The sequence below is a fragment of the Azospirillum sp. TSH100 genome (assembly GCF_004923295.1).
In the GTDB taxonomy this organism is placed as follows: Bacteria; Pseudomonadota; Alphaproteobacteria; order Azospirillales; family Azospirillaceae; genus Azospirillum.
On sequence record NZ_CP039637.1, the window covers coordinates 57,672 to 282,961 of the forward strand.

Annotated in this window: 204 protein-coding genes, 1 pseudogene and 1 riboswitch (2 of these 206 cut by a window edge); of the genes and pseudogenes, 87 read left to right on the top strand and 118 right to left on the bottom strand. The window is 67.7% G+C overall.

Translation table 11 applies throughout. From position 1 onward, the window contains the following. Window positions 1-1,103 carry the 5' portion of an ABC transporter ATP-binding protein gene (locus E6C72_RS21880; protein WP_109085293.1) on the bottom strand. The gene continues 16 nt to the left of window position 1, outside the view, so 1,103 of the gene's 1,119 nt are visible here — the first part of the coding sequence; its start codon is at window positions 1,101-1,103; its stop codon lies beyond the left edge, outside the window. A 216-nt stretch (window positions 1,104-1,319) separates the two neighbouring features. Between E6C72_RS21880 and E6C72_RS21885 the strand changes: the two genes are divergently transcribed. After that, window positions 1,320-2,723 (top strand): amidase, encoded by a 1,404-nt coding sequence (locus tag E6C72_RS21885; RefSeq protein ID WP_109085292.1) that lies wholly within the window; start codon window positions 1,320-1,322, stop codon window positions 2,721-2,723. Between the two features lie 190 nt (window positions 2,724-2,913). Here the strand turns inward: E6C72_RS21885 and E6C72_RS21890 are convergent, their stop codons facing one another. Then, window positions 2,914-3,609 (bottom strand): GntR family transcriptional regulator, encoded by a 696-nt coding sequence (locus E6C72_RS21890; RefSeq protein ID WP_109085291.1) that lies wholly within the window; start codon window positions 3,607-3,609, stop codon window positions 2,914-2,916. A gap of 366 nt (window positions 3,610-3,975) precedes the next feature. Here E6C72_RS21890 and dctP point away from each other — a divergent pair, with 366 nt between their 5' ends. From dctP to E6C72_RS21925, 7 genes are all read left to right on the top strand, one after another. Next, entirely contained in the window at window positions 3,976-4,998 is a 1,023-nt protein-coding gene (gene dctP / locus E6C72_RS21895; RefSeq protein ID WP_109085290.1) for a TRAP transporter substrate-binding protein DctP, read from the top strand. Continuing rightward, complete coding sequence (locus E6C72_RS21900; RefSeq protein ID WP_109085289.1) at window positions 4,998-5,558, top strand: TRAP transporter small permease; 561 nt, start codon at window positions 4,998-5,000, stop codon at window positions 5,556-5,558. Before dctP ends, E6C72_RS21900 begins: the two co-directional genes overlap by 1 nt. Further along, a complete protein-coding gene (locus E6C72_RS21905; RefSeq protein ID WP_109085288.1) occupies window positions 5,558-6,895 on the top strand; it encodes a TRAP transporter large permease in 1,338 nt (445 codons plus the stop codon). The genes E6C72_RS21900 and E6C72_RS21905 overlap by 1 nt, the downstream gene beginning before the upstream one ends. Before the next feature lie 52 nt (window positions 6,896-6,947). Then, the gene (locus E6C72_RS21910) at window positions 6,948-7,982 is read left to right on the top strand and encodes a dienelactone hydrolase family protein (protein WP_109085287.1); all 1,035 of its coding nucleotides are present in this window, start codon (window positions 6,948-6,950) and stop codon (window positions 7,980-7,982) included. Between the two features lie 86 nt (window positions 7,983-8,068). Further along, complete coding sequence (locus E6C72_RS21915; protein ID WP_136700827.1) at window positions 8,069-9,613, top strand: malonyl-CoA synthase; 1,545 nt, start codon at window positions 8,069-8,071, stop codon at window positions 9,611-9,613. A 34-nt stretch (window positions 9,614-9,647) separates the two neighbouring features. After that, window positions 9,648-11,024 carry a malonyl-CoA decarboxylase gene (locus E6C72_RS21920; RefSeq protein ID WP_199228725.1) on the top strand — a complete coding sequence of 459 codons (1,377 nt, stop codon included), beginning with the start codon at window positions 9,648-9,650 and terminating at the stop codon, window positions 11,022-11,024. 215 nt (window positions 11,025-11,239) lie between these two features. Beyond that, on the top strand, window positions 11,240-11,470 hold the full coding sequence (locus E6C72_RS21925) for a hypothetical protein (protein WP_109085265.1): 231 nt from the start codon (window positions 11,240-11,242) through the stop codon (window positions 11,468-11,470). A 145-nt stretch (window positions 11,471-11,615) separates the two neighbouring features. Here the strand turns inward: E6C72_RS21925 and E6C72_RS21930 are convergent, their stop codons facing one another. The 5 genes from E6C72_RS21930 to E6C72_RS21950 form a co-directional block, all read right to left on the bottom strand. After that, complete coding sequence (locus E6C72_RS21930; RefSeq protein ID WP_109085264.1) at window positions 11,616-12,518, bottom strand: SDR family oxidoreductase; 903 nt, start codon at window positions 12,516-12,518, stop codon at window positions 11,616-11,618. 111 nt (window positions 12,519-12,629) lie between these two features. Then, window positions 12,630-13,160, bottom strand: coding sequence for a DUF2249 domain-containing protein (locus E6C72_RS21935; RefSeq protein ID WP_247875630.1), 531 nt, complete (start codon window positions 13,158-13,160; stop codon window positions 12,630-12,632). Window positions 13,161-13,290: 130 nt separating this feature from the next. Then, window positions 13,291-13,782, bottom strand: a complete 492-nt coding sequence (locus tag E6C72_RS21940; protein WP_109085263.1) for a hemerythrin domain-containing protein — start codon at window positions 13,780-13,782, stop codon at window positions 13,291-13,293. Next, window positions 13,783-14,061 carry a DUF1858 domain-containing protein gene (locus E6C72_RS21945; protein ID WP_247875629.1) on the bottom strand — a complete coding sequence of 93 codons (279 nt, stop codon included), beginning with the start codon at window positions 14,059-14,061 and terminating at the stop codon, window positions 13,783-13,785. It lies immediately after the preceding gene. 87 nt (window positions 14,062-14,148) lie between these two features. Continuing rightward, window positions 14,149-14,877, bottom strand: coding sequence for a Crp/Fnr family transcriptional regulator (locus E6C72_RS21950; protein ID WP_109085262.1), 729 nt, complete (start codon window positions 14,875-14,877; stop codon window positions 14,149-14,151). A gap of 155 nt (window positions 14,878-15,032) precedes the next feature. Between E6C72_RS21950 and E6C72_RS21955 the strand changes: the two genes are divergently transcribed. Then, entirely contained in the window at window positions 15,033-16,244 is a 1,212-nt protein-coding gene (locus E6C72_RS21955) for an NnrS family protein (RefSeq protein ID WP_109085261.1), read from the top strand. On the opposite strand, the gene E6C72_RS21960 is transcribed toward E6C72_RS21955, so the two are convergent. The 4 genes from E6C72_RS21960 to E6C72_RS21975 form a co-directional block, all read right to left on the bottom strand. Further along, window positions 16,131-16,817: an alpha/beta hydrolase gene (locus tag E6C72_RS21960; RefSeq protein WP_109085260.1), complete on the bottom strand. Its 687-nt coding sequence runs from the start codon at window positions 16,815-16,817 to the stop codon at window positions 16,131-16,133. The genes E6C72_RS21955 and E6C72_RS21960 overlap by 114 nt on opposite strands. 28 nt (window positions 16,818-16,845) lie before the next feature. Further along, window positions 16,846-17,847, bottom strand: coding sequence for a glutathione S-transferase family protein (locus tag E6C72_RS21965; protein WP_109085259.1), 1,002 nt, complete (start codon window positions 17,845-17,847; stop codon window positions 16,846-16,848). 88 nt (window positions 17,848-17,935) lie between these two features. Then, a complete protein-coding gene (locus E6C72_RS21970; RefSeq protein WP_109085258.1) occupies window positions 17,936-18,532 on the bottom strand; it encodes a YceI family protein in 597 nt (198 codons plus the stop codon). A gap of 49 nt (window positions 18,533-18,581) precedes the next feature. Then, complete coding sequence (locus E6C72_RS21975; protein ID WP_109085257.1) at window positions 18,582-19,433, bottom strand: hypothetical protein; 852 nt, start codon at window positions 19,431-19,433, stop codon at window positions 18,582-18,584. Window positions 19,434-19,557: 124 nt separating this feature from the next. On the opposite strand from E6C72_RS21975, the gene E6C72_RS21980 reads away from it, so the two are divergent. Next, window positions 19,558-20,490, top strand: coding sequence for a LysR family transcriptional regulator (locus E6C72_RS21980; RefSeq protein WP_109085256.1), 933 nt, complete (start codon window positions 19,558-19,560; stop codon window positions 20,488-20,490). 120 nt (window positions 20,491-20,610) lie between these two features. Here E6C72_RS21980 and E6C72_RS21985 read toward each other — a convergent pair whose 3' ends face one another. After that, window positions 20,611-22,461, bottom strand: a complete 1,851-nt coding sequence (locus E6C72_RS21985; RefSeq protein ID WP_247875627.1) for a DEAD/DEAH box helicase — start codon at window positions 22,459-22,461, stop codon at window positions 20,611-20,613. A 341-nt stretch (window positions 22,462-22,802) separates the two neighbouring features. Here E6C72_RS21985 and E6C72_RS21990 point away from each other — a divergent pair, with 341 nt between their 5' ends. The 7 genes from E6C72_RS21990 to E6C72_RS22020 all read left to right on the top strand — a co-directional run bounded on the left by E6C72_RS21990 (window position 22,803) and on the right by E6C72_RS22020 (window position 32,509). Continuing rightward, the gene (locus E6C72_RS21990) at window positions 22,803-23,834 is read left to right on the top strand and encodes a LacI family DNA-binding transcriptional regulator (RefSeq protein WP_247882168.1); all 1,032 of its coding nucleotides are present in this window, start codon (window positions 22,803-22,805) and stop codon (window positions 23,832-23,834) included. 70 nt (window positions 23,835-23,904) lie between these two features. Beyond that, window positions 23,905-25,356, top strand: coding sequence for a xylulokinase (xylB, locus tag E6C72_RS21995; RefSeq protein ID WP_109085255.1), 1,452 nt, complete (start codon window positions 23,905-23,907; stop codon window positions 25,354-25,356). Further along, window positions 25,353-26,675: a xylose isomerase gene (gene xylA, locus E6C72_RS22000; protein ID WP_109085254.1), complete on the top strand. Its 1,323-nt coding sequence runs from the start codon at window positions 25,353-25,355 to the stop codon at window positions 26,673-26,675. The genes xylB and xylA overlap by 4 nt, the downstream gene beginning before the upstream one ends. Before the next feature lie 107 nt (window positions 26,676-26,782). Continuing rightward, window positions 26,783-27,841, top strand: a complete 1,059-nt coding sequence (gene xylF, locus E6C72_RS22005; RefSeq protein ID WP_199228724.1) for a D-xylose ABC transporter substrate-binding protein — start codon at window positions 26,783-26,785, stop codon at window positions 27,839-27,841. After that, entirely contained in the window at window positions 27,841-29,163 is a 1,323-nt protein-coding gene (locus tag E6C72_RS22010; protein ID WP_109085253.1) for a sugar ABC transporter permease, read from the top strand. The genes xylF and E6C72_RS22010 overlap by 1 nt, the downstream gene beginning before the upstream one ends. Next, complete coding sequence (locus tag E6C72_RS22015; RefSeq protein ID WP_109085252.1) at window positions 29,160-29,975, top strand: ATP-binding cassette domain-containing protein; 816 nt, start codon at window positions 29,160-29,162, stop codon at window positions 29,973-29,975. Before E6C72_RS22010 ends, E6C72_RS22015 begins: the two co-directional genes overlap by 4 nt. Before the next feature lie 311 nt (window positions 29,976-30,286). After that, window positions 30,287-32,509, top strand: coding sequence for a patatin-like phospholipase family protein (locus E6C72_RS22020; RefSeq protein ID WP_158280130.1), 2,223 nt, complete (start codon window positions 30,287-30,289; stop codon window positions 32,507-32,509). A gap of 7 nt (window positions 32,510-32,516) precedes the next feature. Here the strand turns inward: E6C72_RS22020 and E6C72_RS22025 are convergent, their stop codons facing one another. The 4 genes from E6C72_RS22025 to E6C72_RS22040 form a co-directional block, all read right to left on the bottom strand. Further along, complete coding sequence (locus E6C72_RS22025; protein ID WP_247882169.1) at window positions 32,517-35,042, bottom strand: toll/interleukin-1 receptor domain-containing protein; 2,526 nt, start codon at window positions 35,040-35,042, stop codon at window positions 32,517-32,519. A 34-nt stretch (window positions 35,043-35,076) separates the two neighbouring features. Beyond that, window positions 35,077-36,210: a TAXI family TRAP transporter solute-binding subunit gene (locus tag E6C72_RS22030; protein WP_247875626.1), complete on the bottom strand. Its 1,134-nt coding sequence runs from the start codon at window positions 36,208-36,210 to the stop codon at window positions 35,077-35,079. Window positions 36,211-36,248: 38 nt separating this feature from the next. Next, window positions 36,249-37,475, bottom strand: coding sequence for a tetratricopeptide repeat protein (locus tag E6C72_RS22035; protein WP_109085250.1), 1,227 nt, complete (start codon window positions 37,473-37,475; stop codon window positions 36,249-36,251). A 410-nt stretch (window positions 37,476-37,885) separates the two neighbouring features. Next, window positions 37,886-39,076 carry a plasmid replication protein gene (locus E6C72_RS22040; RefSeq protein ID WP_109085249.1) on the bottom strand — a complete coding sequence of 397 codons (1,191 nt, stop codon included), beginning with the start codon at window positions 39,074-39,076 and terminating at the stop codon, window positions 37,886-37,888. Between the two features lie 809 nt (window positions 39,077-39,885). Between E6C72_RS22040 and E6C72_RS22045 the strand changes: the two genes are divergently transcribed. The 7 genes from E6C72_RS22045 (at window position 39,886) to E6C72_RS22075 (ending at window position 46,467) form a co-directional block, all read left to right on the top strand. Then, the gene (locus E6C72_RS22045) at window positions 39,886-40,821 is read left to right on the top strand and encodes a helix-turn-helix domain-containing protein (RefSeq protein ID WP_109085248.1); all 936 of its coding nucleotides are present in this window, start codon (window positions 39,886-39,888) and stop codon (window positions 40,819-40,821) included. Between the two features lie 11 nt (window positions 40,822-40,832). Continuing rightward, window positions 40,833-41,492, top strand: a complete 660-nt coding sequence (locus tag E6C72_RS22050; RefSeq protein ID WP_109085247.1) for a hypothetical protein — start codon at window positions 40,833-40,835, stop codon at window positions 41,490-41,492. Window positions 41,493-41,574: 82 nt separating this feature from the next. Beyond that, window positions 41,575-42,648, top strand: a complete 1,074-nt coding sequence (locus tag E6C72_RS22055) for a UV damage endonuclease UvsE (RefSeq protein ID WP_109085246.1) — start codon at window positions 41,575-41,577, stop codon at window positions 42,646-42,648. 73 nt (window positions 42,649-42,721) lie between these two features. Beyond that, on the top strand, window positions 42,722-44,317 hold the full coding sequence (locus E6C72_RS22060; RefSeq protein ID WP_109085245.1) for a PAS domain-containing sensor histidine kinase: 1,596 nt from the start codon (window positions 42,722-42,724) through the stop codon (window positions 44,315-44,317). After that, entirely contained in the window at window positions 44,307-45,020 is a 714-nt protein-coding gene (locus tag E6C72_RS22065; RefSeq protein ID WP_247875625.1) for a response regulator transcription factor, read from the top strand. Before E6C72_RS22060 ends, E6C72_RS22065 begins: the two co-directional genes overlap by 11 nt. A 125-nt stretch (window positions 45,021-45,145) precedes the next feature. Continuing rightward, on the top strand, window positions 45,146-45,562 hold the full coding sequence (locus tag E6C72_RS22070) for a response regulator transcription factor (RefSeq protein ID WP_109085244.1): 417 nt from the start codon (window positions 45,146-45,148) through the stop codon (window positions 45,560-45,562). Window positions 45,563-45,744: 182 nt separating this feature from the next. Next, window positions 45,745-46,467, top strand: coding sequence for a helix-turn-helix domain-containing protein (locus tag E6C72_RS22075; protein WP_109085277.1), 723 nt, complete (start codon window positions 45,745-45,747; stop codon window positions 46,465-46,467). A 72-nt stretch (window positions 46,468-46,539) separates the two neighbouring features. On the opposite strand, the gene ribB is transcribed toward E6C72_RS22075, so the two are convergent. Then, entirely contained in the window at window positions 46,540-47,202 is a 663-nt protein-coding gene (gene ribB / locus E6C72_RS22080) for a 3,4-dihydroxy-2-butanone-4-phosphate synthase (RefSeq protein WP_109085243.1), read from the bottom strand. A 133-nt stretch (window positions 47,203-47,335) separates the two neighbouring features. After that, window positions 47,336-47,503, bottom strand: a riboswitch (FMN riboswitch). 194 nt (window positions 47,504-47,697) lie between these two features. Here ribB and E6C72_RS22085 point away from each other — a divergent pair. Next, entirely contained in the window at window positions 47,698-48,849 is a 1,152-nt protein-coding gene (locus tag E6C72_RS22085; RefSeq protein WP_109085242.1) for an HlyD family secretion protein, read from the top strand. Then, window positions 48,846-50,426 (top strand): MFS transporter, encoded by a 1,581-nt coding sequence (locus E6C72_RS22090; RefSeq protein ID WP_109085241.1) that lies wholly within the window; start codon window positions 48,846-48,848, stop codon window positions 50,424-50,426. The genes E6C72_RS22085 and E6C72_RS22090 overlap by 4 nt, the downstream gene beginning before the upstream one ends. Before the next feature lie 49 nt (window positions 50,427-50,475). On the opposite strand, the gene E6C72_RS22095 is transcribed toward E6C72_RS22090, so the two are convergent. From E6C72_RS22095 to E6C72_RS22160, 13 genes are all read right to left on the bottom strand, one after another. Then, on the bottom strand, window positions 50,476-51,180 hold the full coding sequence (locus E6C72_RS22095) for a TetR/AcrR family transcriptional regulator (protein ID WP_109085240.1): 705 nt from the start codon (window positions 51,178-51,180) through the stop codon (window positions 50,476-50,478). 106 nt (window positions 51,181-51,286) lie between these two features. Then, window positions 51,287-52,168, bottom strand: a complete 882-nt coding sequence (locus E6C72_RS22100; protein WP_109085239.1) for a sugar phosphate isomerase/epimerase — start codon at window positions 52,166-52,168, stop codon at window positions 51,287-51,289. Continuing rightward, window positions 52,168-53,328 (bottom strand): dihydrodipicolinate synthase family protein, encoded by a 1,161-nt coding sequence (locus tag E6C72_RS22105; RefSeq protein ID WP_109085238.1) that lies wholly within the window; start codon window positions 53,326-53,328, stop codon window positions 52,168-52,170. The genes E6C72_RS22100 and E6C72_RS22105 overlap by 1 nt, the downstream gene beginning before the upstream one ends. 74 nt (window positions 53,329-53,402) lie before the next feature. Continuing rightward, window positions 53,403-54,554, bottom strand: a complete 1,152-nt coding sequence (locus tag E6C72_RS22110; RefSeq protein ID WP_109085237.1) for a Gfo/Idh/MocA family protein — start codon at window positions 54,552-54,554, stop codon at window positions 53,403-53,405. A 12-nt stretch (window positions 54,555-54,566) separates the two neighbouring features. Then, on the bottom strand, window positions 54,567-55,916 hold the full coding sequence (locus E6C72_RS22115) for a hypothetical protein (RefSeq protein ID WP_109085236.1): 1,350 nt from the start codon (window positions 55,914-55,916) through the stop codon (window positions 54,567-54,569). A gap of 103 nt (window positions 55,917-56,019) precedes the next feature. Next, entirely contained in the window at window positions 56,020-56,844 is an 825-nt protein-coding gene (locus tag E6C72_RS22120) for an ABC transporter ATP-binding protein (protein ID WP_109085235.1), read from the bottom strand. Window positions 56,845-56,880: 36 nt separating this feature from the next. Further along, entirely contained in the window at window positions 56,881-57,909 is a 1,029-nt protein-coding gene (locus tag E6C72_RS22125; protein ID WP_109085234.1) for an ABC transporter substrate-binding protein, read from the bottom strand. Between the two features lie 98 nt (window positions 57,910-58,007). Then, entirely contained in the window at window positions 58,008-58,817 is an 810-nt protein-coding gene (locus tag E6C72_RS22130) for an ABC transporter permease (RefSeq protein WP_109085233.1), read from the bottom strand. Between the two features lie 231 nt (window positions 58,818-59,048). Then, window positions 59,049-59,849 carry an ABC transporter permease gene (locus E6C72_RS22135; protein ID WP_042692469.1) on the bottom strand — a complete coding sequence of 267 codons (801 nt, stop codon included), beginning with the start codon at window positions 59,847-59,849 and terminating at the stop codon, window positions 59,049-59,051. Further along, window positions 59,846-60,787 (bottom strand): ABC transporter permease, encoded by a 942-nt coding sequence (locus E6C72_RS22140; RefSeq protein ID WP_247882170.1) that lies wholly within the window; start codon window positions 60,785-60,787, stop codon window positions 59,846-59,848. The genes E6C72_RS22135 and E6C72_RS22140 overlap by 4 nt, the downstream gene beginning before the upstream one ends. 2 nt (window positions 60,788-60,789) lie before the next feature. Further along, entirely contained in the window at window positions 60,790-61,863 is a 1,074-nt protein-coding gene (locus E6C72_RS22145) for an ABC transporter ATP-binding protein (RefSeq protein ID WP_109085231.1), read from the bottom strand. Window positions 61,864-62,075: 212 nt separating this feature from the next. After that, window positions 62,076-63,125, bottom strand: a complete 1,050-nt coding sequence (locus E6C72_RS22155; RefSeq protein ID WP_109085230.1) for an ABC transporter substrate-binding protein — start codon at window positions 63,123-63,125, stop codon at window positions 62,076-62,078. Window positions 63,126-63,360: 235 nt separating this feature from the next. After that, on the bottom strand, window positions 63,361-64,314 hold the full coding sequence (locus tag E6C72_RS22160; RefSeq protein ID WP_109085229.1) for a LysR substrate-binding domain-containing protein: 954 nt from the start codon (window positions 64,312-64,314) through the stop codon (window positions 63,361-63,363). A 393-nt stretch (window positions 64,315-64,707) separates the two neighbouring features. Here E6C72_RS22160 and E6C72_RS22165 point away from each other — a divergent pair, with 393 nt between their 5' ends. From E6C72_RS22165 to E6C72_RS22190, 6 genes are read left to right on the top strand one after another with little or no spacing between them, the layout of a single operon-like run. Beyond that, window positions 64,708-65,841, top strand: coding sequence for an FAD-binding oxidoreductase (locus E6C72_RS22165; protein WP_109085228.1), 1,134 nt, complete (start codon window positions 64,708-64,710; stop codon window positions 65,839-65,841). Beyond that, window positions 65,822-66,136, top strand: coding sequence for a (2Fe-2S)-binding protein (locus E6C72_RS22170; protein WP_109085227.1), 315 nt, complete (start codon window positions 65,822-65,824; stop codon window positions 66,134-66,136). Before E6C72_RS22165 ends, E6C72_RS22170 begins: the two co-directional genes overlap by 20 nt. Next, on the top strand, window positions 66,133-67,584 hold the full coding sequence (locus E6C72_RS22175; protein ID WP_109085226.1) for an NAD(P)/FAD-dependent oxidoreductase: 1,452 nt from the start codon (window positions 66,133-66,135) through the stop codon (window positions 67,582-67,584). Before E6C72_RS22170 ends, E6C72_RS22175 begins: the two co-directional genes overlap by 4 nt. Window positions 67,585-67,597: 13 nt before the next feature. Continuing rightward, on the top strand, window positions 67,598-68,725 hold the full coding sequence (locus E6C72_RS22180) for an FAD-binding oxidoreductase (protein ID WP_109085225.1): 1,128 nt from the start codon (window positions 67,598-67,600) through the stop codon (window positions 68,723-68,725). A gap of 19 nt (window positions 68,726-68,744) precedes the next feature. Beyond that, a complete protein-coding gene (locus E6C72_RS22185; RefSeq protein ID WP_109085224.1) occupies window positions 68,745-69,092 on the top strand; it encodes a RidA family protein in 348 nt (115 codons plus the stop codon). A gap of 35 nt (window positions 69,093-69,127) precedes the next feature. Then, the gene (locus E6C72_RS22190; protein WP_109085223.1) at window positions 69,128-69,475 is read left to right on the top strand and encodes a RidA family protein; all 348 of its coding nucleotides are present in this window, start codon (window positions 69,128-69,130) and stop codon (window positions 69,473-69,475) included. A gap of 117 nt (window positions 69,476-69,592) precedes the next feature. On the opposite strand, the gene E6C72_RS22195 is transcribed toward E6C72_RS22190, so the two are convergent. From E6C72_RS22195 to E6C72_RS22220, 6 genes are read right to left on the bottom strand one after another with little or no spacing between them, the layout of a single operon-like run. After that, window positions 69,593-70,993 carry a four-carbon acid sugar kinase family protein gene (locus tag E6C72_RS22195; RefSeq protein WP_109085222.1) on the bottom strand — a complete coding sequence of 467 codons (1,401 nt, stop codon included), beginning with the start codon at window positions 70,991-70,993 and terminating at the stop codon, window positions 69,593-69,595. A gap of 8 nt (window positions 70,994-71,001) precedes the next feature. After that, the gene (locus E6C72_RS22200; protein ID WP_247882171.1) at window positions 71,002-71,262 is read right to left on the bottom strand and encodes a RuBisCO large subunit C-terminal-like domain-containing protein; all 261 of its coding nucleotides are present in this window, start codon (window positions 71,260-71,262) and stop codon (window positions 71,002-71,004) included. Continuing rightward, entirely contained in the window at window positions 71,259-72,407 is a 1,149-nt protein-coding gene (locus tag E6C72_RS22205) for a RuBisCO large subunit C-terminal-like domain-containing protein (protein WP_136700830.1), read from the bottom strand. The genes E6C72_RS22200 and E6C72_RS22205 overlap by 4 nt, the downstream gene beginning before the upstream one ends. Window positions 72,408-72,419: 12 nt before the next feature. Next, window positions 72,420-72,959 (bottom strand): VOC family protein, encoded by a 540-nt coding sequence (locus E6C72_RS22210; protein ID WP_109085220.1) that lies wholly within the window; start codon window positions 72,957-72,959, stop codon window positions 72,420-72,422. Between the two features lie 45 nt (window positions 72,960-73,004). Beyond that, window positions 73,005-74,903, bottom strand: a complete 1,899-nt coding sequence (locus E6C72_RS22215; protein ID WP_109085275.1) for a TRAP transporter large permease subunit — start codon at window positions 74,901-74,903, stop codon at window positions 73,005-73,007. Window positions 74,904-74,952: 49 nt separating this feature from the next. Further along, window positions 74,953-75,993 (bottom strand): TRAP transporter substrate-binding protein, encoded by a 1,041-nt coding sequence (locus E6C72_RS22220; RefSeq protein ID WP_109085219.1) that lies wholly within the window; start codon window positions 75,991-75,993, stop codon window positions 74,953-74,955. A gap of 140 nt (window positions 75,994-76,133) precedes the next feature. On the opposite strand from E6C72_RS22220, the gene E6C72_RS22225 reads away from it, so the two are divergent. After that, window positions 76,134-77,222: a LacI family DNA-binding transcriptional regulator gene (locus E6C72_RS22225; protein ID WP_109085218.1), complete on the top strand. Its 1,089-nt coding sequence runs from the start codon at window positions 76,134-76,136 to the stop codon at window positions 77,220-77,222. Between the two features lie 211 nt (window positions 77,223-77,433). Here E6C72_RS22225 and vapC read toward each other — a convergent pair whose 3' ends face one another. The 5 genes from vapC to E6C72_RS22250 all read right to left on the bottom strand — a co-directional run bounded on the left by vapC (window position 77,434) and on the right by E6C72_RS22250 (window position 83,448). Then, window positions 77,434-77,841 (bottom strand): tRNA(fMet)-specific endonuclease VapC, encoded by a 408-nt coding sequence (gene vapC / locus E6C72_RS22230; protein WP_109085217.1) that lies wholly within the window; start codon window positions 77,839-77,841, stop codon window positions 77,434-77,436. Beyond that, window positions 77,841-78,065: a type II toxin-antitoxin system VapB family antitoxin gene (vapB, locus tag E6C72_RS22235; protein ID WP_109085216.1), complete on the bottom strand. Its 225-nt coding sequence runs from the start codon at window positions 78,063-78,065 to the stop codon at window positions 77,841-77,843. The genes vapC and vapB overlap by 1 nt, the downstream gene beginning before the upstream one ends. A 145-nt stretch (window positions 78,066-78,210) precedes the next feature. Further along, a complete protein-coding gene (locus tag E6C72_RS22240; RefSeq protein ID WP_109085215.1) occupies window positions 78,211-81,402 on the bottom strand; it encodes an efflux RND transporter permease subunit in 3,192 nt (1,063 codons plus the stop codon). An 88-nt stretch (window positions 81,403-81,490) separates the two neighbouring features. Then, window positions 81,491-82,654 carry an efflux RND transporter periplasmic adaptor subunit gene (locus E6C72_RS22245; protein WP_109085214.1) on the bottom strand — a complete coding sequence of 388 codons (1,164 nt, stop codon included), beginning with the start codon at window positions 82,652-82,654 and terminating at the stop codon, window positions 81,491-81,493. A 5-nt stretch (window positions 82,655-82,659) separates the two neighbouring features. Beyond that, window positions 82,660-83,448: an alpha/beta hydrolase gene (locus tag E6C72_RS22250; protein WP_109085213.1), complete on the bottom strand. Its 789-nt coding sequence runs from the start codon at window positions 83,446-83,448 to the stop codon at window positions 82,660-82,662. Window positions 83,449-83,697: 249 nt separating this feature from the next. Here E6C72_RS22250 and E6C72_RS22255 point away from each other — a divergent pair, with 249 nt between their 5' ends. Together E6C72_RS22255 and E6C72_RS22265 are read left to right on the top strand one after the other, a co-directional pair. Continuing rightward, window positions 83,698-83,889, top strand: a complete 192-nt coding sequence (locus E6C72_RS22255) for a hypothetical protein (RefSeq protein WP_109085212.1) — start codon at window positions 83,698-83,700, stop codon at window positions 83,887-83,889. A gap of 213 nt (window positions 83,890-84,102) precedes the next feature. Continuing rightward, window positions 84,103-84,363: a DUF4926 domain-containing protein gene (locus tag E6C72_RS22265; RefSeq protein ID WP_199228723.1), complete on the top strand. Its 261-nt coding sequence runs from the start codon at window positions 84,103-84,105 to the stop codon at window positions 84,361-84,363. A 152-nt stretch (window positions 84,364-84,515) separates the two neighbouring features. Here E6C72_RS22265 and E6C72_RS22270 read toward each other — a convergent pair whose 3' ends face one another. After that, the gene (locus E6C72_RS22270; RefSeq protein ID WP_136700831.1) at window positions 84,516-86,093 is read right to left on the bottom strand and encodes an ATP-binding protein; all 1,578 of its coding nucleotides are present in this window, start codon (window positions 86,091-86,093) and stop codon (window positions 84,516-84,518) included. 404 nt (window positions 86,094-86,497) lie between these two features. On the opposite strand from E6C72_RS22270, the gene E6C72_RS22275 reads away from it, so the two are divergent. From E6C72_RS22275 to E6C72_RS22285, 3 genes are all read left to right on the top strand, one after another. Beyond that, on the top strand, window positions 86,498-87,823 hold the full coding sequence (locus E6C72_RS22275; RefSeq protein ID WP_109085210.1) for a solute carrier family 23 protein: 1,326 nt from the start codon (window positions 86,498-86,500) through the stop codon (window positions 87,821-87,823). 150 nt (window positions 87,824-87,973) lie between these two features. After that, window positions 87,974-88,660 (top strand): hypothetical protein, encoded by a 687-nt coding sequence (locus tag E6C72_RS22280; RefSeq protein WP_109085209.1) that lies wholly within the window; start codon window positions 87,974-87,976, stop codon window positions 88,658-88,660. Window positions 88,661-88,839: 179 nt separating this feature from the next. After that, a complete protein-coding gene (locus tag E6C72_RS22285; RefSeq protein ID WP_109085208.1) occupies window positions 88,840-89,853 on the top strand; it encodes a LysR family transcriptional regulator in 1,014 nt (337 codons plus the stop codon). Between the two features lie 3 nt (window positions 89,854-89,856). On the opposite strand, the gene E6C72_RS22290 is transcribed toward E6C72_RS22285, so the two are convergent. The 8 genes from E6C72_RS22290 to deoC all read right to left on the bottom strand — a co-directional run bounded on the left by E6C72_RS22290 (window position 89,857) and on the right by deoC (window position 99,079). Next, a complete protein-coding gene (locus tag E6C72_RS22290) occupies window positions 89,857-91,509 on the bottom strand; it encodes an FGGY-family carbohydrate kinase (RefSeq protein WP_109085207.1) in 1,653 nt (550 codons plus the stop codon). Between the two features lie 22 nt (window positions 91,510-91,531). Continuing rightward, on the bottom strand, window positions 91,532-92,455 hold the full coding sequence (rbsK, locus tag E6C72_RS22295; RefSeq protein WP_109085206.1) for a ribokinase: 924 nt from the start codon (window positions 92,453-92,455) through the stop codon (window positions 91,532-91,534). Between the two features lie 15 nt (window positions 92,456-92,470). Continuing rightward, the gene (locus E6C72_RS22300; RefSeq protein ID WP_109085205.1) at window positions 92,471-93,556 is read right to left on the bottom strand and encodes an aldose 1-epimerase family protein; all 1,086 of its coding nucleotides are present in this window, start codon (window positions 93,554-93,556) and stop codon (window positions 92,471-92,473) included. A gap of 38 nt (window positions 93,557-93,594) precedes the next feature. Next, a complete protein-coding gene (locus E6C72_RS22305; protein ID WP_109085204.1) occupies window positions 93,595-94,587 on the bottom strand; it encodes an ABC transporter permease in 993 nt (330 codons plus the stop codon). 12 nt (window positions 94,588-94,599) lie between these two features. Next, window positions 94,600-95,577 (bottom strand): ABC transporter permease, encoded by a 978-nt coding sequence (locus E6C72_RS22310; RefSeq protein WP_109085203.1) that lies wholly within the window; start codon window positions 95,575-95,577, stop codon window positions 94,600-94,602. Between the two features lie 11 nt (window positions 95,578-95,588). Continuing rightward, entirely contained in the window at window positions 95,589-97,091 is a 1,503-nt protein-coding gene (locus E6C72_RS22315; RefSeq protein ID WP_109085202.1) for a sugar ABC transporter ATP-binding protein, read from the bottom strand. A gap of 86 nt (window positions 97,092-97,177) precedes the next feature. Further along, window positions 97,178-98,224, bottom strand: a complete 1,047-nt coding sequence (locus E6C72_RS22320; RefSeq protein WP_109085201.1) for an autoinducer 2 ABC transporter substrate-binding protein — start codon at window positions 98,222-98,224, stop codon at window positions 97,178-97,180. A gap of 183 nt (window positions 98,225-98,407) precedes the next feature. Further along, complete coding sequence (gene deoC, locus E6C72_RS22325) at window positions 98,408-99,079, bottom strand: deoxyribose-phosphate aldolase (protein ID WP_109085200.1); 672 nt, start codon at window positions 99,077-99,079, stop codon at window positions 98,408-98,410. Between the two features lie 274 nt (window positions 99,080-99,353). Here deoC and E6C72_RS22330 point away from each other — a divergent pair, with 274 nt between their 5' ends. The 3 genes from E6C72_RS22330 to fdhF all read left to right on the top strand — a co-directional run bounded on the left by E6C72_RS22330 (window position 99,354) and on the right by fdhF (window position 104,892). Next, window positions 99,354-100,121, top strand: a complete 768-nt coding sequence (locus E6C72_RS22330) for a DeoR/GlpR family DNA-binding transcription regulator (RefSeq protein ID WP_109085273.1) — start codon at window positions 99,354-99,356, stop codon at window positions 100,119-100,121. Window positions 100,122-100,307: 186 nt separating this feature from the next. Next, entirely contained in the window at window positions 100,308-102,110 is a 1,803-nt protein-coding gene (locus tag E6C72_RS22335) for an NAD(P)H-dependent oxidoreductase subunit E (protein ID WP_199228722.1), read from the top strand. A 10-nt stretch (window positions 102,111-102,120) separates the two neighbouring features. Then, window positions 102,121-104,892 (top strand): formate dehydrogenase subunit alpha, encoded by a 2,772-nt coding sequence (gene fdhF, locus E6C72_RS22340; RefSeq protein WP_109085199.1) that lies wholly within the window; start codon window positions 102,121-102,123, stop codon window positions 104,890-104,892. 72 nt (window positions 104,893-104,964) lie between these two features. On the opposite strand, the gene E6C72_RS22345 is transcribed toward fdhF, so the two are convergent. Both E6C72_RS22345 and E6C72_RS22350 read right to left on the bottom strand, forming a co-directional pair. Next, complete coding sequence (locus tag E6C72_RS22345) at window positions 104,965-105,408, bottom strand: dihydroneopterin aldolase (protein ID WP_109085198.1); 444 nt, start codon at window positions 105,406-105,408, stop codon at window positions 104,965-104,967. Window positions 105,409-105,439: 31 nt separating this feature from the next. Continuing rightward, a complete protein-coding gene (locus tag E6C72_RS22350; protein ID WP_109085197.1) occupies window positions 105,440-105,898 on the bottom strand; it encodes a DUF3280 domain-containing protein in 459 nt (152 codons plus the stop codon). 111 nt (window positions 105,899-106,009) lie between these two features. Here E6C72_RS22350 and E6C72_RS22355 point away from each other — a divergent pair, with 111 nt between their 5' ends. After that, window positions 106,010-106,660, top strand: a complete 651-nt coding sequence (locus tag E6C72_RS22355) for a hypothetical protein (protein ID WP_247875621.1) — start codon at window positions 106,010-106,012, stop codon at window positions 106,658-106,660. A gap of 9 nt (window positions 106,661-106,669) precedes the next feature. On the opposite strand, the gene E6C72_RS22360 is transcribed toward E6C72_RS22355, so the two are convergent. The 5 genes from E6C72_RS22360 to E6C72_RS22380 form a co-directional block, all read right to left on the bottom strand. Beyond that, entirely contained in the window at window positions 106,670-107,995 is a 1,326-nt protein-coding gene (locus tag E6C72_RS22360; protein ID WP_109085196.1) for a quinoprotein dehydrogenase-associated putative ABC transporter substrate-binding protein, read from the bottom strand. A 7-nt stretch (window positions 107,996-108,002) separates the two neighbouring features. Continuing rightward, complete coding sequence (locus E6C72_RS22365) at window positions 108,003-108,566, bottom strand: c-type cytochrome (RefSeq protein ID WP_109085195.1); 564 nt, start codon at window positions 108,564-108,566, stop codon at window positions 108,003-108,005. Window positions 108,567-108,664: 98 nt separating this feature from the next. After that, the gene (locus E6C72_RS22370; protein WP_109085194.1) at window positions 108,665-110,503 is read right to left on the bottom strand and encodes a methanol/ethanol family PQQ-dependent dehydrogenase; all 1,839 of its coding nucleotides are present in this window, start codon (window positions 110,501-110,503) and stop codon (window positions 108,665-108,667) included. Between the two features lie 400 nt (window positions 110,504-110,903). Then, window positions 110,904-111,719 carry an ABC transporter permease gene (locus E6C72_RS22375; protein ID WP_109085193.1) on the bottom strand — a complete coding sequence of 272 codons (816 nt, stop codon included), beginning with the start codon at window positions 111,717-111,719 and terminating at the stop codon, window positions 110,904-110,906. After that, on the bottom strand, window positions 111,716-112,504 hold the full coding sequence (locus E6C72_RS22380; RefSeq protein ID WP_109085192.1) for an ABC transporter ATP-binding protein: 789 nt from the start codon (window positions 112,502-112,504) through the stop codon (window positions 111,716-111,718). Before E6C72_RS22380 ends, E6C72_RS22375 begins: the two co-directional genes overlap by 4 nt. A 288-nt stretch (window positions 112,505-112,792) precedes the next feature. Between E6C72_RS22380 and E6C72_RS22385 the strand changes: the two genes are divergently transcribed. Then, a complete protein-coding gene (locus tag E6C72_RS22385) occupies window positions 112,793-113,701 on the top strand; it encodes a RimK family alpha-L-glutamate ligase (protein WP_109085191.1) in 909 nt (302 codons plus the stop codon). Further along, window positions 113,698-114,561 carry a dihydrofolate reductase family protein gene (locus E6C72_RS22390; RefSeq protein ID WP_109085190.1) on the top strand — a complete coding sequence of 288 codons (864 nt, stop codon included), beginning with the start codon at window positions 113,698-113,700 and terminating at the stop codon, window positions 114,559-114,561. Before E6C72_RS22385 ends, E6C72_RS22390 begins: the two co-directional genes overlap by 4 nt. On the opposite strand, the gene pqqA is transcribed toward E6C72_RS22390, so the two are convergent. The 9 genes from pqqA to E6C72_RS22435 form a co-directional block, all read right to left on the bottom strand. Next, entirely contained in the window at window positions 114,540-114,626 is an 87-nt protein-coding gene (gene pqqA / locus E6C72_RS32745; protein WP_371298451.1) for a pyrroloquinoline quinone precursor peptide PqqA, read from the bottom strand. The genes E6C72_RS22390 and pqqA overlap by 22 nt on opposite strands. Window positions 114,627-114,725: 99 nt before the next feature. Further along, entirely contained in the window at window positions 114,726-115,253 is a 528-nt protein-coding gene (gene fae / locus E6C72_RS22400; protein WP_280174727.1) for a formaldehyde-activating enzyme, read from the bottom strand. Window positions 115,254-115,557: 304 nt separating this feature from the next. After that, the gene (locus tag E6C72_RS22405; RefSeq protein ID WP_109085189.1) at window positions 115,558-115,926 is read right to left on the bottom strand and encodes a hypothetical protein; all 369 of its coding nucleotides are present in this window, start codon (window positions 115,924-115,926) and stop codon (window positions 115,558-115,560) included. A 139-nt stretch (window positions 115,927-116,065) separates the two neighbouring features. Next, window positions 116,066-117,040, bottom strand: coding sequence for a PQQ-dependent catabolism-associated beta-propeller protein (locus tag E6C72_RS22410; RefSeq protein ID WP_109085188.1), 975 nt, complete (start codon window positions 117,038-117,040; stop codon window positions 116,066-116,068). 14 nt (window positions 117,041-117,054) lie between these two features. Continuing rightward, the gene (locus tag E6C72_RS22415) at window positions 117,055-118,248 is read right to left on the bottom strand and encodes an ABC transporter substrate-binding protein (protein ID WP_247875619.1); all 1,194 of its coding nucleotides are present in this window, start codon (window positions 118,246-118,248) and stop codon (window positions 117,055-117,057) included. 49 nt (window positions 118,249-118,297) lie between these two features. Next, window positions 118,298-119,053 (bottom strand): formylmethanofuran dehydrogenase subunit C, encoded by a 756-nt coding sequence (locus E6C72_RS22420; RefSeq protein WP_109085186.1) that lies wholly within the window; start codon window positions 119,051-119,053, stop codon window positions 118,298-118,300. Continuing rightward, entirely contained in the window at window positions 119,050-119,901 is an 852-nt protein-coding gene (gene fhcD / locus E6C72_RS22425) for a formylmethanofuran--tetrahydromethanopterin N-formyltransferase (protein ID WP_247875618.1), read from the bottom strand. Before fhcD ends, E6C72_RS22420 begins: the two co-directional genes overlap by 4 nt. Before the next feature lie 59 nt (window positions 119,902-119,960). After that, window positions 119,961-121,616, bottom strand: a complete 1,656-nt coding sequence (locus tag E6C72_RS22430; protein WP_109085185.1) for a formylmethanofuran dehydrogenase subunit A — start codon at window positions 121,614-121,616, stop codon at window positions 119,961-119,963. Next, window positions 121,610-122,875, bottom strand: a complete 1,266-nt coding sequence (locus E6C72_RS22435; RefSeq protein WP_109085184.1) for a formylmethanofuran dehydrogenase — start codon at window positions 122,873-122,875, stop codon at window positions 121,610-121,612. The genes E6C72_RS22430 and E6C72_RS22435 overlap by 7 nt, the downstream gene beginning before the upstream one ends. Before the next feature lie 280 nt (window positions 122,876-123,155). Between E6C72_RS22435 and E6C72_RS22440 the strand changes: the two genes are divergently transcribed. The 6 genes from E6C72_RS22440 to E6C72_RS22465 are packed head-to-tail and all read left to right on the top strand — an operon-like array spanning window position 123,156 to window position 128,728. After that, window positions 123,156-124,172 (top strand): beta-ribofuranosylaminobenzene 5'-phosphate synthase family protein, encoded by a 1,017-nt coding sequence (locus tag E6C72_RS22440; protein ID WP_109085268.1) that lies wholly within the window; start codon window positions 123,156-123,158, stop codon window positions 124,170-124,172. Between the two features lie 43 nt (window positions 124,173-124,215). Beyond that, complete coding sequence (locus E6C72_RS22445) at window positions 124,216-125,121, top strand: NAD(P)-dependent methylenetetrahydromethanopterin dehydrogenase (protein ID WP_109085183.1); 906 nt, start codon at window positions 124,216-124,218, stop codon at window positions 125,119-125,121. Continuing rightward, the gene (mch, locus tag E6C72_RS22450) at window positions 125,121-126,110 is read left to right on the top strand and encodes a methenyltetrahydromethanopterin cyclohydrolase (RefSeq protein WP_109085182.1); all 990 of its coding nucleotides are present in this window, start codon (window positions 125,121-125,123) and stop codon (window positions 126,108-126,110) included. Before E6C72_RS22445 ends, mch begins: the two co-directional genes overlap by 1 nt. Next, the gene (locus E6C72_RS22455; RefSeq protein ID WP_109085181.1) at window positions 126,107-126,964 is read left to right on the top strand and encodes a triphosphoribosyl-dephospho-CoA synthase; all 858 of its coding nucleotides are present in this window, start codon (window positions 126,107-126,109) and stop codon (window positions 126,962-126,964) included. The genes mch and E6C72_RS22455 overlap by 4 nt, the downstream gene beginning before the upstream one ends. Beyond that, the gene (locus tag E6C72_RS22460) at window positions 126,961-127,890 is read left to right on the top strand and encodes a quinoprotein relay system zinc metallohydrolase 2 (RefSeq protein ID WP_109085180.1); all 930 of its coding nucleotides are present in this window, start codon (window positions 126,961-126,963) and stop codon (window positions 127,888-127,890) included. Before E6C72_RS22455 ends, E6C72_RS22460 begins: the two co-directional genes overlap by 4 nt. Window positions 127,891-127,903: 13 nt before the next feature. After that, the gene (locus tag E6C72_RS22465; RefSeq protein WP_109085179.1) at window positions 127,904-128,728 is read left to right on the top strand and encodes a quinoprotein dehydrogenase-associated SoxYZ-like carrier; all 825 of its coding nucleotides are present in this window, start codon (window positions 127,904-127,906) and stop codon (window positions 128,726-128,728) included. A gap of 12 nt (window positions 128,729-128,740) precedes the next feature. Here the strand turns inward: E6C72_RS22465 and E6C72_RS22470 are convergent, their stop codons facing one another. The 22 genes from E6C72_RS22470 to E6C72_RS22570 all read right to left on the bottom strand — a co-directional run bounded on the left by E6C72_RS22470 (window position 128,741) and on the right by E6C72_RS22570 (window position 148,448). After that, the gene (locus tag E6C72_RS22470; protein WP_109085178.1) at window positions 128,741-129,100 is read right to left on the bottom strand and encodes a hypothetical protein; all 360 of its coding nucleotides are present in this window, start codon (window positions 129,098-129,100) and stop codon (window positions 128,741-128,743) included. Window positions 129,101-129,265: 165 nt separating this feature from the next. Next, the gene (locus tag E6C72_RS22475) at window positions 129,266-129,460 is read right to left on the bottom strand and encodes a hypothetical protein (RefSeq protein ID WP_049976161.1); all 195 of its coding nucleotides are present in this window, start codon (window positions 129,458-129,460) and stop codon (window positions 129,266-129,268) included. A gap of 194 nt (window positions 129,461-129,654) precedes the next feature. Further along, window positions 129,655-130,128, bottom strand: a complete 474-nt coding sequence (locus tag E6C72_RS22480; RefSeq protein ID WP_109085177.1) for a hypothetical protein — start codon at window positions 130,126-130,128, stop codon at window positions 129,655-129,657. A gap of 30 nt (window positions 130,129-130,158) precedes the next feature. Further along, the gene (locus E6C72_RS22485) at window positions 130,159-130,491 is read right to left on the bottom strand and encodes a cytochrome C oxidase subunit IV family protein (RefSeq protein WP_109085176.1); all 333 of its coding nucleotides are present in this window, start codon (window positions 130,489-130,491) and stop codon (window positions 130,159-130,161) included. Further along, a complete protein-coding gene (locus E6C72_RS22490; RefSeq protein WP_109085175.1) occupies window positions 130,488-131,156 on the bottom strand; it encodes a cytochrome c oxidase subunit 3 in 669 nt (222 codons plus the stop codon). Before E6C72_RS22490 ends, E6C72_RS22485 begins: the two co-directional genes overlap by 4 nt. Continuing rightward, entirely contained in the window at window positions 131,149-132,792 is a 1,644-nt protein-coding gene (gene ctaD, locus E6C72_RS22495; RefSeq protein WP_247875613.1) for a cytochrome c oxidase subunit I, read from the bottom strand. The genes E6C72_RS22490 and ctaD overlap by 8 nt, the downstream gene beginning before the upstream one ends. Further along, window positions 132,789-133,763, bottom strand: a complete 975-nt coding sequence (gene coxB, locus E6C72_RS22500; protein ID WP_109085173.1) for a cytochrome c oxidase subunit II — start codon at window positions 133,761-133,763, stop codon at window positions 132,789-132,791. Before coxB ends, ctaD begins: the two co-directional genes overlap by 4 nt. Window positions 133,764-133,771: 8 nt before the next feature. Then, window positions 133,772-134,578 carry an SCO family protein gene (locus E6C72_RS22505; RefSeq protein WP_109085172.1) on the bottom strand — a complete coding sequence of 269 codons (807 nt, stop codon included), beginning with the start codon at window positions 134,576-134,578 and terminating at the stop codon, window positions 133,772-133,774. Beyond that, window positions 134,575-134,937, bottom strand: coding sequence for a hypothetical protein (locus tag E6C72_RS22510; protein WP_247875612.1), 363 nt, complete (start codon window positions 134,935-134,937; stop codon window positions 134,575-134,577). Before E6C72_RS22510 ends, E6C72_RS22505 begins: the two co-directional genes overlap by 4 nt. Then, window positions 134,930-136,003 carry a hypothetical protein gene (locus E6C72_RS22515; protein WP_109085171.1) on the bottom strand — a complete coding sequence of 358 codons (1,074 nt, stop codon included), beginning with the start codon at window positions 136,001-136,003 and terminating at the stop codon, window positions 134,930-134,932. Before E6C72_RS22515 ends, E6C72_RS22510 begins: the two co-directional genes overlap by 8 nt. Next, a complete protein-coding gene (locus tag E6C72_RS22520) occupies window positions 136,000-136,533 on the bottom strand; it encodes a cytochrome c (protein WP_109085170.1) in 534 nt (177 codons plus the stop codon). The genes E6C72_RS22515 and E6C72_RS22520 overlap by 4 nt, the downstream gene beginning before the upstream one ends. Then, a complete protein-coding gene (locus E6C72_RS22525; RefSeq protein ID WP_109085169.1) occupies window positions 136,530-137,081 on the bottom strand; it encodes a DUF3341 domain-containing protein in 552 nt (183 codons plus the stop codon). The genes E6C72_RS22520 and E6C72_RS22525 overlap by 4 nt, the downstream gene beginning before the upstream one ends. Further along, window positions 137,078-137,452, bottom strand: a complete 375-nt coding sequence (locus tag E6C72_RS32030) for a hypothetical protein (RefSeq protein ID WP_211100505.1) — start codon at window positions 137,450-137,452, stop codon at window positions 137,078-137,080. Before E6C72_RS32030 ends, E6C72_RS22525 begins: the two co-directional genes overlap by 4 nt. Further along, window positions 137,449-138,450: an NrfD/PsrC family molybdoenzyme membrane anchor subunit gene (nrfD, locus tag E6C72_RS22530; RefSeq protein ID WP_211100506.1), complete on the bottom strand. Its 1,002-nt coding sequence runs from the start codon at window positions 138,448-138,450 to the stop codon at window positions 137,449-137,451. Before nrfD ends, E6C72_RS32030 begins: the two co-directional genes overlap by 4 nt. Window positions 138,451-138,454: 4 nt before the next feature. Next, complete coding sequence (locus tag E6C72_RS22535; RefSeq protein WP_109085168.1) at window positions 138,455-141,427, bottom strand: TAT-variant-translocated molybdopterin oxidoreductase; 2,973 nt, start codon at window positions 141,425-141,427, stop codon at window positions 138,455-138,457. A gap of 44 nt (window positions 141,428-141,471) precedes the next feature. Further along, window positions 141,472-142,077: a cytochrome c3 family protein gene (locus E6C72_RS22540; RefSeq protein ID WP_109085167.1), complete on the bottom strand. Its 606-nt coding sequence runs from the start codon at window positions 142,075-142,077 to the stop codon at window positions 141,472-141,474. 182 nt (window positions 142,078-142,259) lie between these two features. After that, window positions 142,260-143,168 (bottom strand): UbiA family prenyltransferase, encoded by a 909-nt coding sequence (locus E6C72_RS22545; RefSeq protein ID WP_109085166.1) that lies wholly within the window; start codon window positions 143,166-143,168, stop codon window positions 142,260-142,262. Next, window positions 143,144-144,325: a metabolite traffic protein EboE gene (gene eboE, locus E6C72_RS22550; protein WP_109085165.1), complete on the bottom strand. Its 1,182-nt coding sequence runs from the start codon at window positions 144,323-144,325 to the stop codon at window positions 143,144-143,146. Before eboE ends, E6C72_RS22545 begins: the two co-directional genes overlap by 25 nt. Then, the gene (locus tag E6C72_RS22555) at window positions 144,325-145,518 is read right to left on the bottom strand and encodes a 3-dehydroquinate synthase (protein WP_109085164.1); all 1,194 of its coding nucleotides are present in this window, start codon (window positions 145,516-145,518) and stop codon (window positions 144,325-144,327) included. Before E6C72_RS22555 ends, eboE begins: the two co-directional genes overlap by 1 nt. Continuing rightward, on the bottom strand, window positions 145,515-146,897 hold the full coding sequence (locus E6C72_RS22560; protein WP_109085163.1) for an alkaline phosphatase family protein: 1,383 nt from the start codon (window positions 146,895-146,897) through the stop codon (window positions 145,515-145,517). The genes E6C72_RS22555 and E6C72_RS22560 overlap by 4 nt, the downstream gene beginning before the upstream one ends. Window positions 146,898-146,902: 5 nt before the next feature. After that, window positions 146,903-147,811: a TatD family hydrolase gene (locus E6C72_RS22565; RefSeq protein WP_109085162.1), complete on the bottom strand. Its 909-nt coding sequence runs from the start codon at window positions 147,809-147,811 to the stop codon at window positions 146,903-146,905. A 4-nt stretch (window positions 147,812-147,815) separates the two neighbouring features. Then, on the bottom strand, window positions 147,816-148,448 hold the full coding sequence (locus E6C72_RS22570) for an EboA domain-containing protein (protein ID WP_109085161.1): 633 nt from the start codon (window positions 148,446-148,448) through the stop codon (window positions 147,816-147,818). A 306-nt stretch (window positions 148,449-148,754) separates the two neighbouring features. On the opposite strand from E6C72_RS22570, the gene tcuA reads away from it, so the two are divergent. Next, the gene (gene tcuA / locus E6C72_RS22575; protein WP_109085160.1) at window positions 148,755-150,113 is read left to right on the top strand and encodes an FAD-dependent tricarballylate dehydrogenase TcuA; all 1,359 of its coding nucleotides are present in this window, start codon (window positions 148,755-148,757) and stop codon (window positions 150,111-150,113) included. Next, window positions 150,100-151,275 carry a tricarballylate utilization 4Fe-4S protein TcuB gene (tcuB, locus tag E6C72_RS22580; protein WP_109085159.1) on the top strand — a complete coding sequence of 392 codons (1,176 nt, stop codon included), beginning with the start codon at window positions 150,100-150,102 and terminating at the stop codon, window positions 151,273-151,275. Before tcuA ends, tcuB begins: the two co-directional genes overlap by 14 nt. Here tcuB and E6C72_RS22585 read toward each other — a convergent pair. After that, a complete protein-coding gene (locus E6C72_RS22585; protein WP_109085158.1) occupies window positions 151,261-151,947 on the bottom strand; it encodes a glutathione S-transferase family protein in 687 nt (228 codons plus the stop codon). The two genes, tcuB and E6C72_RS22585, sit on opposite strands and share 15 nt — an antisense overlap. A 123-nt stretch (window positions 151,948-152,070) precedes the next feature. On the opposite strand from E6C72_RS22585, the gene E6C72_RS22590 reads away from it, so the two are divergent. After that, window positions 152,071-153,111: a LysR family transcriptional regulator gene (locus E6C72_RS22590; RefSeq protein WP_247875611.1), complete on the top strand. Its 1,041-nt coding sequence runs from the start codon at window positions 152,071-152,073 to the stop codon at window positions 153,109-153,111. Between the two features lie 4 nt (window positions 153,112-153,115). Here the strand turns inward: E6C72_RS22590 and E6C72_RS22595 are convergent, their stop codons facing one another. After that, the gene (locus E6C72_RS22595; RefSeq protein WP_136700832.1) at window positions 153,116-154,696 is read right to left on the bottom strand and encodes an aldehyde dehydrogenase (NADP(+)); all 1,581 of its coding nucleotides are present in this window, start codon (window positions 154,694-154,696) and stop codon (window positions 153,116-153,118) included. A gap of 286 nt (window positions 154,697-154,982) precedes the next feature. On the opposite strand from E6C72_RS22595, the gene E6C72_RS22600 reads away from it, so the two are divergent. The 7 genes from E6C72_RS22600 (at window position 154,983) to E6C72_RS22635 (ending at window position 163,906) form a co-directional block, all read left to right on the top strand. Beyond that, window positions 154,983-155,714 carry a FadR/GntR family transcriptional regulator gene (locus tag E6C72_RS22600; RefSeq protein WP_169055276.1) on the top strand — a complete coding sequence of 244 codons (732 nt, stop codon included), beginning with the start codon at window positions 154,983-154,985 and terminating at the stop codon, window positions 155,712-155,714. Between the two features lie 315 nt (window positions 155,715-156,029). Continuing rightward, complete coding sequence (kdgD, locus tag E6C72_RS22605; protein WP_109442719.1) at window positions 156,030-156,941, top strand: 5-dehydro-4-deoxyglucarate dehydratase; 912 nt, start codon at window positions 156,030-156,032, stop codon at window positions 156,939-156,941. 163 nt (window positions 156,942-157,104) lie between these two features. Next, the gene (locus tag E6C72_RS22610; protein WP_109442720.1) at window positions 157,105-158,484 is read left to right on the top strand and encodes an MFS transporter; all 1,380 of its coding nucleotides are present in this window, start codon (window positions 157,105-157,107) and stop codon (window positions 158,482-158,484) included. 73 nt (window positions 158,485-158,557) lie between these two features. Continuing rightward, window positions 158,558-159,646 carry a mannonate dehydratase gene (locus E6C72_RS22615; RefSeq protein WP_109442721.1) on the top strand — a complete coding sequence of 363 codons (1,089 nt, stop codon included), beginning with the start codon at window positions 158,558-158,560 and terminating at the stop codon, window positions 159,644-159,646. A gap of 40 nt (window positions 159,647-159,686) precedes the next feature. After that, window positions 159,687-161,024, top strand: coding sequence for a glucarate dehydratase (gene gudD / locus E6C72_RS22620; RefSeq protein ID WP_109442722.1), 1,338 nt, complete (start codon window positions 159,687-159,689; stop codon window positions 161,022-161,024). Between the two features lie 167 nt (window positions 161,025-161,191). Beyond that, window positions 161,192-162,715, top strand: a complete 1,524-nt coding sequence (gene garD, locus E6C72_RS22630) for a galactarate dehydratase (protein ID WP_109442723.1) — start codon at window positions 161,192-161,194, stop codon at window positions 162,713-162,715. Window positions 162,716-162,805: 90 nt separating this feature from the next. Continuing rightward, window positions 162,806-163,906, top strand: a complete 1,101-nt coding sequence (locus tag E6C72_RS22635; protein ID WP_109442740.1) for a lactonase family protein — start codon at window positions 162,806-162,808, stop codon at window positions 163,904-163,906. A gap of 15 nt (window positions 163,907-163,921) precedes the next feature. Here the strand turns inward: E6C72_RS22635 and E6C72_RS22640 are convergent, their stop codons facing one another. The 4 genes and pseudogenes from E6C72_RS22640 to E6C72_RS22655 all read right to left on the bottom strand — a co-directional run bounded on the left by E6C72_RS22640 (window position 163,922) and on the right by E6C72_RS22655 (window position 169,701). Continuing rightward, complete coding sequence (locus tag E6C72_RS22640) at window positions 163,922-167,509, bottom strand: molybdopterin cofactor-binding domain-containing protein (protein WP_247875905.1); 3,588 nt, start codon at window positions 167,507-167,509, stop codon at window positions 163,922-163,924. A 22-nt stretch (window positions 167,510-167,531) separates the two neighbouring features. After that, window positions 167,532-167,990 (bottom strand): annotated as a pseudogene (locus E6C72_RS22645) ((2Fe-2S)-binding protein); the annotation flags it as partial. A 71-nt stretch (window positions 167,991-168,061) separates the two neighbouring features. Beyond that, on the bottom strand, window positions 168,062-168,544 hold the full coding sequence (locus tag E6C72_RS22650) for a MarR family winged helix-turn-helix transcriptional regulator (protein WP_211100100.1): 483 nt from the start codon (window positions 168,542-168,544) through the stop codon (window positions 168,062-168,064). A 107-nt stretch (window positions 168,545-168,651) separates the two neighbouring features. Then, window positions 168,652-169,701 carry a 2,5-dihydroxypyridine 5,6-dioxygenase gene (locus E6C72_RS22655; protein WP_109442726.1) on the bottom strand — a complete coding sequence of 350 codons (1,050 nt, stop codon included), beginning with the start codon at window positions 169,699-169,701 and terminating at the stop codon, window positions 168,652-168,654. A gap of 468 nt (window positions 169,702-170,169) precedes the next feature. Here E6C72_RS22655 and E6C72_RS22660 point away from each other — a divergent pair, with 468 nt between their 5' ends. The 6 genes from E6C72_RS22660 (at window position 170,170) to E6C72_RS22685 (ending at window position 176,906) form a co-directional block, all read left to right on the top strand. Beyond that, window positions 170,170-171,318, top strand: coding sequence for an FAD-dependent monooxygenase (locus tag E6C72_RS22660; RefSeq protein ID WP_109442727.1), 1,149 nt, complete (start codon window positions 170,170-170,172; stop codon window positions 171,316-171,318). Continuing rightward, complete coding sequence (locus tag E6C72_RS22665) at window positions 171,315-172,154, top strand: alpha/beta fold hydrolase (protein ID WP_109442728.1); 840 nt, start codon at window positions 171,315-171,317, stop codon at window positions 172,152-172,154. The genes E6C72_RS22660 and E6C72_RS22665 overlap by 4 nt, the downstream gene beginning before the upstream one ends. A 69-nt stretch (window positions 172,155-172,223) precedes the next feature. Next, complete coding sequence (locus E6C72_RS22670) at window positions 172,224-172,925, top strand: Asp/Glu racemase (RefSeq protein ID WP_199228839.1); 702 nt, start codon at window positions 172,224-172,226, stop codon at window positions 172,923-172,925. A gap of 12 nt (window positions 172,926-172,937) precedes the next feature. Then, window positions 172,938-173,579, top strand: coding sequence for an N-carbamoylsarcosine amidohydrolase (locus tag E6C72_RS22675; RefSeq protein WP_109442730.1), 642 nt, complete (start codon window positions 172,938-172,940; stop codon window positions 173,577-173,579). Window positions 173,580-173,711: 132 nt separating this feature from the next. Continuing rightward, the gene (locus E6C72_RS22680; protein WP_211100101.1) at window positions 173,712-175,049 is read left to right on the top strand and encodes an MFS transporter; all 1,338 of its coding nucleotides are present in this window, start codon (window positions 173,712-173,714) and stop codon (window positions 175,047-175,049) included. A gap of 174 nt (window positions 175,050-175,223) precedes the next feature. Further along, complete coding sequence (locus tag E6C72_RS22685) at window positions 175,224-176,906, top strand: methyl-accepting chemotaxis protein (RefSeq protein ID WP_109442731.1); 1,683 nt, start codon at window positions 175,224-175,226, stop codon at window positions 176,904-176,906. 9 nt (window positions 176,907-176,915) lie between these two features. Here the strand turns inward: E6C72_RS22685 and E6C72_RS22690 are convergent, their stop codons facing one another. Both E6C72_RS22690 and E6C72_RS22695 read right to left on the bottom strand, forming a co-directional pair. Next, a complete protein-coding gene (locus E6C72_RS22690) occupies window positions 176,916-177,746 on the bottom strand; it encodes a molybdate ABC transporter substrate-binding protein (RefSeq protein ID WP_109442732.1) in 831 nt (276 codons plus the stop codon). Window positions 177,747-177,836: 90 nt separating this feature from the next. After that, entirely contained in the window at window positions 177,837-178,727 is an 891-nt protein-coding gene (locus tag E6C72_RS22695; RefSeq protein WP_109442733.1) for a DMT family transporter, read from the bottom strand. A gap of 107 nt (window positions 178,728-178,834) precedes the next feature. On the opposite strand from E6C72_RS22695, the gene E6C72_RS22700 reads away from it, so the two are divergent. Beyond that, the gene (locus E6C72_RS22700; RefSeq protein ID WP_109442734.1) at window positions 178,835-179,320 is read left to right on the top strand and encodes an Lrp/AsnC family transcriptional regulator; all 486 of its coding nucleotides are present in this window, start codon (window positions 178,835-178,837) and stop codon (window positions 179,318-179,320) included. A 7-nt stretch (window positions 179,321-179,327) separates the two neighbouring features. Here the strand turns inward: E6C72_RS22700 and E6C72_RS22705 are convergent, their stop codons facing one another. Next, window positions 179,328-180,434, bottom strand: coding sequence for a hypothetical protein (locus tag E6C72_RS22705; protein ID WP_109442735.1), 1,107 nt, complete (start codon window positions 180,432-180,434; stop codon window positions 179,328-179,330). A gap of 167 nt (window positions 180,435-180,601) precedes the next feature. Here E6C72_RS22705 and E6C72_RS22710 point away from each other — a divergent pair, with 167 nt between their 5' ends. Continuing rightward, entirely contained in the window at window positions 180,602-181,588 is a 987-nt protein-coding gene (locus E6C72_RS22710) for an aldo/keto reductase (protein WP_109442736.1), read from the top strand. 17 nt (window positions 181,589-181,605) lie between these two features. On the opposite strand, the gene E6C72_RS22715 is transcribed toward E6C72_RS22710, so the two are convergent. Beyond that, the gene (locus E6C72_RS22715) at window positions 181,606-182,580 is read right to left on the bottom strand and encodes an MBL fold metallo-hydrolase (RefSeq protein WP_109442737.1); all 975 of its coding nucleotides are present in this window, start codon (window positions 182,578-182,580) and stop codon (window positions 181,606-181,608) included. A gap of 129 nt (window positions 182,581-182,709) precedes the next feature. Between E6C72_RS22715 and E6C72_RS22720 the strand changes: the two genes are divergently transcribed. The 8 genes from E6C72_RS22720 (at window position 182,710) to E6C72_RS22755 (ending at window position 190,225) form a co-directional block, all read left to right on the top strand. Further along, on the top strand, window positions 182,710-183,912 hold the full coding sequence (locus E6C72_RS22720; protein ID WP_109442738.1) for an ATP-dependent RecD-like DNA helicase: 1,203 nt from the start codon (window positions 182,710-182,712) through the stop codon (window positions 183,910-183,912). A gap of 123 nt (window positions 183,913-184,035) precedes the next feature. Further along, window positions 184,036-185,124 (top strand): YeiH family protein, encoded by a 1,089-nt coding sequence (locus E6C72_RS22725; RefSeq protein WP_136700833.1) that lies wholly within the window; start codon window positions 184,036-184,038, stop codon window positions 185,122-185,124. 206 nt (window positions 185,125-185,330) lie between these two features. Next, window positions 185,331-185,693, top strand: coding sequence for an HPF/RaiA family ribosome-associated protein (locus E6C72_RS22730; protein ID WP_109084435.1), 363 nt, complete (start codon window positions 185,331-185,333; stop codon window positions 185,691-185,693). Window positions 185,694-185,957: 264 nt separating this feature from the next. Beyond that, on the top strand, window positions 185,958-186,566 hold the full coding sequence (locus E6C72_RS22735; RefSeq protein WP_109084436.1) for a helix-turn-helix domain-containing protein: 609 nt from the start codon (window positions 185,958-185,960) through the stop codon (window positions 186,564-186,566). Between the two features lie 17 nt (window positions 186,567-186,583). After that, a complete protein-coding gene (locus E6C72_RS22740; protein WP_109084437.1) occupies window positions 186,584-187,564 on the top strand; it encodes an alpha/beta hydrolase in 981 nt (326 codons plus the stop codon). Between the two features lie 136 nt (window positions 187,565-187,700). Beyond that, on the top strand, window positions 187,701-188,345 hold the full coding sequence (locus tag E6C72_RS22745) for a MarR family winged helix-turn-helix transcriptional regulator (protein WP_109084438.1): 645 nt from the start codon (window positions 187,701-187,703) through the stop codon (window positions 188,343-188,345). A gap of 41 nt (window positions 188,346-188,386) precedes the next feature. Continuing rightward, entirely contained in the window at window positions 188,387-189,106 is a 720-nt protein-coding gene (locus E6C72_RS22750; protein WP_109084439.1) for a hypothetical protein, read from the top strand. 222 nt (window positions 189,107-189,328) lie between these two features. After that, window positions 189,329-190,225, top strand: a complete 897-nt coding sequence (locus E6C72_RS22755; RefSeq protein WP_109084440.1) for a LysR family transcriptional regulator — start codon at window positions 189,329-189,331, stop codon at window positions 190,223-190,225. Between the two features lie 15 nt (window positions 190,226-190,240). Here E6C72_RS22755 and E6C72_RS22760 read toward each other — a convergent pair whose 3' ends face one another. Continuing rightward, a complete protein-coding gene (locus tag E6C72_RS22760) occupies window positions 190,241-191,566 on the bottom strand; it encodes an FAD-binding oxidoreductase (RefSeq protein WP_109084441.1) in 1,326 nt (441 codons plus the stop codon). Between the two features lie 246 nt (window positions 191,567-191,812). Between E6C72_RS22760 and E6C72_RS22765 the strand changes: the two genes are divergently transcribed. Then, entirely contained in the window at window positions 191,813-192,289 is a 477-nt protein-coding gene (locus E6C72_RS22765; protein ID WP_098734844.1) for an Lrp/AsnC family transcriptional regulator, read from the top strand. Between the two features lie 54 nt (window positions 192,290-192,343). Here E6C72_RS22765 and E6C72_RS22770 read toward each other — a convergent pair whose 3' ends face one another. The 7 genes from E6C72_RS22770 to E6C72_RS22800 all read right to left on the bottom strand — a co-directional run bounded on the left by E6C72_RS22770 (window position 192,344) and on the right by E6C72_RS22800 (window position 200,876). Further along, window positions 192,344-193,993: an ABC transporter ATP-binding protein gene (locus E6C72_RS22770; RefSeq protein WP_109084442.1), complete on the bottom strand. Its 1,650-nt coding sequence runs from the start codon at window positions 193,991-193,993 to the stop codon at window positions 192,344-192,346. Beyond that, window positions 193,993-194,847, bottom strand: coding sequence for an ABC transporter permease (locus E6C72_RS22775; RefSeq protein WP_109084443.1), 855 nt, complete (start codon window positions 194,845-194,847; stop codon window positions 193,993-193,995). The genes E6C72_RS22770 and E6C72_RS22775 overlap by 1 nt, the downstream gene beginning before the upstream one ends. Then, window positions 194,844-195,794, bottom strand: a complete 951-nt coding sequence (locus E6C72_RS22780) for an ABC transporter permease (protein WP_109084444.1) — start codon at window positions 195,792-195,794, stop codon at window positions 194,844-194,846. The genes E6C72_RS22775 and E6C72_RS22780 overlap by 4 nt, the downstream gene beginning before the upstream one ends. Before the next feature lie 150 nt (window positions 195,795-195,944). Next, window positions 195,945-197,552: an ABC transporter substrate-binding protein gene (locus tag E6C72_RS22785; protein ID WP_109084445.1), complete on the bottom strand. Its 1,608-nt coding sequence runs from the start codon at window positions 197,550-197,552 to the stop codon at window positions 195,945-195,947. Window positions 197,553-197,616: 64 nt separating this feature from the next. Then, a complete protein-coding gene (locus E6C72_RS22790; RefSeq protein ID WP_109084446.1) occupies window positions 197,617-198,351 on the bottom strand; it encodes an HAD-IA family hydrolase in 735 nt (244 codons plus the stop codon). Between the two features lie 250 nt (window positions 198,352-198,601). Next, entirely contained in the window at window positions 198,602-199,978 is a 1,377-nt protein-coding gene (locus tag E6C72_RS22795; RefSeq protein WP_109084447.1) for an aspartate aminotransferase family protein, read from the bottom strand. Window positions 199,979-199,991: 13 nt separating this feature from the next. After that, the gene (locus E6C72_RS22800; RefSeq protein WP_109084448.1) at window positions 199,992-200,876 is read right to left on the bottom strand and encodes a GNAT family N-acetyltransferase; all 885 of its coding nucleotides are present in this window, start codon (window positions 200,874-200,876) and stop codon (window positions 199,992-199,994) included. Window positions 200,877-201,232: 356 nt separating this feature from the next. Between E6C72_RS22800 and E6C72_RS22805 the strand changes: the two genes are divergently transcribed. Both E6C72_RS22805 and E6C72_RS22810 read left to right on the top strand, forming a co-directional pair. Next, entirely contained in the window at window positions 201,233-201,901 is a 669-nt protein-coding gene (locus tag E6C72_RS22805) for a haloacid dehalogenase type II (RefSeq protein WP_109084449.1), read from the top strand. Window positions 201,902-201,945: 44 nt separating this feature from the next. Beyond that, the gene (locus tag E6C72_RS22810; RefSeq protein WP_109084450.1) at window positions 201,946-203,220 is read left to right on the top strand and encodes an FAD-binding oxidoreductase; all 1,275 of its coding nucleotides are present in this window, start codon (window positions 201,946-201,948) and stop codon (window positions 203,218-203,220) included. Window positions 203,221-203,289: 69 nt separating this feature from the next. Here E6C72_RS22810 and E6C72_RS22815 read toward each other — a convergent pair whose 3' ends face one another. Genes E6C72_RS22815 through argE form a run of 6 tightly spaced genes read right to left on the bottom strand, consistent with a single transcriptional unit; the run spans window position 203,290 to window position 209,816 of the window. Continuing rightward, window positions 203,290-204,747 carry an NAD-dependent succinate-semialdehyde dehydrogenase gene (locus E6C72_RS22815; protein WP_109084451.1) on the bottom strand — a complete coding sequence of 486 codons (1,458 nt, stop codon included), beginning with the start codon at window positions 204,745-204,747 and terminating at the stop codon, window positions 203,290-203,292. Window positions 204,748-204,789: 42 nt separating this feature from the next. Then, window positions 204,790-205,833: a tartrate dehydrogenase gene (locus E6C72_RS22820; protein ID WP_109084452.1), complete on the bottom strand. Its 1,044-nt coding sequence runs from the start codon at window positions 205,831-205,833 to the stop codon at window positions 204,790-204,792. A 10-nt stretch (window positions 205,834-205,843) separates the two neighbouring features. After that, on the bottom strand, window positions 205,844-207,307 hold the full coding sequence (locus E6C72_RS22825) for an aldehyde dehydrogenase (RefSeq protein WP_109084453.1): 1,464 nt from the start codon (window positions 207,305-207,307) through the stop codon (window positions 205,844-205,846). Window positions 207,308-207,316: 9 nt separating this feature from the next. Next, the gene (locus E6C72_RS22830) at window positions 207,317-207,670 is read right to left on the bottom strand and encodes a cupin domain-containing protein (RefSeq protein ID WP_109084454.1); all 354 of its coding nucleotides are present in this window, start codon (window positions 207,668-207,670) and stop codon (window positions 207,317-207,319) included. 57 nt (window positions 207,671-207,727) lie between these two features. Beyond that, window positions 207,728-208,651, bottom strand: coding sequence for a glyoxylate/hydroxypyruvate reductase A (locus E6C72_RS22835; protein ID WP_109084455.1), 924 nt, complete (start codon window positions 208,649-208,651; stop codon window positions 207,728-207,730). 40 nt (window positions 208,652-208,691) lie between these two features. Continuing rightward, complete coding sequence (gene argE / locus E6C72_RS22840) at window positions 208,692-209,816, bottom strand: acetylornithine deacetylase (RefSeq protein WP_109084456.1); 1,125 nt, start codon at window positions 209,814-209,816, stop codon at window positions 208,692-208,694. A 331-nt stretch (window positions 209,817-210,147) separates the two neighbouring features. Between argE and E6C72_RS22845 the strand changes: the two genes are divergently transcribed. After that, window positions 210,148-211,086, top strand: a complete 939-nt coding sequence (locus E6C72_RS22845; protein ID WP_199228683.1) for a GNAT family N-acetyltransferase — start codon at window positions 210,148-210,150, stop codon at window positions 211,084-211,086. 36 nt (window positions 211,087-211,122) lie between these two features. Continuing rightward, a complete protein-coding gene (locus tag E6C72_RS22850; protein ID WP_109084458.1) occupies window positions 211,123-212,100 on the top strand; it encodes a DMT family transporter in 978 nt (325 codons plus the stop codon). A gap of 9 nt (window positions 212,101-212,109) precedes the next feature. Here the strand turns inward: E6C72_RS22850 and E6C72_RS22855 are convergent, their stop codons facing one another. Further along, window positions 212,110-213,231, bottom strand: coding sequence for an FAD-binding oxidoreductase (locus E6C72_RS22855; RefSeq protein ID WP_109084459.1), 1,122 nt, complete (start codon window positions 213,229-213,231; stop codon window positions 212,110-212,112). Window positions 213,232-213,488: 257 nt separating this feature from the next. Here E6C72_RS22855 and E6C72_RS22860 point away from each other — a divergent pair, with 257 nt between their 5' ends. Genes E6C72_RS22860 through E6C72_RS22875 form a run of 4 tightly spaced genes read left to right on the top strand, consistent with a single transcriptional unit; the run spans window position 213,489 to window position 219,206 of the window. Then, window positions 213,489-215,549: a hydantoinase/oxoprolinase family protein gene (locus E6C72_RS22860; protein ID WP_109084510.1), complete on the top strand. Its 2,061-nt coding sequence runs from the start codon at window positions 213,489-213,491 to the stop codon at window positions 215,547-215,549. A 5-nt stretch (window positions 215,550-215,554) separates the two neighbouring features. Next, window positions 215,555-217,543 (top strand): hydantoinase B/oxoprolinase family protein, encoded by a 1,989-nt coding sequence (locus tag E6C72_RS22865; RefSeq protein ID WP_109084460.1) that lies wholly within the window; start codon window positions 215,555-215,557, stop codon window positions 217,541-217,543. Further along, complete coding sequence (locus tag E6C72_RS22870; protein WP_109084461.1) at window positions 217,540-217,848, top strand: (2Fe-2S)-binding protein; 309 nt, start codon at window positions 217,540-217,542, stop codon at window positions 217,846-217,848. The genes E6C72_RS22865 and E6C72_RS22870 overlap by 4 nt, the downstream gene beginning before the upstream one ends. After that, complete coding sequence (locus E6C72_RS22875; RefSeq protein ID WP_109084462.1) at window positions 217,845-219,206, top strand: NAD(P)/FAD-dependent oxidoreductase; 1,362 nt, start codon at window positions 217,845-217,847, stop codon at window positions 219,204-219,206. Before E6C72_RS22870 ends, E6C72_RS22875 begins: the two co-directional genes overlap by 4 nt. Before the next feature lie 18 nt (window positions 219,207-219,224). Here E6C72_RS22875 and E6C72_RS22880 read toward each other — a convergent pair whose 3' ends face one another. From E6C72_RS22880 to E6C72_RS22890, 3 genes are all read right to left on the bottom strand, one after another. Beyond that, entirely contained in the window at window positions 219,225-220,541 is a 1,317-nt protein-coding gene (locus E6C72_RS22880; protein WP_109084463.1) for an aspartate aminotransferase family protein, read from the bottom strand. 6 nt (window positions 220,542-220,547) lie between these two features. After that, window positions 220,548-221,600: a phosphotransferase gene (locus E6C72_RS22885; RefSeq protein ID WP_109084464.1), complete on the bottom strand. Its 1,053-nt coding sequence runs from the start codon at window positions 221,598-221,600 to the stop codon at window positions 220,548-220,550. 85 nt (window positions 221,601-221,685) lie between these two features. Further along, complete coding sequence (locus E6C72_RS22890; RefSeq protein WP_247875507.1) at window positions 221,686-222,303, bottom strand: GntR family transcriptional regulator; 618 nt, start codon at window positions 222,301-222,303, stop codon at window positions 221,686-221,688. Window positions 222,304-222,504: 201 nt separating this feature from the next. On the opposite strand from E6C72_RS22890, the gene E6C72_RS22895 reads away from it, so the two are divergent. Further along, a complete protein-coding gene (locus tag E6C72_RS22895; protein WP_109084466.1) occupies window positions 222,505-223,446 on the top strand; it encodes a 3-hydroxyacyl-CoA dehydrogenase NAD-binding domain-containing protein in 942 nt (313 codons plus the stop codon). Then, window positions 223,443-224,153 carry an aspartate/glutamate racemase family protein gene (locus tag E6C72_RS22900; RefSeq protein WP_109084467.1) on the top strand — a complete coding sequence of 237 codons (711 nt, stop codon included), beginning with the start codon at window positions 223,443-223,445 and terminating at the stop codon, window positions 224,151-224,153. The genes E6C72_RS22895 and E6C72_RS22900 overlap by 4 nt, the downstream gene beginning before the upstream one ends. 16 nt (window positions 224,154-224,169) lie before the next feature. Here E6C72_RS22900 and E6C72_RS22905 read toward each other — a convergent pair whose 3' ends face one another. Then, window positions 224,170-224,874: a GntR family transcriptional regulator gene (locus tag E6C72_RS22905; RefSeq protein WP_109084468.1), complete on the bottom strand. Its 705-nt coding sequence runs from the start codon at window positions 224,872-224,874 to the stop codon at window positions 224,170-224,172. Window positions 224,875-224,917: 43 nt separating this feature from the next. After that, window positions 224,918-225,290, bottom strand: partial view of a dihydrodipicolinate synthase family protein gene (locus tag E6C72_RS22910; RefSeq protein WP_109084469.1) — the 3' portion only. The gene runs 527 nt beyond the window's last position; only the last 373 of its 900 coding nucleotides appear in the window; its start codon lies off the right edge, out of view — the gene reads right to left on this strand; its stop codon occupies window positions 224,918-224,920.

The window sequence follows — 225,290 nt, forward strand, 5'->3', positions numbered from 1 at the left end:
ACCGAGGCGAGGCGGGGGGCCACCGGCGCCAGCCGTACCGGCGTGCCGGGGGCCAGCAGGTCGGCGCGCTGGATGCGCGGTTCCGACACCTTGACGGCGGTGCCGTCGCCGACGCGGATCTCATGGACGACGGTGGCGCCCAGCGGCAGCCCCATCTCCACCACGCCGTTCAGCGTGTCGGCATCGGTCGCGGCCGGATCGACGCTCAGATGTTCAGGGCGCAGGCAGACGGTGACGCGGGAACCTGGCCGCAGGTCGTCCTTGGGCGCGCGCGTCTCGATCAGCCCGCCGGCATCCAGCCGCACCCGGCCGGCGCTGCGGTCGCTGTCGACCAGCACCCCGCCCAGCAGGTTGGCCGAACCGACGAAGGTGTTGACGAACAGGCTGTCGGGCGCGTCGTAGATCTCGGTCGGCGGGGAGAATTGTTCCAGGCGGCCCTGGCTCAGCACCGCGACACGGTCGGCCATCGACAGCGCCTCTTCCTGGTCGTGGGTGACGAGGATGGTGGTGATGCCGGACAGGCGCTGGATCCGTTTCACTTCGATCTGCATGTCCAACCGCAGGTTCTTGTCCAGCGCGGCGAAGGGTTCGTCCAGCAGCAGGATCGACGGGTTCACCGCCAGCGCACGGGCCAGTGCCACGCGCTGCTGCTGTCCGCCGGACAACTGGCGCGGGGTGCGGTCGCCCAGATGGCCGAGCTTCACCAGGTCCAGCATGCGCTGCGCCTCGCTGCGCTGGGTGGCGCGGTCGACGCCGCGCGCGTCCAGCCCGTAGGCGACGTTCTCGGCCACCGTCATGTGCGGAAACAGCGCATAGTTCTGGAAGACGATGCCGACCGACCGGCGGTTGGGTGGCAGGCCGTCAACGCTCTGCCCGCCGACCATCACATGGCCCTTGGTCTGGGCCAGGAAGCCGGCGATGATCCTGAGCAGGGTCGTCTTGCCGCAGCCCGACGGGCCGAGCAGGGCCACCAGTTCGCCGCCGCGGATGTCGAGCGTGACCCCGTCGACGGCGAGTGAGACACCGTAGCGTTGGGTGATCCCATCCAGGAGGAGCGTCTGCCCGCGTGGGGAAGTCGGGCCGTTGGGCGAAGCGCTGACCATGGCTGTACCATCCCTTTCGCGTTTCCGTTTTATGCGTCCTCCCTAAGCAAACAGCATGCCGATTTCAGTGTTTTTCATATATTACAGTATGATAAGTACGTTTTGGAGTGCGTTGCCTGAAGCGCGGAATCGGGTTATGCCGTCATCTTGAGCGGCGGCCGGATGCAGTTGCCGCTTTTGGCGCCATCGCCGGGACAGTGGCTGGGAGATCGATGAATGTCTGTGCAGAGCGACGGTCTGTGGCAGGACGGCGCGGCGGCCCTGGCGGCGCGTCTGGCCGGTGGGGAGCTTCCGGCACGCGCGGTGATGGAGGCGCATCTGAACCGGATCGCCGCAGCCGATCCCGATCTTTGCGCCTTTATCACCGTCGCCGCGGACGAGGCGCTGGCCCGGGCCGCGGAACTGGACGCGACGCTGGCGCGGACGGGCCGGTCCGCCGGCCCGCTGCATGGCCTGCCGGTGGTGGTGAAGGACCTGACGGACACCGCCGGCATCCGCACGACCTACGGCTCGGCGCTCCATGCTGACCATGTGCCGTCCACCAGCGACATCGCGGTGGCGCGGATCGAGGCGGCCGGCGGCATCGTCATCGGCAAGACCAACACGCCGGAATTCGGCTTCGGCGCCATCTGCCGCAACCGTCTGGCGGGACCGACGCGCAACCCGTTCGACGCGCGGCTGACCTCCGGCGGGTCGAGCGGCGGATCGGCGGTCGCCGTCGCCGCCGGCATGGCCCCGCTGGCGCACGGCACCGATTTCGGCGGGTCGGTGAGGGTGCCGGCGAGCTTTTGTGGCGTCGCCTCCATCCGCCCGACGCCGGGGCTGATCCCTTCACCCGGCCGCGCGCTGGGTTGGGACACGCTGGCGACGCATGGCGTTCTGGCGCGCGACACCACGGACTGCGCGCTGCTGTTGTCGGCGATGGCCGGCAGCGATCTGCGCGACCCGACCTCGCTGTTCGGCGACCGCGATGACGGGTCGGAAACTCGGCTGGGCGCCACCGCCGATTTCGGCGTCGCCACCGTCTCCCACGCCGTGCGGGAGCGCTTCGCCGCGGCGGTCGAGCAGTTGGAGCGGGCCGCCGGGCCGGTGGCGCGCCGCCATCCCGACTGCGGTGATGCAATGGCGACCTTCCGCACATTGCGCGCCGCGCAGATCCGTCACGCCTACGGCCCGCTGCTGGACAGTCACGGCGACAGTCTGACCGACACCGTGCGCTGGAACATCGAGGCGGGGAGCGGCATCACCGCTGACGCCTATCTGGCGGCGCAGACCGCCCGCACCGCGCTCTACCGCCGCTTCGTCGCCCTGTTCGAGGAGATCGACGTATTGGCCGCCCCGGCCTGCGGCGTGCTGCCCTGGCCGAACGAGGATGGCGAGGTGACGGTGATCGACGGGCGGCCGGTGGAGACCATCCTCGACTATCTCGGTGTCACCGCCATCGTCACGCTGATCGGTTTCCCGGTCCTGACCCTGCCGGTCGGTGGAGACGGACTGCCCTTCGGCATCCAGCTGATCGCCCGGCCGGGCGAGGAACGGCGGTTGATCCGCCTGGGTCGGATGCTGGAGCGGGAGGCCGGCTTCGTTCATCGCTGGCCGCCCGCTCTGGCGACCCGATAGAACATCGGGCTCTGTTGCAAAGCGTGCCGGCACGCGGCGGAATGGCTGGACGCTGTTGGGAGCCGAGCCGTGTCGGACTGCAAGGGGCGCCACGTCGAGGGTGAGATCGTGCTGGGGGCGGGGCGCTGGCGCCGCCGAAGAGCCGCTTTCCCCAAGCCAACCTCCGCCGGCACCGTCCGCCGTGCCGGCCTCACGCCACGTTCAGACGCGACATCCGCAGAAGCGCCATGAAGTCGGTGAAGGTGTCGCCCTGGATGGCGATATGTCCCTTGGTCAGGTCGCGCGCCCGCTCGGCCTCGCCGGCAAGGATCGCCTGCACGATGGCGTCATGCTCCTTCCACGATGCCCGCAGCCGGCCGGGGTGGCGGAGCTGGATCCGGCGGTAGGCGGCCACCCGGTTGCGCAGGGAGCGGGTCATCTCCTCCAGGTGCCGGTTGTGGCTGCCGGCATAGATCGCCTCGTGGAACCGGCGGTTGGCCTCGTAATAGGCATCGGTGTCGCCGCTGTCGATCACCTCCTCGCACCGCCGGTGCAGGGCCAGCAGCGCGGCATGGTCGGCGGCCGACATCCGGCGGGCGCACAGCTCGGCGCACAGGGATTCGAGGTTGGCCATCACCTCGAACATCTCCACGATATCCTCCAGGCTCAGCGTCGCGACGACCGCCCCCTGGCGCGGCCGCATCTCCACCAACCCGGCCGAGGCGAGCTGGGCCAGCGCCTCGCGCACCGGGGTCCGCGAGACGTTGAACCGCTCCGCAAGGGTGCTTTCCTCCAGCCGCGAACCGGGGGGAAGGCGGCCCGACGCGATGTCCTCCTCGATCAGGATGCGGAGTTGGTCCGCACGATTCTGTCTGCCGTCAGTCCGGTCGCTGCCGATGTCGCTCATTCCTGCTCCTGGCCCATTCCTGGCCATTCCTGGCATCGCACGTCCTTCGCCGGGAATTTTGCGGTGCGATCATAGACGATTTCCCAGCCCAGGCATACATCGTATCAAAAATGATTGGCCTCACGAACAAATATCGGTATACATAAGACACGAAATCGCATGCAAAAACGCCAAACCGCGATACAGGAGGAAACGATGCCCAGAAAGCGGATCTCCTCTGCCTGACCGGGGACCGCCGGAACGGCCGGCCGCCGTCCACGCCCGCATCGCCGCATCATCTTCGGCGCATCCGTTCCCGACCGACGCCCGCAATCCGATGCGTGCGGCGTTCCGGGACAATGCGCCCACCGGAAAGGCAATTGTCCCATGTCCGTCACCCGTCGCGCCGTGGTCGGCGCCGCGCTCGCCGCTCCCGCCATCATCGCCACCTCCCGCCTCGGTTGGGCGGCGGACGCCAAGGTGCTGAAGATCTCGCACCAGTTCCCCGGCGGGACGCTGGAGGAAGGTGATTTCCGCGACCGCATCGTGCGCCGCTTCGCCGCCGAGGTGGAGAAGCGCACCGCCGGCACGCTGAAGTTCGAGATTTATCCGAACTCCTCGCTGATGAAGACGCTGGCCCAGTTCAGCGCGGTGCGCAAGGGTGCCCTCGACCTCTCGCTCTACCCGCTGCCCTATGCCGGCGGCGAGGTGCCGGAGACCAACCTGGGGCTGATGCCATGCCTCGTCACCAGTTACGAGCAGGGCCGCAAGTGGCGCACCGCCCCGATCGGCGAGGAGATGAGCCGCATCCTCGACCAGAAGGGGGTCAAGCTGCTGACCTGGATCTGGCAGGCCGGCGGCACCGCGTCGCGCGCCGGGGCGGTGATGAACCCCGACGACGTCAAGGGCATGAAGATCCGCGGCGGCAGCCGCGAGATGGACATGATGCTGAAGGCCGCCGGGGCGGCGGTCAGCACGATCCCGTCGAACGAGCTTTACGCCGGCATGCAGACCGGCGCGGTGGACGCCGCCATCACCTCCTCCACCAGCCTGATCTCCTTCAAGCTGGAGGAGCTGTCGAAGCATCTGACGGTGCCCCGCGCCCACAGCTATTGGTTCATGATGGAACCGCTGATGATGTCGAAGACCATCTTCGACGGACTGACACCCGACCAGCGCAAGGTGATCGAGGACGTCGGGCTGGAGATGGAGGAGTTCGGCTACAAGGCCGCCCGCGAGGATGACGAGCGGATCGCCGCCATCTACGGCAAGGCCGGGGTCGCCACCGCCGACATGACCGCAGAGGCGGTCGGCCGCTGGACCGCGATCGCCCGCGACACCGCCTGGAAGGATTTCTCCGAACGCGTCAAGGACGGCGCCCGTCTGCTGAAGCTGGCGGAGCAGGTCTGATGTCGACGGCGGAACGCAATCTGATCCTGGGATCCGGGGCGGAGCCGGTCCTGCATTCCCCAGCGCTGCGGGCGGTCGGACGGCTGATGACCCTGATCAACCGTCTGGTGGTGATCGTCTGCGCTGTGGCGGTGGTCGCCGCCGGGCTGGTGCTGACGCACGAGGCGGTGGTGCGTTACGCGTTCCATCATCCCGCCGACTGGCAGGACGAGATGGCGGTGTTCCTGCTGGTCGGGGCGACCTTCATGTCGGCCGCCTGGGTGCAGGCCCGGCGCGGCCACGTCGCCATCGACGCGATTGCCGAACTGCTGCCGCCCGCGGCGGAGAAGGTCCGGCGCTTCCTGGCCGACGTCGCTTCCTTTGCGTTCTGCACCTTCTTTTCCTGGAAATCCTGGACCCTGTTCCATGAGGCGTGGGAGGACGGCACGGTGACGCAATCCGCCTGGGCGCCGCCGCTGTGGATCCCCTATTCGCTGATGGCGGTCGGCATGTCGCTGCTTGCCGTCCAGCTTCTGCTGCAAATTCTCGACCGGCTGCTGCCGGATGGGGAGGCACGGTGATGGGTGCTCTCGAACTCGGCCTGCTCTATGGGGCGGCCACCTTCGGCGTGCTGTTCGCCGGCATTCCGATCGCCTTCGCGCTGGGGCTGGTGGCGACCTTGTTCATGATGGTGTTCATGCCGGCCGCCTCGCTCGACACCGTCGCCCAGAACGTCTACGAGGAGATGGCGAGCATCACCCTGCTGACCATCCCGCTGTTCATCCTGAAGGGGGCGGCGATCGGCAAGTCGCGGGCGGGCGCCGATCTCTATTCGGCCCTGCACGCCTGGCTGCACAAGGTGCCGGGCGGCCTCGGCGTCGCCAACGTCTTCGCCTGCGGCCTGTTCGCCGCGATGGCGGGGTCCAGCCCCGCCACCTGCTCGGCCATCGGCAGCGCCGGCATTCCCGAGATGCGGCGGCGCGGCTATTCCGGCGGATTCGCGGCCGGCATCATCGCGGCCGGCGGCACGCTCGGCATCCTGTTGCCGCCCTCGATCACCATGATCCTCTACGCGGTCGCCGCCGAGCAGTCGCTGGGCCGGCTGTTCCTCGCTGGGATCGGGCCGGGCGTGCTGCTGGTGGTGCTGTTCGCCGTCTACGCCGTGCTGCGCTTCCGCAAGGAGAAGGCGATGGCGCTGGCCGAGGGACGGCACGACTCCCCGCTGCTGGCGGAGGAGCATTTCACCACGCGGGAGAAGCTGTCCTCCCTGCCGCGGGTGCTGCCCTTCGTCGTGCTGCTGACCGGCGTCATGGTGGCGCTCTACGGCGGCTTCGCCACCCCGTCGGAGACCGCCGGGCTGGGGGCCGTGCTGGCCCTGGCCCTGGTCGCCGTGGTCTACGGGGCCTACAGGCTCGACAATCTCGGGCTGATGCTGACCTCGACGCTGCGGGAATCGACGATGCTGATGATGATCATCGGCATGTCGCTGCTCTATTCCTACGTGATGAGCTACCTGCACATCAGCCAGAGCGCGGCGCAGGCCATCGTCGCCATGAACCTGTCGCGCTGGGTGCTGCTGGCCGCCATCCTGCTGATGGTGGTGGTGCTGGGCTTCTTCCTGCCGCCGGTGTCGATCATCCTGATGACCGCGCCGATCATCCTGCCGCCGCTGCGCGCCGCCGGCTTCGACCTGATCTGGTTCGGCGTCATCATGATGGTGGTGATGGAGATGGGGCTGATCCATCCGCCGGTCGGCCTGAACATCTTCGTCATCAAGAACATCGCGCCGGACATTCCACTGAAGGACGTGATCTGGGGCGTGATGCCCTTCGTCGGGCTGATGATCCTGTGCGTCGTGCTGCTGTGCGTCTTCCCGCAGATCGCGACGGCCCTGCCGACCTGGGTCTATGGCGGCTGACCGGCCGCGCCCGCGAAATCTCCCAAAATTCACGAAAACGGGGACCGATCCCATGCTCCTCCAGCATCGCGCCGCGCGCCGCGGCGGACTGCGCGCCCTGCTCGCCGCCGCCTTCTGCTCCGGTCTGGCGCTCGCCACCGGATCCGCGATGGCGCAGACCGCCGAGCCATCCGAAAGGGCGACCTACCCGAGCCGGGTCGAACTGCACGCCATTCCCAGCCTGACGCTCAGCGATTCCCAGTTCCTCAGGGGCGAGGCCGACGCCGGCAAGCCGGTGACGGTGGCCGGGGAGTTCCGGGTGGCGCAGGGCGACGGCAAGCTGCCGGTCGCGGTGCTGATGCACGGCTCCGGCGGGGTGGGACCGAACGTCGAGATGTGGGCGCGCCTGCTCAACGCCAACGGCATTTCGACCTTCGCCATCGACGGCTTCACCGGGCGGGGCATCGTCAGCACCTCGGCCAATCAGGCGCAACTGGGGCGGCTGAACCTGATCGTCGACATCTATCATTCGCTGGAGATCCTGGCCAAACATCCCCGCGTCGATCCCAAGCGGATCGTCCTGATCGGCTTCTCGCGCGGCGGGCAGGCCGCCTTCTATGCCTCGCTGGAGCGCTTCCACCAGCTTTGGAACCGGTCCGGCATCGACTTCGCCGGCTACATTCCCTTCTATGCGGATTGCTCGACCCGCTACATCGACGATACCAAGGTGGTGAAGCGGCCGATCCGGCTGGTCCATGGCGAGGCCGACGACTACAACCCGCTGCGCACCTGCGCCGCCCAGGCCGACCGGCTGAAGGCCGCCGGGGCGGACATCACGCTGACCACCTATCCCGGCGCGCATCACGGCTTCGACACCCCGATCATGGACGGCCCGGTGGTTTCCGCGGCGTCCCAAACGGTGCGCAACTGCCGGATCGAGGAACGCGAACCGGGCGCCCTGATCAATGCCGAGACCAACGCCCCCTTCAGCTACCAGGACGCCTGCGTCCAGAAGGGACCCAATGTCGGCGGCGATCCGGCGGGCCGGGCGGCGGCGCGGGTGGCGGTGCTCGACATGGTCAAGGCGATCATCGCCTCGCCGCCCTGAGATCGGGCAGGTCTCTTCACCCTCCCCCCAGAAACCGCCGGCCCGCAAACAGGGCCGGCTCCCTGCCCGCAGGAACGGGATCGACCATGACCGGACATCGCTCTGCCAATTTCTACGATCTCGCCGCCGCCCGCTTCCCGGCCGACACCCAGTCCCCCTTCATCGAGCTGGAGTCGGGCGTCCGCTACAGCTACGGCGATCTGGTCGCCATCAGCGGGCGCTATGCCCGCCTGCTGGCCGATCTCGGCGTGGTCAAGGGCGACCGGGTGGCGGTCCAGGTGGAGAAGTCGCCGGAAGCGGTCTTCCTCTATCTCGCCTGCCTGCGCGCGGGAGCGGCGTACCTGCCGCTGAACACCGCATACACCAGGGCGGAAATCGCCTACTTCCTCGGCGACGCCCAGCCGCGGATCTTCGTCTGCGACCCCGCCAAGGCCGAGTCCCTGGCCGAGGTGGCGGCGGAAGCCGGCGTCGGCGCCGTGCTGACGCTGGGAGCCAAGGGGGAGGGAACCCTGTCGGAGCGGGCCGCCGGCCTTGGTTCGGCCTTCGACACGGTGGCCTGCGGGCCGGACGATCTGGCGGCGATCCTCTACACCTCCGGCACCACCGGGCGGTCGAAGGGGGCGATGCTGACCCATCGCAACATCGGCTCCAACGCCGCGACGCTGCATCGGGTCTGGGGCTTCCGTCCCGACGACGTGCTGCTGCATGCGCTGCCGATCTTCCATACCCACGGGCTGTTCGTCGCGATCAACTGCACGCTGATGAACGGCTCCGCCATGCTGTTCCTGCCGAAGTTCGACGCCGACGCGGTGTTCCGCCTGCTGCCGCGAGCCAGCGTGATGATGGGGGTGCCGACCTTCTACACCCGGATGCTGGCCGAAGAGCGGCTGACGCGGGAGGGAACCGCCCACATGCGGCTGTTCGTCTCCGGCTCCGCTCCGCTGCTGGCCGACACCCACCGCGAATTCCGCGAGCGCACCGGCCATGCCATCCTGGAGCGCTACGGCATGACCGAGACCTGCATGATCACCTCCAACCCGCTGGAGGGCGACCGCATCCCCGGCACCGTCGGTTTCCCCCTGCCGGAGGTCGCGGTGCGCGTCGCCGACGAGAAGAGCGGGCAGCCGGTGGCGGATGGCGAGATCGGCGTGATCGAGGTGAAGGGACCCAACGTGTTTTCCGGCTATTGGCGGATGCCGGAAAAGACGGCGCAGGAGTTCCGCGCCGATGGTTTCTTCATCACCGGCGATGTCGGCCGGATCGACGGGCGCGGCTATGTCCACATCATCGGCCGTGCCAAGGATCTGGTGATCTCCGGCGGCTTCAACGTCTACCCCAAGGAGGTCGAGACGGTGATCGACGCCATCGACGGGGTGGTGGAGTCCGCGGTGGTCGGGGTGCCGCATCCCGATTTCGGCGAGGCGGTGGTCGCCGTCGTCCTGCGCAAGCCGGGTCTCGCAGCACCCGACGATGCGGCGGTGATCCGCATCTGCAGGGAGCAGCTCGCCAACTTCAAGGTGCCCAAGGCGGTGGTCTTCAGCGACGAGCTGCCGCGCAACACCATGGGCAAGGTGCAGAAGAACCTGCTGCGCGAAGCCCACAAGGGGCTGTTCGACCGGCACGCGGCCTGACCGGACCGGATGGCCTGACAGGCGGGAGAGGGCGATGATGGACGGGAAGTTCTTCGGCGACCTGCTGCAAACCATCGCCGACCGCGGACGGGCGCTGATCCGGCCGCAGAAGGGCGGCACCGGGCCGGCCCTTTCGCCACCCGACCTGATCGGGCTGTGTCAGGCGCTGCTCTCCGGCCGCGGCGAGGCGTCGGGCGTCGCCTTGGCGCAGGACGTGTTCGCCCGTTACCGCGCCCTGGGTCCGGAGGATCGGCGGCAGTTCCTGGCCACCCTGGCGGAGCGGTTCGGCCCCGACCGCAAGCGGCTTGAGAAGGCAATCGCCGATTATGCCGCCGACCCCGACGACCGCAGGGCCATCGAGTTGCACGTCGCCGCCGAGCCGCGCCGGCAGGAGCTGTTCCGCCGCCTGAACCTGGCCCCCGACGGCACCCATGCGCTGGTCCGCATGCGGGAGGAGGCGTTGCGCGACGCAGCGGCGATTCCCGGCTACGAGGCGGTGGACGCCGACTTCACCCACCTGTTCTCCTCCTGGTTCAACCGCGGCTTCCTGGTGCTGCGGCGGATCGACTGGTCCACCCCGGCCAACATCCTGCAAAAGATCATCCGCTACGAGGCGGTCCACGCCATCCATGATTGGGAGGATCTGCGCCGCCGGCTGGAGCCGCCCGACCGCCGCTGCTTCGCCTTCTTCCACCCCCAACTGGTGGACGAGCCGCTGATCTTCGTCGAGGTGGCGCTGACCCGCCAGATCTCCTCTTCGATCTCCGAAGTGCTGTCGGAGGAGCGCAGCCCGATCGAAGCCGATCAGGCGACCACGGCGATCTTCTATTCGATTTCCAACTGCCAGGAGGGGCTGCGCGGCATCTCCTTCGGCAATTTCCTGATCAAGCAGGTGGTGCTGGAGCTGAGCCGCGACCTGCCGGGGCTCAGGACCTTCGTCACGCTGTCGCCGGTGCCCGGCTTCGCCGGCTGGCTGGCGCGGGAGCGGGCGAAGGAGGACGGGCTGCTGTCGGCCGAGGAGCGGGTGCGGCTGGCGATCCTCGACAATCCCGGCTGGCATGCCGATCCGGCGGTGGCGGAGGGCATGCGCGCCCTGCTGGAGTCCGTCGCCGCCCGCTATTTCCTCAAGGCCAAGGCGCCGAACCGCCGCCCTGTCGATCCGGTCGCCCGTTTCCACCTCGGCAACGGTGCGCGGCTGGAGCGGATCAACCCGATGGGCGATCTGTCGCCCAAGGGGCTGAAGCAGGCGCACGGGCTGATGGTCAACTACCTCTACGACCTGCGTACCATCGAGCGGAACCACGAAAGCTATGCCGAACATGGCAAGGTCGCCGCCTCCGCCGCGGTGGAGAAGCTGCTGACCGGCGATCCGGCAGCCTCCTCCCCCGCTCCGGTCACCGAGCGCGCCTGACGGGGGCAGGAGGCTGCTGCCAGGGTGCCGGCCGCCGGATTGGCATGGCAGGGTGCCGGACATGAGCACGAGGTCCATCCTGTCTCATGTCCTTGGGTGTCGAGTGCCCGTCTACAGCGAAGCGGTGGCGCATCCACAGCCTTAGGATTAAGGCACCCCACCACCCTGTTTATCAGGAAGCCGTAAGAGCGGCCGTAAGACGGGAGGTTTGGGACATGCGTTCGATCGTCGTTTCAGTGCTTGCCAGCCTGCTGCTGTGGTCTGTCTCCCCGGTGATGGCCGACACCGTCAAGAAAGTTCCCGACGGAAATTTCGTCACGCGCGACAGCATCTTTAACCTGAACGGGTCGATCAGGAAGAATTCCAACGGTACCGGCTACGTTATTCGCGATGATCGATACAATACGACCGGCCACATTAAAAAGAACTGCTCCGAAGATGGCTGAGACATACTTGATCGAAATTTCAATACGATTGCAAAATTCGAAAAATTATTTCTAAGAAAGCAGCGTCGATGGCGGGCTGGCCGGATGATGGAACATCCGCTGGAATCTGTTCCGCGCCGTTCCATCCACCCGGCACCGGCCTCCCTTACGGTTGCCCGCTGCCGCCGGCCGCACCATAGACGTGGCCGGTGGTGAAGCTGGCATCCTCCGCCGCGAGCTGGACATAGATGCTGGCAAGCTCGGCCGGCTGGCCGGGGCGGCCGAAGGGGGTCTGGCCGCCGAACTGCTTCAGCTTCTCCTGGCTGGCGCCGCCGCTCACCTGCAAGGGGGTCCAGATCGGGCCGGGGGCCACGCCGTTGACGCGGATGCCCTTGTACGCCAGCTGCTTGGCCAGCGACTTGACGTAATTCATCGTCGCCGCCTTGGTCTGGGCATAGGCGTACAGGTCCGGCGTCGGGTCGTAGGCCTGTTCCGACGTGGTGCCGATGATGACCGACCCCGGTTTCAGGTGGGGCAGGGCAGCCTTGATGATCCAGAAGGGGGCATAGATGTTGGTCTTCATCGTCGCGTCGAATTCCTCGCTGCTGATGTCGAGGATCGACGGAAAGGCCTGCTGGCGCGCCGCGTTGCAGACGAGGATGTCCAGCCCGCCCAGGCCGGCGACGGCATCGGCGACCAGCTTCTGGCAAAAGGCCTCGTCGCGCAGGTCGCCGGGGATCGCCACCGCCTTGCGGCCGGCCTCCTCGATCAGGGCGACGACGTCCTGGGCGTCCGGCTCCTCGGTCGGGAAATAGTTGATGGCGACGTCGGCGCCCTCGCGGGCATAGGCGATGGCGGCGGCCCGGCCCATGCCGGAATCGCCGCCGGTGATCAGCGCCCTGCGCCCCGCCAGCCGGCCGGAACCCTTGTAGCTGGTCTCGCCATGGTCGGGCGGCGGGTCCATGTCGCGGGCCAGCCCCGGCCAGGGCTGCGACTGGCCGTTGAAGGGCGGGCGCGGGTATTTGCTGCGCGGGTCCTGCGGCGTGACGGTGTCGTCCTTGCGGTCCATGGCTGTCTCCTGATCCGGCACGTCCGTGTGCGATGCGGTGATGCGTCACACAGAGAACCGGCCGGGTCGGGAATGGTTGCCGCAACCCTGACCTTCAGCCGCAGAGGTCCCTCAGCCGCACATGCCGCCGCAGCAGGATCCGTTGCGCCGGGCCAGCAGCCGCTCATAGGCGATGCTGACCACGCCGGCCGGGGGGATCACCCCTTGCAGCAGCGCCAGCACGTCGCCCTCCAGCGTGCCGGGCGGAATGTCCGTCACCTCGCAGACCGAGGCGCCGCTGCCATCCGGTCCCAGCCGCGCATCCGCCGCCGCGACCGTGACGTCGCCGTTGCGGGCGATGTGCACGCGCAGGCTGGTCGCCGCCGCCCCCTCGGGCCGGGCGATGCGCACCTGCCAGACTTCGGGCCCCTGTTGCAGATATTCCCAGGAGAATCCGGCGCCGAACAGGCTGAGCAGCTGGTGGTGCAGCGGGCGCGGGTCATGGTCGTTGACCAGCGAGAAGCCGTCGCCGGGCGTCAGATCCTGCACCGATGCGAAGATCAGCTGATGGCGCTGATAGGGCGGGATGGCGCGGAGATCGAGAACCGGTTCGGCCTGGGTGGAGTTGGCCGAGGCGGGTTTTGCGAGGGTGGTCGGCATCATCGTCCGTCTGGTTTATGGGGGGGAAGCGGCAGGATCGCCGCAAGATCGCTATGTCCCCCTGTAACCCGGATCGCCGCCCCCTTCTTTGCTCCAGCACAAACGCCGGAGAGGGAAGGGTGCCGGTCTGGCGTCAGCCTGCCAGCGCAGAGGCGAAAGCCCGGTCCTCCTCGGCCGACAGCAGGGCGTCGGTCGCCGGGACCAGCGTCGTCTCCTCCTTCTGGATGTGCAGGACCAGGGCGCGCACCAGCTCCTCGCCGAAGCTGCGGAAGACCGGCCAGCTGTCCCAGTCGAACCCCTCGCGCAGGACCAGCCCGCAAAAGCGGCCCAGCCGGCGGGCGATTGGCCGCATATGCTCATGATCCTCCAGCAGGTCGGCCGTCCACTCATGCCCGCCCGCCGCGGCCAGCGCCGGGAACAAAGCCTCCTCCGCCGCGAAATGGCTCTCCAGCGGCCCGTCCAGCTCGGCGGCGAGAAGGGCGACCGTGTCGCGTTCCTCCCCCGTCAGCACCGGCAGGCTGTCCTCGCCATGACGGCCGAGCAGGGCATCGAGACGGTCCAGCAGCTCCATCACGCGGTGATGGTCGTCATGCAGGATGCGTCCGGTCAGGCTGTCGGTGTGCATTCACCCGATCTCCGCAAAGGAGGCCGCCGGCCTGCCCACGGCGGCGATCTCGTCCAGCAGGGCGCCAAGCTCCAGCCCATAGGCCTCGGCCGCCTCGCGCACGGTCATGAAGGGCGCCATGGCACAGCCGGGGCAGGCAAGGCCATGGCGCAGCAGCACCGGGACCACCGCCGGCCGGCCGCTCATCAGCTCGGCCATCGTCAAATTCGCCAGGTTCAAATTCGCCAGCGTCAAATCCGCCATCTTCAGATCGGCGAGCTTCGGTTCGGCGACCGTCATTTCGGCATGCTCCGGCACGGGGGACAGGCCGCTACCCTATCGACCCCGCCACGGGCGGTCTTTGCGCCACCGCAACCCGGCAGGCGGTCACTCCCGTTTCGGCACCGGCGTCGATACCGGCGGCAAATCCTCGGCAATGGCGACCAGCGCGTGTGGCTTGCGGATCACCACCTGCTGCCGGCCGCTCTCGACGATGCCCTGGCTTTCCCAGGCCGACAGGGTGCGGCTGACGGTGTGCAGCGTCGTCCCCGTCATCTCCGCCACATCCTGCCTGGACAGCGGAAAGTCGATCTCCACCCCCGCCTCGACCCGCCGCCCGGCCTGACGCACCAGCCGCAGCAGGGCGTGGGCGATGCGTCGTTCCACCCGCTCGGTCGCCACCTCGCGCAGGCGGTTCTGCAACTCGCGCAGCCGGCCGCCGATGATCGACAGCGCGTTGCGGGCGATGGCGGGATGGCGGTCCATCAGCTCGGTCATCGCCGCGGCCGGCCAGGACAGCTCGACGCAATCCGCCACCGCGACGGCATCGGCCGGATAGAGCCCGTCTGTGAAGATCGCCAGCGTCCCGAACATCTCGCCGGGGCCGATGAAGCGCATCACCACCTGCTGCCCGTCCGGACCGGTCTGGACGATCTTCACCCGCCCGTCGATCAGCGCATGGCCGGCCGCAGCCGGGTCCCCCTGGGTGAAGATGGCGGTGCCGCGCGGGTGCAGCCGGGGCCGCGCCAGCCCCACCGCGTCGGCCAGCGCATCGGCGCCCAGCCCGGCGAACAGCGGCATGCCGCGCAGCAGGGCGGGATCGGGGGGCGGGGGCATGGCGGTCGTCCTGGCTCTCTGGGCGGGATCGGTGGGGCGTGATCGGGGGGGGCGTGATCGCCATCCATTCGTGCACGACTTTGTTGCCGGTCAAAGCGCGAAATCCCGCCCGCCCCCAGAATGGCGGCACCACCCCAGCGAAGGCACCCCGCGCCATGCCCACCCCCGTCACCAGCGCCCACCGGCTGATGTATCCGGCCGCAGCCCTCTACGCCGCATCGGCGGTCCCGCTGTGGCTGGCCCGGTTCGGCGGCCTGCTGCCGCCCGGCTGGTCGCCTGCGGTCCGGTCGGCGGCCGTCCACGCGCACGAGATGACGCTGGGCTATGCGCTGGCGGTGGTCGGCGGCTTCCTGATGACCCGGCTGTCGCGCCCGATGCTGGCGGTCGCCGTCCTGTCCTGGCTCGCCGGCCGGCTGGCGCTGCTGGCCGGACTGCCACCGATGCTGGCCCTGCCGCTCTGCCTCGCCTATCCTGTGTTTCTGTTCGCCGTCGCCGGCCTGCCGTTCCTGCGCACCAGCCGCAGCGGCCACAATGCGGTGTTCGGCCCGCTGATCGGCGCCCTCCTGCTGGCCGAGGCGCTGTTCTGGGCCGGTGAACTGGGTCTCATGACCAACAACGGCCAGCCGGTCGCCCTGCTGCTGATCGCCACGCTGCTGCTGACCATGGGCGGGCGGGTCATCCCCGCCGCCACCGCCGGCGCCCTGCGCCGCCAGGGCATCACCCTGTCGCAGCGGGTCCAGCCGAGGCTGGAGGCGATCGGCATCGCCGGCGCCGCCCTCTGCCTGCTGTCTTCCGCCACCGGCCTGCTGCCGTCGCTGGGCGCCGCCGGGGCCGCCATGGCCGGAGCGGGCGCGCTGCTGCGGCTGGCCCGCTGGAAGCCGCATCTGCTGCTGCGCCGGCCGGAGATCGCCAGCCTGCATCTCGGCTATTGCTGCCTCGGCGCCGGCTGGCTGCTGACAGCCGGCACCGCTCTGTCCGACCTGTCGCCAGCCGCCGGCTGGCACCTGCTGGGGGTCGGCGCGCTCGGCATCCTTGCCAGCGCGATGATGATCCGCACCACCCTTCAGCGCGAGGCGGAGCCGGACCGCTTCCCGCCCGCCGCCACCGTCGCCGTCGCGCTGATCGCCCTCGCCGCCGCGCTCCGTCTGGCTGCGGTCTGCTGGCCCTCGATGACGCTGCTGACGGCGGCGGCGGTCTTCTGGACGCTGGGCCAGCTCCTGACGGCGGCGGTGCTGCTCACCCGGCCGCGGCGGTCACGCCGACGGCAGGACGCGCTCCAGGAAGCTCAGGCCGAGCTGCGCCCCGGCGGCGGTGATGGTGTGGGGAACGCCGCGCAGCAGATGCTCCTCCACCGCGAAGCCGGATGAGCGCAGATGCGCGGCGGCGGCCTGCACCACGGCGGGCGGCATGATGCTGTCCGCCGCACCGCCGACCATCAGGACCGGCGGCCGCCGTCCCGCCCCGCCCGGTGTCGGAACCGGTGCCGCGATGCGGCCGGCGAAGGCGAGGACCGCGCCGCAGCGCTCCGGAGCGGTCATGGCGAGATGCAGCGCCATGATGCTGCCCTGGCTGAAGCCGACCAATGCCACGTCGGCGGGGGCGACGCCGGCCCGCAGCCGTTCGGCCTCGATGAGGTCGACGAGGGCCGGCAGGGCGGCGGCGACGCGGGCGGGACGGTTCTCCTCCGTCACGCCGGCGATGCTGAACCATTGATGCCCGTTGCCCATGTCGAACGGCTGCTGCGCATTGGGCGCAGCGAAGGCGGTGCCGGGCAGAGCCTGCCGCCAGGCCTGGGCAAGCGGCATCAGGTCGGCGCCGGACGACCCGACGCCATGCAGCAGGATGACCAGCCGCCGCGCCGCGCCCCCGGAGGCCGGGGCCAGGCGCAGGATGCCGTTGGAGCCGATACCATCGGAGCCGTCTGCGGTGCTGCCGGTCATGGAAAGCGTCCCTCCTGTCGTCGCTGTGTCACGCCCGCTGCCAGATACCCTTGCCCGGCAGCCGGTCGCGGTCATGGCTGCGGTCGAAATCCAGCGCCGGCCCCTTCGGCACGATCAGCGTCGGGTTGATCGCCGGGTTGGTGTAGTAGCCGGCCTTGATGTCGTCGATCCTCACCGTCTCGCGGATGCCCGGCCACTGGTACAGCTCGCGCAGGTAGGAGGACAGGTTCGGATAATCCCCGATCCGCCGCAGGTTGCACTTGAAGGCGCCGTGATAGGCGGCGTCGAAGCGGACCAGCGTCACGAACAGGCGCCAGTCGGCCTCGGTCAGATGCCCGCCCGCCAGATAGCGGCTTGCCGCCAGACGCTCCTCCAACCGGTCGAGCGTGGCGAACAGCGCGTCGAACGCCTCGTCGTAGCTGGCCTGCGACTTGGCGAAGCCGCAGCGGTACACGCCATTGTTGACGCTGGCATAGACCAGCTCGTTCCAGCGGTCGATCTCCGGCCGCAGCGGCTCGGGATAGAGGTCCAGCCGGTTGCCGGTCAGGCGATCGAAGGCGCTGTTCAGGATGCGGATGATGTCCGCCGACTCGTTGTTGACGATGCGGCCCTCCTGCCGGTCCCACAGAACCGGGACCGACACCTTGCCGGTGTAGGTCGGGTCGCTCGCCGTATAGAGGCTGTGATGGTGACGGAAACGGCCGACGCGCGGTCCGCCGTCCTGTTCCTGGGCATAGACCCAGCCGTCCTCGCCCAGCACCGGTTCGGCGACGGACAGGCCGATCACGCCCTCCAGACCCTTCAGCGCGCGGAAGATCAGCGTGCGCGAGGCCCAGGGACACAGATAGGAGACATAGAGGTGGTAGCGCCCCGCCACCGCCGGCAGGGTGGGCCGCCCCTCCGCGTCGGGCGCGCCGTCCGGCGTGATCCAGTCGCGGAAGCGGGTCGGCTCGCGGTGGAAGGCGCCGCCCTTGATCTCGCTGGCCGCGATGTCGCCCTTCACCCAAACACCGTTCACAAGCTGCGGCATCGCGGTTTCTCCATTCCGATCGGCACATAGGCGAAGGGGCCGGCGAACCGGCCCCTCTTACTCTGCAACAGTCGAGGACTGCCGGCGATCAGGACTTGACCGCTTCGACCTCGATCAGCAGCTGGATGTCGTCGCCGATGGCCGGGGCGCCGTACTTCATGCCGAAGTCGGTGCGCTTGACCGTGCCGCGGGCGGAGAAGCCGGCGGTCTCCAGCTTGCTGGCCGGGCTGACGCCGTCCTTGTTGAAGGTGACGTCCAGCACCACCGGCTTGGTCACGCCCAGCAGGGTCAGGTCGCCGTGCAGCTTGCCGGTCTTGTCGCCGGTCTTCTCGATCTTCGTGCTCTTGAAGGTCATCTTCGGGAACTCCTTCGCATTGAAGAAGTCCGGCGAGCGCAGATGCTCGTCACGCTTGGCGTGGTTGGTGTCGACGCTGGTGGTGTCGATGGTGACGGTGACCACGCTCTTCTCGACGGCGTCCTTGTCGAAGGTGACGTCGCCGCCGACCGTGTTGAAGCGGCCGATCACGTTGGAGAAGCCGACATGGTTGACGATGAAGGCGACGGCCGTGTGCGCCGGATCGATCTTGTAGCTGACCGGGGCGGCGAAGGCGGGGGCCCCCATGGAGAGGGTGGCGCCGACGGCGGTGGCGGCGAACAGGGCGGCGGCAAACAGGGTCTTCTTCATGAACGCAACTCCGGGAAAAGGCAGGATTGACTGGAAGGAGGGAAGGGGATCAGTAGGGCGAGGCTTCGCCGCCGCTCAGCGCGAAGGCCGCGCCGATGGCGACCAGCGCCGGCAGGACCGCGACCACCGTGACGGCGGCCGCCGAGGCGGCGCGGCCGACCGGGCCGTCGCCCTGGGGAATGAGGCGGCGGGCATGGCCGGCCAGCAGGGCGGGCAGGGCCAGCAGCAGAACCGCGGCCTGGGTCTGGGTGAACAGGGCCAGCACGGCGGCCAGCAGCACGGCGATGCCGGTGGCGGCCCGGCCCGACAGGCCCCAGCCATGACGCTCCACCGGCCAGTTCCACAGCAGGAAGCCGCCGGCCGCCGCCGCCAGTGCCAGCGCCATCTGGGCGATGGAGGCCGAGGAGCCGATCAGCGCGGTGCCGCCGACGGCCAGCGCCAGCGCCAGCAGCGTGGAGGCCGGCGCCATCGGGCTTTCGACCGGGCTCTCGACCTCTTCCGAACCGCGGACAAAAGCGACACACGCCGCCGTGACCAGCAGGACGATCAGGGTGACGATCGCCGCCGCGGAGTCGAGGGCGGGCAGGGCGATCCACAGCAGCGAGGCGGCCAGCCACACCGCCAGCAGCACCGAAGCGGCCCGGCCGCGGAACCCCGCCACATCAGCGACGACGCCGATCAGCAGCCCGGCGGCGGACGCCCAGAACAGCTTGCCCATGCTGGACGGCGGCGGCAGGGCCGGCAGTCCGATGACCATGGCGAACACGACCAGGAAACCGGCGGCGACGCCGGCGGCGGCCAGCGACCGGCGCAGCAGATGCAGGACACCGACCAGGATCAGGCCGACCAGCAGGGGCAGCGCGCTGGATTGGACGAAGGGGTCTTGAAGCAGCTCGGACATTTGGGGAAAGCCGGGTTTCGATTGGGTGGCGCAGGTTGCGCTTGGCCGAGACCCTAGCCTGTGCTTTGGTGAGCGCGAATTCGGGAGATTTGCAAAAAGCATATGCAGGAATGAGCGGGAATAAATGATAAGTGGCAGCAACTGGGATGATCTTCGCTATCTGCTGGCAGTGGCGCGGCATGGGTCGCTGTCGGCGGCGGCGCGCGTCCTGGGGGTGAACCACAGCACCGTGCTGCGCCGGGTGACCGCGCTGGAGGAGGCGATGGGCGCCCGCCTGTTCGACAAGCTGCCCGGCGGCTATGTGCTGACCGCGGCGGGCGACGAGATGCAGCGGGTGGCGCAGAAGATGGAGGAGGATCTGGCCGCCGCCAACCGTCTTCTGTCCGGCCGCGACACCCGGATCAGCGGCAGCCTGCGCGTCACCACCCTCGACATTCTGACGCTCTACATCCTGCCCCGCCACATCGTCGCCTTCCGCCGGCGCCACCCCGACCTGCGGGTCGATCTGGTGGCGGCGGAGGCCTCGCTCAGCCTGACCCGGCGCGAGGCCGACGTGGCGATCCGCGCCACCACCAGCCCGCCGGAAAATCTGGTCGGCCGCGCCGTGTCGGGTCTCGCCTTCGCCGTCTATGGCGCCGCCGCCTATCTGGACGCCGCGGACGGCGCCGGCGGTCTCGACCGCCATCCCTGGGTCGGGCTGGACGACTCCTTCGACCACACCAACCTCGCCGACTGGATGAAACGGACGGTCCCGGCGGGTTCGGTGCGCTACCGCGTCAACTCGGTGGCGGGAGCGGTGGAGGCGGTGCGGGCCGGCATCGGCCTTGGCCTGCTGCCCTGCGGCGTGGTCGACCGCGACCCCGCCTTCCGCCGCATCGGCGACCCGGTGCAGGAGGCCGACGCCAAGCTGTGGCTGCTGACCCACGAGGATCTGCGCCACATGGGCCGCGTCCGCGCCTTCCTCGACTTCATGGCCGATGCCCTGATCCGCGACCGCGACCTGCTGGAGGGGCGCTGTCCGCTTCCCCCGATATCCCCCTCTCCCCCCCTGCCGTAAGCTTTGCTTACGGCGCCGACAGGCGAAGCGTAGCTTCGCCGAAAAGCGGGGAGAGGGTCGGGGTGAGGGGGATGCACATGCCGGATTTTTGGGTAAGAGCCGCAGCGCGTCCCCCTCACCCTAACCCTCTCCCCGGGGGGGAGAGGGGATCCTGTCGCCGCCGCGAGCCGCAGGCATCCCATAGCCCGCCCGGTGCGACCCCCGCCGCCTCGTCGACCATGTGAACTGCGGATCGTCGACGATCAGATGCCGATGGTCCGACAGCCGGTTGCGCTCCAGCCAGCCGACGGTCGCCTCCAGCTCCGACAGGGTCATTTCGGAGCGCGCCTTCTTCATCAGCCGCTTCAGCACGGCGTTGTAGATGTGGTAGCCGGTCGGCCCCTCGGCGACGAGGTTGTTGTCCTCGTCCTCGATCACCTGCGCCGCGACCAGCTGGCCGATGCGCTGGCGCAGGTGATGCTCCGCCGCGCTCGGGGTCAGCGGCAACTCGCCCGGATCCCGCCCCGGCGCCCCGAAATCCGGCCCCGGCGCCACCACGGCGAAGCTCAGCGCCGTGGCGTTGGAGTCCAGCGGGATGATCTCCGGTTCCCGCTCCAGTGATCGTTCAAAGGGAAGCTCCTGCTGCGGCCTGCGCGTCTTCACCATGGCGCGGGTGCCCTGCTGGGTCTCCACCATGGTGCGGAACCGCTCGAACAGCGCGTCGGAGGGGTGGTAGACCAGCGCCCGCTGCCGGTCATAGGGGCCGCCACGCGGGTCCACCCGCGTCGCCCGCGCGATCGCCTGTTCCAGCCAGGGGCGGGAGCGGATGTGCGTCAGGCAGGCGACATGGGTGATCGACGGCGCGTCCAGCCCCTCGTACGCCATGGCGACGGAGACCAGCACCGCCGGCTCCGGCCGCAGCCGGAAAGCGGCCACCACCTCCTGCGCGTCGCGGCATTCGGAGATGGCGAGCCGCGCCATGCGGCCGGCCTGCGCCTTCGGCATCCAGCCTTGCAAAGTCTCCAGATAGAAGCGCGCCGTCTCCTGGTCCGGTGCGATCACCAGCAGCTTGCCCAGCCCCGCATCGTCGTGCCCGGCCGGCAGCTTCAGCTCCGCCCGCCGCTTCGCCCGATGTTCCCGGCAGGAACGATAAGCCTCGCGCAGCATCGCCTGGGCGAAGCCGGTGCGAAGTGCTGTGAACAGGGCGTCCCTCGTGTTCTCCCCCGCCTTCGACAGGGCATCGACCCAGCGGTTGGTCCGCTCCGCATCCAGCCAGGAGGCCGTCCCGTCCATCGCCCCGAAGGTGACGGGCAGGATCGCCTTTTCCGCCAGCGCCTGCCGGCGCGAATAGCCGACCACCGCCCAGCCCGGCGCCTTGAAGTCGATCTCCCGCACCTTCCTCGTCCCCTGCGGCGCCCGGTAGGGCAGCCACAGGATCGGCCGGCCGTCGGCGCGCTCCAGCGTCCCGCTCATCAGCAGCCGGGCCGACGCGTTCTCCAGCAGCGGCAGGATCGACCGGCTCCACGCCGTTTCCTCCTCCACCGCCATGCCGCGGTCGGTGTCGAAGACCGCCGGCAGATGGTGCAGCTCGTCCACCGCCAGCAGGTAGCGGTGGCGGCGGAACTCCTGCAGATGCAAATCCGGTGCGGCGGCGACCGCCTGATAGGTGGTGACGTAACCCTGCAACCCGCGGCAGAGATCGCGCCCGTTCTCCGCCGCGCGGAGGGCGATGGTGTGTCCCAACAGCTCGCGCCAGCGCGGATCGACGAAAGCCTCCTCCGCCTGCTGGCGCAGGCTGTCGCGCGGCACGATCCAGCAGACGCGGTCGATCCGCGCCGCCTTGTGCAGCGCCGCCGCCATGATGACCGGCAGCAGCGATTTCCCCCCGCCGGGCGTCACCGCCGCCAGAACGTCGCGAACCTCCGTCTGCTCCTGGCCGATGGCGTCGGCGATGGCGCTGACCAGTTGCTGATGGGTTCTCAGCTGCGGCATTCCACCCTGCTGGCTGTGGCACGAGGGAGGAGCAAGCCTAAATTCCCGCGAGTCCCCAGGTCATGAGCGCAATCGAAGGCAATGGGCCCCATCGGGAGTAGGGCCGTCTCCGGTCGGGGCCAGCGGTTCGAGCCCTCTAAGCCCAATGAGGAAGCACAGCCGCATACTGACGTACGCACCTAAAATTCCGCACCTGCGAACCAGCCAACCCCGACCTTGGATCGGCCGAAAGTCAGTGCTGGAACCGCCTCCGGTTTTTTGAGTTGCGCACCTCAAAATGCCGGCATATGGTTCGCGCCATGAACAATCAAGCCAGCGATGCGCCCCCCGGTGATGCGCCCATGACCCTGCGCGACGTGGCCGCCGCCGCCGGCGTCAGCCTTGCGACCGCCGACCGGGTGGTCAACGGGCGGCCCGGCGTCAGCGCCAAGACCGCGCGCAAGGTGCATGAGGCGGTGCAGCGGCTGGGCTTCCGTCCCCTGGCGGCGGCGGCGGAGCTGGCGCGGGCACGGTCCTGGCGCTTCGCCGTGATCCTCCCCGGCGGCGGCAACCGCTTCATGATGGACATCGCCGACAACATCCGTTCCCAGGCCGACTGGTTCCGCGCCCGGCGCATCGGGGTGGAGATCATCGAGGCCGACGTGTTCGACGCCGACACCCTGGCTGAGCAACTGGCCGCCCTGCCGGGCCGCTTCGACGGCGTGGCGCTGGTGGCGCTCGACCATCCGCGCATCCGCGCCGCCATCGACGATCTGGTCGAGGGTGGCATGGCGGTGGTGACGCTGGTGTCGGACGCCCCCTCGTCGCGGCGCCAGCATTATGTCGGCATCGACAACATCGCCGCCGGCCGCACCGCCGGCTCGCTGGTCGGCCGCTTCCTCGGTCCCCCGCGCGCGGGTGAACCCGGCGGCGCCGTCGGCATCATCACCGGATCGGGCAGCCTGCGCGACCATGCCGAACGCCGCTTCGGCTTCGGGCAGGTGCTGGCGGAGGAATATCCCCACCTGACCCGCCTGACCCCGGTGGAGGGCCGCGACGATCCGGAGCGCAACCGCGATCTGGTCCGCCGCATGCTGGCGGACACGCCCGATCTGGTGGCGATCTACAACACCGGCGAGGGCTCCGTCGGCATCGGCGAGGCGCTGGCCGAGGCCGGCCTCGCCCGCAAGATCCTCTGCGTCGGGCACGAACTGACGCCGGCCACCCGCCGCATGCTGCTGGACGGCACCTTCGCCGCCCTGGTCGCCCAGGATCCGGGGCACGAGGTGCGCTCGATGGCGCGGGTGCTCCACGCCCTGGTTGCCGGCCAGGAGATCGTCGCGGCGCAGGAACACATCCGGGTCCAGGTCATCCTGCGCGACAACCTGCCCTGACGGGCGCCAAGAACATGCCCTGACGGGCATCAGGAACACGCCCGCAAGGGCATCAGAAAAGGTCGACGGCATGTTTCTCGGGATCGACATCGGCACATCGAGCGTCAAGGCGGTTCTGACCGACGCCGATGGGGCCGTCGCCGCCAGCGCGTCCCGCCCCTGCACCGTCTCCCGCCCCCATCCCCTGTGGTCGGAGCAGGAGCCGGAGGACTGGGTATCCGCCGCCATCGCCGCGGTGGACGAGCTGGCCGAACGCCAGCCCACGGCCCTCGCCGCCGTGCTCGGCATCGGCTTCTCCGGCCAGATGCACGGCGCGGTTCTGCTGGGCATCGACAACCGGGTGCTGCGTCCCGCCATCCTGTGGAACGACGGCCGCTCCCACCGCCAGTGCGCGACGCTGGAGGAAAGCCTGCCGACGCTGCGGGCGATCAGCGGCAACATCGCCATGCCCGGCTTCACCGCTCCCAAACTGCTGTGGGTGGCGGAGGAGGAACCGGACATCTTCGCGGCGCTGACCAAGGTGCTGCTGCCCAAGGCCTATGTCCGCTGGCGCTTCACTGGTGTCATGGTGGAGGAGATGTCGGACGCCTCCGGCACGCTGTGGCTCGACGTGGCGCGGCGCGGCTGGTCGGACGACCTGCTCGCCGCCACCCGCCTGACCCGTGCCCATATGCCGGATCTGGCGGAAGGATCCGACGCCGTCGCCCAACTGTCGCCTGAGCTGGCCCGGCGCTGGGGCATGAAAACGCCGCCGCTGGTGGCGGGCGGGGCGGGGGATTGCGCCGCCAGCGCCGTCGGCCTTGGCGCCATCACCCCTGGCGACGGCTTCCTCAGCCTCGGCACCTCCGGCGTGCTGTGGCGGACGACCGACCGTTTCCTGCCCAACCCGGCGATGGCGGTCCATGCCTTCTGCCACGCGCTGCCCGGCGTCTGGCACCAGATGGGGGTCATGCTGTCGTCCGCCGCCTCGCTGGCCTGGGCCGCCTCCACCCTCGGCGCGCCGGAGGCCGACCTGCTGGCCCCGCTGGGCGACGCCGTCGACGGCCCCTCGCCGGTCGCCTTCCTGCCCTATCTGTCGGGCGAGCGCACCCCCCACAACGACGCCACCGTGCGCGGCCTGTTCGCCGGCCTGTCGGCGGAAACCACACGCGACGCGATGGTCCAGGCGGTGCTGGAAGGCGTCGCCTTCGCCGCCCGGGACAATCTCGTCGCGCTGGGCGAGGGTGCTCCGACCGCTTTTGATCTGGCCGGCGGCGGCTCCCGCTCCCGGCTGTGGGCGCGCATCTGCGCCGATGTCCTCGGCGTCACCATCCACCGCATCGAGGACGGCGAGGTCGGGGCGGCGTTGGGCGCCGCCCATCTCGGCCGCATGGCGGCGACGGGAGAATCTCCCGCCACCGTCTGCCGCAAGCCCCGCCGTCTTGAGACCTTCACCCCCGATCCGGCCCGCGCCGACGCGTACAGCCAGGCCTGGCTGCGCTGGCGCCGGCTCTACCCCCTTGCCAAGGAGTTCGCGTCTTGAGCACCGCCTCTTTCTTCGGCGACCTGTCCCCCGTTGCCTATCGCGGGCCGGACAGCCGCGACCCGCTGTCCTACCGCTGGTACGACAAGGACCGCGTGGTGCTGGGCAAGCGGATGGAGGACCATCTGCGCCTGGCCGCCTGCTACTGGCACAGCTTCTGCTGGCCGGGCGGCGACCCCTTCGGCGGCGAGACCTTCCTGCGCCCCTGGATGCGCCCCGGCCAGGATCCGATGGCGGCGGCGCGCGCCAAGGCCGACGTCGCCTTCGAGATGTTCCGCCTGCTCGACATCCCCTATTTCTGCTTCCACGACCTCGACGCCGCGCCGGAGGGCGACACGCTGGCCGAGAGCGTCGACAATCTGAAGGCCATCACCGAGCTGTTCGCGGCCAAGATGGATACCGCCAAGGTCCGGGTGCTGTGGGGCACCGCCAACCTGTTCTCCCACCGCCGCTACATGGCGGGTGCCGCGACCAACCCGGATCCGGACGTCTTCCTCTATGCCTGCGGGCAGGTCCGCGCCGCGCTGGAGGCGACCCATGCGCTGGGCGGCGCCAACTACGTCATGTGGGGCGGCCGCGAGGGCTATGAGACGCTGCTGAACACCGACCTGAAGCGCGAGCTGGACCAGATGGGCCGCTTCCTGGCGATGGTGGTCGAGCACAAGCACAGGATCGGCTTCAGCGGCCCGATCCTGATCGAACCGAAGCCGCGCGAGCCGACCAAGCACCAGTACGACTTCGACGTCGCCACCGTCTACGGCTTCCTGGAACGCTACGATCTGCTGGCCGACGTGCGGGTGAACATCGAGCAGAACCACGCGATCCTGGCCGGCCACAGCTTCCAGCACGAGGTGGCGCTGGCCCTGGCGCTCGGCATCTTCGGCTCGCTCGACATGAACCGCGGCGACGGGCTGCTGGGCTGGGACACCGACCAGTTCGCCAACGACATCGGCGAACTGACGGTGGTGATGCACGACATCCTGAAGGGCGGCGGCTTCACCACCGGCGGCCTGAATTTCGACGCCAAGATCCGCCGCCAGTCGCTCGACCCGGCGGACCTGCTGCACGGCCACATCGGCGGCATCGACAGTTGCGCCCGCGCCCTGCTGCAGGCGGCGCAGATGCTGGAGGACGGCGCCCTGACCAAGCCGCTGGCCGAGCGCTACGCCGGCTGGGACGGCGCGGAGGGCCAGGCGATCCTGTCCGGCAAGCGCGACCTCGCCACGCTGGCCGAACGGGCGCTGACCTCGGGCATCAACCCCCAGCCGCGCTCCGGCCGGCAGGAGTATCTGGAGAACGTCGTCAACCGCTACGTCTGAACCGTCAACAGTATCCCCTCTCCCCCCCGGGGAGAGGGGGATATCGGAGACTTCTCGTCGATCAACAAGGCCGCCATGACCGGACGGCCACATAAGGAGGAAACACGATGAAGCACCGCCTCACCGCTACCGCCGCCGGCCTGTTCCTGACGCTGGCAGCCGCGACCACCATGACCTCGACGGCGGCGCTGGCCGCCGGCACCACCGTCGGCGTGTCCTGGTCCAACTTCCAGGAGGAGCGCTGGAAGACCGACGAGGCGGCGATCAAGGCCGTGATCGAGAAGGCCGGCGGCACCTACCTGTCGGCCGACGCCCAGTCCTCGCCGGCCAAGCAGCTGTCGGACATCGAATCGCTGATCTCGCGCGGCGCCAAGGCGCTGATCATCCTGGCCCAGGACAGCGACGCCATCCGCCCGGCGGTGGAGAAGGCGGCGGCGGAGGGCATCCCGGTGGTCGGCTATGACCGGCTGATCGAAATCCCGTCGGCCTTCTACATCACCTTCGACAACAAGGAGGTCGGCCGCCTCCAGGCGCGCAGCGTCTTCGCGATGAAGCCGAAGGGCAACTACGCCTTCATCAAGGGCAGCTCCACCGACCCCAACGCCGACTTCCTGTTCGCCGGCCAGATGGAGGTGCTGAAGGCCGCCATCGACCGCGGCGACGTCAAGAATGTCGGCGAGGCCTACACCGACAAGTGGCTGCCGGCCATCGCCCAGCAGAACATGGAGCAGATCCTGACCAAGAACGGCAACAAGGTCGATGCCGTGGTCGCCTCCAACGACGGCACCGCCGGCGGTGCGGTGGCGGCGCTGGCGGCGCAGGGTCTGGCCGGGACCGTGCCGGTGTCGGGCCAGGACGGCGACAAGGCGGCGCTGAACCGCATCGCGCTCGGCACCCAGACGGTGTCGGTGTGGAAGGACGCCCGTGAACTCGGCCGCCGCGCCGCCGAGATCGCCATCGATCTGGCCGGCGGCAAGAAGATGTCCGCGATCGCCGGCGCCACCACCTTCGACGGCGGTCCGAAGAAGCAGAAGATGACCTCGCTGTTCCTCACCCCGATCGCCATCACCAAGGACAACCTCAATCAGGTGATCGACGCCGGCTGGGTGACCAAGGACGTGGTCTGCCAGGGTGTGAAGCCGGGCAGCGTCAAGGCCTGCAACTGATGGCGGAACCGTCCACCACCCTGTCCCCGGCGCCTTCTTCGGAAGCGCCGGCCGGACGGCGGGCCGGCATCGGCGACGCCCTGCGCGCGCTGGAGCTGGACACCCGCATGGTCGGGATGATCGGGGCGCTGGCCATCGTCTGGATCGGCTTCGACATCCTGACCGGCGGCGCCTTCCTGACCCCGCGCAACCTGTGGAACCTGTCGGTGCAGACCGCGTCGGTCGCCGTGATGGCGACCGGCATGGTGCTGGTCATCGTCACCCGCAACATCGACCTGTCGGTGGGCTCCATCCTGGGCTTCACCGGCATGGTGGTCGGCGTGCTCCAGGCCCGCATCCTGCCGGAGATCTGGGGGTTCGACCATCCGATGACCTGGGTGGTGGCGGTGCTGGCGGCGATCGCCGTCGGCGGGGCGGTGGGGGCGATGCAGGGCGCCGTCATCGCCTATCTCGGCGTGTCGTCCTTCATCGTCACGCTGGGCGGACTGCTGGTGTGGCGCGGTGCGGCCTGGTGGGTGACCACCGGCCAGACGGTGGCGCCGATGGACGGCCTGTTCAAGCGGCTGGGCGGCGGCTTCGAGGGCGCCATCGGCGCCGGTCCCAGCTGGGCGGTCGGCATCGCCGCCGTCCTGCTGTCGGTCGCCGCCATCCTGGTGACGCGGCGGCGGCGGGCCGGCTTCGGCTTTCCCGTCCGGCCCTTGTGGGCGGAGGGGGTGGTGATCCTGCTGGTCGCCGCCGCCATCGTCGGCGCCGTGCTGGTGGTCAACGCCTATCCACTGCCGATCCCGGTGGTGCGCCGCATGATGGAGGCGCAGGGTCTGTCCACCGACGGCACGCTGCCCTTCGTCGCCCACGGCTTCGCCATCCCGGTGCTGATCGCGCTGGCGGTGGGGGTGGCGATGACCTTCCTGTCGCGGCGCACCCGCTTCGGCCGCTACGTCTTCGCCATCGGCGGCAATCCGGAGGCGGCGGAGCTGTCGGGCATCAACACCCGCCGGGTGATGGTGATGGTGTTCGGGCTGATGGGGGCGCTGTGCGGCCTGTCCGCCTGCATCGCCACCGCCCGGCTGAACGCCGCGACCAACGCCAACGGCACGCTGGACGAGCTGTACGTCATCGCCGCGGCGATCATCGGCGGCACCTCGATGGCCGGTGGCGTCGGCACCATCCTCGGCGCGATGCTGGGCGCCATGGTGATGCAGTCCCTGCAATCCGGCATGGTGCTGCTGGGGGTGGACGCGCCGATGCAGAACATCGTCGTCGGCCTCGTGCTGGTCGCGGCGGTCTATGTCGACACGCTCTATCGCCGGGGGTTGAAATGAGCGCTCTCACAACGGCAATACCAGGGGCGGAGCCGCAGGCGGCCACCGCCCCGCTGGTGGAGATGCGCGACGTCTCCATCGCCTTCGGCGGCATCAAGGCGGTGGACGGCGTCAGCATCGACCTCTACCCCGGCGAGGTGGTCGGGCTGCTCGGCCACAACGGCGCCGGCAAATCGACGCTCATCAAGATCCTGTCCGGCGCCTATGCCGCCGACCATGGCGAGATCCGGGTGAACGGCGAGCCGGTCCACATCGCCAGCCCGCGCGACGCCAAGCGCTGCGGCATCGAGACGATCTACCAGACCCTCGCCCTGGCCGACAATGTCGACGCCGCCGCCAACATCTTCCTCGGCCGCGAAAAGCTGACCGCCTGGGGCACGCTGGACGACCACGCGATGGAGGCGGAGGCGCGCAAGGTGATGGGCCGCCTGAACCCGCATTTCCGCCGCTTCAAGGAACCGGTGAAGGCGCTGTCCGGCGGTCAGCGCCAGTCGGTCGCCATCGCCCGCGCCATCCATTTCGACGCCCGCGTCCTGATCATGGACGAACCGACCGCGGCACTCGGCCCCGCCGAGACCCGTCAGGTCGGCGAGCTGGTGAAGCAGCTGAAGCAGGAGGGGATCGGCATCTTCCTGATTTCCCACGACATCCACGACGTGTTCGATCTGGCCGACCGCATCCATGTGATGAAGAACGGCAAGCTGGTCGGCACCGCCCGCGTCGCCGACGTGACGCAGGACGAGGTGCTGGGCATGATCATCCTCGGCAAATGCCCGCCGGGAGCGGTCCCCGGACCGGGTGCGGCGGCCTGACCGCTCAGCCCGCCGATGGACTGAACCGCGACACCGGCAGCGGCCCGAAGGCTTCTGCCGGATAGCGCGTGACCGCGCCGCTCGCATGGATCATCGTTGTTCTCCGGACTGTCCGATGATTCCGGGACGTCAAGTTCAGACAACGCTATGAAAAGGTAAATTTAAATTTACCACGCCACTGCGGGCATTCAACATACTATAGTATGGATGTGCGGCAATATTCTCCCACGCATTCAAAGGCTGCTATGGCGTCGTCCTGATTGCTTATGCTGTACTCCGCACAATACCTTGCTGTGGACGAATCCGGCGCCATGATATTCGACAAGCCAGCCGCCTCTCAGTCCTCCCCTCCCGATTGGCTCTACATGCCGCTGCTGCGGGCGGAGGTGAAGGAGCTCACCAACAAAAACAAGGATTTCAGCAAGGCGCGGCGGCAGCTGACGCCGATCGTCGACCGCCGGGACCTGTCACCGGCGGACCATCTGTGGGCGCGCCAGCAGTTGGCGCTGTGCACCTACAAGGACCCCGAATTGCAGGCGGAGGACGCGCTGCAACGCGCGCTCGCCATCCTCACCGACCCCAATGGCGGGGACGATCTCGACACCACGACCAATCACGAAACCCTCAGCCTCGCCGGCGCCATCCACAAGCGCATGGCGGAAATTTCGGGCAACGGCCGCACCCTGCGCCGCTCGCTGGCCTTCTACCGGCGGGCGCGGGATTGCAGCACGAAGCTGGAGGATTGGACCTACGCCGCCGTCAATCTGGCCCTGATCCTCGATCTCGTCGCGCGCGAGGAGGATGTCGCGGGCGATGACGGCTCCCGCCGGCGCGCCGCGGCATTGCGGGCCGAGGCGGAGGCGCAACGCCGTTCGGTGCTTTCCGCAAGGAACGACATCCTGGCCGGAACCGGCGTGGCGGAACCTTGGTGGCCCCGCGCGACGCTGGTCGAGGCCCATTTCGGCCTGGGCGACCATGCCACCGCCGGCACCCTGCTGGAGGAGGCGCGCCGGGATTGCCCGCACGCGGATTGGCAGCTGGAATCGCTGGTCTGCCAGCTCGCCGCACTCGCCCGGCTGCGCGCGGACCGGGGCGAGGACATCGGCCCGGCCCTCGACGCGCTGGCCGGAGTCGCCGGCCGACCGGCCCTGCACGGGCTGCTGGCCGGAAAGGTCGGGCTGGCGCTGTCGGGGGGCGGCTTCCGCGCCTCGCTTTTCCATGTCGGCGTTCTGGCCCGGCTGGCCGAGCTGGATCTGCTGCGCCATGTGGAGGTGCTGTCCTGCGTGTCGGGCGGTTCCATCCTCGGCGCGCTCTATTACCTGGAGCTGCGCCGCGAGCTTGAGCGGCTGCCGGACGCCGGGATGGACCGGGACGCCTACATCCGGGTGGTGGAGCGCACCCAGGATCGCCTGCTGGCGGCCTTGCGCACCGACCTGCGCAGCAGGGCCCTTTTGCGGTCGCTGCCCACGCTGCTGCACAGCCGCACGGTGCAGGTGGGCACCCTGCTGTACCGGGCGCTCTACCAGGATCCCGACAGGCCCTCGCACGAGATGAGCAGCCTGATCGTCCAGCCGAAGGACGCCAAGCCCAACTTCCACCCCAAGCGGAACAACTGGAACCGCAATGCCAAGGTGCCGATCCTCATCGTCAACGCCACGGCGCTCAACACCGGCCACAACTGGCAATTCACCGCGAGCTGGATGGGCGAGGCGCCGAGCTGCATCGAACCCTCCATCGACTCCACCGAACGCCTGCGACGCCTTTACTACAAGGACGCGCCGGACCCGCTGAAGGGCCTGACGCTGGAAACCGCCGTCGCCGCCTCGGCGGCGGTGCCCGGCCTGTTCCGCCCGATCCGCCTCGACGGGCTGTATCCGATCCGCACCGTCCGGCTGTGCGACGGCGGGGTGAACGACAACCAGGGCATCTTCGGCCTGCTGGAACAGGGCTGCACGGTCATGCTGGTCAGCGACGGCTGCGGCCAGCTGGCGACGGAAAGGCGGCCGTCCTGGTTCTTCACCACGGTGGTTTCGCGCACCAACGACATCCTGATGGACACGGTGCGGCGCAACAGCTTCCGCATCCTGTCGACACGGCTGCGCTCCGGCCGGCTGCGCGGGCTGAGCATCGCCCATCTGAAGCAGGGCCTGCCCGTCCGCGAGCTGACCTGGCTCGGCGGCAGCCAGGCCACGGCCGACGCCCTGCCGCCGGACGATCCCTCCGGCCTGGACGAGAAGGTGCAGCGGGCGCTCGCGGCGATCCGCACCGATCTCGACCGCTTCTCGGAGACCGAGTGCCATGCCCTGATGTATGCCGGCTACCACATCGCCGGCCGGAGCGCGGCCTCGCTCGGCTCCGCCCTGCCGACCGACCCCGGCCGCCACCAGGGCTGGCGTTTCCTGGGCGTCGCCCCCTGGATGCAGCCCGGCGGCGCCCCGGAGGCCTTCCTGCGCGAACTGACCTGCGCCTGCTACCGCTTCCTCCGCCCGCTACGCCTGTCCGGCCTGGGCCGCTTGCTCGGCTGGGACAGGTGAGCGGAGGTCAGGGAGGTGATGGGGGGAGGGAGGTGACGAAGTCGAGAGCGTTTTGGAGAGCTTTGGTAATCGAATGGTCATTGCCCAGCTTGCGCTGAGCCACTGGAAAAGCCTGGTCGAGCAATGACTTCGCTTCAGCGGTATTCTTCTGCTGCAAAAAGATGTTTGCGAGATTGCCCATAGAGATCAAGGTGTCAGGGTGCTCCTCACCGAGCATGCGTCGGCGAACGGCCAAAACCTGCTTCTGAAGGTCCTGCGCCTCGGCGAGATTACCTTGTTCAGAAAGGGTCGCAGCGAGATTATTCATGGAGATTAAGGTATCCGGGTGCCCCTCGCCGAGCATACGGCGATGGACCGCCAAAACCTGCTCCTGCAAGTCCCGCGCTCCAGTAAGATCACGTTGATCCAAAAGGATGGAAGCTAGATTTCCCATAGAGATCAAGGTGCTTGGATGCTCGTTCCCAAGTATGCGGCGACGGACGGCCAAAGCCTGCTCCTGAAGGTCCTGCGCTTCGGCAAGTTCTCCTTGGTTCCGAAACGTTACGGCGAGATTATTCATTGAGATCAGAGTGGCCGGGTGCTCCTCGCCGAGCACCCGGCGACGGACGGCCAAAACTCGTTCCTGAAGGTCACGCGCCCCAACGAGATCACCTTGGCTCACAAGGGTAACGGCAAGATTATTCATGGGAGTCAAGGTGTCCGGGTGTTCGTCGCCAGACAATCCCCGTATCGCGTCAAGCACCCTCCTTCGGACTACGACGGCCAGACCATAAGCTCCGCGCTCTTGCTCAAACATGCCCAGCCAGCCCAAAAGCGCGGCAGTCTCCTCATCCTCCACAGACTCGGTCAGGGTACGGACATGCCCGATCAGCGGTTCGAGCGCGCCATGCTTACGGATATCATCCGAATGCCGCATTACCCGGTTCATCACCCTGACCGCGGCAGCCCGCAAGTCTTCGGGGGCAGGAGCGTGCCGCCGCATCGTGCGGGCAGTTAGAATGTGGACCAGCACCTCCTCCTGGCCAAGGCGGTCCAGCAGCGCCTCAGCCTCGACAGCCCCAATCCCCAGCAGCGCGGCCCTGCGACCCGCAGCCTCATCGCCCGCATGCTCCGCCAAGACAGTCTCGATATACCCCGTCGGGATCGGATCGGGCGCCAAAAGCGAAGCAAGTTGCAGCACGAGCACGCCCTCCGGGCGGAGGCGCTCAATGCTTTGCAGAAGGGTGACGGCGATGCCGGGATGGTGGCCGTTGGGAAGCTCGCCCGCCAACTCCTCCATCAGGGCCAGCGCGTCGGCGCTGGGGTTGCGCAGCTCCTCCAGAAACTCGGCATAGCCCATGGCGCGCAGGGCGGCACCGGCGACATCCACGGCCAGGGCATGACCGCCCAGCTCCTTCACGATCTCCGCAGCCACCGCCCGCTCGGCCACGTCGCGCGGCGGCTGACGGCCGGTGAGCAGGCGGATGGCGTCCTCCGGCGTCAGCACGTCCAGCCGGTGGATCGTCCCGCAGCCGTCCAGCCGGGTGCCGCGCGTGGTGATCAGCGTGCGGCCATTGGTGCTGGGCGCCGTCCAGTGGGCCAGCACGGCGGCGTTGGCGTCGGTCGGCAGATCGTCGACGATCCACAGATACGGCTTGCCCAGCCCGTCCAGATAACGCCCGACCTGGGCGGCGACGGCGGCCGGCTCCATGCCCTGGACGGGCAGGCCGAAGCGCAGGGCCAGATCGAACAGGTGACGGCCGGCGGCACCCTCCGCCTCCGCCTCGCGCCCGTCCGGGGCGACCGTGCCGGTGCGCGAGGCGGACAGCCAGACGATGCCGGCGGGGTAGGCGGCGGCGAAGCGCAACGCGTATTCCTCGGCCAGCATCGACTTCCCGATGCCGCCCATGCCCTGCACCTGCACCAGATCGCCGCCGGGCCGCGCCCCGGTGATGACGGTGACCGAGGCGGCGGTCAGCCCGTCATGGACGCTCCACAGATCCGGCACGCGGCCGACGAAGCGGTTGGATCCGATGCGCCGCTTGCCGGCCAGCCAGGGCGGCGCCTGCAAGGGGCGGATGTCGCCGATCCAGCGCGCCGCGCGGTCCAGCCGGCCGGCGATGCGCCGGGCCAGCTCGGCGGGATCGGCACTCCCCTCCAGATAACGACGGTCCTGCAACTCACCGGGCTGGATGTGGTCGGCGCCCTGCTCCGGGTTGATCACCAGGATGCGGCGCGCCAGATCGCCACCCTCATGCTGGGCGGCGAGATAGGCGGCCGTCAGTTCCCACTGGCAGGGGCGGGAGCGCGCGTAGGCCCGCGAGTACCAGGCCACCAGCATGCGCGCCTGCCCCAGCCCGTCGATGATGGACCGGGTGATGGCATCCGTGTCGCCGATCTCCTGCTCATCGAACCAGACGGACAGGCCGAGACGCTTCAACTCTTCGGCCAGGGGTCGCACCAGTGATGCGTCCGCATGTGGGTAGCTGATGAACAGGTCGGCCATGGAACGGGAAAACCCTCTCGGCGAAATCTCCTTTTCAGTGTAATGCACGACAGGGCCGACGCAAAGCCGGACGGCGGGGCCCTTATTGCTGGGACCGCGCCTGCCACAGCAGGAACTGCTCGAACAGCTTTTCCGCCTGCTGCGGCTGGACGCCGCGCTGCTCGACGAAGGCGCGGAACTCCTCCTTCCTGGCAGCGGGCAATTGGGCGGCCGATTGCGGATCCTTCGCGGCCGAGGCCTGACGCAGCCACTGTTCGGCCGGCTCGAAGCGGGTCCAGCCGGGAACGTCGGCCGCCAGATTGACCTCCTTCCATTTCGGGTGGCGCGGCGGCTTCAGGAACTCGTCGAACTTGCCGAAGAAGGCGTCGACGAAACGGGCGACCTTGCGGTGGCGTTCCAGGTCGCGTTCCCAGCCATAGACCGCCATCACCGCCCCGACCGCGACGGTGTCGACCTGCTCGCCCGGCTTGATCAGCCCCTCATAGTCGGCGTTGGTCAGCCGCGACGGCAGATAGGTGTCGAGCAGCGCGCCGCTCATCGGGATCGACAGGAAATGCAGCCCGTCGCCCGCCTTCAGGTCGCGGAACAGCCGGGTCGGCTTGCCGGCGACATAGGCCATCGCCGCGATCTCGCCCTTGCGCAGCTTCTCCAGGGCAAGGGCCTGATCGTTCGCCTGCGGTTCCACCGTGATGCCCAGCATGTCGAAGACCAGCGAGGCGGTCATCGAGGTTCCGCTTCCCTGGACATCGACATTGACCTTGCGGCCGGCCAGATCCTCGATCCGGGTCACGTCCGGTCCGGCGAGGATGTGCAGTTCCTCATTGTAGAGCTTGGCGATGTATTTGACGCGCCGGTCGAGGTTGGGAAGCAGCCTCTCGCGTTTGGCGTAGGCCAGAACGTCGGACTGCACGATGCCGACATCGATGCCTTTCAGCAGCACGACGTCCTTCAAATTCTGCACCGATCCCTTGCCCAGCATGGGCAGGACGCGCAGCGTGTCGCCGTCGTCCAGAACCGACGCAAGATCGGCGGCGATGCGCACATAGGTCCCCTCGACCCCGCCCGAGACGATCCCGACGGTCCCGCTGTTGGCGTTGATCCCGCGCGGGTCGGCGGCCGGGGCCGTGCCGGCCAGTCCGAACACTCCGCCGACGATGCAGGCTCCCACCGCAAGCATGCGGCCAAGCGCAAGCAAACGGACCAACGATGCCTTCATGATGTTCCCCCCCCCTCGATGGCCGCACCTGCCTCCGACTATCTGGATTTGTCGGCGAGCCAGTCGGTCAGTTTCTTCAATTGCTGTTCGGCGTCGCCGCTGCCGGCGGCGACCGCCCGGCGGTACCACGCCGCCGCCTGTTCCGGATCGGGCGGCAGACCACGGACATGCAGCCGCTCATGCACCAGCGGATCGTGGGTGCGGCCGAGGGCGAAGGCCGCCTTCGCGTTGCCGGTCTCGGCGACCCTCTCGTAATAGAGCCGCGCGCCCGCCAGATCGCCCTGCGCGAACAGGTCGTCGCCCCGCTTCATCAGCGTCGCCTCCTGAATGCCGGACGGCAGCTTGGCCGGGCGGTGCACCGCCACCTCCTGCTGCGGCGGCTGCCGCGGCTCCGGTTGCGGCGGCGGAGCCACGGCCACCTGAACAGCCTCTTGAACGGCCACTGGCGCCTCGATGGACGGTGGGGTTGCGGCGACCTCCTGTTCCGGCATCTCGCCGGGTGCCGGAAGCGGGGTGGAGGTGCCCGACCCCACCGGCTCCGTTTCCGGCCTGGCCGCCTCGATCGCCTGCGAGGAGCCGCCTTGCGCCGGTGGCGGAGCCATGTCCGTTTCCGGCAATTCCGCGGCTGCAACCGTTTCGGAGACCGGCACCGCCAGCGTCACCGCCTGTCTGGCGACCACGCCGCCGCCATGGTCGGTCACCGCCGTGATGCGCAGCGTCAGCGGCGCGGCGACGTTGCCCGGCAGGGTCAGGGTCAGGTCGGGGAGGTCCTCCAATTGCACCGTCCACACGCCGTCGGCACCCCGCTGCCCCCTGGAGACTTTCGCATCCGCCGGCAGATCGTCGATCGTCACATGGGTGATCGCCTCATGCTCCGGATTCGGCTGGCCGTAGGGGGAGGTGACGACGATGGACAGCGGGATCGGCTGCCCCGGCATGCCGCCCGACGTCTGAGCGGCGATGAAGGGCATCAGGCGCCAGTCGGTCTCCGCTTCGCTCCGCTTGGGCAGCACCGTCGTGTGGGTGGCGACAGTGTCGACCTGCCGGCTGGTGGCGGTCGGCTTCTCCCGCACCACCAGCCAGGAGTCGAGCGAACTGTCGGCCCCGCCATCCTCGCCCTGCGCCGCGCTCGCAAACAGCGCCAGGACCGTCATCACGGCCAAAGCAGGGCGGAGGACGGGCCCCGGAAGCAGGAAGGCCACGCCCTCCCGTCTGCGTTCACGCTGCAGGAAATGGCGCAGAAAACGGGACCGCGTTTCGCGCATGACGGCATCCTCCCAGACAAAATCCCTCGGTTCCCGCCTTATGGGCGGGCTACATTTCGGGAGTTTTGAAAGACATGCGGCGATGTTTTACGCCGTCAGTTGTTTCGAATTCTTTATTATCTTACCGACCGCTCAGGATCGTTTCATTTTATGACCTGACTGAAGAAACACAACCATCCCGTAGAGGGCCTTTCCCGGTTTACGGCAAAGGGAGGATTAGTTCTGAATCTTCAACATGCAGCCGGACGCCCGATCCGTCGCCGGAACGGGGTGCCACCACCGGTCGTGGCCCACCCCACCGGCACCGCCCACCGGCACCGCGATGATCGGTCGAAGCCGGTCAGCGCAGGCGGGCCGGATTTCCCATCACCGTCGCCCCGGCCGGCCAGGCGCCGACGCTTGCGGATGGGTCAGCCTTCGCCCTGGCCGCTGCGCCCGCCCAGCAGAGTGCCGCGGCGGCGGCGCACCTCGACGCTTTGGCCGGGGGTGATGGGCAGGAACTCCTTCGGACGCTCGTCACTGCCGGCGATGGCGCGGAAGGTGGCGGCGTTCGCCTCCTGCACGTCGTTGCCGCGCCGCACCTGATCCAGGAATTTCCGGCTTGGCATCATGATGTATTCGATGTCGTTGATGCGGCGGCCATCCTTCGACACCGTCTTTTCGACATGGTCGAGGATTCCCTCCTCGACCAGGGAATCGACGGCGGAGGTCACGGTGCGCAGCGTATCGCGCCGCCGGCTCCACTCGTTCATGCCGCTGTTGTTGATGATGTCGTCGGCCGACAGCGTCATCGGCGGCACGTTGTGGGCGCCGTCCGGCAGGCGGCTCAGGTCGAGGTCGCCATATTCGATGGACAGGCGGTTGTAGAGCCAGCGCGCCACCGGGCTCTTCAGCCGCATGATCCACTGGTATGAGATCGGCTTGAATTCCAGGTTGCGGATGGCCGAGGCGACCAGCGCATTGAACTCCAGATAGGTGTCGTTCTCGTCATCCTCGCCGCCCTCGCCGGTGCGCGGCCGGATGTAGAGCGTGGGGAAGACCGAGGATTCCAGCACCGGCCGCGCTGATTTGCGGCCGTTCTCCGGCACCTTGCTGATGATCATGCGGGTACGGGCCAGGATCTCCAGTGCCTCGCGGATCTCCGCCGTGTCCATGGTGCGGTTCACCGCGCGCAGTTCCCGCCGGATTTCATACAGCGAGAAATGGACGCGCACCCGGTCCTGCTTGTCGCCCATCAGCGACAGGCGCGATCGGTCCATGGCGAGGCGGCGCACCACCTGCTCGACGATCTGCTCGCGCTCGGACGGGAACACCTCATACTCGACCATGCGCTTGTCGGCCGGATCCTCGCCGGGTGCGGGCTTGGCCGGACGGTAGATGCGGGCGGGCTGCAGCGTCAGGGTGAACAGGGCGTCCTTGAAGGGAAACTCCTTGTGCACCGACTGGACGAACGCGTTGGCGGCCGGCAGTTCCGGCTCGGTCCCCCGGCCTTTCGACACGAAGACGAAGCGCGGCGCCGTGTCGTAAAGCGCGATCATATGGGACTGACTGCGGTCCTCCATCTCGAACAGAGTCAGCTGGACCGCGTTCGCCTTGCTCATGGCTCATCCCTCCTCACCAAAGGGTACGATAGGGGCTGGCATCGGACGGACGCAACCGGCGGGGCGGAGTCACCCCGAAGGCCTGTGTCCCGTTTGCCCGCGCTTGTGTCGGGAATGGCCGCGCCTGTGTCCCGAATGGCCGCGCTTCGCGCCCCGATCACCACGAATCGCGGACGGAATGACGAAACGCGGGCATTCGGGACAGAGACTCGGAGGCCCCATGTCACCGCACCATCCCCGCAAAGTGCGAGCAAATGGGACAGCTCCGGCCAGGGCGCTCTCCCAACCGCGAGCATTCACGACACAAACCTGACCGCCAGACGTGTGGCGACATGGGCAAAGGCGAGCAAACGGGACCGAACCCCCTCTCCCCACGCTCACGCGCCAACGTCGTTTGCGCCGACGCGACAGGCGGACCTCCGGTCCGCTGGAAGCGGGGAGAGGGCTTAAGGTGAGGGGCCCAACCGCGAGGATTCCTGGAAAGACACCACAACTCGTTCCGCCCCAACCGCGAGCAAGCGGGACACCCCGCTCCGGGAGCGCAACCCCCGGCCACTCCCAAGCGCGGGCAAACGGGATCGGATCCGATTCGCAACGCTGGCGCGGCCAAAGCCGACAGAACCGCGAGCAAAGGGGACAGAGGCGCGGGCCGATGGGACCGATCCGCGGGCCAACGGGACACAACCGAATCGGTCCCTTTTGCCCGCGATTCGACGCCTGCCAGAAGCGGCGGAATCCTTCCCGCAAGTTCATCGGCCCCGCAAGTTCATCAGCGGCCAGCCGGTCCCCCTGCTTTGCGGAGTTCCTCCATGTCCCAACCATCCACACCCAGGCCGACCGCCCCACGACCGGGCGACGGCCACCCTCTCGACACTCGCAGATGGGGCCGGATTCCGGCCTGGTGGCTGGATCACCCCGGTCTCGAAGCCGACGGATTCGCCGTCCTGGCCGCGCTGGCCACCTTCGCCGACGATACCGGCCTGTGCTGGCCGTCGCAATCGACGCTCGCCGCCAAGCTGAAGCGCTCGCGCCCCACCATCAACCGCATCATCCAGGGTCTGAGCGATCTGGGACTGGTCAGCGTCGAACATCGCCGCGGTCGCGACGGCGCCCGCCTGTCCTGCCTCTACCGCCTGCGCTTCACCCCGCCGGATGCCGATGCCGCCGCCGCGATCCACCCTGACTCGGCGGCCGACAGGGATGACTCCGCCACGCACATCCCCTGTCCGCCAGCGAGTCAGGAACAGGTCCATTCCAAACAGATTCCGGACTCGCACGCTTCGGGCGAGCCCATGAGCGAGTGGGCTGGCGAACGGGCGGGCGAGCAGGTGGACGGACGGACGCGGGCCCGGGAGGTTCCGGAGGGCTGGATGCCGACCGCCGACGACCTTGCCTGGGCCAGGGCCCGCCATGCCGAGATCGATCTCGGCAGCCATGTCGAAGGCTTCATCCTGCGCTGCCGTGCCCATGGCTACCGCTACCGCGACGTCTCCTCCGCCTGGAGAGCGTGGCTGTCGCAGGACGCCGCCGTCGGCAAGGCTCCCGTCACTGCCAGCTTTACCGGCAACCTTGCCGGCAAGCCATCCGCCTTCGCCCCCGCCGATCGCCCGTCCGCCCGCCCGTCCGCCCGCCCGTCCGGCAGCGCGGAACAGCGTCTCGGCGCCTGGAGCGCCGCTGCGGCGGAACTGCGCCGGCGTGCCTCCGTCCCCGCAGCTTCCCCCCCCGCAGCTTACCCCTGGTCATGAAGGGAACGCCGATGACCGCAAGACCCGGAAACGCAACCGTCACCGCCCTGTCGCGGCCCCATAATCCGTTCTCTCCATCCGCCGCCTTCGACCCGGATCTGCCGGCACCCCAGCGCCGGATCCGGCTGACCGCCGCGCTGCCGCCGCCGCTCCAGGAACTCCTCGCCCAGGGCCGCACCGACCGTCGCCCGCGCTTTGGCGAGGACGGCTTCGACGGCATGATCGAGCAGTGGTCTCCCCCGCCCGGTGTCACCGCTGCCCAGGCGGCGCTCGCCCGGCAGACCCTGGAGGAGCTGTCCGCGACCGTCCTCGCCCCGGCCGACAGCGACCATCTGCTCGGCCGCGTCCTGACCCTGCTCAGCCATTTTCCGGCCAAGGGCCTGTCGCCCGAAGTGGAACGGATGATGGCGCTCGACTGGGCCGACGACCTCGGCGAATACCCGGGCTGGGTGATCGACGCCGCCGCCCGCAGCTGGCGCCGCAGCCGGAAATGGCGCCCCTCGATCGCCGAGATGCGTGCCCTGTGCGAGGAGATCTGCGCCCCCGAACGCGCCCTGGCCGACCGCCTCCAGGCGCTGGCCGACGCCGCACCGCGCAAGGCGGACGCCCCCAATCCGCATGTCCCGGATCCGCAGGCATTGGCGACGGGAGCGCTGCGCCGCATGGGGTAGGGTCGCTTGCGGCCGGCTCACGGTGGAAGCCCCGGATCCGCGGTCCATATTAAGCGGCCCATCCGCTTTCTCATGCCGACCGATGCCCGACAGCTCCTCCCTGCCGTCTCCGTCCACCGCCCGTTTCGGCTGGTGCTGCCAGTTCATTCCGCCCGATGGCGACGCCGGACTTGCCAAACGCATGAATCCCGGCACCGTCACCATCGCGACCCTGAGCAGGCTGAGCCCCGCCCGTGCCGAGGAAAAGCTGACGGAGGTGCTGCGGCGCAACCTCCAGGCCCTGCATCTGCAACTGGACGAGGTTGCCCGCCATCCGGCCTACCGCCGGCTGCTGCGCGTCAACAGCGGTCTGCTGCCGGCCTACACCCATGAGATCGGGCGGCCGCTCTACCGCCAGCCCGGCATCCTGGCCCTGGTGCGGAACGGTCTGGAGCACGCCGGCCGCAAGGCGATGGAGGCCGGGATCCGCATCGGGCTGCATCCCGACCAGTATTGCGTGCTGAACAGCGCCAACCCTGCCACCCTCGACAATGCGGTGGCGGAGCTGGAATACCATGCCGACATCCTGCGGATGATGGGGCTTGCCGGCGGCTGGCATCCGCGGGGGGCGCACGTCAACATCCATGGCGGCGGGCGCGGGGAGGGGATCGCCGGCTTCCGCCGCGGCCACGCCCTGCTGTCGGAGGATGCGCGCAACCTGCTGACCGTCGAGAATGACGAGATGTCCTTCGGCCTGGACGATCTGCTGCCGCTGGCGGACACGGTGCCGATCGTGCTCGACCTCCACCACCATTGGGTCCGCACGCAAGGCGAGTATCTGCGCCCCGACGATCCGCGCATCGCCGTGGTCGCCGGCTCCTGGCGCGGGGTGCGGCCGGTCGCCCACATCAGCGTGTCGCGCGAGGATCTGCTGCCGGACTGGCCGGCGGACCGTCTGCCGGACTATGCCGAACTGGCGGCGCGCGGGCTGACGACCAAGGATCTGCGCGCCCATTCCCAGCGCATGTGGAACCACGCGGTCAACCGGCTGGTGGCCGACCACCTCGCCTGGGCCGATTTCGAGGTGGAGGCCAAGGCCAAGAATCTCGCCGTCGACGACCTGGAACGGGATGCCCTGCACGGCGGTGCCATTACCACCGCTAACGCGCTCTGCTGATTGGCAGTCTTGACCGACGGTTGCACTCAACTACTCTGTGGCTGACGAGGAATGAGAGGTCGAGGGTTGGGACGTGGCCGACGATAACCGGGCCGATAACCGGGAAGACAAGCTGGGGGCTCTGTCGCAGTTGCAGGCGATGCTGGACACCGTGCCGGACGGGGTGGTCATCATCGACTCCCGCGGCCGCATCAAGTCCTTCAACCCCGCCTGCGAACGCCTGTTCGGCTGGGCGGCGGCGGAGGTGATCGGCCGCAACGTCAAGATGCTGATGCCGTCGCCCTATCAGGAGGAGCATGACGGCTATCTGGAGCGCTACCACCGCACCGGGGAACGGCGGATCATCGGCATCGGCCGCGAGGTGACCGGTCAGCGCAAGGACGGCTCCTGCTTTCCCATGGACCTGTCGGTGGGGGAGGCGAGCCAGGACGGCGATCCCGTCTATATCGGCATCATCCGCGACCTCACGGCCGCCCGGCAGGCCGAGACCGCGTTGCGCGAGCGCGAGGCGCGTCTGACCTCGATCCTCCAGACGGTGCCGGAGGCCATCATCGTCATCGGCGAGACGGGGCTGATCGAATCCTTCAGCCCGGCGGCCGAGCGGCTGTTCGGTTGGACGGCGGCGGAGGTGATCGGCCGCAACATCAGCATGCTGATGCCGTCGCCCTACCGGGAGCAGCATGACGGCTATCTGGAGCGCTACGGGCGGACGGGAGAGCGTCGCATCATCGGCATCGGCCGCATCGTCTCCGGCCAGCGCCGCGACGGGTCGGTCTTCCCGATGGAGCTGGCGGTGGGCGAAGTGCTGCTCGCCGGCCGGCGCTGCTTCACCGGCTTCGTCCGCGACCTGACCGAACGGCAGGCGACCGAACGGCGTCTGCAGGAACTCCAGTCGGAGCTTCTGCATGTCAGCCGGGTCAGCGCCATGGGCCAGATGGCCTCGACGCTCGCCCATGAGCTGAACCAGCCGCTGACCGCCGTCATCAACTATGCCAAGGCGGCCAAGCGGCTGATGGAGCGCCCGGAAACGGTGCCGAAGGCGATCGACATGGTCGACAAGGCCAGCGCCCAGGCCACCCGTGCTGGCCAGATCATCCGTCACCTGCGCAGCTTCATCGAAAAGGGCAAGACCCACCGGTCCGTCGACTTCCTCAACAAGGTGGTGGAGGAGGCGAGCGCGCTGGCCCTGGTCGGCGCCAAGGAGCGCGGCCTGCATGTCCGCTTCGACTTCGATCCCGCCGATCCGCAGGTGCTGATCGACAAGGTGCAGGTCCAGCAGGTGATCCTCAACCTCGTGCGCAACGCCATTGAATCCATGGGCGATTCCATGGGCGGCGCCCAAAGCGGGCAGCGCGTGCTGACCGTCCGCACCGCCCCCGATCCGGACGACGCCGCCTTCCGCCGCGTCAGCGTCGCCGACAGCGGTCCCGGCGTGCCGGAGACCGTCCGCGCCCAGCTGTTCCAGCCCTTCGTCACCACCAAGTCCAGCGGCATGGGGCTGGGCCTGTCGATCTGCCGCTCGATCATCGAGGCGCATGGCGGCCGCCTGTGGCTGGAGCCGCCCGCCATCCCGCCGGCGACCGGCGCCTGCTTCGCCTTTACCGTCCCTCTCTCGACCTCCCTGCCGGATTCCGCCGTGCCCGCATCGGATGCCGACGATGCCGGCTGACCGTACGACCGACCTGATTGCCGACATGACCGCCGACCTCACCGTCTTCATCGTCGACGACGACGATGCCATCCGCGATTCCCTCCAGGTGCTGCTGGAATGCGCCGGCTTCCGGGCGGAAAGCTTTTCCACCCCGCTGTCCTTTCTGGACTCCGACGCGCCGTCGCGTCCCGGCTGCCTGCTGGTCGATGTCCGCATGCCGCAGATGAGCGGGCTCGACGTTCAGGAACGGCTGGCCCGTGACGGCCGCGGCCTTCCGGTGGTGGTGATGACCGGCCATGGCGACGTGCCGCTCGCCGTGCGCGCCATGAAGGCGGGGGCCGTCGATTTCGTCGAGAAGCCCTTCGAGGAGGAGGCGCTGCTCGCCGCCGTCCGCTCCGCCCTGGCCCGGGCGGCGGACAGCCGGACGGCGGAAGCAACCCCGCCGGCCCCGGCTCCAGAACAGCCGGCCTCGATGTCTCCCGCGGCCTCCGCTCCGCCGGAGGTGCTGACCCGTCTGTCGGCGCTGACGCCGCGGGAACTCGACGTTCTGCGCTGGCTGGTGGCCGGCAAGTCGAACAAGGTCATCGCCTTCGAGCTGTCGATCAGCCCGCGCACCGTTGAAATCCACCGCGCCCGGGTGATGGAGAAGATGCAGGCCGACAGCCTGCCCACCCTGGTGCGCATGGCGATCGCCGCCGGCGTCGTGCCCGGCGGCGGGTGATCTGCATCAAAAGCGCGCCGCATACGCATTGCTCCGTATATCGGCGCCCCCTGCCGCATTTTATCTTCCATGACGCGCCGCACCGTTGGCGCGGTTCTTGTCCGCATGGAAGTTCGGAGGCCGTCATGGATCACCTGGGCAACGAGTCCGGCAACGGGCCGGGCGAAACGCCGGGTGCCGGTATCGTCCACATCGTCGACGACGATGAGCCGGTCCGCGACTCCCTGAAGGCCCTGCTGGAAGCCTTTTCCTTCGATGTGCGGGACTTTTCGTCCTGCCGCGAGTTCCTCGACCGCTATGACGGAAACCCGCAGGGCTGCCTCGTTCTCGACCTGCACATGCCGGTGATGAGCGGCCTGGAATTCCTGGAGCGCCATCGCGGCGACCTGCACGGAATGCCGGTCATCATGGTCTCCGGCCGCGGCGATCCCGCGACCTTCGCCCGCGCCAAGGAGGCCGGCGTCGTCGCCGTGCTGGAGAAGCCGTTCGACGAGGACCAGCTGATCGACATGCTGAACGGCCTGATGCCGGCGGCAGCCTGAGGGGCGGCCTGAAGGTCTGCCACCCGGCCCCCTACGGCCTGATACGTAGGTACAGTTACGTACGCAAATTTCCTTAGGTACATCACCGAACTGCACAGGATGGCAACGGATAGATAGCTTCGGGCCATCGGATGCACACCGGACCAGCCGGACCGCATCGCACCGTCAAGGCCGAGGTCACCATGTCCACGCACGCCGCCATTGCCGCCCACGCCAACCGCGCCGTCCCTGGTTACCTGGTCTCCGCCCTGGCGATGACGCCGCCCGCCGGTATTGCCATCCAGCCGCGCAACCCCGCCGACCCGCTCGCCAGCCTGGGCCACGCCAAGGTCTACGAGCGCGAGGCCACGGTCTTCAGCGAGGGCGATGCCGCCGGTTCGGTGTTCCGGGTGATGAGCGGCATGGTCCGCCTCTACAAGATGCTGCCCGACGGCCGCCGCCAGATCATCGGCTTCCTGCAGGCCGGCGACATGATGGGTCTGGCCTTCGCCGCCCAGTATCTCTACACCGCCGAGACCGTGACGACGACCACCATCCAGCGCATCCCGCGCCTGGAACTGGACGCGCTGATGGACGCCCAGCCGGCCTTGGCCCGCAAGCTGCTGTCGGCCACCACGTCGGAGCTGATGGCGGCGCAGGACCAGATGGTTCTGCTCGGCCGCAAGACCGCCGCCGAGAAGGTCGCCACCTTCCTGCTGCGCCTCAGCGACCGCAAGGGCGGCGAGAAGACCATCGACCTGCCGATGGGACGCAGCGACATCGCCGACCATCTCGGCCTGACCACCGAAACCGTGTCGCGCACCCTGACCAAGCTGAAGTCGGGCCGCCTGATCCGCATCCTGGTCGGCGGCAAGCTGGACCTGCTGGACCGCGACGCCCTGGCTGACCTCGCCGGCGGCTTCTGACCCCCGCCGGCGGCTCCCCCGCCGGGAGGGGCGCCCCGCCGAAGCTTCGACAGGGCGGCTCCGTTTACCCGGTCAGCGGTCGGATTGCAGGCCGCTCTCCGCCACCAGATCGGCGATGCTGACGATCGGCATGGCCTGTTCCTCGGCAAACGCGATCAGGTCCGGCAGGCGGGCCATCGTGCCGTCCGGGTTCATCACCTCGCAGAGCACCCCCGCCGCCTTGCGGCCGGCCCGCGCCATCAGCTCGATGGTGGCTTCGGTGTGGCCGCGGCGGGCCGCCAGACCGTCCGGATGGGCGCGGATCGGGAAGACATGGCCCGGCCGTGCCAGATCCTCCGGACGGGCCTCGTCGGCGATGGCGGTGCGGATCGTCGTCACCCGGTCGGCCGCCGAAACGCCGGTGGTGACGCCGTCGCGCGCCTCGATCGACACGGTGAAGGCGGTTCCGAAGCGCGAGCTGTTGGCCGGCACCATCGCCGGCAGCTCCAGCCGCCGCAGATGCTCGTCGGGCAGGATCAGGCAGACGATGCCGCTGCATGCGCGGATCAGCAGCGCCATCTGTTCGACGGTGATGCTGTCGGCCGGATAGATGATGTCGCCTTCATTCTCGCGGTCGTCGTCATCGACGACGATCACCCCTTCTCCCTGCCGAAGGCTTTGCAGGGCGCGGGCGACGCGTTCGCCCGGCGTGCCGAAGCGGGCGAGAAGGTCGTTCTGACGGTAAATCTGATTCATGGTTCTCACATCCGGTGAAGGGTGAGCCTGAATCAGGGCACAAAGAGACCTCCGGCGCGCCGAACCCAGGCCCGGCGCACCGGCGCGAACCAACGACGGCGGGCCTGCTCGCGGCAAGCCACCGGCGCGGTCTGCTCATTCTCTTCCATCCGGACTGTTACCGTCGGCCCCGGCCTCTCACCGGGTCTGCTGACCTCGCCGCCCCTGGGTCCTCCCCTGGGGGGCGGCAAGCGCTCGCGGGCTCCCCCTCTGTCGAAGGGATACCGCCGGTCGGGAGTTTCACCCTGCCCTGAGAACAAGCTTATGATCGCCGACCGGAACCGATCGGCCATCGCACCATTCCGCAACCCGACATCCCCTGTCAAGCAAGCCCTCCTTCCATGCGGGGCTACACCTTGGTGCAAGGCGCATTTCCGCGGAGCATCGCGTAGGGTCAGCCTGCCGGAACGGTCCGGCCGGGCCGTTCCGGCAGGCTGATTCCGATGGAGCCCCCGCATGACCGATGCCGCAGCGCCACCCCAGCAAGCGGTCCAACAGGTGTCTCAACAGGGAGCCGGGCAACCGGCCCCGGCCGCCCCGCCGCCGGTGGCCTGGAGCCCGTGGCTGGTCCGGCTGGCGGTGCTGGGGCTGGCGGTGGTGCTGGTGGTGGCCTTCGCGACACGATGGGACCGCTGGATCGGCTCCGCCGCGCGCCAGACCACCAGCGATGCCTATCTGCAATCCGACATCACCCCGCTGTCGGCCCAGGTGTCGGGTGTCGTCCGCGCCATGCCGGTCGGCGACTTCCAGCGGGTGAAGGCCGGCGACCCGGTGGCGACGATCGTCGACGACGACTACCGCGCCCGCGTGCAGCAGGCCGACGCGGCGCTCGAAGCGGCGGATGCCGCCATCGCCCAGCTCGACATCCAGAAACGCACCCAGCGCGCCCTGGTCGATCAGGCCGAGGCGAATGTCCATGGGCTGGAGGCCGAGGCGTGGCGGGCAAGGCTGGAGGAGGCGCGGCAGCGTTCCCTCAGCGAACAGGGGGTGGCCGGCACGCTCCAGGCCCTGCAACAGGCGCAGGCGACCTCCCGCCGCGCCCAGGCGGCGCTGGATGCCGGACAGGCGCAGGTCGACCAGCAGAAGGCGGCGCTCGACGGCATCGACGTGCAGGTGCGTCAGGCCAAGGCCACCCGCCTGCAACGGCAGGCCGACCTGGACCTCGCCCGCATCACGCTCGACCGCACGACGATCCGGGCGCCGGCCGACGGCATGGTCGGGCAGCGGCAGGTCCGTCCCGGCCAGTATGTCGGGCAGGGCAGCCAGATCGTCACGCTGGTGCCGCTGCCGGCGGTGTGGGTGATCGCCAACTACAAGGAAACCCAGATGACGCGGATCCGGCCCGGCCTGCCGGCGACGATCCGCATCGACAGCTTTCCCGACGTGACGCTGACCGGCCGGGTCGCAGGCCAGTCGCCGGCCAGCGGCAGCCAGTTCGCCCTGCTTCCTCCCGACAACGCCACCGGCAACTTCACCAAGATCGTCCAGCGCATCCCGGTGAAGATCGTGCTGGACGACCCCAACCCGTTGCAGGACCGTCTGCGGCCCGGCATGTCCGTCGTCGTCACCATTGACACGGATGGAGACGCAAAGGAGGGCGGGTCATGAGCGTCGGTCTGGCCGGCGGTCGGCTGTCCCGCATCCTGCTGCGCCCGGCCCAGCCGATCCTGACCCACCATCCGATCGTCGGCCTGCTGGGCGTCATGCTGGGGGCGCTGATCTCCACCCTGACCTCGCGCATCACAACCTTCGGGCTGGCCGACATCCGCGGCGCCATCGGCGCCGGATTCGACGAGGGGGCCTGGATCACCACCGCCTACACGGTGGCGCAGATGCTGGTCGCCCCGGCCGCCGCCTTCCTCGGTGTGGTGTTCGGCCCGCGCCGGGTGCTGCTGGTGTCCTCCCTCACCTACGGGCTGGCGATGCTGGCGCTGCCGCTGACCGGCACGCTGACCGGGGTGCTGACCTTCCAGCTGCTGGCCGGCCTGTCGTCGGGCACCTTCATCCCGCTGACCATCGGCTTCATCGTCCGCAACCTGCCGCCGCGCTATGTCGTCTACGGCATCGCCGTCTATGCGATGAATGTCGAGCTGTCGCTGAACTTCGCCGCCTCGGTCGAAGGCTGGGTGATCGAGCATCTCGACTGGCGCTGGCTGTTCTGGGACACGGCGCTGCTGGCGCCGCTGATGGCGCTGTGCGTCCATTTCGGCATGCCGGCCGAGCCGGTGCGCCGCGACCTGCTGAAGGACGGCGACTGGTGGGGCATCGCCTATGCCAGCCTCGGCTTCGCCCTGCTCTATGCCGGGCTCGACCAGGGCAACCGGCTGGACTGGTTCAATTCCGGCCTCATCACCGGCCTGTTCCTGGCCGGCGGCCTGCTGGTCGGCGCCTTCGTCGTGCAGGAGCTGACCTGCCCCAAGCCCTGGATCACCTTCGGCGCGCTCTTCCGCGGCAACATCCCGCTCTTGTGCCTGCTGCTGGTTCTGCTGCGGCTGGTCATGCTGTCCACCGCCTATCTGGTTCCGCAATTCCTCGTCACGGTGAACAATTACCGCGCGCTGGAGGTCGGGGACACGCTGCTTCTGATAGCATTGCCGCAGTTCCTGCTGGCGCCGCTGGTCGGCACGCTGCTGCGCCATGCCGATCCGCGGGTGGTGATGGCGGCGGGCTTTGCCGCGGTTGGGCTGGCCTGTTGGCTGGCCTCGCACCTGACGGCCGACTGGGTCGGCGCCGATTTCCTGCCGTCGCAGATGTTGCAGGCCTTCGGCCAGTCCTTCGCCATGACCTCGCTGATCTACTTCAACATCAAGAACCTGTCCCAGGCCCACATCCTGGCGCTGGGCGCCCTGTTGCAGACCGCGCGCCTGCTGGGGGGCGAACTGGGCGCCGCCTTCATGCAGACCTTCGTCCGCGTCCGCGAGCAGTTCCACAGCTTCCGGCTGGTGTCCGACGTGGTCGCCGGCAGCACCGACACCGTCCATCGGCTGGCCGGCACCATGGCGCGGGTCGCCGCCCGTTCCACCGGAGCCGAGGAGGCGAGCGACCGCGCCCTGTCGCTGCTGTCGGCGGCGGTGCGCAAGCAGGCCTATGTGCTGGCCTACATCGACGGCTTCGTCGTCATCGCCTGGTTCATCGTCGGCGGCCTGCTGCTGATCGCCCTGCTGCGCCCGGCCCCGAAACAGTAGAAGTGCCGAAACAGTGAGGTGGTCAGAATCTGACCACCCCTTTCCCCCCTCAGGGCCGCAAGGACTGGAGCACCAGCTCCACCATATGGGCCAGCCGTTCCTCCTTGGCCGGTTCGGCCAGCAGGTCGCGGCCGAAGATGACCGACAGGGTGTGGACGTTGGACAGGTAGAAATAGGACAGCCCGGCGATCGAGATATAGAGCTGCACCGGATCGACCCCGGCGCGGAACACCCCCTGGTCCACCCCGCGCGCCAGCACGTCGGCGATCATCTGCACGAAGGGGGAGTGCATCGACTGCACCTGCGATGAGGTCTTCAGCAGCTCCGCCCGGTGCAGGTTCTCGATGTTCAGCAGGGCCATGAATTCGGGATGGTCGATGAAATACTGCCAGGTGAAGCCGATCAGCCGGGCGATGGCGTCGGGTGGCGCCAGCTTGTCCAGGTTGAGCGTGCGTTCGGTGGCGCGGATATGGGCATAGGCCTCCTCCAGCACCGCCAGATACAGCTCCTCCTTGTTGCCGACATGGTAATAGAGCATGCGCTTGTTGGTGCCGGCCTGTTCGGCGATGCGGTCGACGCGGGCGCCGCCCAGGCCGTAGCGCGCGAACTCCTCCGTCGCGGCGGCCATGATGCGGGCCCGCGTGCCCTCCGGGTCGCGGGTCACTTTGGCTGGCGCCGCAGTGTTTGCGGCCGGCGCCGCAACGTTTGCGGGGGCGGGCGGCACCGGGTCGGGGGTGTCGGTCAGGCTGTCCATGCGGGAAGCCGGCTCCTGCGGTCCGGGGGAGGGGAGTGGTTCTCCCCCCATGGTAGAAGCCTCCGTCAACAATTTCAAATCAGGGCAATTTCAAACCACGCCCGTTTCAAACCACGCTGCGGTGCCGCTCGATGCAGGTGTCCAGCACCTCGCCCATCGGCTTTTCCCACCAGTTGCCTTGCGAGAAGATCTCGACCTCCGAAAAGCCGGCGAAGCCGCACTCCTCGACCCAGCCGCGGATGCGCGGGATGTCGATGACGCCGTCGCCCATCATGCCGCGGTCGAGCAGCAGGTCGCTGGTCGGCACCAGCCAGTCGCAGACATGGAAGGCCAGCAGCCGTTCCTTGCCGGCGCGGCGGATCTGCGCCTCCAGATCCGGGTCCCACCAGACATGATAGACGTCGACCGCCACCCCCAGCGATCCCGTCCGCTCCGGATCCAGCCGGTCGCAGAGGTCGAGCGCGTGGGCCATCGTGTTCACGCAGGCGCGGTCGGCGGCATACATCGGGTGCAGCGGCTCGATCGCCAGCGGCATCCCCGCCTTGCGGGCATAATCCAGCAGTTCGGCGATGCCGTCCTCCACCTGCGAGCGGGCCAGAGCGATGTCCTTGCTGGCCGCCGATCCGGGGCGGGAGAATTGCGGCAGTCCGCCGACCACCAGCACCAGGCAGGCGGCCCCCAGCGCTGCCGCCTCGTCCACCGCGCGGCGGTTGTCGTCGCGCACCTCCGCCGCCTTCGCCGGATCGGCCGGGAACATGCCGCCGCGGCAATAGCCGGACAGCGCCAGCTCGCCTGCCCGCACCGCCCGCACGGCGGCGTCGAGCCCGACCGCCGCCACCTGATCGCGCCAGGGCGCGACGGCGCGGATGCCACGGCGGCCGCAGGCGTCGAGGATTTCCATCAGATTGCCCTGCTTGCGCACCGTGGCCGTGTTGATCGACAGCCAGCGATGATCTCCGGAAAAGTCGCGTTTTTTGAAATCGGGCATCACGAAATCCCCCGCACCGCCAGCACCGCCGCCATCCGCTGGGCCGCGCGGTCCGGATCGGACAGCAGCCCGGCCTTGTCGGCCAGCCGGAACAGTTCGGCCAGATGCAGGGTGGAGCGCGTGCTCTCCTGCCCGCCGACCATGGTGAAATGGTCCTGATGGCCGTTCAGATAGGCCATGAAGACGACGCCGGTCTTGTAGAAGCGGGTCGGCGCCTTGAAGATGTGGCGCGACAGCGGCACGGTCGGCGCCAGGATATCGTGGAACCCCGCCTCGTCGCCCTCGGCCAGATGGGCCAGCGCCGCGGCTGCGGCCGGGGCGATGGCGTCGAAGATGCCGAGCAGCGCGTCGGAATGATGCTGCCCGTCGCCGGCGATCAGCTCGGCGTAATTGAAGTCGTCGCCGGTGTACATCCGCACGCCCGCCGGAAGGCGGCGGCGCATGGCGATCTCCTTGTCCTTGTCGAGCAGCGAGATCTTGATGCCATCCACCTTCGCCGCGTAGTTGCCGATGATCGACAGCGCGGTGTCCATCGCCGCATCGACATCCTTGGCGCCCCAATATCCCGCCAGCGCCGGATCGAACATGTCGCCCAGCCAGTGCAGGATGACCGGCTGTTTCACCTGCGACAGGATGCGGCCATAGACGCGGACGTACTCCTCCGGTCCGCTGGCGACGCGGGCCAGCGCGCGCGACGCCATCAGGATGATGCGGCCGTCGAGCGCCTCGATGGCCTCGATCTGCTCCTCATAGGCGCGGATGACGTCGTCGACGCTGCGGGCGTTTTCCGGCGGCAGATGGTCGGTGCCGGCGCCGCAGGCGATCACCCCGCCGCGCGCCCTGGCCGCCGACTGCGACCGCCGGATCAGCTCCAGCGAGGTCGGCCAGTCCAGCCCCATGCCGCGCTGCGCCGTGTCCATCGCCTCGGCGACGCCGAGGCCGAGGTCCCACAGATGCTCGCGGAAGGCGATGCTCCGGTCCCAGTCGATGGCCGGGGCCAGCCACGGATCGCCTTCGGCGAGCGGGTCGGCGACCATATGGGCGGCGGCGAAGGCGATGCGGGTCAGCGGCCGGTCGGTGCGGGCGGGGAAGCCGCGCGGCGGGGCCAGCCTGTAGCTCTCGATGCTGCGGTCGGCGCGGGGAAGGCGGATGGTCGGCATGGGATGGTGTTCCTGGGTAGGTCAGGGGAGAGGGGTGGGGGAGGGGGCGATCCGCACCCCTCCCGCTCGACGCCTCACCCCGCGATGGCCGGCACGTCGACCCAGCGGCGCTCGCGCCAGCTCTGCAGCGCGCATTCCACCAGCTGGACGCCCTTGGCGCCTTCGATCAGGCCGTGCTTGTAGGGCGCATCCTCCACCACATGGCGGATGAAGGACTCCCACTGCACCTTGAAGCCGTTGTCGAACACGGCGTTGTCGGGCACAGGCTGCCAGGTGTCGTAGAAGTCGATGGTCTGCTTCTGGTCGGGGTTCCACACCGGGCGCGGCGTGCCCTGGCGCGGCTGGATCACGCAGTCGGTCAATCCTGCGACCGCCGAGCCGTTGGTGCCGTCGACCTGGAAGGTCACCAGATCGTCGCGGTAGACCCGCGTGCACCAGGAGGAGTTGATGGTGGCGATCACCCCGCCCTCAAGCTCGAACATCGCATAGGCGGCGTCGTCGGCGGTCGCCTTGTAGGGCTTGCCCGTCTCGTCCCAGCGCTCCGGAATGTGGGTGGCGCCCAGACAGGAGATGCTCTTCACCGTGCCGAACAGATTGTCGAGCACATAGCGCCAGTGGCAGATCATGTCGAGGATGATGCCGCCGCCATCCTCCTCGCGGTAGTTCCACGACGGCCGCTGCGCCGGCTGCCAGTCACCCTCGAACACCCAGTAGCCGAACTCGCCGCGCACCGACAGCATGCGGCCGAAGAAGCCGCTGTCGCGCAGCATGCGCAGCTTCTCCAGGCCCGGCAGGAACAGCTTGTCCTGCACCGTGCCGTTCTTCACCCCGGCCTCCTCGGCCAGCCGGACGACGCGCAGCGCCTCGTCCAGGTTGGTGGCGATCGGCTTCTCGCAATAGACATGCTTGCCGGCGCGGATCGCCTTCTCCAGCAGCGTCGGGCGCATCTGGGTGGTGCCGGCGTCGAAGAAGATCACGTCGTCCGGATTGTCGAGTGCGGCGTCGAGGTTGTCGCTCCAGCGCTCGATGCCGTTGCGGCGGGCAAGCTCCTGCATCTTCTCAGGATTGCGTCCGACAAGGATCGGGTCGGGCATGACGCGCGAGCCGTCGGACAGGGTGACGCCGCCCTGGGCGCGGATCGCCAGGATCGAGCGGATCAGGTGCTGGTTCATGCCCATCCGCCCGGTGACGCCGTGCATGATGAGGCCAAGGCGCTTGGTGCTCATGGGTGGACTCCTTCAGGAAAGCGCTGATGTCGGGTTTGAAAGGGGGGAAAGGCCGGCCCAGTAGGGCTCGGCGCTATGAGCGAAGCCGGAGCCGGACAGCGGAGCGGTCGCCAGCCGGCCGGAACCGGTGGCGAGCCTGACCGTTCGGTCGGCACGGCGTTCGTAGAAACCGGGATGGGCGTCGAGGAAGGCGTCGGCCTCGGCGGTGCTGCTGAAGCCCTCGCCATACTGGTGCCCGTTGCGCTCGGCATGCGGGATGCCGAGGAAGGCGACCAGGGCGGTGTCCTGCTGCACCGACAGACCGGCCTGGCAGGTCAGATCCTCGGCGGAGATGAAGTGCGGCGGCCCCCACGCCGCGCAGCGGGCGCGGTTGAGCATCGCCTTGTAGAGGCCCTTGCAGGATTTCGACGACACGCCGCGATAGCCGAGCGCGCGGGCGCGAAGGAAGGCGTCGTATCCGTCGTCGGACTCGTCGATGATGACCGGCACCCGCTCCGCCACCGCGCCCAGCGGCCGGGCGAGCGCCGCCTCCCGTGTGATCGGCTGTTCCAGATAGGCAAGCGCGTTGCGGAAGCCGGCCAGCGCCGGGGAGGCGTCGATGCGGTCGAGCAGCTCCGCGACATGGCCGGCGTCGCGATACTGCTCGTTGCCGTCCAGCGTGGCGCGGTAGCCCGGTGCGTTCCGCTCCAGCACGCCGGCCAGCTCCGCCAGCCGCTCGGCATCGGCGGCAGCGTCGCCGCCCAGCTTGATCTTGAACCAGTGCGGCGGCGAACGCTCCAGCAGGGCGCGCAGGTCTTCCGCCTTGTCGAGCAGCCCGACGGTGTGGCGCAGTTCCACCTCCGCCAGGGGGGAAAGCCCGCGCAGAAACCCGTCCGGATCGAGGCCGGCGAGGTCGGGCGTCAGCCGCACATCCAGCCCGCCGACATTGGCGCCCAGCCCCTGAAACGCATTCAGCCCCAGCACCCGAAACAGTCCGTCCAGCACCGCCTTGTCGATCTGCGCCGGCCCGAAGGCGGCGGCCAGCTTCGGCTCCAGCACCGGGCTGTAGGCGGCATGATGGCCGAAGGCGGTGTCGAGCCGGTTGTCGGACAGATAGGCGTCGCGCGCTTCGATCAGCGAGCGGCGCAATCCGTCCACCGTCTGGGCCGGGCTGCGGTCCGGGCGCTTGTCGAACCATTTCGGCATCATCATCTCGGCCGTCGCCCCCCAGGCCTCCCCCTGTCCCTCGACCGCGACCAGGGCGCGGACGAAGGCTTGCGGGGCGGCCTCCACCGTCACCGCGCCGAAGCGGAACGGCTTCACGAAACGGACGGGCCGCTCGTACAGCTTGATGGCGCGGATGCGGAGACGGGGGGCGGACATGGCGAGTGTCTTTCAGATGGCGCACGGGGCCGTTCCCTTCCCCGGTGCGGGGAAGGGGCAGGGTAGGGAGCAATCGCGGTGTGGCTGCCGCGGCGTGGCTGCCTTAGTCCAGATGCCCCTGCGCCGCGAAATGCTTGCGGATGGTCTGGGTCAGCTGGATGAAGACCGGGTCGCCCATGACGTCCAGCGTCCGCGGGCGCGGCAGCGGAACCTCGTAGGTGGCGGCGATGGTGCCGGGACGCTCCGACATCACCATCACCCGGTCGGCCAGGAACACCGCCTCGGGGATCGAGTGGGTGATCAGGATCACCGTCTTGCCGGTCTCATGCTGGATGCGTTGCAGCTCGACATTCATCCGCTCGCGCGTCATGGCGTCGAGCGCGCCGAACGGCTCGTCCATCAGCAGGATCTTCGGGTCGTGCACCAGCGCCCGGCACAGGGCGGCGCGCTGCTGCATGCCGCCCGACAGCTGCCAGGGATATTTGTGCTCGAACCCCTTCAGCCCGGTCATCTCGACCAGCTTGTGGGCGCGCTCCAGATAGCGCTCCCGCGGCAGGCGGCGGATCTCCACCGGCAGCATGATGTTGCGCAGCACCGACCTCCAGGCCAGCAGTGTCGGGCTCTGGAAGACGATGCCGGTGTCGTCGTGCGGCTCCGTCACCGTGTCGCCTTCGATGCGGATGCTGCCGCTGCTGACCGGCAGCAGGCCGGCCAGCATCTTCAGCAGGGTGGACTTGCCGCAGCCCGACGGACCGACCACCACCAGGAATTCGCCCGGCCGCACGTCGAAGCTGATGGGGCGGAGCGACGGCACCTCGCCGTCGCGGGTGCGGTAGGTCTTGGTCACGCCGTCGATGCGGATCAGCGGCTCGCCGGACAGGCGCTGCGTCGCCGCCTCGCCCACCAGTTTCAACTGAGGCTGTGCCATGCTCTCCTCGTCGCTCCGTACGGGGTCCAAGGTGTTTTACTTCGCCGCTGCGTTCACCGCGGCGGCGGCCGGGTCGGGCGGCAGGAAGTCGCGGCTGTAGAAGCGCTTCGGGTTCTCCTTGGCCGAGGCGTCGAGCCCGCCATATTCGACCAGCAGGTCCACCGTCTCCTTCATGTTGGCGTCGGTGACCTGGAAGGGCCGCAGCTTCTCCGTCTCCTTGGTGCGGTAGAGCGGGATGGTCAGCTCGAAGCCTTCCTGAAGCGTGTCCGGCTTGCCGCCCTTCGGGTTGGCCTTCAGGATCGCCGCCGCGGCCTCCTTTGGCGCCTTCTCGGCCTCCTCCACCGCCCTGGTGGTGGCGGCCATGAAGCGGCGGACGAGGTCGGGGTTGCTCTTCAGCGTGTCGGTGTTGGCGATGATGCCGGACGAGACCATGTTGACGCCGTAATCGGCGAAGCGGATCGGCGTCACCGACTTGCCGGTGGCGTCCTTGATCTTCATGCTCTGGTCCATGACATAGCCCAGCAGCAGGTCGGCCTGCCCGTTGATGACGGCGTTCAGCTTGGTCTGGGCGTCGCCCGACACCACCTCGAAGTCACGCTCCTTCAGGCCGGTCTTCTTCAGGAACAGCGGCCAGATCTGGGACATGCTGTCGCCCGGCGTCATGGCGACGATGCGGTTCCTGATGTCCTCCGGCTTGCGGATGTTCTTCTCGGTGAAGCCCATCGCCGACATCGGGCTGGTCTGCAACAGCACGCCCGGCGAGGTCACCGGCGCGCCCTTCATGGCGGCCTTGATCATGGTCGGCACGTCGACATAGCCGAAGGTGACGCCCTTGCTGGCGACCAGCTGCGTCGTCACCGCCGACCCGCGTCCCTCCTGGATTTCCAGGTCGATGCCCTCGGCCTCGTAGAGCCCCTTGTCCTTGCCGTAATAGAAGGGCGCGTGCTCGCCATAGACGTACCAGTTCAGCATCAGCGTCACCTTGTCGGCGGCCTGCGCCGGCAAGGTGGAGATGGCGGTGGAGGCGGCGAAGGCGCAGAGTGCTGCGACGATGGCTTTCTTCATCACGACCTTGAGTCCTCCCATGGGTGGTGGATCGCCCCGTCGGCCTGCCTTGCGCAGCGTCGGGGTTCTTGTCGGTGAATTGAGTTTTGAAAGTGCGATCAGGCGCCGAAGCCGGCCTTGTTGCGCTGGCTGGCGTGCCAGGGAATGGCGAAGCGCTCGACCACGTCGATGACCCAGAACAGCACGACGCCCATCAGCGCCAGCACGGTCAGCGCCGCGAACATCAGCGGCAGCTCGAAATTGCCGATGGAGCGTTGCAGGACGAAGCCGATGCCGGAGTTGGAGCCGACGAATTCGCCGACCACCGCGCCCACCACGGCCAGCGTGATCGAGACCTTCAGCCCGGCGAAGATCGCCGGCAGCGCATGCGGCAGGCTGACCATCTGGAAGGTCTGGAGCCGCGACGCCTTCATCGAGCGGGCGAGATCCATCATCTCGCCGTCGACCGACTTGAAGCCCTGCACCGCCGACACCACGACCGGGAAGAAGCCCAGCAGGAAGGCGGCGATCACCTTCGGCATCAGGCCGAAGCCGAACCACACCACGAACAGCGGCGCGATGGCGACCTTGGGGATCGACTGCGAGAAGACCAGCAGCGGGTAGACATAGGCCTCGACCACGCGCGATCCGGCGATCAGCATCGCGATCGGGATGCCGAACAGCACCGACAGCGCGAAGCCGCCGAGCGTCGCCGTGAAGGTCGGGACGGATTCGGCCAGCAGGCGCGGCCATTCGTCGATCATCGCCAGCACGACGTCACCGGGCTTCGGCACGAGATAGGCCGGGACGCCGAACAGCCGGACCGACAGATCCCACAGAACCAGCAGGATGACCATCAGCAGGATGGGGCGGACCCAGTCGGAATTGAGCAGGCGCAACGCTGCGCCCGAGCGAGAGCGGGGTTCCATGCGTCTCCTCCGGCCGGCAGGCTCGGGCGACCGGTATGGCGGTCGCTATGTTTTAACCGGCTAGTTAAAAGTACGTCTCCCCACCCTCCGCGGTCAACACCGAAAATGGTGACAGCTGATGGTTTGCTTCGTGAACGAATTTCCCCCGGCCAAAAAAATGCCCCGCACCGGGGAGGTGCGGGGCAGGCCAGGAAGAAAATTCCGGGGAGGAAACCCGTGGAAGCGGCCGCCTCAGTCGCGGCCCTTGCCGACCAGCAGCCGTTCCAGCCCATAGACGCGGTCGAGCACCAGCATGGCCGCCACGGTCAGGAAGATCAGCACCGCCGACACCGCCGCCACCAGCGGATCGATGTTGTCCTGGATGTAGAGGAACAGGCGGACGGGCAGGGTGGTGGTCTCCGGCGAGGCGATGAAGACGGTCATCGTCACCTCGTCGAAGCTGTTGATGAAGGCCAGCACCCAGCCGCTGGCGACACCCGGCAGGATCAGCGGCAGCGTCACCCGGCGGAAGCAGGTCCAGGACGACGCGCCCAGCGACGCGGCGGCGTTCTCCACCGCCCGGTCCATGCCGGTGGACGCCGCCAGGATCAGCCGCAGCGCGAAGGGCAGGATGATGATGACATGGCTCAGCACCAGCCCGGCGAAGGTGCCGCCCAGCCCGATCATGGTGAAGAAGCGCAGGAAGGCGATGCCGAGCACGATGTGCGGCACCATCAGCGGCGACAGGAACAGCGCCTGGATCGCCTCGCGCCCGAAGAACTGGTGGCGCGCGATGGCCAGCGCCGCCGGCACCGCCACCAGGATCGCCAGCGTCGACGACACCGCCCCCAGCAGCAGGCTGTCCTTGAAGGCGCGGATGAATTCCGGATTGTCGCCGATGGCGCGGAACCAGCGCAGCGACAGCCCCTCGGTCGGCAGCGACAGATAGCCCTGCGAGGTGAAGGCGACGGCGCAGACGATCAGGATCGGCGCCAGCAGGAAGCCCAGGAACAGGCAGTGGAAGATCAGCGCGAGCGGGCCGTTGCGGTTCATTCGAACACCTGTTTGTAGCGACGTTCGACCAGCCGGTTGCAGCCGACGATGATGACGGCGTTGGCGATCAGCAGCAGCACCGCCACCGTGGCGCCCAAGGGCCAGTTCAGCGTGTTCAGGAACTCGTCATAGGCCAGCGTCGCCGCCACCTTCAGCCGCCGCCCGCCGATGATCGCCGGGGTGGCGAAGGCGCTGGCCGCCAGCGCGAAGACGATGATCGACCCCGACAGGATGCCCGGCACGATCTGCGGCAGCACCACCCGGCGCATCACCGTCAGCGGCCCGGCGCCCAGCGACAGCGCCGCATTCTCCACCTGCGGGTCGAGCCGCTGGAGCGAGGCCCAGACCGACAGCACCATGAAGGGCACCAGCACATGGGTCAGCGCGATGATGACGCCGGTCTCGGTGTACATGAACTCGATGGGCGTCGCGATCAGCCCCAGCGCCATCAGCCCCTGGTTGACCAGCCCGGTCGAACCGAACAGCAGCGCCCAGCCCAGCGTGCGCGACACCACCGAGATCAGCAGCGGCCCCAGCACGATCAGCAGGCACAGGCCCCGCCACGGCGACGTCATCCGGCGCAGGATGTAGGCCTCCGGTGCGCCGAACAGCGCGCACAGCAGCGTCACCACCGCGGCGATGCGGAAGGTGCGCAGGAAGACCTCGTGGAAATAGCTGTCGGCGATGATGTCGGCATAGTTGCCGAGCTGCCAGACATTCTCGATGCCGCCATAGAAGCTGAAGCTGTTCAGCGACAGCAGGAAGGTCATGACCAGCGGCACCAGCAGCAGCACCGCGAACAGGGCCAGCCCCGGCGCGCTCAGCAGATAAGGCGTCCAGGGCCAGCGGCGCGGCCGGCGCGGCCGGCGCGGCGGCGGTGCGTGGGCGGAGGGATTTGCGGCAGTCGCCTGCACTTGGCTTTCGGTGGATGCCGCCATGCTCATGCCGCCTCCCGCGCGCCGGAGGCGGTATCCGGATCCGCGGGCATCACCGCCATGTCGTCAGGCCGCCAGCCGACCATCACCCGCTCGCGTTCCGCCGGCAGGGGAGAGCCGTCATGCTGGCGGATCACCATCAGCCGCCCGGCGGCGGTCTCGATCTCGAACAGCCATTGCGTGCCCTGGAAGACGCGGGCCAGCACGGTGCCGCTCAGGCCCCCGGCATCGACGAAACCGATCTTCTCCGGCCGCACGGCCAGCGCCCCCGGACCGGCCGCCATCGGCTGCGCCACCGGCCAGACGCTGTCCGCCACCGTGATGACGGTTCCGCCCGCACCGCCGCCGACCATGCCCGGCAGCAGGTTGGTGCGCCCCAGGAAGTTGGCGACGAAGGCGTTGGCCGGGTGGTCGTAGGCCTCCTGCGGGGTGGCGACCTGCTGGATGCGGCCCTTGTTCATCACCACCACGCGGTCGGACAGCGCCATCGCCTCCGACTGGTCGTGGGTGACCAGGATCATGGTGGTGCCGACGGTGCGCTGGATGCGGCGCAGTTCGATCTGCATCTCCTCGCGCATCTTGGCGTCCAGGTTCGACAGCGGCTCGTCCAGCAGCAGCAGGCTCGGCTTGATGACCAGCGCACGCGCCAGGGCGACGCGCTGCTGCTGGCCGCCCGACATCCGGCGCGGGTGGCGGTCGCCATACTGCGCCAGCCCGACCAGCTTCAGCGCGTCGGCGACCATGCGGTCGCGGTCGGCACGATTGATCCTGCGCATCTCCAGCCCGAAAGCGACGTTTTCCGCGGCGGTCATGTGCGGGAACAGGGCATAGCTCTGGAAGACGATGCCGAGCCCGCGCTCGTTCGGCTTCTTCGCCAGCAGGTCCTGGCCGTCCAGCATCACCCGCCCGCCATCGGCGTCGAGGAAGCCGGCGATCATCTGCAAGGTGGTGGTCTTGCCGCAGCCCGACGGCCCCAGCAGTGAAATCAGTTCGCCCTTCTCCACGGTCAGCGAGACGTTGTCGACCGCCGTCCAGTTTCCGAAGCGCTTGGTCAGTTGGTCGAGAACCAGATAAGCCATGCCGTCGTCTCCCTTTCCCTATATCCCCCTCTCCCCCCCCCGGGGAGAGGGTCGGGGTGAGGGGGATGCATTGCGTGGCTTTCCCAAAGGTCCCGCCGCGCGACCCCCTCACCCTAACCCTCTCCCCGCTTTCGGCGGACCAGAGGTCCGCCTGTCGCGTCAGCGCAAACGAAGTTTGCGCGCGAGCGGGGGGAGAGGATAAGCCCCTTACCTCAGCGCTCGATCTCGCGGGTCCAGCGCTTGTTCCAGACCTCGCGGTTCTTGTTGATGGTGTCCCAGTCCACCACCAGCAGCTTGCCGACCTGTTCCGGACCATAGGGGATGCCGGCCTGCTTCTCGGCGGGCAGCTCGACCGTCTTGTTCACCGGGCCGAAGCCGGCGCTGACGGCCAGCGCCGTCTGCGCCTCGACCCCCAGCATGTGCTGGATGAACTTCTGCGCTTCGGGCGCATTCTTGCTGCCGGCGACCTGGCAGGCGGCGGAGCCCAGCACGATGCCGCCTTCCTTGGGATAGACGAAGGTGGCGGGGAAGCCGGTGTCGGCCAGGGCCTTGGCGCGGCCCGAGCCCCAGACGGCGATGACGGCCTGGTTGCTCTGGAACAGCTCGGTCATCTTGCCCGGTGAAGGCTCATAGGCCAGCACGTTCGGGTTGATCTTGTCCTTGAACTCCTTGAAGCCCGGCTCGATGTTGGTCTCGCCGCCGCCGTTCAGCCGGGCCATCATCACCAGCGCGTGCAGGCCGTAGCTGTTGTTGATCGGCGGGACCGCCAGCTTCTTCTTGAAGCGCGGATCCTCGATATCCTTCCACGAGGTCGGGGCCGGGATCTTGTTCTCGTCGAAATACGCCTTGTTGTAGAGGATGCCGGTGCCGACCGCGCCGAAATTGATCGCCTTGCCCGACGGCATCCTCGCCAGATCATAGAGCTGGTCGTAGACCGGCGCCTTCTCCAGATCGGCGCAGAAGTTCAGCGCCACCGCCTGATACATCGGGCCGTCGTCGAGGATGACGACGTCGATCTGCTGGTTGCCCTTCTGGGCCTGCAACTTGGCGAGGTTGTCGGTGGAGTTGCCGGCGACATATTCGACCTTCACCCCGTTGGCCTTCTCGAAGGCCGGGATGATGTCCTTGCGCATGGTCTGCTCGAAGGAGCCGCCATAGGCGGCGACATAAAGCGTCTTTTCCTGTGCCTCTGCCGTCTGGACCGCGGCCATGCCGCACCACAGGGCCGCCGTCGCCATCAACCCGCACATCACGGAGCGCATCGTCATTCTCCTCTAGAGCCTATGTCCCTGTTTACGGTCCCGGATTCATCAGAGCCTGATCTGCGGACCGCATTTCGATTGCGCTCCGGATCGCCGCTTTTACCGCAACTGGCCTTGGCGGCCGTCTGCTGCGGGCTGTTTTTCTTGAGGCTTCGCGCCCAGGACATGGATCAAGGGTGATGGCGTGGTCACATAACCGTCAAATCGAATTCCCGCCATCATTCATCCGCTAATGTTATAATTCCGTGCCGCGAACGAGTTCGCCGCCATTTCCAGTGCCCCCGATGTCGAAAAAATTGTCGCGGAAGCGGGTCGCCTCCTCCAGGAAGCCGGCCAGGAAATCCTCGGCGATCATCGACAGCGGCACCTGCGCCGAGCGCAGGATGGCGATGTCGAAGCCGATGCGCGGCTCGAACGGCCGGACGACCAGCCCGTGCGGGACATAATCCTGGGCGGTGAAGGGATCGACGATCGACACCCCATAGCCGGCCGCCACCATGGCGCAGGCGTTCATCGTCAGCTGGGTTTCCACCCGCATCAGCCGCGACACGTCATGATCGGCGAAGATGGTGTCGATGCGGGAGCGCAGCAGGGCCGGCGGGCTGGTGGAGATGAAGCTCTCCCCCTCGAAGTCCTTCGGTGCCAGCACGTCCCTGGCGGCCAGCGGATGGCTGGACGGCAGGATGGCGACGGCGGGAATCCCGTGGATCTTCTCGGTCAGCACCGCGGCATGGTCGATGGGGGTGTGGGCGAATCCAAGCTCGCACTGGCCGGTCGCCACCCAGTCCAGGATGATCGGCGAGGTGCTGCCGCGCAGCGCGATGTCCACCCGCGGCCGGTCGCTGAGGAAGCGCGCGACGTAGCGCGGCAGGAACCCCACGCCCAGCGCCGGCATCGCCGCCACCCGCAACGCCCCGCTGCGCCTTGCGGTCAGGTCGCGCGCCGTCTGCTCGATCAGCTCCAGCCCGACGAAGGCGCGGTCGACCACCTGATACAGCGAGATCGCCTCGCTGGTCGGCGCGATGCGGGGGCCGCGCCGTTCAAACAGGGTCAGCTTCAGCGCATATTGCAGGTCGCCGATCAGCCGGCTCACCGCCGGCTGCGAGATGTTCAGCAGCTCGGCCGCCGCGGTGATGCCGCCGGTCAGCATGACGGCGCGGAAGGCCTCGATCTGGCGCGGATTGATCATGGCGCCCGCCCCCTTTCGCACCGCATGACCAATCCCCTCTCCCCGGGGGGGAGAGGGAGACCACCCGCCGCCAAATCATAACATTCCGTCATGAAACACCCCTTCGATCTGATTTGACAGTTATAGGTTGGCTGCCGATGCTGTCGCAAGGATCGAGGAGAGGCCATGCGCCGCCGGACAGCATCCCGCGGCGCCCTGGCAAAGAAAACCCTGCAGTTCGCAATCCTTCCATGTGTAACGCCGGCATTTCCGGCGCTTTCGCAAGGCTATGCGCTGCATTGCCAAGTATTCGGCGCCGCATGCGGGTGCTGGACAAGGGTGATGCGCGCCACACGATAAATGCGGCGGCCGATGCGCACGGGAAACGGTGCGGCGGCGGCGGGAGTGGAGACGATGACGCAGCCCAGTCGGGGCGGAGAATACGACGTCGCCGTGATCGGCGGCGGGCTGGTCGGATCGGCGCTGGCCTGGGGCCTTGCCCGCGCCGGCCAGAAAGTCGCCATGCTGGACGAGGGCGACATCGCCGTGCGCCCGTCGCGCGGCAATTTCGCCCTGGTCTGGGTGCAGGGCAAGGGCCTAGGCATGCCGGAATATGCCGGCTGGACCAAACAGTCCTCCGACGACTGGAGCGGCTTCGCCGATTTGCTGTACCAGCAGACCGGGCTGGACGTCGCCTACCGCCGTCCCGGCGGCTTCATGCCGATGCTGTCGGAAGAGGATTTGCAGGCCCGCGCCAACACCATGATGCGGCTGCACAACCAGCCCGACATGATCCGTTACCCCTACGAGGTGATGGACCGCGAGACCCTGCGCAAGGAACTGCCCTTCATCGGGCCGGATGTGGTCGGCGGCACCTATTGTCCGCTGGACGGCCACTGCAACTCGCTGCGGCTGCTGCGCACCCTGCACAAGGGCATCGGCCTGCTGGGCGTCGATTACCGGCCCAACCACCGGGTGGAGAGCATCGAGCATCGCGACGGCGGCTTCCGCATGACCACAGCCAATGGCGAGGTCCGCGCCGGTAAGATCGTGCTGGCCGCCGGCCATGACAGCGCCCGGCTGGCGCCGATGGTCGGGCTGTCGGCCCCCGTCCGTCCCCAGCGCGGCCACGTCATCGTCACCGAGAAGACCGCGCCCTTCCTGCACCACCCCACCGTCTATGTCCGCCAGACCGACGAGGGCGGGGTGATGATCGGCGACAGCTTCGAGGAGGCCGGCTTCGACACCACCCTCCAGCCCGGCGTCTCGTCGGCCATCGCTGCGCGCGCCATCCGTTTCTTCCCGCTGCTGGGCAAGCTGAACGTGGTGCGGAGCTGGGCGGCGCTGCGCGTGCTGACGCCGGACGGCTTTCCGATCTACGAGGAATCGAAGACGGCGCCCGGCGCCTTCGTCGCCACCTGCCACAGCGGCGTGACCCTCGCCGCCAACCATGCGCTGACGCTGGCGCCGCTGATCGCGGCCGGCGGCCTCGGCGACCGTTTTGCGCCCTTCAGCGCCCGGAGGTTCCATGTTCCGCAGGCTGCCTGAGATCGAAACCGCCCCCAACGCCGCTGCCCAAGCGGTTGCCTTCACTATCGACGGCCGTCCGGCCAGCGCGCGGGCCGGCGACAGCGTCGCCGCCGCCCTGCTGGCGAACGGCGTCACCGCCTGCCGCAACACGCCGGTCAGCGGGGCGGCGCGCGGTCCCTACTGCATGATGGGCGTCTGCTTCGACTGCCTCGTCACCATCGACGGGACCGGCAACCGCCAGGGCTGTCAGGTGCGCGTGGCTCCCGGCATGGCGGTGGAAACCCAGAACGGCAAGCGCGAGGTGGAACGATGAGCGCCCCCAACCCCAAGTTCGATTTCGACATCGCCGTCGTCGGCTCCGGTCCGGCCGGTCTCGCCGCCGCGGCGCTGGCCGCGTCCAAGGGTGCCTCGGTCGTCCTGCTCGACGAGCAGGCGGAACCCGGCGGCCAGATCTACCGCGCCGTCACCGAAACCCCGGTGCGTGACCGCAAGGTGCTCGGCCCCGACTATTGGCATGGTGCCGAGCTGCTGGGTCCGCTGCGTGACAGCGGCGCCGTCCACTGGCCGGGCACCACGGTGTGGAGCGTCGCCCGCCCGCGCGAGGACGCGGGCGACGGACACCGCCCGATCCAGATCGGCCTGTCGCGCAACGGGTCGGCGGCGATGCTGACCGTGCGCCACGTCATCCTGGCGACCGGCGCGCTGGAGCGGCCCTTCCCGATCCCCGGCTGGACCCTGCCGGGCGTGCTGGGCGCCGGTGCGGCGCAGGTGCTGCTGAAGACCTCCGGACTCGTGCCGTCGGGCGCCACGGTGATGGCGGGCAGCGGTCCGCTGCTGTGGCTGCTGGCTTGGCAATACCTGCAAGCCGGTGCGCGGATCGACGCCATCCTCGACACCACGCCGAAGCAGAACTGGCGCGCCGCCCTGCCGCTGCTGCCCGGTTTCCTGCGCTCGCCCTATCTCGGCAAGGGCATGAAGCTGATGCTCGACGTGCGGCGCAAGCTGACCGTCATCGGCAACGTCACGGCCCTGCGCGCCGAGGGTGACGGCGCGCTGAAGAGCGTCGTCTACACCCGCAACGGCACCGAGCACCGGCTGCCCGCCGACACGCTCCTGTTGCACCAGGGTGTCATCCCCAACCTGAATCTCGCCAACGCCACCGGCTGCGCCCAGCGCTGGGACGGGCAGCAGCGCTGCTGGCGCCCGACCACCGACGACTGGGGCGCCACCTCGGTCGAGGGCGTGTCGCTGGCCGGCGACGGTGCCGGCATCGGCGGCGCCCGCGCGGCGGAGGAGGCCGGCCGCCTGGCGGCGCTCGACGCCCTGCACCGGCTCGGCCGCATCGGGCGGGAGCAGCGCGACCAGTCCGCCGTTCCGGTCCGCACAGCACTCGACCGCGCACTGACCGGCCGGGCCTTCCTCGACACGCTCTACACCCCGGCGGAAGCCTTCCGCGTGCCGGCCGACGACACCATCGTCTGCCGCTGCGAGGAGATCACCGCCGGCGCGGTGCGCGAGGCGGTGCGGCTCGGCTGCTCCGGCCCCAATCAGGCCAAGAGCTTCCTGCGCTGCGGCATGGGTCCGTGCCAGGGCCGGCTCTGCGGCCCGACGGTGACCGAGGTCATCGCGGCGGAGCGCGGCGTCTCCCCGGCGGAGGTCGGTTACTACCGGCTGCGCCCGCCGGTGAAGCCGATCACGCTGGCCGAGCTGGCAGCATTGCCGAAGACCGCCGCCGACATCGACGCCGTGTTCAAGCACTGACCGGAGGCGCCCGATGACCGCGACCGCCTCCTTCCGCCCCGACGTGATCGTCATCGGCGGCGGCCTGCACGGCTGCTCCGCGGCGCTGCACCTGTCGATGCGCGGCGTCCGCGTGCTGGTGCTGGAGAAGGACCATGTCGCCCGCCACGCCTCCGGCGTCAATGCGGGCGGCGTGCGCCAGCTCGGCCGCCATGTCGCCGAGGTGCCGCTGTCCGTCGCCTCGATGGCGCTGTGGCACCGCATCCGCGAACTGGTCGACGACGATTGCGGCTTCGAGAGCCACGGCCAGATCAAGGTTGCGGAGTCCGAGGCCGAGCTGGAGACGGTGCGCGCCCGCGTCGCCGAGCTGACCGCGCTGGGCTTCACCCACGAGGAGGTGGTCGGGCAGGACGAGCTGCGCGCGCTGGTGCCGGCCATCGCCGATCACTGCGTCGGCGCGCTGGTGTCGCGCGGCGACGGGGCGGCGATCCCCTTCCGCACCACCTTCGCCTTCCGCCGCAAGGCCATCTCGCTCGGCGCCCGCTTCCAGGAAGGCGGGGCGGTGACACGGCTGGTCCGTAAAAATAACCTGTGGACCGTCGAAACGGCGGATGGCGGCGTCCACGAGGCCCCGGTGGTGGTGAACGCCGCCGGTGCCTGGGCCGACCGCATCGCCGCCCAGGTGGGGGAGCCGGTGCCGCTGGAGGTCATCGCCCCCATGCTGATGATCACCGCCCGCGTCGCGCCCTTCATCAGGCCGGTGGTCGGCGCCACCGGCCGCACCCTGTCCTTCAAGCAGTTCCCCAACGGCACCGTGCTGATCGGCGGCGGGCTGCTCGGCCGGGCGGTGCGCGACGAGAACCGGACGGAGCTGGACTTCTCGCAGGTGTCGGTGAACGCCCGCACGGTGTGGGATCTGTTCCCGTGCATGCGCGGCGCCACCATCGTCCGTTCCTGGGCGGGGATCGAGGCGCGGATGCCGGACCAGATCCCGGTGATCGGTCCCAGCGGCACCGAGCCTGACCTCTACCATTCCTTCGGTTTCTCCGCGCACGGCTTCCAGCTTGGCCCTATTGTCGGGCGCATCACCGCCGACCTGATCACGGGCGGGTCCACCGACCTGCCCATCGCCCCTTTCAGCATCGGCCGCTTCGCCGCCTGACCCTTTGGAGCATCCCACAGTGACGATCCAGCGCTTCCACCTGACCCCGCGCCTCTGCGACATGGTCATCCACAAGGACACCGTCTATCTCGCCGGCCAGATCGTCGATGACGGATCCACCACAGTGGAGGCGCAGACCCGCGACGTGCTGCGCCAGATCGACGCCCTGCTGGCCGAGGCCGGCACGTCGAAGAGCAACCTGCTGACCGCCACGGTCTATCTCGCCGACATCGCCACCTTCCCCGAGATGAACGCCGCCTGGGACGCCTGGGTCGACAAATCCAATCCGCCCGCCCGCGCGACGGTGGAGGCCAAGTTGGCCGACCCGTCGATCCTGGTCGAGATCGTCGTCGTCGCCGGCCGCTGACCATTTCCTTTCAAAAAGCCAAGGAGCAGTTCCCCGTGATCAAGCGCATCGAGAAGACCAGGATCATGCACCGCGTCGTCGTCAACAACGGCACGGCCTATCTCGGCGGCATCATCGCCGACGACGTCGGCGTCGGGATGGGCGGCCAGGTCACGCAGATCTGCGGCAAGCTCGATCAGGTGCTGGCCCTGGCCGGCAGCGACAAGACCAAGCTGCTGTCCGCCCAGCTCTTCATCACCGACATGAGCCTGAAGGACGAGATGAACGAGGCGTGGCTGTCCTGGCTGGACGGCAACGACCTGCCGGCCCGCGCCACCATCGGCGTCGCCGACCTCGGCAAGCCGGAAATCCTGATCGAAGTGGTCGTCACCGCGGCCGTGTGATCGGCGACGTGACTCGGTGAGAATCCCCTCTCCCCCCGGGGAGAGGGTTAGGGTGAGGGGGGTGCACGGCGAGGATTTTCAAGAACCGCGCACTCTCCATTCCCCACCAAATCCACTCTACGCATCCCCCTCACCCCGACCCTCTCCCCGCTTTCGGCGGACCTTTGGTCCGCCTGTCGCGTCAGCGCAAACGAAGTTTGCGCGAGAGCGGGGGGGAGAGGGGGAAAGCAACCGCTCGAACAGATCCTCGCCGCCCATCTGCCCGCCCTTCAGCATCAGCTCCAGCCCATCGACCGCCGGGTCGTCGGCATGGGTGCGGCTGACGGTGACGCCCGGCGCCAGCGTGCAGCGGTAGGACAAGCCCCAGCATCCCAGCGCCCGCACCGCGAGGCTGGAGGTGTCGCCGCCGGCAATGCCGACCCGGCGCAACGGCACGGCCCGCAGCACCGCCGCGACGAACTCCGCCGTCGCCGCCGCGACCCGCCCGGCCTGGGCGGTGTCCGCCGTCCCGGCGTCGGCCGGTGCCGTCCACACCAGCGTGTGCCGCCCGGCCGCCAGCGACGCCGCCACCTCTCCCAACAAAGTGTCCGCATAGCCGGGATCGCCGCACAGTGCCGCCGCATCGGCCCGGATGCGCGTGTAGGAGCCCGCCGCCTCGATCTGCCGCCGCGTCACCGGCGACAGGCTGCCCGCCATCAGGAACACCGGCCTGTCCGCCGCCGCCAGCGGCACCTCCTCCGCCATCAGGCCGGAAGAGCCGGCGTTCCAATGCGCGACCAGCGCCTGCGCGACGCTGCTCGGCCCCACCGCCAGCAACGGCTCGCGCCCGGCCCGCTGCCAGATCAGCCGCCCGACGACCGCCAGATCCTCGGCACGCGCCACGTCCAGCAGCAGCGCCGCCGGCCCGTCCGCCAGCAGCCTGTCCAACCGCCCGTCGAGCGCATCGCCATCCATCCCGTAATCCGGAAAATGCAGCGCCGCCATCCCCTCCAGCCCCTGGGCGGCGAGGTGCCAGCGCAGGTCGGCCTCCGCCATCGGGGTGACGGGATGGACGCTCATGGTCGGGTGACGGTCGATGCGATGCACCGTCCCTCCGGTGCCCGCCGCCGCGAACAAAGTGCTGAACAGGCAATAGCGCCCGATGTTCGGCTGGCCGCCCACCACCGGGCGGAAGCGGTTCGGAAAATGCGGGGCGAGCGTCCGCACCGCCTCGCCGATGCTGCCGACATGGGGGGCGCTGTCGAAGGTGGAGCAGCATTTGTAATGCATCACCGCCACGCCGAGTGCGGCGAAGAAGCGGCCGACCGGCTTCAGCTCCGCCCGCATGGCGTCCGGCGCCATGCTGCGCGCCGCCCCGGCGATGCCGACCGCATCGAGCGATCCCGCGCTGCCCAGCCGGGTGACGTCCGGCACGTCGAGGAACAGCAGCGCCCGCTGCCCGGCCTTCGCCAAGGCGGCCAGCGTGTCGGTCGCCCCGGTGAAGTCGTCGCCATACCAGCCGAGCTTCGGAATCGCCATTATCGCCCTCAGCCCTTCCTGCCGAAGAAGTCGAGCGACCGCCGCAGCTCCGGCAGTTCCCTCGCCGCGTCATCCAGGCTGCGCCCGGCCCGCACGGCGTCCCAGGCCTGCCGGATGCTCCGCACGCCGGCCGCCGGGCCATCGGGATGGGCCATGATGCCGCCACCGGACATGAACAGCAGATCGGCGGTCCCCACCGCCTCCCAGGTGACCGGCACCGTGCCGGCCCATTGCCCGGAGGAGAAGGCCGGCATCACGGCGTCGCTCATATCCCCTCTCCCCCCGGGGAGAGGGTTAGGGTGAGGGGGTCGCGTTGCGTGGAGATGTCGGCGGGCGTCGGCGTATCCGGTTCCCCCGAACCCACGCCATGCATCCCCCTCTCCCCGGGGGGGAGAGGGGGAAGGTCGCATCCCAGCGGCGCCAGACAGGCTCGCGCCCCGTCGATCACCTCGGCGTCGGGCTGGGCGAACTTGCCGTTCAGCCCATGGACATGCATGTGGTCCACGCCGGCCAGCCGCCACAGCGCCTGATAGGCGTCGAAGCCGATGCCCAGCAGCGGATGGCGCGACAGGGCGCCGAAGCCGTTGCGGTGACCGTGCAGCGCCAGCCCGCTGTGCCGGCGCAAGGTCTGCACCGCCGAATGGCCGCACCAGTTCAGGCTGACCATGATGCAGGACCCGCCCTCGCGCTCCACCAGATCGGCGTGGCGGCGCATGGCGTCGGTCTCGTCGGTGATGTTGAAGGCGACCATCACATGCTTGCCGGTGCGGTCCTGGTGGCGGCGCACCCGGTCCATCACCGCCGGAATCCGCTGGGCCAGCGGCGCATGGGCCGGATCGGCGCAGATCTCGTCGTCCTTGATGAAGTCCAGCCCGGCGGCGCACAGCGTGCCGACCAGCTCGCCCGTTTCCTCCGCCGACAGCCCGACATTCGGCTTGATGATGGAGCCGACCAGCGGCCCGTCCGCCACCCCGGTCAGCCGCCTTGTGCCGGCGACGCCGTGGCGCGGCAGGTCGAACCGCGCGCGGTAGGCCTGCGGGAGGCGCACGCTCTCCAGCCGCAGCCCCGTCACCTCGCCCAGGTCATAGAGGTTGCCGGCCACCGTCGCCGCCAGCGTCGGCAGGTTGGCGCCGATGTTGGCGGTGGGGAAGGAGATGGTGATGCGCGCCCGCCGCCACGGCCCCGACGTGCGTTGCCGTTCCAGCCAGCTGTTGGGCAGGGCGGGGGTCTCGGCGGCCTCCAGCTCCTCCACCCGCTCCACCACCGCGCGGGCGCGGGCGCGCAGATCGTCGGTCTCGCCATGGACGCGGGTGAAGGTGCCGCAGGACTGCTCCCCCGCCATCACCTCGGCCACCTTGGCCGGGGCGAGCGGGGTTTCGATCAGGTATGTGGCTTCGATGCGGTCGGCGTGCATGATGGCCGCCCCTTACAGCTTGCTCAGATCGGGGAAGGGCCGCACCGGGTCGCTGCCGTCCCAGCCCATCGACGCCTCGCGGATCAGGTCGAACATCCTGCCTTTCGGCCCGGCGACCTCCGACAGCTCGATCACCGTGCCGGGGTGGTATTCGGTGTCGAAATAGATGAAGCGGCCCTTCTCGCCGACCTCGCCGCTCATCACCGGCTTGAAACCCTGCGCCAGCAGACGCTCCAGATCGGCGTCGTAATCCTCGGTCCAGTAGGCGACATGCTGCAAACCGGTGTTCCCGGCCTGGAGGAAGTCGCGGTACATCGACGGCGCATCGTTGCGGGTCTGGATCAGCTCCATCTGCAACGGGCCGGAATTCGCCAGCGCCACCGAATTGTGAACCTCGTAGGCTTCGCCGCGGTAGCGGTAGTTCCGGATCGGAACCCGCTCGTTGTAGAACCAGGGACCGATGCCGAGCGTGCGGCTCCAATAATCCATGGCGGCTTCGATATCGCGCACGACATAGCCAGCCTGACGGATCTGGCCGAAGAATCGGCTCATTGCGGGAACTCCGGATAAGAGGGGATCGAATAAAACCGGTGGCCCTTACCGGGCCAGGAAGCCGGTCGAGATCCAGGGAATGGCGGCGACGATCACCAGCCCGACCAGCAGTGCGCCGACATAGCCCCAGATGTGCTTCAGGCCGTCGTCGGGATTGACCTTGCTGATGGCGCAGGCGCCGTAGTAACCGACGCCAAAGGGCGGGGCGAACAGGCCGATGCCCATGGCGAAGATGACGACCATCGCATAGTGGACCTCATGCACCCCGGCCGCGCGGGCGATCGGAAACAGCAGCGGGCCGAACAGCACGATGGCGGGGATGCCCTCCAGCACGCTGCCCAGGATGATGAAGGCGACGATGGAGATGGCGAGGAAGCCGTAGGCGCCGCCGGGAATGCCGGCCATGAAGCGCGCCAGATCGGAGGAGAAGCCGGACTGGGTCAGGCCCCAGGCCATCGAGGTGGCGCAGCCGACGATGAAGATGATGGCCCCGGTCAGCGACGCCGTCTCGATCAGCATCGGCTTCAGCCGGCGCCAGTCGAACTGGCGGTAGATCACCAGCCCGACGATTGTGGAATAGGCGATGCCGATGGTCGACACCTCGGTCGCCGTCGCGATGCCCTCGACCACCGCGGCGCGGATGACGAAGGGCAGCAGGATGGCGGGCAGCGCCACCAGGGCGAGCCGGGCGATCTCGCGGCCGGGGGTGCGCTCGACATGGCTCAGATCCTCACGGCGGTAGCGCCGCCAGACCACGAAGCACAGGCAGGCGCCCAGCACCACGCCCGGCAGCATGCCGCCGGTGAACAGCGCCGCGATCGACACGCCGGTGACCGAGCCGATGGTGATGAGGACGATGCTGGGCGGAATGGTCTCGGTCTGTGCCCCCGTCGCCGACAGCAGCGCCACCAGATCGCCGGGAGGGGCGCCGCGCTTCTTCATCTCCGGGAACAGCACCGGGGCGATGGCCGCCATGTCGGCGATCTTCGATCCGGAGATGCCGGAGACCAGATACATGGCACCGATCAGCACATAGGACAGGCCGCCGCGCACATGGCCCAAGAGGCTGGCGAGGAACTGGATCATGGCGCGGGCCATGCCGGTCATCTCGATCAGCAAGCCTAAGAAGACGAACAGCGGCACCGCCAGCAGGATCAGATGGCTCATCCCCTCGTCCAGCCGGCCGACCATCACCAGCAGCGGCGTCGAGGTGGTCAGCGCCAGATAGGAGAAGGTGGCGAGCGCGAAGGAGAAGGCGATCGGCACGCCGGCGAAGACGTTGGCGGCGACCAGCCCGACGAAGAAGATGACGAGGTTCAACTGCCCCAGCGGCTTCAGCACCGGCCCGGCGACCCAGAAGCCGGCGACGATGGCGCCGGTCACCAGCGCCGCCGCCAGCACCGTCAAAGGCTTGGCGACGCGCAGCAGCCGGAACAGCGCCGCTACCAGCATCAGCCCCAGCCCGACCGGCAGGGCGGACGCCCTCCAGGCGTTGGAGACCTCCATCGCCGGGGTGGTGATGAACTGCTCCTCCATCGCGTAATCGACGGCGTGATAGAGCACCAGCGTCAGGAAGGCGATCGGGGCGGTGATGGCGATGCATTCCAAGAGGCTGCGCGCCTGCGGGCCGACGCGGCTCACCAGCCCGGTCATCCGCATATGCTCGCCCCGGCGCAAGGCCACCACCGCGCCCAGCATCGACAGCCACAGGAACAGGATCGAGGCCAGCTCGTCCGACCACACCAGAGGCGCATGGAACAGGTAGCGGGCGCTGACGCCGGCCAGCAGGACGACGATCTCGACCAGCACCAGAAGGCCCGCCACGACCTCGACCCCGACGGACAGGCCATGGTCGATCCGGCGCAGCAGCGAAGCCGCACCGCCTGTGCCGAGACTGCCGGGAGCCTCCGCAAAGCCGTGGACCGGTTCGGACATGTGGGACATGGCGGGATGTTCCTTCATGGGAAAGGACCGGACAGGACTGCGGCGGCGGTCAGGCGAGCTTGCCGACCGCCTCTTCCAGCAGGCCCCAGGCCTCGTCGCCGAAGCGGCCCTTCCATTCGCCGTAGAAGCCGCTGTCGCGCAGCTTGGCGCGGAAGCTGTCGGGGGCCGGCTGGTTGAAGGTCAGCCCCTTGGCCTCCAGGTCGGCCTTGACCGACTGGTTCAGCGCCTTGATGTCGCCGCGCTGCGCCATGCCGGCGTCGTTGATGGCGTTGGCGACGATGGTCTGCATGTCCGCCGGCAGGCCCTTCCAGGCGCGGCCGTTGGCGATGAACCAGAAGCCGTCCCAGATGTGGTTCGACAGCGAGCAGAACTTCTGCACCTCGTACAGCTTGGCGACCTGGATGATCGGCAGCGGGTTCTCCTGCGCGTCGACGATGCGGGTTTGCAGCGACGAATAGACCTCGCTGAATTGCAGGCTGGTCGGGGCGGCCCCCAGCCCCTTGAACATGGCGATGGACAGCGGGCTGACCGGCACGCGGATCTTCAGGCCGTTCATGTCGGCGGCCGAGCCGATGGCCTTGTCGCCGCTGGTCATCTGGCGGAAGCCGTTGTCCCACATCTTGTCGAAGGCATGGAGCCCGACCTTGGAAATGGCGTTGCGGACATGGGCGCCCAGCTTGCCGTCCATCGCCTTCCACACCTGGTCATAGTCGGAGAAGGCGAAGCCGACCGCGTTGATGGCGGCGACCGGGACCAGCGTGGCGATCACCAGCGCCGACGGCGTGAAGAAGGTCAGGCCGCCGCTGCGCACTTGGCTCAGCATGTCGGTGTCGCCGCCAAGCTGGTTGTTCGGGAAGATCTTGACCTCGACCTTGCCGTTGGACTCCTTCGCGATCCGCTCCGCCGCCTCGTGGGCGCGGATGTTCAGCGGATGGGTCAGCGGCAGGTTGTTGCCGTATTTCAGCTCGAACTCGGCGGCGCGGGCGACGTGCGGCATGCCGATGACGGCGCCGGCCGCCCCGATGGCCGGAAGGGCGGCGGGCGCGGTGGCGATGGCCTTCAGCATGGTGCGGCGGGTCAGACTGGTCATTGAAACCTCCCATGGATCACCGGCCGACTTGCTGTTTCCGGCCTTGCGTTTCTGATGTGATCTGATGTCAATTGATGATTGTTGGATGGACGGTATGTCCAGAGCCGACACGTGTCAAACGCCGAAATTGATGGTTTTTGATGGCTTCATTGAAGGACGATCCGGAAATTGCCGCCGGACCCCGCGGGTTGCCGCGGGTGGTCGACATCGCCCAGGCCGCGGGTGTCTCCACCGCCACGGTGGACCGCGTGCTGAACAACCGGCCGGGGGTGCGCGCCGCCACCGTGCAGCGGGTTTTGAAGGCGGCGGCGGAGCTGGACTATCTGCCCGACGGCGACCTCTACGCAGCGGCCGGGCAAAAGCCGATGCGGCTGTCCTTCCTGCTGCCCGCCGGCAACAACCGGTTCCTGACCGGTCTGGGGGAGATGATCCGCCGCGCGGACTCCACGCTCGCCCCGCATGGCGTCAAGGCGCAGGTGGAATTCATCAAGAGCTTCAATCCGGACCTGCTGGCGCGCAGCCTGTTCCAGCATGGCCGCCGCGCCGACGGCGTCGCCTTCATGGCGCTGGAGCATCCGGCGGTTCGCGAGGCGGTGGACGCGCTGGCCGACCGCAACGTGCCGAGCGTGACGCTGATCTCCGACATCCTGAACTGCCGGCGCGCCGGCTATGTCGGGCTGGACAACCGCGCGGCCGGCCGCACCGCCGGCTACCTGATCGCGCGTTTTCTAAGGAACCGCCCGGCCAAGGTGGCGATGATCGCCGGCAGCCTCAGCTACCGCGCGCATGAGGACCGCGAGATGGGCTTTCTCCATGTCCTGAAGGAGATCGCCCCCGACATCGAGGTGGTGGGCCTGCGCGAAGGCCATGACGACGAGGGGAAGAGCTATCGCCAGACCCGCATGCTGCTGGGCCTGCACCCCGACCTTGCCGGGGTCTACAACATCGGCGGCGGGGCGGAGGGGGTGGCCCGCGCGCTGAAGGAGACGCGGCGCGAACGCGAGATGGTCTTCATCGGCCATGGCCTGACCACCGAGACCAGGGGCCTGCTGATCGATGGCGCGCTGGACGCGGTGATCACCCAGGACCCGCGCAACACCCTGTCGGCCTGCGTCGGCATCTTCACCAACCTGCGCGCCGGCCGCCCGGCGATGCAAGGGGTGGAAAGCCCAAGAGCGGAAGTGATCTTCCGCGAAAACCTGCCGAAGACCATGCTGCCGGACGAATGAATGGAGGCCGACAAGCGCCCTTTCACCGGGGGCTACGGCTTGCACCGATTTATTTGAGCGAGGCTGTATCCTCGCCTGGATTGAAGCGGCGATGGCCTTCTTTTCTGGATTAGAGTCTGTCTAATGCTCATTGAAGCATCAGACAGACTCTAATCTTTTGATTTCCCGTGCGATTCACGGTTCAGACGATTCCGTCTCAACCGATCGCACTCTAGGCGTCGCTGAGCCAATCTTCCGACCGAAGGCCATCGACACGTCGAAACTCACCCAGATTTCCCGTCACGACGACCAGGCCGCGGCTGCGGGCGTGCGCGGCGATCATCAGATCGTAGGGTCCGATGATGGTGCCGCGACGCTCAAGGTCGGCGCGGATCTCACCATAGTGCCCGGCCGCATCCTCGTCGAATGGAAGCACCTCCAGTCGACCTGTCATGCGCTCGACCTCATGGCGCTGCTCGATTGGCCGCGCCGATTTGGCAGCGCCATGCAGCAGCTCGGCCAGCGTGACGGTGGAGATGCAGAGCGCGCCCGTTTCCGCGTTGAATTTCCCGCGCAGGCCGGGAGGCCTGTCACGCAGCACGCGGATGCACAGGTTGGTATCCAGCATGTAGCGCAGCATCACAGCGCCTCGCGTTCCTGCATGGCCGGCTGGTCACGGTCCGGAAAGGCGATGCCGGGAGCGTCGAAGAAGTCGTCCCAGGCACGGTCGGCGGGGACGATGACGCGCCGGTCGCCTTCGCGAACGATCAGCACCTCGCGGACATCGCCGGGGAAGGCGACATCCTTCGGCAGGCGGACCGCCTGGGTCCTGTTGGACTGAAACAGGGTAGTGCGGACCGCCATGACACCCTCGCATTCTTCAGGATATCCCAATTGTATATCCTAGAGCCGTATATGTCAACGGTATATCCTTGAGGACCTGTTCAATTGTTCCTTACAGTCTGGACACTTCTGCGCAAGCCGTGCCCCGTTCCGGGAGAGGGAGGTATCACCCCATCTTCCACTCCGCCGGCTGCACCCCGCCATGCACCGCCGGCGCCTCCGCCCGCCGCTCCGCTCCGGCCAGCTTGCGCAGCAGCACGTAGAACACCGGGGTCAGCACCAGGCCGAACAGCGTCACGCCGATCATGCCGGCGAACACCGCGACACCCATGGCGTGCCGCATCTCCGAACCGGCGCCGGTGGAGGTGACCAGCGGCACCACGCCCATGATGAAGGCGATGGAGGTCATCAGGATCGGCCGCAGCCGCAGCCGGCTCGCCTCGATCGCCGCCTGCACCACGCCACGCCCCTCATGCTCCAACTCGCGGGCGAACTCGACGATCAGGATGGCGTTCTTCGCCGACAGGCCGACCAGCACCATGAAGCCGATCTGCGTGAAGATGTTGTTGTCTCCGCCGGTCAGCCACACCCCGAACAGGGCGGACAGCACGCTCATCGGCACGATCAGCAGGATGGCGAGCGGCAGGGTCAGGCTCTCGTACTGCGCCGCCAGCACCAGGAAGACCAGCAGCACGCTGATCGGGAACACCCAGAGGCCCGCATTGCCGACCAGGATCTTCTGATAGGTCAGGTCGGTCCATTCCAGCTTGACGCCGCGCGGCAGCACTTCGGCCGCGATGCGCTCGGCCGCCGCTTCCGCCTGACCCGAGGAGAAGCCGGGCGCCGGCCCGCCATTGACGTCGGCGGCGGTGAAACCGTTGTAGCGCACCACCATCTCCGGCCCATAGCTGGGCTGCACCGTGACCAGCGACGACAGCGGCACCATGGTCCCCGCCGCGTTGCGGGTCTTCAGCAACCCGATGTCGTCGGCGGTGTCGCGGAACGGCGCGTCGGCCTGGACCCGCACCTGGTAGACGCGGCCGAAGGCGTTGAAGTCGTTGACATAGAGCGAGCCCAGATAGATCTGCATGGTGTCGAACACGTCGGCGACATTCACGCCCAGCTGCTTGGCCTTCACCCGGTCGAGATCGACGTCCAGCTGCGGCACGTTGATCTGGTAGGCGGAGAAGGTCGGTCCCAGCTCTGGCGTCTGCGCCGCGCGCTTGACGAAGGCGTTCACCGCGTCGCTCAGCGCCTCGTAGCCGAGGTTGCCACGGTCCTCCAGCTGCATCTTGAAGCCGCCGAGCTGCCCCAGACCCATCACCGGCGGCGGCGGGAAGATGGCGACGAAGGCCTCCTTCAGCCCGGCATAGCGCTGTTGCAGATCCATGGCGATGGCGCCGGCCGACAGCGACGGGTCGTGGCGTTCGGCAAACGGCTTCAGCGTGACGAAGACGATGCCGGCGCTGGACGAGTTGGTGAAGCCGTTCACCGACAGCCCCGGAAAGGCCACGGCGCTCTGTACGCCGGGGCGCTTCAGCGCGATGTCGGTCATCTCGCGGATCACCGCCTCCGTCCGGTCGAGCGACGCGCCGTTGGGAAGCTGGGCGAAGCTGATCAGATACTCCTTGTCCTGCATCGGCACGAAGCCCGACGGCACCGTGCGGCCGAGCAGCACCGTGGCGCCGATCAGCAGCGCATAGACCGCCAGCATCACGCCCTTGCGCCGCACCACCCCGCCGACGCCGCGGCCATAGCCCTCCGAGGCCCGGTGGAACACCCGGTTGAACAGCCGGAAGAAGCCGCCGAACACCCGGTTCATCGCGCGGGTCAGCCAGTCCTGCGGCTGGTCATGGCCGCGCAGCAGCACCGCCGCCAGCGCCGGCGACAGGGTCAGCGAGTTGAAGGCGGAAATCACGGTGGAGATCGCGATGGTCATCGCGAACTGCTTGTAGAACTCGCCGCTGAGGCCGGTCATCGCCGCCAGCGGCACGAAGACCGCGACCAGAGTCAGGGCGATGGCGATGATCGGCCCGCTGACCTCCTGCATGGCGCGGATGGTGGCGTCGCGGGCCGACAGGCCGGACGCGATGTTGCGCTCGACATTCTCGACCACGACGATGGCGTCGTCCACCACGATGCCGATGGCCAGCACCATGCCGAACAGCGACAGCGCGTTGATCGAGAAGCCGAAGGCCAGCAGCAGCGAGAAGGTGCCGACGATGGAGATCGGCACCGCCAGCAGCGGAATGATCGACGCCCGCCAGGTTTGCAGGAAGACGATCACCACCAGCACCACCAGCGCCACCGCCTCCAGCAGCGTGTGCACCACCGCCTCGATGGAGGAGCGGACGAACTGCGTCGGGTCGTAGACGATGGAGTAGTCGACGCCTTCGGGCATGTCGCCCTTCAGCTCCGCCATCACCTTGCGCACCTCGTCGGAGATGGCGAGCGCGTTGGCGTCCGGCGTCTGGGTGATGGCCATCGCCACCGCCGGCTTGTTGTCGAGCAGCGAGCGCAGCCCATACTGCGCCGCCGCCAGCTCCACCCGCGCCACGTCGCGCAGGCGGGTGACGCCGCCCTCATCGCCGGTCTTCAGCACGATGTCGCCGAACTCGTCGGCGGTCTTCAGCCGGCCGCGCGCGTTGATCGACAGCTGCAGCGGCACGTCGGGCAGCGAGGGCGAGGCGCCGATCACGCCGGCCGCCACCTGGACATTCTGCTCGCGGATGGCGTTGACCACGTCGGTGGCGGTCATCCCGCGCTGCGCCACCTTGCCGGGGTCGAGCCACACGCGCATGGCATAGTCGCCGGCCCCCCACACCTGCACCTCGCCGACGCCGGCGATGCGGGTCAGCCGGTCCTTGACGTTCAGCACCGCGTAGTTGCGCAGGTACGTCATGTCATAGCGGTCGTTGGGCGACAGCAGATGCACGACCATGGTCAGCGTCGGCGAGCTTTTCACCGTGGCGACGCCCAGCCGCTGCACGTCGGACGGCAGCCGCGGCATCGCCTGGGCGACGCGGTTCTGCACCAGCTGCTGCGCCTTGTCCGGGTCGGTCCCCAGCCTGAAGGTCACCGTCAGCGCCAGGTTGCCGTCGCTGTTGGCCTGCGACTGCATGTAGAGCATGCCTTCGACGCCGTTGATCTGCTCCTCCAGCGGCGAGGCGACGGTCTCGGCGATGACCTTGGGGTTGGCGCCGGGGAACTGCGCGCGCACCACGACGGACGGCGGCACCACCTCCGGATATTCGGAAATCGGCAGGCGGAAGACCGCGATGGCCCCCGCCAGGAACAGCGCCACCGACAGCACGCCGGCAAAGATCGGCCTGTCGATGAAGAATTTCGAGATGTTCATCTGGGGTCTCCCAGGCTGCACGCTCCCCACCCCTCCCCGCTTTCTGCGAGGAGGGTTAGGAAAGGCGCACACCCGTCTTGTTCGTGTCTTAGCGGGCCGCCGTCTGGGTTTTCTCCGTCCCCATGGCGACCGTCTTCGGCGTCACCGCCATGCCCGGCCGGGCGTGCTGCATGCCGTTGACCACCACCTGTTCGCCGGCCGACAGCCCCGCCGTCACCACGCGCAGCCCGTTCTGCAAGGTGCCGAGCTTCACCGGCCGGTATTCCACCTTGTTCTCCGCCGTCACCACCAGGACGAACTTCTTGTCCTGGTCGGTGCCGATGGCGCGGTCGTCGACCAGCAGCGCGTCATAGGGCTTGGTGCCCCCCACCTTCACCCGCGCATAGAGGCCGGGCACCAGCGTGCCGTCGTCATTGTCGAAGCGGGCGCGCACGCGGATGGTGCCCGACACGCTGTCCAGCCGGTTGTCGACATGCTCCACCGTGCCCGACCGCGAATACTCCTCCTCGTTGGCGAGGCCGAGCCGGACCGGGATCGTGCCGGAATCGCGCATCGGTGCGATGTGGCGCAGATAGGTCTGCTCATCGACGTCGAAGGAGGCGTAGATCGGCGACTGCGACACCAGCGTCGTCAGCGGCTCCGCCGCCGCACCGGCGGCCACCACATTGCCGACCGTCCGTTCCGCCCGCGACACCCGGCCCGACACCGGCGCCGTCACCCGCGTGTAGCCGAGATTGAGCCGCGCGATGTCCAGCGCCGCCTGCGCCGCCTTCAGATTGGCCGCCGCCTCGCGGGCGGCGTTGTCGCGCTGGTCCATGGTGCTGCGCGAGATGGTGTCGTCGCGCACCAGCTTCTGCGCGCGGTCGAGGTCGGCGACGGTGAAGCGCACCCGCGCCTGCGCCGCGGCGACCTGCGCCTCGGCCCGCGCCACCTCCGCCTCATAGGGGCGGGGGTCGATGGTGAACAGCACGTCGCCCTGTTTCACCAGGGCGCCGTTGCGGAAATGCACGGCGACGATGGTGCCGGGCACCTGCGGCCGGATGTCCACCCGGTCGACCGCCTCCAGCCGGCCGGAATAGGCCTGCCAGTCCGTCACCGGCCGGGCCAGCACGGTGGCGACATCCACCTCGGCCGGCGGCGGCGCGGGGGAGGCGGTTTGCGCTTCGGCCGGGCTGCGCAGGGTGACGGCGCCGGTCAGCGCCGCCACGGAAACACCGGCCGCGATCAGAAGGGAAAGTGACTTGCGGGACATGGCTTTTACCTGTGGCTCGAAGTGTCGGGATGGGCGCCGGTCAGGCGGCGCCGGAAGAAATCGGCCGCGGCGGCGAGCGCCGGCGGGTGGTTGGCGAGGCCGGCATGGCTGACGCCGGCAAAGCGGGTGACCTCGGTCGGCACCCCGGCGTCGATCAGCCGGGCGGCATAGCTTTCCGCCTCCGGCCGCAGCACGTCGTTCTGCGCCGTGGCGATCAGGATCGGCGGCAGCCGGCCGAGCCGGCGCGATTCCAGCGGCGCCGCATAGGGGTGCAGCCGCAGCGCCGCTTCCGGCAGATAGGCGCGGTAACAGCGCGCGCAGTCGGTCACGCTGCCCTCGCCGTCCCCGACCCCATGGGCGACCCGCGTCAGGCTGGGATCGAGCATCGGCCCGAACAGCGCCTGCGCCGCGATCTCCGGCCCGCCGCGGTCGCGGGCGAGCAGGGTGAGCGACACCGCGACATGCCCGCCGGCATCGTGGCCGGCGACGCCCAGCGGCCCGGCCCGTTCGGCCAGCCACACGGCGGCGGCATGGGCATCCTCGATGGCGGCGGGGAAGGGATGGGCGGGGGCCAGCGCATAGCCGACGGCGACCACCAGCGCCGGAATGCTCTCCGCCAGCGCCATCGCCGTGATCTCCACCTCCTCGACGGAGCCGGAGGTGAAGCCGCCGCCATGGAAATACAGCAGTCCGGGCAGCGGCCCGTCCTCTGTCGACCGGATGGCCGCCGGCCTGAACAGGCACAGCGGAACCTTGCGGCCTTCCACCATCAGCGACGTGCGTGAACGATCCATCCCGATCCGGCGACCAGCGCCCCTCCTGCAATGCGGCAAGAGGGATAGTGGCTAACCGACCGGCCAGGATAAAGCCGCTGCGGCTGGGAACAGAATTCAGCCGGGACGAACAATCGAGGCGGGGTGGCGGTGGGTGTTCGCGGGGGACGGGCTATTCGGGTGGGGGGCCATGCCGGCGCGAAGGGCATTCGCATCCGGCTGCACGATCCTATATGCTCAACGGAAAGCATAACGTGGGAGGATGCGGAAATGCGCTATCACATCACGGGGAGTTCTCAAATCGGCGTTATGGGCCTGAAGCGGGACACTCTCGAAGGTGCGCTCAAGAAGGCCAACGAGCTCCGCCGACAAGGCATTTATAACGACGTGCAGATCATTGATATCGAGACGGGAGACGTCGTCAAAGAGCCGTTGCCTGACGGCGATCGGGAAGAGAATTGAGCCGCTCCTAGGCAGTCCGTCATCGTGCTCATGGACGTCCTGCGCAGTCGGCTGAACAACCGGGTTCAGACCGCCACGGACGGGCACAAAGCGGACCCGGAAGCGGTGGAAGGAGCCTTTGGCGGGGGCCGTGGGCTGTGCCCAGCTCATCATCAAGCTCTATGGTGATGTTCCAGAGCCCTCCAAGGGCCACCGCTGGCAGGGGAGATTGTGATGTTCGATCCCATGCGTCGCTTCACGTGGAATCCGCAAAAGCGCCCGACTGACGCCGGAGCGCACGAGCCGTTCGAGGAACTCACGCGCGTGGCGCTGTCCAGGCCGGTGGAGACCGAGGGCGGCGTGCTGCGTGCCGGGGCAATGGGAACCGTGGTCGGCGTGTATCGGGGTGGTGCCGCCTACGAGGTCGAGTTCGTGAAGCCTTTCCACACCGTCGCCACCGTTATGCCGGACGCCATTCGACATGCACGTGCCTGACGCCGACTAGGCGACGCTGGACCTCAAGAAGATCACCCATTACCTGCTGGTACCCGATCACCCCGAAGGCCAAGTTTTCTTGGCTTCCAGCATCATCCTCGTTACTACCGAGTTCGAAGCCGATCTCTTAGGAGCACTTTAATTTGTTCTCACTATTCTGGGGTTTTTTCATGTTTACCCTTTTTTAGAACATAGTGTGCCTTAGGATCCCGCTCAATCCCCATAGGAGAAATCCTTTCCATAACATCGCGCGATACAAGGCTGTCGAGCATCTTTTTGATTTGACGCCACCCCCCTTTGACTATGCGCGAAGCATCTGAAACAGTTATCTGATTATGTTCCACTGTGTAATTTACAATCATACGCTCTTTCTTATTTAGAGCGGAAAATACTGGGTGCCCAATAATATCAATCGCTCTTTTGTCTATATACTGCTTCCGGAATGAAATATTGTTTTGAAGAACAACGCGAACCTTGATGCCATCGACATCAGATTGTTTGAACTGCGGAGCTGGAAGTCCAAATTCGAGCATACGGTCTCTCATGCGCCGTGTGCCTTCATTTGAGCATAGAACATATCGGAGAAAAAACATAGCCTCGAACAATCTACGATTGCGCGGGATGCTGTGGTTGTAAATATTTTCGGGGGTTATTCCGGGAGGAAATCCACCAGGGCTCTCTATTTCAAGGCGGTCATCAAACATTTTAACGAAAATGTTGACATTTCGCATATTGAAAGAACGATGGGCGCAGGCATTTACCACAGCTTCGTACCAAGCATCTTCCGGATATTCTGGACCCGTGAAAAATTTCCCGTCCGGGCCAAGCCGTGTGAACTCACGAATTTGAGCCCTGATTGCGGTTTTGGAATGGGTAATGATTTCCGGAATCGTCCCTTCGATCCAAATATCCTTTGTTGCGTTAAATTTTGAGCCGGTTCCTTCGACATCGCCATCGAAGCGGAGGATGCGGAGTTTACAGCCGGGAAACCGTGACTGAGGATCATTAGCAAACAGAAGTGCGCAAGCATTGTTCGGCCTAAATTTCCCGTCGCGGATCGATCCTAGTCTCCTAAGTTGAAGGATTTCTTCGTCTGTACGCTCAGCCATTCCAGGCATTCCAGAGCGGACATTCTGGCAGAAATCTGCAATGTCGGAGACTCTAAAATCGTCCGGGTATGGCAGGCCACATGGCTCGGCCTCAAAGTCAACTTCGCCTTTGTCTATACGAAGCTCAGATTTTTCGAGCTCTGAAAGTTTGCGCTTTTCATCGCCACGCCTTATGAATGCGTCATGCTTGTGATTTTCTACAACTCTGTTTTCATTGTATTTTACATAGAACAAGAGAACGTAGTCATCCTGCCCTTTATGGTTTATTATGGATATTTTCTTTCGGTCGTAGCGGGCGTCAGCACAAAGATGTGGGCCAGCAAGCTCAATTTCAGCGATCTGTTTTTCGCTCAATGAAAGAAGGCCAGTTTTTGTTCCATCATTCTCTACCCCAACAATTATGAGTCCGCCATCCGGAGCTGTATTCGCCCACATTGAAAAGTACTCGGACAGCGCCGACTTGTTGTAGCGACCGCTCTTTTTCTCGACGCTGCTATTCTCTACCAAACGGTCTATAAGGTGCTCGTCCGCGCGCTCATATAGCTCGCGAGGCCCGAGCATTTTGACGGGCCTCCCTTGCGGCGGCTCAAGATCAAACCGATACTGACGCTGGTCCTCCACAATCGCCTCCGGCAATCACATTGCGCGCATGCTAACCGGAACCCGCGCTGTTGGAAAGGACAGGCTCGGCCAGCAGCTCGACCAGGTCGAGCATTATATAAAATTACCATAGAACGAGCTTTCCAAAAATATAATTACCAATAAGTGAGATCCTTACCTCGATACCCCTCATCGCTTCATTGGCTTGCGTCATGTCGTTCACCTTACGTTCATTGTAGCTGCCGCTGGGATGATGGAAGTCCTTGTAGGGGAATTTAGCTTTCAGACGCGATTGTCCTGGGGGAGCGCGCATTCGACGGTCAGCGCACAAAAATGTGGCGCAACGCCTGCGCAAACGCCAAAAAGCGGGCGACGTTTTCCCACCGGCACCATTGCCGTTCCACCCCTCTTCGGACAAACCCTCTATGGCAGATTTCTTCCCGCGCTGGCCGCTCGCGACCGGCCCCGTCGTCCAGCCGGACGAGCGGCTTCCCTGGGGCTCGACCCTGACGCTCGGCGTCCAGCATCTCGTCGCCATGTCCGGCTCGACCATCCTCGGGCCGCTGCTGATGGGGTTCGATCCGAACCTCGCGGTGCTGTTCTCCGGCATCGGCACCCTGCTGTTCCTCCTGCTCACCGCCGGGCGGGTGCCGAGCTATCTCGGATCCTCCTTCTCCTTCATCGCCGTGGTCATCGCGGTCACCGGCTACAGCGGCCAGGGGCCGAACCCGAACATCGGGCCGGCGCTCGGCGGCATCATCGCGGCCGGTGCCGTCTATGTCCTGATCGGCCTGCTGGTCAGCTACACCAGCACCAATTGGATCGAGCGGCTGATGCCGCCGGCGGTCACCGGCGCCGTCGGTGCCGCCATCGGCCTCAACCTGTCGCCGGTCGCCGTCAAGGGCATCGAGGGGACGGGGCCGCATATCCTCGTCGCCCTGTTCACGCTGCTTGCCACCGCCCTCGTCGCCGTCTATGCCCCGCTCGCCATCCGCCGGGTGTCGATCCTCGTCGGCATCGCCGCCGGCTATGTCTTCTATCTCGTGCTCGCCAACGTCATGGGCCTGCTGCCGCCGGTCAGCTTCGCCGAGCTGGACGCCGCCCCCTGGTTCGGCATGCCGGCCTTCCGCACGCCGACCTTCGATGCCGGCGCCATGGCGCTGGTCGCCCCCATCGCCTTCATCCTCGTCGCCGAGAATCTTGGCCACATCAAGGCCATCGGCGCCATGACCGGGCGCAACCTCGACCGCTACATCGGCCGCGGCTTCATCGGCGACGGCATCGCCACCATCGTGTCCGGCAGCGGCGGCGGCACCGGCGTCACCACCTATGTCGAGAACATGGGCGTGATGGCGGTCACCCGCGTCTTCTCCACCCTGATCTTCGTCGTCGCCGCCGTCGCCGCCATCCTGCTGGGCTTCTCGCCGAAGTTCGGCGCCCTGCTGCGGACCATCCCGGCCCCGGTGCTGGGCGGGCTGGCGACCGTCGTCTTCGGCCTGATCGCCGCGGCGATGGTGCGGCTGTGGGTGGACAACCGCGTCGATTTCTCCGATCCGCGCAACCTCATCACCGTCGGCGTGACGCTGGTGCTCGGCGCCGGCAACTTCACCGTCACCGCCGGCGGCTTCTCCATCGGCGGCATCGGCACCGCGACCATCGCCGCGCTGGGCCTCTACCAGCTGCTCGGCATCGGACGGGCGCGCGAGGCCGTCCGCGCCGCGGCCCAGCCGTCGGACCCGACGCTGCACTGAGGCGCAAATTCCGGGATGGTGCCCCCTGGCAGGGCCGGTGACGACCGGCACTGCCAGGGGGGCTGCACCCTGCTTTTACAAAAACTCTCCGCGCAAGGACTATCGTCCTATATTTTCTCCGCAATGCCCCTTCATTCGCGGAGCCACGCCATGCCTCTCGACAGCCGCAGCTTCAACAACGACAACTTCCCCCGCTGGGCGGAGGAGCCGCCGACGCCGTCCGAAGGCTCGCTGGTTCCCGGTTCGCAGTTCCACGAGGAACAATGGATCATGGCCGCCGGCATGCTGGCGCGCGGCAACAGCTTCCTTCAGGTCTCGCGCGCCATGGGGTGCAGCCGCACCACGCTGTGGCGGGCCTATTACGGCTCCAAGGACTTCCGTCACAGGGTGTGGTGGGAACGGCAGGCGCTGAACCGCGAAGCCGAACTGCGCCTCTCGTCGCTGCGCATCCTGGTCGCCGAGCAGATCGAGCGGCTGGTCTCCTCCGGCGATCCCGCCACCGTGCGCTGGCTGGCCGAGCGCCTCGGCCTGTTCGCCGGTTTCGACCTTCCGGCGGGCAAGCGGCAAGATTCCAGACCTGTCCCCAATCCGGCTCCCCAACCTGAAGACCCGCCCGCCGTCATCGTTCCCGAACTGGACGACGACGACATCCCCGGCGCCATTCGCGAACGTGTGCCGCCCAACCCCGCGATGGTCGCCGCCGTCGTGGCCGAGCCGGAGGCGGAGGGGCCGAAGGGCGTCTTCCCCTACACCCTCAACCAGTACGAGGAATTCCCCAACCTGAATCCCGGCCCGGTGCCCCGCCGTGGCGCCGGTGCTTTCTCCCGCCGCCTCTGAGCCCTTCCAAGGCCATGGAACAGCCGCCCGAAAGCGTTTCACGCCGTTCCATCCTCCCCACCGGACGTTCCATGGAACGCATGCCCCCTTGAACCGCGACCGTCCGATTGCTATTCGCCGGTCATGGGCGGACACTCTTCCCCACTTGCGGGAGCCGCGATCGAAAGGACGGGATCCGTATGGACAAGCTGCATGCGATGCGTGTCTTCATCCGGGTGGTCGAAGCGAACAGCTTCTCGAAGGCGGCGGAAACGCTGGGTTTGCCGCGCGCCTCGGTGACGACGACGGTCCAGAATCTGGAAGCGGCGCTGGGCGTGCGCCTGCTCCAGCGCACCACGCGCAAGCTCAGCCTGACGCTGGACGGGGCCGCCTATCTGGAGGGGGCCAGCCGCATCCTGTCGGAGATCGACGAGATCGAATCGACCTTCACCAGCGCCCGCAAGACGCCGCGCGGCCGGCTGCGGGTGGACATGCCGGGCTCCATCGGCCGGCTGGTCATCATTCCCTCGATCCACGAGTTCCACGACAAATACCCCGACATCGACCTGATGCTGGGGCTGGGCGACCGCGCCGTCGACCTGATCCAGGAGGGGGTGGACTGCGTCGTCCGCATCGGCGAACTGGCCGATTCCAGCCTGCTGGCCCGGCGCATCGGCGCCATGCAGCCGATCACCTGCGCCAGCCCGGCCTATCTCGCCGAGCATGGCGTGCCCAGGACCATCGAGGATCTGGAACGCCACATCGCGGTGAATTATTTCAGCAACCGCACCGGCCGGAACATGGAGCTGTGCTTCCAGCGCGACGGCGCGGTGGAGGAGATTTCCATGAAGGGCGTCATCTCGGTCAACGACGCCGACGCCTATGTCACCTGCGGGCTGGAAGGGCAGGGCATCCTGCAACCCGCCCGCTTCATGGTGCTGCCGCACCTGCGCAGCGGGGCCCTGCGCGAGATCCTGACCGACTGGCGGCCGCCCCGCATCCCGATCTCCGCCGTCTACCCGCACAACCGGCACCTGTCGCCGAAGGTCCGGGTCTTCGTCGACTGGCTGGCCGAACTGTTCGAGCGCTGCCCCCTGCTCCAGGGCGAGGATCTGCCGGACGACAGCTGCGAGACGTCAAAGGCCGGGAAAACCAAGGCCGGGAAAACCAAGGCGCCGGTGGAGCGGGAAGGCGCCTGCGAATGCGTGATGTGAGGCTTACCGGGCCGTCTCCATCCCCGTCCCCATCAGGGCCCGGTAAGCCATCTGGTCCTCGTGCATCCGCAGGAACACGGCGTATTTGGCGTCGTGGTAGGCCCGCAGCGGCCCCTCGGCCGGTTTGATGCGGCGGCCGGCGCGGCTCATCCCGGCCATGCCGGCGGCGATGTCGGGGAAGGCGCCGCCCGCCACCGCGCCCAGCACGGCGGCCCCCAGCAGCACCGCCTCCGGCTCCTCCGGCAGGACCAGGGTGCAGCCGGTGGCGTCGGCATGGGCCTCCAGGAACACCGGGTTCCTGGTGCCGCCGCCGCAGGCGAGGATGGTGTCGATGGCATAGCCCCGCCCGTTCATCGCCGCGACGATGTGCCGGGTGCCATAGGCCACCGCCTGCACCGTCGCCAGATAGAGCAGCGCCAGATCCTCCAGCCCGTCCGACAGGCGCAGCCCGGCGATGGCCCCGCGCAGGCTGGCGTCGGCCCGCGGCGAGCGGTTGCCGTGGAAATCCGGCAGCACATGCAGGTCGCGGGTCAGCAGCGCCATCGGTCCGCCGCTGCGTTCCGCCAGACGCGCCAACTCCTCGTTCAGCAGCTGGTAGACCGTGGCGCCGCGCCGCTGGGCCTCGATGGCAAGCTCGCCATGGCGGGGATGGCCCTGCACCACATGGTCGATCAAGGCGCCGGTCGCCGACTGCCCGCCCTCGTTCAGCCACAGCCCCGGCAGCATGGCCGAATGGTAGGGGCCCCAGACGCCGGGGATGAAGCGCGGGGCACCGGGGCTCATCACCATATGGCAGCTCGACGTGCCGCCGATCAGCGCCAGCCGCCGGTCGAAATCGACCGTGCCCGCCGCCTCCAGCGGCACCCCGATCACCCCGATCCCGCCGGCATGGGCGTCGATCATCGAGGTGCCGACGGCGATGCCCGGCGTCAGCCCAAGCTCGCGCGCCGCCTCCGCGGTCAGCCCGCCGGCGACGGCGCTGCCGACCGCGCCGACCTCGGTGCCGATGCGGGCATGCCCCTCATCGACCAGATCGCCCAGCCCGATGGCGCGAAGATAGCCGTCGTCCCATCGCCCCTCATGCCCGAGATAGGTCCATTTGCACACCAGCGAGCACAGCGACCGCCGCGCCGACCCGGTCGCCCGCCAGGTCAGGAAGTCCGGCAGGTCGAAGAAATGGGCGGCCCGGCTCCAGCTTTGCGGCAGGGTCTCCTTTAGCCACAGAAGCTTCGGCGTCTGCATCTCCGGCGACAGCCGCCCGCCGACATGGCGCAGAACCTCATGCCCGCCGGCATTGATGCGGTCGGTCTGCCCGATGGCGCGGTGGTCCATCCAGACGATGACGTTGCGGGAATCGTCGCCCGCCGGATCGACCGTCACCGGCCGCCCGGCGGCGTCCAGCACCACCAGCGAACAGGTGGCGTCGAAGCCGATGCCGACCACCTCCGGCGTCTCGCCGCAGCCCGCCAGCGCCTCGCGCACGGCGGCGCAGACGGCGGCCCAGATGTCGTCGGAGGATTGCTCCGCCCACTCCGGGTCGGGCTTCCACATCCGGATCGGTCGGGAGGCCGCGGCCAGCCGGCGGCCGGCAAGGTCGAAGATGCCGGCGCGGGCGCTGCCGGTCCCCACATCCACCCCGATCACGGCGCGTGTCATGGCCTGTCCTCCTTCCCGACGCTTACAGGCTGGCGCAGAACGCCTCGAATGCCTCGCGGCTGGCATAGGATTTCTGGGTGCCCGGCCGGGTGATGCTGTCGGCGGCATAGCGCACCGCCATGTGCAGCGCCGCATCCAGGTCGCGGTTCTCGACATAATAGCGGGCGAAGCTGCCGATGAAGGCGTCGCCGGCCCCGGTGGTGTCGACCGGCGTCACCCGCACCGGTTCGATCCGCCGGGTTTCCTCGCCCTTGCTCACCAGCAGGGCGCCGCGGGCACCCAGCGTGACGATGACGGTGCGGATGCCGCGCCCGATCAGTGCCCGCGCCGCCGTCTCGGCCTCGGCTTCCGAGGTCACCGGCAGACCGGAGATGGTCGCCAGTTCGGTCTGGTTCGGCACCAGGAAAGTGACCTGCTCGATCCGCTGCGGATCCAGATCGGCGGGCGCCGGGGCCGGGTTCAGCAGGGTCTCGATGCCGTGCCGCGCCCCGAACTGGATGGTGTGGTAGATCGTCTCCAGCGGAACCTCCAACTGCATGACGATCAGGTCGCAGCCTTTCAGATCCTCGGCGGCGCGGTCGATGTCGTCCGGCGACAGCAGGGCGTTGGCGCCCTTGATGATCAGGATGCTGTTCTCGCCCGATGGCTCGACGAAGATCGGGGCGACGCCGCTGGAGGTGCCGGGCACCCGCTCGACATAACGGGTGTCGATGCCGGACTCTTTGAGGTTGCGGATGGTGTTGTCGGCGAAGACGTCGTCGCCGACCTTGGTGATCATCATCACCTCGGCCCCCAGCCGGGCGGCGGCGATGGCCTGGTTGGCGCCCTTGCCGCCGCAGCCCATCTCGAAGCGCGGCGCCTCGATGGTCTCGCCGGGGCCGGGCATGCGGGCGGTGTAGGTGATCAGGTCGACCATGTTGCTGCCGACCACGGCGATCTTGCCCATCTTCTGCTACTCCTCTCACAGCGCCCGGATGGCGCATTCCTCGGCTTCGGCCTCGTCGGCGGTCAGATAGCCCAGCCGCACCGAGAAGCGCCGCGTCTCGCCGCCCGCCAGCGTCTGGACATTGCCCTTGGCACTTTCCGCCTTGTAGCCCTCCGGCTCGCAGGTGGAGGGCAGGGCGAAGGCGCAGACCTTCTGGTCGCTGTTGACCAGCACCCAGCGCACCGTCTTGGGAAACTCCCGTGTGCTGTAGGCGATGTGGAAGGCATCGCCCTCCCGCCGCCGCAGCATCACCGCGGTGCCGCTCTCCTCGTCGGTGCGCAGGCCGCGGATGTAGAAGACCTGCTCCGGATCGTAGCGATGCGGCTCGTCCAGCACCTCCATCACCGCCGGATCGCGGGCGAGGTCGGCCAGCAGCGCGTCATAGGCCGGGCTGCGCGGCACATGGGCCGGCACCACCGTGCGCACCGCCGTCGCCTCCGGCGTGAAGGGAGCCGGCTGGACGATGCGCGCACCCTCGGCGAAGGCGAAATTGACATGGCACATGTACATCAGGTCCATGGCGGCATCCGACAGATTCTCCACCTCCATGCCGATGTCGAACAGGGCGGCGCCGGGGCGCAGCACGACGCGCGGGCGGGCGACGTAATGGGCGCCGAAGCCCATCACATACTCGCGCCGCCCGGTGACGGCCATGTAGGGGCCTTCGTCATCCTCCCCCACCTCCAGCCCGGCGGCATCCATCGGCGCGCAGGGCATCTCGCCATGCAGGAGATGGTTGTCCTGCGGACCGGGGCAGCCGTTGCGCAGCAGCCCGGAATGGAAGGCGAAACAGCCATAGGTGCCGACGATCTCGGTTGCCGGACGCGGCATGTCGAACATGTTCGCCATGGTCAGGTCGACGCCGTCGAACACGGCGTCCCACACCATCTGACCGTAATAGGGCAGCACCACCAGATGGCCGCGCCGGTTGGACAGCCGCACCGCCTCGATCCCGCTGTCGTAGCGGAACAGGCTGGCCGTCAAGCCATGCGCCTCGGCGACCGGACGTTCGGCCTCGCCGAAGAAGCTTTTGCGGAAATGGATCGCGGTTCGGACGCTCATGGGATTTCCTCCCTATCGGAAGCCGGCCTGAAAACCGGCTAGCGGGTGCGGTTCTTGTAGGCGTTGATGGCGATGACCAGCAGAAGGAACGCTCCCCAGATGAAGTCGATCAGGTGGTTGGAGAAGCGCAGGATCTGGAAACCGCTCGACAACAGCATCAGCGCCGCCACCGCGATGGTGATGCCCAGCACGGTGCCGCGCCCGCCGGCCGGGTTGGTGCCGCCCAGCACGGCGATCAGCACCGCCTGCAACAGGTAGGAGTTGCCGTAATCCGACTTCGCCGCGTTGGTCCGCCCCGACAGGATGATCCCGGCGACCGAGGCCAGCACGCCGGTCAGCATGTAGCTGTACAGCACCATCCGTTCCCGCTTCAGCCCGGCGAACAGGGCCGCCTTCGGGTTGGTGCCGATCAGCATCAGGTTGATGCCAAGCGCGGTGTGGCTCAGCACGAAGGCGATCAGGGCGGCGATCACCGCGAACAGCACGAAGGGTGTCGCCAGCCCCAGGATCTTGCCGTTGCCGAGGAAGGCCCAGGCGGTGGGAAAGCCGACGATGGCCGGCCCGCCGGTCAACACGATGGCGAGCCCAGTGAAGACCTGCCCCGTGCCCAGCGTCGCCAGGATCGGCGTGATGCCCAATCGGGTGATCAGCAGCCCGTTCACCGTCCCCGCCACCAGCCCGGTGCCGAGCGCGATCACCCCGCCGAGCAGGACGGTCAGGATGCCGCTGTCGGCGATGCCGGCGGCACCCGCCATCTTGTGGAACAGCACGCCGGCCAGGATGCCCGAAAGATTGGCGACCCCCACCACCGACAGGTCGATGCCACCGGTCAGCATGGCGATCATCATCGCGATGGAGAGCAAACCCAGCTCGGGGAAGATGTAGGTGATGGACTCGAAATTGTAGTAGCGCAGGAACTTGTCCGGGCTGAGCGCCGTCATCACGGCGAAGATCAGCACCGTCATCACCAGAAGCTGGACGATGTTGTTGTCGCGGTTGATCAGGCTGCGGATGTTCATTTGCGTTTTCATGCTCCCGCCTCCTCACGCCGCCCGACGGCGGTCGCGCCACGCCGACAGCGCGGTCGCGGCGATGACGATCAGACCCACGACGACCAGCTGCCAGGTGGTGTCCACATGCATGATGATCAGGCTGTTCTTGACCATCACCAGCATGAAGACGCCGAGCATTGTGCCGAGCACGCTGCCTCGCCCGCCGAAGATCGACGCCCCGCCCAGCACCACCGCGGCGATCACGTCCAGCTCCAGACCCACGAAGTCGCGCGGGTTGGCCAGCCAGATCATGCCGCTGTGCAGCAGCCCGGCGAAACCGGCCAAGGCACCGGCGACGCAATAGATGAAGAAGATGGTCTTGCGCAGATCGAAGCCGGCGCGCCGCGCCGCCTCCGGATCGCCGCCCAGCGCATAGGCGCTGCGGCCGATCATGGTGTAGCGCAGCACCAGATGCATGGCGAGCGCCAGCCCGAGATAGATCAGCACCATCGCCGTCAGGCCGTAGGTGGTGCCGTCGGCCTTGGTGACGCTGACCACGTCGGTGCGGGCGAAATCGATCAGCGCGGTCGGCATCTTGTTGATGTTGATCATGCTGGTGCCGACGACGCCCAGCAGGAAGCCGCGCACCATGGCGCTGGTGCCCAGCGTCACGATCAGCGGGATCATGCGGAACTTGTAGACGAAGAAGCCGTTCACCGCGCCGAACGCCAGCCCCATCAGGGTGGCGGCCAGCAGAGGCAGCACGACGCCGTTGTATCCCAGCGCCAGCATGCCCTTGATCGTCAGATACATGGCGGCGACGGCGAAGGCCGGGAACGACACGTCGATGCCGCCGGAAATCAGGACCAGCAGCACGCCCATCGCCATGATGCCGATGATGACGTTGCTGCGCATCAGGCTGAACAGATTGTCCAACTGCCAGAAGGCGGGGTTGATCGTGCCGATGAGGACCATGGCGAGCAAAAGGATGCCCGCGATGACCGTTTCCGACCGGCGGAGCAGGGCCATCGGTTCCTCCCTCAGGTAAAGGTCTTGAGCCGGTCGCTGACCGTCTCTTCGGTGACGTCGGCGGCGGGCAGATCCTCGATGAAGCGCCCGCGATGCATCAGCACGATGCGGTTGCAGTTCTGCACCAGCTCCAGCACGTCGTCGGAGATCATCAGGACAGCGAGGCCGTGATGCTGCGCCAGCTCCCGGATCTTGGCGTGGATTTCCGCCTTCGACCCGACATCGACGCCGACGGTCGGGCCGTTCAGGATCAGCACGCGGGCGTCGGTCAGCAGCCAGCGGGCCAGCACCACGCGCTGCTGGTTGCCGCCCGACAGCTGCATCACCGGCTTCTCAGCGGTCGGCGTGGCGATCTGCATGGCGCGCACCATGCCCTGAGTCATTTCCTCCGCCCGCTCGCGGTCGATCACCAGCTTGGGCGCCAGCCGCTCGTAAGAGGTGGCGAGCATGTTGCGCTTGATGCTCTGCGGCAGGAACAGCCCTTCGCTCAGCCGGTCCTCCGGCACATAGGCGATGCCGGCGGCGATGGCCTCCTGGGTCGTGCGCAGCCGCACCGGCGCGCCGTCGATCAGGATTTCACCCTTGTGGCCGGGAACCATGCCGAACAGGGCCAAGGCCAGATCGGTGCGGCCCGAGCCCAGCAGGCCCGACAGCCCGACGATCTCGCCCGGCCGGATGGCGAGGCTCAGATCCTCGCATTTGCCGGGCACGGTCAGGCTGCGGATCTCCAGCCGTGGCACCGGCGGCGGGCCGGGCGGCGGGGTCCAGGCATAGGGTTCGTTGAGGATGTCGCTGCCGGTCATGTGGCGGGTGATCAGCGCCTCGTCGAAGTCGCCGGTCGGTCCCTCCGCCACCTTGCGGCCATTGCGGATAACGGTGATGCGCTCGCTGATCTCCAGCATCTCGCGCATCTTGTGGCTGACGAACAGGATGGCGATGCCGCGCGCCTGGATGTCGCGGACGATGCGGAACAGCGTCTCGACCTCCTTGCGGGTCAAGGCCGTGGTCGGCTCGTCCATGATGATCAGGCGGGCGTCGGACATCAGCGCGCGGGCGATGGCGACCAGCTGCTTGCCGGCGGTCGGCAGCGACGCGACCTCGGCATCGAGGTCCAGCTCCACGCCCAGCCGGTCCACCGCCTCGCGGGCGATGGCGCGGGTGCGCCGCCAGTTCATCAGGCGCCGCTTCTCGCCGAGATGGACGTTCATCGCCAGATTCTCGGCGACCGTCAGATTCCCGAACAGGGAGAAGTCCTGATAGATGACCTGGACGCCGTGGGCGATGGCCTCGATCGGCGACATGCCGGGCATCGTCCGGCCGTCGATCAGCATCTCGCCGCTGTCCGGCTGGTAGACACCGGACATGATCTTGATGACGGTGGATTTGCCCGACCCGTTCTCGCCGGCCAGGCAATGGATCTCGCCGGGGGTGATGACCAGCGACATGGCGTCCAGCGCGACGACGCCGGCAAACACCTTCCGGATGTTCCGGAGTTCGATGAAACCGTCCGACATATCTTCCGCCCGGCGGTTCGAGGAAAGGATGAAGACAAGGGAGCGCCGGCCACCATTCCCGGTCGCCGGCGCCCGTCTTCAGATCATCAGAAGTCGTAGGAGCCCATGTTCTCCTTGGTGACGCCGACCCAGCCCTGCCCGTAGAGCAGGTTGGCCTTGGCCCCCTGCGGCGTGGTCAGGGCGGTGTAGCCCGGCAGGCCCAGGTTCAGGCCGGCCTTGATCTGGTCCTTCTTGCCGTCCAGCGCCATCACCGCCAGCATGTTCATGGCATAGCCGGCGACCGCCGGATCCCAGAACTGGATGTACTGGATGTCGCCCTGGGTCAGATACTGGCCGGCCACGGAGACCAGACCCGTGCCGGAGAAGAACAGCTTGTTCTTCAGACCGCGTTCGGCCACCAGACGGCCGGCGCCGGCCGAGGTCGGCATCGGACCGCCGACGATGCCCTTCAGATCCGGGTAGGTGGTCAGGACTTCCTTCAGCTTGTTGTAGTCGGTGTTGGCGTCGTCATAGGTCTCCAGACGGTTGGTCACCATCTGCATCTTCGGGAAATGTTCCTTCTGATAGGCGATGGCGCCGTCGATCCACTCGTTCTGCGACTTCGACGTCAGGCTGCCGACGGTGCAGACATACTTGCCCTCGCCGCCCATCGCCTTGCCCAGCACTTCCATCAGCTTGGCGCCGTAGGCGAAGTTGTCGAAGGCCTCCAGCACATAGTCGGCGTTCTGGATGTTCGACGCCTCATGCGCGATCACCACGATACCGCGGTCACGCGCCTTCTTCAGGACCGGTTCCACCGCCTCGACCGAGAAGGGGACGATGGCGATGGCGTCGACGCCCTGGGCGATCAGGTTCTCGACGAGCTGGACCTGTGCCGCCGCGTCGGCCTGGCTCGGCCCAACCATCCAGGTGTCATGGCCGGTGTCGCTGGCGAACTGCTTGACGCCGTCGCGCATGCGGTCGAACCAGGCGATGCCGTCGACCTTCACCACGGTGGCAATGGTGTATTTCTTCTTGGTGGCGTCGGACTTCAGCGTCTTGACGGCATCCGGGGTCGAAACCGGATCGGCGGCCATCGCCGGCCCGGCGACCAGCGAGGCGGCGACGATGAGCGAGGACAGCAACTTCTTCATGTCGGCGTGACTCCCATGAGAGGCGATGAGCGCCATGCGGTGGGAGGAACACTCGACCCACCGATGGTGCCGGGGTGTTTGCCACCCGCTGCGCGTTCCGTTTTTGGTGATGCCGTGCCGGGTGGGACGGACGGAACTGCCGTCCGACCGGCACGCTCTATAGCGTGCGCGAGGCCTGCGGGGTCAGCCGCCGACGATCGCCACGCTTGCGCTGGCGCCGATGCGCGAGGCACCGGCCGCGATCATGCTTCGGGCGTCCTCGGTGGTACGCACCCCGCCCGACGCCTTGACGCCCATGCTGTCGCCGACGGTCCGGCGCATCAGAGCCACATCCTCGACGGTGGCACCGCCCCCGGCGAAGCCGGTGGATGTCTTGACGAAATCGGCCCCGGCCTCCTGCGACAGCCGGCAGGCCAGCACCTTCTCGTCGTCGGTGAGCAGGCTGGTCTCGATGATGACCTTCAGCAGGGCATCGCCGCAGGCCCGCTTGACCGCGGCGATGTCGTCGCGCACCTCGGCGGTCCGGCCGGCTTTCAGCAGGCCGATTGGAATCACCATGTCGACCTCGCGGGCGCCGTGGCGCACGACCCATTCGGCCTCGTCGGCCTTGATCGTCGTCGGATCAGCGCCGAAGGGGAAGCAGATCACCGCGCAGGGCGCCACCGGCGATCCGGCCAGCCGTTCGGTCACCAACGGGATGAAGACGGGGTTGACGCACACTGCCTTGAAGGCGTGTGCACGCGCCTCGTCGCACAGCCGCTCGACTTCGGCGGGCTGCGCGTCGGGACGCAACAGGGTGTGATCGATGAACGGAGCCAGACCGGCGGCATCGGCCGGGACGCTGGAAATCGGCATCTTGGTCCTCCCGGGGAGACCCTTGTCCTTGGGGGCTCTCCTCGATTGTTGCCAGGATGTCGACACCGCTTCGGATCCCGCTGCTGTGTTAACATCCTAACATTTTCTGAAAGGATAGTTCCATGCTGTCGCGCGCTGTGTCAAGATCAATGCATGCGATTGTGAGCTTTGCCACGGCCATCCTGTTCGAGGCTTCGCGCCATTGGGATTAACCCGTCTGGATTGTAGGGTGCGGCCGCTGGCAGGATGGGCGGAAACGGTGCGGGATGCGGACATGTCGATGAGAAGGGCCGATCGCCTGGACCGATTACAGAGCGCGCTGGAAGCCGGCGGCTATCTTCGGCTGAAGGATGCGGCCCGGCTGCTGGGCGTCTCGGAAATGACGGTGCGGCGCGACATCGCGTCCTGCGGCGGACGCTTCGCCTATCTCGGCGGCTACATCGCCGGCGGGCTGGAGAGTGTCGGCGGCATGGGCTACATGCTGGACCGCGAGCGGGATACCCACATCGAGATGAAGCGCACCGCCTGCGAGGCGGCGGCGAGCCTGTTGAAACCGGGCGAAACGGTGTTCATCGACTGCGGCACCACGACTACCCATCTGGCCAGCCGCATTCCGGCCGACAGCCAGATCACCGTGGTCTGCTATGCCATGAACATCGCCGAGATCGTCTGCAAGAAGCCGGGCGTACGGGTCGTCATGCTGGGCGGCCTCTATCACGCCTCCTCCGCCTCCTTCTCCAGCCCGGAATCACTGGAGATGCTGCGCGGCATCGGCATCAACACCGCCTTCATCTCGGCCGGCGGCGTTCATGAATCGCTGGGGATCAGCTGCTCCAACTTCCATGAGGTGGAGATCAAGCAGACCGCCATCGCCAATGCGGTGACCAAGGCGCTGGTGATCGACAGCAGCAAATTCGATCAGGTCAAGCCGGCCTTCTTCGCCAAGCTCGACAGCTTCGATTTCCTTTGCGGCGACGGCGGGATCGACGCCGCCCGGGCGGAGCGGCTCGCTGCCGCAGGCGTGCGCATCGTTCCGGCCTGACCTACCTACCGGCCGGCCCTTCGCCGGCCCCTCTCCGTCATTTCCATCCGGTCGCGGCTGAAGATGATTTAGGGTGCTGACATTCAGCTCCATATACGCTAACTTGGCATTTGGTATACGAGACGCCAGGAATTCGGGATCGCGACAAGCAGAAACGCGGACCATCAAGCAGAGGCCAGAACCGCCGTGACCGCACTCCCCCCGATTGCCAACGCTCCGATCATCAGTGCCAAACCGCCGGGTGGTGTTCCCGCGCGCAGCATCCATCCTGGCTCCGGTCGCCGCAAGACGCGCGATCAACAGAAAGGCCGGCAGGTCGATCCAGTCAGCCTTGACGAGGTTCGGGCACTTCTCGGCGACCGCTCCCGTCAGTCGGATCTGCTGATCGAGCATCTCCACCTGCTTCAGGACCATTACGGCTGCCTGCATGCCCGCCATCTCGCCGCCTTGGCGAAGGAGATGCGGCTGGCGCTGGTCGAGGTGTTCGAGGTGGCGTCCTTCTACGCCCATTTCGACATCGTGATGGATGGCGAGCCGGCTCCGCCGAAGCTGACCATCCGTGTGTGCGACTCCCTGAGCTGCGCGCTGGCCGGGGCCGAACAGCTCCATGACGCGCTGAAGGCCGGTGTCGACGAGCGCGAGGTCCGCGTCGTGCGCGCGCCCTGCATGGGTGGCTGCAACAATGCCCCCGTCGTGGCGATCGGCCATGCCCCGCACGAGAACGCGACGGTCGACAGCGTGCTCGATGCCGTGGCCCATGGCCATGTCCACCCGGACATTCCCGACTATATGGGCTTCGACGACTACATCCGCGGCGGCGGCTACAAGATGCTGGCCGAATGCCTGAACGGCGCGCGCGACGTCGATGCGGTGCTGAAGGGGCTGGAGGATTCCAGCATCCGCGGCCTGGGCGGCGCCGGTTTCCCCACCGGCCTGAAATGGCGCTATGTCCGGGCGGAGCCGGGACCACGCCTGATGGCGATCAACGGCGACGAGGGCGAGCCCGGCACCTTCAAGGATCGCTTCCATCTGGAACGCGATCCGCACCGCTTCCTGGAAGGAATGCTGATCGGTGCCTGGACGGTGGAGGCGACCGACGTCTACATCTACCTGCGCGACGAATATCCGCAATGCCGGGAAATCCTGCTGCGTGAGATTCCGAAGGTCGAGGCCGCCGGCTTCGCCCGCCACACCCGCATCCATCTCCGCCGCGGTGCCGGCGCCTATATCTGCGGCGAGGAATCGGCGATGCTGGAGAGCATCGAGGGCAAACGCGGGCTGCCGCGGCACAAGCCACCCTTCCCGTCTGTGGTCGGCCTGTTCGGCCGCCCGACCCTGATCAACAACATCGAGACGGTGTTCTGGGTCCGCGAAATCCTGGAGAAGGGCGGGGCGTGGTTCGCCAGTCACGGCATGAATGGGCGCAAGGGCTTGCGCACCTTCTCGGTCTCCGGCCGGGTGAAGGAGCCGGGAGTCAAGCTGGCCCCGGCCGGCATCACCCTGCAGGAACTGATCGAGCAATATTGCGGTGGCATGGCCGACGGCCACACGTTGAAGGGCTATCTGCCCGGTGGCCCGTCCGGCGGCATCCTGCCGGCGTCGATGGCGAACATTCCGCTCGATTTCGGCACGCTGGAACCGCACGGCTCCTTCATCGGCTCGGCCGCCGTGGTCGTGCTGTCCGACAAGGACAACATGCGCGACGTGGCGCTCAACCTCCTGAAATTCTTCGAGGACGAGAGCTGTGGCCAATGCACCCCCTGCCGGGTCGGCACCGAGAAGGCCGTGCGCCTGATCAGCGAGCCTGAATGGGACGAAGAGTTGTTGACGGCGCTCGCCACCGTCATGGGCGACGCCTCGATCTGCGGGCTGGGGCAGGCGGCGATGAACCCGATCAAGCTGGTGATGAAGCATTTCCGCGAGGACTTCGTGTCGCGCCAGGGCACGGCCCAGAGTGCCGCCCAGGGCGCAACCGGATCGCAGGGGTAAGGAGACCGACATGTCCAACGGCATCAGCTTTACCCTGGACGGCGCGGAAGTCGTCGCACAGCACGGCGAGACCATCTGGCAGGTCGCCACGCGCCTGGGCACCGAGATCCCGCATCTCTGCCACCGGCCGGAGCCGGGATACCGCCCCGATGGCAACTGCCGCGCCTGCATGGTGGAGATCGAGGGGGAGCGCGTGCTCGCCGCCTCCTGCATCCGCAAACCCAAGCCCGGTATGACCGTGCGCACCGCGTCGGAGCGGGCCAAGGCGTCGCGCAAGCTGGTCTTCGAACTGCTGCTCGCCGACCAGCCGGAGCGGGAGAGCGCACACGACCCCAACTCCACCTTCTGGAACTGGGCCGACAAGGTCGAGATCGCCGGCAGCCGCTTCCCCGCCGTGGACCGGCCGACCAAGACCGACGATCGGTCGCATCCGGCGATGGCGGTCCAGCTCGACGCCTGCATCCACTGCAACCTGTGCGTCCGCGCCTGCCGCGAGGTCCAGGTCAACGACGTTATCGGCATGGCGGCGCGCGGGCATCTGGAAAAGATCGTCTTCGATTTCGACGACCCGATGGGCCAGTCCACCTGCGTCGCCTGCGGTGAGTGCGTGCAGGCCTGCCCGACTGGGGCGCTGATGCCGGCAACCCTGGTGGACGAGAAGGGCGTCTACGCCAACGCGCCCGACCGCGAGGTGGACTCGGTCTGCCCCTATTGCGGCGTCGGCTGCCAGCTGACTTACAAGATCAAGGACAACAAGATCGTCGCCGTCGATGGCAAGGACGGCCCGTCGAACCAGAACCGCCTGTGCGTGAAAGGCCGTTTCGGTTTCGATTACGCCCATCACGGCGACCGCCTGACCGTGCCGCTGATCCGCAAGGAGGGCGTGTCGAAGCACGACGTCGACATCGACCCGATGAACCCCTTCACCCATTTCCGCGAAGCGAGCTGGGACGAGGCGCTGGCGGTGGCGGCCGGTGGCCTGCGCAAGATCCGCGACGAGCGTGGCGGCAATGCGCTGGCCGGCTTCGGATCGGCCAAGGGGTCGAACGAGGAGGCCTATCTGTTCCAGAAGCTGGTGCGCACCGGCTTCGGTACCAACAACGTCGACCATTGCACGCGGCTCTGCCACGCCTCGTCGGTGGCTGCCCTGATCGAGGGCGTCGGGTCGGGGGCGGTGTCGGCGCCCTTCATGGCGGCGGAGGATGCCGAGGTCATCGTCATCATTGGCGCCAACCCGACGGAGAACCATCCCGTCGCCGCGACCTTCTTCAAGAATGCGGCGGAGCGCGGGGCCAAGCTGATCGTCATGGATCCGCGCGGCCTCGCCATGGCGCGCCATGCCACGCACATGCTGCAATTCACGCCCGGCCGCGACGTGTCGATGCTGAACGCGATCCTCCATACCATCATCGCGGAGGGGCTCTACGACCGCCAGTATGTCCAGGCCAACACCGAGGATTTCGAGGCGCTGGCCGAGACGGTCAAGGACTATCCGCCGGAGGAGATGGAGAAGGTCTGCGGCATCCCGGCCGCCACCCTGCGCGAGGTGGCGCGGCTGTTCGCCCGGTCCAAGGCGTCGATCATCTTCTGGGGCATGGGCGTGTCGCAGCACATCCACGGCACCGACAACAGCCGCTGCCTGATCGCGCTGTCGCTGATCACCGGTCAGATCGGGCGTCCCGGCACCGGCCTGCACCCGCTACGTGGCCAGAACAATGTCCAGGGCGCCTCCGACGCCGGCCTGATCCCGATGTTCTATCCCGACTACAAGTCGGTCGAGGATCCGAAGGTTCAGTCCTTCTACGAGAATTACTGGGGCACCAAGCTGGACGGCAAGCGTGGCCTGACGGTGGTCGAGATCATGGACGCCATCCATGACAACCGGATCAAGGGCCTCTACATCGAGGGCGAGAACCCGGCGATGTCCGACCCGGACGTGACCCACGCCCGCGAGGCGCTGGCCATGCTCGACCATCTTGTGGTGCAGGACATCTTCCTGACCGAGACGGCGAAATACGCCGACGTGGTTCTGCCGGCCTCGGCATGGCCAGAGAAGGACGGCACCGTCATCAACACCAACCGGCAGGTCCAGATGGGCCGCGCCGCGGTGCCGCTGCCGGGCGAGGCGCGCCAGGATCTGTGGATCATCCAGGACATGGCGCGCGGGCTGGGCCTGAACTGGAACTACAGCCACGTATCGGAGGTGTTCACCGAGATGGTCGGTGCCATGCCGTCGCTCGCCAACATCACCTGGGAGCGGGTGGAGCGCGAAGGCTCCGTCACCTATCCGGTGGACGGACCGGATCAGCCCGGCCACGACATCGTCTTCGGCAACGGTTTCCCGACCAAGTCCGGACGTGGCCGCTTCGTGCCGGCGCGGCCGATCAATCCGGCGGAAACCCCGGACCTCGACTATCCGCTGGTTCTTACCACTGGCCGCCAGTTGGAGCATTGGCACACCGGGTCGATGACCCGGCGGTCCAGCGTCCTGGACGCAGTGGAGCCGGAGGCGGTCGCCTATGTCTCCCCACACGACCTCACCCGCGCCGGAATGAGGACCGGCGACTACATGCTGGTTTCGAGCCGCCGCGGCACCATCCGGCTGAAGGCCCGCATCGACGACCGGATGCCGGTGGGGCTGGTCTTCATCCCCTTCGCCTACGCCGAAGCGGCGGCGAATGTGCTGACCAACCCGCAGCTCGACCCCTTCGGCAAGATCCCGGAGTTCAAATACTGCGCGATCAGGATCGAGAAGGCGCAGATGGCCGAGGCGGCGGAGTAGCGGCGTTAAAACCGGTCCCGCAGGCGGCGGCGCGTGCCGCCGCCTGTGGCCCCACGGCTGGCCTTGCTGCCATCATGACGGTTCCCGTGCGCCGGTCAGCACCACGCCGACGCCGGCCGCCTGCGCAACGATCTCCAGCTTTTCCACCTGCACCCGGGCGAAGACCGCCTGCGGCGGCGAAAGGCACAGACCCAGCAGCTTCTCCGCCAGCACCTCCAACAGCTGGATGTGAGGGCTGCGCGTGAAGGCCTCCACGCCCTGGATCAGGTATTCATAAGAGACCACGGCGTCGAGGTCGTCGAGGAAGGGGCGGTTCGGCACCTCCACCGTGACGGTCAGGCTGACGCGCACACGCTGGGTGCGGGTCTTTTCGTGGTCCCAGACGCCGATGCGGAAATCGCCGACATAGTCGCGCAGCACCAGATCATAGCGGCGCATCAGAGCGGCCGTGCGCGGTGGCGGTGGCCGCAGGACATTCATGATGCTGCTGTAGCCACTTTGAGAGTCGTCCGGCATTTCCTGGCCCTCCCCACCGCCTGCTGCCCGTTTACCGCTTTCCCGGCGCATGCTCCGCCAGCCGATGCTCGACCAGCCAGCCGATGCCGCGCGACCAGGCGGTCGCGGTGTCGCCGCGGATGTCGCCGCGGGCGGTCGTCACCACTTGGCCGGTGCCGACATCCTCGACCACCACGCCGATCCACAGGATCAGGCTGCTGATCTTGCGGACGATGCCGAAGACGACCAGATCGGCCCCGGCAGCTTGGGCGATGCCGCGCTCGCAGCCATTGCAGGACCGGATCACCGTCCCCGGCCTCACCAGCCCTGCGGTGGCCGCGTCTCCGATCACGTCATACCCCTTGGCATCCAGGGCGCGACGCAACTCCGCACTGATCCGCTTCAGCCGCTCCGCATGCTCCGCCGACGGAGGCTCGCCGCTGCTGTCCTCCAGTTCCAGATCCAGGACCAGCGTCCGGGCCGACGCGGGCACCGCTGGGAGGGCTGCCATCACAGCGATGATAGCGGCTCCGGTCCACCTCCCCGCATGATCCATCGGGCTTCTCCTTTTGCGCAGCGGTTGCGATTGCGCAGAATTGTTGGCAAGGCCATCATTCTTGGCATGCAACGACAATCCTCCGCCATCGGACCCGCCTTCGCCGCCGTCTTGCCCGCCGTCTTGGCTGCGGCTGTGTCCATCGGGCTTCCTGCAGCCGCTGATGCGCAGGACCCGAAGAATCCCGACTGGCCCTGCCAGCAGATCCTGGTCCCGACCCTGTCGCCGGCCTCCGTCTGGGACGGCCCGTCGATCGATAGGCTGGGGGACGAATGGCAGCGCGACCCGGCGGTCGCCACCCTGGTCCGGCAGGCGACCGACGACAGCGTCGACCCCGCCACACTGGAACAGCAGGCCGAGGCGCTGGCCGGTCCGGCCAAGGAAGGTGCGGAGCAGGAGCGCGACCGCAAACTGGCCCAGGTATTCGCCGGGACCTTCCAGACCCTGGACCGCCAGCGCACCGCCGCCATCGCCTCCATTGAACGCTACGCCAAGCACCAGCGTGCCTTGCGCGACCGCATCGCCGCCGCTTTGCGCGATCTCGATGCGGCATCGGGCGATCCGGCCCGCGCAAAGGAGATCAAGGACGCCATCGCCTGGGACCGCCGAATCCTCGATGACCGCCGCCGGTCGCAGACCGCGGTGTGCGAGCAGCCGGCCCGGATCGAGCAGCGGCTGGGCCAGATCGCCCGGATGCTGTCGGCGCTGCTGTCCTGAGCGGGGCAATCAGTTCGCCACCTTCGATGGAAGACTGGGTTCCGGTTCCACCGTGACCAGCTCGTGCCCAGCGGCCGTCCAGCCTTCGGTGCCGGCCGGGAACCATTTGACGGTCTGATAGCCGAGCGAGAGCGCGCGCTTGGCGGCGTTCCAGCTCATCCAGCAATCGGGCTGGCAGAACACCACCAGCGGGTGCTTGCGGTCGCCACCGGTCAACGCCTCCAGGCTGGTGCGGAAATAGGCTTCCTGTTCGGCCGATGGGGCGCCATAGCCGACATTCGGCAGCCAATGCGCACCGGGAAGGCTGCGATGCCGCGGCGGCACCCACCGGCTCTCCGCCGTCAGCCCCTCCGGTTTAGGTGGTGTCGGCAGCACGTCGATCAGTAGGGCGCCGGCTTTCGTCAGCCGCTCCACCTCCGCCGGTCCCACCGTTTCGGCCCCGCGCAGGCCGGTCGGCGTGGGAGACCGGTAATCGGCCATGCGAAAGCCGTCCGGCTCCGTCACCTCTGCCCGGATGCTCCCGTCGTCTTTGACGAGTGGGACGTGGTATTCGGCGAGGATGCGGTCGATGTCGCCCTGACGGCGGACGATGAAGTCGTTCAGCCAATGCCGCCAGTCGGGCTCGTCCGGGCGGATCCCCATGGAGATCATATATTGGAAGTGCGAAGCTCCCGGCTCGTCCATCAGCGGCACGACCACCAGCGGCACCTGCTGCCGAAGGGCGAAGTAGCCGGCAATCGGCCCCCAGACGATGGCCGCATCGGTGCGCGCCGCGGCAACGTCCTCCACCGCCTGCTGAGCTGGATGGTGGGCACGGGTGTCGGTGTCGAGCTGGTAGGGTTCGAGGTTGGTCAGCCCGTGGTGCAGCATCACCGCGGATGGCGGGGTGCGGGCGACGACGCCGATGCGGGCGCCTTGCAGCGACGGATCGGCCAGACTCTTCGCGGTGATCCCGGAATCCTTCCGGTAGATCAACGCATAGGTCGAGCGGTAATAGGGGTTGGTGTTCTGCATCAGCTCTTCGCCGACCGCCGTCCCCATCACCAGATCGCATTGCCGGGTGCGCAACGTATTGCGGACGAAGCCGATGGTCTGTGGCCACCATGTGAAGGTCAGTGGCACCTTCAGATCGTCGGCGATCAGCTGGGCGATCCTGTTCTCGAACCCTTCGCCGCGGTCGTTGGAAAAGGGAAGCAGGTTGGCATCGGCGCAGACGCGCAGCACGTCGGTCGGGATGCCCTCTGCCGCGCCGGCAGACTGGCCGAAGGATGCCGCCGCGCAGAGCGCGACGGCCAGCAGCAGGGCACGTCTGGAAAAGCGGGGCCGGCGGATCATGCCATGCTCACGACGGCGTCTTGAACCGTTCGGGCCGGCCGCGGCCGATCTTGTCATCCGACCGCGCCTTCAGATAGCGGTAGATGTCGGCGAGGTTCAGCATCACGTTGGGATCGGACCCGAAGGTCGGCATCACCTTGTCGCCGGTCGCACCCATATTCTTGCGGCCATTGGTCACCACGTCGGTGAACTGCCAATAATCCATCCGCTTCAGCGAATCGGCCAGTGCCGGCGCGAAGGAGGAACCGAGCCCGTCCGGTCCGTGGCAGACATGGCAGGACGAGGCGTAGCGCCGATAGCCGTTGTAGGTTCCCTGGTCCACCTTGCCGTCCCGTACCGTGTAGAGCGGCACGCCCTGGTCGTCTACCAACTCCTCCGGGTCGGCAGCCTTAGCTTCCTGTGGTGCGTCTGTACCGCTTGGCGGTTGGGCCGCCGTGTTTTGGGTCTGGTTCGGTGGTGTCTGGTTTTGGGCCGGCTTCTGTGCGGCATCCTGCTGGCCGAATGCGGTGCCGAGGGTCACGGTTGCGGTGAACCCCACGGCGACGCACAGCCCGGTCAGGTATCTGGGCATCTTGCTCTGTCTCCCCACTGCCTTTATGCGTAGGCGCCATCAGCTTGGATGAGGGCGGGCGACGGCTCCCCTTTGGGGAACCGGCGCCCGTTCGTGCGTTATTGGTTGTCCGGCAGCGCGAAGACGGTCAGCGTCCCGCCCAGCTGGGTGTATTCGCCGAGCGCCTTGTGCGCGCCGACCGCACCCAGACCTTCCTGCTCGCCGGTCAGCCCGGCGGCCAGCCCGATGCCGGCCCAGCCGCCGACACCCGACAGCACGGCGATGTACTGCTTGCCCTTGTGCATGTAGGTGTTGACGTTGCCGATGATCCCGGACGAGGTCTTGAAGTTGTAGAGATCCTTGCCGTCCTTCAGGTCGAACGCCTTCAGATAGCCTTCCAGCGTGCCGTAGAAGCCGACGCCGCCCTTGGTGGACAGGGCACCGCTCCACACCGCGAAGCGCTCCGGCTTCGACCAGACGATCTTGCCGGCGGCCGGATCCCAGGCGATGAAGTTGCCCATGCCGCCATGCGAATCCGGTGCCGGATACATGCTGAGCGTCGCGCCGACATAGGGCTGACCGGCTGAATACTCCACCTTGAACGGCTCGTAATCCATGCAGATGTGGTTGGTCGGCACATAGAGCAGACCGCTGTCCGGCGAATAGGTGGCGGGCTGCTGGTCCTTCGACCCCAGGGCCGCCGGGCAGACGCCGGTGGTGTTGTGGTCCTCGCCCTGGGCGAAGGTGCTGTACTTGTCGTTCACCTTCGGCCGGCCGGTCTTCATGTCGATCTCGCTCGCCCAGTTGACGGACGGATCGTATTTCTGCGCGACCAGCAATTCGCCGTTGGTGCGGTCGATGGTGTAGGCGAAGCCGTTGCGGTCGAAGTTGATCAGCGCCTTGCGCTTGGTGCCGCCGACCGTGACGTCGGCCAGGATGTTCTCGTTGACGCCGTCATAGTCCCATTCATCGAAGGGTGTCTTCTGGAATACCCATTTCGCTTGTCCGGTATCGGCATCGCGGGCGAAGATGGTCATCGACCACTTGTTGTCGCTCTTGGCCCGGTCCTTGTCGACCGCGCGCTGCGCCGGGTTCCAGGTGCCCGGATTGCCGGTGCCGTAATAGATCAGGTTCAGTTCGGGATCGTAGGTGTACCAGCCCCAGGTGGTGCCGCCGCCGATCTTCCACTGGTCCGCCGGCCAAGTCTTGATTCCCAGGTCGGGTTCGCCGATCGGCTTGCCGAGCATCATCGTCTTCTGCGGGTCGATCATCACGTCCTTGTCGGGACCGGTCGAAAAGGCCCGCCACACCATCTTGCCGCTGTTGATGTCATAGGCGGTCAAATGGCCACGCACGCCGAACTCGCCGCCGCTGATGCCGACATAGACCTTGTCCTTCACCACAAGCGGGGCGGCGGTCAACGTCTCGCCCTTGCTGGCGTCGCCGTTCTTGGCCGACCACAGAACCTTGCCGGTTTCGGTGTCCAGCGCCACCAGCGTGTTGTCAGCCTGCCCGAGGAACAGCTTGTTACCGGCCACCGCGACGCCGCGGGTGACGGTGTCGCAGCACATCACGGGGATGACGGAGGAATCCTGCCGCGGTTCGTACTTCCACTTGATGCGGCCGTTGTCGTTGAGGTCGAGCGCATAGACGTTGTTGGGGAAGGGTGTCGAGATGTACATCGTGTCGCCGACCACGATCGGACCGCCTTCGTGGCCGCGCAGCACGCCGGTGGAGAACTGCCACACCGGCCGCAGGTTCTTCACGTTGTCGCGGGAGATCTGGTCGAGTGTGCTGTAACGCTGGCCGGCATAATTTCCGAGCTGCAGTGCCCAGTTTGCCGGGTCCTTCTGGTTCTTCATGATGTCGTCATTGGCGAATGCGCCAGTGACGCCAGCTGTGACGGTGGCCGCCTGGATCGCGGCGGTGACGAGCAGACAGCGCACAAAGGGGTTCATGTATTTCCTCCCGTTTTTTGGCGGTGGTCCGTGGTCCCAGAGACTTGTGCGGCGGCAGGCGGCGTGCGGTCTTCAGAGAGGGCGTTCTCCCTAGAGGATGGACGCGTGACGTCGACCGGGGAGACGTCGGGCGGATCGGTCGCCGGCGCTCCGATTTCGAACTGCTATGGCATCGCTGGCGTGCCGGTCCTGAATGCCGGGGCACGGCACTTGGCGGGGTTCTAAACAGCCCCGCACTCTGTTGGTGACGCTGATATTCAGTCTGCTCAAATAAATATAGGCTGTGAAGATTATTTTCCGCCGCGGTTCGAAAGTTTTCGAAAGAGGCGGAATAACGGGTGAAAAGAAGACAATGAAGTAATTCAAAAGAGTTCAACCGGCGGAGCTGCCGATGCGAACGTCAGGCCTGTTCGGCCGGACCGCCCCGCCGCGCCCAGAATCCACGCCCCGGATCGTAGGCCAGAACCGCCGCACCGAGGAAAAGGGCGAGACAGCCGGTCACCCACAGCAGGGCGGTGATGTCGACTCGGAGATACAGGCTGAAGCGAATCAGCTCCACCGCCTGGGTGAAGGGGTTCAAGGTGGCGATCTGGTAAAGCGTCGGGCTGCCCTCCCGGATCCGCCAGAGCGGATAGAGGGCGGAGGAGGCGAAGAACATCGGGAAGATCACGAAGTTCATCACTCCGGCAAAATTCTCCAGCTGCTTGACGAAGGACGAGAGCAGCAAGCCGAGCGCCCCCAGCATCAGCCCGCTGAGCAGCAGCGCCGGCAGCACGGCCAGATAGCCAAGCGGCGGCGGCTCCACCCCCCACAGCCATGCGATGCCGAGGAACACATAGACCTGGGCGATCGACACCGCCACACCCGCCAGCAGCTTGGCGACGAGCAGGTACCAGCGTGGCAGCGGGCTGACCAGCAGCGTCCGCATGCTGCCCATCTCGCGATCGTAGACCATCGACAGCGAGTTCTGCATGCCGTTGAACAGCTGGATCATCGCGACCAGCCCCGGAACCACATACTCGTCATAAAGGATGTAGGTGTCGTAAGGTGGGATGATTGACACGCCCAGTACGGCCCGGAAGCCGACGGCGAAGATAGCCAGCCAGACCAGCGGCCGGACCAGTGCGGCGAAGAAGCGCTCGCGCTGGTGCAGGAAGCGCAGGCCTTCGCGGACGATGATGCTGCGCAGGCAGTACCAGTAGGTGGCGGCGCTCATGGCCGGCGCTCCCCTGTCGTCAAGGCGGCGAAGGCGGCGGGCAGGGCGGACGTTCCGGCTTCGGCGCAGATCGCCCGGACGCTGCCGGACGCGCGCAGCCGGCCCTGGTGCAGGACTACGACGGAATCCTCGTCATTCGCCTCGTCCATCAGGTGGGTGGCCCACAGGACCGCCAGCCCCTGCTCACGGCAGAGCGCGCGGACATGGCCCAGGATGTGGCGGCGCGACTCCGCGTCCAGCCCGACCGTTGGTTCGTCGAGCAGCAGCAGGCTCGGCCGGTGCAGCAGGGCGCGGGCGATTTCCACCCGCCGCCGTTGGCCGCCGGACAGGGCGCGGAGCTTGCCGTCTGCGCGGTCGGCAAGTCCGATGCGTGCCAGTTCCTCCCGCGCGCGGGCTGCACAGTCGGACGGCGCCATGCCGTGCAAACCGCCATGGTAGTGCAGGTTCTGCCGGACGGAGAGGTCGAGGTCGAGCGTCGGCTGCTGGAACACCACGCCGATCCGTTCAAGTGCGCGGGTGGGCTGGCGCCGCAGGTCGAAGCCGAAGATGCGGATGGAGCCGGTCCGGTTGGAATAGAGCCGGGTGATCAGCGAGAACAGCGTGGTCTTTCCCGCCCCGTTCAGGCCCAGCAGCATGGTGAAGCCGCCCGGCACCACGGCGAAGGACACGCGGTCCAATGCCACACGCTTGCCGAAGCTGTGGCTTAGATCCTCCACCGCCAGGGCGGGGGGACCGTGATTCGCGGGAATAGGCGGAGGCTCCGCAGAAATCGCGGCTTCGTACATCCTGTCTTCCCCCCCAGGACACACCCTGTTCGGCGCCGGGATGAAATCCGGCGCGTGGCGGTCGCCGTTGTTCGGAGGCCCTGCTTCGGAAGGGTGATTGCAAAGCGGGCGTCCGCGCATGATTGTTGGTATCGCAAGCGATTGTTCAAGATGCTTTTCCGAGGGGTGGAGCTTGATCACGACGGCGGTCCCGGAATGCGTCGTCGTTGCACTGTCGGTACGGGCGCTGGCTTCGCGCGGCTTGCGTGCGCGGGAGTTGCATCGTCGCCATGCGATGGAGGCGGCGGCATGAGTGGCGCTGTCGCCTTGTTCACCGATGGAGCCGACTGGCACGCGGCGCGGCTGGAGCGCGCGATCACCCGCCGCGGCGTCGAATGCCGCCGCGTCTCGCTGAACGCCTGCGGCTTCGCCGTCGGACGGACGCGGACGGGGCTTCTGCTGCCGGGCTTCGGCGACAATTTGCCGTCCGGCGGCTTCGTGCGCGTGGTCGGGCCGGGCAGCTTCGAACAGGTGACGCTACGCCTTGGGGTGCTCCATGCGCTCGACCGGCTGGGCGTCCCCGTCTACAACACCGCCCGCGCCATCGAGCGTTGCGTGGACAAGAGCACCACCAGCTTCCTATTGGGCCAGGCCGGCCTGCCGGCGCCGTCCTCTGTTGCCGTCCAGTCCGCCGAGATGGCGCGCGCCTTGGTTGGGGAGGTGCCCGACTGCGTGCTGAAGCCGCTGTTCGGCGCCCAGGGGTGCGGCCTGCGCCGCCTGTCCCATCCGGAAGACGTGCCGGAGGCGGAAGCCGTCGCCGGCGTCTATTACCTGCAACCCTTCGTGCCGCCGCTCCGGGTGGGCGAATGGCGCGATTGCCGAGTCTTCGTCGTCGGAGGACGCGCGGTCGCTTCCATGATCCGCCATGGCCGCGGCTGGATCACCAATGTCCGTCAAGGCGCCCGCTGCGAGGCTCTGGCGCCGGAAGGAGTCATCGCCGATCTGGCGGTGCGCGCGGCAGCCGCCGTCGGGGCCGATTATGCCGGTGTCGATCTGATCGCGGACCCCGAGGCGCAGGGCCGCTGGCTGGTTCTGGAGGTCAATTCGATGCCGGCATGGCAGGGGCTGCAATCCGTCAGCAAGGTCGACATTGCCGATGCGCTGGCTGCCGATTTCCTGCGCCGGGTCGCTGCCGCATCATTCGAGGGATCGCGATGACCGGCCGCATGCTCCGCCTCTATCCCGGCACACCGGAGGAGGTGGCGCTTCTCGGCGCTTATCTCGCCCACTGCCTGCATGAACGCGGGAGCGCCAACGCGCCCTTCGTCTATGCCAGCTTCGTCAGCAGTCTGGACGGCCGCATCGCTCTGCGCGACCCCGCCAGCGACGAGAGCCGGCTGCCAGCGGGGCTGGTCAGCGGCAACGACTTCCGGCTGTTCCTCGAACTCCAGGCCCAGGCGGACTGTCTGGTTACCCATGGCGGCTACCTGCGTGACCTCGCGGCCGGACGGCTGGACGACGTATTGCAGGTCGGCACCCAGGACGTCGCGCGGGAGCTTGCGCAGTGGCGGGCCGACAATGGGCTGCCATCCCAGCCGGCTATCGTCATTGCCAGCGCCAGCCTGGATTTCCCGATGCCGGACTCGCCTGCAAGCAATGGTCAGCGGGTTGTCATCGCCACCGGGGCCGAAGCTCCGGCCGACCAGGTCGCGTATTGGCGTTCCGCCGGCTACGAGGTTCTGGTTGCCGGTAACGGCGTGTCAGTCGATGGTGGCCTGCTGGGCCGCCAACTGGGCGGCATGGGATTTCGCAGCATCTATCTGCTGACCGGGCCGCGCATGCTCGATACCATGCTGCGGGATGGCATGCTCTCGCGGCCCTACCTCACCATCGCGCATCGTCTGCTTGGTGGGGAAAGTTTCCACAGCATGCTGTCGGGCTCGGAATTGGGCGATGCGGGCCGGCTGCGGCTGTGCGCGCTGCATTACGATTGCAGCGCGCCGGATGGCACGGGGCAGTTCTTCGCTCATTTCGAGCCGCAGCCGGCCTTTGCCGGTTACAAGCCAGCGCAGGCGTAAGCGTTGATTTCCGTGCCGACCAGGATTTCGACGATCGTCGGCTTGCGCCAAGTCTTCATCTCCATATCCTCCGTTGAGATGGGTGATTAGGGAATAAAGCGGTGCGGTGGCGCACCCCTGTGACGGAAATCCGCCATGGGGCAAGGCGCCACCGGCACCAGGGATCAGGCAGCGAAGGGATGCTTGGCCGAATCCTTCTGGTTCTGCAGATCCTTGAGGGTCGGATAGCCGGATACCGCGCGTTCGATCGCCTCTTTGGTGGCGCGGTAGTTGTAATCCTGGATCTTGGCGTTGTCCTTGGCTTCCCAATGGATGAAGACGCCGACGCAGATGAAGATGTTGTCGATCTCATCCTGCGGGATGGTACCGGCGGCGACGCAGTCGGCGACCGCCTTGGCGACGCCATGCTGGGCCGGGCCGAACATTTGCACCGCCTGTTCCGCCCCCTTGATGGTCACCTTGTTGAACAGGATCGTGGAGGGCTTGCATTGCAGGTTGGGGGCGATGACTGCCAGCAGGCTGGTGAAGCCGTCCTTGTTGTTGGTCAGCGCATTGCAGAAGGCGGTCTCCGCCGCGCTGCCGCGTGGTCCCATGATCAGGTCGATGTGGGCGACCTCGTTGCCGTCGCCGACCAGAGATTCGCCCACCAGCACGCGATTGATTTTCGGGGATGACCCCTGCCACATGCCCATCGCCGCTTTCTCCCATGGATTTTGAAATCATTGGAGGACCGTCGCGGTCATGCGGGCAGGTCGATCCAGCATGATTGATGGCCGGACAAGCTGCGGCCACGGCGTCGGTCACGGCCGGCATTATGGCATCTTGTTTGTTTTGCCAACAAACCCTCAAAAGAGAGCCGGAGTAACTTGAAATCGTAGCCGCCGCATTTCAGCTGTCCAGTGCAAAACTGGGATGGCTCGGCCTTTCGGACGATCCTACTCCATCTTCGGGAGGGCGGCGGTCGCGAGGCCGTCACGACGCCGGAGCCGGTCCTGGCTACTGGTTGTCTTGCTTGCCGCTCGATTGGCCCGAGCCGCCCTGGGTGACCGGGAAGCCGCCGATGACGCCCTGCCTTTCCTGTTGCAGCGAGCCACTTGGCAATTGCCCCGTCGGGGGGGAGGTGCCGTCGGTGGAGGAGCCGGCGCTGCCCTGGGTGACCGGAGCGCCGCCGATGGCGCCCTGGCGCTTGCCGGACAGCGAGTCGGGCGGCAGTTGTCCGGTGGTCCCGGCCGGGGCATTCTGTGTGCTTGTGGAACTGTCTGTGGCGTTGCCGCTAGATTGCGCCGAAGCCGGTAGCGCAGCAAACGCAAGGCCCGCGGCCAGCGCGAGGCCCGTCAGGGGCAGGGTCGTGAAGCGTTTCATCATGTGTCTCCGGGGATGGACAATCCTGGCGACGCGGATCAGGACAGTCCTGCCGCGCGCCGCGTCGGGCCATCGTTGGCGGTCTGCCGACGCACCCGGCCATCCCCATCAACCGGTCGGTCCGGCAAGGGGTTCCGTCCGTTTACGGTTTGACGACGATCCCCCATGGCGCGCCGCCGACCGGGATGCTCTTGATCACCTTGTTGCGCTCCAGATCGATCACCGACAGGTCGTTGCTGATGCCGTTGGTGGTGTAGAGCCGCTTTTCGTCGGGCGAGAAGGCAAGGTTCCAGACCCGTTGCCCGACCAGGAAATAGCGCTTTACCTCGAAACTGTCGGTATCGATCTCGGCGATGCGGTTAGCCGGTCCCAGCGCCACGAAGGCCCGCTTGCCGTCCTTTGTCATCTGGATGCCGACAGCCTGGATGGCTTCGCGGCGGACGCCGGTGACCTCGAACCGGATCTTCTTGATGACCTTGAGGGCCGCCGCGTCGATCACGCTGACCGTGCCGCCGATCTCGCTCGACACCCAGACCTGCTTGCCGTCGTCGGTGAAGCGGGCGACGCGCGGCCGGCTGTCCACCAGCACGTTGCCGACCACGCTGTGTTTCTCGGTATCGATGAAGTGCGCCATGTTGGTGGTTTCGGAGGTGTTGACCAGGATTCTGCCGTCGGGGCTGATGCCCATGCCCTCCGGCTCGACGCCGACCTGGATGTTGCCGATGGCTTTGCGGTCGGCGACGTCGATCACCGTCACCATGTTGTCGTTCTCGTTGGCGACATACAGCTTCTTCCCGTCCGGCGACAGCACGAACAGCTCCGGATCGGGGCCGGACGGCAGGGTGTGGACGATCTTGCCGCTGGCGATGTCGACCACGTCGATGCGGTTGTCGTCGCCGACGCAGACATAAAGCTGCGTTCCGTCGGCGCTCAGCGTGATGCCGCGCGGGCGGCGGCCGACCTTGATCTTGTTTTTGATCTGAAGGCTGTCGCCGTCGACCACGGCGATCTGGTTGTCCTTCTCGTTGGACACGAAGATGGTTTCGGCGAGGACCGGCTCGGCGACGAGGACCGGGCCGGCAAGCAGCAGCAGGGTGCAGGACAGCAGGAATCGCATGGTGCGGTCGGCCCTTATCGGTTGAGGCGGCATTTGCTTTCCGGCGCATCGTCGCCGAGCGTGTCGAGAGGCGTCACCGGATGCAGGAATCCCTCCTGCGGCGAGACCGAGACCAGCATCCGCGGCCCGGCGATCAGGATGGGCTGGCGCATCTGCCCGTCCCAGGCGCGGAAGGACAGCGCCTCCCCCTTGAAGCCGGCGAGCTCGAAATCGGGGCTGTGCAGATAGCCGGTCAGGTCGCCGAAGCCGGTGGTGTTGGTGCGGGCCGCCGCCTCCCCCACGCTGCGAACCGCCAGCCACGCGGCATAGTCGCGCTGCGTCATCCAGCGTCCGGCCAGCTTCTCGAACCGGCTTTGCAACTGGGTGCCGCCCCACTGCTCGTTCACCCGCGACCAGGCGGTGGCGGTCAGCCCCTGGGTGCCGGCGACCGGGCGGGGGTACCAGGTGCGTCCGTCGAGATAGTCGCCGAAATCGCCCGGCTCGTCGGCGACGACCAGCACGTCGTAATCCGGCCCCTGGGTGGCGAGCGGAATATCGGACTGGATGGTGGTGACGCCGGTGTCGGTGCGGCGGTTTACCGTATCAAAGGTCCAGGATTTCTCGGCGACGATCTTGCCGCCGAAGCGCTTGGCGGCGCGGCGGACCGCCTTGGCATAGAGCGCGTCGCCCGGATCGCGGCCGGTCAGCAGGCTCCAGCGCGGCCATTTCTTCCAGGCGAGATACTGGGCCAGCGCGTCGGCCAGCATGCGCCGGCTGGGGGCGGTGTGCAGGATGTTGGCCCGGCACTGCTCGTTGCGCAGCGTGTCGTCGGTGGCGCGCGCGTTGAACAGCAGCATGGATTTGGCTTCCGGCCGGTCGGCGGCGGCGAGCAGCGCGTCGGCTGGCAGGTCGGCGACGACGAAGCGCACTCCCTCATCGGCCAGAGCCTTCACCCCGGCGGCGATGTCGCCGTCCTGCGGCAGCACCTGTTCCACCAACCGGTAGCTCTGCTTCAGGAACATACCCGTGGTGTTGTTGTCGGCGAGCGCCAGCCGGGCGCCCTGGAGCCCCTCGTCGGTCGCGACCGGTTCCAGGAAGCTCAACGGCGTGCGCGGATCCTCCTGGCGGGCGAGATAGCCGATCAGCATCACCTTGGTGTTGGCGTCCTGTGGGCTGTTCCCCTGTGCCATTGCCGGTGGTGCAAGGGCCAGCAGCCCGATGACCGGCATAGCGGCGGCCGCCAGCCTCCGGCCCAATCCCGATAAGTCGGATCTTCGGTCAGGCCGTCGCCAGAATCTCACCATGCCCTCCTTCCGCAAGGTCGCCGATGAACCGATGGGCGCGGGTGGTGCCCGCGCGCTCCAACCAGCTCCCGGTTCCCTCCAGCGCACGGCGCAGCAGGTGCAGGAACAGCCAGTCGCGCGTGCCGCCGTCGGCGAAGCCGTCAGGCACCGCATCCTGCGGCCGACCCAGCAGCAACGTGCCGCGCCGCATGCCGAAGCCCGGGTGCGGGCCGCAACCGCCCCCGGCAGCCAGCGTCCCGGCGACCATGAAACCGGCGGCATGGGCGCCGACCGTGCCATCCACGACGATGATCCCCCGCCGCATCCGCTCCGCCGCCCGATCCCCGGCATTGCCGCCGACGCAGATCAGTCCGCCACGCATCCCCGATGGCAGACCGGGCAGGGCGCCGCCCAGGGCCTCCCTGGAATTGCCGGTGATGCGCAGCAGGCCGCCACTCATCCCGGCTCCGGCATGGCTGCCGGCATCGCCCTCGACCAGGATGCGCCCGGACGCCATGCCGGCGCCAACGCGATGCAGGACGGCCCCTCCCGGCCGGATCAGCAGGCCCTCGGTCGCATCGCCCGCCGATACATCGAACATCCTGCCGACGGTCGTTACCCCGCCGCCGCAGGGAAGCGGCAGCTTGGCGACCTCTGCCGCCGCCAGCCCGGCCAGCCGGTCCGGCAGCAGGGCGGACATGTCCACCACGGTTCCGGCGTCGCTGCGGAAGGTTAGGGTCATTCCGATCATGCCATCACCTCGTGGAGGTGGAGATGGTGTGGCCCTAGCTTCCCCCCATAATTCCCGGCGGTGATCGCCAGCACGCCGGCCGCGGTTCCGCCTGCCGCAGCGGCGGCGATGCCGGCCCGCATGCCGGCGCGGATCGCCGCCTCGTCGGTACCGTCCAGCACCAGTTCCAGCACCGCCTCGACGTCCGGGGAGAGCAGGGTTTCCGGTTCCACCGCGCGCAGGGTCGGGCAGAATCGTGTGTTGGTCGAGGCGATCAGTGCCTTGTATTTCGAGCCGACCTTGGACCCCGAGCGCACCACCCCGCCAGGGAAGGGCAGGATGACGCCGGGCAGCGCCCGGATCGCCGCCACCGCCTCCTCCGCCGCGGCAAGGCATTGCCGGTGGCTGGCGGCGAGGATCAGGAAGTTGCCGCCGCCGATGCCCTTGGCCACAGCAACGCTGTCTTCGCAGACGAACTCGCCATCCATCACCGGCAGGCGCCAGAAACGGCGGTCACCGAACTTCTTGGCGATCTGGTGCCGGTCGCCGAAATAGCGCAGGCCGCCGCCGAGCGGGATCCGCTTGCTCCCCGCCAGAAGCCCGGCATAGCAGGCCGAGCCCGGAGAGGTCATGATGCACTGCCCAACCCGGTTGACCACCAGCTTGGCGAGATCGCCGGTGGACATGCCGAAGATCATCACCGCTGCACCGGGCCGGCTGTCCGGCGTTTCCTCCGGCGTCAGCAGGCGCTCCACCGCCGCCTCGCAACCGCAGCCGATGACCGAGGTGGCAAAACCGGTCAGGCTGGATGTCGCCGCATCGACCCAGGCGGGTGTGTCGGCGGTGATGACCAGCCGCGTGTAAGTCATTGGAAACGCTTCTGCAAACGTGTCCTCAATGCGCACGCCGTTGATGTGCATCTCCGCCATCACGGCAACTCCCGCCGTTGGCAGGGGTGGAGCTGCGGTCCGGCACCGTGGCGGATCTCCGTGTCACGGATGCGGAAATGCTTGATCGGCAGGCCGAGCCGCTCGTCGAAATGGCGGGCGATGCGGCGCTCGATCAGATCGTCGAAGCCGGGGCGGACGACATGGGTGCATCCCTGCGCCATCGCCACCAGCTTTCCATCGCGCACCACCAGCCTGCCACCCTTGAAGACGAAATCTGGCCGTTCGAACATCGCGCGGCGGTCGGGCAGGTCGCTGTAGACCGTGACGTCGGCCGATGCCCCCGGCGCCAGATGGCCGCGGTCGGCAAGCCCCAGAATGCGGGCTGGCGCGGCGCGGGTCATGATGGCGATCTCGGTCAGCGAATATTCGCGGGTGAGGGAGCCCAGCGTGGTGTGGGCCGGCGCGTCGGGATGGATCTCAGCCAGCTTCGCCAGCCGGTAATCGCGGTCCATCAACAGCCGGATCAGCTCCGGATAGAAGGTGAAGGGCGCGCCGTTCGGGTGGTCGGTGGTCAGGAACACCCGCCAGGGATCGTCGAGCAGCAGGAACAGCTCCAGCCCGATCGCCCATTGCAGCGCGTTGACATAGGAGTTGTCGCGGTATCGGAAGGGCACCACCCCGCACCCGGCATCGCATTCGATGTCCATCGCCAGCCATTTGCGCGGGTGGGCCAGCGGCGCGGTGTGGCGCTGCGCCATGGTGTCGGCCGAGGCGGTCACCGTCTGCCCGAACATCACCTGCCCGATGTCCACCGACAGGGTCGGCGTCCGGTTGATCGCCTCCGCCAATGCCGCGGCGCCGGAAGAGAATTTGCGGTCGCCCGCCGTGTCGTAGCTGTGGAACTGGATGTGCGTCATGTGCATCGGCAGGCCCGACGCCGCCTGGATGGTGTCGAGCGTCGTCGCGATGTTGCCGGGGACGCCGAGATTGCAGCCATGGACATGCAGCGGGTGGGGAAGCCCCAACTCATTCACCGCCCGGGCCAGCGTGGTCAGGACGGTGCGCGGCGTGACCCCGTAATGGGGCCCCGCCTCGTCGAGGTCGAGGGTGCGGGCGTTGAACTTGAAGGCGTTGATGCCGCCGGGATTGACCACCTTGACGGCAAGGCTCTGCGTCGCCGTCAGCATCCAGGCGACATAGTCGTTGACCGCCGCCTGCCCGGCATTGGTGGCGATCAGATCCAGCAGGAAATCGTCGTTCCCCAGCACCAGATAACCGCCGGTGTCGATATAGGGGATGTCGCTCATCTCAAGATGCGCGTGCCGGGCGTCGGATCCCAGCATCGCCGGCTCGAAGGCGGCGGTGAATCCCATCTCGATATAGCGGGCGCCGGTGGTGTGGGTGGAAGGCGTGGCGATGCCGCTGCCGCAGGCATGGCCGGCGAAGCGGTGCAACTCATGCTCTTCCCCCATCAGCAGGCGGGCGAGATTCACCTTGCCGCCGGCGATGTGGCTGTGGATGTCGATGGCGCCGGCCATCACCACCCTGCCGGTCACGTCATGCACCGCCTCGGGGGTGGCGCCCGGCCCCGGATCGGCGACGATGCGGTCATCGTGCAGCCAGAGGTCGGCGACCTCGCCGTGCCGGCCGTTGGCCGGGTCGAACAGCCGCCCGCCGGTGAGCTTCGTCAGCATCCGGCGGCCTCCTTGTCTGCGGTGGGCCGGTCCAGTGCCGCCAAAATCCGGCCGATCACGTCGGCGACGCTGGCCAGTCCCCTGTCGATCAAGGCATCCGCATGCAACGCCACGACGCCGTCGGTGCGGAACACATCGCCGGCATGGTCGATGCCGGGTGTCCCCACCGGAATGAACAGGGCTGGTTCCGGCATGACGGTCATCTCCGGTGGCGCCAGCATGATGACACTGCCGCCGGTGGTGAAGGAGGGAAGCGCCGGACGGAAGGCGGAGATCCATAGCGTCACATCGGCATCGCGCAGGCGCGTTTGCCAAGCGAACCGCTCCGGATCATGCAGCGGCGCGCCGCCCTCGAAGCCGGTGCGCAGAGGAAAGCCGGTGCGCCAGCCGCAAGCCTGATTGGCGCCGATCAAATTGTCGGCGCCGGCCAGCGGCAGGCCGGCGCACCGTGTGGTGCCATCCACGCTGCGGACCAACCGGACCAGCCCCTCGACGATCATGTCCGGCTGCGGCCCGTCGAACAGTCCCGCCGCCCAGGCCACTACGGCATAGCGGGCGGCGCGCAGCCGGGCCGCCAATGCCGTCATCGGTTCGTTCTGCGCCGCCCGTCCGGCCAGTGCTGTCCTCAATCGGCCGACCAGCGTGGTGAGATCCTGGCCCGCTTCACCACTCAAACCACTCGTTTCGATCCGGCCGCCGAGGCATTGCACGGTTTCCGGCAGCGGATCCCCACCCAGAAAGATGATGCTTCGGGCGCCACCGGGAACGAACGCAGGCTCCGGGGCCACCCAGCGTTCCCACAGGCGCGGAAAGGCGGCGGCCGGGTCCGGTCCGGCGACGAGCACGAGGTCGCAGCGGTTACGAAGTTCTGCCAGCGTGGTCACCGACCAGCCGAAGCGGCGCAGCACTGCCAAATTGCGGAACAGCGCATCGGACCGTTCGTGATCCACTGTCGCGCCGATGCGTTCGGCAAGCGTGAGCGCCGCAAGCACGCCATTCACATCGGCCGCCAACCCGGCGATCAGTGGCGCGCGGCTGGCCCCCAGTAGCTGGGCCGCCTTCGCAATGGCGTCGTCGATGGAAAGGGGCGTCCCGCCCATGCGTCCGTCCGTCGGTACCGGCGCGGAGCGATGGAACAACCGGTCGGCTTGCGGACAGCCAGTCGGCCGGGCAGAGATGCCGGCCTCGCCCCGGTCGATCCCGATGTCGCCGCAGCCAAGCCCGCAGAACGGACAGAGAGTGTCGGGGTGGAAGGTCATGGCCCCCCAATCGCCTGAAGGGAGAAGTGAAGTCAGCGTGAATAGTTCAATGGCTCTGGCGATCTTCGTCGGCAGTCGTCCAAGCATCCGCTTCGAATTGAAGCGATATCCGCTTGAGCATGGTCGGTCCCCGTCAGGCAGAGTCGTCGCACCATGCCCATTTCTTCCCCCTATATTTCTCGTCCCATTCGGGTTACCGCTCGTAGATACTCGTTCGCGCTACGGACAATTTTGTTTGTAACGCTAACATTATGCGATGACCCGCGCAAAGGGAATGCAGATGAACGACCAGCGCAATCGGATAGGGGAGGTCTGGGTCCATGCACCCGCGCGTCTGCATGCCGGCTTCGTCGATCTGAACGGTGGATTGGGGCGCCGCTTCGGCAGCCTCGGCATCGCCATCGACAGGCCCGCTATTATCCTGCGCGCCCGTCCGACCGACAGTCTGACTGTCAGCGGCCCGTCGGCCGACCGCGTCCGCCGCAGCATCGAACGGCTGGGCCAGGAAGCCGGTTTGTCCGATGCCGTCGCCGTAACGGTGGAGGAGGCGATTCCGCCCCATGTTGGATTGGGGTCCGGCACCCAGACCGACCTTGCCGTCGCCGCGGCGCTGGTCTGTCTGGAAGGACGGGGCACTGCTGCCCGCGATCTGGCCCGCGCACTGGAGCGCGGGGCGCGGTCCGGCATCGGGCTGGCCGCCTTCGAGCAGGGCGGGGTTCTGCTGGACGGCGGTCGGGGCGGGCTGGACGCCGCCCCGCCCCTGATCGCGCGGGCGCCCTTCCCGGAGGACTGGCGCATCCTGCTGCTGCTCCATCGTGGCGGCCATGGGCTGCACGGCGCGCCGGAGGCCGAAGCCTTCCGCCGGCTGCCGCCCTTCCCGCCCGCCGCCGCCGCGCATCTGTGCCGGTTGGTGCTGATGGTCGCTCTGCCGGCGCTGGCCGAAGGCGATGTTGACCGCTTCGGACAGGCTATCGGCGAGCTTCAGCGCACGGTCGGCGACCATTTCGCCCCGGCCCAGGGGGGGCGCTTCACCAGCCCGCTGGTGGCCGACGCGCTGTCTTGGCTGGAGGCGCAGGGCATCGGCGGGGTTGGTCAGAGCAGCTGGGGGCCGACCGGCTTCGCCATCGTCGGCGACGCGGCGCAGGCGGAGCGGCTAGCCCACGGGATGCGCAGCCGCTGGGCGGGCTCACCGCTGGAGGTGATGGTCTGCCAGGGGCGGAACAGCGGTGCAACCTTGCGGAACCAGTTGGCCGGGGCGGAGACCGCCCCCGCCGTCCGGTGGGCCGCAGGAGTATGAACCGCCGGAGAATGGTTGGGGGAATGACTGGAAGGAGGCCGGCATGGGTGCCCCTTACGTGCTGCACATGATCACGCCGCTGGCGACTGTCAGCCCGTTCGATGTCAACATGGCGGTGGACGCCGGCATCGACACGGTCGTCCCCTACACCGGCATCGAGACCGCACAGGTCGAGGCGCTGACCCAGGACGCCATGTTCTCCCGCGATCCGAAGAACGCGGTGCGCACGGGCCTGTTCATCGGCGGGCGCGACGCGGCGATGGCGCTGGACATGCTGGATGTGGCGCGCAAGGCGATGTTCCCGCCCTTCCGGATCTCGGTCTTCGCCGATCCGTCCGGCGCCTTCACCACCGCCGCCGCCATGGTCGCGGTGGTGGAGCGCGCCCTGCGGCGGTCCAGGCAGGACGGCCTTGCCGGCCTGGATGTCCAAGTGTATGGCGCCACCGGCGTCGTCGGCGGCATCGCCGGGCTGATCGCGGCTCAGGCCGGCGGAAATGTCACCCTGGTCAGCCACCGCGGCGTGCCGGCGGTGCAGGGCAAGGCGGAGGAGTTCGGTCGGCGCTATGGCGTCACGCTGTCCTGCGCCGATACCTCTGCTGGCGGCAAGGCGGCGCTGATGGAACGGGTACAGGTTGTTCTGGCCTGTGGCAAGGCCGGGATCACGGTGCTCAATGCAGAGGATCTGCGTGCGGCACAGCACCTGCGTGTTGCCGCCGACATCAATGCGGTGCCGCCGGCCGGGGTGGAGGGAGTCGGCGTGCAGGACGACGGTGCGCCCTTGACGGTTCAACCGACTGCCGTCGGCATCGGTGCGCTTGCCATCGGCAACGTCAAGTTCAAGGTCCAGCACCATCTGCTGGAGCGGATGCAGACCGGCGGCATCGCTGTCGCCTTTGATTTCCAGGACGCCATGGACGCGGCGCGCACCATCGCCGGAAAGGCCCAGTGATGACGCAATGCCCGGTGACCCAGCGTCCCAGCCTGTCGGTGCTGTCCGGCCCGCTCGCCGCCGCCTTGGTCGCCGATGCGCTACCGCTGCGGCTCGGCATCGACCGGGTGGCCGGCGCTACCGTTGTCGACGGCGGGATCGGCCATCCCGGCGGTCTGGAGGCCGGCCGCCGCATAGCCGAGCTGTGCATGGGCGGGCTCGGCCGGGTTACGCTGCAAGCAGACACCCAGTCCAACCGCTGGCCCTTCCAGGTGGCGGTGCACAGCACCGATCCGGTGCTCGCCTGCCTGGGCAGCCAATATGCCGGCTGGAGTCTGTCGCATAAGGAGGAGGGCGAGTCCTTCTTCGCGCTCGGCTCCGGCCCCGGCCGGGCGCTCGCCCGCAAGGAGATGCTGTTCGAGGAGCTGGGCTATGCCGACAGCGGCGACCATGCCGTGCTGGTGCTGGAAAGCGGCACCGTCCCGCCAGCGCCACTGGTCGAGCGGATCGCCGCCGATTGCCGGGTGGCGGCGGAGCGGCTGACGCTGGTGCTGACGCCGACGGCCAGCCTCGCCGGCACGGTGCAGATCGTCGCCCGCGTGCTGGAGGTGGCGCTGCACAAGGTGCATGCGCTGGGCTTTCCGCTTGAGGATGTCGCCGACGGTATCGGCGTCGCCCCACTGCCGCCGCCCGGAAAGGGCTTCATCGAGGCAATGGGGCGGACCAACGACGCCATCCTGTTCGGCGGCACCGTCCAGCTCTTCGTCACCGGCCCCGACGATGCCGCCGACGATCTGGCGCGCCGTCTGCCAAGCACGGACTCCCGCGACTATGGCCGCCCCTTCGCCGAGATGTTCGCGGCCGTGAACAAGGACTTCTATGCCATCGACCCGCTGCTGTTCGCTCCGGCCCGTGTGGTGGTGACGGCGCTCGACAGCGGCCGGAGCTTTCATGGCGGGCATCTCGCCCCGGACATGCTCGACCGTTCCTTTGCAGGGACGGAAGGATGAGCGCCAAGACGGCGGAGCTGTTCAAGGCCGTCTGCCGGGCGGAGGTGATGGCGCTGAAGCCCGGCAACGTCCATGTCCATGCCGCCGGCCATGGCATGACGGTGGAGGACTTCCTTCGCTCGGCGGAGGCAGCGTCGCCAGAGATCGCGCGCTCCGGTACCGCGGTCGGCCGGCGCATCCTGCGGGCGGTGCAGGCGACTTGGTCTGTTGTGGACTGCAACACCAATCTCGGCATCCTGCTGCTGTGTGCTCCCCTGGCCCACGCTGCCGAGCTGCCGGCGGCACGTCCCCTGCGCGACAGGCTGGCCGCCGTGTTGGCGGCGCTGACTGTGGAGGATGCCGGGGCTGTTTTCGAAGCGATCCGCCTTGCATCGCCCGGTGGGCTGGGCCGTGCCTCAGAACATGATGTCGCCGGTCCGGCCACGGTTGACCTGCGTGCGGCTATGGCGGCGGCCCGGTCGCGCGACCGCATCGCCGCCCAGTATGCCGACGGATATCACGACATCTTCGACATCGGCGTCGCCTGTGCCCGGTCGATGGCCGGCAGTGATACCATCACTTTGGCGGAGGCCATCTACCTGGATTTCCTGACCGCTTTTCCCGACAGCCACATCCTGCGCAAGCATGGAGAGGAGGTCGCCGCGTCCGTGCTTGCCGACGCTCGCGAGGTGCGCGGCCAGGTCGCCGCAGCATCCTCGGCGGTTCTCAGGCGCGAACACCTGTTCGCCTTCGATGCGCGCCTAAAATGGCGGGGCATCAACCCCGGCACCTCGGCCGACCTGACCGTCGCCAGCCTCTTCGCCCATCGGCTGGAGAGGGGGCGGGTGGCCAACCATGAAGGACCGCCGAAATGACGATCATTCTCGGCCGCCATGTCGGTTGTGCCGTGGTGCTGGGCCTGCTCACTGCGGCCCTGCCGGTGTCGGCGGAGCCTCTGCCGGTGACGGAGGTGGCCCCCGGTGTTTTCGTCCATCAGGGCACCATCGCCGAGCCGGCACCGGACAACCGCGGTGACACCGCCAACATGGGCTTCATCGTCGGCGACAGCGCCGTCGCGGTGATCGACACCGGCGGCACGCCGGAGCTGGGACAGCGCCTGCGCGAGGCCATCACGGCGCGTACCGACAAAAAGCCGGTCATCGTCGTCAACACCCACATGCATCCCGACCATGTCTTCGGCAACGCCGCCTTCGTCGACCTGCCCTTCGCCGGCCATGCCAATCTCCGCGACGCGCTGGCGGCCCGCCAGGAGGTCTATCGCCAGCGCCTGACCGATGAGCTGGGGACCGAGGCTGCGGCCGGTGTCGCCCCGGTGCGGGTCGACCGGCCGGTGGCCGAGGAGTTGCGGGTCGACCTGGGCAACCGCATCCTGGTGCTGACGGCCTATCCGACGGCCCACACCAACAACGACCTGACCGTATTCGACCGCAAGACGGGGACGCTGTTCGCGGGCGACCTGCTGTTCGTCGATCATCTTCCGGCGGTTGACGGCAATGCGCTGGGCTGGCTGCGGGTGATCGACCGGCTGGAGCGGGTGCCGGCGGTGCGTGCCGTCCCCGGACATGGTCCCGCATCCGTGGCTTGGCCGGGGGCGCTGGACGCCGAACGGCGCTACCTGACGGCGTTGGTGGAGGGCGTGCGGAGGGTACTGAAGGCGGATGGAAGCATCCAGGATGCCGTCACTCAAGTGGCGGAGGATGAACGGGAGCGCTGGCTGTTGTTCGATGCATACAACCCGCGCAACATCACGGCGACCTTCGCCGAACTGGAATGGGAATAGAGGAGCGGGAGCGATGACGCGATATCCGCTGATGGGGCCGCTGATCGGCCTCCTGATCGTCCTCATCACGCCGGGTCTTGCCGCGGCCGATGTGGCAGAGGACGCGGCGCGCTGGGACCTGCTGCACGACATGTATTTCAAGGACCGCCCGGTGGAGGAGGCCGGCGGCCGCATCCGCATCGACGCCCCGGCCCGTGCCCATGACGCGGCCCTGGTACCGGTGCGGATCGAAGTGGAGCCGTCGCTTCGCCTGAAGACGCTGTCGCTGTTGGTCGACAAGAACCCGGTGCCGCTCGCCGCCACCGTCCGCTTCGGTCCGGCCAGTGCCGGCGGCGGCATCGAGACCCGTGTACGCGTCAACGAATACACCAACCTCCACGTCGTCGGCGAGACGCAGGACGGCCGGCTGCTGATGGCCGCCGCCTATGTCAAGGCTGCCGGCGGCTGTTCCGCTCCCGCCGTCAAGGACCCGCAGGAGGCGATGGCGCGCCTCGGCCGCATCAAGGTGAAGCTTTCGGACAGACTGTCGCCCGGCAGCCCGGTCACCGCGCAGGTCATGATCAGCCATCCCAACAGCAGCGGCCTGCAGTTCGATCAGGTCAGCCGGACCTACATCCCCGCCCATTACATCCAGTCGATCGTCATCCGGGCCGGCGGCCAGATGGTGCTGGAGGCGGACACCGACATCTCGATCGCCGAGGATCCGAACCTGCGCTTCAGCGTCCTGCCGACGGACGGCGGCAGCCTGGAGGTGGTCGCCCAGGATACCCGGGGCGCCACCTTCACAAAGAGCGTTCCGCTGACCGCCGGTCCTGGCAAGGACGACCCGGCCTTGTAACGGTTGGGCCGGTCAGAAGCATTTGCGGTCGGCGGCGACCTGGGCCTGACGGAACCGGTCCATCAGGTCCTTGGCCCAGCCGGAACTGCGGAAGATCCCGGCGCGCTCGCCCGGCTGGTCGGCCATCACCTTCACCGTTTCGATGGCGGTGTAGTCGTCATAGGTGATGCGGTCTGCGATGGCGTCGATGCTGCACGCGCATTTCTCCATGACGATGTGCGACTGCCCGTTCGACGCCATGCAGGCGATCACGTAATCGGCTCTTGCCGCCGTCGGATAGTCGTTCACCGGGCCGGCGGCTGCCGGTACCGCTGGCAACGAGGCCACCGATAGCAGCGCCGCCGTGAGAGTGAGGGCGATGCGAAGAGGCATGACCGGACCCTTTCCATCCCGTCTGTGGGGGCATTCCCATGGACCATCAATGATTGCCCATATAACAATCACGGATGCGGACGAAGTTGGGGCGCTCAAAAGAGGTGGGTCTCTTTCGGGGATATGTGGCGATGCCGTAGGATCTGGCAGGTCAGATCCAGAGGGTCAGATCTGGCGCGGTTCGCATTTCCAGCGGCGAACTGTGTATTTCGGGTGCTGTTCCGCCCATTCGGCGGCCCGGAACAGGCCGGTGCGCGAACAGGCCATCACATTGACGAACGGCTCCTGAAACTGCGGGCGTTCGACGGTGCAACGGTCGGGACTGGAAACAAGGCAGACCACGAAGATCAGCTCGATCATGACAACTCCAGCCGTCATCGAATGGGGGAGTGACCTTGGTTGGGCGCCTTGATCCGGCGGCGGCCGTCCAGGTTCATGAGCGGGGATTATGCTGCACTGCACACAAATCGTGTGCCGGAGTCAAGCATGGTTTATGGAAAACCAATTTTGCGTTAACACCGGACCAGGGGGATCATCCCGCCTTGCTTCGACCCCTATCCCTGAATTGCTTTCGCCAGGAAGCGGTCGATCAGCAGCGCCATCGTCCCGCTGTCGAGATCGTCCAGCCGGCAGGTCCGTACGTCGGTCGTCTTTACCGGCGTCAGGAAGTTCTCCGAAACGGAGGTCGTGCTGTCCTCCCCGACATGGATGGTCATGTAGGCCCGTGGCGCTTCCTCGGCACTGTCGACGGAGGTGAAATGCACGATGGCGCGCGGCATCTCATGGACGAGGCCGATGTCCTCCTGGAACCACACGGCGCCGACATCGCGGACGATCTGCTGCCGGGTCTCGACGATTGGCCGGATAATGCGGTCATGCAGATCGCGGATGTCGGCCAGAACCGCGCTCTTGCCGGGATAGTGGGGACCTTCGCCGAACTGTTCGGTTGTGCGGCGTCTTGCCGCGTCCAGTATCCGCCGGGTGCGGACCACGGCATCGACCAGCCGGCTGGTGGCATCCGAATGCATCACGTCTGCCTCCTCATTCAAACAGGCTGCTCAGCGGCCGCCCGCCTGGTATTCCCGGCCGGTCGGCGCCGACAGGTCGCCCGCGGGCGCCTCCTTGCGGGTCAGGTAATCGGTCGCCGACAGGGCGAACAGCACCGCCAGCCAGAACAGTCCGGCCGAGGCGGCGGCACGGGTCAGCGCCGGGGCGCGGAACAGCTTCATGAAAAGCGTCAGTACCAGCAGCGCCTTCGCCGCCGAGATGCCCAGCGCCAGCACGAGGTTCAGCGGCCCCGGCATTGGCACATAGGCGAGCCCCAGCGTCGCCGCCAGCAGCGCCACCAGGGCCGCCCAGGTGATCAGGTAGGAGCAGGGAAATCCCGTCATGGTCCGCTCCGTCCGACCAGATAGATCAGCGGGTAGAGGAAAATCCAGACGATGTCGACGAAGTGCCAGTACAGCCCCGTCACCTCCACAGGCGTGTAATAACCGGCCGAAAAGGCGCCGCGCCGCGCCCGCGCCGCCATCACCGCGATCAGGCCGATACCGATGGTGATATGGATGCCGTGGATGCCTGTCAGCAGGAAATAAAGGAAGTAGAACAGCTCGATCGTGCGGGTATGCGGACCGTCCTGGTGGAAATTCAGCCCCGGCACCAGATGATCGGTCCATTCCCCGTGATACTCGTAACCCTTTAGTCCCAGGAACAGCAGTCCCAGCAGCGCAGTGGCGATCAGCAGCCGGGTCAGCACCGTCCGCCGGCCAAGTTTCGCCGCATCGACCGCCCAGGCCATGGTGAGGCTGCTGGTCAGCAGCACCAGCGTGTTGACCGATCCGATGACGATTTTCGTGTGATGGCCGGCCTCCGCCACGCCCTCCGGGTAGGTGGTACGCAACCATGTGTAGGCCAGCAGCATCCCGCCGAAGAACAGCACCTCCGTCGCCAGAAACACCCACATGCCGAAGCTGGCGGCCTCCGCCTGCTGGTCTGCCGTCGCATATTGCGGTTCGGGCCCGGGGACGGGCTGTGGGATCGGGGCCGAGTCAGACATCCTGCGGCTCCGGTTCCGGCCGGTACTGGTAGGGCGGGCGGGTGACGGTCGGCGTCCGGTCGAAATTGTGGGTGGGGGGAGGGGAGGGGGTCTGCCATTCCAGCCCGGTCGCCGCCCAGGGGTTGGCGCCTGCCCGTTTGCCGCGGAACAGCGACCAGCCGAGATAGAAGAAGGGCAGGGCATAGCCGACCGCCAGCACCGACGCCCCGGCAGACGAGAAGATGTTCCAGGCCTGGAATTCCGGCGGGTAGGCGTAGTAACGCCGCTCCATCCCCAGATAACCCAGGATGAATTGCGGGAAGAAGGTCAGGTTGAAGCCGAAGAAGATCAGCAATGCTGCGATGCGCGCCCACCATTCGGGATAGAGCCGCCCGGTCACCTTGGGCCACCAGTAATGCAGCCCGCCGAAATAGGCGCTGACCATGCCGCCGACCATGATGTAGTGGAAATGCGCCACGACGAAATAGCTGTCGGTGACATGGACGTCGAAGGCGAGGTTGGCGACGAACAGCCCGGTCAGCCCGCCGATGGTGAACAGCCCGATGAAGCCCAGGGCATACAGCATCGGCGCATCGAAGCTGATCCAGCCCTTGTGCAGCGTGGCGGTCCAGTTGAACACCTTGATCGCCGACGGCACCGCGATGACGTAGCTGAGCAGCGAGAAGACCAGTCCGGCATAGAGCGAGATGCCGGCGACGAACATGTGGTGCGCCCAGACGAAGAAGCCGATCACCGAAATGGCGATGCTCGACCACACCACGAATTTGTAGCCGAACAGAGGCTTGCGGGCGAAGCAGGGTACGATCTCGCTGATCACGCCGAAACCCGGCAGGATCATGATGTAGACCGCGGGGTGGGAGTAGAACCAGAACAGGTGCTGGAACAGCAGCGGGTCGCCGCCCAGCGCCGGGTCGAAGATGCCGACCCGCAGCAGTCGTTCCACTGCCACCAGCAACAGCGTGATCGCCAGCACCGGCGTCGCCAGCACCATGATGATGGAGGTGGCGTAGTTCGACCAGACGAACACCGGCAGCCGGTACCACGTCATTCCCGGCGCCCGCATGCGATGGGTGGTGACGATGAAGTTCAGCCCGGTCAGGATCGAGGAGAATCCCACCGCGAACACGGCGGCCAGCGCCAGCACGACATAGCCGTTGGAATAGAGCGAGGAGAACGGCGTGTAGAAGGTCCAGCCGGTGTCAACCCCGCCGATCACTATCGCGAACAGCGCCAGCAACCCGGCCCCGACATACAGATACCAGCTGAGCAGGTTCAGGCGCGGAAAGGCCAGATCCTTGGCGCCGATCATCAGCGGGATCAGGAAATTTCCCATCGTGTTGGGGATCGATGGGATCAGGAAGAACCAGACCATCACGATGCCGTGCAACGTGAACAGCCGGTTGTAGATGTCCGGTGTGAAGATGCCGGACGGCGTAACCAGATTCAGCCGGATCAGCGTTGCCGCTGCCCCGCCGACGAAGAAGAAGAATGTGAGCGACAGGGTGTAGAGGATGGCGATCCGCTTGTGATCCCTGGTCAGCAGCCAGGAGCGCAGCGTGATCCCTTCCTCCGTCAGATAGTTCTTCGTGGCGACGATGGGTTCTTCGGGCTTGCCGGTCACGGTCGCGCTCATCATTGGGCGGGCCTTTCCATGCTCTCGGCTTGGGAATTGGCGGCCGTCCTGTCGGCCAGGGATTTGATGTAGGCGACCAGCTTCAGCAGATCGTCTTCACCGATCTGTCCGGCGAAGGAGGGCATGACCGGCGGATAGCCGGCGGCGATCTCCGCCTTCGGCATCAAAATCGAAGTGCGGATATAGCGGTCGTCGGCGATGACGGATCTCCCGCCCTCCAGCGGCACCGGGCGGCCGAACAGCCCCTCCAGCTTCGGGGCGTGGACAGTGCTTGTCCCGCCATGGCAGCCGCTGCAGCCATAGCTGCGGAACAGCGCCTCCCCCTCCTGCGCCAGACTGGGGCCGGGGTCCTGGCTGTCCAGCCAGCGCTGGAAGTCGGACGGTTCCATCACCACGACGGTGCCGCCCATCCGCGCATGCAAGGTGCCGCAGAATTCCGCACAGAACAGGCGGTATTCGCCGACCTCCGTCGGCGTGAACCACAGCGTCTCGTAGCGGCCGGGGACGGCGTCCTGGCGGATGCGGAAGGCGGGGATGGCGAAATCGTGGATCACGTCCTGGGAGGTCAGCACCAGCCGCACCGGCTTGCCGACCGGGACATGCAGTGCGTCGATCTCTCGCTGGCCGCCGGGATGCTCGATCTTCCACATCCACTGTTTGCCGACGACATAGATGTCGGTGGCCTCGGCGGGCGGGCTGTGGATGCGGACATAGAGCTCCGCGCCCCAGAAATAGAGGACGAGGAAGGCGGCGAAGGTCAGGCCGGTCCACGCCACCTCCACCCTCCAGGTGCGGCCGAGCCGGTTGCCGCGCTCCACCCTGCTGCCCTTGCGGTAACGGACGCAGAACAGGATCATCAGCCCGAAGACCAGCAGCAGGATGAAGGCGCTGACCCCCAGAAGGGCGGCGAACAGCCAGTCCATGTCGGCGGCATGGGATGAGGCGGTGGGGGGGAGGAGTTGCAGGCTTCCCATCGCCCCCCTCACCCCTTTTCCGGCCGGCGTGCGGCGCGCCAGACCAACAGTCCGAGCCCAAGCAGCGACAGGACGCCGGTCGCCTGGATCAGCCGGCCGACCTCGGCATTGTACCGTCCTTGCGCAGCGTCATAGCCGTAGCAGAACAGCAGCAGATGGTCGGCGACCGATCCGACCGTCCCCTGGGAGGCGTCGACCAACCCGAGCCGCAGGTCGGTCGGGTCGTAGCCCACCCCCAGGATATAGCGGGATACTGTCCCTCCCGGCGACACCAGCACCACGCCCGCCGGATGCGCATACTGCCCGGTCGCCTCGTCCAATTGGTAGGGGAAGCCGGCGGCGGCGGCCAGGCGGCGCACCTCGCGCCCCCGATCGGCGGGATCGCCGACCAGCGGATGGATGGCGCTGGCCAGCGCCGGATCATGCTCGAAATGCCGGGCCTTCAGCGCCGCAGCGTCGGCCGGGCTGTCGCCGGGATCGAAGCTGATCGCCATCACCGCGTAATCCTTGCCCGGTGTCAGCGGCACCTGTCCCAGTGCCGCCGCCAGATCGCCCAGCACCACGCCGCACAGCGTCGTGCAGCGGAAATAGTCGAAGACCAGGATCAGCGGCCTGCCTGCATCGAACAGCGACGCGGTGGTGACGGTATGGCCGTCATCGTCCCGCAGCCGCACGTTGCGCGGCAACTGCGCCCCCGGATGCTGATCGAAGGCGAACCCGGTGAAGTTTCCTGGCAGCAATGCTGTGGGAGAGGCCTGCGCGCCGGCGTTACCCGACAGCAGGAAGAGCAGAACGATGACGGCAAGCTGTTTCATCGCTGCCCCACCCGCCTTGCGTCCACCGGCCAATCGGCGATGCCGTGTTCGGCGGTACGGCGCATGGCTTCGCCGATAGGGATGTGTGCAATGCCATGCTCGCGGTCGGCCCAGCCATAGCCGGTCAGCCGCTCCATCGCCTCTGCCTTGTAACGCTTGAGATCGGCGGCCGGATCGGTTTGCAGGCGCGGCTCCGGCATCGGTGTCTTCGACGCATGGCTTTCGTCCTTGGCCGCATCGGGGAAGATCACCAGCAGCGCGGCCACAACGAGCCCGATCAGCCCCGCCGCCAGACCGCCCAGCAGAAGGAACAGCCAGGGCGGCGTGTCCCGTGCCTCGAACCGTGTGGCCTCATCCATGGTGGGTTCCCTCCGCCAGCAGGCCGGCGGCCGGCGTGGCCTGTCCGACCCAGGCGGAGCGCTGCCACAGGAACACCGCCATGCAGCCTCCGCCCATCGCCAGTGCCGCGGCGGGGGCAAACCAGGTAAAGCCGCCGGCCAGCCCCGGCAGGATCAGCCACCAGCATTCCACCAGATGGGCCGCCAGCAGCAGCAGGCAGACGGAAGCCAATCCGCCCCGGCTGCGCTTCACCGGCCACCAGATCAAGGCGGCGAAGGGCAGCGCCCCTTGCGCCAGCGCCCCCAGTGCCGCCACCCGGCCCCAGCCGCCGGACAGGCGCGGGACGTACCATGCGATTTCGCCCGGCAGATTCTCCTGCCAGATGATCAGGAACTGCATGAAGGAGAGGTAGAACCACAGCAGGATGGCGGCGGTCAGCAGGCTGCCCAGATCGTGACGCTGCCCGATATCCGTTCGTCCGCCCAGCGCGGCGGCCAGCGCCGCCAGCGCCAGGGCGCCCAACAACTGGCCGCCGACGATCATCATGCCGTAGATGCTGGATCCCCACCCCGGCTCGATCGACATGAACCAGTCGAAAGAGGCGAAGGTGACGGTCAGCCCCAGCAGGATCAGCCCCGGCGCCGCCAGCGGGTTGAGCCCCCGTCCCGGCTGCCGCAGTGCCTCCAGGGCCAAGCCCAGCCAGACCGCCGCGTAGACTGCCGTGCGTCCGTAGAAGAAGGGGGCGTTCAGGTAGAAGCGATTCTTCAGATGTGCGGTATCGGCCGTCCGCGCCCAGGGATACAGCTCCGGCAGCTGGAGCAGCACCGGCACCAGCAGCAGGAGCATCAATGGCAGCATGGCGACCATCGCCCGCAGGGCCGGCACGGTGGCTGTTCCCCAGCGTCCGCCGGTCAGGTCATGGGCGAACAGCAGCATCATGGCGCCCAGCGGCAGACCGATCCAGAAGGCGAAGGAGGCCAGCCAGCCGCGCAGCACCGCCTGCGGATCGACCAGCGCCCCGACGGCACAGACCGCAGCACCGGCAAGTGCCGTGCCGACGGCGGTGAGGAACAGACCGCGACTCATCGCAACGTCCCCCGCACCGTCTCCGGCAACTCGGCCGCGGCGGTGTTCTGGCTGGTTTGCAGTGCCCGGATATAAGCTGCGATGGCCCAGCGATCGTCGGATGCTACCCGGTCGGCATAGGAGTACATCGCCCCCCAGCCATTGGTGGCGACTTTGTAGAAATGCCGGGTCGGAGCGTTGCGCAATGCCTCGGCATGGAAGGAGGGCGGTCGCGGAAAGCCACGGCGGACGATCATACCGTCGCCGTCGCCGAGGTAGCCATGGCAAGGAGTGCAGTAGATCTCGTAACGCTCCTTCCCACGGGCCAGCAGGGCCGGCGTCAGTGCCGGTGCCGGCTGCGGCCGGTCTTCGCGGGCGACGGTGTTGGGTGCCGGTTGCGGCGGCCAGACCTTGCGTTCCGGGCCGGCATCGGTCGAATTGGTATCGGCAGGCGTCCAGGTCTTGTCGCGGGGCTGCTTCGCCATGTTGTCGCAGGCCGCGAGCAGCGAGGCGCCGCATAGCAAAAGAACGAGAGCAACCACCCGGTTCATGCCGGCACCTCGTCGATCCGCACCTCTTTGCCCTCGGGAAGCAGCCGTTGCAGAAGTTCGCTGTCGTCGCGGCCCTCCCGTTCGGCGATCCAGATCAGGAATCGGTCCTGCGACGCCTGTTCAAAGCCGGCTGCATCGAAGATCGGGTCATAAAGGCGGGGCAGCCGGCAAACCTTGCAGAAGGCGAGGAACCCCGCCAGCAGGATGGTCAGTGCCGCCAATTCGAAGGTACTGGTGCTGAAGGCCGGCCAGCTGTTCAGCGGACGTCCGCCGATGTTCAGCGGATAGCTCAGCACCATTCCCCAATATTGCAGGAAGAAGCCGCCGACCGCCCCCAGCCCCCCGGCCGCCACGACGATCAGCGGTAGCGCCCGTGGCCGGCGGCCCAGCAGTTCGTCCACTCCGTCCACCGTATAGGGGCTGTAGACCTCCAGCCGCGTGAACCCCGCCTGCCGCAGCCGGCGCAGGGCCTCCAGCATCGCATCCGGACTGTCGAAGGCAGCCATCCTGCCGCGGAGGCTGTGGCCGGTGCCGCGCCGTACGGTCATCGTTCGCCCTCCGTCCGCTTCTTGTGAAGGAGTTCGCGCAGCTCGAACATTGACACCACCGGGATGAAGCGCAGCGCCAGGAAGAAACCGGTCAGGAACAGCCCCACCGACCCGGCCAGCGTCGCCCAGTCCCAGAAGGTCGGCATGAAGACGAACCAGCTCGATTCCGAATGGTTCCGGTGCAGGCTGCCGACGACGATCACGTAGCGTTCGATCCACATGCCGACCACCACGCACAGCGCCACCAGAAACAGCAGCGGCCGGTTCAGCCGAGCCGCCCGCACCCACAGGGTCTGAGGCAGGACGCCGTTCAGGACGATCTTCGCCCAGTACCAGGGGGCGTAATAGCCACCGAGCAGCGACATCGTCACGGTGATCTCGCGCTCCTCCCCCGGTAGAAGGGCATGAAGATCTCGATCAGGTAGCAGTAGGACAGTAGCAGGCTGGCGGTCAGCATCAGCCGCGCCAGTACATCGATGTGGCGCAGGGTGATGACGCCTTTGAGATCCAGCGCCCGGCGCAGTGGGATGACCAGCATCAGCACGACGGCGAAACCGGACAGCGCCGCGCCGAAGACGAAATAGGGCGGGAACTGCGTCTCGTGCCAGCCCGGCGTCAGGCCGCCGGCGAAATCCAGTCCGACGATGCTGTGGATGGAGCAGACCAGCGGCGCCATCAGGGCGGCGAACAGCCCGTAGAGCATCCTGAACTGGCGCCAGTGCTGCGACGATCCCTGCCAACCCAGCGCCAGCAACCCGTACAGCACCCGCTGCCAGCGTCGCCGCGCCCGGTCGCGCAGGGTGGCGAGATCGGGGAGAAGGCCGACATACCAGAACAGCGCCGATCCGGCGACATAGACCAGGATGGCGACGAAATCCCAGTGCAGCGGACTGCGGAACTGCGGCCACAGCGCCATCGTGTTGGGATAGGGGAACAGCCAATAGAAATACCACCAGCGCCCGAGATGGATGATCGGCATGATCCCGGCGCAGGCGACGCAGAACACCGTCATGGTCTCGGCAATGCGGCTGGTGGCGCTGCGCCAGTCCGAGCGGGTCAGGAAGAACAGCGCGGAGATCAGCGTGCCGCCGCTCGCCATGCCGACCCACCAGACATAGTTGCCGATGGCGAAGCCCCAGGCGATCGGCCAGTTGATGCCCCAGATACCGACGCTACGGATGAACAGCCAGCCGACCGCCACCACGAACAGGACGAACAGCCCGAACGACAGCCCGAAGCCGACCCACCACCACAGGGGCGTGCGGCGTTCCAGCACGAGGTCGCTGACATGCACCGTCACCGCCATCGCGGTCACGCCCGGCTCGACCACCCGTGTCAGATCCCGTTGGGTATCGGGCAAGGTGCTCACCGGCTCATACCTCCTGAATGTCCGGGTTCGGGTTGCGCAGCCGCGCCTCGTAGGTCGTGCGCGGCCGGGTGTTCAGTTCGGTCAGCAGGCCGTAATCCAGTGGGCTCGCCTTGCGGCGGCTGACCGCGCTGTCGGGGTCGTTCAGGTCGCCGAAGACTATGGCCTCGGCCGGACAGGCCTGCTGGCAGGCGGTCTTCACCTCGCCGTCGCGGATCGGCCGGTTCTCGCGGTCGGCGGTGATGCGGGCGTTGCGGATGCGCTGGATGCAGTAGGTGCATTTCTCCATGACGCCACGCGCCCGAACGGAGACGTCGGGGTTCCATGACATCGACAGCCGGTTGTCGTCGCCGGAATAGTTGAAGTAATTGAAGCGCCGGACCTTGTAGGGGCAGTTGTTGGAGCAGAACCGCGTGCCGACGCATCGGTTGTAGACCATGACGTTCAGCCCGTCGGTGTCGTGCATGGTGGCGGCGACCGGGCAGACCACCTCGCAGGGCGCGTTCTCGCAATGCATGCAGGTCATCGGCTGGAAAAAGGTCTGCTCCGGCGCCGCTGCCTCGCCTTCGTACCAAGTGTCGATGCGGATCCAGTGCATCTGGCGGTTCCGCAGCACCTCCTCCTTGCCGACGACGGCGATGTTGTTCTCCCCCTGGCAGGCGGCGGTGCAGCCGTTGCAGCCGATGCAGGCATTCAGGTTGATCGCCATGCCCCAGGCGTTGCGCGGATACTCGTAATCCGGATAGAGCGAGTGTTCCGGCTCCCTGCGCTTGGCGAAGCCGGGATCCTGGCGGAACTCCTCCAGCGTGGCGTGACGGACCGGATCGGGGCTGTCGATCATCTGGTGGTGCTGGGTGGCGGCCAGCCGGTGGGTCTCCCCGGTCCTGCGCAGTTCCACCCCCGGCAACTGCCAGTGATGGTCCAGTGTCCGCAGACGGAAGGCGTCGAAGCCGACGCCACGCCCGACCCGTCCCACCACCCGCCGGCCGAAGCCGAAGGGCAGGGTGACGCAATCCATTACATGGCCGGGGAGCAGCCAGACCGGCGCCAGAACCCGGCCGGTGGTGGTCCGAACCTCCACCACATCCTCGGTCTTCAGGTCCAGCCGCTCCGCGGTCGCCGGGGCGATCAGCAGGGCGTTGTCCCAGGTCAGGGTGGTGAAGGGCCGCGGTAACTCCTGCAACCAGCCGAGATTGGCATAGCGCCCGTCCCGCAGCCATGGGTCCGGCCGGAACAGAACTGTCAGCGTGCCATCGGCCCGTGCCGTGACCGGTGGCAGGCGGTCCGCCAAGTCGGGCAACAGCGAAACGGTAGCCTGCCCGGCGGCGCTGTCCGATACCACGCCCAGCCGCAGTGCATCGGTCCACAGCAGCTCCGTATCACCCTTGCCCCGGGAGTGCTCCATCCAGGTCTGCCGAACGATGGCGTAACCGTCGGGCCGGGTCTCCCCGTCGAGGACGGCCAGCAGCTCGTGCGGCGACCAGCCGCCCCACAGCGGCTTGATCTGTGGCTGCTGGATGGTGACGGTGCCGTCGAAGGCTCGCGCATCGCCCCATCGCTCCAGTTCATGTGCTTCCGGCACATGCCAGCTGCAGAGCATGGCGGTTTCGTCCGGCGCGGTGCCAAGATGGACGGACAACGGCACCTTTCCCAGTGCGCCGGCGAAATCGAGGTCGGCGGGTGCGTTAAAAACCGGGTTGGCGCCGAGGATCAGCAGCGTGTCGACCCGCCCGGCCGCCATGTCGGCGACCAGCCCCTTGATCGACCCCCCATGGTCCACCGGATCTGCCTCCACCGGCTCGATGTGGCTGATCGTTCGGCCCGGCGCGCCCAGCGCCTCGTTGATGGCGTGCACCAGCGCATGCACGGCGGGCGGCTGCGCCGGCCCGGCATGAACCAGCGCCGCGCCATGGTTGGCGGACAGGTCGCGGGCGACGGCGCCCAGCCAGCCGGGGGCGCCCTGACGCCACTCCGCCGGCCCGGTACCAAGCTCGGCGGCCAGTGCCCGCACCATCGCTTCCACCTCGTCCGGGTGGACGACGAAACGGTGATCGGCGCGGGCTCCGGCCAGGGTGGGCGTGCTTTCCATCGCATAGAGGCGGCTCATCTCCACCGAGCGTCCCTCTTCCGCCCCGCGGCGGCGGCGGGCGAAGTCGCGGGCGTAACGCAGATGGCCCGGCGCGCTGTCGAGAAAGTCGCTCTCCACCGCCAGGATCACCTTGGCTTTGTCGAGATGCAGCGTCGTGTCCACCGGTCGTCCGAAAGCCAGCACCGCCCCGGTCCGCAGCGTGTCGCGTCCGTCGGCCTCCCACCGGTGCCACTGCATTGCCGGAAAGCGCTGCCTCAGCGCACCGATCTGCCGTGCCAGCGTGGGCGAGGTGACGGTCTCGGTCAGCAGTCGCAACCCGCCACCGCCGCGTGCGGCCAGGGCGGGCAGGCGGTCGACCAGCGCCTTGACCATCCCGTTGGTGCTCGCCGCCCGGCCCGCGTTCAGCACGGTGCGTGAGCGGTCGGGGTCGTAGAGGTCGAGGATGCTGGCCTGGATGATCGGGTCGAGCGCGCCCAGGCTGGCGGGATGGTCGGGATTGCCCTCCAGCTGCACCGGGCGTCCCATCTGGTGAATTGCCAGTACGCCGTCGGCATAGCCGCCGCGGGTGACGGCTGTGGCGAAATGGCGGGCGACGCCGGGCACCAGCTCGGGCGGCATGGTGACGTAGGGGATGGCTTTCTCCTCCGCCTCTCCCGGCCCGCAGCCCGAAAGCCCGGCCAGCGCAAAGGAGGCGCCCATCAGCTCCAGCAGCCGGCGGCGGCCGACACGCGCGTCCGCGAGGTCCGGCAGGCCGGGGAAATCGGCGCGCAGCATCTCCAGCACGGCCGGCTCGCGCGACAGCTCGTCCAGGCTGCGCCACAGCGCCCGGCCGCTCCGGCCGGCCAGCCGGCCTTCGATCCGCCGGGCCAGCTCCTCCCGCCGCCCGGTCATCGGTGGCACACCGAGCAGTCGGACAGGGTTTCGGGATGGATGTGCTAGCGCGCCATCAGCTGCTTGCCGTCGGGCGTCGCCGCGGTCCGCTTCCAGTCCATGTCGAAGACTGCCTCCTTCGGGCGGAGGTTGGGGGCGGGGTCGCGATGGCAGTCGAGGCACCAGCTCATCCGCAGGCTCGCTCCCTTCCAGGTCAGGGGCATGCTGTCCACCGGCCCGTGGCAGGTGGCGCAGCCGACGCCCTTGGCGACATGGATACCGTGGTTGAAGAAGACGTAGTCGGGCAGCGTGTTGACCCGGTTCCAGCGGATCGGCGTTCCGCTGGTCAGGCTCTGGCGCACCGGGGCCAGCAGTGCCGCGTTGGTCCAGATCTGCGAATGGCAGGTCATGCAGGTGTGGGTCGGCGGCAGGCCGGCGTTGGCCGACACCTCCACCGACGTGTGGCAATAGCGGCAGTCCAGTCCCAGCCCGCCGACGTGATGTTCGTGGCTGAAGGGAACCGGCTGCGGCTGCACTATGCCGACCCGGGTCGCATAGGTGGTGTTGGGGAAGAACCACGCGCCACCGACCAGCGTGACCAGCCCGGCCAGCAGGGTGTAGAGCACCAGTTTGGTCAGAATGTTGGCGGTGGGGCTGAAGACACCCGGCACGGCTCAAGATCCCCGTCACGCCGCCGGGGCGGCCGAATGGAAGGGGCTTGCGTCCGCACGCGGCCCCACCGCTACAAGGGACTGTTCGCCGTCAGGTTCCATGCCGTGGTCGGACTAGCCCGACTGCCCCGGTCATGCTGCGCCAATCGGACAGCTTGGCCGCCCCGTCGCCTGCATCCGGGTCAGGTCCCCGGAATGACCCTCTGGAGTGCCAGGGTCAGCGGAAAGCAGAAGGCTGCCCCAAGCGCGAGCGGAACAGTCGGACCCGATCCGGCGGCGGCGATCAGCACCCCATCGTAGAGCGCGATCGCGGCGATCAGCACCGCAACGGCGCGCGGCACGTCGCCGGGCGCGCGGCGAAACAGCCGGTGCACGGCCCAGCCCGCCGCCGCGGCCAGGGCGACCCACAGCACCAGCGCCGCCGGATTGCCGAGCGAGACCCACAGCGCCCCTGTCAGCGGAACCGCAAGCACGGCCAGCGGCCAGGCATTATCCAGCCGGTCGTAGGCCTCTTGTCGGGCGGCGAAGGTCAGCCCGACCACAAGGCAGAACAGCCCGCCCGCCCCCAGCAGCATCGACGGTGCCAGCGCTCCGGCCCCAACGACCGCCGACGCGCTGGCATAGGACAACAGGCGGCACAGCCCCATGATCGCCGGGGCCGCCAAGGTACGCTTGTGCAGGATGTCGTAAAGCAGGATCGCCCCTGCCAGCAGCCCGCCGCATAGCCCGGCTGCCGGCCCGTTAACCGCCGCCAGGGCGACGCCCAGTCCGATCAGTGCGAAGCCGGCGGCGAACACCGCGCCGCGGGCGGCATCGCCCTTGGGAATGGGGCGAACTGGCCGTTCCCGTGCGTCGATTTCCGCATCGAAGGCATCGTTCAGGTACATGCCGCCGACATAGAACAGCGCCAGCACGATGGCCGCGCGGGCAACACCGCCGACGAGTTCCCCGCCGGACATGCCGTCCTGCGCCCCGGCGCCGGCCAGCGCGATGGCGGCCATGGCGTTGCTCAGCACCGTCGGCAGGTTCGACACCCGGCCGAGGATCAGGGCCGCGCGCGGGCGGATCAGGACAGCCGTTCCAACACCCATCGCAGTTCCTTTTCGATTCCGTCGACGACGCTCATGGCCCCCGCCCCGCAGGCTTCGGCGGGCAGGACGTTCCAGGTGTAGGTTTCGACCTCCAGATGCGGCGCCACCGGCCGGTCGCGGTGGATCGCCAGCAACCTCTCCAGCGCGCCGCGGGTGGACTCAAGCGGCGCTTCCGGTTCGGCGAAGACCGGCACATGGAAATGGACCCGCCATTCCTCATCGTCGTTGCCGGCGCTTTCCAACGCCTGCGGCAGGTCGACGAAGTGCCGCACCGTCCCGTCCGCCGCGCGGGCGACGGTCTGGTGGAGATAGACCGCATCGCGGAAGGCGGCGATGCGCGCCCGCGCCAACTCGTCCATCCGGGCGACCCGCAGAGCGGCGCTCAGCTGCACCTTGTGGATCGGGATGCCGGCTGCGGCCAGGGTTCCCAGCGTCTCCGCCGGGTCCTCGAAATTGACCGCCATGTGGCAGACATCCAGGCACAGGCCGAGATGGCGCGGCAGTGCCGCCGCCGCCTCGTCCGCCCTCAGCCCGGCGAGGGAGCCCAGCCGTTTCGCCGCCTCGTCGGTGAACAAATGCGCGCCGAAGAAGGCGACGGCGTCGGCGGTTCGGTCCAGCAGGCACCAGGGCTCCGGTTCCAGCGCCAGCGCCACGGTGCGGCCGGTCGCCCGTTCCAGCCGGACCAGCCCGGCGACGCTCCGCAACAGTCCGTCGGCCACCGCCGCTTCCCGCCCGGTCACGCGCGGGGCGTAACCGCCGGGCACGGTGCTGATGGTGGCGAGCGTACCCGCTGGGACCAGTGCTGCCATGGTCTCGGCCAGCGACAGGCTGTAGGCAACCCGCTCCGCCGTTGTCCAGTCCGGCTCGTAGACGGCCTGCTTGACCGGTACGCCGTGGAAGCGGCCATAGGGGAAGCCGTTCATGGTGAATGCTGCGAACCCCTCGCCCTCGAAGATCGCTGCCAGTTCCGTTGCCACCTCCGCTTCCGCCGCAGCCTCCGCCGACAGGCGTAGCCCGACGCCAAACGGTTGGTCGGGACAGAGCCGGCGCCTGATCTCCCGCACTGGCCCCAGCAGGGCCGCCCGAACCTCGGCGAAGCTCTGGGTCGGGTGGACATTCAGGCAATAGCCGAGCGTGCCGCCGCCGGGCAGGCGCATCAGGCTGTCTCCCGTGCCGACAGCCAGCCGATGGCGCTTTCGACCAGAGCGGCGTCCATGTCGTTCACCTCGACCCCCAGGCCGATCCCGGCCAGCAGCGTGATGGTCAGTCGGCCGCCCAGATGTTCGCGGAATTCCTCCAGCCCGGCCAGCACCAGCGGCCGGCCGGCGTCGTCGCGGCGGGCCAGCGCCGTGTGCCACAGGCGGAAGCCCAGATGCTCCAGCAGGACGGCGACGCGCACATCCTCGCCTTCCGGCAGCAGGCCGGCCAGCACCGAATAGCGGGTGTCGAGCGCGATGCCGATCGCCACCGCCTCGCCATGGCGCAGATGGTTGCGGCTCAATGTTTCCAGCTTGTGCGCGGACCAGTGGCCGAAATCGAGCGGTCGGGCGCTGCCCTGCTCGAACGGGTCGCCGCCTCCGGCGATCTGGCGCATGTGCAGCTCAGCGCAGCGGCGTATCAGGTGGGCGACGGCCTCAGGCTCGAACAGGGTCAGCGCATCGGCCGACCGTTCCAGCCACTCGAAAAAGGTACTGTCGCGGATCAGCGCCACCTTCACCGCCTCAGCCATGCCGGCGATGCGGTCGCGCTGGGGCAGGCTGTCGAGGAAGGCGGCATCGTTGACCACCGCCCAGGGCGGGGAGAAGGTGCCGATCTGATTCTTGGCGCCGTTCATGTTGATGGCGTTCTTCACCCCGACGCCGGAATCATTCTGCGCCAGCACCGTGGTCGGTATGCGCACCAGCCGCACGCCGCGATGCGCGGTGGAGGCGGCGAGCCCCACCGCGTCGAGGAAGGCGCCGCCGCCGACCGCCAGCACGTAGGAATGGCGGTCGATGCTGTTGCCGAGGATGGCGTCGTGCATCTGGCCGATCAGCGCCGGGTCGTTCTTCACCGCTTCCCCGCCCGGCAGCAGGCGCGGCGGCGCCACCAGGTTCGGCAGATCGTCGCGCGCGGCGAAATGGGCGGCGATGTCCGCCGGCAGGGTCGGATGCCCGTCCAGCACGCCCATGTCGACGAAGGCGACACAGCGCGGGCGCGGGTCTGCCCCCGCTGCGCCCATGGCCTCGGCCAGGGTGGCATTCGCCGGATCGAAGGCGCCGCGGGTGAAGGCGACGGCATAGTCGAAGGTGACCGTGAAGTGCTGGCGGACGATCGAGGAATGGGCGTCCGGATGGAGCAGGGAGGTCATGAACCGGTCACCTCGTCGAAGATGTGGGCGAGCAGCAGGGACTTGACCGACTCCGCCGGCACCGGACCATCGGGAAGCAGGCCGGGTTCGGAGGAGATTAGCAGCGGCCCGGCCTCCACCCGGTCGGTCGGTCGGCCGTGCGATCCCTTCACCAGTCCGGCGTCAAGCGGGATCACGTCCATCAGCGTGCGGAAGCCCAGCGCCTTTTTCGCCAGCCGCCAGGCGATGGATGCCTTGGGCCAGCGCAGGGTGGGATCGAGGAACAGCTCCGCCGGGTCGTAGCCGGGCTTGCGGTGGATTTCCACGGTGCGGGCGAAGTCGGGTGCCCGGTCGTCGTCCAGCCAGTAGGGATAGCTGAACCAGCGGTCGGCGCGGGCGACGGCGACCAGTTCACCGGCGCGCGGGTGGCGGATGCCGGCGGCCTGCTGTGCATCGGCGTCCAGCACCCGCTCCACCCCATCCAGCTCCAGCAGCAGGCCGCGCACCGCCGCCACCTGTTCGGGATTGCGGACATAGACGTGGGCCAGCTGATGGTCGGCGACCGCGAAGGCGGCCGATGCGCCGGGGTCGAGCAGTTCGCCGCCCTGTTCCTCCCTGACCGCGATCAGCCCGGCCCAACGCAGGGCGCGGTTGATCGCGACGGGGCCGGAGACGCCGGTGATGCCGTATTCCGACAGCACGATTACCCGCGTGCCCTCGCGCTCCGCCGCCTCGATCAGCGGGGCGGCGAGAGCGTCGACGGCGGCTACCTGGGTGGGGATGCGTGGGTGGTCGGGGCCCAGCCTTTGCAGGTCGTAGTCGAGATGCGGCAGATAGACCAGCGACAGGGTCGGGCGGAATCGCCGCTCCACCTCCGCCGCGCAGTCTGCGATCCAGCGGCTGGACACCAGATCGGCGCCGGGTCCCCAGAAGCGGAACAGCGGGAACGGCCCCAGCGCCTGCAACAACTCGCCGCGCAGGGTGTTGGGGCGGGTGTAGATGTCCGGCAGCTTGCGTCCGTCGGCGGCATAGATCGGGCGCGGCGTGACGCTGATGTCCGCCCCGGAATACATGTTGTACCACCAGAACAGCTTGGCCCCGACGAAGGCCGGGTCGCGCCGCTTGGCCTCGTCCCACAAAGTCTCGCCGGTGACCAGCCGGTTGCTCTGCTTCCAGAACAGGATCTCCGACAGGTCGCGATCGTACCAGCCGTTGGCGACGCAGCCATGGCCGCCGGGGGGAAGCCCGCTCAGCATGCTGGCCTGCACCGTGCAGGTGACCGCCGGCAGTACCGGCACCAGCGGGCGCATGCCGCGCACCGCCAGCCGGGAGATGGCCGGGGCGTGGGGCAGGAGGTCGGCGGTCAGCCCGACGACGTTCAGGGCCAGCGTGCGCCTCATCGCCGTCAGTCGTCCACTTCCACGGTCAGCGGCGAGTCCACTTTCGGGGTTTGCCCGCGCAGGACGGTGTTGCCTTCAAACAGCAGGCGCTGGTCGACCGGCAGCGGGATTTCCAGTTCTGCCGGGTCGAGCCGGCCGCTCTGGGCGTAGAAGGCGATGGGGTTGCGCCAGACGATGGTTTCGATGGCCTCGTCCGTGATGCCGGCGTCGCGCATCGCCTGCGCGGTCTTCGGCACCTTCAACGGGTCGCTGATGCCCCAATCGGCGGAGCTGTTGACCATGATCCGCTCCGGTCCGAAGGCCTGGACCAGCCCGACCATGCGCGGCTCGTCCATCTTGCTGCCGGGATAGATGGTGTGGCCGGCCCAACAGCCGCTTTCCAGTACCATTTCCAGCGTCTGTTCGTTGTTGTGGTCGATCAGCGTCAGGTGCGGCGGCATGCCGGCCTCGCGTAGCAGGTCCAGCGTGCGCCGCGTGCCGGCCTTCTTGTCGCGGTGGGGTGTATGGATCATCACCGGCATGCCGTGATTCTTCGCCATCTCGACCTGCCGGGCGAGGATGTCGTCCTCTGCCGGGCTCATGTCGTCGTAGCCGATCTCGCCCACCGCGACGACGCCGTCCTTCTCCAGATAGAGGTCGACCAGTTCCAGCACGCCGTCGACGATGTCGGGATTGTTGGCCTCCTTCGGATTGAGGCCCAGCGTGCAGAAATGGCGGATGCCGAATTGGCTGGCGCGGAAACGCTCCCAGCCGATCAGCGACAGGAAGTAATCCTCGAAACTGCCAGCATGGGTGCGCGGCTGGCCCAGCCAGAAGGCCGGCTCGGTCACCGCGACGATGCCGGCCCGGCGCATGGCAGCATAATCGTCGGTGGTGCGCGACGTCATGTGGATGTGCGGATCGAAAAATCTCATCGCATCAGTTTCCCAGGTCGAGGAGGAAGTCGAGGTCGGCCGGCACCGGCCGGCCGGCCGCGCGGCGCTCGTCGCGGAAATCGGTTGCCATGCGGCGCAGTTGGGATGTCGTCCGGTCCGCCAGCCCGGTCACGCGGGCCAGCGGTGCGCCGGTGAACACTGCCTTCAGCACCATCTGGTTGAAGACCGGTTCGGCGAAATGGGCGGCGGGATAGCGGTTGTCGCAGGCGATCGCCTCAAACACCGGCTGCACGCTGGACCGGCAGGCGTCGGCGGCCAGATCGGCAAAGCGCGTGGGCTCGGGCAACAGCATCAGTGCCTGGAGGATCGCCGCCCGCTCCGCGCTGTCCGATCGGCGGAAGGCTGTCGCCAGCCGGGCCGGCGCCTCCTCTCCCGCCACGTTGACGGACGCTGCGAGCAGGGCGGCGCGCGCGATCCGGGACGGCGGCCAACCCGGCGATGCGGAGCCGTTCAGCTTGCGGCCGGCAATCGCGAAGAGGCGCATAAACTCCGCCGTGCCGGGCAGGGGCGGGGCGGCCAGCGTTGCATCGAGCCAGAGCGCGGCCTCCGGGTTGACCTCGGCGACCAGGGCGGTCAAGAGACCCGGCATGGCTTCGGGTGCCGCGGCCAGCAGCATCGCCGGGTCGCGCCTTTCTTTCCCTGCCGCCGCTCCACACGCCTGGACCACCATGGTTGCCGGTTCCTGTATTGCGACGGCGCGCTGACAAAAAGCGCAAGCCCGGGTGAAAGCGCTGCATCAAAGCACCCTTTATGGGATGCAGGAAACATTGGTATGTCAACCGATGATACATGATGTGACAACCGCTGCGCTGTGTCGCAGGGGCCAGCTCTTCCCTGAACCTGCTATCCGGCGCTAAAGTGGTGGTTTTCCAGGCTTCGTCCGGCAGACCGGGGGCGGACCTACTTCCGCTGCGGCAGATCGATGACTCGTGTTTCCTGCGACTGCGACGTCTTGGTGGTGGGGGGCGGCAATGCCGCGCTCTGCGCCGCCATCGCGGCCCGCAGGGCGGGTGCGTCCGTCCTGCTGCTGGAGGCCGCACCGAAGGCGTTGCGTGGCGGAAATGCCCGCCATTCCCGCAACATGCGGATCATGCATGACGCACCGACCGCGTGGGTGCGCGGGTGCTATCCGGCCGAAGATTACCATGCCGATCTACGCCGCGTGGCTGAGGCCGCCGATGAGGGGCTGACGGGCCTGTTCGTCGATGCCAGCGCCGGCGTCGTCGATTGGCTTTCCGGCAACGGCGTGCGGTTCCACGGCGGTACTGACGAGGTTCTGCCCTATTCCCGCAAGACCGCTTTCTTTCTGGGCGGAGGAAAAGCGCTGGTGAATGCGCTTTATGCCACCGCCGAGCGACTGGGGGTGGCCATCCGATATGACAGCACCGTTCACGCTATGCATCTGCGGGACGGGTCGCGGGCCGTCACCGTTGGTACGCCGCCGGTCACGATCCGGGCGCGGGCGCTCGTCGTCGCATCAGGTGGCTTTCAGGCGGATCGCGACTGGATGCGGCGGCAATGGGGCGGGGTCGCCGACTGCTTCACGATCCGCGGCACCCCACACGCGACCGGCATCCCGTTGAAGGCGTTGCTGGAGGAAGGGGCGGAGCCGGTTGGGGCGGCGGACCGCTGCCACATGGTGGCGGTGGACGGACGTTCGCCGCCCTTCGACGGCGGCATCGTCACCCGGTTGGACGGCATCGTCCACGGCATCGTCGTTGATCGCGACGGCTGGCGTTTTGCCGACGAAGGGGCGGTCGTCGGCTCCAGGCGATACACGGCATGGGGCGAACTGGTCGCCGGCTGTCCCGGCGCCGTCGCCTTTTCCATTTTCGATGGGGTGATCGGGGAGCGGTTCCGGCCCTCCATCTTTCCAGTGGTCCGGGCAGACAGCATTGGCGCGTTGGCGTCGACGCTGGGCATCGCTCCGCCGGCGCTCGAAGCGACCGTCGCCGCTTTCAACGCCGCGATCACCGATGGGGGCGCGACGGTGGGCCTTCATCCGCCGAAGACGCAACTCGCCGTTCCGATCGCGCTTCCGCCCTTCGGCGCTTATCCGGTACGTGTTGGTGTCACGTCCACCTGTCTGGGGGTGCGGGTCGACGGGCGGGCGCGGGTCCTGCGAAAGGACGGAATGGAGGTTGAGGGGGTCTATGCGGCGGGGGTCGTCATGGCGCCCAACATCCTGGGTTCGGGCTATCTGGCGGGTAGCGCCATGACGGTCGGCGCCGTGTTCGGACGCATCGCCGGGCGGGAGGCGGCAGTTCATGCCCGGCGCTGACGAGACGCAGCGGATCGCTGCGGACGCCCGCCGGGCGCTGGACATCTGCAACGCCTGCCAGTTTTGCGGCGGCTATTGCGCAGTTTTCCGGGCGTTGAAAGCGCGCCGGCAGGTTTCAGCCGCGGATCTCGCCTTCCTGTCCAACCTCTGTCACAACTGCCGGTCCTGCTACCACGCGTGCCAGTACGCGCCGCCGCATGCCTTCGACCTGAATCTTCCCAAAAGCCTCAGTCTGGTCAGGCAGCAGACCTACCGTGATCATGTCTGGCCGCCATGGTTCAGGGGGCGGCTGCCCTGCGCGGGATGGCCTGCCGTCGCCGTTATGGTTGCGATTGCCCTGTCAGCGCTGATGCTCGTGGGATTGCCGGCCCTGATCCTGATCCCGCCGGATCTGTTGTTCGGGCGCCATCTGGGGCCGGGCGCCTTCTACCGGCTGGTGCCGTGGGAGGCCATCGCCGGAGGTGCCGGGGCGTTGACGTTGTGGTCGCTGCTGGCCGTGGGATTCAGCGTTGCATCCTTCTGGCACAGCATGGGGCCGATGCCGGCCGGTGCGGCCCTGCTGCCGGCTCTGCGCGACGCTCTGTACGATGCCGCCAGCCTGCGCAATCTCGGCGGTGGCGGGGCCGGCTGCAACGACCGGGACGAACGCTTTTCCCGGTCGCGGCGCCGCTTCCACCACGCGCTGTTCTATGGGGTGGTGCTCTGCTTTGCCGCCACCGCCGTGGCGACCGTCTACGATCATGCGCTGGCTTGGCAGGCGCCCTATCCGGTGCTGAGCCTGCCGGTCCTGCTGGGTGGACTTGGCGGAACCGGCATTCTGGTCGGCACGATGGGGCTTGCCCGGCTTAAGCTGCGTGCCGATCCCGGTCCGCTGGCTCCCAGCCTGACCGCTTCGGATTGCGCCTTGCTGGCGCTGCTGTTCCTGGTGGCGGTCAGCGGCCTGGGGCTGCTGGCCCTGCGCGAGACGGCGGCGATGGGGCCGCTGCTGCTGGTCCATCTGGGTCTCGTCCTCGGCTGGTTCGCGACGTTGCCATACAGCAAGTTCCTGCACGCGCCCTTCCGTTTCGCCGCTTTGCTGCGGGCGGCGATGGAGCGGCGGCACCGGGCTCCGCAAGTCGGGCGCGGTCAGGGCAAGTCCGGACGCGGGTCATCCGGCGCCTGAGCGATCCAGCATGAGGCCGGACAGGTAGGATCCGCGCTCACGCAGAAACGTCGAGAGTAGCTCGTGATAGTCAGCCGTCACTGCCCCGCGCACGCTGGCGCGCGCGGCCAGCGCTTGCCGCCAGCCGCGAACTTTCGGCGTCGTGTCGAAAATGCCGAGCGGCGGCAGCGCCGTTTCAAAAGTCTCGAAATAGCGGAACACCGGACCGAAGGCTGCGTCCACCAGACTGAAACGCACACCGGCGAAATACGGTCCCCCGCCAAGTGCACCCTCCAGCCACGCCATCTTCGCCATCAGGTCGGCGATCTTCGCCCGATAGCCCGCCTCGTCGCCGGTGCCATAGAGTCCGGCAATCACGTTCAGCGTGGCGGATGCGAACTCGACCCAGGCGCGGTGCCGCGCCCGTTCGGCCGGATCCTCGGGATGCAATCGGGGGCCCGGCTGGGTTTCCTCAAGATACTCGCAGATGATGGCGCTTTCGAAGAGGACGGTGTCGCCGTCCACGATCAGCAGTGGCACCTTGCCCAGCGGCGACATGGCTTTGAACCAGTCCGGCTTCTTCGAGAGATCGACGATCTGCCGTTCGTACGGAACGCCCTTCTCGACCAGCGTGATGGCGGCGCGCTGCGCATAAGGGCAAAGCTTGTGGCTGACCAGACGAAGGCTGGGCATGGGGTTTATCCTTTTTGATCGTCGTGTGGGCTTCACCGGGGGCACAGGATCCCGAGCCGGTGGCCGCAAGGCGGCGGGGTGAAGCCGCGAGCATAGAGCACGCATTTTTGCAAGTCGCATTGCTTGTTTGCCAAGTACTTTTGCGTTTTTGCAAATGCTGATGCTATCCTGCCCGGTATGGATGACTGGAATGATCACCGGATCGTGCTCGCCGTCGTACGGGCGGGCGGCCTGAAGGGGGCGGCCGGAATATTGGGTGTAGACCACTCCACCGTGTTCCGGCGCCTGACCGCGCTTGAAGGCCGGATCGGTCTGCCGCTTTTCGAGCGTGGCCCGGGCGGCGCCTATGTGCCGACCGAGGCGGGCGCACGGGCCGCCGCTGTCGCGGAGCGTATGGAGGACGAGGCGCTTGGCCTTGCGCGCGACTTGGCGGGGCTGGACCGCCGGCTCTCGGGCCGGCTGCGGGTCACCTGCTCAGAAACGCTTGCCTTCCGCCTGCTGACGCCCTGGATCAGCCGGTTCCGCGCCCGGCATCCCGGCATCGTCATCGAACTTGCCGTGGACAGCCGGCTGCTGGACCTGTCGCGGCGCGAGGCGGACGTGGCGCTGCGCGTCGCCCGTCCGCAAGAGAACGACCTGTGGGGCCGCAAGCTCGCCGACGTTGCCTGGGCAGCCTATGGCGGCGCCGAGTACCTTGCCGCCGCGCCGCCGTTGACCGGGCCGGCGGACCTCGCCTCGCACCCGCTCATCGGCTGGGAGGAGGGGACAGTGGGCGTGAACGCTGCGCGCTGGTTGGCCGAAATGGCGCCTGCGGCGGCGGTGGTCTACCGCACCGGCAGTTTGGTGAACCAGATGGTCGCGGCGCGGTCAGGCGTCGGGCTTGCGCTGCTGCCCTGTTATCTGGGTGACCCGGAGCCCGGGCTGGTGCGGGCCCTCCCGGATCCGATCGCCGATCTGTCGCGCGAACTCTGGATCGTCACGCACCGGGACCTGCGGAACACGGCGCGCGTCCGCGCCTTCTTCGATACAGTCGCCGACGGCGTGCAGGCGGACCGGGCGCTCGTCGAAGGCCGGGCCTCTCCCTCCGGGTCGACCCCCACCGGCTCCGGCGGAGCGGTGGGAGAGGCTCCATGGACCGGCTCCTCGACCGAGGGCCGGTCCTGACCGGTCAGCCGCGTCCCAACTCCCCGTCGACCCTGCGCCACAGCGCGAGCGGATTGCCGTCGCGCAGGGCTTCCGGCAGCAGCTCTGCGGGGATGTCCTGATAGCAGACCGGGCGGAGGAAGCGGCGGATCGCCAGCGTGCCGACCGAGGTGCTGCGCGGGTCCGACGTCGCCGGGAACGGACCGCCATGCACCATCGCGTGGCAGACCTCGACCCCCGTCGGCCAGCCATTCGCCAGGATGCGGCCGGCCTTGCGCTCCAGCGTCGGGATCAGACCCGCCACCGCCGCCTTGTCCTCGGCATCCATCTGCACCGTCGCCGTCAGCTGTCCTTCCAGACGCTCGGCAACCGCCGTCATCGCCGCCACGTCCGGGCAGCGGATCAGCAGCGACGCGGCGCCGAACACCTCCTCCTGCAACTCCGTATCAGCCAGGAAGGCCTCAGCCGTCGTGGTGAAGAAGGCCGCCTGCGCCTGGTTCGGCCCGCTGCAGGCCAGACCGCGGGCCAGCGTCTCCACCGCAGCGCTGTCGGCCAGCTTCGCCACGCCGCTGTCGAAGGCGGCATGGATGCCCGGCGTCAGCATGGTCGAGGCGGCGCTGCCACCCAGAGCCTCCACCGCCGCCGCGACGAAGCGGTCGAGGTCCGGACCCTCCACCGCCAGCAGGATGCCGGGGTTGGTGCAGAATTGGCCGGCGCCCATGGTCAGCGAGGCGACGAAGGCCTTGCCCAGCGCCTCGGCGCGCGACGCCAGCGCCGCCGGCATCAGGAAGACCGGGTTGATGCTGCTCATCTCGGCATAGACCGGGATCGGCTCCGGCCGCTTGGCCGCCACCCCCATCAGCGCCACCCCGCCGCCGCGCGAGCCGGTGAAGCCGACCGCCTTGATGCGCGGATCGGCGACCAGCGCGGTGCCGATGTCCCGGCCATTGCCGAACAGCAGCGAGAAGACGCCTTCGGGCAGGCCGCAGGAGGCGACCGCCGCCTGGACGGCGCGGCCGACCAGTTCCGAGGTGCCGGGGTGGGCGCCATGGCCCTTGACCACCACCGGGCAGCCGGCGGCGAAGGCCGACGCGGTGTCGCCGCCCGCCACCGAGAAGGCCAGCGGGAAGTTCGACGCGCCGAACACCGCGACCGGTCCCAGCGGGATGTGGCGCTGACGCAGGTCGGCGCGCGGCAGCGGCGCGCGCGCCGGCATGGCGGGATCGATGCGGGCCTCGAGCCAGCTGCCCTCGCGCACGACCTGGGCGAACAGGCGGAGCTGGCCGACGGTGCGGCCGCGCTCGCCCTCCAGACGGGCGCGCGGCAGGCCGGTCTCGGCCATGGCGCGGGTGATGAGGTCGTCGCCGATGTCGAGGATGTTCTGGGCGACCGTCTCCAGGAAGGCGGCGCGTTGCTCCAGGCCGGTTTCGCGGAAGGCGTCGAAGGCGGCCCAGGCCAGCGCGCAGGCACGCTCGACCTCGGCGGCACCGCCGCCGCCGAACACGGGCTCCAGCGCCTCGCCCGTGGCGGGGTCAAAGCCGCGGAACTCGCTCTGGCTGCCGCGATGCGCCTGGGCGCCGATCAGCATCTCGCCGGTGATGGTCATGTACGGTGTCTCCTTGAAGGGCGGGGGCGCCGGGAGAGGGGCGCCCACAGACAACAACGGCCGGTGATTTGTTTGCGAGGCGATCTATCACGCCATCAGTCATCATACAAGTGGGTGGCCAAATGGGTGCCTGAAAGGGCAGCGACAATAGCGCCTGTTCGGGCTGGCCTCTCCCGACCACCTCCGCTTGCTTGTCTATTGTCGTATAGGTTTTGTGGGTGTTAACTCTGGGGATGGAGTGGTGACGGGCGGTCCGTCCCGGAGCCTTGGTTGGGTGAGGATGGTGATGACAGCGCGCAGGCGCCGGGATCCGTTGGCGAAGCAATTGGTGGATGCCCTGGCCGAACGGATTTCCGGCGGGCAATACAAGAGTGGCGACCGGCTTCCCAGCGAACAAGACCTGATCGACGAATTCGGTGTCAGCCGCACCGTGGTGCGCGAGGCGATTGCCAATCTGAAGGCGGTCGGCATGGTCTCCACCCGGCAGGGGCTGGGGGCTTTCGTCCTGCGTGACGCTGCGATCCTGCCCTTCCGTATCGAGGAATCGACGCTGGAGGCGGTGAACGAGGCGATTTCGGTGCTGGAAGTCCGCATCAGCCTGGAATCGGAAGCGGCCTATCTTGCCGCCATCCGCCGCGACGACAGCCATCTGGTCCGCATGCGCGAGGCGCTGGACACCATGACCGCTGCGGTGGAGGCGGGCGAGGATTCCATCGACGCCGATCTGGCCTTTCACAGCGCCATTGCGGCCGCGACCGGAAACAAGCATTTCCTGGCGCTGTTCTCCTATCTCGGATCGCTGCTGATCCCGCGCGCCCGCGTGCGCTACGGTCATCTGGAGGGCGATTCCCGCCGCCAGTATCTGCGGCGGATCAACGACGAGCACCAGACCATCTATTCCGCCATTGAGCGCCAGGATCCGGAGGGAGCCCGGGCCGCCATCCGCCTGCACCTGAACGGCAGCCGCGACCGCCTGCGCGCTGGCGGCGACTTCAAGGCGACCGCCGCGACCGGCTGATAGTCTCACTTCAATCCTGCCATCCGCTGCCAAAGGGACGCCGCCGCACCGCCGGTCGCGTCCCTCTTTTTTGCTTTACCGGGCCGGCCTTCGCCGCCCGCCGATTGATGGGAAGGCGGATTGCCTCCAAGCTCATCAAACCACTTGTATGATGACTGATATGATGGTAGTCGTTCTGTCATCGGACGCCGCCGGTGTCGAACGGATCGCCGCAGGACCGGCCCGCAACACCGGCTCAAACCACCATTGGCCCGCAGCGTCGCCCCTGCGGGCCTGCACGGATATTTTCTCCACCGTTTTCCAAGGATGCCCCCGATGGAACCGCAAGCCCTGAAGGCCGTCGTCAGTGAAGGTCTTTTGTCGTTCCCGCTGACCGATTTCACCGCCGACGGCACCTTCGAGCCGGGCGGCTATGCCCGCCGCCTGGAATGGCTGAAGCCCTATGGCGCGTCGGCCCTGTTTGCCGCCGGCGGCACCGGCGAGTTGTTCTCCCTGACGCCCGACGAGCACAAGAGCATCGTCTCGCTGGCCGTCGAGGTCTGCGGCAAGGAGGTGCCGATCATCGCCGGCGTCGGCTATTCCACCCGGATCGCGGTCGAAATGGCGCAGGCCGCAGAGAAGGCCGGGGCCGCCGGCATCCTGGTGCTGCCGCACTACCTGACCGAAGCCGATCAGGACGGGGTCGCCGCCCATGTCGAGGCGATCTGCAAGTCGGTCGGCATCGGTGTCATCATCTACAACCGCGCCACCTGCAAGCTGGGCGCCGACCGCCTCGCCCGCCTCGCCGAGCGTTGCCCCAACCTGATCGGCTTCAAGGACGGCTTGGGCGACATCGAGCTGATGACGACGATCCGCCGCAAGATGGGCGATCGCTTCAGCTATCTGGGCGGCCTGCCGACCGCCGAGGTCTATGCCGCCGCCTATCGCGCCATCGGCGTGCCGGTCTATTCGTCGGCCGTCTTCAACTTCATCCCGCGCACGGCGATGGAGTTCTATCGCGCGGTTGCGTCCGGCGACACCGCCACCACCGACCGGCTGCTCGACCAGTTCTTCCTGCCCTATCTGGCGATCCGCAACCGCAAGGCCGGCTATGCCGTCAGCATCGTCAAGGCGGGCGCCGCCATCGTCGGCCGTTCCGCCGGTCCGGTGCGCGCGCCGCTGACCGACTGCACGCCGGCCGAGGTCGAGGATCTGCGCGCCCTGATCGACGCGCTGGGCCCGCAGTAACTCTCCGCAACCCACGGCAACGAACCATCGCCGGACGGGCAGGTGCCGGGCTTCAGTTCCCGACGCCGGACACAAGGTGCAGCCAGGACGCCGGATCCGCCAACAGGGTCCGCGAACGGACTGCCGCGCCTGCCCGCCCTCATGCCTTGAGGGAGGAAATCTCATGACGATCGAGAGCGCCGCCGCCAACACCGAGCGCGCCGCCTATTCCACCGCCGCCGCCCAACCCGCCGCCAAGCAGACGAAAGTCCGCTATCTCATCCTGGCGATGCTGTTCCTGGTCACGGTCATCAATTACGCCGACCGCGCCACGCTGTCGATCACCGGCCCGGTGATCTCGAAGGAGCTGGGGATCAGCGCCGCCGAGATGGGCTTCATCTTCTCCGCCTTCGGCTGGGCCTATGTGCTCGGACAGCTGCCGGGAGGCTGGCTGCTCGACCGCTACGGGTCGAAGATCGTCTACGGGCTGAGCATCTTCACCTGGTCGGTCTTCACGCTGATGCAGGGCTCCATCGGCTTCTTCGTCGGTGGCACCGCGGTGATGGTGCTGTTCGCCCTGCGCTTTGCCGTCGGCTTCGCCGAGGCGCCGTCCTTCCCCGGCAACAGCCGTGTCGTCGCGGCCTGGTTCCCCGGACAGGAGCGGGCCACCGCGTCGGCCATCTTCAACTCCGCCCAATATTTTGCGACCGTGATCTTCGCGCCGCTGATGGGCTGGCTGACCCATTCCTTCGGCTGGCACTGGGTGTTCGGCGTCATGGGCGGGCTCGGCATCATCATGGCCGGCGTGTGGATGAAGACGGTCTATGCCCCCAAGGACCACCCGCGCATCAATCAGGCCGAACTGGACCACATCGCGGCCGGCGGCGGTCTGATCAACATGGACGACGGCCGGAAGGCGGCGGCCGCCACCGAGAGCGGGGCGAAGTGGGACTACATCCGCCAGCTTTTCGCCAGCCGCATGATGGTCGGTATCTTCGTCGGCCAGTTCTGCATCAACGCCATCACCTATTTCTTCATCACCTGGTTCCCGGTCTATCTGGTCCAGGCCCGTGGCATGTCGATCCTCAACGCCGGCTTCATCGCTTCCATCCCGGCGATCTGCGGTTTCATCGGCGGCATCCTGGGCGGCGTGATGTCGGACGCCATGCTGCGCCGGGGCTACTCCCTGACCGCAGCGCGCAAGACGCCGATCGTGCTGGGCATGCTGATGTCGATGGCGATGATCGCCTGCAACTACACCGATCTCCAGTGGGTCGTGGTGTCGCTGATGGCGCTGGCCTTCTTCGGCAAGGGCATTGGCGCGCTGGGCTGGGCCGTGATGTCGGACTGCGCGCCGAAGGAGATCACCGGCCTCAGCGGCGGCGTGTTCAACATGTGCGGCAACATCTCGTCGATCACCACGCCGATCGTCATCGGCTACATCATCCAGACCACCGGTTCCTTCAACGGAGCGCTGGTGTTCGTCGGCGCCAACGCCCTGATCGCGGCGGTCAGCTATCTCGTCATCGTCGGCGAGATCAAGCGGATGGAACTGAAGAAGTAACGGCCCGTGGGGGCGGGGCTCCCGTCCCCCCTTTCCAAGTCCACGTCGAACGGTTCGGCAAAGGGTCTTCCCCATGTATATCGGCGAACAGCTCATCAACCCCACCGACAAGCGCCTGCGCCTGTCCGCCCAGCTCGGCGCCAAAGGCATCGTCATCGACAGCCGGCCGAACGCGCCGGTGATGGCCGACGACAATGTCGAGGCCGGCCTGTGGGACGGTCGCAAGGTCGCCGCCCAGCGCAAGTGGGTGGAGAGCCATGGCCTGACGCTGGACTGTCTGGCGCTGGACGTCGGCTCGATCCTGCTCGACAGCCTGCGGGCGCCGGAGAAGGCGGCGGTGGCGGCGGAGCGGCTGCGCCACAACATCCGCGCTGCGGCGGACGGCGGTGTCGACACGGTGAAATACACGGTCGCCATGGTTGGCATCACCCGCACCGGCGTGGTCGACGGCCGCGGTGGCATGAAGTGCAGCACCTTCCGCGCCGACGAATACAAGGCGGAGAACGACGCCCGCTTCTCCTACTGGGGCACCGTGTTGCCGGAGGACGAGACCGGCACCAAGCCTTCCCCTGTGGCGGCACGTGGTGCGCCGGAGACCTGCGGTCAGGTGATGGCGAGCGAGGCCGGTGGCGTCAGCGAGGCCGACGGCTGGCGCGCCATCGAATATCTGGTCGAGGCGATCCTGCCGACCGCCGAGAAGGCCGGCGTCAAGCTGGCCTGCCATCCGCACGACCCGGCCTATCCGCCGGGCGGGCTGAACGGCGTCCATCATGTGCTGGGCTCGCTCGACGGATTGCGGCGCTTCGTCGCTCTGGCGCCGGAGAGCAAGTCGCTCGGTTTCAACTTCTGCCAGGGCACCATCGCCGAGATGTCGCGCACCCCGACCGAGACGGTCTTGGAAGCGATCCGCGAGTTCGGCCCGCAGAACCGCATCTTCATGGTCCATTTCCGCAACATCAAGGGCGGTTACCTCGACTTCCGCGAGGCGATGCCGGATGAGGGGTCGGTCGACATGGCCGCCTGCATCCGCGCCTATCGCGAGGTCGGATACCAGGGCATCCTCTGCCCCGACCATGTTCCCTTCTCGGAGGTCGATCCCGACCGCGAGCGTTTCTTCGCCTTCGCGCTCGGTTATACCCAGGCGCTGCTCCAAGCCGCCTGATACGTATTTTCCCGCATTCCCGTTGTCGAGACCCCGCATCATGGCCACTCAGATGTCCTCGCCCAAAGTCACCGAACTGCTGGTCGTGCCGGTCGCCGGCCAGGACAGCATGCTGCTCAACCTGTCGGGCGCCCATGCCCCCTATTTCACCCGCAACGTGGTGATCCTGAAGGACAGCGCCGGCCACACCGGCGTCGGCGAGGTTCCCGGCGGCGAGAAGATCCGCCAGACGCTGGAGGACGCCCGCGCCCTGGTCGTCGGCCAGCCGATCGGCGCCTTCAACAACATCCTGAATGCGGCCCGCCGCGCGTTCGCCGACCGCGATTCCGGTGGTCGCGGCTTGCAGACCTTCGACCTGCGCATCGCCATCCATGCGGTGACGGCTTTGGAGGCGGCGCTGCTCGACCTGCTGGGCCAGTTCCTGGAGGTGCCGGTTGCGGCCCTGCTGGGCGAGGGGCAGCAGCGCGACGCGGTGGAGATGCTGGGCTACCTGTTCTATGTCGGCGACCGCAACAAGACCGATCTGGCCTACCGCAGCGAAGCGGATGCCAAGGACGACTGGTTCCGCCTGCGCAACGAGGTGGCGCTGACGCCCGACGCGGTGGTCCGGCTGGCCGAGGCCGCCCATGACCGTTACGGCTTCAACGACTTCAAGCTGAAGGGCGGCGTGCTGCGCGGCGAGGAGGAAATCGAGGCGGTGACGGCGCTGGCGAAGCGCTTCCCCCAGGCCCGCGTCACGCTCGATCCGAATGGCGCGTGGTCGCTGGAGGAGGCGATCCGGCTTTGCAAGGGCAAGGGTGACGTCCTCGCCTATGCCGAGGATCCCTGCGGCGCCGAGCAGGGCTATTCCGGGCGTGAGGTGATGGCGGAGTTCCGCCGTGCCACCGGCCTGCCGACCGCCACCAACATGATCGCCACCGACTGGCGCCAGATGGGACATGCCATCCAGCTTCAGTCGGTCGACATCCCGCTGGCCGACCCGCATTTCTGGACCATGCAGGGCAGCGTCCGCGTCGCCCAGATGTGCCACGAGTGGGGCCTGACCTGGGGCTCGCACTCCAACAACCATTTCGACATCTCGCTGGCGATGTTCACCCATGTCGCCGCCGCTGCTCCCGGCCACATCACCGCCATCGACACCCACTGGATTTGGCAGGACGGTCAGCGCCTGACCAAGGAACCCTTCCGGATCGAGGGCGGGCTGGTCGCGGTGCCGCAGAAGCCGGGGCTGGGCGTGGAGATCGATATGGACGAGCTGGCGAAGGCGCACGACCTCTATAAGCGGCACGGCCTGGGCGCCCGCGACGACGCCATGGCGATGCAGTACCTCATCCCCGGCTGGACTTTCGACAACAAGCGGCCGTGTCTGGTGCGGTGAGGTTGTGAGTTTTCGGCTGGGCATAATCCCCTCTCCCCCCTGGGGAGAGGGTTAGGGTGAGGGGGTCGCGTGGCGACCCTCATCAAGAATCCACGCGATGCATCCCCCTCGCCCCGACCCTCTCCCCGGGGGGAGAGGGGGATATCCCGACACAGTCAGGGCAAGCCATGACCCAGAAGCCTCTCTACATCCTGGTCCATCCCGACGACAACGTTGCCATCGTGGTGAACTCCGGCGGGCTGCCGCCGGGGACGGAGTTCGAGTGCGGGCTGGTCCTGACCGAATTCGTGCCGCAGGGTCACAAGGTGGCGCTGGCCGATCTGGAGGAAGGAGCGTCGATCGTCCGCTACGGCCAAGTGATCGGCACCGCCGCCCGCCCGGTCCGCCGCGGAGCCTGGATCGAGGAATCGCTGGTCCGCCTGCCGGAAGCGCCGGAACTCGACACTCTGCCGCTGGCGACCGCCGTGCCGCCCGACGCCCCGGCGCTGGACGGCTATACGTTCGAGGGCTACCGCAATCCGGACGGAACGGTTGGCACCAAGAATGTGCTGGGCATCAGCATCAGCGTGCAGTGCGTCGCCGGGGTGATGGATTTCGCCATCGAGCGGATCAAGAAGGAACTGCTGCCCAAATACCCCAACGTCGATGACGTGGTGGCGCTGAACCACACCTACGGTTGCGGCGTGGCGATCAATGCGCCGGGGGCGGCGGTGCCGATCCGCACCTTGCAGAACCTTGCCCGCAATCCCAACCTGGGCGGGGCCGTGATGGTCGTCGGGTTGGGTTGCGAGAAGCTCCAGCCGGAACGGCTGCTGCCGGCCGGGGTGGAGCCGAGCATCGTCACCTTGCAGGACGAACGCCACCAGGGCTTTGGCGACATGGTCGCTTCCATCCTGGAGATGGCCGACCGCCGGCTGGCGCAGCTGAACGAGCGGCGGCGCGAGACCTGCCCGGCGTCGGATCTCGTCGTCGGGCTGCAATGCGGCGGCAGCGACGCCTTTTCCGGCGTCACCGCCAACCCGGCGGTGGGTTATGCCGCCGACCTGCTGGTGCGGGCCGGGGCCACGGTCATGTTCTCCGAAGTGACGGAGGTGCGTGACGCCATCCATCTGCTCACTCCGCGTGCCATCGACGAGGAGACCGGCCGCGCGCTGATCCGCGAGATGCGGTGGTACGACGATTACCTCCAGGTCGGTTCGGCCGACCGCAGCGCCAACCCGACCCCCGGCAACAAGAAGGGCGGCCTCGCCAACGTGGTGGAGAAGGCGCTCGGCTCCATCGCCAAGTCGGGCACCAGCCCGATCGTCGGCGTGCTGTCGCCGGGCGAGCGGGCGACGCGCAAGGGGCTGCTCTATGCCGCCACTCCGGCCAGCGACTTCATCTGCGGAACGCTGCAACTGGCCTCGGGCTGCAACATCGAGGTCTTCACCACCGGCCGTGGCACGCCCTACGGCCTCGCCATGGCGCCGGTCATCAAGGTGGCGACGCGGACGGAACTGGCGTCGCGCTGGCACGACCTGATCGATGTCGATGCCGGCCGCATCGCCACCGGCGAAGCAACCATCGAGGCGGTGGGCTGGGAACTGTTCCGCCTGATCCTGGAGGTGGCGAGCGGCCATAAGCAGACCTGGGCCGACCATTGGGGCCTGCGCAATGCGCTGACCCTGTTCAACCCGGCGCCGGTCACCTGACCGGCAGCCGGACCCGAAAGCCGCCGCCGCGGAAATGACCGGAGCAACCGGCGCCCGCGGCTGGTGGACATCCACATCAGGGAGGAAAACATGGATCGCCGTTACGGCATCGCCCTGGCGATGCTGCTGTCTTCCGCTGCCTTCGTCGCGGCCGTGCCGGCGCAAGCCGACAGCTTCGCTTACGTTTCCAATGCCGCCAGCAACGACATCAGCGTCTTTCGGCTGGACGGCACGACCGGCACCATGACGCCGATGGGAGCGGTGCCCTTCGTCGGGGTGGACAAGCCCGGCACCTCCACTCCCCTGGCGATCAGCCCGGACCGGCGCTTCCTCTATGCCGGCGTGCGCTCGCAGCCCTATCAGGTGCAGATTTTCGCTATCGACGCGGCGACCGGAAAGCTGAGCCATCTCGGAAGCGGTCCCCTGGCCGACAGCATGCCGTACATCGTCCCCGACCGAAGCGGCAAATACCTGCTCAGCGCGTCTTATGGCGGCGACAAGGTGGCGGTGAATCCGATCGGACCGGACGGCAAGGTGGGACCGCCGCAGCAGGTGGTGGCGACCGGCAAGAACGCCCATTCCATCCAGCTGTCGCCCGATAACCGTTTCGCCTTCGCCACCAACCTGGGCTCCGACAGGCTGGTGCAGTTCCGTTTCGACGCGGCGACCGGAAGCCTGGGCGAGAACGATCCGCCGTCGGTGGTGTTGCCGCCGAAATCCGGACCGCGCCACATCGTTTTCCATCCCGACGCCCGGCACCTCTATCTGGTCGACGAGTTGGACGCCGCCGTTGCGGTGTTCGCTTATGATACCAAGACCGGCACGCTGACGGAAAAACAGCGCCTGCCGTCCCTCCCGGCGGACTTCAAGGGCGAGCCCTGGGGCGCCGACATCCATACGACGCCGGACGGCCGTTTCCTCTACATCTCCGAACGGCGGACCAACACGATCCGCTCCTTCCGCATCGACCGGGAAAGCGGCCTGCTGACGCCGCTCGGCAGCGTGGCGACCGAGGAGCAGCCGCGCGGCTTCAACATCGACCCGACCGGCCGTTTTCTGGCGGCGGTGGGGGAGAAGTCCGACAGCATGACGGTCTACCGCATCGACGGCGGCAGCGGCGTGCTGACCACGCTCGCCCGCTATCCGGCCGGCAAGCAGCCGAACTGGGTGGAGTTCGTCAGCGTGCCGTAAGGCGCCGACACGGCCTCAATGGGTTCCCGGATTGGCCCGCGCCTTAGCCACCGCAGTGGCGATGTCGGTCCAGGCCGCCTTGTCCGGCGCGAAGCGGCCGCGCAGGTAGGCCAGCAGATCGGCGACCTGCCTGTCGGACAGGCTGTCGCGGAAGGCCGGCATATAGCCGAGGTCGCGGGTCGCCGGGGTCTGGATGCCATGCAGGATAACGCGGGCGAGGTTGTCCGGGCTGTCGCTGTGGACGTTGCTGTTCACCGCCATCGACGGGCTGACGCCGAACAGCGTTGGCCCGTTGCCGTCGCTGTGACAGGCTTGGCAGGCACCGTTGAAGATGCGCTCTCCATTGGCGGAGTTGACGGGGGCCGGAACGACGGCGGGTGTTTCCACAGCATCGCCGCCGAGCGAGGCGAGATAGGCAGCCATCGCCCGCACATCAGCTTCGGGTACGGTTGACAGCTCATGCACCACCGCGGCCATCGGGCCGGCGGCGACGCCGTGGCGCTGGGAGAAGCCGGTGCGCAGATAGGTGAACAGATCCTCCTCCGTCCAGGGCTTCGGCGCCTTGGACAGGCCGGTCAGGGCCGGCGCCTCCCAGCCGTCGACGGTGCCGCCGGCCAGGAACGCCTCGCCCAGCTTCTCCGCCCCCAGTGCGTTGCGCGGGCTGTGGCAGGCGGCGCAGTGGCCGAGCCCGTTGACCAGATAATTGCCGCGGTTCCATTCGGCACTCCGCTGCGGGTCCGGCCTGTAGGTCTCGCGGTTGAGGAACAGCGTGTTCCAGCCGGCCATCATCGGGCGCAGGTTGAAGGGGAAGCGCATGGCGTTGGCCGGCGCCTCGCTGCGCACCGCCGGCTGCGTCATCATGTGGGCGTAGAGCGCCTGCATGTCGTCGCCGGTCATGTTGCGGAAGGCGGTGTAGGGGAAGGCCGGGTAGAGATGCCGGCCGTCGCGGCCGATCCCCTCGCGCATCGCCCGGTCGAAGGCGGCGAAGGACCAGCTCCCGATCCCGGTTTCCGGGTCCGGCGTGATGTTGGTGCTGTGGACGGTGCCGAAGGGCGTCTCGAAGGGCCGGCCGCCGGCATTGGTCGCACCATTCTCCGCCGTGTGGCAGACCGCGCAGTCGCCCAACGCCGCCAGCTGCCGCCCGCGTTCGATGGTTGCCGGCGCCCACAGCCCGGCCGACGGCGGCGACACCGGGGCGATCTCGGCGCGGAAGGGCAGGGCGCTGCTGGCCATGCCAATCATCACCCCGCATAAGCCGGTCAGCGAGGCGCCGAGCCACGCCTTCCAGCCGCGCCTGCGCGGCTTGGCGGCTTCGGGCGGGGCGGGTGGCACCGGTTCGGATGGGCTGTTCAGCGCCTCGCGCACCCGCTCCGCGGTGATCGGCAGTTCGCGGAAGCGGATGCCGGTGGCGTCGAAGATGGCGTTGGCGATGGCCGCGGCACTGGGAACCGAGGCGGACTCGCCCGATCCCAACGGTGGCTCGGTCTCGCGCGGCATCATCAGCACGTCGATGTCCGGCACCTCGGGAAAGGTCATGATCGGGTAGCCGCCCCATTCCCTGGCGGCGACCACCGAGTCCTCGAACTCCACCTGTTCCTTCAGCACGCGGCTGGCCGACTGGATGACGTTGCCGTGGATCTGGTGGCGCACGCCGTCGGGGTTGATCATCTGGCCGGCATCATGGCCGACGACCACGCGGGTCACTGCGATCTCGCCGGTCCTGCGGTCGACCGCCACGTCGGCGACCCAGGCGGCCCAGGCGGCGCCGAAGCCGGGGAACTTGCTGTGGATGTAGCGGGCATAGGCGAAGCCGCGGCCGCGCAGCATGTCGCCCTCCGGCGGGGTCTGTTGCGGGGCGGTGCGCGGCTGCCAGCCGGCGCGGCCGGCAACGGCGCGGATCAGGTCGGCGGCGCGTTCGTCCTCGCGCAGGTGGCGCAGGCGGAATTCCACCGGATCGACCCCGGCGGCGAAGGCCAGCTCGTCGATGTAGCTGTCATGGGCGAAGCTGTTGGGCATCGCCGATACCCCGCGCATCCAGGAGGCGCGGACGATGGGGGCCATGTCGTTGATGACCACCCGCATGTTCTCGTAGTCGTAGGGCGGGATCGAGGTGCGGTCGCCCATCTCGAAGACGGCGGCCACCGGATCGACCCGTCCGGTCAGCAGCAGAGCCAGCGTCGGCGCGCCGTTCGACGGGTAGCTGGTGGCGAAATCGTAGGCGACGATTCCGCCGTCGGCATCGATGCCGCCATCGACCTCCATCAACTGGGCGGTGCCCTTCGGCTCCCACAGATGCTCCTGCTCGCGGGTCAGCTGGACGCGCACCGGGCGACCGACCGCCTGCGACAGCAGCAGCGCATCCGCCGCCACGTCGTCGGCGCAGTTGCGGCCGTAGCAGCCGGCGGCCTCCATCCGCACCACGTCGATCCGCTCCTCCGACCACTCCAGCAGCCAGGCGAGGTCGGCGCGCAGCAGATGCGGGTTCTGGGTGCCGGACCAGACCGTCGCCCGGTCCGCCTTGCAATCGGCCACCGCGCAGGACGGTCCGATGGAGCCGTGAATCTGGTAGGGCCAGACATAGGTCCGCGTCATCCGCTGGTCGGCGGCGGCAAGCGCGGCATCGACGTCGCCCTTGTCCAGCACCTTGCGCGGCGTGCTGGGATTCTCGCGCAGGGCCTGGGCGAGGTTCGACAGGTCGGGCAGCTTGCGGGTCCAGGGCCTCCAGGTGACCTTCAGCGCGCGGGCCGCCTTGATCGCCTGTTCCTCGCGCTCCGCCACCACGCCGACGAAGTCGCGCACCACCACCACCCTGACGATGCCGGGGATGTGGGCGATGGAGCCTTCATCGACGCTCTCCAGGCTGTTGCCGACGAATTCGCCGCTGTCGATGCCGGCATAGGGCGGGCGCACCACCCGGCCATGCAGCATCCCCGGCAGCCGCAGATCATGCACATAGGAGAACTCGCCGGTCGCCTTGGCCGGGATGTCGACACGCGGCGCGCCCTTGCCGACCAGCCTGTATTGCTCGCGCGGCTTCAGCGGGGCGTCGCCGCTGATGCGCAGTTCCACCCGCCCGCCCCGCACCAGTTCTCCGTAGGAGATGCGGCGGTTGCCGTCGCCAGCGATCACAACCCCTTCTTCAACGCGCAACTCTCCCGCCGGCACGCCGAACAGGGAAGCGGCGCGGTCCAGCAGCCAACGGCGCGCCTCCGCCGCAGCGTTGCGCAGGGGAACGGCGGAGATCTGGATGGTGGCACTGGCGATGGTGGCGCCCTGGTTGGGGCTGCTGCCGGTATCGCCCAGCACCATGCGAAGCTGGTCCATGCGCAGGTCCAGCTCCTCGGCGACGATCTGGGTCAGCGCCGTCCGGATGCCGGTGCCGAGATCGACATGGCCGTTGAAGGCGAAGACCTGCCCGTCGTCGCGCACTGCCAGGAACAGCGCGGTTTCCGGCGGCTTCGGCGTGGCTGTTGCCCCCTTAGCGACCGGGCCGGAGGGCGGCTGGATCTCGTCAACGATCAGCAGGACGCCGGTCGCCGCCATCAGTTCCGCACGGGTCGGCATCGGCGGGGACTGAGGGGCGGGCGTCGGGTTGATCGTCATGATGTGCTCCGGGGGAGGAGAGAAGCCGCGCAGCCCGCATGACGGCGCGCAGGATTTCGACATGGGTGCCGCAGCGGCACAGGTTGCCGGACAGGGCGCGGCGCACCTCGTCCATGGTCGGGGCCGGGTTGCGGTCGAGCAGCGCCTTGGCGGTCATGATCATGCCGTTCATGCAATAGCCGCACTGGGCGGCCTGCTCGTCGATGAAGGCCTGCTGGACCGGATGGGGCGCGCCGCTGTTGCCCAGCCCTTCCAGCGTCACCACCTCGCGCCCTTCCGCGCCCGCCAGCGGGATGACACAGGACCGCGCGGCGACGCCGTCGAGGATGATTGTGCAGGCCCCGCATTCGCCGAGCCCGCAGCCGTATTTCGGCCCGTTCAGGGCCAGATCGTTGCGCAGGATGTAGAGCAGCGGCGTGTCGGCCATCGCCGTCACCGAAACGGCATGGCCATTCACCCGCAGCGCGATGGTCTTTTCCATAAGGCGTCCATCCGGTGCGATCACGCCCGTAGTCTCCTTGGGGATCCGACGGGGGCAGGGGGGACGGGAGGTTACTCGTCCCCGCCCTGCGCGATCATCTTTTGCAGGACATGGGTCACCGCCAGCCGTTCCGCCGGGTTCAGCTGTCCCATGGTCAGCTCGCTGATCCGCCGCGCACAGGGCACCATGTCGTCCAGCAACTGCCGGCCCTCGCCGGTCAGGCAGTTGATGACCTTGCGCCGGTCCTGCGGGTCGGAGGTCTGGTGGATCAGCCCGCGCGCCTTCAGCCGCTCGACGATGCCGCGGATCGTCGCCTGGTCGATGGCGGTGGACTTCACCAGCTCGATCAGCGAACTCGGCCCGTTGTCGCGGATGGCGCAGAGCGTGACGAACTGCACCGAGGTCAGCTGCGGGTCGCAGGCATTGCGCTGGAAGATGGCGAGGTGCCGCTGATAGGCCCGCCGCAGCAGATGGCCGATCTGGTCGGAAAAGACGTACTCGGCGTCTCCGGGGCCAGCTTCGGGGCCGTCTTCAGGCTGCAGGTCTTGGGACATCGGGGACAACATGCGGTGGACCGGGAGGGTGGCGAACGATAGCAGCGGTGGCGGGGGCAGGGAAGGGCGACGGGGTGCCCCCGCTGTGCCGCCGGTCATGCCCCCTCTCATGCCTTCGACGCTTCCGGCGCCACCACGTCGCCAGCGAGCACCACTGGTTCGCCGTCCAGCAGGACATCGCAACCGCGAAGCGGGATGTCCATGTGGCACGGGGTCTTGCGGCTGCCGCCGACCTCGGTGTTCGGGCCGGTGGAGAACAGGAAGTTGCCGTAGAAGGCGCGGGCGTCCATGCACATGCCGTCATTCTTGTCGTGCAGCCCCATCGCCGTCCATTGCGCCCGCGGTTGCAGGCCCCAGCCGATGTGGGAGATGCCGTAGACCTCAGGATCCTTGAAATAGGCCATGTAGTCGCGCAGGTACTCCGCCTCGAACCCGCCATGGATGCGGCGGATGAAGCCCTCCTCGATCTCCAGCGTCACCGTCTCGCGCACATAGGTCTTGAAGGGCAGCAGGATGTCGCCGACGTCGAGCACCAGCGTGCCTTCGGCGCTGCCCTCGTCCGGCCAGGAGAACAGGAAGCCGCTCGGCCAATGGTCCCAGCGGCCGGGCTCGTCGGCGAAGCCGTATTCCGTCACCGTCGGATACTGGCCGAGAATGGCGCGGAAATCGCTGCCGGCCTTCGACGTCACGGCGATGGAGCGGGCCCGCTTCAGCCGCTCCGCCGCAGCGTTGACGCGGATTTTGTCCTCTTCGGTCGGCAGGATGCGGGCCAGCACCTCCGGCGGCTCCACCGCCAGCAGGATACGGGTGCCGGTCTTCAGGATCTGCTCCTGCTCCGGCGAATGCAGCAGCATCATGGTGTCGACGATCAGGTCGGCCGCCTCCAGCGCGCGCTGGGCGGCGAGGTTGCCGGTCAGGGGCGTGTCACCGCAATAGGCGGTCATGTCCATGCCCATGGCGCGCGGGTGGTTGAAGGCCGGCAGTTCGACCCCGTACACGCTGGCCCCCAGGTGCTGGGCCGCGTCCATCGCCGCCCGCACGATGCGCGGGTTGGAATAGTCGCTCTTAAGCACAGCGACGCTCTGGGTCTTGTCCACCTTGGACAGGGTCAGAACCCGCTCGAACATCTGCGTCAGCTCGCGATCGCTCACCGGCATCTCATCTCTCCCAACCTTGGTGGCCGCGGCCGCGCCCTGCGCGATCCGGGCCGTGTTTCCGGGTGGACATCCGCCGTCGGCAGTGGCGGACTGACCAACATATATAGAGCGTATAAGCTTAATCTGGCCCAGGACAGTATGGGGGTAAGCCCTTGGCTGGCGCTGTGCCGAAATGAACGATAAACAGGCAGTGGCGACCTAAAATGAGGCGATACATGGCTATTTTGCGGTCAAATCCCGCTGCGAAGCCCTGTGAGGGCGCCGCAAAGCCCGAGTAGTGTTGTATGGCGAATTGTGTTGCGTGGCAAGCCAAAACAGCGTACACACTGTATATCGAGTTCAGCGCAACGGTCGACGGCCGGAGCCGGGGCGAAAAATCGCCGGCCCCCTTTCCGCACCCTTGCATCCGGCCGCGCGCGCCATGGTGCCGCCGGCCGAATACCCACATGTCAGCAAAGGGCAATACCCATGAGGAAGACTCAGAGAATCGCGATTGTCGGGGCCGGGCTGGGCGGTGCCGCCGCCGCCGGGCTTCTGCAGCAGGCCGGCTTCCAGGTCGATGTCTACGAGCAGGCGACTGAATTCTCCCGGCTGGGTGCCGGCATCCATGTCGGCCCCAACGTGATGAAGGTGTTCCGTCGGCTGGGCATCGAGAAGCCGCTGGAGGCGATGGGGTCCAAGCCGGACTTCTGGTTCAGCCGCGACGGTTTCACCGGCGATTACCTGTCGCGCATCCCCTTGGGCGATTTCGCCAGGCGCGAATATGGCGCCGCCTATGTCACCGTCCATCGCGGCGACATGCATCTGTTGCAGATGGACACGCTGGCCCCCGGTTCCGTCCAGTTCGACAAGCGGCTGGAAACCATCACCGACAGTGGCGACGACGTCCGCCTGACCTTCGCCGACGGGACCGAGGCGCGCGCCGATATCGTCATCGGCGCCGACGGTATCAATTCCCGCATCCGCGAGGCCCTGCTGGGGGTCGAGGCGCCGAACTACAGCGGCTGGGTCGCCCACCGCGCGCTGATCCGTGGCGACCAGCTGGCGAAATACGACCTGACCTTCGAGGACTGCATCAAGTGGTGGACCGAGGATCGTCACATGATGGTCTATTTCACCACCGGGAAGCGCGACGAATATTACTATGTCACCGGCGTGCCGCATCCGGCCTGGGACTTCCAGGAGGCCTTCGTCGACAGCAGCCGCGAGGAGATGTTCGAGGCTTTCCAGGGCTATCACCCGACCGTCCAGGCGCTGATCGAGTGCACGGAGGAGGTCACCAAATGGCCGTTGCGCAACCGCAACCCGCTGCCGCTGTGGAGCCGCGGCCGGCTGGTCCTGCTGGGCGACGCCTGCCACCCGATGAAGCCGCACATGGCGCAGGGCGCCGGCATGGCGATCGAGGACGCGGCGATGCTGACCCGCTGCCTGTCCGAGACCGGCCTGACCGACTACCGCACCGCCTTCGCGCTGTACGAGGCCAACCGCAAGGACCGCGCGACGCGGGTGCAGGCGGTTTCCAACGCCAACACCTTCCTGCGCACGCAGGAGGATCCGGCCTGGGTCTTCGGCTACGACGTCTATGAGCAGCCGCTGCGCGAAGGCGTCGCGGCATGACCGCCTCGACCTTCCTCTATGGCGCCAACGTCCAGGCCAACGGCATCCGCCAGCATTACCTGCGCTATGGCGGGGAGCGGCAGGACGGGCGACCGCCCATCGTGCTGATCCCCGGCATCACCAGCCCGGCCGTCACCTGGGGCTTTGTCGCCGAACGCTTCGGGCAACAGTTCGACACCTATGTGCTGGACGTGCGCGGGCGTGGGCTGTCGGAAAGCGGGCCGCATCTGGATTACGGCATCGACGCCTGCGCCGACGACGTGAACGCCTTCATCGCGGCGCTCGGCCTGAGCGATTGCATCCTGATCGGCCATTCCATGGGCGCCCGCTTCGCCATCCGCGCCGCGGTGCGCGGTGAAGGCAAGGGCCTGCGCCAGCTGGTGCTGATCGATCCGCCGGTCTCCGGCCCCGGCCGCCGGCCCTATCCCAGCGGCCTGCCATGGTACGTCGATTCGATCCGCCAGTCGCTGACGGGCATGGATGCCGACGCCATGCGCGCCTTCTGCCCGACCTGGACGGAGGAGCAGCTGCGGCTGCGCGCCGAATGGCTGCACACCTGCTACGAGCCGGCCATCGTCCAGGCCTATGAAGGCTTCCACCGGGACGACATCCATGCCGACCTGCCGAAGCTGCCGGTCCCGGCCCTGCTGATCGTCGCCGGCCGCGGCGGCGTGATCCAGCCGGAGGACGAGGCGGAGATTATCAGCCTCCAGCCCGCCATCCGCATCGCCCGCGTCCCAAACGCCGGGCACATGATCCCGTGGGATGACCTCGACGGCTTCCTCGCCGCCTTCGGCGACAGCCTCGGCATCCAGCTCCCCGGCCCGTTCGCCTGATCCATAGGAACGACACCCATGTCTTCGCTGTACCGCATCGGCCAGATCGTCCCGAGTTCCAACGTCACCATGGAAACGGAAATCCCGGCTATGCTGACCGCGCGTCAGGCGATCCGCCCGGAACGCTTCACCTTCCATTCCGCCCGCATGCGGATGAAGACGGTGAAGAAGGAGGAGCTGGCGGCGATGGACGCCGAATCCGACCGCTGCGCCGTCGAGCTGTCGGACGCCCGCGTCGATGTGCTGGGCTATGCCTGCCTCGTCGCCATCATGTCGATGGGGCTCGGCTACCACCGCGATTCCGAAGCCCGCCTTGCCCGCAAGACGCTGGAGAACGAGGCTCCCGCCCCGGTGGTCACCAGCGCCGGCGCTCTGGTCGACGGGCTGAAGGTGATGGGCGCCAAGCGCATTGCCATTGTCGCCCCCTACATGCGCCCGCTGACCGAGCTGGTGGTCGACTACATCCGCGCCGAAGGCTTCGAGGTGCAGGACTGGCGCGCGCTGGAGATCCCCGACAACCTCGACGTCGCCCGCCACGATCCCAACAACCTGCCGGACATCGTGCGCGGCATGAACCTGGAGGGCGTGGACGTCGTCGTCCTGTCCGCCTGCGTGCAGATGCCGTCGCTGCCGGTGGTGCCGCGGGTGGAGGCGGAGACCGGCAAGCCGGTGCTGACCGCCGCCATCGCCACGACCTACGCCATGCTGAAGGCGCTGAAGCTGGAGCCGATCGTGCCCGGCGCCGGTGCCCTGCTGTCCGGCGCCTACTGAGGAGTGATCCGCATGACCGACGGGCAAAGCGCATCCGACAATTACAAGGGCGTCTGGGGCAACCGGATCGGCTTCGGCCAGCGGCCGGCCCTGCTGGTGATCGACTTCATGCGGGGCTACACCACCGAAGGCGCGCCGCTCTACGCCCCCGGCGTGGTGCGCGCGGTGGCGGAGACGGTGGAGTTGCTGGACGCCGCCCGCAAGGCCGGCATTCCGGTCGTCCACACCAACATCCGCTACCATCCCGGCCATTTCGCCGATGGCGGCATGTGGGTGCGCAAGGCCCCGGTGATGAAGGACATGGTGGAGGGCAACCCGCTCGCCGCCTTCTGTCCGGAGGTCGTGCCGCTGACGGGCGAGGTGGTGATCTCCAAGCAATATGCCAGCGCCTTCTTCGGCACCAGCCTCGCGCCCATGCTGCATGCCATGGGGGTGGATACGGTGGTGCTGGCCGGCTGCTCGACCAGCGGCTGCATCCGGGCCAGCGCGGTGGACGCGGTCCAGCATGGTTTCCGCACCATCGTCGTGCGCGACTGCGTCGGCGACCGCCATGACGGCCCGCATGAGGCCAACCTGTTCGACATCGACAGCAAATACGGCGACGTGGTGAGCAAGCAGGAGGCGCTCGCGCAGTTCGCTGAAAAGGTCGCTTAAAGCGGCCTGCTGTATCAGGACCAACAAAAAACAAAACTGGGGCCAACACCCGGTGCTGCACCCGAGACAGGCGGCGCCGGCATGAGAAACGGGACGGGTTCACAACGCGATCAGCGTAAGGAGACAGACGACATGTCCTATGCCCAGACGACAACAGCGGATGCGGCGCCTAACGCCGCGCTTGGCGCCGTGCAGTCCGTCGATACGGATCAGCTCTACAAGAAGGTCACCTGGCGCCTCATTCCTTTCCTCTGCTTCTGCTATCTGGCGGCCTATCTCGACCGCATCAACATCGGCTTCGCCAAGCTGCAGATGATGGGGGACCTTCAGTTCAGCGAGGCGGCCTACGGTCTGGGCGCCGGCCTGTTCTTCGTCGGCTACATCCTGTTCGAGGTGCCGAGCAATCTCGTGCTGACCAAGGTCGGCGCGCGGCTGTGGATCGCCCGCATCATGATCACCTGGGGCCTGCTGTCGGCCGCCACCATGCTGGTCACCACCCCGACCCAGTTCTACATCGTCCGCTTCCTGCTGGGCGCCGCCGAGGCCGGCTTCCTGCCGGGCGTGCTCTATTACCTGACGCTGTGGTTCCCGACCTACCGCCGCGGCCGAATCATGGCGCTGTTCGTCATCGGCCTGCCGCTGTCCAGCGTGATCGGCGGCCCGCTGTCGGGCTGGATCATGAGCCATTTCGACCATGTCCACGGCCTGCGCGGCTGGCAGTGGCTGTTCCTGCTGGAGGCGGTGCCCAGCGTGCTTCTCGGCTTCCTGACCTTCGTCGCCCTGCCGAATTCCTTCCGCGACGCCAAATGGCTGTCGGAGGATGAGAAGGCCCGCATCGCCGCCGACCTGCATGGCGACGAGTCCGAAGCCAAGCATGCCGGCCACAGCTTCAAGGAAGGGTTGTTGAATCTGAAGGTGTGGATGCTGGGCGGCATCGACTTCGCCATCCTGCTGACCGCCTACGCCATCGGCTTCTGGTTGCCCACCTTCATCCGCAAGACCGGCGTGGTCGATCCGTTCCACATCGGCCTGCTGACGATGATCCCCAACATCCTGGCCGTCATCGGCATCCTGCTGATCGGCGCCAGTTCCGACCGGATGCGCGAGCGGCGCTGGCACATCATCGTCCCCTTCCTGGCCGCCTCGGCCGCGCTGGCGACCAGCACCTTCTTCGCCGACAACCTCGTCGCCACCGTGGCGCTGTTCACCGTCGCCTCGGTCGGCGTGCTCGGTCCGCTCCCCGCCTATTTCAGCCTGCCGGCTACCTTCCTGAAGGGCACGGCGGCGGCCACCGGCTTCGCCATGGCGATTTCGCTCGCCAGCATCGCCGGTCTGGTCAGCAACTCGCTGATCGGCATCGTTATCGATCTGACCGGTAGCAGCAGCGCCGCCTTGTGGTTTTTCTCCGGCTGTCTGCTGATCGGCGCCCTGCTGGTCTATGCATTGCCGCCCAGGGTGGTGAATCTCTGAGGAGATTTCTGCGATACATAAAGCTTCTGTGAAAATTCTCGCGATAAGAGTGTGTGAACGGCCCGACCGGTGCCGCCCGATGGGCGGCGCCGGTTTGGCCGTTCCGGTGTGTCCGGCCACGGCGCGGCCGAGGCACCCGCTGCAACAAAGCCAGTCGCCGGGGGCAACAGAGACATGATTTCCGCATTGCGTGGCATCCGGGGGCGCCTGCTGCTGCTTCCCCTGATCACCGTTCTGGCGCTGGTCGGCGCCGGGGTCCTGACCGCGAGGTCGCTCGGCACCGTGATGATGGAGGAGCGGCAGGCCCGCGCCCGCGTCGCGGTGGAGATGGTGACCTCCATCATCGAACGGTTCGAGCAGCGCGCGGCCTCCGGCGAACTGCCGCTCGCCGACGCGCAGAAGCTGGCGCTCGACATCGCGCGGACGGCGCGCTACGACGGTTCGGAATACGCGCTGATCCTCGACCGCAAGGGCAACATCCTGGCCCACCTGAACCCGCAGGTCGAAGGCAAGGCGATGTGGGACAGCACCGACAAGACCGGCCGGCTGTTCGTGCGCGACGAGGTCGCGGCGGCCGAAGCCGGCGGCGGCTATTCCTCCTTCTTCTTTCCCAAGCCCGGTTCCAGCGATCCGGTGGAGAAATCCGCCTATTCCAAGCTGACCAAGGGCTGGGGTTGGGTCGTCAGCTCCGGCGTCTATCTCGACACCGTCGCCGCCGCGCGGACGCGGACCATGCTGCACATCGCCATCGCCGTCTCGGTTCTGGCGGCGGTCAGCCTCGGCCTTGCCCTGTGGATCGGCCGGCGCATCACCACGCCGATCCTGCACCTGACCCAGGCCACCAACCGCATCTCCACCGGCGATCTGTCGGTCGCGATCAACCACCAGGACCGCGGCGACGAGGTCGGGACGCTCGCCCGCGCGCTGGAGGACTTCAAGCGCAACGGCGAGGAGGTACGCCGCCTCCAGGCCGAGGCGGAAGCGCAGAAGGACCGCACCGAGGCCGAACGCCGCGCCGCCCTGCTCGACATGGCGGCCCAGTTCGAGGCACGCGTGATGGGGATGGTCGCCGCCGTCGCCGCCGCGGCGCACGAAATGGAAAGCAACGCGTCCGGCATGGCTCTCGCCGCCGACCGTTCCGGCACCCAGGCCCATGCGGTGTCGCAGGCCTCCGAACAGGCCAGCAGCAACGTCAACACGGTGGCCGCCGCGACGGAGGAGCTGTTCGCCTCCATCGCCGAGATCGGCCGTCAGGTGACCATGTCCACCAGCGTCGCCGGCCGCGCGGTGGACGAGGCGGCGAAGATCGACGGCATGATCCAGAGCCTTGCCTCCGCCGCCCAGGAGATCGGGCAGGTGGTGGAACTCATCAACGCCATCGCCGGCCAGACCAACCTGCTGGCGCTGAACGCCACCATCGAGGCGGCGCGGGCCGGCGAACATGGCAAGGGTTTCGCCGTCGTCGCGTCGGAGGTGAAGGCGCTGGCCAACCAGACGGCCAAGGCCACCGACGACATCCAGGCCAAGGTTCTGGAAATCCAGCAATTCACCGGCAGCACGGTGACGGCGGTGCAGGGCATCGGCAGCACCATCACCTCGGTCAGCGACATCGCCACCGCCATCGCCTCGGCGGTGGAGCAGCAGAGCGCCGCCACCAAGGATATCGGCGCCAACATCCAGCAGGCCGCCCGCCATACGGCGGAGGTCAACAGCAATATCGCCGGCATCGCCCAGACCGTCGGCGAGACCGGCAGCGCCGCGTCCGTCGTGCTGGCCGCCTCAAGCGGCCTCGTCCGCGAGACGGTCAGGCTGCGCAGCGAGGTGGAGGACTTCCTGTCGACGGTCCGCGCCGCCTGATCGGTGGCCTCAGCGGGCGGTCGGCTGGAAGCCGTGGCTTTGCAGGATCGCCTGCCCGGGTGGAGAGAGGACGAAGTCGACGAAACCCTGACCACGTGCGGCATCGCCCTTTGCCATCACGGTGATGCCGTACTCCGCACCGACGTTCAGTGCTTCCGGCATGGCGACCACGCCCAGCGCCGGCTTCTCCCGGGTGGCGAGGCGGGCGTTGGTGCAGTAGGTGAGGATCAGGTCGGCGGCATCCCGCTCCATCAGCCAGGCGTAGGCGTTGCGGCCTTCCGGCGGTTGGGGCGCCTGCGGGCCGCCGGTGATCTTGATCGCCTTGGCGTCGAGTGCCGCCCCGCTGCCCGGCCTCAGCCGGTCCGCTTTACCGAAAAGTTCCCAGGCATAGTCGCCGGCCGGATCATTTTTCGGTGTCGAGGTGCCGAGCCGCACCGCCGGGTCCAGCATGCGGTCGAGCAGCGTGTCGGGCGTGACCGTCAGCCCCGGCTTGGTCAGCGCGCATAGGGTGTTGCGCGCGAAGGCCCGCACCGGGCCGGCCAGTCCGGCGGCGTGCAGGGCGCTGGGATGGTCCATGTTGGCGGAGGCGAAGACCTCCGCCGTCTCGCCCTTCTCCAGCCTTTCCTTCAGCAGGCCGGAGGCGCCGAAGGTGCCGGCGACCGGAATGCCCCGTGTTGCCTCGTAAGCCTTGGCGACTTCGCCCAGCACCGCCTTCAGGCTGCCGGCGGCATAGACCCGCACCGGTTCGGCCGAGGCGGCTCGTGCCGGCAGGGAGGACAGCAAGGCCACGGGCAACATCGCGGTGGCGGTCAGCACGGCACGGCGAATCCGGAACGGCATCGACGATTTCCCGACCATCGTTATGAGTGCTACATCATAGCGAAGAGTGGCGCCGTGCAAAGGCGGCTATTCGACTTGTTTCCGCTCCTGCTACGCCGTGTCGCGCCCGCGCTTGCCGAGTGCGCTGCCGGCCGAGGCGCACATGATGCAGGCGATGGCCGCCCATTGCACCGTGCTCAGCCGCTCGCCCAGCATCAGGAAGCCGATCAGCGCCGCCACGGCGGGGGAGGCGCTGACGGCGAGGCCGAACACATGGCTGGGTAGGCGGCGGAGCGCCATCATCTCCAGCAGATAGGGCACCATGCTCGACAGCACCGCCACCGCCAGTCCGGTCAGCAGCACGGCCGGGACCAGCAGCCCGGCGCCGGCATGGGTAATCCCCAGCGGGACCGTGAAGCTGGCAGCGACCAGCATGCCCCAGGCTACAGCCTGCCCACCCGGCAGCGCCGAGGCGCGCTTGCCGAACACGATATAGAGCGCCCAGCAGAAGGCCGCCGCCGCCGCATAGGCGACGCCGACCGGGTTGAGCGCGCTGCTAGCCTCCCGCAGTGGCAAAAGCAGGACGAGACCCACTGCGGCGCAGGCGATCCACAGGAAATCCTTCAGCCGGCGCGAGCCGAGCAGCGCCACTGCCAGCGGTCCGGTCACCTCGATGGCGATGGCGATGCCGATGGGGATCAACTCCATCGCGCGGTAGATCGACAGGTTCATCGCCCCCAGCGTGGCGCCATAGACCAGCAGGTTGCCCATATTCGACCGTCCCGGCAGACTGCGCCAGGGCCGCAGGATCGCCAGCAGCATCAGCGCCGACAGCCCGACGCGCAGACCGGTCACCCCCTCCGCCCCGACCATCGGGAACAACGACTTTGCCGAGGCCGCCCCGACATACTGCGACAGCAGCGAGGCCAGAAGAAGCGCGAGCGGCAGCACCGCCGGCTCCGGCCGGGTGACTGAGGTGGAGTCGATGGAGGCGTTCGTCACGCGCTGGCTCCCGCAGGACAGGTTCGAGCGCAAAGATACTGTGACGCAGGCGGGCCGGGCGTTTAAGTTTCGCTCAATGGATGCACAAATCTTTCGTGGAAGCCGCCATGCGCTCAACGATCGCCCGCCCGCCGGATCAGCTCGATGACCAGGATCGCGCGATCCTGCGCATCCTGCAACGGGACAACAAGACCTCGCAACGCGAGATCGGCGAAGCGGTGCATCTCTCCGCCCCGGCGGTGCAGCGCCGCATCGCCCGGATGGAGGCGGCCGGCGTCATCCGGCGCAATGTGGCGGTCGTCGATCCGGCCGCGGTCGGGCAGGGTGTGACGGTGGTGGTGGAGGTCCAGACGGTCAATGACCGCACACCGACCATCGTCGCCGCCAAGCGCCTGTTTCGCGAGGCGCTGGAGGTGCAGCAATGCTATTTCATCACCGGCCAGGCCAGCTTCGTCCTGATCCTGCTGGTCCCGGACATGGCGAGCTACGAGCTGCTGTCGCGCCGCCTGTTCGCCGACAATGAACTGGTGCAGTCCTTCCATACGATGGTGGTGCTCGATCCTGTGAAGGTGACGCTGGAGGTGGATTTGTAGGACGGCGTCAGTCCGGCCAATCCTCGTATCCCCAATCCTCTGCATCGGGATCGGCGGTCCCCAGTGGTGCGACCGTGGCACCGGCGTCGAGTGCCGCCGCCAACCAGGGTTCGACGCGGTTTACCGGGGACAGGCGGCACCAGCGCCGCCGCCGGCCATCCCAGCGGCAATGGCCCTGGCGCTTCATCTCCTCCCGCAGCTCCCAGGACGGGATGGTGGGAAAGCGCAGTTCCAGGCCGCGATCATTCTGCGCGATCTCGACAGGCTCTCCGGCCGCGGTGGTGTGGGTCAGGCCTTCTTCCAGGACCTTGCGCATGGCGGCGGCCCGTTCCTCGCGGATGCGCGCCTCCGCCTCGCGCTGGCGTTTGCGTTCGGCAATGGCGTCGGCGATCCAGTCCGGCGGCTCCTCCAGCACGCGGTATCCGGCACCGCCGCGCGGACCGGGGGCTTCTTCCAGCAAACCGTCGCGGATCAGATCGGCCAGCAAGGCTTTCAGACGGTCGCGGTCGGTCGGGATGCCGGGCAGGCGGCTTGCCGCGGCATCGGCAACGGTGAAGCGCTCGCCGGCACCCCAGCCCTCGTAGATGGCGGCGGCCAGGGCGTGCAGTTCGGCGATGCGGGCGCGCTGGCCGGACAGGTGGCCGGCGACGACCGGGTTGGGTGGCAGGTCGGCCCACCCGGTCAGGCCGCAGGTTCGGCACTGCCAGCCGCCGGGATCGGACAGCAGCAGTTGGGGCGCGCAGCGGCGCTTGCGGCAATGCTCCTCGCTGCCCGGCTCCGGCAGGGCCCTCCCGCTGTCCAGCAGGGCGCGGATGGCGTCGAGCGGCATGTCGGCGACGCTGCGCAGCCGGTCCAGAACATCGACCGGCAGCCAGACCTCCGCTCCGCCGCTCTCGTCGGGTACGGCAAAGCGGCTCCTCAAGGCATGGCGGCGGGCTGGCGTCAGCAATGCCAGCACCCGTTCGGCGGTGTAGCTCTCGTCAAAAATGTCGGCGAGCAGTGCAGCCAGATCGCCGAGAGTTGCCGGCGGAGTCAGGGCGCTTTCATCCCCGGCGGCGAGGATGCGGCGGGCCTCGCCAAGAATCTCCGCGCTTTCATCCGCTGCCGTCGCCATCTGCGCTCTGGTCCTCGTCTGTTCCGCGTAGCAAGCTGGGCATCGCCGGAATGCCGATCAAGCAACGGCTCGACAGTCGGCAGAGGCCGGATGATGCAGGAACGGCTCGCCGAACCGCGGTGTTCAACGGGTGCATCGACCCGCGCCAGAGACGGAAAGGTTTTTCCATGTCCAACAGCACGCATTTTGCCCCGCCCGGCCCGCTCGGCTTCGGCGGCGCCCCCCTCGGCAACATGTTCGAGGAGGTGACGGACGAGACGGCTGAGGTCACCCTCGACGCCGCCTGGGACGCGGGCATTCGATATTTCGACACGGCCCCCGAATATGGCCCCGGCATTTCCGAGCATCGTTTCGGACATGTCCTGCGCAGCCGTCCGCGCGACGAATTCGTGCTGTCGACCAAGGTCGGCCGGCTGCTGCGTGCCGACGCCAGCAAGGGTGGCCGACATGGTCCCTTCGTCAAGGGGTTGCCGTTCCGCGTCGATTACGATTATACCGCCGACGGCGTGCGCCGTTCCATCGAGGATAGCCTGCAACGGCTGGGGATGGCACGCATCGACATCGCCTATATCCACGACTGCGCCGAAGACGCCCACGGCGACCGCTGGCTGGAGGTGTTCGATACCGCGATGAAGGGCGCCGCCGTGGCGCTGACCCGGCTGCGCGAGGAGGGGGTGATCCGCGCCTGGGGCCTTGGCGTCAACCGGGTGGAGCCCTGCTTGATGGCGCTGGAGCAGGCGGCCCCCGACGTCTTCCTGCTGGCCGGGCGCTATAGCCTGCTGAACCAGCCGGCGCTGGACGAGCTGTTCCCGCGTTGTGCCGAGCGCGGCGTGCATGTGGTGGTCGGCGGCCCCTACAACTCGGGCCTCATCGCCGGCGGCAAGACTTTCGAGTATCAGGAGGCCTCCGCCGACAAGGTGGCGGCGCGCGACCGGCTGGCGGAGATCGCCAAACGCCATGGTGTGGACCTGCGCGCCGCGGCTCTGCAATTCTGTGCCGCGCATCCGGTCGTCGCCTCGGTCATTCCCGGCACCAAGAACCCGGCGCGGGTGCAGGAGAATGTCACGCTGATGGGCCAGCCGATCCCCGCCGATTTCTGGCGGGAATTGAAATCGGCGGGCGTCCTGCCGGAGCAGGCGCCGACGCCGGCTTGAGACACCGGTTGGCGGCGTCAGCCGTCCACCACCGTGCCGGGATGGCCCACTTCGAAGCGGGCGGGGGCGATGCCGTGGGCGGTGAGTGCGGCGCGCAGCCGTTGCGGCGGCTCGTCCCGCGGCTCGTCGGTCAGGGCGAAGGTGCCCCAATGAATGCCGACGGCCTTCTTCGCCCCGATGTCCAGCATGATCCGCACCGCCTCGTCCGGGTCGCAATGCTGGGCGGACATGAACCAGCGCGGGTCATAGGCGCCGATGGGGATCAGCGCTAGGTCGCAGGGCCCAAGCCGCTCGCCGATGGCGCGGAAGGCGGCACCGGTGCCATAGCCGGTGTCGCCGGCGAAATAGACCGACCCGGCCGGCGTGCGTAGGGTGAAGCCGCCCCACAACGCCATGCGCCGGTCCCGCCCGGTGCGCGACGACCAGTGGTTGGCCGGCACGATATGGACCTCCGTTCCCGATGCCAGCTCGAACCGGCTCCACCAGTCGCCCACGGCGGTTCGCACCCCCGGAATATGCTTGCGCAGGATGGTGTCGTTGCCGAGCGGCGTCACCATCAGCGGCGCGTCGCGCTGGTGCAGGCGCTTCAGCGTCGCTACGTCCAGATGGTCGTAATGGTTGTGCGACAGCAGAACCGCGTCGATCTTCGGCAAATCGTGGAAGCGGATGCCCGGTGCGGTGACCCGCTTCGGCCCGGCGAAGCGGACCGGACTGGCGCGGTCGGACCAGACCGGATCGGTCAGGATGTTCAGCCCGGCGGCCTGGATCAGGGTCGTGACATGCCCCACCACCGTCACGCGGAGGCCCGAGACGTGCCGCGCTGGCATCACCGGAGCCACAGCCACCTGCCGGGGCCATTTCGCCGCCTTCCGGCCCATCTGCCAGCGGAGCAGTTCGCGCAGGCCACGGTCGGTCTCCGGTTCGCCCGGATTGAAGAAGCGCAGCCCGTCGAAATTTGACGTCACCGGACCTTGCCAATAGGGATTACGCATGCGTACCGGATCCTCTGCAACGATGGTCCGGGAAGAGATGGTATCGCCACGGCGAAGTTCTATGGACCAGTAATGGTCGGTCGGGCTACTGTACCGTCTTCATTCATGGTTTGATCCTGGTTCGATCCAATGCAGTCCGACACCCCGACCGACGAGCAGCATCGTGCCATCCAGGCGATCGACGCCTGGTACAAGGATGACGGCGCGCAGCAGGTCTTCTGGCTGGCCGGGGAGGCCGGGACCGGCAAGACCAAGACCACAGCCTTCGCGCTGGAGCATCTGCTGGACCGCCGCCGGCTGACCGACTATGTGGTCGGCGCTCCCACTGGCAAGGCGGCGCAGGTTCTGCGCCAGAAGGGGATCGAGGGGGCGGCGACGCTGCATTCCCTGCTCTACGCCCCGCGCAAGGACGGTGACAGCGGCGAGCTGTTCTTCGCCCGCCGCAGCGATGGTCCGGTGGCCGACGCGGACCTGATCGTCTGCGACGAAGGATCGATGATCGGCGACGATCTCGCGCGCGACCTGATGCGGACCGGCAAGAAGATCCTGGTCATCGCCGACGACTACCAGCTGCCGCCGGTGTCCGGCCAGGGGCTGTTCACCAGCGGCGAGCCGGATTTCCGCCTGACCGAGCCGCACCGCACCGCCCGTGAAAGTCCGGTCATCCGGCTCGCCCACCTGCTGCGCCGGCAGGAGATGCCCCGGCGCTTCGGTTCGGTTGGCAAGGTCCATGTTCTGCCGCTGGAGCACCGCACCCAGTCGCTGGTGATGCGGCCGTCGTCGCAGGCGATCTGCGGCACCCACCGCGTCCGCACCACCTACACCAAGCGGATGCGCAAGCTGCTTGGCCATGAGTCGACGATGCCGCAGACGGGGGAGCGCGTCATTTGCCGGCGCAACCAGAAGGACGAGGGGCTCTACAACGGCATGATCGGCGCGCTGACCCGCCCGGCCGCCGAGGCGCAGGGCCGCGACGCTGGCCTGTGGTCGCTCGGCGTGCAGATGGAGGACGAGGTGCGCTCGCGCGGCAAGCTGATCGTCCATCCCTGGATGTTCCAGGCCCATTACACCGAGGGGATGGTCCAACCGCGGGTCGGCAAGGACATCCAGCTTTATGATTGGGCGTGGCTGATCACCTGCCATGCTTCGCAGGGGTCGGAATTCCCCTCGGTCACCGTGGTCGACGATTCGGGTGCCTTCCGGGAGCATCGCTGGCGCTGGCTCTACACCGCTGTTACCCGCTCGCGCGAGGAATTGGTGCTGTTGCTGCGCAACGCAGACCTCGGTGGACCATGGCAGGTCCCGGCCTTCGACGATTGCCTGCCGGGCTGATTCATAAATCTAATTTATCGAATGTATCAAGTCTTTGCGTTGGATGTGATCGGACGGTGCCTCCATAATTTCACGTATGGGATCGGTATTTTCCGGTCCCAACCGCTTCCGGAGACCCATTCCATGCCCCCTGACACCGCGGCACCCGCGAAGGCGGTGCCGGGAAAGCCCACGCTTTTCCATGTCCGCAGCCTCATGCCCGGCCTTGCTCTGTGCATCGCCGTTACCTCCCTAGCCTTCGCGGCTGCGTCGGCGGAGGTGGCGCTGTTCGGCGAGTCATGGATCGAGGCGTTGGTGCTGGCAATCCTGATCGGCACCACGCTCCGCTCCCTCTGGACGCCGTCGGCGCGCTGGCAACCGGGTATCGCCTTCTCGGCAAAGATCCTGCTGGAGGTTGCCGTCGTCCTTCTGGGGGCTTCGGTCAGCGCCGCCACCATTCTGTCGGCCGGGCCGGCCCTGCTGTTGGGCATCGCCGGGGTGGTGGCGCTGGCGTTGCTGGCGGGCTTCATAATCGGGCGGCTGCTCGGCCTGCCGGTTCGCATGGCGGTACTGGTGGCCTGCGGCAACGCGATTTGCGGCAATTCGGCCATCGCCGCGGTGGCGCCTGTGATCGACGCGCACAGCGATGACGTCGCCGCCTCCATCGCCTTCACCGCCGTGCTGGGGGTGGCCGTCGTGCTCGGCCTGCCGCTGCTCGGCATCGGTCTGCGGCTGAGCGGGGTGCAGTATGGCGCGCTGGCCGGGCTGACCGTCTACGCCGTGCCGCAGGTGATCGCCGCTGCCGCACCGCTGGGCACCACAGCCGTTCAGGTCGGCACGCTGGTGAAACTGGTGCGGGTGCTGATGCTGGGACCGGTCTGCCTGCTGCTGTCGCTGCTGGCGCCCCGGCTGGGTGGGGAGGGTGCTGCAACCGCCACGGGCCGCTCCTGTCCCATCCGCCCGCCGGTCCATCATCTGGTGCCCTGGTTCATCCAGGGGTTCCTGGCGATGATCGCGTTGCGTTCGCTCGATGTCATTCCGCAGACCATCCTGCCGTCGATGGAGCATGCGGCGACCCTGCTTACGGTGGTGTCGATGGCGGCGCTCGGGCTGGGGGTCGATGTGCGGACGGTGGCGCGGGCGGGCGGGCGGGTCACCGCGGCTGTGGTCCTGTCGCTGCTGTCGCTGGGCACCATCAGCTTGGCCCTGATCCGCCTGATCGGCCTGACTTGAAGCTTGAGGTGGCCTGAAAACGGGCGGGAGTCTACATCCGGCAACCAAGGGCCGCATTGATGCAGGTTAATGCGAGAATCCACCGCTGTGCGATCCTGAAATCACCAAGCCCCCCGATCCGGCCCCTCAACCGGCCGGCGGAGGCGGGCCCCGCGGGGAGGGTGGCCCAGACGCTGCACCCCGCGCGTAGAACAAGGAGCATGGTCATGCGTCAACCGGTGCAGATCGCCTTCCGCAACATCGATCCCTCTCCCGCCCTGGAGCATCTGATCCGCGAGCATGCCGACAAGCTCGACCGCTTCTTCGGGCGTATCATGGCCAAGCGCGTGGTCTTCGAGGTGCCGCACCGCCACCAGCATCAGGGCAAGCATTACACCGTCCAGGTCGCCCTGACCGTTCCCGGAGACGAGTTGGTCGTACACAGCGACAAATTTGGCAGCCGCGGCCATGAGAGCGCTGATGCGGCCATCCGCGACGCGTTCGACGCCGCGCGCCGCGCGCTGGAGCGTTTCGCCGAACGTCATCGCCATGAGGTCAAGTCCCACGCCGCCGGCGCAGTCCTGTCATAAGCGGCCCGGCCGTTCCGGTCCGATCCAACCAGCGCCACGCCCATCCGGTCATGCCTGATGGGCGTGGCGTTTTGCTTTTCTCTCCTCGGGCTTGTCAAAATAGACAAAAATCAACTGTATTAATTGCGCGCCATCGAATCTAATTCACATAAATTATGAAATCTGCCTACTTGATTGATAGGGATATTTGATGTTCAATCCTGCCGTTGGCCGTCCGGGCGAGCCGTATCGCTTTGGCCGGTCCTGCCGCAGGAGAATCGAGCCATGACGATCGACACTGTGCCGTCCGCCGGCCAATCCTCCGCTCCGCCGTCCCTCGACCAGCTTGTCGGGGTGATCGGTGACAATCTGCGCGGCTTTCGCCGGCGCCAGGGGCTGTCGGTGGATGGGCTGGCGCAGCTGTCCGGCAGCGATCCGCATATCCTGACGGCCATCGAGGAGGGGCGGCACCGCCCCGACATCGGCACGCTGTGGACGGTCGCCAAGGCACTGGATCTGTCCTTCTCCAGCCTGTTGAGCACCGGTGGCGATGCCGGCACCACTGTGATACGGCGGGCGGAACAGCGCAGCCTGACTTCCCGCGATGGCCTTTTCACCTCCCGCGCCCTGTTCCCGCTGAAGGGCGAGCGGCAGGTGGAATTCTACGAACTGCGCCTGTCTTCAGGTGCCAACGAGGTTTCCGACGGCCATTCCCCCGGCACCATCGAGAACATCCTGGTCAGCCGCGGCCGGATTGAGATCGCCACCGCCGATGGCGAGCACCGGCTGGAGGAAGGCGACTCGATCCTGTTCGAGGCCGATGCCCCGCACCGCTACCGCAATTCCGGCGATGGCGAGGCGGTGCTGTACCTCGTCATGTCCTACATCCTCTGACCGCGGGGAGAGCATCGATGCCGGACACCATCCTGCCGTTTCAGCGTGAATTGCTCGACCCGGAGGTTATCGAACTGTCTGCCCGGGCCGCCCGCGCCGGCCTGGTTCCCGCCGATCCGCTGCGCCAGCCGCTGATGGAGGCGCGCGATGCGGCGGAGCGCTACCACATCTTCCTCAACGGCCCGGCGCTGCCGGCGGACGTGAGGGAGGTCGTGACGGACGGTCCCGCCGGCCCCTTGCGCCTGCGGCTGATCGGGCCGCCGGGGGCGTCGGAGGATGGCCACCCCCTGCCGGTGCTGATCTATTTCCACGGCGGCGGCTTCGTGGTGAATTCCATCGATACCCATGACCGGCTGCTGCGCCTGCTGGCCCGACACAGTGGTGCTGTGGTCTGCGCCGTCGCCTACAGCCTCGCGCCGGAGCGGCGTTTCCCCTACCAGCGGGGAGAGGCGCTGGCGGCCCTGCGCTGGGTGGTCCGCCACGGCGCCGGCCATGGGCTGGACCCGGAGCGGATCGCAGTCGGTGGCGATTCGGCGGGCGCCAATCTGGCACTCGGCCTTGCGCTTGACGCGCGGGACGAGGCCGGGCCGCCACTGTCCTTCGCCCTGCTGCTCTACGGTATGTTCGCCCATGATTTCGACACCGAGTCACACCGGCTGTTCGGCGATGGACGCTTCGGCCTGACCACCGAGCGGATGCGATGGTACTGGCAGCAGTATCTCGGCCATGGCGGCATCACCCGCGATCCTGCTGCGGCTCCGCTGCTTGCCGATCTGCGCGGGTTGCCTCCGTTGCATGTGGCGGCGGCCGGGCTGGACTGCCTGCGCGACGACAGCCTGCGCCTCGCGCGGCGGCTGGAGCAGGCGCGGATCCCGCACCGGCTGGTGCTGCATGAGGGACTCCCCCATTCCTTCGCCAGCATGACCCGCCATGTCCGCAAGGCGGAGGAGGCGATAATCCAAGTCGCCGATGCGATTCGCCGCGCCTTACGCCACTGATCCAACCTCCAGATCTGGTGGGGCGGCGCGAGGCATTCGCGGCGCCTTCGCCCCCGGTTCATTGTCATCCAACCAATCGGCAGCGCCGGTCGGGTCGCCGCTTGACAAAAATAAATAGGACTCCTAATTTAAGGCCATGGACCATGCATCACACCCCGATCCCGTGCTGGCCCGCCTTCGGGAGGGGTTCGATCGCATCGCGCTGGTGCTGCGCGCCGATCTCTGGTCGGCCGCCGGCATGGCGGGGCTCAACCCCACCCAGGCGCAGGTGCTGACCCTGCTGGCTTCCCGGCCGGCCGGTCTGCGTCCCAAGGAGATCGCCGCGCATCTGGCCGTTTCGGCGGCCAGCATGGCCGATACGCTGGCCGCGCTGGAACGCAAGACGCTGCTGCGCCGTACGCCGGATCCGACTGACGCGCGTGCGGTCATCGCCCGCCTGACCGACGAGGGGCGGGACCTGGGCCGCCGCCTTGCCGTTTCCGCGTCACATGTCGCGGCGGCGCTTTCGGGCCTGACCGCCGCCGAACAAGCCGGGCTGTTGCGAGCACAGATCAAGGTCATCCGGTCGCTGCAACAGGCGGGCGCCATTCCGGTCCAGCGCCTGTGCGTCAGCTGCCGCCATTTCCGGCCGAATGCCCATCCGGGCGAGGCCGCACCCCATCACTGTGCTTTCGTGAACGCCGCCATCGGTGACCGGGATCTCCGGCTCGATTGCGGCGAGCATGAAGAGGCTGATCCTGCCGTCCAGGCTGCCACCTGGACGGTCTTCACCGAAGGATAGCCACCCCTCCAAGCCCAAGCTTCAGAAAGGGAAACCATATCATGACGTTGTACACTCCGCGGGGCATCGGCCTCGTGGCGACGGCGCTCTGCTGTCTGTCGACGGCCGCCGCCGCCCATGGCATCAAGACCGCCCCCGATCAGGCGGTGATGGCTTCGTTCGACATCGTCGAGACGCGCATCGTCACCGATCACGGCCACGCCGTCTTCAGCTCCCGGGTCCGCGCCGATGCCGGCAAGGCGACGCCGTCCACCACCGGCAAGTTCGAGGGCTCGGAGGTCTATGCCTATGTCTGGCCGACCTCCCTCAATTCCGCCGATGTCGGTTTCGAGAAGGACCAGGGCATCGTCGCACTGGCGGCGACCTTCCATCCCGATTTCGATGATGCCGCCCAAGGCGGCAGGAACCGTGACCGCTGGCATTCGCACTGGGTCGTCCTCAACGAGGACAAGGCATGCCCCGGCGGACTGAAGGTCAAGGACATCCCCGAGGGCACCAAGCCCAGGCTGCCGGCGACTTGGCCCGGCGCGCCGATCCTGATCGACAGTCCCGACTACAAGACCGATCTCAAGGCCGATCTGGTCAAGGTCCACATCCCGCTCGAAAAGATCGGGATGCTCGCCACCGCATCCTTCGACGGCGTGACCGCCGGGCTGCGGGTCAACGCCAACATGCACGCGCCGCTGCTGTGCGTCACCAACGTCCATAAGGTCGCCTCCGGCAACCTGTCATTGCCGGGCAAGGTCGTTCCCGTCAAGTAGCGCTCGATCGTGAGGGCGGCCCGGCGACTGCCATCGCCGGACCGCCCGGTTATCCCCCTCCAAGCCTCAGAGAAGGATGGGGCATCATGGCACACGTCACTTTCGCCGATCCAGTCTCGTCCGCCGCAGTGGGCTAGCCGACGCTCGACCCACCCGCGCGTGGATCGCTATAGTCTTGGCCCGGCTCTTCCGGTTCCCTCTCCGCCAGCCCCAGGATCGTGAATGCAAGCCCGCCAGTTGGAAGTCTTCTGCATGCTGATGCGCTGTGGAACGGTGACCGGGGCGGCGGCCATGCTGAACATCTCGCAGCCGGCCTTGAGCCAGGTCCTGCTGCATGCCGAAGACCAACTTGGGTTCAAGCTGTTCGACCGGGTGCGCGGCCGCTTGGTGCCGACGCAGGAGGCGAATGAACTCTATCCGGAGGCCGAGCGCATCTTCGCCGAGCTTGGCGCGCTTCGTCGGCGCACCGTCGATATGCGCCATGGCCGCACTGGCCTCGTCCGTCTCGCCGCCTCGGCCCCGCCATCGATGTCCATCATGCCCAAGGCGCTGACGGCCTTTCGCGAGGCGCATCCCGACATAGTCGTGCGGTCGCTGGTCGCGCCGATCGCGAACATCCGGGACATGCTGCGCAGCGGCGACGTGCTGCTGGGGGTGGCGATGGACGACATGCCCCACCCCGACCTCGACGTCGAAACGGTCGGGCATGCCGAATTGGTTTGCCTGTTGCCGGAGGGGCATCGGCTGGCCGAACGGGTTGAACTTGGATTCGCCGATCTGGTGGAAGAGACGCTGATTTCCTATCGCGTCGACACGCTGCCGGGCCGGCTGCTGGCTGGTGCGCTGGAGGCGGAGGGCGGTGTCTACGCCCCGGCGGTTGAGATCGACCTGTCGATCACCGCGTTGCCCTTCGTGCGGGAGGGGATCGGCGTGGCGGTGGTCGACGGCCTGCTGCCGTGGGGCCAGTTTTCCGGCACCGTGCAGCGGCCGTTCCGCCCGAGTATCCGCATGCCGATCGTCATCCTGACCAGCAAGGAGCGTCCGCTGTCCGGCAGCCACGCCCTGATGCGCGACTGCCTGCGCCGTTCCGCCCGTGCGCTCGGGCCGGGCGGTTCCTGACGGACGTGCCTACGGTCAGAAATCGGCGACCTTTCCGGCGGAGAAGCCTGCGAAGCGGTCGGGGTGGTAGGGCTTGGGATCGACGATCGGCGTCTGGCCGGTGATGAGGTCGGCGATCAGATGCCCAGCACCGGGGCCAATGCCGAAGCCATGGCCGCTGAAGCCGGCGGCCAGGATCAGACCGGGCAGGCTGCCGACCTCGCCGATCGCCGGAACGCCGTCCGGCGTGCTGTCGATGTAGCCGCTCCAGGCGGCGGTGATCGGCGCGCCCTCCAGGCCGGGCAGCAGCGCCATGGCCCGCTCATGGGTTAGACGGATGGTGCCGCTGTCGGGCTTGGGGTCCAGAACACGAACCCGTTCCATCGGCGTCGGGCGGTCGAGCCGCCAGCGCAGCAGCGTCTCGTGGCCGGAGCGCAGGCCCTCCAGCCCGCCTGGCATCAGGCTGCGCCAGCGCCGGCGGAACATTGGCAGGAATTGCGGCGCGAAGCGGATTTGCTGAAGTGTCGGATCGACGCGCCCCCGTCCGCTGATCGCCAGCGTGTGTCCGCCATCGCCGCGCCGGGTGACCGACACCGCGGCGGTGTGCAGCGCGTCGGGCAAACCGGAGGGGCTGGGGCCGACAGACAGAATCGACGAGCGGATCGAGGCGAGCGGGAATCGCACACCCATCTGATGGCAGAAGGAGGAAGCCCAGGCCCCGCCTGCGAGAACCACGGTCTTGGTACGGATCGTGCCCTTCTCGGTGATGATGCCGCTAACCCGTCCGCTGCTGGTTTCCAGCCCACGCGCGGCGCAGCCCTGATGCACCGTACCACCTAGATTCATGATCGCCCGCGCCACCGCGGGGGCCGCGCGGGCCGGATCGGCGATGCCGTCGGACGGCGAGAAGACGCCGCCCTTCCAGGGCTTTCCGGTTGCCTGGCCGCGCTCGGCGGCTTCGGCGCTGGACAGCATGTGGGTGGTGACACCGACCGTCCGGGCGAAATCGCGCCAGTTGGCCCAGCCCGCCAATTCCTGCTCGTCGTTGCTGAGATAGAGCAGGCCGCAGCGGGAAAAGCCGGTGTCCTCGCCGTTTTCGTCGGCGAAGCGCTCCCACAAATCCAGGCTCTTGGTCGCCATCGGCAGTTCGCGCGCGTCGCGGTTCTGCTGCCGGCACCAGCCCCAGTTGCGGCTGGACTGTTCCGCACCGACCCGTCCCTTTTCCACCAGGGCCACCGAAAGGCCGCGCTTTGCCAGGAAATAGGCCGTCCAGACGCCGACGATGCCGCCGCCGATCACGACGACATCTGCCCGATCGGGGAGCAGTGGCGAGGACGGGATGGTTTGCAAAGGGGCGGGCATGGGGTGGATCTCCGATTTCAGCGTTCCACCATCTAGCCACGGAGGACGGATCGGCGGGCGCTGCTTTGAACGATTGAACGGCATTATCTTCTGTCGATGTAAGAAGACCCGATGCTTTGTTCTGCGGGAGGAAAGCCACTCGGTCATCGACAGGCCGGTGGTGCGTGTTAAGCTCTCATGACGGAGCTGGCAGAATTTTCTGCTGTCCTATTCCGTTCTCCTGCGCTCGAACCGGATGGGTTTCCCATGAAGCTGGACCGCATCGACATCAAGATTCTGCATCAGCTACAGAAGAACGGCCGGATCACCAACGTGGAGCTGGCCGAACTGGTGAATCTGTCGCCCAGTCCCTGCCTGATGCGGGTCAAGAAGCTCCAGGCGGAGGGCTACATCGAAGGCTACACGGCGCAGATCAACGTCAGCAAACTGGGCCAGACCCTGACCGTCTTCACCGAGGTGACGCTGAAGAACCACCGGCAGGTCGATTTCGCCCGCTTCCTGGCCGCCGTGAAGAAGATCGAACAGCTGCTGGAGTGCCATCTGGTGTCCGGCGGTTACGACTACATGCTGAAATTCGTCACGTCCGGCATCGGCGAATATCAGGAGATCATGGAAAAGCTGACCGACATGGACATCGGCATCGACAAGTATTTCAGCTATGTGGTGCTGAAATCGCCGATCGTCCGCGCCCACATGCCGCTGACCACGCTGTTCCAGATGTGAGGCGCAGCACTTTGCAGTCCGCGCGGCGCTCGGCCGCGCGGGAGACCTGACGGTTCACGCCACCCGCATGCGGTCGGCGTCGATATCCAGCGTGTCGAGCCAGGTCGGGTCGAGTTTCGGCACAGACGAGAACAGCAGCTGCGAATAGGGATGCTGCGGCTGCTGCCGGGCGGCAGGGATGATGGTCTCCACCGTCTGTCCGCGGTACATGACGATGATCTCGTCGCAGATCGCCTCGATAACCGACAGGTCATGGCTGATGAAGACGTAGGACAGCCCAAGTTCGCGCTGCAATTCCTTCAGCAGGTCGATGATCGCCGCGGCGACGACGGTGTCGAGGGCCGAGGTGATCTCGTCGCACAGGATCAGCTTTGGTTCGGCGGCGAGCGCGCGGGCGAAATTGACCCGCTGCTTCTGGCCGCCCGACAGTTCGGCCGGGCGGCGGTGGCGTAGGGCGCGCGGCAGATGGACCATGTCCAGCAGGGCGTCGATCCGTGCGTCGCGGGCCTTGCCGCGCAGGCCGTGATAGAAGGTCAGCGGACGGCCGAGAATGTCCTCGATCGACTTGGCCGGGTTGAGCGCGGTGTCGGCGTGCTGGAAGACGATCTGCAGATCGCGCAGCTGGTCGTGGCTGCGCTGGCGGGCGTTGTGCCACAGCTCCTTGCCGTTGAACTGGATGTCGCCCTTGCAGGCCGGCAGGATTCCGGCGATGGCGCGCGCCAGTGTCGATTTTCCGCAGCCGGACTCGCCGATGATGCCAAGGTTGGTGCCCCGCTTCACCTGAAGGCTTACTCCCTTCACCGCGAGGACCAGCGGCTGCCCGTTCGATTGCGGTGGGCCGTAGCCGGCGCTCAGCGTGTTGATCTCCAGCAGCGGGGCGGCGTTGTCGGCGACGGGCGGCGCTTCCCGCCCGCCGGTGTCGGGGTGGAAGGCGTGCAGCAGTTCCCTGGTGTAGGGATGGGTCGGGCGTGTCAGGATATCGTGGACACTGCCGGTTTCCTGCACCGCGCCGTTGCGCAGCACCATGATGCGGTCGGCGATCTGGGCGACCACGGCCAGATCGTGGGAGACGTAGACGCAGGCGATCCGGTGCTGGGCGGTCACCGCCTTGAAGGCGCGCAGAACCTCCACCTGAGTGGTGACGTCGAGCGCCGTGGTCGGCTCGTCGAAGATCACCACCATGGGATCCCCGATCAGGGCCATCGCCGCTGCCAGTCGTTGCAGCTGACCGCCCGACACCTGATGCGGATACCGGTCGCCGATGCTGTCGGGGTTGGGCAGGGACAGGGCGCGGAACAGGGCGACCGCCCGGCGGCGGGCCTCGTCCGGCGGCATCAGACGGTGGATCCGCGTCACCTCGATGACCTGGTCCATGATCGTCGACGCCGGGTTGAAGGCGGCGGCTGCACTTTGCGGCACATAGGCCACGGTGGTACCGCGCAGGGTGGCCCGTTCCTTTTCCGACAGCGTCACCATGTCATGGCCGTCGACCTTCACCGTGCCGCCGGAAATCCGGCAGCCGGGACGGGCATAACCCAGCAGGGTCATGGCGGCGGTGGTCTTGCCGGAGCCGCTTTCACCGATGAAGGCGACGGTCTCGCCTGCGGCGATGTCCAGGTCGATCCCCTTCAGGATCTGGAACAAGCGTCCGGAGTCTGTGGTGGCCTCGACCGTCAGGCCGCGGATTTCGACGAGCTTCGTCATCAGGAGGCACTCCGGTCCCGGATCTTCTGGGGAAGATTGTCGATCAGCAGATTGACGCTGATGGTCAGGGTGGCGATGGCCAGCGACGGCACGATCACCGCCGGTGCGGCGAAGGGCAGGCCGCCGATGTTCTCGCGCACCAGGGCGCCCCAGTCGGCATAGGGCGGCTGGACGCCCAGCCCCAGGAAGGACAGGCCTGAAAGCAGCAGCACGATGAAGACGAAGCGCAGGCCCAGGTCGGCCAGCACCGGGCCGATGATGTTGGGCAGGATCTCCGATCCGATCAGATAGGGCAGCCTTTCTCCCCGGATACGGGCGACCATGATGAAATCCATCGTGTCGATGTTGACCGCCAGTGCCCGGCTGAAGCGGTAGGCGCCGGGGACGTAGATGACCGACAGGGTCAGGATCAGCACGGGGATGGAGGAGCCCACCGCCGCCACCACCATCAGCCCGAACAGCTTGCTTGGAATGGAGTTCATGGCGTCGAGCACCCGGCTGACCACCATGTCCACTGGCCCGCGCAGCGCCGCCGAGGTCATGCCCAGCACCACGCCGGTGAAGCAGGCGATGGACACCGCGGCCAGCGAGATGCCGACGGTGTAGCGTGCGCCGTAGATGATGCGGGACAGCATGTCACGGCCGAGATAATCCGACCCCAGCCAGAGGTCGGGCCGCATCGGGCCGAAATAATCGATGTCGATCATCTCCCCTACAGAATGGGGGGTGATGTAGGGGGCGAACAGAGCGATCAGAGCCCAGAACAGGACGACGGAGAAGCTGATCAGGCCGACCAAATTGATCCGGTAGCCGGACCATGTCGCGAGGAAACCGGTGGAGGAGTGTGTCTTCATCGGAGCCTCGGGTTCGACAGGATGGCGACGATGTCGGCGGCGGTGATCAGGAAAAGATAGCCCAGGCAGAAGATCATCGCGCAGGACTGGATCAGCGGCAGATCACGGGTGGACACCCCGTCCACCATCAGCTTGGCGATGCCGGGATAATTGAAGATCGTCTCGACGATGATGACGCCGCCCACCAGATAGGACAGCGACAGAGCCACCGCGTTGGCGATCGGGCTCAGCGCGTTGGGCAGGGCGTGGCGCAGGACCATCCGTGGCCGGGACGCCCCTTTCAGCAGAGCCATCTCGACATAGGGCGTGTTCAGCGTTTCGATCACGGCGGCTCTGGTCATGCGGATCATCTGCGCCGATACCCCGAAGGTCAGCGTGATGACCGGCATGGCGTAGGCCCGCAGCAGGCCGGAGAAGCTGTCGATCTGATAGGTGAGGGACAGGGCCGGCAGCCATTTCAGGTAAACGGCGAAGACCAGAACGGCCAGGGTCGCCAGCACGAATTCCGGAACGGAGATGACGCCGATGGTGGCTACGGTGACGATGCGGTCGTAGAGCGAGCGCCGCCACATGGCGGTGGTGATGCCCAGCGTCAGCGCCAGCGGAACAGACACCAGGGTTGTAAGCCCGGCCAGCTTCAGCGTGTTGAGCAGCCTGCCGGCGATCAGCGTCGCCACCGGCACATGGTTGGCGTAGGAGGTGCCGAGATCGCCCTGGAACAGCCCGCCGATCCAGTAGAGGAAGCGCAGCAGGGCCGGCTCGTCGAGATGCATGGCGGTGCGCAGGCCGGCGATCGCTTCCGGTGTCGCTGCCTGGCCCAGCAGGATGGTGGCCGTATCGCCGGGCAGCAGAGTGGTGGCGAAGAACACTGCGAAGGAGACGAGTGTCAGCGTGACGAATGCGATCAGCAGCCGACCGAGGATAAGCGACGGAACGCGTGATTTCATACCTGGCCTCCGCGTGGTGAGGCGCCCCCGGAGGGGATGCCCGGCCGGATGACGATGAACCGGATAACGATTAACCGGGCGACGACGAACTGAGCGATGACGGTTCCGGGCGGCCGGACGTTTTTCCGACCGCCCCTCCGGTCCACTGTATCAGGCGGCCAGCCAGACATATTCGGCAAAAGCGTAGCCCATCATGCCGCCGAGCGGGCTGGGGGCGAGGCCCTTCAGCTTCTCGTTGATGGCATCCACGTTGGAGATGTAGGCGGGAATGATGGTGCCGGCCTCTTCGGCGATCATCACCTGCATCTGGTCGTACAGTTCCTTGCGCTTGGGCCAAGCCAGCGTGGCGCGCGCTTCAAGCATCATCTTGTCGAACTTTTCGGACTTGTACTGGCTCTCGTTCCACGGCGCTTCGGAGGCGTAGAGCAGGGAGAACAGGATGTCCGGAGTCGGGCGCGGGTTGATATTCCCGAAATGGATCGGCGCCTTAAGCCAGTAGTTGCTCCAATAGCCGTCGGACGGCACGCGCTGGACGTCGAGCTTCATGCCGATGTCGGCGCCGGCGGCCTGGATCACCATGGCCATATCGACGGCGGACGAGGCGGCGTCGGAGGTGATGACCGGGATAGACTGCCCCAGCAGCCCCGCCTTCTGGAACAGGGATTTCGCCCGCTGCGGGTCGAAGGACTTGGGCTTCAGCGCGGCATTGTGGAAGGGGCTGGACGGCGACACCGGCTGGTCGTTGCCGACCTCACCGAAGCCGCGCAGGGCGGATTTGACGATCTGCTCGCGGTTGACGAGGTATTTCATCCCTTCGACGAAATCCCTGCGGCTGCCCGGCTCCATATCCAGGCGGATGTTCAGGTTGGTGTAGTTGCCGGAGGTCGTCTTGGACAGGGCGAAGCCCTTCTGGCCGTCGACCAGCCGGGTCGAGCGCGGGTTGATCGACGCGGCCAAATGGATGTCGCCTGACAGCAGCGCGTTGACGCGGGCGTTGTCGTCGCTGATCGCGAAGAATTCGAAGCTGTCGACGTGGGGGCCACCCTTCCAGTAATTCGGGTTGCGCACGCCGATGGAGCGCACGCCCGGCTCGAAGCTCTTGCAGATGAAGGCGCCGGTGCCGTTACCCTTGGAGAAGTCGGTGGTGCCGTCGGCCACGATCATGAAGTGATGCATGGCGAGGATGGTCGGCAGGTCGGCGTTGGCGCTGGCCAGCGTGATCGCAACGGTGCTCTTGTCCACCGCCTTGATGTCGGTCATCTGGGCAGCGATCTTGGCGACCTTGGAACCGACGGCCGGATCGAGGTGGCGCTTCAGCGAGAACACCACGTCGTCGGCGGTCAGCGACTTGCCGTCGTGGAAGGTCACGCCGGTGCGCAGCTTGACCGTCCAGGTCTTGGCGTCGTCGGTGTCAATGGACTTCGCCAGCTCCATCTGCGGGATGCCGGCCTTGTCGAGGAAGGTCAGGCGGTTGTAGAAGGCGCAACAGCGGACATAGTCGGTGGACAGCGACGCCTTCGCGGGATCGAGCGTGTCGGCGGTGGAGGACGACCAGCCTGCGGCCTTCAGCGCGCCGCCCTTGACCGGTTCGTCCGCGACCGCGGCGTTGGCGCGGCTCAGAACGAGATCGATTGCGGGCAGGGACATTCCGCCTGCCAGCAGCATCTTCAGCAGGTCGCGGCGATTGGCTCCGCGTCGGATGGCGCTTTCGACCATGCTGTCATCCGTCCGGGTCCAGCTATCAGGCGTCTTTGTCATGCTAGCCTCACTCTGTTCGGGAATGTTTATCGTTTCTTTTTCGCGGCGCTCCGGTTTTGTCCGGTTACGCTGAGACCGTCTTCGGCTCTGCGGCCGCGCTGTCGACGGCATCGGCCAGTTCCGCCATCGAGCGGAAATGGAAATCCGGTTTGGTGAACTCGGCGGGTTCGATGGTGCCGCCATAGCCCTTTTGGGCGTGCCGCCGCTGGATCCAGCAGTTGGTCATGCCGAGGCTGCGCGAAACCCCGATGTCGTGATACTGGCTCTGGGCGACGTGCAGGATATCGTCCTTGCTGCCGCCGTCGCGCTCGACGAAGTCGAACACCTGCTGGAAAAAGGCGGGGTCGGGCTTTTCCACGCCGGTGTCGTCCGCGGTGAAGCCGGCATAGAAGGGGTCGCCCAGTTCGCGGGAGAAATGGGTGAAGGCCCAGCGCCGCGCGTTGGTCATCGCGATCAGCCTGTAGCGCTTGGCCAGACGCGCCATGGCGTCCCGGCTGTCGGGGAAGCCGGCCCAGGACGCCGCGGAATCGCGCAGGCGCTCGCCATACTGAGTGCCGACGGGCAGCCCCAGCTTCGGCGCGATCACCGAATAGACGCGCACCAGATCGTCTGGGAACAGGTCGGCGTTGTCGGCATAGCGCGCCTCACGGTAGAGGGTCAGCGCCGCTTCGCCGTCCACAGTGGCGCCGGCCGCCGCCGCGATCGCGGCGAGGCAGTCCTTGATGCCGGCCTCGAAGTCGATCAGGGTGCCGACGACGTCGAAGGTCAGATATTTGAAGTTCAGCAGGCTCTTGGTCAACGCACCAACTCCTCAATCAAGGACCGCGTTGGGACCGCTTCGGTCCGGCGGGGCGTTTCAGGTCCGGCAGGATCGCCTGCCGGCGGGGCTCTGAGATGGCCCTCTGGAGATAGCCTGGAGATCCGATCTTCTTCCCATCCAGTGTGGTCGATGGGGCGGAAGCCGGTCTCCGAATCATCACTGTTCGACAGCAGAAAATGCCGGATACGGGGGTATTCGCGGATTCTTCAGCGGATACCCCCAATTCCGTCTATCGCATCGCCCGGCGGACGTCGGGATCCTCCAGGGTCTGGTCGAGCGTTTGGGCCGTGCGTTCCAGGATCGCGTCGATGTCCGCATCGGTGCAGCAGAGCGGCGGGGCATAGCCCAGCACGCCGTTCGCGAAGGCGCGGATCACCAACCCGTTGCCCCACGCACGGTCGAAAATCCGGCGCGACGGTTCGGCGGCGGCGGGCAGCGGGGTCTTGCGCTCCTTGTCCACCACCAGTTCGATGGCGGCCAGCATGCCGCGTCCGCGGACATCGCCGACCAGCGGATGGTCGCGCAGAGCGTGCAGACCGGCCATCAGCCGCGCGCCCGCCCTGACGCCGTTGGCGAGCAGGCCGTCCTCGTACAGATTCAGCGCCGCCAGTCCCACCGCGGCACTAACGGGGTGGGCGGAGTAGGTGTAGCCATGCCCCACCGCGGCGTTTCCGGCGGCATCGGCGATGGTATCGTACACCGCGTCCGACAGGAAGACCGCGCCCATCGGCACATAGCCTGAGGTCAGGCCCTTCGCCGTGGTCATCATGTCGGGGACCACGCCGTCCTCGGTGCAGGCGAACAGCGGGCCGGTGCGGCCGAAGCCGGTGATGACCTCGTCGGCGACGAACAGGATGCCCAGGCTGCGGCAGCGGTCGCACATCGCCTTCATCCAGCCGTCGGGCGGGACCAGCACGCCACCGGACCCCTGGATTGGTTCGGCATAGAAGGCGGCGACCCGCTCCGGCCCGCCGACCTCGGTGATCTTGTCGTCGAGCGCTGCCAGCGAGGCGGCGATGATCGCATCCGCATCGTCGCCCACCGGGTTGCGGTAGGCATAGTGCGACGGAATCTTGTGCTGCCAGTCGAAGGGCACGCCGAAGCCTGCATGGAAGGCGGGCAGGGCGGTCAGGCCGGACCCGACGGTGGAGGAGCCGTGATAACCCTGCTCGACGGAAATGAACTGGTCGCGCTGCGGCTGGCCCTTGGCCTGCCAGTAATAGCGGATGAAGCGGATGGTGCTGTCCACCGCGTCCGACCCGCCCAGCGTGAAATAGACATGGTTCAGGTCGCCGGGCGCGCGTTCGGCGAGTGCCGCCGCCAACCGGATCGCCGGCTCGCTGCCCAACCCGAAATAGCCGGTCGCGTAGGGCAGTTGCTGCATCTGGCGGGTGGCGGCGTCGACGAGGCTCTGCTGCCCATAGCCGGCATTGACGCACCACAGGCCGGCGAAACCGTCCACCAACTGGCGGCCGGCGGCGTCTGTGACCGTAGCACCTGAGCCGGAGGCAATCACCCGCACCCCCGCCTTCTCGTGGCCGCGATATGAGGCGACCGGATGGACCAGATGGGCACGGTCGAGTTCGATCAGGGAATTGCTGAGCATGGTCCTCTCCGGATCAGCCGAGTGCTTGGCTGGCAAACGCGAAAGTCGAAACGGCCGTCGCGGAACCGTCTGCTGCGGTGGGGATGGAGCGGCGCATGGCGATACCGCCGCCGATATGGCGCAGGCCGCAATCGGCGAGCCATGGACCCAGGCCGGTATCGACCGTGGTATCTACCCGCAGGAATTTTCCGGGATGCTCGGCGATGATGGGGGCGATCAGTGCCTTGGCGCCGTCCGCATCGGGGGCGACCACCGGGCCGATGACCTGCCCGCGGCCGAAGTCGCGCAAGGCGGCGAAGCCGGCGGGAACACCGTTCCGGCGCAACAGCGTGAAGCTTCCGACTCCGGCGAGACGATCCAGCAGCCGGCCACGGTTGGCACCGAAGGCCGCCCGGTCCAGCGCGGAGATGGCGGCATGGTCGCCGGGGCCGGCGGGGGCGACGTCTTCCGGCGCAACCGCTTCCGGCGCAACCGACGACATCGGCGTCGCTTCTCCCTGATGCTGAAGCACCGTGCCGACCTCGCGGAAGCCCAGTTTTTCGTAGAGCGGAAGCCCATCGCGGGTGGCGACGAGGCGCAGCGGACGGTCGCCGGCCAGTGCCATCGCCTCGTCCATCAGGCGGCGGCCAAGGCCCTGCCCGCGCCAGCCTTCATCGACGATGACCATGTTGATGGTGGCGGCATCCTCGCCATAGGGGGTCATCAGCACAGTGCCGACCACCTGTGACGTCTCTGCGTCCACGGCGACCAGTCCCTGGCTCAGCGAAAGGGTCAGGGACCAGTCTTCCAGACGGTGCGGCCATTGCGCCTGCTGGGACAGGGCGAGCGCGTCTTTCAGATGCTTCGGCTCGAAGGCCAGACAGTGAGCCGTTCTTTTGGAAACCGTGTGCTTGCTCATGGGCAGTCCTTTCAGCCTCTGCTCCAAGAGTGGGCGCAGCGGCCCCGGACGATTGTCTGAAGGCGACACCCGTCGCGACATCTTTCACCTTTGCTTCGCCAGCCCACCGCATCTTATGCCGTGACCCCGGCCGCCCAATCCCTATGGGAGGCGCGGATGTCCCGTTCGGGGTGCTTGGACGCCGTTTCCCTCCCAACCAAATGCTGAGTGCCGAGACGGAAACGAAACTTTGTGCTTTCGCGCCGGGCAATTCGGTCAGGCCCGGTGTCAAGGCACGGCTAGGATCGTGGGGCAGGGCCGATCCCGCCCCGATCCAATTCGCCCCTCCCCCTTCGTCCCATCTCAAGGAAGCAGCCATGAGCCAGTTTCGGCCGAAATACGTCACCTTCGATTGCCACGGCACGCTGATCAACTTTCAGATGGCCGAAGCCGCGCGCGATCTGTACGGGTCGATCCTCGACGAAGCGCGGATGACGGAGTTCATCAGGAACTTCGCCGCCTACCGCCTCGACGAGATCATGGGCGACTGGAAGCCCTATGCCGAGGTCGTGCACAACGCGCTGGAGCGCAGCTGCAAGCGCAACAACGTCGTCTTCCGCGACGAGGACGCGCGCATGGTCTATGAGCGGGTTCCCACCTGGGGTCCGCATGCGGACGTTCCAGCCGGGCTGGCCAAGGTCGCAAAGGAAATCCCGTTGGTCATCCTGTCCAACGCCATGAACGACCAGATCCCGTCGAACGTGGCGAAGCTGGGTGCCCCCTTCCACGCCGTCTACACCGCCGAACAGGCGCAGGCCTACAAGCCGCGTTTCCAGGCGTTCGAATATATGTTCGACATGCTCGGCTGCGGGCCGGAGGACATCCTGCACTGCTCCTCCTCCTTCCGCTACGACCTGATGTCGGCGCATGATCTGGGCATCCGCAACAAGGTGTGGGTCAACCGCGGCCACGAACCGGCCAACCCCTATTACGGCTATGTCGAGATTTCCGACATTTCCGGCCTGCCCGGCGTGGTCGGGCTGTAAGGGGCGATTTTCCGGTTCAGGCTGCAATAGGAAGGACCCAGGTCATGAAGTTCGTCTCCTACTGGCACGACACGGCCCCGGCCTTCACGGGCGGGGCGGAGGGGGCCATCGAGGGCCATTACGACGTTGCCATTGTGGGAGGAGGCTTCACCGGCCTGGGGGCCGCCCGCCAGCTCGCCAAGGCCGGCGCGCGGGTGATCGTGCTGGAAGCCGGCCACATCGGCGGCGGTGCTTCGGGACGCAACGGCGGCCATCTCAACAACGGTCTTGCCCACAGCTTCATCGCTGCCAAGACCGCGCTTGGAACGGAGCGCGCCATCGCGCTCTATCGCGCCTTCGACCAGTCGATCGACACGCTGGAGGCGGTGATCGCCGAAGAGGGGATCGGGTGCAACTTCCGCCGCGCCGGAAAATTGAAGCTCGCCTCTAAGCCCGCACATTTCGACACGATCGCACGCAACTTCGAGGCGGTCCATCGCGAGGTCGATCCCGACACCGAACTGTTGTCCGCCGGGGACCTGAAGGGGGAGGTCGGCTCGCCGTTTTACGGCGCGATGCTGTCGCGCAAGAGCGCCATGATGCATATGGGCCGCTTCGTGGTCGGGCTGGCGAATGCCGCCAAGCGCCATGGCGTGGGACTGGTCGAAAACGCGCCGGTCGGCGCCATCACCCGGTCCGGCGACCGCCATACACTGTCCACCCCGCGCGGCACGGTCACCGCCAAGGAGGTGCTGATCGCCACTGGCGCTTACACCACACCCAACTTCAGCCACTTCCGCCGCCGCATCATCTCGGTCGGCAGCTTCATTATCGCGACCCGGCCGCTGAGCGACGACGAAATCGGGTCGGTGGTGCCGGGCAACCGCACCTACGTCACGTCGATGAACATCGGCAACTATTTCCGCCTGTCGCCCGACCGGCGGCTGATCTTCGGCGGCCGAGCCCGCTTCTCGGCCACGTCCGACCAGCGCTCCGACGCCAAGAGCGGGGCGATCCTGCGTGCGAGCCTCGCGCGGATCTTTCCGCAGATCGCCAGCATCGAAATCGATTACTGCTGGGGCGGACTGGTGGACATGACCAGCGACCGTTACCCGCGCGCCGGCTATCAGGACGGGCTGTGGTACGCCATGGGCTATTCCGGCCATGGTGCGCAGCTGTCGACCCATCTCGGCATGACCATGGCCGACGCGATCCTGGGGCGCGAGGACCGTAATCCGCTGAAGGGCCTGTCCTGGCCTGCCGTCCCCGGCCATTTCGGGAAGCCCTGGTTCCTGCCGCTGGTCGGGTTGTATTACAAGGCACTCGACCGGATTCAGTGACCGTCGGTAAGAAAAAAAGCCCGGCAGGAGCGAAGTGTTCCTGCCGGGCTTTTTCGCTGTTCCTGAGCCTCAGCCCAACCCGCCGATGTGGAAGGTCTTCATCTCCAGATACTCTTCAATCCCCACCTGTGCGCCCTCGCGGCCCAGGCCGGACTGCTTGACACCGCCGAAGGGGGCGACCTCGGTGGAAATCAGGCCGGTGTTCAGCCCGACCATGCCGGCCTCCAGCGCCTCTCCCACCCGCCACGACCGCGCGAGGTTCTGCGTGTAGAAATAGGCGGCCAGTCCGAAGGGCGTGGAGTTGGCGAGTGCTACTGCCTCCTCCTCCGTCTCGAAGCGGAACAGCGGTGCCACCGGGCCGAAGGTTTCCTCATGCGCCAGCAGCATGTCGGTGCTGGCGCCGGTCAACACCAGCGGAGCGACATATTGCGGACCGTCCGCGGCGACGGCGGAGGACGCGACGCTGGCGCCCTTGGCCACCGCATCGGCGACGTGGCGCTTGATCTTCTCGACGGCGGCGGCGTTGATCATCGGGCCGATGGCGACACCCGGTTCCAGCCCCGATCCCACCCGCATGGCGTTGACGCGGGCGACCAGCCGGTCGCGGAACGCCTCATAGACGCCCGCCTGCACCAGGATGCGGTTGGCGCAGACGCAGGTCTGTCCGCCGTTGCGGAACTTGGAGAGGATGACTCCCTCCACCGCCTGATCGAGATCGGCGTCGTCGAACACGATGAAGGGCGCGTTGCCGCCCAGCTCCAGGCTCAGCCGTTTGATGCCGGCGGCGGCCCCGCGCATCAGCAGCGAGCCGACGCGGGTCGAGCCGGTGAAGGAGATCTTGCGGACGGTCTCGTTCGTCAGGAGTTCCTCGCCGATGGCTTCCGGCCGGCCGGTCAGGATGTTGATCACGCCGGCCGGGATGCCGGCCCGTTCGGCCAGCACACCAAGCGCCAGCGCCGAATAGGGGGTGAAGTCCGACGGCTTGATGACCACGGTGCAGCCTGCGGCCAGCGCCGGAGCGACCTTGCGGGTGATCATGGCGTTGGGGAAGTTCCACGGCGTGATGATGCCGCAGACGCCGACCGGCTCCTTCATCACCACGATGCGGCGGTCGGGGGTGGGGGAGGGGATGGTGATCCCGCCGATGCGGCGCGCCTCCTCGGCGAACCACTTGACAAAGGAGGCGCCATAGCGGATCTCGCCGCGCGCCTCGTCCAGCGGCTTGCCCTGCTCCAGCGTCAGGAGGCGGGCAAGATCCTCCAGATTCTCGATCATCAGCGCGTGCCAGCGCTCCAGCAGAGCGGCACGGTCGGCATGGGTGCGCCGCTTCCAGGCCGGGTAGGCTTCGGCCGCGGCGGCGATGGCGTCGCGGGCGTCGGTTCCGTCCATGTCGGGAACGCTGCCGAGGCTGCCGCCAGTCGCCGGATTCAGGACGTCGATTGTCCGGCCGGCCGCCCCGTCGCACCAGCGCCCGCCGATCAGCCCCTGTTCGCGGAACAGGGCGGAGTCCGTCAGATTATGGGTCATGATCCTGTGTTTTCCGCTGATATGGAGTGTCTTCTCGACGCATCAGGACAAGGCCGACAGCACGGCGGCGGTGATCGCGTCCGTTTTGTCCTTGCCGGGAACGGTGCCGATCCCCCTGCCGGTGGTGTCGCCCAGCGCCACCATCACGCGGTCGGCGGCGGCCTTCTCCCCCAGATGCTCCAGCATCATGGCACCCGACCAGATGGCGGCGATCGGATTGGCGATGCCGAGATGGGCGATGTCGGGGGCCGAGCCGTGCACCGGCTCGAACATCGACGGCGCCTTGCGGTCAGGATTGAGGTTGGCAGAGGCGGCGAAGCCCAGCCCCCCCTGGATCGCCGCCCCCAGATCGGTGAGGATGTCGCCGAAGAGGTTGGAGGCGACGACCACGTCCAGGCTTTCCGGCGCCGTCACCATGCGCGCTGCCATGGCGTCGACGTGATAGCTGGTGACCTCGACGTCCGGGTGTTCGGCGGCGAGCTGGCGGGTGATCTCGTCCCAGAACACCATCGAGTATTTCTGCGCGTTCGATTTGGTGACGGAGGCCAGCTTGCCGCGCCGGGCGCGGGCCTGTGCGAAGGCGAAGCGCAGGATCCGTTCCACCCCCATGCGGGTGAAGACGCCAGTCTCCACCGCCACCTCCTGCGGTGTTCCCTGATGGATGCGGCCGCCGGCGCCGGCATATTCACCCTCGGTGTTCTCACGGACGCACAGGATGTCGAAGCCGCCCCTGCGCAGCGGTCCCTCCACCCCCGGTAGCAGCCGGTGCGGGCGGACATTGGCGTACTGGTCGAACGCCTTGCGGATGGGCAGCAGCAGCCCGTGCAGTGACACCGCGTCCGGCACCTCGGCCGGCCAGCCGACCGCGCCCAGCAGGATGGCGTCGTACTGGCGCAGCGTGTCGATGCCGTCGGCCGGCATCATGACGCCGGTTTCCTTGTAATGGGCGCAGGACCACGGCATCTCGGTGCCGGCCAGCGCGAAACCGGACTGCGTCGCCACGGCCTGCAACACATCCCAAGCGGCGTCGACCACGGGATGCCCGATGCCGTCGCCCTTGATGATCGCGATATTGTGGGTCTTCATCGAACGTCCCTCAGAGGCCGATCAGCACGCTTTTGCTGCGGCGGTTGGCGAGATAGGCCTCGCGTCCCAGATCCTTGCCGATGCCGGAGCGCTTGTAGCCGCCGGTCGGCAGGATGTGGTCGCGCGAACGGCCATAACGGTTGACCCACACCGTCCCGGCCTGGAGCCGCCGGGTCAGGCGGATGGCGCGCGACAGGTCGCGGGTGTAAAGGCCGGCGGCAAGGCCGTAGGTTGGATGGTCGGCCAGCGCCATCGCCTCCTCCTCGGTGTCGAAGCTCTGCACGGTCAGGACCGGGCCGAAGATTTCCTCCGTTACGGCGGGGGAGCTTTGATCGACTCCGGTGATCAGGGTCGGTGCGTAGTAATACCCGTCGCCGTCCATCGGGGCGCCGCCGGTCAGGCACTCCACCGACCCGGTCAGCGAGGCCGTGACGATGGAATGGATGCGGCCGCGCTGCCGTTCGGAGATGATCGGGGAATAGCGGGTCGCCTCGTCCCACGTCGGGCCGGGACTCACGGCGCGCATGTGGCCCAGGATCAGGTCGATCAGCGGCTCGGCCACCGATCTTTCGACCAGCAGGCGCGACCCGGCGACGCAGGCCTGTCCGGCGTTCGACAGCACGCTGGTGGCGATGGCGGCGGCGGCCTTCTCCAGGTCGGCATCGGCGAAGACGACCTGCGGGCTCTTGCCGCCCAGCTCCAGCGTCATCGGCTTGACGCCGCTGCGGGCGATGTCGGCCATGATCGCCGAACCCGCAGCCGTCGATCCGGTGAAGCTGACCTTGGCGATGCCGGAATGGCGGGTGATGGCCGCACCGGTGGTCGGGCCGTCGCCCTGGACGATGTTGATGAGGCCGGCGGGCAGACCGGCCTTCACCGCCAGCTGCGCCAGCAGGACGGTGGAGAAGGGCGTCATCTCCGATGGCTTCAGCACCACGGCGTTGCCGGCGGCCAGCGCCGGGCCGAGCTTCCAGCCGGCCATAGACAGCGGGAAATTCCACGGCGTGATGGCGCCGACGACGCCGTAAGGCTCCGTCATCACCATGCCGAGGCTGCCGTCATCGGTGGGGGCGAGGTCGCCGCCCTCCTTGTCGGCGAATTCGGCGAAGAAGCGGATCTGCTCGGCCGTCACTGCCACGTCGCCGGCGACCAGTTGCCCGACCGGCCGGGTGGAGGACAGCGCCTCCACCTTCGCCAGGGTTTCCGCCTCCTCTTCGATCAGCGCGGCCCAGCGCTGGAGCACGGTGGTGCGCTCGCGCGGGCGCACACCGCTCCAGTTGCTGGATTTAAGCGCGGCCTGCGCGGTGGCGACCGCCTTGTCCACCAATTCGGCGGACGCCACCGGGCAGTCGGCATAGGCGCGGCCGTCCGATGGCCGGTGCATGGGCAGCCCATCCGCCGCCGGAATCAGACGGTCGCCGATGAAGTGCCCGATCGGCAGCGGCAGACGGTCCGGATCGAAGGATAAGCTCATGACAAGCCCTCAGGTGATGGTGACGTAGATCTTGCGGACCGTCTCGATGGTCTTCCACACGCCGGTGAAACCCGGCTTCATGACGAAGCTGTCGCCAGCGCGATACACCACCGGCTCGCCGGCATCCGGGGTGATCTCCACCATGCCGGACAGGATGTGACAGAACTCGAAGGTTTCACCCTTGATCGAGCGGGTTTCGCCTGGCGTGGCTTCCCACACGCCGGTCAGCACCTTGTCGTCCTTGGCGGCGTCCTGTGCCCAGGTCTTGAAGGCGGGCGACCCGGCGATCAGCCGGTCCGGCATCGGGGTCGATTCCCGTGGGGCGAAGGTCGGGGCGGGATCGATGGTCTTCAGCAGCGACATTGAGGGAACCCTTGTTGGTGAGCGGCCGTGCCGCAGGAATGGGATTGGGGGCCGGCGTCAATAGCCGCGCCGGCGGTCGACCAGCCCGACCGGATCCAGGCCGGCGAAATGCCGGCGCAGATTGTCGATGACCGCTTGGGCGGCGCTTTCGGGCTGGGTGACGCTGGCGATGTGCGGGGTCAGCAGAATGTTCGGATGCGTCCAGAAGGGATGGTCGGCCGGCAGCGGCTCCGGATCGGTCACATCGACCACCGCCGCGGACAGCTGCGCGTTGTCGAGCGCATCCAGCAGGGCGGCATGGTTCAGCTGCGGTCCGCGCCCGGTGTGAACCAGGGCGGCCCCCCTCGGCAGCTTCGCCAGCAAATCGGCATCGAGGAAGCCGCGTGTGTCGGGCGTCAGCGGCAGCAGGACGATCAGGATGTCGGTTCCGGCCAACATGGTGTCCAGGCCGTCCGCACCATGGTGGCAGGTCACCCCGTCGATGAGGCGCTGCGAGCGGCTCCATCCCGCCAGTGGGAAGCCGAAGGGCTTCAGCCGCTCCAGCACCGCCCGTCCCAGCACACCGAGGCCCAGCACGCCGACCCGCCGCTGCGCCGCCTGCGGCTGCGGCAGGGCGCGCCAGATGCAGGCCGCCTGCTGGGCCCGATAGGCCGGCATCTGGCGATGCAGGGACAGCACGGCCAGCGTGGCGTATTCCTGCATCATGCGGACGATGCCGTCCTCCACCATGCGCACCACCTTCACATGGTCGGGCAGGGCGGTCATGGTGAACTGGTCGACCCCGGCGCCGATGGAGAAAACGATCTCCAGATTGCGGTAGCGGGCGAGATTGTCCGGGATGGTCCAGGTGATCAGGTAGCGCACGGCATCGGGATCGACGCCGGCCGCATCCATCGAAAAGGGCAACTCCGGCAGTTCGGCGGCGAAGGCCTTGGCGAAGACGGCGCCGCGCGCGGCATCCGAATTGAACAGGAAGGTCATTGGTGTTCCTTTGTCGATGCGCGACGGGTGCGGGCAGAGGTCAAAGACGACAACGCCGGCCCAGCGCTTCGATCATCGACTGGCAGGCGGTCAGCTCCTCGACGAGGATGTGTTCGTTCGGGCGGTGCGCCCGCGCGATGTCGCCGGGGCCGCAGATGATCGCGTCGATCCCGGCGGTCTGGTACAACCCGGCCTCGGTGCCGTAACTGACGGCGGCCAACGGTTCCTGCCCGGTCAGCTCCTCCAGCAGGCGGGCGAGCGGCGAGTGCGCGGCCAGGAACAGCGCGGGATAGGCGCCGGTCTGCGTCCAGTCGACGACGAAGCCGCGCTCCTCAAGCCGCACCGCCGCCTCGCGCACCGGCTCCAGCAGGGTGACGGGATCGACGCCTGCGATGGCGCGGGCCTCGAACTCGGCGGTGCAGGCGTCGGGGATGATGTTCACCGCCAGCCCGCCCTGGATTGTGCCGACCTGAAGCGAGGAATAGGGCGGCTCGAACACCGAATCCAGCGGCCCCTGGCTCAGGCGGTCGGCCTGGGCGACGGCGGCGGTCAGCGCGTCGGTCATGGCGTGGATGGCGTTCAGCCCCTGGTCGGGGCGGGAGGAATGGCCGGAGCGCCCGCGCACCGTCAGCCGGGCCGCCACCTTGCCCTTGTGGGCGCGGATGGCGCGCAGGCCGCTCGGCTCGCCGACGATGACACCCAGCGGCGGCGCGCACAGGCTGGGCAGATGCGGCATAAGATGCGGCGCGCCCTGGCAGCCGGCCTCCTCGTCATAGGTGAAGGCAAAATGGATCGGCCGGGCCAGCGGTGCGGCGGTCAGGGCCGGCAGCGCCGCCAGAGCCGCCGCGATGAAGCCCTTCATGTCCGAGGTGCCGCGCCCGTACAGCCGGTTGCCGTCGGCACGCAGCCGGAACGGGTCGCTGGACCAGTCCGGTTCGCTCGCCGGCACCACGTCCATATGGCCGGACAGGACATAGCCGGGAATCATCGCCGGACCGACGGTGGCGAACAGGTTGTACCGGTCGCCCTCCGGCCCCGGCAGCACCCGCACGCGCAGTCCGGCACCCTCCAGAATGCTGCGGATTCCGTCGACGATGGCGCAGTTCGGGGTTCCGACGACGGACGGGAAGGCAATCAGATCCTTCAGAATGTCGATCACGGTCATGACGGCCTCGCCTTGTCCCTTGTCTGCCTCCCCTGCTGCGCGCCATCGGCGCGGGGAGGCGTTTTCGGTTCGCTGCTGTGTGCGGAGGGGGAGGCGGCCTTGGCGGCTGCCACGGTGACGATCCCGGCGGGTACGATCTTAGTCCGTGGCCGCTCCATTCCATGCTGAATGCATGGGTGATTTGGATGATTGTTGTGCCGGCCCGGTGTTTTGCGGTGATTTGTGCGGTGGTCGCCCCGCTAGTCTCGGTGAGCGGTGGATGGTTCAGGCATATCGGTTGCCCCAAAGGCGCACCGCCTCACTCTATGGAAACGCCGGGGAGGAGGACGCTTTGAGCGAACGCGGTCTTGATGATGGATCGGAGGCTGGAGAGTCGACGGACGCCCCGTTACCGGCCTCCCTCACGGTCGACGCCTTCGACGTACGGATGGCCGACATCGCCGACATCGACCTGGAGCGCCTGCAGGCGCTGTCGATCTCGGTCGGCTGGCCGCATCGCGCCGAGGACTGGCAGTTCGCGCGCGAGGTCGGCCATGGTTTCGTCGCGCTGGACGAGATCGACCGGGTGCTGGGATCGGCGATGTGGTTTCCCCATGGCGACGATTTCGCCACCATCGGCATGGTGATGACGTCGCCCCGGCTGCAATCGCTGGGGGTCGGCGAATGGCTGATGAAGCGGGTGCTGTCGGCGTCGGCGGGACGCACCTATCGGCTCAGCGCGACCCGCGCGGCTCTGGCGCTGTACCGCTCGCTCGGCTTCATTGGTCATCGCACGGTGTTCCAATGCCAGGGCGAAGCGCGCCGGAGCGACCAGCCCCCCCCCGCCGGGCCGGTGCGGCGGCTGGAGGCGGCGGATCTCGCGGCGGTGACGGATCTTGATGAGCGCGCCTTCGGAATCTCGCGCGCCGGGTTGATCGCGCGGCTTTTCGACCAATCGGTCGGCTATGGCCTGGAGCGCGACGGTGGGCTGGCGGCTTTCGCCCTCTGCCGTCCCTTCGGCCGTGGGCATGTGGTCGGTCCCGTGGTCGCCGGGCTGGACGAGGATGCGGTCGCGGTGGTGCAGCCCCATGTGAACGAGCATGATGGCCGTTTCCTGCGCCTGGACACCCATCTTGACGAAGGAATCTTCCCGCTGTTCGTCGCCCGGTCGGGTTTGAAAATCCACGACACGGTGCTAACCATGTCGCTCGGCGCGCCGCTGACCGATCCGTCGACGCGGGGGTCGGACCGCCCCGTCACCTTCGCACTCGCAACCCAGGCTCTGGGTTGAACCTCTAGCGGTTTCACGAACAAGGATTCGCCGATCATGCCGGGACAGACGCCGGACTCCTCCGCCGGCTCTCATGCCGCCCCCGTGCCCGAACCCTCTCCTCTTGGAAACTCCTCCGGCAACCGTGCCGGTATCATGCTCCGGCTGGTGTCGGCCGGGCTGTTCGTGGTGATGTCACTGTTCGTCCGGCTGGCGTCCGTCGAGGCGCCGGTCGGACAGATCGTTTTCTACCGCAGCGCCTTCGCGCTGCCGCCGATCATCGCCTATCTGATGTGGCGCCGGCAGTTCCCGTCGGCTTTGAAGACCCGGCAGCCGGTTGGGCACCTGAAGCGAAACATCTATGGAGGTGCGGCGATGGTGCTCTCCTTCGTCTCGCTGGCCTATCTGCCTCTGGCGCTGGCGACCGCGCTCGGCTTCCTGGCTCCGCTGCTTTCGGTGCCGGCCGCCATGTTGTTCCTGCGCGAGCGGCCGGGCGCCGTAGCCATCGGCGCGGCGCTGGTCGGGTTCGCCGGTGTGGTCCTGATGCTGGTGCCGGCCTTTGAAGGACCGACGCTGGATCACAACACCATCATCGGGGTGGCGGCGGGACTGGCGATGGCGGTCGCGACCGCCGCCGGCCGGGTCGAGATAAAGACGCTGACCGCCACCGAGGCGCCGGGGACCATCGCATTCTATTTCGCTCTGCTTTGCGCACTCGGCGGGCTGGCGAGCTGGCCGTTCGGCTGGATCACTCCGGGCGGGATGTCGCTGGCCTATCTCATTGGGGCGGGCATCACCGGGGGGCTGGCGCACATCACCATGACTGAGGCGATGGCCCGCGCTTCGGTCTCGACCCAGGCACCTTTCGACTACACCGCCATGCTGTGGGCGCTGATCCTTGACGCGGCCATCTTCGGCCTGCTGCCGTCACCAGTCAGCCTGGCCGGCGCCTTCGTCATCGCGGCGTCGGCACTGGTGGTTCCGCTGTCCGACCGGTTCGTCGGCCGGTTGGAGACGGTGCGGGCCACCCGCTGACGTTCAGGGTCAGGATTTGCCGATGGCCTGGAAGCGGTCGATGCGGAAATCATCCAGCGGCGTGTCGGTGCGCCCGGTGGCGATGATTTCCGCCATCACGTCGCCGACACCGGGGCCGAGCTGGAATCCGTGGCCGCTGAAGCCGAAGGCGTGGAACAGGCCCGGCGTCGTCACCGACGGCCCCATCACCGGCAGCTTGTCGGCGACATAGCCTTCGCAGCCCGACCAGGTGCGGATCACCGCGACATCGGCAATGGCCGGCAGCAGCCGGACCAGCCCCCGCAGTTGTCCGGGCAGCCGCGCCGGGTCGGCCTTCGCATGGCCGGGGTCGAGCGGTACCGTCACCCGCTCCGCCGCTCCGCCGAACACGATGTTGCCGCGCTCCACCTGTCGCAGATAGCCGTCACCGCCCGCGCGCGACCACATGCCGACCACCGGCAGGATGCGGTGCGGCAGCGGTTCGGTGACGCCCATCTGCGGTCCGTACGCCTCCATCGGCACGGGCTCGCCGAAGCCGGCGGCGATCCGGGCACCCCAGGCGCCGGCGGCGTTCAGCAGGCAGTCCGCGCTGAATCGGCCCCGCTGCGTCACCGCCTCGAAGCCGGAACTGGTGGCCGACACCTCGACCGGACCGCAGTCTTCCACGATCTCGGCGCCCAGTCGGCGGGCGGCGTCGGCAAAGGCCGGCGCGATCAGGCGCGGGTTGCCGCTGCCGTCCTGCGGCGAGAAGGACGCGGCGATGGCGCCCGGCCCCAGGCCGGGAAAGCGGCGGCGGATCTCCGGCGGCGTCAGTTCCTCCAACTCCAGCCCCCAGGGGCGCGCGTCGGCGATGTAGCGGCGCATGTCAGCCAACCCATCCTCGTCGAACACCAGCCGCAGATGGCCGGTGGCGCGGAACTCCACATCGCGGCCCAGCAGCCGCTCCGTCTCGCCCCACAGCGCCCGCGACCGGTGGGCGAGCGGCAACTGCGGCAGATAGCGCCCGCTGCGGCGGATGTTGCCGAAGGATGCCACCGTGGCGCCCGTACCGACGCGGTGGCGTTCCAGCAGCGTCACGCGCAGGCCGCGCCGGGCCAGGAAAAAGGCAGCGGCCGATCCCATCAGCCCGCCGCCCAGCACGATAACCTTCATCGACCTCTCCCACATTCGGGCGGACGCGGCTCCGCCCCATCGGTCAGGCTGCCGGTGGCGGGCGCGTGGGTCAAAGACGGGTTGGGCGGACTCCCATAAGGCCGGGCTATGGATCGGGCATTCGCAGGCGTGGTGCATAAGTCCGCCTTATGCGTTTGCTTCCATTGGGTCTTAGACCGTCCCCACTCCGCCATGTCAGCTTTTCCCCAGCACAAGCGCAGGCTGACCAGCAGAAGGGAGCGAAGATGGACGGGGGCATGGGTGAAGTCGATTGGAAGGTCGGCGTCGACATCGGCGGGACCTTCATCGATTTCTGCGCGCTGGACACCAAGTCGGGCCGAGTGGCGTCGCTGAAGGTGCTGACGACGCCGGACGATCCTGGTGCCGAGTTGATGACCGGCCTGACCCTGCTGGCCGAGCGCGAGGGAATGGACCCGCGCGCGATCACCCGCTTCGTGCACGGCACGACGGTGGGCATGAACACGGTGATCCAGCGCAAGGGTGCACCGCTGGCGCTGCTGACCAACGCGGGGTTCGAGGATGTGATCGAACTCGCCAGGCTGCGCATGCCGGACACCTATTCGCTGTTCTGCTCGCGCCCCGACCAGCTGGTGGCGCGCGACATGATCTTCGGCATCCCCACCCGCCTGCGGTCGGATGGAACCGAGCGTCAGGCTCCCGACCTGACGGCCGTCGCCGATGCCGTGGCAACCCTCAAAGCCAAAGGAGCGGTGGGCGTCGTCGTCTCCTTCCTGCATTCCTGGCGCGACGGCGGCCACGAGACCACGGTGAAGGAGGAGATCGCCCGGCTGGCGCCCGATCTATTCGTCTTCACCTCCGCTGAGGTCTGGCCGGTGATCCGCGAGTATGAACGGACGACCACCGCGATCCTCAACGCCTATGTCCATCCCCGCATCTCCGGCTATCTGTCGGCCCTGGAGGAGCGGCTGGCCGGCCGCGAAGTGCCCGCCCGTCCCCTGCTGACCAAGTCCAACGGCGGCGTGATGAATGCGGCGGAGGGCAAGCGGGCCTGCGTCCATATGCTGCTGTCCGGCGCCGCGTCCGGCGTCAATGGTGCGGCGTGGCTGGCCCGGCAGGCGGGCGAACCGCGCATCCTGACGCTCGACATCGGCGGCACGTCCGCCGACTTCGCGCTCATCATCGACGGCCAGGCCCAGTTCGGCGTTGGCGAGATGATCGGCGAGTTTCCGCTGCACATTCCATCGGTTTCGGTCAGCTCCATCGGCATCGGCGGCGGGTCGATCGCGAGCGTCGACGGGCAGGGCGTGCTGCGTGTCGGCCCGGAATCCGCCGGATCAACGCCGGGTCCGGCCTGCTACGGCCGCGGCGGCGACTGGGCGACGGTGACCGACGCCATGGTGGTATGTGGCTGGCTCGGCCACAGCCAGATGGCTTACGGGCAGCTGCGGATGGATGCCGGCCTCGCCCGCGCCGCCATCAAGCGGTTGGCCGACGAGCTGTGCCGTTCGGTCGAGGCCACCGCCCAGGCCATCCTCGACGTCGCGGTGTCGGAGATGTTCGCGGAGGTCGAGAAGATGGCCGCACGTGCCGGTGTCGATGTGCGGGACTTCGCGCTGATGCCCTTCGGCGGTGGCGGCCCGATGTTGGGGGTGTTCCTGGCGCGCGAGTTGGGTATGCCGCGCGTGGTGGCTCCGCGCTGGCCTGGCGTGGTGTCGGCGCTGGGTGGGCTGGTCGCCGATCTGCGCGGCGATTTCGTCCGCACCCTGTTCGCCGAACTGTCCCCCGGCCTGATGCCGGCGCTGCGCGAGGCCTTCGCAGCGATGGGTGCCGAGGGGCGCGACTGGCTTGCCGCCCAGGGCCATTCCGGTGCGGCGGAACTGATGATCGTCGCCGACATGCGCTATGCCGGCCAGAGTTATGAGATTGAAACGCCGCTAAACCCGTCCTGGCTCGACGGCGACGACCCCAATTCCAGCTCGGGCGCCATCGCCGCCGCCTTCCACGCGGCGCATGCCCGGCTCTACGATTTCGACGACCCGGATGGGCGGATCGAGATCGTCAACCTGCGCCTGTCGGCCATCGGCAACGGTCCTGCATTGCAGTTCCCCACCGCACCGGACGAGCCGTGCGCCGCCTCGCCGGAGCGGACCGTTCCGGTCTTCACCGGTGGCGTCATGACCCCGGTCGGGCTGTACCGGCGTGCCGATCTCCAGGCCGGGGCGCGTTTTCAGGGGCCCGCCATCGTCGCCCAGGAGGACACCACCTTCGCCATTCCGGCCGGGACCGAAGCCCGCGTCGATGCGCACCTCAACCTCCACCTGACCTTCGCGGAGTGACGCCTGTGTTCGATAGGATGAAGCTTCAGGTTCTGGCGAACCACGCGCGCTCGGCGGCCGAGAACATGGCCCACACGCTCCAGCGCACCGCCCATTCCGCCTTCGTCAAGGAGACGGAGGATTTCACCGTCATGCTGCTGAACCGCCGGGGCGAGACCTTCGGTGTGCCGATGGAGCTGGGAGCGACCTGGTATCCCGGCCTGACCTATGGCCGGGCCATTGACATGATCGATGAGTATCGGCCGGGCGACGTCGCCTTCACCAACGATCCCTATTCCGGCTTCGTCGCGACCCACGCCCCCGACACCCATTTGTGGAAGCCGGTCTTCTTTGAGGACGAGATCATCGCCTGGACCGGCGGGCACATCCACAACACCGACATGGGTGGCGCGGTACCGGCCTCGCTGTCGCGGGCGCTGACCGAAATCCATCAGGAAGGCATCCGCTTTCCGCCAATGAAGCTGGTTCGCGAAGGGGTATTCGACGAGCAGATCCTGCGGATCATGACCACCAACGTCCGCAAACCCGACCTGAACATCGGCGACATCAAGGCGCTGGTCGGCGCGCTCAACACCGGAGAGCGCAAGATCCTCGCCATGGTCGAGAAGTTCGGCAAGACCGCTTTCCTCGATGGCGTCGAGGCGCTGCTGGACCATGCCGAGGCGCAGGCGCGCGACATACTGCGCGCCATGCCTGACGGCCGGTGGGTGTTCGCCGATTATGCCGACGAGGATTCGGTGGCCGCCAACCCCTGCCGTCTGAAGCTGACCCTGACGATTCTGGGCGACGAGGCGGTGCTGGACTTCACCGGCTCGGATCCGCAGCTGGCCTCATCGCTGAACGTGCCGTCCGGCGGGGATCCCCGCCATACCATGCTGCTGGTCGGGGTCTATTACGTCCTCTACACCATCAACCCGAAGATCCTGCTCAACACCGGCCTGACTCGGCCCTTCACCTGCATCACCCCGGAAGGCTCGGTCTTGAACCCGACCTTCCCGGCGGCGGTGGGCATGCGGTCGCTGACCTGCGCCCGGCTGCGCTCGGTCATCTTCGGCGCCTTCTCCCAGGCGGTGCCGGAGCGTCTTCCGGCGGCGCCCGCCGGCAACAACTGCATCGTCAATGTGATGACCACCGACGAGCGGACGGGCAATCGCATCATTGCCGCGGTGAACCCGGTGGTCGGCGGCGGCGGCGGCATGCCGCACCGCGACGGCACCAACGGGTCGGGGGCCGACGCCGCCTATCTAAAGAACACGCCGATCGAGATCACCGAGATGGAAACCCCGGTGGAGTTCGTCCGCTACGGGCTTGCGACCGACAGCGGCGGAGCCGGGCGCTGGCGAGGCGGGCTGGCGACCCATATGGCCTTCCGCGTTTTCTCCCCCGACACCCGGATTACCGCGCGCAACCGCGACCGCGGCTTCTTCCGTCCCTGGGGCGTCCTGGGCGGCCGGGCGGCAGGGCTCTCCGACATGGTGGTCAATCCCGGCACGCCGGGTGAAAGGCGGCTGGGCAACATCGACACAGCCGTGCTGCAACCGGGTGACGTGCTGGACATCCGTTCGGCCGGTGGCGGCGGCCGGGGCGACCCCTTCACCCGCGAGCCATGGCGGGTGGCGCAGGACGTGGCGCGTGGCTATGTCTCCACGGAGGCGGCGGAGCGGGAGTATGGCGTCGTCGTCCGCAATGGCGTGCTCGACGCCGAGGCCACCGACCGGCTGCGTGCGGGCAGGCCGGCACCCACCGCGCATTTCCATTTCGGACCGGAGCGCGAGGGCTACGAGCGGCAATGGACACCCGCCGCCTATGATTTCCTGACGCGGACCCTGGACCGCCTGCCGGTCCACTGGCGGTTCTTCGCCAAGACGGAAATCTTCAGCCGCATGGCCGGACGCACCGGGGCCGAGGGAGTCGAAGCGGCGCTGGAGGAGGTCTATGCCCGCTTCCCCGAGATGCCGCGCGCCAAGGCCATGGTCCGGGAGACGGCGGAATGAGCGGGACGGCGGGAGGCCGGCTTGTAAGGCTGGCCGAGACGGAGCGGGAGCCGGTCCGCTTCCTGCTGGATGGCGTGGAGCGCACCGCCCTGGTGGGTGACACCGTGCTGACGGCGATCCTCACCAACGCACCGGCGCTGCGGCAGGCGGAATTCGGGCCGGAGCAGCGCGCCGGCTTCTGTCTGATGGGGGCTTGCCAGGATTGCTGGATCTGGCAGGAGCAGGGGACACGCCTGCGCGCCTGTTCCACCCAGGTGGCCGACGGCATGCGGCTTCTGACCCGGGCGCGGGAGAATTGGCCATGACCGAACCACAAGTCGTCATCGTCGGCGCCGGTCCGGCCGGGATCCGTGCGGCGGAAACGCTCGCGGCGGCCGGGTTGCGCCCGACGGTGATCGACGAGGGGGCGCGGGCCGGCGGGCAGATCTACCGCCGTCCGCCCGAGGAATTCACCCGTCCACCGGCGACGCTCTACGGCTCGCAGGCCGGCAAGGCGGTAGCGCTGCACACGGCTTTCGATGGGTTGGTGGTGGCAGGGCGCATCGTGCATCTGCCGCGCCATTCGGTCGTGGCGCTGGCTGACGGGGTGTTGCATGCGGTGGGCGATGGCGGAAGCCGGCGGATCGGCTATGACCGGCTGATCCTGGCGACCGGGGCGACCGACCGTCTTGCTCCGGTGCCGGGCTGGCAGGCGCCCGGCGTCTACAGCCTCGGCGCGATGCAGATCGCGCTGAAGGCTCAGGGCGTAGCTATGGGCCGGCGGATCGTGCTGGCCGGGTCGGGGCCGCTGCTGACCCTGCTGGCGACGCAACTGCTGAAGGCAGGGGCAGGGGTCGCGGCGGTTCTCGACACCGCCGGTCTGCGCGGCCAGATCGCCGCCTTTCCCGACCTTGCCGTCCGCCCGTCCTTCGCCCTGCAAGGGCTGGCGATGCGGGCGCGGCTGGGGCGGCTCTACCATGCCGGCGTCGTTCTGGAGGGGATCGAGGCGGCGGATGGCGGGGTGACGGCGGTGCGCTGGACGGATGCCGGCGGGCGGTCACGGAGCACGGCCTGCGACGCGGTGGGGCTCGGTTGGCATCTGAAGGCGGAAACCCAGCTTGCCGATCTTGCCGGCTGCCGCTTCGTCTATGACGGGACCTGGGCGCAATGGTTGCCCTGTGCAGACGCCATGGGCCGCGCCGGGGATGGGATCTATCTGGCCGGCGATGGCCTGCGCCTGTTGGGGGCCGATGGGGCGGAGGTCGCCGGCCGCCTCGCCGCCGCCGCCTGCCTGTCCGACCTGGGTTGGCCCACACCAGACATCGCTGCCGACCTGAGGCGGCTCGACCGGCTGGAGCGCTTCGCATGCGGCGTTGCTCGCGCCTTCCCCTGGCCAGCCGATCAGGTGCGTGCTCTGCCCGACGACACCGTCCTGTGCCGTTGCGAGGGCATCACCGCCGGTGCCGTGCGTGAAACCGCTGCTTATGGCGGGGTGGAAGCCAACCGGGTCAAGTCGCTGGGCCGTGCCGGTATGGGGCGCTGCCAGGGGCGCTATTGCCAGCTGGCGGCGGTTGAGCTGATCGCCGCCACCGGAAGGCTCGTCGATGCCGGTGATGTTGGCCGGCTGCGGGCGCAGGCGCCTGTTCGGCCGGCGACCATCGCAGCACTGCTGGAGGGGGAATAATCCCCCTCCTGGCGTCCATCACAGCGCCGACAGCACCTCGTCCAGCGTGGACAGGAACAGCGCGGCGTCGTTGGCCGAGAAGACCAGCGGTGGGCGGATCTTCAGGATGTGGCCCTCCTGTCCGGTGGCGCTGATCAGCACCCGGCGCCGGCGCATGTCGTTGACGACACGAGCCGTTTCCTCGGGCGCCGGGGACTTCAGCTTGCGGTCGCGCACCATCTCGATGCCGATGAACAGGCCGCTGCCGCGCACGTCGCCGATCAGGTCGTGCTTGGAGGCCAGCGCACGGATGCCGTCGATCATCCGGGTGCCGACGGTCAGCGCGTTCTCCTGCAAGCGTTCCGTCTTGATGACGCGCAGCACTGCATGGGCCACGGCGCAGGAGACCGGGTTGCCGCCGAAGGTGTTGAAATAGCGCTGGCTGCGGCCGAACGCCTCGATCACCTCCGGCCGGAAGATGGCGCCGGCCACCGGGTGGCCGTTGCCCATCGGCTTGCCGACTGTCACGATGTCGGGCACCAGACCGTGGCGGGCGAAGCCCCACATGTGGGTGCCGAGCCGGCCGAATCCTGGCTGCACTTCGTCGGCGATGAAGATGCCGCCGGCCTTGCGCATCACCTCGACCGCCGGAGTGAGGAAGCCCGCCGGATCGGTGAAGACCCCGCTGCTGGAGAAGATGGTGTCGACCAGCAGGGCCGCCGGGGCGATGCCCTTCTCGCGCAGATCGGCAATCGCCGCTTCCACCGAGCGGGCGAAGGCGCCGCCGACCTCCGAGGCCGGAATGCGGTAGCCGTCGGGCGCCGGCACGACGCGGACATGGTCGCCCAGCTTCACTGCGGCGCCCAGCGACGGGGACATCTCCGCCAGGGCGGAGGTGACGCCGTGATAGGCATTGTGCGCGATGACGACCCCGGTGCCGCCGGTATGGACGCGGGCGACGCGCAGGGCCAGATCGTTGGCCTCACTGCCGGTGCAGGTCAGCATCAGGTGCGACAGCTCAGCCGGGAATTCCGCCAGGAAGGCTTCGGCGAAGTCGAGGATGCCGTCGGTCAGATAGCGTGTGTGGGTGTTAAGCACTGCCGCCTGCTTCGCCATCGCCTCCACCACCTCCGGCCGGCAATGCCCGACCGAGGCGACGTTGTTGTATGCGTCGAGATAGCGGTTGCCATCGACGTCATAGAGATACGGTCCCTCTCCGCGCACGACATGGATCGGGTCGGCGTAGAACAGGCGGTAGGCGGGGCCTAGCAGCTTCTCGCGGCGGGCGATCAGGGCGCGCTCGCGCTCCGGCAGGGAGCCGGCGGCGTCAGGGGTGTAGGCATTGATCATCGTCATGGCGGTTCACACTTCCTGGCAGGCGAGATGGAGCAGAGTCCGTGCGGTGGCGGCCTCGTCGCCGGTCAGCTTTTCCAGGCCGGTGAAGGCGCGTTCGGCATTCCGCAGGATGTAGGCGGCGTTCTCCGGATATTCGGCCGCACGCCAGCCGGTGATGGAGATGGTCAGGGCAAGACGGGCGGCCACCAGATCGGGCAGCAGTTCAACCTCCTCCGCTGTCAGCGGCAGCACGGCGTTGTAGGCGCGGGTCATCTCGACGATGGAGCCGAAGGGCGTCTCGCCGCTGGTGACGTGGTAGGCGAGCGCCGTCGCCAGATCGTTGACCAGCGGCGCTCTCAGCGCATCGCCAAAATCGATGATCCCGGTGACCGCCTGATGTCCGACCGGATCGACAACCGCGTTGTGCGGGTTGAGGTCGTTGTGGATCACCTGATGCCGTAGAACGGGCAGCCGGGGAGCGACGTCATCGGCGAAGTGGGCGATGAAGCGTTCCACCATCCGGCGGCGCGGCCCGTCGGCGAGATAATGCAGCCGGTCGGCGACGCTGGCAGTGCGCGTGATGTCCCACAGCAGGTCGCGCTCCGATCCCGGATGCTCGTAGTCGGCGAGCGCCAGATCCAGCCGCGCCAGCGTCGCCCCCAGTGCCCGCATCAGCCCCGGTGAGGCCGGGGCGGCATGGAGCGGCGTGCCATCCAGATAGGTCAGCAGCCGCAGGATCATCGGATGGCCGTCGATCAGGACCGTCGTCTGCGCCTCTCCCTCCACGGTCGGCACCACGCGCGGCACCGGGAGGATGGGGTCGCGCAGGGCGACATGCTGCATCACCCCGGTCTGGAAGGCGGTGACGGGCTGCGGTTCGGCCGGGTTGGTGAATTTCAATACATAACCCTGGCCTCCGGCGCCCCGCTCCCCAGGAGTGGAGATGTGGAAATTGCGGTCGCGCTCACTGCTCAGTTCCCGGACATTGCCGGACAGCCCGAAATGCCGCCGCATCATCACGCCGGCCTCTTCCGTGGAGATCGGCGGCGCGACGGTGGTCAGTACATCACGCTGTGTCATGGCCGCACACTCCTCGTCATTCGGAACCTTCGGTATTTGATGCATCAGTATAATGTGGACCGGCTTGTCGAACCGGCAGAGCTGGTCAGGAAGCCAGGGCTTCCGGGAGCTGGGCGTGAACCGCGGCGTCGATCCGCTCCAGGATCGGGCCGCTCGCCAACAGGATGTCGGCCTGGATGGCGATGGATGCCGCCGGGCTGTCGTGGCGGCGGATCGCGTCCATCAGCGGATAGTGATGGTCGATCATCGTGCGCCCTGCGCCGCCATAGACGTCGGCGATCAACGGCCCCATCTGGAGCCAGAGCCGTCGCAGAATGTCGCCGAGCACCGGCATGTCGGCGATTTCCGTCAGCTTGAAATGGAAGATCTGGTTGAGTTCTGTCGCCAGTGCGGTGTTTCCGGCGGCCATCGCCTCCTCGTTGTGCGTCAGCAGGGCTTCCAGTTGAGCGATCTGGGCGGGTGTCGCCTTCTCGGCGGCGCGGGCGGCGGCCATTCCCTCCAGATTGACGCGGATATCGCGGATCTCCAGATAGGCGGCGCGGCTCAGCATCGGAACGCGGATGTCGCGCGGCGAACGCAGAACCAGCGCCTGATCCTGCACCAGCCGCAGGATGGCGTCGCGCACCGGCGTAACGCTGGTTCCCAGCCGTTCGGCGAGATCGCGGATCTTGAGGCGGTCGTTCGGCTTGAACGCGCCCTTCATCAGGGCTCCGCACAATTTCTGGTAAATCGTGCTGCCAAGATTGTCATGCTCAAGAAGGGTAAGGTCGAACCCGCTCATCGTCTGCTCGCAACCCGGCCATCACGTCTTGCTGTATGATGCATCATATTGACGTGGTTCCGGACAGAGGTCAAGCTGTCCCTGCTTCCACTCTCCGACACAAAGCGCAGGAGTCTTCCCCCGATGCCACCACCCTCGCCAACCATCTCCGTCGCGGTACTTGGCTGCGGGCTGATCGGCGAAAGCTGGTCGGCCCTGTTCCTGGCCCATGGGCTCGATGTGGCCGCCTGGGATCCTGACGGCGCCGTGCTGGCGGCATTGCCGGAACGGGTGGAACGGTTGCTCGGCCAGTTGCGGGCGCTCGGAACCGCCACCACCGTGCCCGGTCGACTGTCGATCGCGCCAACGGTCGCGGCGGCCGTCGCTGGTGCCGGCTGGATTCAGGAGAATGCGCCGGAAAAGACCGTGGTGAAGCACAGCCTCTATGCCGAGGTGGAGGCCGCGGCGGCAGCGGATGCGGTGATCGCCAGCAGCACCTCCTCGCTGACCTGGACCGATCTGGCGGCGGGCGTGGTACGGCGTGACCGCCTCGTCACCGCCCACCCCTTCAATCCGCCGCATCTGATGCCGCTGGTCGAGCTGTTCGCCGCCGATGCGCGGGCTTTGGCGCGAGCGCAAACCTTCTATCGCGGCCTTGGTCGCGCGACGGTGGTGCTGAAGAAGGATGCGGTCGGCCGCATCGCCAACCGGCTGGCCTCCGCCCTTTGGCGCGAAGCGGTGAACATCGTGGCGGAGGGCATCGCCGATGTCGCCGACGTCGATGCAGCGCTGGTCCATGGTCCAGGATTGCGCTGGTCGGTGATCGGCGCCCACATGGCCTATCATCTGGGCGGTGGCCCGGGTGGCATCGCCCATTATCTCGACCATCTCGGGCCGAGCCAGGAACGGCGCTGGGCGACGCTTGGCAGCCCTAGTCTGACACCTGAGGTTCGCCAACTGCTGATCGATGGGATCGCGCAGGAAGCCTCCGGCCGCTCCGTCGCCACGCTGGAGGCCGAACGCGACCATGGCCTGATACTGACGCTGGCGGCCCGACGGAACGCAAAGCAGGGAGTGGACGCATGACCGCCGAAACGAGTGCCGTCAAGCCGGGGCCGCGCATCGCCCTGATCCATGCGCTCGAGGAATCGGTGGTGCCGGCCCGGGTCGCCTTCCGGGCGTACTGGCCCGCAGCCCGGATATTCGACCTGCTTGACACATCGCTCGCCGTCGACTTGGCGGAGGCCGGCCGGCTTGACGAGGCGATGATGGGGCGGTTCCGGACGCTGGCCGGCTATGCTGCCGGTACCACTGGCGCAGGGGGGCGGACGGCCGGCATCCTGTTCACCTGCTCCGCCTTCGCTCCGGCCATCGACGCGGTCAAGCCGCAGTTGCCGATCCCGGTGCTGCGTCCGAACGAGTCGGCGTTCGAGGCGGCGCTGGCAACCGGCGACCGAATCGGCATCGTCGTCAGCTTCGGCCCGTCCGCCGACTCTCTGCGCGCGGAACTGTCGGCGATGGCCGCCGCTGCCGGTCGCCGCATCGAGGTCACGATTGCCGTCGCCGACGGCGCGCTCGCCGCACTCAAGAGCGGTGACGGCGAGGGACATGACGAGCGTGTCGCTGGGACCGCCGAGCGGTTGCAGGGCTGCGATGTCGTCGTGCTCGGCCAATTCTCCATGGCGCGGGCGCAGCCGAAATTGCAGCCGCTGTTGTCCGTCCCGGTGCTCACCACCCCCGGGGCGGCGGTCGAGGCGCTGCGCCGTGTGACGGCGCGAGCCGGGATCACCTGATGCCCTGCCGACCGCGTCAGCGCAGGCCGATTGCGCGGTCGCGGGCGCTGAGGATGTGCGTGCCGATGGCATCCTGAGCCCGCTCCGGATCGCGGGCCTGGATGGCATGGATGATGGCGAGATGTTCGCGCATCGTCGGCACCAGCACAGTGGTGTTCAGCTTGGTCTTGGACTGCTTGATCAGCCGGATCTTGATCTGGTTGACCCGGTAAGCGTCGGAAATGATGGCGTTGCCCAGTGCGTCGATGATCGTCAGGTGCAGCGCCCAGTCGATGTCCTGCGCCTCCTTCAGCAAGGCGGGCTGCACGCCGCCGTTCGATTCGGCTTCGGCGCAGGCGGCGATGATGCGTTCATGATCGTCCAGCAGCGCGCCGATCGTCGCCTCCGGCGCCTCCTGGGCAAAGACCGCCACCGCCTCCCGTTCCAGGAACAGGCGGAACTGGAAGGCATCGCGGATCAGGTTGAGGTCGACATGGGCGACCTGCATCCCGCGCTGCGGCACGGTCTTCACCAGCCCTTCGGCCTCCAGCCTGGGGATCAGTTCGCGGATCGCCCCCAGCGGCAGTTCGGTCAGCTCGACCAGCTCGCGCTGCGAGATGAACTGCCCGGGGCGGATCTCGTCCGCCAGCAGCCGTTGCGTGAAGCTTTCGTAAGCCCTGCTGCGCAGGTTGACCGCGTCGCGGTCGCGTTTGACCCGGTCATGTCTGGCGGAGGTCGTCATCCGTGTGCTGTCCCGTCAGGAGGGGCCGGTCAGGCGGGCCCCATCAGGCGGCCCTGTCCGCGAACACCCGGTCGAAGAGACTGCCGAGCGTCGCGGTGTCCGCCACCGACATAGGCAGCAAAGGGGCCCTCACCGTCAACCATGCGCTGTCGCCGGTGGCGTGCGACACCAGCGCCTTCACCGCCGGGGTGACAGGATAACGCAGAACTGCGTCCACCAACTCGACCAGCGCGGCATCGTCGCGGCCTTGATGGACCACCGTCCGCAGCCGTCCCGGCACCAGATTGGCCATGCCCGAGATAGCGCCCTGACCGCCGTCGCGCACCGCCTGCGCCAGCACCCGCTCATCGCCGATCAGCACGGCGAGGTCGTGGCGGTGGGCGGCGAGCAGCTGCTGGCTGTAGCCCCAGTCACCG

What these genes read in the sequence shown, in the direction of transcription:
- E6C72_RS21885 (WP_109085292.1), top strand. Translation starts at nt 1,320, where the DNA reads ATGTCTGTGCAGAGCGACGGTCTGTGGCAGGACGGCGCGGCGGCCCTG.
- E6C72_RS21890 (WP_109085291.1), bottom strand. Translation starts at nt 3,609, where the DNA reads ATGAGCGACATCGGCAGCGACCGGACTGACGGCAGACAGAATCGTGCG.
- dctP (WP_109085290.1), top strand. Translation starts at nt 3,976, where the DNA reads ATGTCCGTCACCCGTCGCGCCGTGGTCGGCGCCGCGCTCGCCGCTCCC.
- E6C72_RS21900 (WP_109085289.1), top strand. Translation starts at nt 4,998, where the DNA reads ATGTCGACGGCGGAACGCAATCTGATCCTGGGATCCGGGGCGGAGCCG.
- E6C72_RS21905 (WP_109085288.1), top strand. Translation starts at nt 5,558, where the DNA reads ATGGGTGCTCTCGAACTCGGCCTGCTCTATGGGGCGGCCACCTTCGGC.
- E6C72_RS21910 (WP_109085287.1), top strand. Translation starts at nt 6,948, where the DNA reads ATGCTCCTCCAGCATCGCGCCGCGCGCCGCGGCGGACTGCGCGCCCTG.
- E6C72_RS21915 (WP_136700827.1), top strand. Translation starts at nt 8,069, where the DNA reads ATGACCGGACATCGCTCTGCCAATTTCTACGATCTCGCCGCCGCCCGC.
- E6C72_RS21920 (WP_199228725.1), top strand. Translation starts at nt 9,648, where the DNA reads ATGATGGACGGGAAGTTCTTCGGCGACCTGCTGCAAACCATCGCCGAC.
- E6C72_RS21925 (WP_109085265.1), top strand. Translation starts at nt 11,240, where the DNA reads ATGCGTTCGATCGTCGTTTCAGTGCTTGCCAGCCTGCTGCTGTGGTCT.
- E6C72_RS21930 (WP_109085264.1), bottom strand. Translation starts at nt 12,518, where the DNA reads ATGGACCGCAAGGACGACACCGTCACGCCGCAGGACCCGCGCAGCAAA.
- E6C72_RS21935 (WP_247875630.1), bottom strand. Translation starts at nt 13,160, where the DNA reads ATGATGCCGACCACCCTCGCAAAACCCGCCTCGGCCAACTCCACCCAG.
- E6C72_RS21940 (WP_109085263.1), bottom strand. Translation starts at nt 13,782, where the DNA reads ATGCACACCGACAGCCTGACCGGACGCATCCTGCATGACGACCATCAC.
- E6C72_RS21945 (WP_247875629.1), bottom strand. Translation starts at nt 14,061, where the DNA reads ATGACGGTCGCCGAACCGAAGCTCGCCGATCTGAAGATGGCGGATTTG.
- E6C72_RS21950 (WP_109085262.1), bottom strand. Translation starts at nt 14,877, where the DNA reads ATGCCCCCGCCCCCCGATCCCGCCCTGCTGCGCGGCATGCCGCTGTTC.
- E6C72_RS21955 (WP_109085261.1), top strand. Translation starts at nt 15,033, where the DNA reads ATGCCCACCCCCGTCACCAGCGCCCACCGGCTGATGTATCCGGCCGCA.
- E6C72_RS21960 (WP_109085260.1), bottom strand. Translation starts at nt 16,817, where the DNA reads ATGACCGGCAGCACCGCAGACGGCTCCGATGGTATCGGCTCCAACGGC.
- E6C72_RS21965 (WP_109085259.1), bottom strand. Translation starts at nt 17,847, where the DNA reads ATGCCGCAGCTTGTGAACGGTGTTTGGGTGAAGGGCGACATCGCGGCC.
- E6C72_RS21970 (WP_109085258.1), bottom strand. Translation starts at nt 18,532, where the DNA reads ATGAAGAAGACCCTGTTTGCCGCCGCCCTGTTCGCCGCCACCGCCGTC.
- E6C72_RS21975 (WP_109085257.1), bottom strand. Translation starts at nt 19,433, where the DNA reads ATGTCCGAGCTGCTTCAAGACCCCTTCGTCCAATCCAGCGCGCTGCCC.
- E6C72_RS21980 (WP_109085256.1), top strand. Translation starts at nt 19,558, where the DNA reads ATGATAAGTGGCAGCAACTGGGATGATCTTCGCTATCTGCTGGCAGTG.
- E6C72_RS21985 (WP_247875627.1), bottom strand. Translation starts at nt 22,461, where the DNA reads ATGCCGCAGCTGAGAACCCATCAGCAACTGGTCAGCGCCATCGCCGAC.
- E6C72_RS21990 (WP_247882168.1), top strand. Translation starts at nt 22,803, where the DNA reads ATGACCCTGCGCGACGTGGCCGCCGCCGCCGGCGTCAGCCTTGCGACC.
- xylB (WP_109085255.1), top strand. Translation starts at nt 23,905, where the DNA reads ATGTTTCTCGGGATCGACATCGGCACATCGAGCGTCAAGGCGGTTCTG.
- xylF (WP_199228724.1), top strand. Translation starts at nt 26,783, where the DNA reads ATGAAGCACCGCCTCACCGCTACCGCCGCCGGCCTGTTCCTGACGCTG.
- E6C72_RS22010 (WP_109085253.1), top strand. Translation starts at nt 27,841, where the DNA reads ATGGCGGAACCGTCCACCACCCTGTCCCCGGCGCCTTCTTCGGAAGCG.
- E6C72_RS22015 (WP_109085252.1), top strand. Translation starts at nt 29,160, where the DNA reads ATGAGCGCTCTCACAACGGCAATACCAGGGGCGGAGCCGCAGGCGGCC.
- E6C72_RS22020 (WP_158280130.1), top strand. Translation starts at nt 30,287, where the DNA reads ATGATATTCGACAAGCCAGCCGCCTCTCAGTCCTCCCCTCCCGATTGG.
- E6C72_RS22030 (WP_247875626.1), bottom strand. Translation starts at nt 36,210, where the DNA reads ATGAAGGCATCGTTGGTCCGTTTGCTTGCGCTTGGCCGCATGCTTGCG.
- E6C72_RS22035 (WP_109085250.1), bottom strand. Translation starts at nt 37,475, where the DNA reads ATGCGCGAAACGCGGTCCCGTTTTCTGCGCCATTTCCTGCAGCGTGAA.
- E6C72_RS22040 (WP_109085249.1), bottom strand. Translation starts at nt 39,076, where the DNA reads ATGAGCAAGGCGAACGCGGTCCAGCTGACTCTGTTCGAGATGGAGGAC.
- E6C72_RS22045 (WP_109085248.1), top strand. Translation starts at nt 39,886, where the DNA reads ATGTCCCAACCATCCACACCCAGGCCGACCGCCCCACGACCGGGCGAC.
- E6C72_RS22050 (WP_109085247.1), top strand. Translation starts at nt 40,833, where the DNA reads ATGACCGCAAGACCCGGAAACGCAACCGTCACCGCCCTGTCGCGGCCC.
- E6C72_RS22055 (WP_109085246.1), top strand. Translation starts at nt 41,575, where the DNA reads ATGCCCGACAGCTCCTCCCTGCCGTCTCCGTCCACCGCCCGTTTCGGC.
- E6C72_RS22065 (WP_247875625.1), top strand. Translation starts at nt 44,307, where the DNA reads ATGCCGGCTGACCGTACGACCGACCTGATTGCCGACATGACCGCCGAC.
- E6C72_RS22070 (WP_109085244.1), top strand. Translation starts at nt 45,146, where the DNA reads ATGGATCACCTGGGCAACGAGTCCGGCAACGGGCCGGGCGAAACGCCG.
- E6C72_RS22075 (WP_109085277.1), top strand. Translation starts at nt 45,745, where the DNA reads ATGTCCACGCACGCCGCCATTGCCGCCCACGCCAACCGCGCCGTCCCT.
- ribB (WP_109085243.1), bottom strand. Translation starts at nt 47,202, where the DNA reads ATGAATCAGATTTACCGTCAGAACGACCTTCTCGCCCGCTTCGGCACG.
- E6C72_RS22085 (WP_109085242.1), top strand. Translation starts at nt 47,698, where the DNA reads ATGACCGATGCCGCAGCGCCACCCCAGCAAGCGGTCCAACAGGTGTCT.
- E6C72_RS22090 (WP_109085241.1), top strand. Translation starts at nt 48,846, where the DNA reads ATGAGCGTCGGTCTGGCCGGCGGTCGGCTGTCCCGCATCCTGCTGCGC.
- E6C72_RS22095 (WP_109085240.1), bottom strand. Translation starts at nt 51,180, where the DNA reads ATGGACAGCCTGACCGACACCCCCGACCCGGTGCCGCCCGCCCCCGCA.
- E6C72_RS22100 (WP_109085239.1), bottom strand. Translation starts at nt 52,168, where the DNA reads ATGCCCGATTTCAAAAAACGCGACTTTTCCGGAGATCATCGCTGGCTG.
- E6C72_RS22105 (WP_109085238.1), bottom strand. Translation starts at nt 53,328, where the DNA reads ATGCCGACCATCCGCCTTCCCCGCGCCGACCGCAGCATCGAGAGCTAC.
- E6C72_RS22110 (WP_109085237.1), bottom strand. Translation starts at nt 54,554, where the DNA reads ATGAGCACCAAGCGCCTTGGCCTCATCATGCACGGCGTCACCGGGCGG.
- E6C72_RS22115 (WP_109085236.1), bottom strand. Translation starts at nt 55,916, where the DNA reads ATGTCCGCCCCCCGTCTCCGCATCCGCGCCATCAAGCTGTACGAGCGG.
- E6C72_RS22120 (WP_109085235.1), bottom strand. Translation starts at nt 56,844, where the DNA reads ATGGCACAGCCTCAGTTGAAACTGGTGGGCGAGGCGGCGACGCAGCGC.
- E6C72_RS22125 (WP_109085234.1), bottom strand. Translation starts at nt 57,909, where the DNA reads ATGAAGAAAGCCATCGTCGCAGCACTCTGCGCCTTCGCCGCCTCCACC.
- E6C72_RS22130 (WP_109085233.1), bottom strand. Translation starts at nt 58,817, where the DNA reads ATGGAACCCCGCTCTCGCTCGGGCGCAGCGTTGCGCCTGCTCAATTCC.
- E6C72_RS22135 (WP_042692469.1), bottom strand. Translation starts at nt 59,849, where the DNA reads ATGAACCGCAACGGCCCGCTCGCGCTGATCTTCCACTGCCTGTTCCTG.
- E6C72_RS22140 (WP_247882170.1), bottom strand. Translation starts at nt 60,787, where the DNA reads ATGGCGGCATCCACCGAAAGCCAAGTGCAGGCGACTGCCGCAAATCCC.
- E6C72_RS22145 (WP_109085231.1), bottom strand. Translation starts at nt 61,863, where the DNA reads ATGGCTTATCTGGTTCTCGACCAACTGACCAAGCGCTTCGGAAACTGG.
- E6C72_RS22155 (WP_109085230.1), bottom strand. Translation starts at nt 63,125, where the DNA reads ATGCGCTCCGTGATGTGCGGGTTGATGGCGACGGCGGCCCTGTGGTGC.
- E6C72_RS22160 (WP_109085229.1), bottom strand. Translation starts at nt 64,314, where the DNA reads ATGATCAATCCGCGCCAGATCGAGGCCTTCCGCGCCGTCATGCTGACC.
- E6C72_RS22165 (WP_109085228.1), top strand. Translation starts at nt 64,708, where the DNA reads ATGACGCAGCCCAGTCGGGGCGGAGAATACGACGTCGCCGTGATCGGC.
- E6C72_RS22170 (WP_109085227.1), top strand. Translation starts at nt 65,822, where the DNA reads ATGTTCCGCAGGCTGCCTGAGATCGAAACCGCCCCCAACGCCGCTGCC.
- E6C72_RS22175 (WP_109085226.1), top strand. Translation starts at nt 66,133, where the DNA reads ATGAGCGCCCCCAACCCCAAGTTCGATTTCGACATCGCCGTCGTCGGC.
- E6C72_RS22180 (WP_109085225.1), top strand. Translation starts at nt 67,598, where the DNA reads ATGACCGCGACCGCCTCCTTCCGCCCCGACGTGATCGTCATCGGCGGC.
- E6C72_RS22195 (WP_109085222.1), bottom strand. Translation starts at nt 70,993, where the DNA reads ATGGCGATTCCGAAGCTCGGCTGGTATGGCGACGACTTCACCGGGGCG.
- E6C72_RS22200 (WP_247882171.1), bottom strand. Translation starts at nt 71,262, where the DNA reads ATGAGCGACGCCGTGATGCCGGCCTTCTCCTCCGGGCAATGGGCCGGC.
- E6C72_RS22205 (WP_136700830.1), bottom strand. Translation starts at nt 72,407, where the DNA reads ATGCACGCCGACCGCATCGAAGCCACATACCTGATCGAAACCCCGCTC.
- E6C72_RS22210 (WP_109085220.1), bottom strand. Translation starts at nt 72,959, where the DNA reads ATGAGCCGATTCTTCGGCCAGATCCGTCAGGCTGGCTATGTCGTGCGC.
- E6C72_RS22215 (WP_109085275.1), bottom strand. Translation starts at nt 74,903, where the DNA reads ATGTCCCACATGTCCGAACCGGTCCACGGCTTTGCGGAGGCTCCCGGC.
- E6C72_RS22220 (WP_109085219.1), bottom strand. Translation starts at nt 75,993, where the DNA reads ATGACCAGTCTGACCCGCCGCACCATGCTGAAGGCCATCGCCACCGCG.
- E6C72_RS22225 (WP_109085218.1), top strand. Translation starts at nt 76,134, where the DNA reads ATGGCTTCATTGAAGGACGATCCGGAAATTGCCGCCGGACCCCGCGGG.
- vapC (WP_109085217.1), bottom strand. Translation starts at nt 77,841, where the DNA reads ATGCTGCGCTACATGCTGGATACCAACCTGTGCATCCGCGTGCTGCGT.
- vapB (WP_109085216.1), bottom strand. Translation starts at nt 78,065, where the DNA reads ATGGCGGTCCGCACTACCCTGTTTCAGTCCAACAGGACCCAGGCGGTC.
- E6C72_RS22240 (WP_109085215.1), bottom strand. Translation starts at nt 81,402, where the DNA reads ATGAACATCTCGAAATTCTTCATCGACAGGCCGATCTTTGCCGGCGTG.
- E6C72_RS22245 (WP_109085214.1), bottom strand. Translation starts at nt 82,654, where the DNA reads ATGTCCCGCAAGTCACTTTCCCTTCTGATCGCGGCCGGTGTTTCCGTG.
- E6C72_RS22250 (WP_109085213.1), bottom strand. Translation starts at nt 83,448, where the DNA reads ATGGATCGTTCACGCACGTCGCTGATGGTGGAAGGCCGCAAGGTTCCG.
- E6C72_RS22255 (WP_109085212.1), top strand. Translation starts at nt 83,698, where the DNA reads ATGCGCTATCACATCACGGGGAGTTCTCAAATCGGCGTTATGGGCCTG.
- E6C72_RS22265 (WP_199228723.1), top strand. Translation starts at nt 84,103, where the DNA reads ATGTTCGATCCCATGCGTCGCTTCACGTGGAATCCGCAAAAGCGCCCG.
- E6C72_RS22275 (WP_109085210.1), top strand. Translation starts at nt 86,498, where the DNA reads ATGGCAGATTTCTTCCCGCGCTGGCCGCTCGCGACCGGCCCCGTCGTC.
- E6C72_RS22280 (WP_109085209.1), top strand. Translation starts at nt 87,974, where the DNA reads ATGCCTCTCGACAGCCGCAGCTTCAACAACGACAACTTCCCCCGCTGG.
- E6C72_RS22285 (WP_109085208.1), top strand. Translation starts at nt 88,840, where the DNA reads ATGGACAAGCTGCATGCGATGCGTGTCTTCATCCGGGTGGTCGAAGCG.
- E6C72_RS22290 (WP_109085207.1), bottom strand. Translation starts at nt 91,509, where the DNA reads ATGACACGCGCCGTGATCGGGGTGGATGTGGGGACCGGCAGCGCCCGC.
- rbsK (WP_109085206.1), bottom strand. Translation starts at nt 92,455, where the DNA reads ATGGGCAAGATCGCCGTGGTCGGCAGCAACATGGTCGACCTGATCACC.
- E6C72_RS22300 (WP_109085205.1), bottom strand. Translation starts at nt 93,556, where the DNA reads ATGAGCGTCCGAACCGCGATCCATTTCCGCAAAAGCTTCTTCGGCGAG.
- E6C72_RS22305 (WP_109085204.1), bottom strand. Translation starts at nt 94,587, where the DNA reads ATGAAAACGCAAATGAACATCCGCAGCCTGATCAACCGCGACAACAAC.
- E6C72_RS22310 (WP_109085203.1), bottom strand. Translation starts at nt 95,577, where the DNA reads ATGGCCCTGCTCCGCCGGTCGGAAACGGTCATCGCGGGCATCCTTTTG.
- E6C72_RS22315 (WP_109085202.1), bottom strand. Translation starts at nt 97,091, where the DNA reads ATGTCGGACGGTTTCATCGAACTCCGGAACATCCGGAAGGTGTTTGCC.
- E6C72_RS22320 (WP_109085201.1), bottom strand. Translation starts at nt 98,224, where the DNA reads ATGAAGAAGTTGCTGTCCTCGCTCATCGTCGCCGCCTCGCTGGTCGCC.
- deoC (WP_109085200.1), bottom strand. Translation starts at nt 99,079, where the DNA reads ATGCCGATTTCCAGCGTCCCGGCCGATGCCGCCGGTCTGGCTCCGTTC.
- E6C72_RS22330 (WP_109085273.1), top strand. Translation starts at nt 99,354, where the DNA reads ATGTCGATGAGAAGGGCCGATCGCCTGGACCGATTACAGAGCGCGCTG.
- fdhF (WP_109085199.1), top strand. Translation starts at nt 102,121, where the DNA reads ATGTCCAACGGCATCAGCTTTACCCTGGACGGCGCGGAAGTCGTCGCA.
- E6C72_RS22345 (WP_109085198.1), bottom strand. Translation starts at nt 105,408, where the DNA reads ATGCCGGACGACTCTCAAAGTGGCTACAGCAGCATCATGAATGTCCTG.
- E6C72_RS22350 (WP_109085197.1), bottom strand. Translation starts at nt 105,898, where the DNA reads ATGGCAGCCCTCCCAGCGGTGCCCGCGTCGGCCCGGACGCTGGTCCTG.
- E6C72_RS22355 (WP_247875621.1), top strand. Translation starts at nt 106,010, where the DNA reads ATGCAACGACAATCCTCCGCCATCGGACCCGCCTTCGCCGCCGTCTTG.
- E6C72_RS22360 (WP_109085196.1), bottom strand. Translation starts at nt 107,995, where the DNA reads ATGATCCGCCGGCCCCGCTTTTCCAGACGTGCCCTGCTGCTGGCCGTC.
- E6C72_RS22365 (WP_109085195.1), bottom strand. Translation starts at nt 108,566, where the DNA reads ATGCCCAGATACCTGACCGGGCTGTGCGTCGCCGTGGGGTTCACCGCA.
- E6C72_RS22370 (WP_109085194.1), bottom strand. Translation starts at nt 110,503, where the DNA reads ATGAACCCCTTTGTGCGCTGTCTGCTCGTCACCGCCGCGATCCAGGCG.
- E6C72_RS22375 (WP_109085193.1), bottom strand. Translation starts at nt 111,719, where the DNA reads ATGAGCGCCGCCACCTACTGGTACTGCCTGCGCAGCATCATCGTCCGC.
- E6C72_RS22380 (WP_109085192.1), bottom strand. Translation starts at nt 112,504, where the DNA reads ATGTACGAAGCCGCGATTTCTGCGGAGCCTCCGCCTATTCCCGCGAAT.
- E6C72_RS22385 (WP_109085191.1), top strand. Translation starts at nt 112,793, where the DNA reads ATGAGTGGCGCTGTCGCCTTGTTCACCGATGGAGCCGACTGGCACGCG.
- E6C72_RS22390 (WP_109085190.1), top strand. Translation starts at nt 113,698, where the DNA reads ATGACCGGCCGCATGCTCCGCCTCTATCCCGGCACACCGGAGGAGGTG.
- pqqA (WP_371298451.1), bottom strand. Translation starts at nt 114,626, where the DNA reads ATGGAGATGAAGACTTGGCGCAAGCCGACGATCGTCGAAATCCTGGTC.
- fae (WP_280174727.1), bottom strand. Translation starts at nt 115,253, where the DNA reads ATGGGCATGTGGCAGGGGTCATCCCCGAAAATCAATCGCGTGCTGGTG.
- E6C72_RS22405 (WP_109085189.1), bottom strand. Translation starts at nt 115,926, where the DNA reads ATGATGAAACGCTTCACGACCCTGCCCCTGACGGGCCTCGCGCTGGCC.
- E6C72_RS22410 (WP_109085188.1), bottom strand. Translation starts at nt 117,040, where the DNA reads ATGCGATTCCTGCTGTCCTGCACCCTGCTGCTGCTTGCCGGCCCGGTC.
- E6C72_RS22415 (WP_247875619.1), bottom strand. Translation starts at nt 118,248, where the DNA reads ATGCCGGTCATCGGGCTGCTGGCCCTTGCACCACCGGCAATGGCACAG.
- E6C72_RS22420 (WP_109085186.1), bottom strand. Translation starts at nt 119,053, where the DNA reads ATGATCGGAATGACCCTAACCTTCCGCAGCGACGCCGGAACCGTGGTG.
- fhcD (WP_247875618.1), bottom strand. Translation starts at nt 119,901, where the DNA reads ATGACTTACACGCGGCTGGTCATCACCGCCGACACACCCGCCTGGGTC.
- E6C72_RS22430 (WP_109085185.1), bottom strand. Translation starts at nt 121,616, where the DNA reads ATGCTGACGAAGCTCACCGGCGGGCGGCTGTTCGACCCGGCCAACGGC.
- E6C72_RS22435 (WP_109085184.1), bottom strand. Translation starts at nt 122,875, where the DNA reads ATGACCTTCCACCCCGACACTCTCTGTCCGTTCTGCGGGCTTGGCTGC.
- E6C72_RS22440 (WP_109085268.1), top strand. Translation starts at nt 123,156, where the DNA reads ATGAACGACCAGCGCAATCGGATAGGGGAGGTCTGGGTCCATGCACCC.
- E6C72_RS22445 (WP_109085183.1), top strand. Translation starts at nt 124,216, where the DNA reads ATGGGTGCCCCTTACGTGCTGCACATGATCACGCCGCTGGCGACTGTC.
- mch (WP_109085182.1), top strand. Translation starts at nt 125,121, where the DNA reads ATGACGCAATGCCCGGTGACCCAGCGTCCCAGCCTGTCGGTGCTGTCC.
- E6C72_RS22455 (WP_109085181.1), top strand. Translation starts at nt 126,107, where the DNA reads ATGAGCGCCAAGACGGCGGAGCTGTTCAAGGCCGTCTGCCGGGCGGAG.
- E6C72_RS22460 (WP_109085180.1), top strand. Translation starts at nt 126,961, where the DNA reads ATGACGATCATTCTCGGCCGCCATGTCGGTTGTGCCGTGGTGCTGGGC.
- E6C72_RS22465 (WP_109085179.1), top strand. Translation starts at nt 127,904, where the DNA reads ATGACGCGATATCCGCTGATGGGGCCGCTGATCGGCCTCCTGATCGTC.
- E6C72_RS22470 (WP_109085178.1), bottom strand. Translation starts at nt 129,100, where the DNA reads ATGCCTCTTCGCATCGCCCTCACTCTCACGGCGGCGCTGCTATCGGTG.
- E6C72_RS22475 (WP_049976161.1), bottom strand. Translation starts at nt 129,460, where the DNA reads ATGATCGAGCTGATCTTCGTGGTCTGCCTTGTTTCCAGTCCCGACCGT.
- E6C72_RS22480 (WP_109085177.1), bottom strand. Translation starts at nt 130,128, where the DNA reads ATGCATTCGGATGCCACCAGCCGGCTGGTCGATGCCGTGGTCCGCACC.
- E6C72_RS22485 (WP_109085176.1), bottom strand. Translation starts at nt 130,491, where the DNA reads ATGACGGGATTTCCCTGCTCCTACCTGATCACCTGGGCGGCCCTGGTG.
- E6C72_RS22490 (WP_109085175.1), bottom strand. Translation starts at nt 131,156, where the DNA reads ATGTCTGACTCGGCCCCGATCCCACAGCCCGTCCCCGGGCCCGAACCG.
- ctaD (WP_247875613.1), bottom strand. Translation starts at nt 132,792, where the DNA reads ATGATGAGCGCGACCGTGACCGGCAAGCCCGAAGAACCCATCGTCGCC.
- coxB (WP_109085173.1), bottom strand. Translation starts at nt 133,763, where the DNA reads ATGGGAAGCCTGCAACTCCTCCCCCCCACCGCCTCATCCCATGCCGCC.
- E6C72_RS22505 (WP_109085172.1), bottom strand. Translation starts at nt 134,578, where the DNA reads ATGAAACAGCTTGCCGTCATCGTTCTGCTCTTCCTGCTGTCGGGTAAC.
- E6C72_RS22510 (WP_247875612.1), bottom strand. Translation starts at nt 134,937, where the DNA reads ATGGATGAGGCCACACGGTTCGAGGCACGGGACACGCCGCCCTGGCTG.
- E6C72_RS22515 (WP_109085171.1), bottom strand. Translation starts at nt 136,003, where the DNA reads ATGAGTCGCGGTCTGTTCCTCACCGCCGTCGGCACGGCACTTGCCGGT.
- E6C72_RS22520 (WP_109085170.1), bottom strand. Translation starts at nt 136,533, where the DNA reads ATGAACCGGGTGGTTGCTCTCGTTCTTTTGCTATGCGGCGCCTCGCTG.
- E6C72_RS22525 (WP_109085169.1), bottom strand. Translation starts at nt 137,081, where the DNA reads ATGACCGTACGGCGCGGCACCGGCCACAGCCTCCGCGGCAGGATGGCT.
- E6C72_RS22535 (WP_109085168.1), bottom strand. Translation starts at nt 141,427, where the DNA reads ATGACCGGGCGGCGGGAGGAGCTGGCCCGGCGGATCGAAGGCCGGCTG.
- E6C72_RS22545 (WP_109085166.1), bottom strand. Translation starts at nt 143,168, where the DNA reads ATGGGTGTTGGAACGGCTGTCCTGATCCGCCCGCGCGCGGCCCTGATC.
- eboE (WP_109085165.1), bottom strand. Translation starts at nt 144,325, where the DNA reads ATGCGCCTGCCCGGCGGCGGCACGCTCGGCTATTGCCTGAATGTCCAC.
- E6C72_RS22555 (WP_109085164.1), bottom strand. Translation starts at nt 145,518, where the DNA reads ATGACCTCCCTGCTCCATCCGGACGCCCATTCCTCGATCGTCCGCCAG.
- E6C72_RS22560 (WP_109085163.1), bottom strand. Translation starts at nt 146,897, where the DNA reads ATGAGGCGCACGCTGGCCCTGAACGTCGTCGGGCTGACCGCCGACCTC.
- E6C72_RS22565 (WP_109085162.1), bottom strand. Translation starts at nt 147,811, where the DNA reads ATGAGATTTTTCGATCCGCACATCCACATGACGTCGCGCACCACCGAC.
- E6C72_RS22570 (WP_109085161.1), bottom strand. Translation starts at nt 148,448, where the DNA reads ATGCTGCTGGCCGCGGCACCCGAAGCCATGCCGGGTCTCTTGACCGCC.
- tcuA (WP_109085160.1), top strand. Translation starts at nt 148,755, where the DNA reads ATGACTCGTGTTTCCTGCGACTGCGACGTCTTGGTGGTGGGGGGCGGC.
- tcuB (WP_109085159.1), top strand. Translation starts at nt 150,100, where the DNA reads ATGCCCGGCGCTGACGAGACGCAGCGGATCGCTGCGGACGCCCGCCGG.
- E6C72_RS22585 (WP_109085158.1), bottom strand. Translation starts at nt 151,947, where the DNA reads ATGCCCAGCCTTCGTCTGGTCAGCCACAAGCTTTGCCCTTATGCGCAG.
- E6C72_RS22595 (WP_136700832.1), bottom strand. Translation starts at nt 154,696, where the DNA reads ATGACCATCACCGGCGAGATGCTGATCGGCGCCCAGGCGCATCGCGGC.
- E6C72_RS22600 (WP_169055276.1), top strand. Translation starts at nt 154,983, where the DNA reads ATGACAGCGCGCAGGCGCCGGGATCCGTTGGCGAAGCAATTGGTGGAT.
- kdgD (WP_109442719.1), top strand. Translation starts at nt 156,030, where the DNA reads ATGGAACCGCAAGCCCTGAAGGCCGTCGTCAGTGAAGGTCTTTTGTCG.
- E6C72_RS22610 (WP_109442720.1), top strand. Translation starts at nt 157,105, where the DNA reads ATGACGATCGAGAGCGCCGCCGCCAACACCGAGCGCGCCGCCTATTCC.
- E6C72_RS22615 (WP_109442721.1), top strand. Translation starts at nt 158,558, where the DNA reads ATGTATATCGGCGAACAGCTCATCAACCCCACCGACAAGCGCCTGCGC.
- gudD (WP_109442722.1), top strand. Translation starts at nt 159,687, where the DNA reads ATGGCCACTCAGATGTCCTCGCCCAAAGTCACCGAACTGCTGGTCGTG.
- garD (WP_109442723.1), top strand. Translation starts at nt 161,192, where the DNA reads ATGACCCAGAAGCCTCTCTACATCCTGGTCCATCCCGACGACAACGTT.
- E6C72_RS22635 (WP_109442740.1), top strand. Translation starts at nt 162,806, where the DNA reads ATGGATCGCCGTTACGGCATCGCCCTGGCGATGCTGCTGTCTTCCGCT.
- E6C72_RS22640 (WP_247875905.1), bottom strand. Translation starts at nt 167,509, where the DNA reads ATGACGATCAACCCGACGCCCGCCCCTCAGTCCCCGCCGATGCCGACC.
- E6C72_RS22650 (WP_211100100.1), bottom strand. Translation starts at nt 168,544, where the DNA reads ATGTCCCAAGACCTGCAGCCTGAAGACGGCCCCGAAGCTGGCCCCGGA.
- E6C72_RS22655 (WP_109442726.1), bottom strand. Translation starts at nt 169,701, where the DNA reads ATGCCGGTGAGCGATCGCGAGCTGACGCAGATGTTCGAGCGGGTTCTG.
- E6C72_RS22660 (WP_109442727.1), top strand. Translation starts at nt 170,170, where the DNA reads ATGAGGAAGACTCAGAGAATCGCGATTGTCGGGGCCGGGCTGGGCGGT.
- E6C72_RS22665 (WP_109442728.1), top strand. Translation starts at nt 171,315, where the DNA reads ATGACCGCCTCGACCTTCCTCTATGGCGCCAACGTCCAGGCCAACGGC.
- E6C72_RS22670 (WP_199228839.1), top strand. Translation starts at nt 172,224, where the DNA reads ATGGAAACGGAAATCCCGGCTATGCTGACCGCGCGTCAGGCGATCCGC.
- E6C72_RS22675 (WP_109442730.1), top strand. Translation starts at nt 172,938, where the DNA reads ATGACCGACGGGCAAAGCGCATCCGACAATTACAAGGGCGTCTGGGGC.
- E6C72_RS22680 (WP_211100101.1), top strand. Translation starts at nt 173,712, where the DNA reads ATGTCCTATGCCCAGACGACAACAGCGGATGCGGCGCCTAACGCCGCG.
- E6C72_RS22685 (WP_109442731.1), top strand. Translation starts at nt 175,224, where the DNA reads ATGATTTCCGCATTGCGTGGCATCCGGGGGCGCCTGCTGCTGCTTCCC.
- E6C72_RS22690 (WP_109442732.1), bottom strand. Translation starts at nt 177,746, where the DNA reads ATGCCGTTCCGGATTCGCCGTGCCGTGCTGACCGCCACCGCGATGTTG.
- E6C72_RS22700 (WP_109442734.1), top strand. Translation starts at nt 178,835, where the DNA reads ATGCGCTCAACGATCGCCCGCCCGCCGGATCAGCTCGATGACCAGGAT.
- E6C72_RS22705 (WP_109442735.1), bottom strand. Translation starts at nt 180,434, where the DNA reads ATGGCGACGGCAGCGGATGAAAGCGCGGAGATTCTTGGCGAGGCCCGC.
- E6C72_RS22710 (WP_109442736.1), top strand. Translation starts at nt 180,602, where the DNA reads ATGTCCAACAGCACGCATTTTGCCCCGCCCGGCCCGCTCGGCTTCGGC.
- E6C72_RS22715 (WP_109442737.1), bottom strand. Translation starts at nt 182,580, where the DNA reads ATGCGTAATCCCTATTGGCAAGGTCCGGTGACGTCAAATTTCGACGGG.
- E6C72_RS22720 (WP_109442738.1), top strand. Translation starts at nt 182,710, where the DNA reads ATGCAGTCCGACACCCCGACCGACGAGCAGCATCGTGCCATCCAGGCG.
- E6C72_RS22725 (WP_136700833.1), top strand. Translation starts at nt 184,036, where the DNA reads ATGCCCCCTGACACCGCGGCACCCGCGAAGGCGGTGCCGGGAAAGCCC.
- E6C72_RS22730 (WP_109084435.1), top strand. Translation starts at nt 185,331, where the DNA reads ATGCGTCAACCGGTGCAGATCGCCTTCCGCAACATCGATCCCTCTCCC.
- E6C72_RS22735 (WP_109084436.1), top strand. Translation starts at nt 185,958, where the DNA reads ATGACGATCGACACTGTGCCGTCCGCCGGCCAATCCTCCGCTCCGCCG.
- E6C72_RS22740 (WP_109084437.1), top strand. Translation starts at nt 186,584, where the DNA reads ATGCCGGACACCATCCTGCCGTTTCAGCGTGAATTGCTCGACCCGGAG.
- E6C72_RS22745 (WP_109084438.1), top strand. Translation starts at nt 187,701, where the DNA reads ATGGACCATGCATCACACCCCGATCCCGTGCTGGCCCGCCTTCGGGAG.
- E6C72_RS22750 (WP_109084439.1), top strand. Translation starts at nt 188,387, where the DNA reads ATGACGTTGTACACTCCGCGGGGCATCGGCCTCGTGGCGACGGCGCTC.
- E6C72_RS22755 (WP_109084440.1), top strand. Translation starts at nt 189,329, where the DNA reads ATGCAAGCCCGCCAGTTGGAAGTCTTCTGCATGCTGATGCGCTGTGGA.
- E6C72_RS22760 (WP_109084441.1), bottom strand. Translation starts at nt 191,566, where the DNA reads ATGCCCGCCCCTTTGCAAACCATCCCGTCCTCGCCACTGCTCCCCGAT.
- E6C72_RS22765 (WP_098734844.1), top strand. Translation starts at nt 191,813, where the DNA reads ATGAAGCTGGACCGCATCGACATCAAGATTCTGCATCAGCTACAGAAG.
- E6C72_RS22770 (WP_109084442.1), bottom strand. Translation starts at nt 193,993, where the DNA reads ATGACGAAGCTCGTCGAAATCCGCGGCCTGACGGTCGAGGCCACCACA.
- E6C72_RS22775 (WP_109084443.1), bottom strand. Translation starts at nt 194,847, where the DNA reads ATGAAGACACACTCCTCCACCGGTTTCCTCGCGACATGGTCCGGCTAC.
- E6C72_RS22780 (WP_109084444.1), bottom strand. Translation starts at nt 195,794, where the DNA reads ATGAAATCACGCGTTCCGTCGCTTATCCTCGGTCGGCTGCTGATCGCA.
- E6C72_RS22785 (WP_109084445.1), bottom strand. Translation starts at nt 197,552, where the DNA reads ATGACAAAGACGCCTGATAGCTGGACCCGGACGGATGACAGCATGGTC.
- E6C72_RS22795 (WP_109084447.1), bottom strand. Translation starts at nt 199,978, where the DNA reads ATGCTCAGCAATTCCCTGATCGAACTCGACCGTGCCCATCTGGTCCAT.
- E6C72_RS22800 (WP_109084448.1), bottom strand. Translation starts at nt 200,876, where the DNA reads ATGAGCAAGCACACGGTTTCCAAAAGAACGGCTCACTGTCTGGCCTTC.
- E6C72_RS22805 (WP_109084449.1), top strand. Translation starts at nt 201,233, where the DNA reads ATGAGCCAGTTTCGGCCGAAATACGTCACCTTCGATTGCCACGGCACG.
- E6C72_RS22810 (WP_109084450.1), top strand. Translation starts at nt 201,946, where the DNA reads ATGAAGTTCGTCTCCTACTGGCACGACACGGCCCCGGCCTTCACGGGC.
- E6C72_RS22815 (WP_109084451.1), bottom strand. Translation starts at nt 204,747, where the DNA reads ATGACCCATAATCTGACGGACTCCGCCCTGTTCCGCGAACAGGGGCTG.
- E6C72_RS22820 (WP_109084452.1), bottom strand. Translation starts at nt 205,833, where the DNA reads ATGAAGACCCACAATATCGCGATCATCAAGGGCGACGGCATCGGGCAT.
- E6C72_RS22825 (WP_109084453.1), bottom strand. Translation starts at nt 207,307, where the DNA reads ATGAGCTTATCCTTCGATCCGGACCGTCTGCCGCTGCCGATCGGGCAC.
- E6C72_RS22830 (WP_109084454.1), bottom strand. Translation starts at nt 207,670, where the DNA reads ATGTCGCTGCTGAAGACCATCGATCCCGCCCCGACCTTCGCCCCACGG.
- E6C72_RS22835 (WP_109084455.1), bottom strand. Translation starts at nt 208,651, where the DNA reads ATGACCTTCCTGTTCAATTCGGATGCCGCGCGCGGCGCCGTCTTCGCC.
- argE (WP_109084456.1), bottom strand. Translation starts at nt 209,816, where the DNA reads ATGACCGTGATCGACATTCTGAAGGATCTGATTGCCTTCCCGTCCGTC.
- E6C72_RS22850 (WP_109084458.1), top strand. Translation starts at nt 211,123, where the DNA reads ATGCCGGGACAGACGCCGGACTCCTCCGCCGGCTCTCATGCCGCCCCC.
- E6C72_RS22855 (WP_109084459.1), bottom strand. Translation starts at nt 213,231, where the DNA reads ATGAAGGTTATCGTGCTGGGCGGCGGGCTGATGGGATCGGCCGCTGCC.
- E6C72_RS22860 (WP_109084510.1), top strand. Translation starts at nt 213,489, where the DNA reads ATGGGTGAAGTCGATTGGAAGGTCGGCGTCGACATCGGCGGGACCTTC.
- E6C72_RS22870 (WP_109084461.1), top strand. Translation starts at nt 217,540, where the DNA reads ATGAGCGGGACGGCGGGAGGCCGGCTTGTAAGGCTGGCCGAGACGGAG.
- E6C72_RS22875 (WP_109084462.1), top strand. Translation starts at nt 217,845, where the DNA reads ATGACCGAACCACAAGTCGTCATCGTCGGCGCCGGTCCGGCCGGGATC.
- E6C72_RS22880 (WP_109084463.1), bottom strand. Translation starts at nt 220,541, where the DNA reads ATGACGATGATCAATGCCTACACCCCTGACGCCGCCGGCTCCCTGCCG.
- E6C72_RS22885 (WP_109084464.1), bottom strand. Translation starts at nt 221,600, where the DNA reads ATGACACAGCGTGATGTACTGACCACCGTCGCGCCGCCGATCTCCACG.
- E6C72_RS22890 (WP_247875507.1), bottom strand. Translation starts at nt 222,303, where the DNA reads ATGAAGGGCGCGTTCAAGCCGAACGACCGCCTCAAGATCCGCGATCTC.
- E6C72_RS22895 (WP_109084466.1), top strand. Translation starts at nt 222,505, where the DNA reads ATGCCACCACCCTCGCCAACCATCTCCGTCGCGGTACTTGGCTGCGGG.
- E6C72_RS22900 (WP_109084467.1), top strand. Translation starts at nt 223,443, where the DNA reads ATGACCGCCGAAACGAGTGCCGTCAAGCCGGGGCCGCGCATCGCCCTG.
- E6C72_RS22905 (WP_109084468.1), bottom strand. Translation starts at nt 224,874, where the DNA reads ATGACGACCTCCGCCAGACATGACCGGGTCAAACGCGACCGCGACGCG.